This window comes from Streptomyces graminofaciens (assembly GCF_030294945.1).
GTDB classification, from domain to species: Bacteria; Actinomycetota; Actinomycetes; order Streptomycetales; family Streptomycetaceae; genus Streptomyces; species Streptomyces graminofaciens.
In genome coordinates this window covers 450,884-681,569 of sequence record NZ_AP018448.1, presented here as the reverse complement: position 1 = coordinate 681,569, position 230,686 = coordinate 450,884, and the positions used below count along the sequence as shown (strand labels likewise).

102 protein-coding genes and 8 pseudogenes (2 of these 110 cut by a window edge) are annotated in these 230,686 nt (G+C 71.7%); 66 read left to right on the top strand and 44 right to left on the bottom strand.

What is annotated here, in order from left to right; all coding sequences use genetic code 11:
* On the bottom strand, positions 1-10,544 hold the 5' portion of the coding sequence (locus SGFS_RS02845; protein ID WP_286247346.1) for a non-ribosomal peptide synthetase. The gene continues 8,332 nt to the left of window position 1, outside the view; the window shows 10,544 of its 18,876 coding nt (coding positions 1-10,544); its start codon is at positions 10,542-10,544; its stop codon lies off the left edge, out of view.
* A 214-nt stretch (positions 10,545-10,758) separates the two neighbouring features.
* On the opposite strand from SGFS_RS02845, the gene SGFS_RS02840 reads away from it, so the two are divergent.
* From SGFS_RS02840 to SGFS_RS02830, 3 genes are all read left to right on the top strand, one after another.
* Complete coding sequence (locus SGFS_RS02840; protein WP_286247345.1) at positions 10,759-11,799, top strand: FecCD family ABC transporter permease; 1,041 nt, start codon at positions 10,759-10,761, stop codon at positions 11,797-11,799.
* 120 nt (positions 11,800-11,919) lie between these two features.
* Positions 11,920-13,029 carry a FecCD family ABC transporter permease gene (locus SGFS_RS02835; protein ID WP_286247343.1) on the top strand — a complete coding sequence of 370 codons (1,110 nt, stop codon included), beginning with the start codon at positions 11,920-11,922 and terminating at the stop codon, positions 13,027-13,029.
* A gap of 154 nt (positions 13,030-13,183) precedes the next feature.
* Positions 13,184-14,008 carry an ABC transporter ATP-binding protein gene (locus SGFS_RS02830; RefSeq protein ID WP_286259755.1) on the top strand — a complete coding sequence of 275 codons (825 nt, stop codon included), beginning with the start codon at positions 13,184-13,186 and terminating at the stop codon, positions 14,006-14,008.
* Positions 14,009-14,036: 28 nt separating this feature from the next.
* On the opposite strand, the gene SGFS_RS02825 is transcribed toward SGFS_RS02830, so the two are convergent.
* A complete protein-coding gene (locus tag SGFS_RS02825; RefSeq protein ID WP_286247341.1) occupies positions 14,037-14,984 on the bottom strand; it encodes a methionyl-tRNA formyltransferase in 948 nt (315 codons plus the stop codon).
* Positions 14,985-15,089: 105 nt separating this feature from the next.
* On the opposite strand from SGFS_RS02825, the gene SGFS_RS02820 reads away from it, so the two are divergent.
* Complete coding sequence (locus SGFS_RS02820; RefSeq protein WP_286247339.1) at positions 15,090-16,451, top strand: lysine N(6)-hydroxylase/L-ornithine N(5)-oxygenase family protein; 1,362 nt, start codon at positions 15,090-15,092, stop codon at positions 16,449-16,451.
* Between the two features lie 23 nt (positions 16,452-16,474).
* Here SGFS_RS02820 and SGFS_RS02815 read toward each other — a convergent pair whose 3' ends face one another.
* Positions 16,475-17,773 (bottom strand): streptophobe family protein, encoded by a 1,299-nt coding sequence (locus tag SGFS_RS02815; protein WP_286247337.1) that lies wholly within the window; start codon positions 17,771-17,773, stop codon positions 16,475-16,477.
* A 188-nt stretch (positions 17,774-17,961) separates the two neighbouring features.
* Here SGFS_RS02815 and SGFS_RS02810 point away from each other — a divergent pair, with 188 nt between their 5' ends.
* Positions 17,962-19,287: a DUF6777 domain-containing protein gene (locus SGFS_RS02810; protein WP_286247335.1), complete on the top strand. Its 1,326-nt coding sequence runs from the start codon at positions 17,962-17,964 to the stop codon at positions 19,285-19,287.
* Positions 19,288-19,308: 21 nt separating this feature from the next.
* On the opposite strand, the gene SGFS_RS02805 is transcribed toward SGFS_RS02810, so the two are convergent.
* Positions 19,309-20,778, bottom strand: a complete 1,470-nt coding sequence (locus SGFS_RS02805; RefSeq protein WP_286247333.1) for an FG-GAP-like repeat-containing protein — start codon at positions 20,776-20,778, stop codon at positions 19,309-19,311.
* Between the two features lie 281 nt (positions 20,779-21,059).
* On the opposite strand from SGFS_RS02805, the gene SGFS_RS02800 reads away from it, so the two are divergent.
* Entirely contained in the window at positions 21,060-21,581 is a 522-nt protein-coding gene (locus SGFS_RS02800) for a DinB family protein (protein WP_286259753.1), read from the top strand.
* A gap of 92 nt (positions 21,582-21,673) precedes the next feature.
* Here the strand turns inward: SGFS_RS02800 and SGFS_RS02795 are convergent, their stop codons facing one another.
* Complete coding sequence (locus SGFS_RS02795; protein ID WP_286247332.1) at positions 21,674-22,456, bottom strand: class I SAM-dependent methyltransferase; 783 nt, start codon at positions 22,454-22,456, stop codon at positions 21,674-21,676.
* A gap of 90 nt (positions 22,457-22,546) precedes the next feature.
* On the opposite strand from SGFS_RS02795, the gene SGFS_RS02790 reads away from it, so the two are divergent.
* The gene (locus SGFS_RS02790; protein WP_286247331.1) at positions 22,547-22,972 is read left to right on the top strand and encodes a helix-turn-helix domain-containing protein; all 426 of its coding nucleotides are present in this window, start codon (positions 22,547-22,549) and stop codon (positions 22,970-22,972) included.
* 17 nt (positions 22,973-22,989) lie between these two features.
* Here SGFS_RS02790 and SGFS_RS02785 read toward each other — a convergent pair whose 3' ends face one another.
* Complete coding sequence (locus SGFS_RS02785; protein ID WP_286247330.1) at positions 22,990-23,592, bottom strand: ClpP family protease; 603 nt, start codon at positions 23,590-23,592, stop codon at positions 22,990-22,992.
* Positions 23,592-24,248, bottom strand: a complete 657-nt coding sequence (locus SGFS_RS02780) for an ATP-dependent Clp protease proteolytic subunit (RefSeq protein ID WP_286247329.1) — start codon at positions 24,246-24,248, stop codon at positions 23,592-23,594. The genes SGFS_RS02785 and SGFS_RS02780 overlap by 1 nt, the downstream gene beginning before the upstream one ends.
* A gap of 195 nt (positions 24,249-24,443) precedes the next feature.
* On the opposite strand from SGFS_RS02780, the gene SGFS_RS02775 reads away from it, so the two are divergent.
* Together SGFS_RS02775 and SGFS_RS02770 are read left to right on the top strand one after the other, a co-directional pair.
* On the top strand, positions 24,444-24,926 hold the full coding sequence (locus SGFS_RS02775) for a VOC family protein (RefSeq protein WP_286247327.1): 483 nt from the start codon (positions 24,444-24,446) through the stop codon (positions 24,924-24,926).
* Between the two features lie 155 nt (positions 24,927-25,081).
* On the top strand, positions 25,082-26,071 hold the full coding sequence (locus SGFS_RS02770; protein ID WP_286247325.1) for a TerC family protein: 990 nt from the start codon (positions 25,082-25,084) through the stop codon (positions 26,069-26,071).
* Here SGFS_RS02770 and SGFS_RS02765 read toward each other — a convergent pair.
* The 3 genes from SGFS_RS02765 to SGFS_RS02755 all read right to left on the bottom strand — a co-directional run bounded on the left by SGFS_RS02765 (position 26,068) and on the right by SGFS_RS02755 (position 27,717).
* The gene (locus SGFS_RS02765; protein ID WP_286247323.1) at positions 26,068-26,346 is read right to left on the bottom strand and encodes a DUF6210 family protein; all 279 of its coding nucleotides are present in this window, start codon (positions 26,344-26,346) and stop codon (positions 26,068-26,070) included. The two genes, SGFS_RS02770 and SGFS_RS02765, sit on opposite strands and share 4 nt — an antisense overlap.
* 120 nt (positions 26,347-26,466) lie before the next feature.
* A complete protein-coding gene (locus SGFS_RS02760) occupies positions 26,467-27,195 on the bottom strand; it encodes a DUF3105 domain-containing protein (RefSeq protein WP_286247321.1) in 729 nt (242 codons plus the stop codon).
* 120 nt (positions 27,196-27,315) lie between these two features.
* On the bottom strand, positions 27,316-27,717 hold the full coding sequence (locus tag SGFS_RS02755; protein WP_286247320.1) for a DUF6153 family protein: 402 nt from the start codon (positions 27,715-27,717) through the stop codon (positions 27,316-27,318).
* A 252-nt stretch (positions 27,718-27,969) separates the two neighbouring features.
* On the opposite strand from SGFS_RS02755, the gene SGFS_RS02750 reads away from it, so the two are divergent.
* The 10 genes and pseudogenes from SGFS_RS02750 (at position 27,970) to SGFS_RS02705 (ending at position 36,547) form a co-directional block, all read left to right on the top strand.
* A complete protein-coding gene (locus tag SGFS_RS02750) occupies positions 27,970-28,779 on the top strand; it encodes a VOC family protein (protein ID WP_286247319.1) in 810 nt (269 codons plus the stop codon).
* Positions 28,780-28,841: 62 nt separating this feature from the next.
* Complete coding sequence (locus SGFS_RS02745) at positions 28,842-29,576, top strand: ribonuclease H family protein (protein WP_286247315.1); 735 nt, start codon at positions 28,842-28,844, stop codon at positions 29,574-29,576.
* A gap of 3 nt (positions 29,577-29,579) precedes the next feature.
* Positions 29,580-29,917, top strand: a pseudogene (locus SGFS_RS02740) (aldo/keto reductase); the annotation flags it as partial.
* A gap of 22 nt (positions 29,918-29,939) precedes the next feature.
* A pseudogene (locus tag SGFS_RS02735) lies at positions 29,940-30,146 on the top strand (response regulator transcription factor); the annotation flags it as partial.
* A 134-nt stretch (positions 30,147-30,280) separates the two neighbouring features.
* Positions 30,281-31,192 (top strand): SDR family NAD(P)-dependent oxidoreductase, encoded by a 912-nt coding sequence (locus SGFS_RS02730; protein ID WP_286247313.1) that lies wholly within the window; start codon positions 30,281-30,283, stop codon positions 31,190-31,192.
* 329 nt (positions 31,193-31,521) lie between these two features.
* Positions 31,522-32,883 (top strand): acyltransferase, encoded by a 1,362-nt coding sequence (locus SGFS_RS02725; protein ID WP_286247311.1) that lies wholly within the window; start codon positions 31,522-31,524, stop codon positions 32,881-32,883.
* A 192-nt stretch (positions 32,884-33,075) separates the two neighbouring features.
* Entirely contained in the window at positions 33,076-33,942 is an 867-nt protein-coding gene (locus tag SGFS_RS02720; RefSeq protein WP_286247310.1) for a 3-hydroxyacyl-CoA dehydrogenase family protein, read from the top strand.
* A complete protein-coding gene (locus SGFS_RS02715; protein ID WP_434026052.1) occupies positions 33,939-34,268 on the top strand; it encodes an acyl carrier protein in 330 nt (109 codons plus the stop codon). Before SGFS_RS02720 ends, SGFS_RS02715 begins: the two co-directional genes overlap by 4 nt.
* 2 nt (positions 34,269-34,270) lie before the next feature.
* Entirely contained in the window at positions 34,271-35,383 is a 1,113-nt protein-coding gene (locus SGFS_RS02710) for an acyl-CoA dehydrogenase family protein (protein ID WP_286247308.1), read from the top strand.
* 45 nt (positions 35,384-35,428) lie between these two features.
* Positions 35,429-36,547, top strand: coding sequence for an HAD-IIIC family phosphatase (locus SGFS_RS02705; RefSeq protein ID WP_286247307.1), 1,119 nt, complete (start codon positions 35,429-35,431; stop codon positions 36,545-36,547).
* Here SGFS_RS02705 and SGFS_RS02700 read toward each other — a convergent pair.
* The gene (locus SGFS_RS02700) at positions 36,531-37,193 is read right to left on the bottom strand and encodes an O-methyltransferase (protein WP_286247305.1); all 663 of its coding nucleotides are present in this window, start codon (positions 37,191-37,193) and stop codon (positions 36,531-36,533) included. The genes SGFS_RS02705 and SGFS_RS02700 overlap by 17 nt on opposite strands.
* Positions 37,194-37,261: 68 nt before the next feature.
* On the bottom strand, positions 37,262-38,080 hold the full coding sequence (locus SGFS_RS02695; protein WP_286247303.1) for an AfsR/SARP family transcriptional regulator: 819 nt from the start codon (positions 38,078-38,080) through the stop codon (positions 37,262-37,264).
* Between the two features lie 351 nt (positions 38,081-38,431).
* Between SGFS_RS02695 and SGFS_RS02690 the strand changes: the two genes are divergently transcribed.
* Positions 38,432-41,335: a BTAD domain-containing putative transcriptional regulator gene (locus SGFS_RS02690; RefSeq protein ID WP_286247300.1), complete on the top strand. Its 2,904-nt coding sequence runs from the start codon at positions 38,432-38,434 to the stop codon at positions 41,333-41,335.
* Here the strand turns inward: SGFS_RS02690 and SGFS_RS02685 are convergent.
* Complete coding sequence (locus SGFS_RS02685) at positions 41,233-42,675, bottom strand: acyltransferase domain-containing protein (RefSeq protein WP_286247298.1); 1,443 nt, start codon at positions 42,673-42,675, stop codon at positions 41,233-41,235. The genes SGFS_RS02690 and SGFS_RS02685 overlap by 103 nt on opposite strands.
* 267 nt (positions 42,676-42,942) lie before the next feature.
* On the opposite strand from SGFS_RS02685, the gene SGFS_RS02680 reads away from it, so the two are divergent.
* Positions 42,943-44,208 carry a PucR family transcriptional regulator gene (locus tag SGFS_RS02680; protein ID WP_286247296.1) on the top strand — a complete coding sequence of 422 codons (1,266 nt, stop codon included), beginning with the start codon at positions 42,943-42,945 and terminating at the stop codon, positions 44,206-44,208.
* Positions 44,209-44,275: 67 nt separating this feature from the next.
* Here the strand turns inward: SGFS_RS02680 and SGFS_RS02675 are convergent, their stop codons facing one another.
* Positions 44,276-50,668, bottom strand: a complete 6,393-nt coding sequence (locus tag SGFS_RS02675) for a type I polyketide synthase (RefSeq protein ID WP_286247295.1) — start codon at positions 50,666-50,668, stop codon at positions 44,276-44,278.
* Positions 50,669-50,917: 249 nt separating this feature from the next.
* Here SGFS_RS02675 and SGFS_RS02670 point away from each other — a divergent pair, with 249 nt between their 5' ends.
* From SGFS_RS02670 to SGFS_RS02640, 7 genes and pseudogenes are all read left to right on the top strand, one after another.
* Positions 50,918-56,278, top strand: coding sequence for a type I polyketide synthase (locus SGFS_RS02670; protein ID WP_286247293.1), 5,361 nt, complete (start codon positions 50,918-50,920; stop codon positions 56,276-56,278).
* A gap of 69 nt (positions 56,279-56,347) precedes the next feature.
* Positions 56,348-59,221 (top strand): aminotransferase class III-fold pyridoxal phosphate-dependent enzyme, encoded by a 2,874-nt coding sequence (locus tag SGFS_RS02665; protein ID WP_286247292.1) that lies wholly within the window; start codon positions 56,348-56,350, stop codon positions 59,219-59,221.
* Between the two features lie 190 nt (positions 59,222-59,411).
* A complete protein-coding gene (locus SGFS_RS02660) occupies positions 59,412-60,599 on the top strand; it encodes an acyl-CoA dehydrogenase family protein (protein WP_286247291.1) in 1,188 nt (395 codons plus the stop codon).
* A 237-nt stretch (positions 60,600-60,836) separates the two neighbouring features.
* Positions 60,837-71,990, top strand: coding sequence for a type I polyketide synthase (locus SGFS_RS02655; RefSeq protein WP_286247289.1), 11,154 nt, complete (start codon positions 60,837-60,839; stop codon positions 71,988-71,990).
* Between the two features lie 149 nt (positions 71,991-72,139).
* A complete protein-coding gene (locus tag SGFS_RS02650; RefSeq protein ID WP_434028176.1) occupies positions 72,140-89,125 on the top strand; it encodes an SDR family NAD(P)-dependent oxidoreductase in 16,986 nt (5,661 codons plus the stop codon).
* Positions 89,126-89,226: 101 nt separating this feature from the next.
* Positions 89,227-95,478 (top strand): annotated as a pseudogene (locus tag SGFS_RS02645) (type I polyketide synthase); the annotation flags it as partial.
* Positions 95,479-95,575: 97 nt separating this feature from the next.
* Positions 95,576-96,385 (top strand): SAM-dependent methyltransferase, encoded by an 810-nt coding sequence (locus tag SGFS_RS02640; protein WP_286247285.1) that lies wholly within the window; start codon positions 95,576-95,578, stop codon positions 96,383-96,385.
* Between the two features lie 57 nt (positions 96,386-96,442).
* Here the strand turns inward: SGFS_RS02640 and SGFS_RS02635 are convergent.
* Together SGFS_RS02635 and argB are read right to left on the bottom strand one after the other, a co-directional pair.
* Positions 96,443-96,659, bottom strand: a pseudogene (locus tag SGFS_RS02635) (cyclase family protein); the annotation flags it as partial.
* Positions 96,660-96,796: 137 nt separating this feature from the next.
* Positions 96,797-97,268 (bottom strand): annotated as a pseudogene (argB, locus tag SGFS_RS02630) (acetylglutamate kinase); the annotation flags it as partial.
* Between the two features lie 248 nt (positions 97,269-97,516).
* Between argB and SGFS_RS02625 the strand changes: the two are divergent.
* A complete protein-coding gene (locus SGFS_RS02625) occupies positions 97,517-97,759 on the top strand; it encodes a DUF5988 family protein (RefSeq protein WP_286247284.1) in 243 nt (80 codons plus the stop codon).
* An 8-nt stretch (positions 97,760-97,767) separates the two neighbouring features.
* Here the strand turns inward: SGFS_RS02625 and SGFS_RS02620 are convergent, their stop codons facing one another.
* Both SGFS_RS02620 and SGFS_RS02615 read right to left on the bottom strand, forming a co-directional pair.
* Positions 97,768-98,520, bottom strand: coding sequence for a thioesterase II family protein (locus SGFS_RS02620; protein ID WP_286247282.1), 753 nt, complete (start codon positions 98,518-98,520; stop codon positions 97,768-97,770).
* Positions 98,521-98,631: 111 nt separating this feature from the next.
* Entirely contained in the window at positions 98,632-99,921 is a 1,290-nt protein-coding gene (locus tag SGFS_RS02615) for a helix-turn-helix transcriptional regulator (protein WP_286247281.1), read from the bottom strand.
* 690 nt (positions 99,922-100,611) lie between these two features.
* On the opposite strand from SGFS_RS02615, the gene SGFS_RS51730 reads away from it, so the two are divergent.
* From SGFS_RS51730 to SGFS_RS02570, 9 genes and pseudogenes are all read left to right on the top strand, one after another.
* Positions 100,612-100,914 (top strand): IS110 family transposase, encoded by a 303-nt coding sequence (locus SGFS_RS51730; protein ID WP_434026043.1) that lies wholly within the window; start codon positions 100,612-100,614, stop codon positions 100,912-100,914.
* A pseudogene (locus SGFS_RS02605) lies at positions 100,896-101,197 on the top strand (IS110 family transposase); the annotation flags it as partial. The gene SGFS_RS51730 and the pseudogene SGFS_RS02605, both read left to right, overlap by 19 nt.
* A gap of 626 nt (positions 101,198-101,823) precedes the next feature.
* Positions 101,824-124,233 carry a type I polyketide synthase gene (locus SGFS_RS02600; protein ID WP_286247280.1) on the top strand — a complete coding sequence of 7,470 codons (22,410 nt, stop codon included), beginning with the start codon at positions 101,824-101,826 and terminating at the stop codon, positions 124,231-124,233.
* A gap of 159 nt (positions 124,234-124,392) precedes the next feature.
* Positions 124,393-141,036, top strand: coding sequence for a type I polyketide synthase (locus tag SGFS_RS02595; RefSeq protein ID WP_286247277.1), 16,644 nt, complete (start codon positions 124,393-124,395; stop codon positions 141,034-141,036).
* A gap of 113 nt (positions 141,037-141,149) precedes the next feature.
* Positions 141,150-147,836 carry a type I polyketide synthase gene (locus tag SGFS_RS02590; protein WP_286247275.1) on the top strand — a complete coding sequence of 2,229 codons (6,687 nt, stop codon included), beginning with the start codon at positions 141,150-141,152 and terminating at the stop codon, positions 147,834-147,836.
* Between the two features lie 71 nt (positions 147,837-147,907).
* Positions 147,908-158,827: a type I polyketide synthase gene (locus tag SGFS_RS02585; RefSeq protein WP_286247272.1), complete on the top strand. Its 10,920-nt coding sequence runs from the start codon at positions 147,908-147,910 to the stop codon at positions 158,825-158,827.
* Positions 158,818-170,271, top strand: coding sequence for an SDR family NAD(P)-dependent oxidoreductase (locus SGFS_RS02580; protein WP_434028175.1), 11,454 nt, complete (start codon positions 158,818-158,820; stop codon positions 170,269-170,271). Before SGFS_RS02585 ends, SGFS_RS02580 begins: the two co-directional genes overlap by 10 nt.
* Before the next feature lie 80 nt (positions 170,272-170,351).
* Positions 170,352-171,596 carry a cytochrome P450 gene (locus tag SGFS_RS02575; RefSeq protein WP_286247268.1) on the top strand — a complete coding sequence of 415 codons (1,245 nt, stop codon included), beginning with the start codon at positions 170,352-170,354 and terminating at the stop codon, positions 171,594-171,596.
* 251 nt (positions 171,597-171,847) lie between these two features.
* Positions 171,848-172,657, top strand: coding sequence for an SAM-dependent methyltransferase (locus SGFS_RS02570; RefSeq protein WP_286247266.1), 810 nt, complete (start codon positions 171,848-171,850; stop codon positions 172,655-172,657).
* 66 nt (positions 172,658-172,723) lie between these two features.
* On the opposite strand, the gene SGFS_RS02565 is transcribed toward SGFS_RS02570, so the two are convergent.
* On the bottom strand, positions 172,724-173,257 hold the full coding sequence (locus tag SGFS_RS02565) for a response regulator transcription factor (RefSeq protein ID WP_286247264.1): 534 nt from the start codon (positions 173,255-173,257) through the stop codon (positions 172,724-172,726).
* A gap of 485 nt (positions 173,258-173,742) precedes the next feature.
* Here SGFS_RS02565 and SGFS_RS02560 point away from each other — a divergent pair, with 485 nt between their 5' ends.
* Entirely contained in the window at positions 173,743-173,901 is a 159-nt protein-coding gene (locus tag SGFS_RS02560; RefSeq protein ID WP_286247262.1) for a hypothetical protein, read from the top strand.
* Between the two features lie 491 nt (positions 173,902-174,392).
* Entirely contained in the window at positions 174,393-175,604 is a 1,212-nt protein-coding gene (locus SGFS_RS02550; protein WP_286247260.1) for an FAD-dependent monooxygenase, read from the top strand.
* A gap of 13 nt (positions 175,605-175,617) precedes the next feature.
* Here SGFS_RS02550 and SGFS_RS02545 read toward each other — a convergent pair whose 3' ends face one another.
* Both SGFS_RS02545 and SGFS_RS02540 read right to left on the bottom strand, forming a co-directional pair.
* Positions 175,618-176,244 (bottom strand): alpha-ketoglutarate-dependent dioxygenase AlkB, encoded by a 627-nt coding sequence (locus SGFS_RS02545; protein WP_286247257.1) that lies wholly within the window; start codon positions 176,242-176,244, stop codon positions 175,618-175,620.
* A 201-nt stretch (positions 176,245-176,445) separates the two neighbouring features.
* Positions 176,446-177,123: an AIM24 family protein gene (locus SGFS_RS02540; protein WP_286247255.1), complete on the bottom strand. Its 678-nt coding sequence runs from the start codon at positions 177,121-177,123 to the stop codon at positions 176,446-176,448.
* A 101-nt stretch (positions 177,124-177,224) separates the two neighbouring features.
* Between SGFS_RS02540 and SGFS_RS02535 the strand changes: the two genes are divergently transcribed.
* Positions 177,225-177,896 carry an NUDIX domain-containing protein gene (locus SGFS_RS02535; protein ID WP_286247254.1) on the top strand — a complete coding sequence of 224 codons (672 nt, stop codon included), beginning with the start codon at positions 177,225-177,227 and terminating at the stop codon, positions 177,894-177,896.
* Positions 177,897-177,927: 31 nt separating this feature from the next.
* On the opposite strand, the gene SGFS_RS02530 is transcribed toward SGFS_RS02535, so the two are convergent.
* The gene (locus tag SGFS_RS02530; protein ID WP_286259747.1) at positions 177,928-178,845 is read right to left on the bottom strand and encodes a LysR family transcriptional regulator ArgP; all 918 of its coding nucleotides are present in this window, start codon (positions 178,843-178,845) and stop codon (positions 177,928-177,930) included.
* A 68-nt stretch (positions 178,846-178,913) separates the two neighbouring features.
* On the opposite strand from SGFS_RS02530, the gene SGFS_RS02525 reads away from it, so the two are divergent.
* From SGFS_RS02525 to SGFS_RS02515, 3 genes are all read left to right on the top strand, one after another.
* Positions 178,914-179,534 carry a LysE/ArgO family amino acid transporter gene (locus SGFS_RS02525; RefSeq protein WP_286247252.1) on the top strand — a complete coding sequence of 207 codons (621 nt, stop codon included), beginning with the start codon at positions 178,914-178,916 and terminating at the stop codon, positions 179,532-179,534.
* A gap of 128 nt (positions 179,535-179,662) precedes the next feature.
* Positions 179,663-180,964, top strand: coding sequence for an MFS transporter (locus SGFS_RS02520; RefSeq protein ID WP_434026035.1), 1,302 nt, complete (start codon positions 179,663-179,665; stop codon positions 180,962-180,964).
* Between the two features lie 103 nt (positions 180,965-181,067).
* Complete coding sequence (locus SGFS_RS02515; protein WP_286247249.1) at positions 181,068-182,036, top strand: aldo/keto reductase; 969 nt, start codon at positions 181,068-181,070, stop codon at positions 182,034-182,036.
* Between the two features lie 12 nt (positions 182,037-182,048).
* On the opposite strand, the gene SGFS_RS02510 is transcribed toward SGFS_RS02515, so the two are convergent.
* The 4 genes from SGFS_RS02510 to SGFS_RS02495 form a co-directional block, all read right to left on the bottom strand.
* Positions 182,049-182,213, bottom strand: a complete 165-nt coding sequence (locus SGFS_RS02510) for a hypothetical protein (RefSeq protein WP_286247247.1) — start codon at positions 182,211-182,213, stop codon at positions 182,049-182,051.
* A 15-nt stretch (positions 182,214-182,228) separates the two neighbouring features.
* Complete coding sequence (locus tag SGFS_RS02505; protein WP_286247245.1) at positions 182,229-182,729, bottom strand: hypothetical protein; 501 nt, start codon at positions 182,727-182,729, stop codon at positions 182,229-182,231.
* A 78-nt stretch (positions 182,730-182,807) separates the two neighbouring features.
* Positions 182,808-183,344 (bottom strand): DUF6624 domain-containing protein, encoded by a 537-nt coding sequence (locus tag SGFS_RS02500; RefSeq protein WP_286259746.1) that lies wholly within the window; start codon positions 183,342-183,344, stop codon positions 182,808-182,810.
* A gap of 14 nt (positions 183,345-183,358) precedes the next feature.
* Entirely contained in the window at positions 183,359-183,790 is a 432-nt protein-coding gene (locus tag SGFS_RS02495; protein ID WP_286247243.1) for an ATP-binding protein, read from the bottom strand.
* Positions 183,791-184,097: 307 nt separating this feature from the next.
* Between SGFS_RS02495 and SGFS_RS02490 the strand changes: the two genes are divergently transcribed.
* A complete protein-coding gene (locus tag SGFS_RS02490; RefSeq protein ID WP_286247242.1) occupies positions 184,098-184,922 on the top strand; it encodes an SDR family NAD(P)-dependent oxidoreductase in 825 nt (274 codons plus the stop codon).
* Positions 184,923-184,945: 23 nt separating this feature from the next.
* On the opposite strand, the gene SGFS_RS02485 is transcribed toward SGFS_RS02490, so the two are convergent.
* Entirely contained in the window at positions 184,946-186,358 is a 1,413-nt protein-coding gene (locus SGFS_RS02485; protein ID WP_286247240.1) for a tetratricopeptide repeat protein, read from the bottom strand.
* Positions 186,359-186,662: 304 nt separating this feature from the next.
* On the opposite strand from SGFS_RS02485, the gene SGFS_RS02480 reads away from it, so the two are divergent.
* From SGFS_RS02480 to SGFS_RS02465, 4 genes are all read left to right on the top strand, one after another.
* On the top strand, positions 186,663-187,484 hold the full coding sequence (locus SGFS_RS02480; protein ID WP_286259744.1) for a helix-turn-helix domain-containing protein: 822 nt from the start codon (positions 186,663-186,665) through the stop codon (positions 187,482-187,484).
* A 2-nt stretch (positions 187,485-187,486) separates the two neighbouring features.
* Complete coding sequence (locus tag SGFS_RS02475) at positions 187,487-187,732, top strand: DUF397 domain-containing protein (protein ID WP_286247238.1); 246 nt, start codon at positions 187,487-187,489, stop codon at positions 187,730-187,732.
* Positions 187,733-187,926: 194 nt separating this feature from the next.
* Positions 187,927-188,517 carry a hypothetical protein gene (locus SGFS_RS02470; RefSeq protein ID WP_286247235.1) on the top strand — a complete coding sequence of 197 codons (591 nt, stop codon included), beginning with the start codon at positions 187,927-187,929 and terminating at the stop codon, positions 188,515-188,517.
* Complete coding sequence (locus SGFS_RS02465) at positions 188,492-189,301, top strand: SAM-dependent methyltransferase (RefSeq protein WP_286247233.1); 810 nt, start codon at positions 188,492-188,494, stop codon at positions 189,299-189,301. Before SGFS_RS02470 ends, SGFS_RS02465 begins: the two co-directional genes overlap by 26 nt.
* Before the next feature lie 20 nt (positions 189,302-189,321).
* On the opposite strand, the gene SGFS_RS02460 is transcribed toward SGFS_RS02465, so the two are convergent.
* Positions 189,322-189,684, bottom strand: coding sequence for a cupin domain-containing protein (locus SGFS_RS02460; protein ID WP_286247231.1), 363 nt, complete (start codon positions 189,682-189,684; stop codon positions 189,322-189,324).
* A gap of 91 nt (positions 189,685-189,775) precedes the next feature.
* Positions 189,776-192,583, bottom strand: a complete 2,808-nt coding sequence (locus SGFS_RS02455; protein ID WP_286247228.1) for a SpoIIE family protein phosphatase — start codon at positions 192,581-192,583, stop codon at positions 189,776-189,778.
* An 818-nt stretch (positions 192,584-193,401) separates the two neighbouring features.
* On the opposite strand from SGFS_RS02455, the gene SGFS_RS02450 reads away from it, so the two are divergent.
* Together SGFS_RS02450 and SGFS_RS02445 are read left to right on the top strand one after the other, a co-directional pair.
* Positions 193,402-194,376 carry a hypothetical protein gene (locus SGFS_RS02450; protein ID WP_286247226.1) on the top strand — a complete coding sequence of 325 codons (975 nt, stop codon included), beginning with the start codon at positions 193,402-193,404 and terminating at the stop codon, positions 194,374-194,376.
* Between the two features lie 233 nt (positions 194,377-194,609).
* A complete protein-coding gene (locus tag SGFS_RS02445; RefSeq protein WP_286247223.1) occupies positions 194,610-195,827 on the top strand; it encodes a right-handed parallel beta-helix repeat-containing protein in 1,218 nt (405 codons plus the stop codon).
* Positions 195,828-195,866: 39 nt separating this feature from the next.
* Here the strand turns inward: SGFS_RS02445 and SGFS_RS02440 are convergent, their stop codons facing one another.
* Positions 195,867-196,745, bottom strand: coding sequence for a Gfo/Idh/MocA family protein (locus SGFS_RS02440; protein WP_286247221.1), 879 nt, complete (start codon positions 196,743-196,745; stop codon positions 195,867-195,869).
* Between the two features lie 214 nt (positions 196,746-196,959).
* Between SGFS_RS02440 and SGFS_RS02435 the strand changes: the two genes are divergently transcribed.
* The 4 genes from SGFS_RS02435 (at position 196,960) to SGFS_RS02420 (ending at position 203,878) form a co-directional block, all read left to right on the top strand.
* Positions 196,960-199,218, top strand: a complete 2,259-nt coding sequence (locus SGFS_RS02435) for an MMPL family transporter (RefSeq protein WP_286247220.1) — start codon at positions 196,960-196,962, stop codon at positions 199,216-199,218.
* A 195-nt stretch (positions 199,219-199,413) separates the two neighbouring features.
* Positions 199,414-200,616, top strand: a complete 1,203-nt coding sequence (locus SGFS_RS02430; protein ID WP_286247219.1) for a serine hydrolase domain-containing protein — start codon at positions 199,414-199,416, stop codon at positions 200,614-200,616.
* Between the two features lie 213 nt (positions 200,617-200,829).
* Entirely contained in the window at positions 200,830-202,293 is a 1,464-nt protein-coding gene (locus tag SGFS_RS02425) for a carbohydrate kinase family protein (protein WP_286247217.1), read from the top strand.
* Positions 202,283-203,878 carry a PfkB family carbohydrate kinase gene (locus tag SGFS_RS02420; RefSeq protein ID WP_286247214.1) on the top strand — a complete coding sequence of 532 codons (1,596 nt, stop codon included), beginning with the start codon at positions 202,283-202,285 and terminating at the stop codon, positions 203,876-203,878. The genes SGFS_RS02425 and SGFS_RS02420 overlap by 11 nt, the downstream gene beginning before the upstream one ends.
* Positions 203,879-203,892: 14 nt before the next feature.
* On the opposite strand, the gene SGFS_RS02415 is transcribed toward SGFS_RS02420, so the two are convergent.
* Complete coding sequence (locus SGFS_RS02415) at positions 203,893-204,348, bottom strand: (2Fe-2S)-binding protein (protein WP_286247212.1); 456 nt, start codon at positions 204,346-204,348, stop codon at positions 203,893-203,895.
* Between the two features lie 67 nt (positions 204,349-204,415).
* Positions 204,416-206,488, bottom strand: coding sequence for a xanthine dehydrogenase family protein molybdopterin-binding subunit (locus tag SGFS_RS02410; protein WP_286259742.1), 2,073 nt, complete (start codon positions 206,486-206,488; stop codon positions 204,416-204,418).
* A gap of 503 nt (positions 206,489-206,991) precedes the next feature.
* Here SGFS_RS02410 and SGFS_RS02405 point away from each other — a divergent pair.
* The gene (locus SGFS_RS02405; RefSeq protein ID WP_286247210.1) at positions 206,992-209,655 is read left to right on the top strand and encodes an NACHT domain-containing protein; all 2,664 of its coding nucleotides are present in this window, start codon (positions 206,992-206,994) and stop codon (positions 209,653-209,655) included.
* 46 nt (positions 209,656-209,701) lie between these two features.
* The gene (locus SGFS_RS02400; protein ID WP_286247207.1) at positions 209,702-210,580 is read left to right on the top strand and encodes a hypothetical protein; all 879 of its coding nucleotides are present in this window, start codon (positions 209,702-209,704) and stop codon (positions 210,578-210,580) included.
* A 56-nt stretch (positions 210,581-210,636) separates the two neighbouring features.
* On the opposite strand, the gene SGFS_RS02395 is transcribed toward SGFS_RS02400, so the two are convergent.
* The 11 genes and pseudogenes from SGFS_RS02395 to SGFS_RS02345 all read right to left on the bottom strand — a co-directional run bounded on the left by SGFS_RS02395 (position 210,637) and on the right by SGFS_RS02345 (position 222,737).
* Positions 210,637-210,990 carry a hypothetical protein gene (locus SGFS_RS02395; RefSeq protein WP_286247206.1) on the bottom strand — a complete coding sequence of 118 codons (354 nt, stop codon included), beginning with the start codon at positions 210,988-210,990 and terminating at the stop codon, positions 210,637-210,639.
* 76 nt (positions 210,991-211,066) lie between these two features.
* A complete protein-coding gene (locus tag SGFS_RS02390) occupies positions 211,067-212,857 on the bottom strand; it encodes an ABC transporter ATP-binding protein (protein ID WP_434028174.1) in 1,791 nt (596 codons plus the stop codon).
* Positions 212,800-213,204: pseudogene (locus SGFS_RS51725) on the bottom strand (ABC transporter permease subunit); the annotation flags it as partial. The gene SGFS_RS02390 and the pseudogene SGFS_RS51725, both read right to left, overlap by 58 nt.
* Positions 213,205-213,506: 302 nt before the next feature.
* Positions 213,507-214,460, bottom strand: coding sequence for an ABC transporter permease (locus tag SGFS_RS02380; RefSeq protein ID WP_286247202.1), 954 nt, complete (start codon positions 214,458-214,460; stop codon positions 213,507-213,509).
* Positions 214,457-216,031, bottom strand: coding sequence for an ABC transporter substrate-binding protein (locus tag SGFS_RS02375; RefSeq protein ID WP_286247200.1), 1,575 nt, complete (start codon positions 216,029-216,031; stop codon positions 214,457-214,459). Before SGFS_RS02375 ends, SGFS_RS02380 begins: the two co-directional genes overlap by 4 nt.
* Before the next feature lie 90 nt (positions 216,032-216,121).
* Positions 216,122-216,928: a class I SAM-dependent methyltransferase gene (locus tag SGFS_RS02370; RefSeq protein WP_286247196.1), complete on the bottom strand. Its 807-nt coding sequence runs from the start codon at positions 216,926-216,928 to the stop codon at positions 216,122-216,124.
* 21 nt (positions 216,929-216,949) lie between these two features.
* A complete protein-coding gene (locus SGFS_RS02365) occupies positions 216,950-218,212 on the bottom strand; it encodes an MFS transporter (protein ID WP_286247194.1) in 1,263 nt (420 codons plus the stop codon).
* A gap of 322 nt (positions 218,213-218,534) precedes the next feature.
* Positions 218,535-219,563 (bottom strand): annotated as a pseudogene (locus SGFS_RS02360) (mandelate racemase/muconate lactonizing enzyme family protein); the annotation flags it as partial.
* Entirely contained in the window at positions 219,560-220,648 is a 1,089-nt protein-coding gene (locus tag SGFS_RS02355) for a PLP-dependent cysteine synthase family protein (RefSeq protein ID WP_286247192.1), read from the bottom strand. The gene SGFS_RS02355 and the pseudogene SGFS_RS02360, both read right to left, overlap by 4 nt.
* Complete coding sequence (locus tag SGFS_RS02350) at positions 220,645-221,484, bottom strand: Rossmann-like domain-containing protein (protein WP_286247191.1); 840 nt, start codon at positions 221,482-221,484, stop codon at positions 220,645-220,647. Before SGFS_RS02350 ends, SGFS_RS02355 begins: the two co-directional genes overlap by 4 nt.
* Positions 221,481-222,737: an ATP-grasp domain-containing protein gene (locus tag SGFS_RS02345; RefSeq protein WP_286247190.1), complete on the bottom strand. Its 1,257-nt coding sequence runs from the start codon at positions 222,735-222,737 to the stop codon at positions 221,481-221,483. The genes SGFS_RS02350 and SGFS_RS02345 overlap by 4 nt, the downstream gene beginning before the upstream one ends.
* 520 nt (positions 222,738-223,257) lie before the next feature.
* On the opposite strand from SGFS_RS02345, the gene SGFS_RS02340 reads away from it, so the two are divergent.
* The 9 genes from SGFS_RS02340 (at position 223,258) to SGFS_RS02300 (ending at position 228,285) form a co-directional block, all read left to right on the top strand.
* A complete protein-coding gene (locus SGFS_RS02340; protein ID WP_286259740.1) occupies positions 223,258-223,752 on the top strand; it encodes a GNAT family N-acetyltransferase in 495 nt (164 codons plus the stop codon).
* Positions 223,753-223,911: 159 nt separating this feature from the next.
* Positions 223,912-225,012, top strand: a complete 1,101-nt coding sequence (locus tag SGFS_RS02335; protein WP_434026021.1) for a LacI family DNA-binding transcriptional regulator — start codon at positions 223,912-223,914, stop codon at positions 225,010-225,012.
* Between the two features lie 443 nt (positions 225,013-225,455).
* Positions 225,456-226,073 (top strand): TetR/AcrR family transcriptional regulator, encoded by a 618-nt coding sequence (locus SGFS_RS02330; protein ID WP_286247189.1) that lies wholly within the window; start codon positions 225,456-225,458, stop codon positions 226,071-226,073.
* Between the two features lie 52 nt (positions 226,074-226,125).
* Complete coding sequence (locus tag SGFS_RS02325) at positions 226,126-226,797, top strand: enoyl-CoA hydratase-related protein (RefSeq protein ID WP_286247188.1); 672 nt, start codon at positions 226,126-226,128, stop codon at positions 226,795-226,797.
* 63 nt (positions 226,798-226,860) lie between these two features.
* Entirely contained in the window at positions 226,861-227,322 is a 462-nt protein-coding gene (locus SGFS_RS02320) for a PaaI family thioesterase (RefSeq protein ID WP_286247187.1), read from the top strand.
* A gap of 59 nt (positions 227,323-227,381) precedes the next feature.
* Positions 227,382-227,516: a hypothetical protein gene (locus SGFS_RS02315; protein WP_286247186.1), complete on the top strand. Its 135-nt coding sequence runs from the start codon at positions 227,382-227,384 to the stop codon at positions 227,514-227,516.
* Positions 227,517-227,634: 118 nt separating this feature from the next.
* On the top strand, positions 227,635-227,772 hold the full coding sequence (locus SGFS_RS02310) for a hypothetical protein (RefSeq protein WP_286247182.1): 138 nt from the start codon (positions 227,635-227,637) through the stop codon (positions 227,770-227,772).
* A gap of 70 nt (positions 227,773-227,842) precedes the next feature.
* Entirely contained in the window at positions 227,843-227,971 is a 129-nt protein-coding gene (locus SGFS_RS02305) for a hypothetical protein (RefSeq protein WP_286247180.1), read from the top strand.
* A gap of 122 nt (positions 227,972-228,093) precedes the next feature.
* Positions 228,094-228,285 (top strand): hypothetical protein, encoded by a 192-nt coding sequence (locus tag SGFS_RS02300; protein WP_286247178.1) that lies wholly within the window; start codon positions 228,094-228,096, stop codon positions 228,283-228,285.
* A gap of 73 nt (positions 228,286-228,358) precedes the next feature.
* On the opposite strand, the gene SGFS_RS02295 is transcribed toward SGFS_RS02300, so the two are convergent.
* On the bottom strand, positions 228,359-230,686 hold the 3' portion of the coding sequence (locus tag SGFS_RS02295; RefSeq protein WP_286247175.1) for an Orn/Lys/Arg family decarboxylase. It continues 81 nt past the right edge of the window; 2,328 of the gene's 2,409 nt are visible here — the last part of the coding sequence; its start codon lies beyond the right edge, outside the window — the gene reads right to left on this strand; the stop codon is at positions 228,359-228,361.

The window sequence follows — 230,686 nt, the reverse complement described above, 5'->3', positions numbered from 1 at the left end:
AGCGCACCCGGCAGCCGCCGCCCGGACTCCAGCGCTCGCAGCGCACCGAGGTCGCCCGCCGTACGCGCGTCCGGCACCCTCCGCACGCGCAGCAGGTCGGCCCCCGAGAGATGTCCGGAGAGCGCGCTCGCCCCCGACCACTCCACCACCGGCGCGTCGTCCACCCGCATGGCGTCCGACGACTCCTCGTACAGCACCACGTCGTACCGGTACCGGGTCAACTCGTTCTGGTGCCGTCCGGCCTTGGTGCGCAGCTCGACGCCGAGGCCGAGCGACGCGAACCAGTCCGGGTCGATCAGCAGCTCCTTCTCCAGCGAGAGCCCCCGGTCCACGGCTCGGCGCAGGGCCTCCGGATCGAGGTCGGTGCCCGCCCGCGCGAGCTGGATGCCCGTCTGGAACACCCGGGCCTGCCGCAGATCTCGTACGTCACCGATGAACAACGCGCCACCGGGTGCGAGCAGCCCCATCGCGCCCCGGATCACCTTGCGCAGATGGTCGAGGCTGGGAAAGTACTGCACGACGGAGTTGATGACGACGGTGTCGAAGAACCCGACCGGCAGCCCGTCCGTCACCTCGGCGGGCCGGCAGCGCAGCTCCACCTTCCGCGCCAGCTCCGGGTCGGCCCGCAGATCCTCGCCGATCTTGCGGATGACCGGGGCCGCGAAGTCCGTCGCCCAGTACGACTCGGCGTCCGGCGCGAGCCGCGACAGCAGCAGCCCCGAGCCGACGCCGATCTCCAGAACGCGACGCGGCCGCAGCTCACGGATGCGCTCGACCGTGGCCTCGCGCCACTCCCGCATGTGCTCCAGCGGGATCGGCTCGCCGTCGTAGGAGCTGTCCCAGCCCGCGAAGTCCTCGGTGAAGACGGCGGTGCCGATCTCCGCGTACTCGGCCGAGTAGATCTCCTGCCACTCGCCGATCTGTTCCCGCTCGGCGGACGCCCGTGCTTCGGCGTCGGTTTCGGCCGGGACGACATACCCCACGAGCCGCTTGGTGCCGGGCGCGGAGGTGTCGTCGCGGGCGATCACGGCCGCCTGCGACACCCCGGGGTGCTGCGCGAGCGCGGTCTCGATCTCGCCGAGCTCCACCCGGTAACCCCGGATCTTGACCTGGTCGTCGGTCCGGCCGAGGAAGTCGAGGTTGCCGTCCGGGCGGCGCCGCACCAGGTCACCGGTGCGGTACATGCGCTCACCCGGCCGCCCGTACGGATCGGCCACGAACCGCTCGGCGGTCAGACCGGGCCGGTCGAGATAGCCGCGCGCGAGACCGACCCCCGCGATGTACAGCTCGCCCGCCACGCCGTCCGGCACCGGCCGCAGCCAGGTGTCGAGGACGCGGGCCCGGGTGGCCCGGATCGGGCGCCCCACGGTCGGGGTCGCACTGTCCTCCGTGCCACCGCCGAGGGTGTTGATCGTGTACTCGGTCGGGCCGTACAGGTTGTAGCCGTACGTCCCCCCGGTGTCCCGCAGGGTGTTCCACACCGTCTCGGTGACGGCCTCGCCGCCGAGCAGCACCAGCGGCGGCCGGTGCCCCTCCAACAGGCCCTCCTCGATGAGAAGATGGGCGTAGGTAGGGGTCACGTTCACCACGTCGACGCGGTGTTCCTCGCAGTACGCCACCAGCGCGGTCGCGTCCCGCCGCAGCTCCTCGTCGCAGACGTGCACTTCATGCCCCTCGACGAGCCACAGCAGCTCCTCCCAGGACATGTCGAACGCGAACGACACGGTGTGCGCGATCCGCAGCCGCCGCCCGCCCGCCGACGCGATCGCCGGGGCGAAGATCTCCTTCTGGTGGTTGAGCTGCATGTTCGTCAGGCCGACGTACGGCGTGACGACACCCTTCGGGCGGCCGGTCGAGCCGGACGTGTAGATCACGTACGCCGGGTGGTCCAGGCTGAACGACACCGAGACCGGGTCGGTGGACAGACGGTTCAGCTCGGCGGCGATCTCGGGGTCGTCGAGCAGCACACGGGGCGTGTCGCCCGTCAGTGTCCGCGACACCGCCTCCGCGGAGAGGAGGAGCAGCGGGCCGGCGTCCGCCAGCATCAGCGACAGCCGCTCGGCCGGGTGGTCGAGCTCCAGCGGCAGATACGCCGACCCCGTGCGCAGCACCGCGAACAGCGCCACCACCATGTCGATCGAGCGCGGCAGCCCGAGCGCGATCACCTTCTCCGGCCCGGCGCCCCGCGCGAGCAGCAGCCTCGCCATGCGGTTGCAGCGCGCGTCGAGCTCGGCGTACGTCAGGGTCTGCGCGCCGAAGACGAGCGCCGTCGCGTCCGGGGTGCGGGCGGCTTGAGCGGCCAGCATGTCCGCCACCGTCTCGTGCGGCACGGGCTGCCGCTGCGCGGCCTCCTCGCGGGCGAGCGCGGCCGTCTCGGCGGGCAGCAGGGCGTGCAGCGAGCCCACCGGCGCCGACGGATCGGCGACGAGCCGGTCCACCAGCAGTACGAACCGGTCGAGCAGGCTCTGCGCGTACGCGCCCTCCAGCACGTCCGGCCGGTACGCCAGCGTGACCCGCACCCGCTCACCCGGCGTCACGACCAGGTTGGCCGGGTAGTGCGTGGCGTCCACATTGGCCACGGCCGTCGCCCCGTGGCGCTCGCGCAGCTCGGCGAGCCGCTCGTCCGTGTCGGCGTTGCGCAGCACGAACAGCGTGTCGAACAGCCGCCGGTGACCCGACTCGGCCTGAAGGACACCGAGGCCCAGGTACTCGTACGGCATGACCTCCAGCCGCTCGCCCTGCACACGCCGCAGCAGGTCCAGCACGGACTCGCGCGGGTCGAACGCGATGCGCGCGGGCACGGTGTTGAGGAACATGCCGATGACGTTCTCCACGTCCGGCACCTCGCTCGGCCGCCCGGCGACCGTCGTACCGAACGCGATGTCGCTGCGGCCGGTCGCCCCGGCCAGGACCAGCCCCCAGGCGGCGTTCAGCACCGTGTTCAGGGTCAGACCATGACTCCGGGCGGTCTCGCGCAGCCGCTCGGCGACCGTCGGGTCCAACTCGGCGCCGAGGTGCTCCGGGATCACCGGTTCCGAGCCCCGCTCGGACACGGCCGGCACCAGCAGCGTCGGCTCCTCGAAACCGGCCAGCGCGGCCCGCCACACCCGGGTCGCCTCGCCGTCGTCCTGCCGCTCCAGCCAGGCCAGATAGTCACGGTACGAGCCGGGTCGGGTCAGCCCCGCCGGGTCGCCCCCGCTCTCGTACAGCGCGAACAGCTGGTCCAGGAACAGCCAGGCGGACCAGCCGTCCCACAGGATCAGATGGCGGCCGATGACGAGCCGGTCGCCACGCTCGTCGCCGAGCCGTACGAGCAGCATGCGGAAGAGCAGCGGACGGGTGAGGTCGAAGCGCTGGGCACGGGACCCGTCCATCAACTCAGCGATCCGCCGGTCCTGTTCGGCGGACGACAGACCGGACAGATCCACCTCGGTCAGCGGGATCTCCGCCGCGCGCACGATGAACTGCACCGGCTGGCGCAGCCCCTCACTGGTGAACCCGGCCCGCAGACTGGGGTTGCGGGCCAGCAGCGTGCGCACGGCGGCCGACAGCCGGGCGGTGTCGACGCGTTCGGTGAAGTCGAAGGACTCGTGGACCGTGTAGACGTCGAGTGAGCTGTCGTCGTACGTGGAGTGGAAGAACAGGCCTTCCTGCAGCGGGGCCAGCGGCCACACGTCCTCGACGAGCCCCGGGGCGAGCCGCTCGACCCGCTCCCGCTCCTCGTCGGTGAGGACGAAGGCGGAGGCCGCGGGCGCGACTTCCCGGGCGTCCGTGACCCCTGCCGCCACCGCGAGCGCGGCCGGGGTGCGGTGTTCGAACACATCACGCGGGCCGAGGACGAGACCCGCGCGCCGGGCCCGGCTGGACACACCGATCGAGCTGATGCTGTCGCCGCCGAGCAGGAAGAAGTCGTCGTCGACGGAGACGTCCGCGAGCTTCAGTACGGCGGCGAAGATCTCGGTGAGCACCTGCTCCACGGGGTTCCGCGGAGCCCGGGCGGCGGCTCGTACGGCCTGCGGGGCGGGCAGCGCGGCCCGGTCCAGCTTGCCGCTTGGGGTGAGCGGCAGCGCGTCCAGCACCACCCAGGCACCCGGGACCATGGGGGAGGGGAGGGCTGCGGCGAGGGCCGTGCCCAGGTCGGTCACCTCGACACCCCGGCCGGCCGGCACCACGTACGCGACGAGCGCGTCGTCCCGTACCGTCACGGCGGCCTGGGCCACCTCGGGCAGACGGGCCAACGTCTCCTCGATCTCACCGAGTTCGACCCGGTTGCCGCGCAGCTTGACCTGGCGGTCGGTGCGGCCCAGATACTCGATCACCCCGTCGGCGCGGCGTCGGACCAGGTCGCCGGTGCGGTACATGCGGCTGCCGGGCGGCCCGTAAGGGTCGGCGGTGAACCGCTCGGCGGTCAGCGACGCGCGGGCGTGGTAGCCACGGGCCAGCTGGACACCGGTCAGATACAGCTCACCGGGGACACCGTCGGGCACGGGCCGCAGGCAGGTGTCGAGGACCCGCAGACCGGTGTTCCACACGGGGCGGCCGATGGGCACGGAGACGCCCTGCTCCCCGTCGGTGTACGGGTGGTACGTGACGTCGACGGCGGCCTCGGTCGGGCCGTACAGGTTGTGCAGCGGCACCCCGGTCAGCGTCCGCCAACGGCTCGCGGCGGCGACCGGGAGCGCCTCGCCGCTGCTGAACACCCGGCGCAGCGACGACGACCAGCCGGAGGGGTCGGCGGTGACGTCGTCCGACTGGAGGAACGCCTCCAGCATCGACGGCACGAAGTGCAGGGTGGTGATGGACCGGTCGCGCACGAGGGACGCCAGATAGGCGGGATCGCGGTGGCCGTCCGGGCGGGCGAGGACCACGGCCGCGCCTTCTAGGAGCGGCCAGAAGAACTCCCACACCGACACGTCGAAGCTCGACGGGGTCTTCTGCAGGACACGGTCGTCGGTGCCGAGCCCGTACGTGTGCTGCATCCACGCGAGCCGGTTGACGACGGCGCGATGGGTGACGACGACACCCTTGGGCAGGCCGGTCGAGCCGGAGGTGTAGATGAGGTAGGCGGGGTCGTCGGGGCGGGCTGCGGGTGCGGACGGCGGCGGTATCTCGTCCTGCTCGTCGGTGTCCAGCAGGAGTACCGAAGGAACGTTCCGTTGCGGCAGGCGAGCGGCCGTCGACGACAGTGTGACCACCGTCGTGGCGCCGGAGTCGGTCAGCATGTGGGCCACTCGGTCGGCCGGGTAGTCCAGGTCCACGGGAAGGTACGCGGCGCCTGCCTTGAGCACACCCAGCAGCGCCACCATCAGCTCCGCCGAACGCGGGACGGCGACCGCCACGAAGGTTCCCGGACGGGCGCCACGGCCGCGCAGTCGAGCAGCCAACGCCTCGGCGCGGGCGTCGAGCTCGGCGTACGTCAGGCGCTCGTCCTCGAAGACGACGGCCGTCGCCTCCGGCGTCCGGGCGACCTGCGCCGAGAACGCCTCGGCCAGGGTGGTGTCGGGAACCGGTCGTTCCGCACCGGCCGGGTGTGCGTGCAGCGCCTCGTCCGGTGTGAGCAGGTCGACGGCGGCCGCAGGCTGGTCCGGGGCGTCGGCGATCGCCTCCAGGACGCGCGCCAGACGGTTGCCGAGCGCACGGACCTCCTCGGCGTCCAGCCGTTCCGCGTGGTGCTTGAGCCGCAGGTCCAGCCGCCGGCCCGGCTTGACGACGAGGGCGAGGGGATAGTGGACGGCGTCGTGGAAGGCGTCGCCCGTGATCCGTACCCGGCCCGAGGCGTCCCGCAGACCGGGCTCGGCGGGGTAGTTCTCGAACACCACGAGCGTGTCGAAGAGTTCGCCCTCGCCCGCGTGCCCGGCGAGCCGCTGGATCTCCGCGAGCCCCAGATGCTGGTGGTCCAGCAGCCGGGCCTGCTCCTCCTGGAGTCGGACCAGCAGTGTGCCGAGCGTCTCGCCTGGAGACCAACGGAAGCGGGTGGGAAGGGTGTTGATGAACAGGCCCACCATCGAGGCGATGCCGTCCACCTCGCCGTCGCGCCCCGAGACCGTGGTGCCGAACACGACGTCGTCCCGGCCGGTCAGCCTGCCCAGCAGCAGCCCCCAGGCCGCCTGGACGACCGTACCGAGCGTCACACCCTGTTCGCGGGCCCGTTCGGCCAGCCGCGCTGTCGTCCGCTCGGACAGCTCCAGCCGAACATGGGCCGGGTGCACGGGCGCGCCGGTGGCGGGGGTGCCGACCAGCCGGGTGGGCTCGTCGAGCCCCGCGAGCGCCGAACGCCAGGTCTCACGGGCGGCCTCACGGTCCCGCTCGCCGAGGTGCCGCAGGAAGGCGCGGTACGGGGTGACCTCGGCCAGGGGCGGCGCGTCGGTGCCGTAGTACGCCATCAACTCGCGGTGCAGGACCGGCAAGGACCAGCCGTCGGCGACGATGTGATGGAAGGTCAGCACCAGTCGGCCGCGTTCCTCGCCGAGTCGGATCAGGGCACAGCGGAGCAGCGGTGGGGCGGTCAGGTCGAAGCCGCGGGCCCGCTCGTCCGCGGCCACCGCGTCGCCCAGTGCGTCGCGGACCTCCGTCGCCTGGGAGGAGAGGTCGACCTCGCGCCACGGCAGTTCGGCGTCGCTGGTGATGATCTGGACCGGCGTGCCGTCAGAACGCTGACGGAACGCGGTCCGCAGCGGCGCGTGCCGGTCCAGCAGGCGCTGGGCCGCCCGCCGCAGGGTCTCGCCGTCGACGGGCCCGGCCAGGTCCAGGACCTGTTGCACCACATATGTGTCGCCGTCGGCGCCGCCGGTCAGCGAGTGGAAGAAGAAGCCCTGCTGGAGCGGGGTGAGGGGGAGGAACTCCTCGATCGCGAGCGGGTGCGTGCCCTGGATCTCGGCGAGTTCGCCGTCGTCGACCTCCACGAGAGCGAGGGGCGAGTCCGCCACACGTACGTCGACGCGCTCGACGGCGGCCTGTGCCAGGGCCTCCACCGTGCGGTGCCGGAAGACGTCACGGGTGGTGAGCCTGAGCCCCGACTCCCGTGCCCTGATGAGGAGTTGGATAGCCGTGATGCTGTCGCCGCCGAGCGCGAGGAAGTCGTCCTCCGCCGTCACCGAGTCCAGGCCGAGCACCTCGGTGTACAGACCGCACAGGAGTCTCTCGCGGGCGGTGCGGGGCGCGCGGCCGGAGCTGAGTGCCGCGTAGTCCGGGGCGGGCAGCGCCTTGCCGTCGATCTTGCCGCTCGGGGTGACCGGCAGCGCGTGCAGCGGGACGAACGCCGACGGGACCATGTAGTCGGGCAGCCACTCGGCGGCATGCGCGCGCAGCGTACGCATCAGCGCCGTGACGTCACGGAAGGGCGCGGGGCGGTTGGCGCGCGGGTAGGCGGCGGCCGACCGGTAGAGGGAGGTGAACAGTCCCTCCTGGACGAGCATCGCGTCGAACGCACCGTCGTCCGCGCTCCCGTTCCAGGTCAGCGCCACCCGATAACCGTGCTCCAACCCCAAAGCGTGCACGTCCTCCGGATCGGTACCCGGAGCCGCCTCCCCGCTGCTGCCCTCCAACCGCCGTAGATCCGCCAGATCGTCGGCGAGCCGGGCGTTGGGCACACCGGTGACGCGCAGCCGACGCGGGCGCTCGGCGAGCAGCCCGGCCAGCCCGGTGAGGCCGCCGACCGCGGTCCAGGGCACCTCCCGCTCCTCAACGGCAGCGGTGCGCTCCCCGGGGCGCAGGACGACGTCGTACCGGTACCGGCTCAGCTCGTTGTGGTGCGTGGCCCGCTTGAGCCTGATCTCCGCGTCGAAGCCCTCCAGCCCGGCGAAGAAGTCCGGGTCGAGCAGCAGCTCGCCCTCCCACCGCGCGGACTGCTCGAGGGCCGCCCGCAACGCGCTCTTGGCCTCGGCCTCGTCGCCACCGGCCGTCCGCCGGGTCTCCACGGCCGCCCGCAGGGTCCGCAGCAGCCGCAGATTCCGTACGTCACCCACGAAGATCCGCCCGCCGGGCGCGAGCAGGTCCGAAGCGCGGCGCAGTACGTCTTCTAGGTACTCCCCGCTGGGGAAGTACTGGGCGACCGAGTTGATGACGACCGTGTCGAAGAAGCCGGCCGGCAGCCCGTCCGTGTCGTGTGCGGGCCGGGCGCGCAGCTCGACCTTGGCCGCCAGTGCCGGATCGGCGTCGACCTGGGCGCGCAGCGCGCGGACGGCCTCCGCCGACAGATCGGTGCCCCAGTACGCCTCGGCGTCGGGCGCGATCCGGGACAGGATCAGGCCGCTGCCGACGCCGATCTCCAACACCCGCCCGACCGGCCCGAGTTCGCGGATGCGCTCGACGGTCGCCGCCCGCCACTCGCGCATCTCCTCGACGGGGATCGGCGTGCCGTCGTACATGCTGTTCCAGCCCGCGAAGTTCTCACGGAAGCCGGGCGTGTCGTCCTCGCGGCCCTCGGTACCGGCCGCGCCGTACAGGAGTTCGTGCAGCTCCTTCCACTCCGCCACCTGCGCGTCCTCGTCCGCGCCGCGCGGGCCGTCCAGGGCGGGCACGACATACGCGGCGAGGCGCCGGTCGCCGGGCCGGTCCTCGCGGACGACCACGGTGACCTGGTCCACGGCCGGATGGCCGCGCAGCACCGACTCGATCTCGCCCGGCTCGATACGGAAGCCGCGGATCTTGACCTGTGCGTCGGCCCGGCCGAGGAACTCGAGGCGCCCGTCGGCCTTCCAGCGGACCAGGTCGCCCGTGCGGTACAGCCGTTCGCCGGGCGCCCCGAACGGGTCGGCGACGAACCGCTCGGCGGTCAGGTCCGGCCGCCCGAGATAGCCGCGTGCCAGACCCGCCCCGCCCAGATACAGCTCACCCGTGACACCGGCGGGCACCGGCCGCAGGAACGCGTCCAGGACATAGGCCCGCGTCCCGGGGTCGGGCACGCCGATCGGCACGATCGCCCCCGCCGGGGTGTCCGGATCGCACAGTCCGAGCGTGGAGTTGGTGGTCGCCTCGGTCGGACCGTACGCGTTGAACATCATCCGGCCACGCGCGTACCGCCCCACCAGCTCGGGCGAGACCCGCTCGGTACCGGCCAGAAGCGTGGCGGTCGGCGGCAGCCGCACATCGTCCGGCATCGCGGCGAGCAGCGCGGGCGGCAGGATCATGAACGTGATGCCGTGCGCGTTCGCGTAGTCCGCGAGCGGCGCTCCCGGCACCCGCAGTTCGGCCGGTACGACGACGAGCCGGCCGCCGGAGAGCAGCCCGAGGCACAGGTCCCAGAACGCCACGTCGAAACTCGGCGAGGCGAACTGCAGCACCCGGCTGTGCGGACCGATCCCGAACCGCTCGCTCTGCGTGGCGACCAGTTTCGCCACTCCGCTGTGCGCGAGCACCACCCCCTTGGGGCGGCCGGTCGAGCCCGAGGTGTAGATCACGTACGCGGCGCTGAGCGTGGTGAGGGGCGCCCCGCGGTCGGCGTCCGTGGGGTCGTGGGCCGGTCGCCGCGCCAACTCGGCGGCCGTGGCGAGGGAGTCGAGGGTGACCAGCGCCATGCCGTCGTCACCCGGACCGGGCTCGGGCAGATCCCGGGCGGTCTCCTGCGTGGTGACCATGCACACCGGCCGGGCGTCGCCGAGCATGTACGCGATGCGGTCCGCCGGATAGTCGTGGTCGATCGGCAGATAGGCGGCGCCCGACTTCAGGACGGCGACCTCGGCGACGAACAGCTCGACGGAACGCGGCAGCGCCAGCGCGACGATCCGCTCGGGACCGGCACCGCGCGCGATCAGCGCGTGGGCGAGGCGGTTGGCCCGCTCGTCCAGTTCGGCGTAGGTGAGTTCCTCATCCTCGAAGACCAGGGCGACGGCGTCCGGCCGCACCCGCACCTGCTCGGCGAACATCGCGGGCCAGGTGCCGGCCGGAACCGCGTGCTCGGTGGCGTTCCAGTCCAGGATCACCCGGCGGACCTCCTCCGGCCCCATCAACTCAAGCCGCGCGACCGGTGCTTCGGGCCGGGCCAGCGCGTCGGAGAGGAGGGCGCGGTAGTGGCCGAGGAGCCGGTCGACGGTCGTGGCGTCGAAGAGGGCGGGGGAGTACGCCGCCCGCGCCACACCGCCGTCGACGTCCAGCAGCACGTCGACCGGGGCGGGCAGTTCACCGGCGGGACGGTCGGCCGTGGCCAGGGCCGTGTTGAAGAACAGGCCGCCGCCCCGCGTCGGCCGGGGCCGCAGCTCGTCCACCAGGAGACCGAACGGCACCCGTTGTGCCTCGGCCTCCTCCCACGCCTGCGTCACCCGGCGCGTCAACTCCGCGAAGGTTGGCTCGTGTTCGACGGACACCCGCACCGGGAGCCCGTCGTACCCCACGGTCAGATCCGTCGCCCCGGTATAGCGGTGCAGCAGGGCGACGAAGGCCGCGAGGCGCACCCCGTCGGGGGCGTCGGGGACCCCGGCCAGTGTGCGGGACTCCCGCTCCGGGACCGGATGCTGAGGATGCGGCCGATCGGCGGGCAGTGAGATCTCGAGCGGAAGCGGGGTGAGCAACCGCCGCCAATGGGCCAGGACTTCCTCGGAACCGCACACAGCAGTGAGCCTCCCCAGCGGGTCGGGGTCCCGGACCTGGGCCGGGGATCGCCGACATACTAAGGTAAGGGTTACCTAATTCACAGGGTGCTCAAAGGTGAGCTCCCCGGGGAGCGGAGCGGCGATCCACGGGAGTCCGACAGCTCAACGGCCCTTCGGGCCAGCGTTTTCGGGCCTACAGTTAAGGCAAGCCTCAGCAAAGGAAGTTGAAGACGTGGGGACCTCGACGGTCCGGGCGGCGAAAGGCCCCCGCGCGGTGATCCTGCTCGCCCTCTCCGGCGCGGCGCTGCTCGTGCTGTGCGCCCTGTCGATGGCGTTCGGCGCGCTGAGCGTCCCGCTCGACCAGGTCTGGCACACCCTGCTCGGCGGCGCGCCCAGCTCCCGTATCGACAATGTGATCTGGTCCGTACGGCTGCCCCGCACCGCCCTCGGTCTGGCCACCGGAGCCGCGCTGGGCCTCGCTGGCGCGCTGATGCAGGCGCTGACCCGCAACCCCCTGGCCGACCCGGGCATCCTCGGCGTCAGCGCGGGCGCGGCCTTCGCCGTGGTCCTGTCGGTCGGAGTGCTCGGCATCAGCTCGGCGTACGGGTACATCTGGTTCGCGTTCGGCGGTGCCTTCGTCGCGAGTGTCCTGGTGTATCTGCTCGGCGGGCTCGGCCGGTCCGGCTCCACCCCGGTCAAACTCGCCCTCGCCGGTGTCGCCGTGACCTCGCTGCTGTTCTCGCTGACGAGCTCCATCGCCCTGACCGATCCGGACGCCCTCAACCGCTACCGCTTCTGGAACGCGGGCTCCCTCGCCAACCAGGACGACGGGGTCCTGCTCCGCGTCCTGCCGTTCCTCGCCGTCGGCGCGCTCCTCGCCCTGGCCTGCGCTCCCGCACTGAACAGCCTCGCGCTCGGCGACGACGTGGCGAAGTCGCTCGGCCTCAAACTCGGCCTCGTACGCGTCCAAGGGGTCGTGGCGGTCACCCTCCTCACCGGGGGAGCGGTCGCCGTCATCGGGCCCGTCGTCTTCGTCGGCCTCGTCGTCCCGCACATCGCCCGCGTCCTCGCCCAGGCGGCCGGCCTCGGCCCCGACCACCGCTGGCTGCTGCCCCTGTCGGCCGTCCTCGCCCCCTGCCTCCTGCTCACCGCCGACATCGCCGGACGCCTGATCGCCCGCCCCGTCGAGATCCAGGCCGGCATCCTCGTCGCCTTCATCGGCGGCCCCTTCTTCATCGCCCTGGTCCGCCGCCGCCGACTCGCGGAGCTGTGAGCGCCATGACGACGAAGGTGCGGAACCCGCGGAACGGCGGCCCGGTGCGACCGGACACGCGGAGAGCACATACGTGGAGCCATGTGCCCCTGCCGACCCGACGCCTGGAGCCGTGAGCCCATGACCACCCGACTCGCACCCGGAACGGGCCGAAGCGACACCACCGACCGGACGGCACCCCGCCGCTCCGCCACACGGATCACCTTCCGGCTGCCCGTGCCGCCCGTCTCCGGGGTCGTACGGCCCCGGCTGCTCGCCGTGTGCCTGGCCCTCACGGCCGTCGCCTTCCTGGCGTTCTGCGTGGAGACCTCCATCGGCGAGATCTCCCTCCCACTCGGCGACGTCGTCCGCGCCGTTTTCGGCACGGGCGACCCCGGCACCGAACTCATCGTCCACGAACTGCGCCTGCCGCGCGCCCTCGCCGGACTCCTCGTCGGCATCGCCTTCGGCGTCTCCGGCGCCCTCCTCCAGACGGTCACCCACAACCCCCTCGCCAGCCCCGACCTGATGGGCGTCACCCAGGGCGCCGGAACAGCGGTCGTCGCCGGCATCGTCCTCGGCTGGGACGCGGGCCTGAGCACCCAGGGCCTGGGCCTCCTCGGCGCGCTCACCGCCGGACTGCTCGTGTACGTCCTCGCCTGGAAAGGCGGCACCACCGGCTACCGCATCGTCCTCGTCGGCGTCGGAGTCTCCTGGATCTGCACCAGCGCCACCGACTACCTGATGGCCCGCGGCCAGCGCTTCCAGGCACAGGCCGCGCTCGGCTGGCTCGTGGGCAACCTCAACGGCCGCACCTGGGACCAGATCGGCCCGCTCGCCCTCACCATGGCCGTCCTGGTCCCGGCGGCCCTGCTGCTCGGCCGGCAACTGCGCGTCCTGCAACTCGGGGACGACGTCGCCCGGGGCCTCGGCACCCGCGTCCAGTTCCTCCGGGTGGCCGTCCTGCTCATCGCCGTGGGACTCGTGGCCTTCGGGACGGCGACCGCCGGGCCCGTCGCCTTCGTCGCGCTCGCCGCGCCCCAGGTCGCCCAGCGACTGTCCGGCACCGCGTTCCCGCCACCCGTGGCCGCGGGCCTGACCGGCGCCGTCATGGTGCTCGTGTCCGACCTCGTGGCACGGAAGATCATCCCGGACACGGAGCTTCCGGTCGGGGTCGTCACCGGGGTGCTCGGCGCCCCCGTACTGCTGTGGCTGCTCGTGCGCGCCAACCGCGCCGGTTCAGGAGGCTGAAGACGTGTCATCGAACCACGACGTGTCATCGAACCACGACGTGTCGTCGACGCGCGACGCGACAGCGACGTACGACGTGACAGCGACGCACGAGGGCCCCGGCGGCCCCGAGCGCCGGGCTCACGGGTCCGAGGACCGCGCCCTCGGACCCGAACTGCGCGCCGAAGGCCTGCGCCTCGCGTACGACGACCGGGTGGTCGTGGACGGCCTCGACCTGGTGATCCCCACCGGTCGCGTCACCGCGATCGTCGGCGCCAACGCCTGCGGCAAGTCCACGCTGTTGCGCGCCCTGGCCCGGCTGCTCACCCCCAAGGCCGGCACCGTCCACCTCGACGGCCGCTCGGTGCACTCGATGCCGACCCGCGCCCTCGCACAGCAGCTCGGCATCCTCCCGCAGTCGCCCGTGGCGCCGGAGGGGCTGACCGTCGTCGACCTGGTGGGGCGCGGACGCTCACCGCACCAGACCTGGTGGCGGCAGTGGTCGCCCGCCGACGAGGCGGCGGTGAACGAGGCGCTCGGAGCCACCGACATGACCGACCTCGCCCATCGGGCCGTCGACGAACTCTCCGGCGGCCAGCGTCAGCGCGCCTGGATCGCCATGGCAGTCGCCCAGGGCACGCCCGTACTGCTGCTGGACGAGCCGACGACGTATCTCGACCTCGCCCACCAGATCGACGTCCTGGACCTCGTCACCGACCTGAATCGGCATCAGGGCCGCACAGTCGTGATGGTGCTGCACGACCTCAACCAGGCCTGTCGTTACGCCGACCACATCATCGCCATGAAGGGGGGCCGGATCGCGGGTGAGGGCGCCCCCGCGGACGTCATCACCGCCGCGACGGTCGAGGACGTCTTCGGACTGCGCTGTGTGGTCGGCGAGGACCCGGTCAGCCGCACCCCGATGGTCATCCCGATGGGTCGCCACCACGAGGGCGACAGCGGTTCGGCAACCGTGACCGTGTCGGGTGCCGCCGGCTGACGGCACCCGACACGAGGTCACGACAGACTTACGGACGAGCCGTCAGATAACCGCCCATCGTGCGGAAGTACTCCGTCGCCGCGTGCTCGGTGCCGTCCTCGGTCCGCACCCGCTTCACCACCAGCCCCGGCAGCCGGCCCGAGCGCGCCTCGGCACCGGCGACGATGACGACGCCGTCGCCCTCCTTGATGAAGATCCGGCCCGGGGTGCCGCCGTAGCGGCCCTCAGAGACGGCGGCCGACACGATCCGGATGCGCTCACCGCGGTGATGCGTGAACGCGTTCGGATACGGGTCCGACTGGGCGCGTACGAACCGCTCCAACTCCTCCGCGGTCCATGTCCAGTCGATCCGGCTGTCCTCCGGGGACCGTTTGTGGAAGAAGCTCGACCGCGACCGGTCCTGCGCCGTCCACACCGCCTCGCCGGAGGCGATGAGTTCGAGCGAGTCGGTGACGAGCGGGCCGATCAGATCGACCGTGCGGTGGAACAGATCCGTCGCCGTGTCCTCGGGCCCTACCGGCACCGAGCGCTGCAACAGCACATCGCCCATGTCGAGTTCGGCGTCCATGCGGTGCGCGGTGACCCCGACCTCCCGCTCGCCGTTGATGAGTGCCCAGATCAGCGGCGAGAAACCGGCGTACCGCGGCAGCAGCGAGTCATGGATGTTGAGCGTGCCGTGCGGCGGCAGATCGAAGATCTCGGGCGGCAGCCACGTACGCCAGTTGTTCGCCACGATGAGATCCGGGTCGGCCTCCTTGAGCGTGCGAAGGAGCTCGTCGTCGCCCGGCCGGTTGCGCAACAGCACGGGCACACCGTGCTGTTCGGCCAGATCGGCGACCGAGTCGCTCCAGATCTTCTCGTACGCGTGGTCGCTCGCGGGATGGGTGACGGCGAGGACCACATCGTGTCCGGAGTCCAACAGAGCCTGCAGCGTTCGATGTCCCCAGGTCTGATAACCGAACATGACGACCCGCATATGAGCCCTCCTCAGCCATTGCTAGGTAAGGCTAACCTTATCTAACATGTGGCTGCTTGGGGGAGGCTGTGTTCTCACTTGGGGGACACTGAGATCCCCGCTCTCATGGGAGGCGAAGACGCGGTGACGACGCTGCACAGTGGGCCGGACTCCATCTACGACGTACTGGGTATCGGGTTCGGTCCATCGAATCTCGCACTCGCCATCGCACTCCACGAGCACACCGTTCGCGCAGTCGGGGAAGACGGGCTGCGCATCGGATTCCTGGAAAAACAGCGGCAGTTCGGCTGGCACCGGGGCATGCTCATCGACGACGCCACCATGCAGGTGTCCTTCCTCAAGGACCTGGTGACGATGCGCGACCCGACCAGCGACTTCAGCTTCCTGTGCTATCTGCGCGACCGCGGCAGACTGGTCGACTTCCTCAACCTCAAGACCCTCTTCCCGCTGCGCATAGAGTTCCACGACTACTTCGAATGGGCCGCCGCCCGGGTGGAGCACCTCGTCGAGTACTCCGCGGAGGTCGTCTCCGTGAAGCCCGTCACCGAGGACGGCGAGATCCGCTACTTCGACGTCGCGAGCCGTGACACGGAGAATCCGGGGCGGTTGACCGTCCGCCGCACCCGAGCCCTCTGTGTGGCCACCGGCCTCGAACCCCACCTGCCGCCCGGCGCCGAACGCTCCGAACGGGTCTGGCACAACAGCGAGTTGCTGCCCCGCGTGGACCGACTCACGAGCACCGGCACACCCGTACGCCGTGCCGTCGTCCTGGGTGCCGGCCAGAGCGCCGCCGAGGCCGTCGACTACCTCCACCGCAGCTTCCCCGACGCCGAGATCTGCTCCGTCTTCGCCAAGTACGGCTACACACCCGCCGACGACAGCCCGTTCGCCAACAAGATCTTCGACCCCGGGGCCGTAGACCTGTACTACGGCGCGCCCCGCGAGGTGAAACAGTCCCTGTTCGACTACCACCGCTCCACCAACTACTCCGTGGTCGACATGGAGTTGATCGAAGCCCTGTCGCAGACCATGTACCGGGAGCAGGTCCAGGGCCGCGAGCGGCTACGGATGATGAACGTCTCCCGGCTCCGCGAGGTCGAGGCCGGCACCGACGACGTCCGTGTGACCGTCGAGTTCCTGCCCACCGGCGAACGCGAGGACCTCGCCTGCGACCTCCTCGTCTACGCCACCGGATACCAGCCCCGGGGCATCGGCACCAACCTCGGCGAGGTCGGCAAACTCTGCCTCCGCGACGACGAGGACGCCCTCAAGGTCGGCCGCGACCACCGCGTGGCCACCGCCCCGAACGTCAGCGCCGACATCTACCTCCATGGCGGCACCGAACACACCCACGGCCTCACCTCCACCCTCCTGTCCACCACCGCCGTACGCGCCGGAGAGATCTGCGCGTCCCTCCTCGCCCGCCGCGCCACGGACCATCCGAAGGCGGACGTCACGCACGTTTAGGCCCGAGGGAGAGGCGGGCTCTTTTACGGCACCCGCCCCTCCCGTCCGCCGCCCGCGTCGACGGCGCCCCGCCGCCGCACCCCCTTCGCCAGCGCCCCGCCCAGGAACCCCGTCACCAGCCCCCACAGCACGGCGAAGCCGAGCGTGGACCACAGCCGGGGTCGCAGAAACAGCTTCCCCGACAGCTCGCCGCCGAGGTCGCCGATGCCGAGCACCGACAGACCGTAGTGGGCGGAGATGTCGCCGACGAGACAGATCATCAGGACCGTGAGCGCGAGGGCGAGCGCCATGTGCACCGCGTGCTGCCAGATCCGGATCGTGGCCGGCGACCGCACCGCCATCACGAACGCGGCGATCAGCAGCAGAACGGCGTTCACGACCACCAGCCACCACACCTTGCCGTCGAACTCGGCGAGGGACTTCAGGTTCAGCGTGGACACGTCAGAGCCGCGCATCACCTGGTCCAGCAGATGCGGCATCGGCAGCCCGAAGGGCCCCTCCACCTGGCCGTCCCAGGTCGCGCCGAGCCCGATGGTGAACGTCAGCCAGACGACGTTCGGCAGCCCCAGCAGGACCACCGCGAGCGTCTGGGCCGGATGCCCGCGCGTCACCGTCACCACCAGCGCGATGACCAGCCCGAGCGCGACGTACGACAGCAGCAGCACGACCATGGCGTACGCGGCAGGGCGCACCGACTCCTGGAACCGCAGCAGCCGCGCGGGCAGCGGCGCACCGCGCGAGACCAGCAGAGCGATGACCAGGACCCCGGCGAGCCACAGCAGGCCGAAGAAGACGGTCGTGGGCGTGTCGCTGGTGAAGCCCGCGCTGGCCGACGCGCCGAAGAGGTCGCCGAAGTCGCCGAGCGGGATCGCGAAGGTCTGCCGGGCGGTGTAGGAGAGCCCGATCAGCGCCGGCGCCCACAGTGCGGCGATCCGGGCGGCCCAACCCGCGAGTTCGGGTGCGCCCGTCACCGCCCGGTGCCGCAGGGGCCGGAGGAAACCGGCGGCCATGACCAGCGTTCCGGCGAGCGTCACCGACAGCGGGATCACCGTCAGGCCCGCCTCGGTGTCGGCGAGGCCTCCGGCCTCGCCGCCCGAGACTTCGATCGTGCCGCCGACCGCCGTGACGACGGTGGCCGCGACCACGCGCGGGAACGCGTTGTCCGGTAGGTCCGTGGCACCGGCCGCCCACAGCCCGAGGGCGGCGACCACGGACATCACGATCAGCCCGGCGAGGACCGTGACCAGCGCCTGGGCCCAACCGTGCCGGGCGACCGCCCGCTCGGGCGGGGCCTCGGGAGGACGCAGGGTCTGGGGACTCACCCTTGCCACGCTAAACACGGCCGGGTCGCTCCGCGCGCCGGGAACGGGCGCCGCACCGCAGCCCGGGAGCGGCGGCGCCCCGTCGGCTTGCGGGGCGCCCGGGCCCGGGGCACACAATGGGCTGGTGTGGAATAAAGCGGCACAAAGAGTGACAGGTGCCACGGAATCCCTATGGCGGGAGAAGACCCGTGAGTGTCGAACAGCCGTCCTCCGGCCGCCCGACAGGACCTCCCTCCGGCCCGTTGTCCGGACCGGAGCGGGGGCCGACCCCCGAGCCGCCCAGCCCGACCAGGCCGAGCGACCAGGTGCCGCAGGGCCCGCCGAGCGGCGCATCGGGGACAGGGGGCCCGGGCGGGAGCGGTGGAGGCGGCGACTCCGGCGGTGGTCCCGGCGGCCCCGGTGACTCCGCCGGCGGGCCCGGCAGCCCCGGTCACCCGTGGTGGAGGTCGGTGCCCCGCATCGCCCTCATCGCCGGTGCGGCCGTCGTCGCCGTGGTCCTGGGCCTCGTCCTCACCCGCCCCGACGGCGGCTCCGGCTCCGGCGGCGAGATCTTCCTCCAGGCCGCGGCCAAGCCGGGCCCCGACCCGTTCACGAAGTCGACGGCGACCGACAGCTCGACCCCCACCGAGACCCCCACGGCGACCGGCGCCACGACGTCCGAGCCCGCCAACGTCACCCGCGGCGTGTCCGGCGCCGCCCCCGGCCTCTACGGCGGCACCCGCAACACCGCCGCCTGCGACGTCGAGAAGCAGGTCGAGTTCCTGCAGGCCGACCGGGTGAAGAACAACGCCTTCGCCGCCGTCGAGGGCGTCCAGCCCTCCGCCGTACCCGCCTATCTGCGCTCCCTCACCCCCGTCCAACTGCGCATGGACACCCGTGTCACCAACCACGGCTTCAGCGAGGGGAAGGCGACCAGCTACCAGGCCGTCCTCCAGTCCGGCACCGCCGTCCTCGTCGACGACCGCGGAGTGCCCCGGGTCCGCTGCGCCTGCGGCAACCCGCTGCGCCCGCCGGTCGCGCAGAAGAGCGACCCCAAGCGGACCGGCGACTCGTGGCCGTCGTACCGGCCGCAGAACGTCGTGGTCGTCCAGCAGTCCACCGTCGTCATCAACGTCTTCGTCCTCTACGACCCCGACGACGACGAGTGGTTCCGCCGGGACTCGGGCGACACCGGCAAGAGCGACCGGAAGACGCCCCCGCCGGCAAACCAGCCGTCCCCGTCGGCGTCGACCTCGTTCTCCGAGGCCCCGCCGTCCGAATCGCCCTCCCGGTCACCCCTGCCGTGTATCTCCGCGCCGAGCGCAGGGTCGAGCGCGAGCCCGTGTCCCTCGTCGTCCTCGCCGACACCGTCCTCCTCGGCCCCGTCGCTGCCGTCGTCCCCGCCCTCGGAGCCCTCTACGGAACCCGAGACGCCGCAGAGCGCCGGCTCCGGCTCCTCGCCAAGCCTCGCCACGACCCAGACGGCCTCCCTCTACAGCACCCCGGAGACGCTCACGCCCTCTCCGGAGTCCTGAGGGCCCACGCTCACACCGGCCTCACTCGTCGATCGCCGCCCCGAACAGCGAGTCCACGTACGGCGCCCCGAGCGAACCGGCGCCGTACGTCCACGAACCCGAGGCGGTGATTCCGCCCGTGCCCGCCGACAGCACCCACACACGGCCGTCGTTCGTGTCCTCGCCCGGCGCCGCGGCCAGCAGCCCGAAGCGGCCGTCGCGGTTCGGGTCGGTCAGCCGGACCTGGGCGCCCCACTTGTCGCCCTTCTCGGCCGCGCCGGGCACGTTCGCCGAGTTCTGGTCCCAGGATTTGGCGCCGGACGCGGTGAGCCCCGAGGCCGAGCCCCGCAGCACCCACACGGCGCCCGCGTCCTTCACGGAGCCGATGTCCTCGCCGTCGGCGCCGATCGCCACGTCGTCGTACCCGTCCCCGTCGGTGTCCGCGATCGACAGGTCGCTGCCCCAGCCGTCCCCGGGCTCGGCGACACCCGGCACACCGGGGGAGTCCTGCACCCACCAGTCGGGCTCCGCCGCCGGACCGTCCGGCCCGCCGAGCCGCACGGTGACCAGGCCGCCCGTCATGGTCTCGCCGTAGGTGTCGTCCGGGGAGTGCGGCTCGCCGAAGACGAGGTCGTCGTACCCGTCCTTGTTGAGGTCGCCGGAGGCGGCGACCGGACCGCCGCGCAGATCCCGTTCGTACGCCAGCCCGTCCGCGTGCCCTGAGAGCAGCGTGGACCAGCCGTAGCCCGGCTGCTCGTCGGCGCTCAGACCCGAGACGACGAGGTCGGCGAAGCCGTTCTTGTCGTAGTCGCCCGTGGTCAGGGACTGGGGTGTGATGGCGCGCGGCTCGTCCTGTGCGGCCAGCCGCTCGGTGGACCGCCGCTTCAGCGTCTTCTGCGCTGAGTCCTCGTACGCGAACAGCTCCAGGTCGTACCGGTCGAGGACGGCGAGGAGGTCGCCCGGGGTCTCGTTCGTGAAGTGGGCGGCGGCGAGCGCGGTGCCGAACTGCTCGCCCGCGGTGGGCTCCTCGGTCTCCAGCCAGTCGCTGAGGCCCCCGCTGAGCCCGGACTTCGAACCCCACAGGATGGCGACCCCACCCGTGTCCTTGACGGTGCCGATGTCCTCGCCGGGGATGCCGACGATCGCGTCGTCGTAGCCGTCCCCGTCGAGGTCGCCGGTCGCGACGGCCTTGCCGAAGCCGTCGCCCGCCTCGGCGGCGCCCGCGACCCCGGCCGTGGACTGGCTGAACCGCGCCGCATTGCTCGTACCGATGCCGCTCGACGAGCCGTACTGCACGGTGACCAGCCCCGCGCCCTTCTTGCCGCTGACGGTGGCGCCGGGCGCGCCGACCAGTACGTCCTCGTAGCCGTCGCCGTTGAAGTCGCTGTTGCGGTCGGAGGCGCGCGTACTGCCCGGAGTACCGGCGTACGCGGAGGGGGCCGCGGCGATGGCTGCCCCGGAGACGAGAAGGAATGCGGCCGCGGCGAGGGCGGCCGAACGGTTCTTGCGCATGTGCGGCTCCTGGAAGAAAGATCGGCCGGGCAGCGCGGGGGTGTCCGGAAAGGGCCCGTTCCTTGTCCGGCGTCCTGTTTGACACCGCGTGAGGCGCGAGGGTTGTACGGGGCTTCTCAGGAAGTTCACAGCGATGTCGGCCGGACGCCCCCCGGGCAGGCCCCGGGGAAAACGAGTGGCGGACCTGACGCCGTCCCCTTGATGCTCGTCCCATGACCGGCACCGAGCAGCAGCAGTCGACCGAAGAGCGGCATCCCGAGCGCGAGTTCGGATGGTGGGACATGTTCGTCCACCCCGACGAGGATCCGCGCAGCGACGGAGGCTTCGAGGGGGAGCGGGCCACTCTGGTCGGCTATCTGCGCGACCACCGGCTGACCCTGGAGTTGAAGTGCGCGGGCCTCGACGCCGAGGCCCTGGCCCGCCGCTCCGTGCCTCCGTCGGACATGTCGCTGCTGGGGCTCGTACGCCATCTCGCCCGGGTGGAGCACTACTGGTTCCGCAGCGTCATGGCCGGACAGGACGTCCCGAGGCTCTACCGCACCGAGGACGGCGTCGACGTGGAGTTCGACGGCGCGGTGGCCGACCCCGAGGTCGTCGCCGAGGCCTGGGAGACCTGGCGCGGCGAGGTCGCCTTCGCGGAGAGGTTCGTGGCCGACACTCCCGACCTCGCCACCGAGGGCGCCCACGACGACGAGCCCATCGCGTTCCGCGAGGTCCTGGTCCACATGATCGAGGAGTACGCCCGGCACATGGGCCACGCGGACTTCCTGCGCGAGCGGATCGACGGCCGGATCGGCCAGTAGCCGCCGCCCTCACGTGGTGCCGGTCCGGTGGTCAGCCGCCGTCACCCGGGAGCCGGTCGGCTGCCGTCGTCGTCTCGCGGTGCCGGCCGGTATCAGCTGCCGTCCCCCTCCACCGGCTTCCTGGCCGTGATCAGCTCGTGCAGATAGCACTTGGTGATCCGGCCGCCGTACCGCGTGTCGATCAGCTCACGGATACAGCCCAGCAGGCCTTCCCTGGAGGGCGCGTCGAGCGCGCGGTGGCCTGAGTAGGTCAGCAGCACATCGACGTACTCCTGCGTCGCGTACGTGATGTCCCGAGTGCAGCGGTACGAGCGCAGGTCGTCCCACCCCGCCAACTCGCCCGTGTCCGTGGCGATCTCGGACTCGTCCTGGAGCCGCAGATCGGGCGGCGTGGCCGGGTCCCAGCGCTCGTAGCACTCCTGGGCGCGGGCGAAGAAGTCGATGGTGCCACCCCTGACATGCTCGGTCGTGACCATCGCGAAGAGCCCGCCGGGGCGCAGGGCCCGCGCCACCTTGGGGATCCGCGTCGCAGGGTCGAGCCAGTGGAACGCGGTCGCGCTCACCACCAGGTCGAACGGCTCGGCGGGCAGCGGCCACTGCTCGAAGTCGGCCACCTCCACCCGTACATCCGGATAGGGACGCAGATTGCGCCGGGCCACCTCCGCCGTCGACGGGCCCAGTTCGACGGCCGTGACGTCGCAGCCCGACTCCGCGAGCGGCACGGTGAGTTGACCGGTGCCGGGGCCGATCTCCAGGACACGGACGCCGGGTCCGAGGGCCGCCAGTCCGGTCAGTTCGGCGACCAGGGTGTGCGGATAGCGGGGCCGGGCGCGGTCGTACAACTCCGCCACCTCGTTGAAGATGCCGCGCAACATCGCCGTCGAGTCCTTTCGCCGGACCGCGATTCTCCTGAGGGCTGAACGCGGAGAACTTTCCCCTCAGCCCCCAGCTCCTAGTCTGGAGCAGTGACGAATCCAGCGTCGAACGAATTGCGCGTCATCCCCCTGCGCCCGGCGGCCGCGACCGCTGCCCGTACACCCGGGCGGCAGACCGCCCAGGGCCCCCACCCGGCCCCCGTCCCCGAGGCCCGACCCGCCAGGGAACCCCTGTGGCGCGACCTCGTGGGAGATGTGCTGCGGCGCGAGCGGCTGGCGCAGGAGCGGACGTTGAAGGACGTGGCGGACGCGGCGCGGATCTCGATGCCGTACCTCTCCGAGGTCGAGCGCGGCCGCAAGGAGGCCTCGTCGGAGGTCCTCGCGGCCGCCGCCCAGGCGCTCGGACTCGGCCTGGGCGACCTGCTGTCCCTGGCCCAGACCGAGCTCACCCGGCACACCGCCCGCACCCGCAGGGCCACCACGGCCCCGTACAACGGACTCTGCCTCGCCGCCTGACCGGACCCCTGTACCGGTCAGACCCCGACGAGCCGCCGGCTCAGCACCTCGTCAGCCAGCCCGTACGCGACGGCCTCCTCCGCCGTGAAGACCTTGTCCCGGTCCATGTCCGCGCGGAGGGTCGCCACGTCGTGGCGGGTGTGCCGGGCGAGGACCTCCTCGACCTGGGTGCGGATGCGGACCATCTCCTTGGCCTGGAGCGCGAGATCCGACACCGTGCCCTGACGGCCGCCGCTCGCGGGCTGCCCGAGGAGGACCCGCGCGTGTTCGAGGACGAACCGTCGCCCGGGGTCCCCGCCCGCCAGCAGCACCGCAGCCGTGGACGCCGCCTGGCCGACACAGAACGTCGAGATCGGCGCCCGCACGTACGACATCGTGTCGTAGATCGCCATCAGTGAAGTGAACGATCCCCCGGGCGAGTTGATGTAGATCGCGATCTCGCTCTCCGGCGCCGACGACTCCAGATGGAGCAGCTGCGCGATGACGACGTTCGCCACCCCGTCGTCGATCTCCGTGCCGAGGAAGATGATCCGCTCGGACAGCAGCCGACTGAACACGTCGTACGACCGCTCGCCCTGCGGGGTCCGCTCCACCACGCTCGGAATCGTGTAGCTCCCCATCACTGCAACCCCATCCGTCGCCGCGAAGCGGCCGGCCGGACGTCGTCGAGCGCCTCGACGACCCGGTCGACCATTCCGTACTCCTTGGCCTGCTCGGCCGTGAACCAGCGGTCCCGGTCGCCGTCCCGGGAGATCGTCTCCGGGGACTGGCCGGTGTGCTCGGCGGTGATCCGCTCGATGGCCCGCTTGGTGAACTCCAGGTTCTCCGCCTGGATCTCGATGTCGGCGGTGCTGCCGCCGATGCCCGCCGAGGGCTGGTGCATCATGATCCGCGCGTTCGGCAGCGCGTACCGCTTGCCGTGCGTGCCCACGCTCAGCAGGAACTGGCCCATGCTCGCCGCGAAACCCATGGCCAGCGTCGACACGTCGTTCGGGATCAGCCGCATCGTGTCGTAGATGGCGAGCCCGGCCGTCACCGAACCGCCGGGGCTGTTGATGTACAGGCTGATGTCGGTGCGCGGGTCCTCCGCCGACAGCAGCAGCAACTGCGCACAGATTCGGTTCGCGGAGACCTCGTCGACCTGCGTGCCGAGGAGGACGATCCGCTGCGCGAGGAGCTGCGCGGCGAGATGGTCGTCGAAGCGTGAGGGAGCCGTGTCCCCCTCCTCGGCCCGTGGCGCGAGCGCCGGGGACCGCCCGGTGATCAGTGGAGCCATGCTTCCTCCATGTGGTCGTTCGCGGCCACCCGTGTCGGCCGCTGTCACCACTCTCCCCGCCCACCACCCGTGACCTGGCCTTTCTCTGCCTGCGGCAGATTCGCTACGAGCAGAGCACCGGCAGAGCGATGAGTTTTGGGGCCCGCACCGGTCGATACAGATGACGCAGACGACCCGGCTCCCTAGGAGGCACCCATGTCCAGCGACGGATTCACCACCTGCCTGTGGTTCGACGGCCAGGCTGAGGAAGCGGCAGCGCACTATGTCTCGGTCTTCAAGAACTCACGGCTGGGCGACACCCTCCGCTCCCCCGAGGGCGGGCCCGGCCCGGTGGGCTCCGTGATCACCGTCGAGTTCGTGGCCAACGGCCAGAAGTTCGTCGCGCTGAACGGCGGCCCCGAGTTCAAGTTCAACGAGGCCATCTCGTTCCAGATTCTCTGTGCCGACCAGGAGGAGGTCGACCACTACTGGACCAAACTCACCGAGGACGGCGGCGAGGCCGGCCCCTGCGGCTGGCTCAAGGACAAGTTCGGCGTCTCGTGGCAGGTCGTCCCCAAGCGCTTCCTCGAGATGTTCGCCGACGCGGATTCCGAGAAGGCGGGCCGGGCGATGAAGGCGATGATGGAGATGGGCAAGCTCGACATCGCGACCCTGGAGAAGGCGTACGCGGGCGAATAGGGCCCGCCCGGCTCCCCCTGGTGGGCGGGCCCCCGCCACAGGTCCTCCCACCAGGGAACGTACCGGGATTTCGGCAGTTCTTTACCCGACCCGGGTAGCGGCGCCCTGTGTGGCCGGTGAGGCTTGCGTGTGCAATGCCTGTATCCGGAGGAACAGTGAACGTCTCCCTCACCACCTGGCTGCTGACGATCGCCGCCCTGTGCGCGCTCGTGGCCGTCGACTTCTTCATCGGCCGCAAACCGCACGACGTGTCGGTCAAGGAGGCCGGCATCTGGTCGGCCGTCTGGATCGCGCTCGCGATCGCGTTCGGGCTGGTCGTGCTGGCCGTCGGCGGCGGCAAACCGGCGGGGGAGTTCTTCGCGGGCTTCATCACCGAGAAGTCGCTCAGCGTGGACAACCTCTTCGTCTTCGTGCTGATCATGGCGAAGTTCGCGGTGCCCTCGCAGTACCAGCAGCGGGTGCTGATGGTCGGCGTCCTCATGGCGCTGGTGCTCCGCGCGATCTTCATCGCGGCCGGCGCGGCGATCATCTCCAGCTTCTCCTGGGTGTTCTACCTCTTCGGCGCCTTCCTGATCTTCACCGCCTGGAAGCTCATCCAGGACGCCCGCGCCGACGGCCATGACGAGGAGTACGAGGAGAACAAGCTCCTCAAGGCGGTCGAGAAGCGCTTCGGGGTCGCCGACCGCTACCACGGTACGAAGCTGTGGATCGAGGAGAACGGCAAGCGCGTCATGACGCCGATGCTCGTCGTCATGCTGGCCATCGGTTCCACCGACGTCCTGTTCGCCCTCGACTCGATCCCCGCGATCTACGGCCTGACCCAGGACCCGTACATCGTCTTCACGGCCAACGCCTTCGCCCTCATGGGCCTCAGGCAGCTGTACTTCCTGATCGGCGGCCTGCTGAAGAAGCTGGTCCACCTCTCGTACGGCCTGTCGATCATCCTCGGCTTCATCGGCGTCAAACTCGTGCTGCACGCCCTGCACGAGTCCGGCGTCCGTGTCCCCGAGATCTCCATCCCCTTCTCCCTGGGCTTCATCGTCCTGGTCCTCGCCGTGACGACGGCGACCAGCCTGTGGGCGTCCAGGAAGCAGGCGGAGACGGAGGCTCGGCACGGCGCACCGGAGCAGGTCGAGACGCCCTAGTCGGAGTTCTCCCAGACCAGCACGCCCGGCCCGTCGGGGGTCACCACCGGCACCCACGCCTCGTCGACCTCCGACAGCAGCCCCCGCCCGAACAGGGGCAGCAGATAGCCCTCCTGCTCGTACGGGATGCAGCAGAACCCGCCGCCCTGCACCTGGTAGACCACCCCGGTGGGGGCTGCCACGATCACATACACCCACCCCTGGTCCGCGCCCGAGCCGTCCGGGTCGAGAAAGACATACCGCTTGGAGCCGACGGAGGCGTTCGTGTCAGCCATGGGTGGCATTGTCGGCGATCGCCCGCGTGATCGCCGAGGCGATTTCTCCGGATGGCAAACACACCGGACGGCAAACACAGCGGAGCGGGGCGTCCGGCCGGACGCCCCGCTCCGCTCAGGTCATGGCGTCATGCCGTTGGTGCACGCGGCACCCGGCTCCGGCGTCTGCTCGCCCTGCACATACTTGTCCAGGAACTTCGCCACCCGCGGGTCCGACGACTTGTCCACCTTCAACTGGTGCTCCCAGGCGCTCAGCACGATCGGCGACGACTGGTCCTCGTGCGGGCTCATGAAGGTGTACGACGTGTTGGTCACCCGCTCGGACAGGGCGTCGACGTCCGCCTTGGCCGCGTCGTCGTTGTACGTGATCCAGACGGCGCCGTGCTCCATCGCGTGCACCGCGTTCTCGTTCGGCACGGCCTTCGTGTAGACCTGCCGGTCGCAGTTGACCCACACCTCGTTGTGGTCGCCGCCGACAGGCGGGGTCATCTTGTAGTCGACGGTCCCGGAAACGTGCTTCTGGGTGAGGTCCGACCAGCTCTTCACGCCCTTGATCGGCGCGGCCTTGGCCGCCTCCTTGTCGTCGGCGGCGTCGATCAGATACCAGCCGCCGCCCACGAGCCCGGCGAGGATCGCGGCGGTGACGCCGAGGGTGAGCAGCCGCATCCTCCGCTCGCGGGCCTGCTCCGCCTTGCGTATCTCCTCGACGCGGGCACGGCGGGCGGCCTCCCTCGCCTTGGGGCTGTTGCTCCTGCCCTTGGCGCTGTCGGAGCCGTTGGAACCGTTCGTGGGCTTGGGGCCGTTCTTGCCCTTCGGGCCGTTGGTGGCCTTCGCTTTGGATGAACCCATGGGAATGTCCTTCTCCCCGCCCTACCCGGTCACGGGGCACGGCGGTGCTGCGAGTCGTCTTCGGTGTCCGAGAGGTGTCGTGCGTACGGCCGGCGTCTCGAGCCAGGCCAGACGCACGGCCTAGACCCGCAGCAACTGCAGTTCGTGGAGATCGGGAGGCCGGGCCCGGCCGGGCTCCCGGGACGGACCGAGCGACGCCCCGGCCTCAGAGGCCGCGTGCAGCCAGGGAATCGTGGCGCGATCCGTGCCGAGCGACGGCGTGTGGCCCAGCACGGCACGCGGATCGGGCGAATGGCAGTCGTGCCCGCCCGGGTGTTCCTCGCAGGGGTCCCGGTCCAGGTGCTGCGCCGCTGCGGCGACCGTGTGCACCAGGGACGTCCCGCCCGCGGCCCCATCGGCAGGAGGCCCACTCACGCACGACAGCACGAAGGTCGCCGACGCCACCAGCAGCACCAGCACCAGCCGCGCCCACCGGGCACGGGCGCACGGCAGCGCCGTACGACGAAACCCTGGGCCGGACATGGACACGCCTGACGAATCGAAGGGAGCGAACGGGGGTGCGAGCGTCGCTGAAATTATCAGACGCGGGCCGGTGCGGTCGTGTACTCCGCAAAGGGCAACCGCCTGGCAGGCGCCCTGTCGATCGGCATGCCCCCTTGATCCTTTCCACCCCGTTTGCCCGCGCTTCATCCTGTTCGGCGCGCGCCCGGCATCGCTCCTCACTAGCGTGTGAGCCGGGGAAACCACCCGTCCGAACCGAGGAGAGTGGCAGTCATGGCCGCACATCCCGAGGGAACGCCCTGCTGGGCCGACGCGATGTTCAGCGACCTCGAGGGGGCGAAGAGCTTCTACGGCGACGTCCTGGGCTGGACGTTCGGCGAGGCGTCCTCCGAGTACGGCAACTACACACAGGCCTACTCCGACGGCAAGGCGGTCGCCGCCGTCGTCCCGCCGATGCCCGGCCAGGAGGGCCAGTCCGCATGGTGCCTGTACCTGGCCTCGCCCGACGTCGAGGCCACCGCCGCGAAGATCCGTGACAACGGCGGTGAAGTGCTGATGGAGCCCATGCAGGTGGGCGACTTCGGCTCCATGCTGCTGGCCCGCGACCCCAGCGGCGTCGTCTTCGGCGTCTGGCAGGCCGGCGTCCACGAGGGCTTCGAGGCGATCGGCGTGCCCGGCGCGTACGCCTGGGCCGAGATCTTCACCCGCGAACCCGAGAAGTCCGACACGTTCTTCCCGGCCGTCTTCCCGTACGGGGCCAAGCAGATGCAGGACCCCGGGAACCCCGGCATGGACTTCCGCCTCTTCGACCTCGGGGACCGCCCGCTGCTCGGACGGATGAAGATGACGGCCGAGGACTTCCCGCCCGAGATCCCGTCGTACGTCAACGTCTACTTCGCGGTCGACAACTGCGACGACGCGGTCGCCAAGGCCACCAAGCTCGGCGGCATCCTGCGCTTCGGCCCCATGGACACACCGTTCGGCCGCTTCGCGGCGCTCAGCGACCCGCAGGGCGCGTCGTTCTCCGTCATCGACCTCTCGACCACGGAGGGCGAGATGCCGACGACGACGGACGTCGCCTGAGGGTGCTTCCCGGAGTACGCGGGGCGCGAGACCTCGAATCGGTTCCGCGCCCCGCGCGTGGCATGATCGGGCGCATGCTGGAACGCGTTGTGGCCGCCTGTGACGGGGCCTCGAAGGGAAATCCGGGACCCGCGGGCTGGGCCTGGGTGGTCGCCGAAGACGACGAGACCCCCTCCCGCTGGGAGGCCGGCCCGCTGGGCAGGGCCACCAACAACATCGCCGAACTCACCGCCCTGGAGAAGTTGCTCGCGGCCACCGACCCGGACGTACCGATCGAGATCCGCATGGACTCGCAGTACGCGATGAAGGCCGTCACCACCTGGCTGCCGGGCTGGAAGCGCAACGGCTGGCGCACGGCCGCGGGCAAGCCGGTCGCCAACCAGGAACTCGTCGTACGCATCGACGAGTTGCTCACCGGCCGCGAGGTCGAGTTCCGTTACGTCCCCGCCCACCAGGTCGACGGCGACCGCCTCAACGACTTCGCCGACCGCGCCGCCAGCCAGGCCGCCGTCGTCCAGGAGCCCGCGGGCAGCGACCTCGGCTCCCCGGAACCGCCACCCGCCCCCGACGTCGTACCCGCGGCCCGCCGCACCGCCGCGAAGAGGCCGGGGAAGTCGGCAGGCTCCGGAAAGCCGGGCGGCGGCCGCGCCGGAAGCGGCTCGTCCCGCACCATCAAGGCCAAGTTCCCCGGCCGTTGCGTGTGCGGCCGCCCGTACGCCGCGGGGGAGCCCATCGCCAAGAACGACCAGGGCTGGGGCCACCCGGACTGCCGCACGGCAGCGGCCGGAACGGCGTAGGCCCTCACCGAGCTCGGCTTCGGGGCCTCCGTCATCGGCGACCTCTACCGCGTCACGTCGGCTGACGACGCGACAGCCGCCGTCTACGCGGCCTGGGAAGCCGGCGTACGGTATTTCGACACCGCACCGCACTACGGCCTCGGCCTCTCCGAGCGGCGCCTGGGGCCGCTCTGCGGGACCGGCCCCGCGAGGAGTACGTCGTCTCCTCCAGGGTGGGCCGGATGCTCGTGCCCAACGAGGAGCCGCGCGGCGTCGACACCGAGGGCTTCGTCGTACGGGACGACCTGCGCAGGCAGTGGGACTTCAGCCGGGACGGCGTGCTGCGCTCCATCGAGGACACTGATCGTCTCGCCGCCGGCCGGCCTCGCCTCCCTCACCGGCCGGGAGCGCGACGTCCTCGTCCTCGTGGCGGAGGGTCGGTCGAACCAGCAGATCGCCGACGAGCTGGTGATCAGCGAGCGCACCGCCCGCACCCACGTCAGCAACGTCCTGCGCAAGCTTCGGCTCACCTCGCGCACCCAGGCTGCCCTGTTCGCCGTACGGCAGGGGCTCGTCCCGCCGTCGGGCTGACCGCGACGGATGTCCCGGACGGACCGCGACGCAGGTCCGCCCCGGGTGCCGTCATCGGCCTGATCCTCGCGGGCCCGTCGCCTTCCTAGGCTCGGAGTGTCGCGGTGTACGGCTCTTCAGCTCAGGAGGACATCATGCTCGACGGCCGAGTCGCCATTGTCACGGGTGCGGGACGGGGCCTGGGAAGGTCCTACGCCCGCGCGCTGGCGGCGGCGGGTGCCGCCGTCGTCGTCAACGATCTGGACGCCGACGTGGCCGAGGACACGGTCGAGGCGATCACCGGTGCGGGCGGCGCCGCCGTCGCGCAGGTCGGCGCGGTCGGCGGGTCGGAGTTCGCCGACGCGCTGGTCCGGCGCGCGGTCGACGAGTTCGGGCGGCTCGACGTGATGATCACCAACGCAGGGGCGCTGCGGGACAGGACCCTGCGCAACACCACCGACGAGGACTTCGACGCCGTCGTCAACAGTCATCTGCGCGGCACCTTCACCTGCGGCCGGGCCGCGGCGGCCCGCTTCCGTGAGCAGGGCGAGGGCGGCCGGCTGATCCTCGTGGGGTCTCCCGCGGGGCAGCGCGCCAGCTTCGGGCAGACCGCGTACTCGGCCTCCAAGGGCGCGATCGTCGCGATGGCGCGTACCTGGGCGGTCGAGCTCGCGAAGATCGACGTCACGGTGAACGCCGTCGTGCCCACCGCGCTGACCCGCATGGTCGCGACCATGCCCGGTCTCGGCGAGCTGGTCGCGAAGGTGGACGCCGGGCAGCCCGTACCGGAGGCCGCCCGGCGCCAGGGACTGGGCTCCCCGGACGACGTGGCACCGGTCGTCGTGTACCTGGCGTCGAAGGAGTCGGCCCACGTCACCGGGCAGGCCATCGCGGCCGGCGGAGACCGGATCGCCTTGTGGACGCATCCCGGCGAGGTCGACGAACGGTTCCGGCCGGGCGGGTGGACCGCCGAGTCGGTCGGTGACCTCTTCGGCGGAGCCTATGCCGACCGGCTGCAGGAGTTCCGGCCCGCGCCACTCGACCTTGAAGTGATCAAGGACGTATGACGGAGACCGCGTCCGCGCGGGCCGACGGATGACGGGGCGCTCGGCGGACCCGGAAACGGGCGGCCTTGTGCCGCGGCGTCGCCGGCACCGGTTGTTCACCAGCGGCCCGCGTGCCGGCCTGGCCTGCCGCTGCCGTGTGCTGCCCGTGTCCGGTACACCGGGGTGGCTGGGCGTGTTGGGCTTGCCGGAGGCCCTCGGTCCTTGGGTCGGGAGCGCATGGACGCGCCGCTGTTTGTGACCGGGGAGCGATTAAGTGGCGCATGCGGTGTGTGTACTTGAGTCAGGCAACGGTTTCGGACGGCGTGCGACAGAGAAGGGCCCGGCCTCATATGAGTGGTTCTCCCAGACCTGATGGATCCGGCACCTACACCGGCGCGGTCCGTGCCGGGCACGCGTCAGGGAAGGTCGTGCGCTGCGCGCTGGCCGATCTGCGCGTCGTCGAATCCTCGGTCTCCGTGCTCTTCTACTTCGACCGGGCCCTGGACGAGGCCCCCCTGCGCGAGGGCCTCGCCCGCGCGCTCGCCCATGTGCCGGCCTTCGCCGGCCGACTGCGACGACGGGACGACGCGCTGGAGATCGTCTGCGACGACTCCGGTGCCACGATGACGACCGCCGACTCCGGCCTCGATCTCGCCCAGGCGGTCGCCGAGGCGGCGGTGGCGGAGACCGATCTGGTCGAGCGCATGGATCCCTCGGCGGCCTGGTCGGGCGGGGACCCCCTGCTGAAGGTGCGGCTCACCCGCCTCTCCGACGGAGGCACCGCGCTGGGCTGCACCTGGCACCACGCGGTCGGCGACATTCGGAGCCTCATGACGCTGATGCGGGCCTGGTCGGCGTCGGTCGAGGGGAGCACACCGCCCGAGGCGCTCGTCGTCGAGGACCGTGAGGGCTATCTCGACGACGTGCTTCCCCCGACCGGCTCCCGGCAGCCCGGCTACCGGCTGCTGCCGCCCGCGGACGTCGAGCAGCAGTGGGCCGCTGCCTATCGCGCCCTCCAGGAGTCACGCAACCTGCAGATCTACTTCTCCCACGCCGAAGTCAGCAGGCTGCGGCGGCGGTTGAGCGACGCGGCGGGGCGTGAGCTGTCGCTCACCAATGTGCTGCACGCCCACCTCATCGACGTGCTCCGCCGGTTCCACGACGAGCCGCACCCCGATCAGCTGCTGATGCCCGTCGACGTACGACACCGGCTGGGGCTGCCGAGCGGTGTCGTCGGCAATCTGACCGGAGACATGTTCGTGCCCTGTCCCCCGGACAGGGCACCCGAGGCCGTCGCGGCCGACATCCGCGCCGCGCTCGACGACTTCGTGGGCTCCCATCTGAACCTGCGCGCGCTCCACGACTTCCTCGTCGAGCACCGGACGCGGATGAAGGAATGCCTCCAGGTCGGGCTCGAGCTGCTGCCCCGGCAGAAGTACGCGGTCGTCAACTCCTGGACCGGCGCCGGTCTGTACGACATCTCCTTCGGGACGCACCGCCCCGTCTGCGTGAGCCAGTCCTCGCTCCCGTTCCCCTGGATGGTCCTCGTGACCGAGGGGTTCGACCGGACCGGATACCTCTGCACGGTCGGGGTCGCTGCCGACGTCGCCGAGCGGCTGGCGAGCGAGGACGGGCGGGCGGCGTTGCACCGCTTCCGGGAACCCGGCGACGTCCTGCCGGACCTCGCCGGTGCGGTGGCGAACCTGCTGTGACGACAGGGCTGCCCTCAGGGGCCGGCAGGGGGTCTTGGGCCGACCGCTCAGAGTTGCCGCCCCGCTTTGTGACTCCGTCACGAACGGCCGGGCCGGAGGGGCGGGTTCACTGAGGACCGGAGCCCGCCGCGGCGGGCGTACGGGCGATGCAGGTGCAGGCGCAGGTCGGAACACGGACGGCTTGGTGGTGAAGTGGGCACAGACACGCGGACGCACCGGCTGGGCATCCTGGGCGCGGGCGTCATGGGAACGGGCATCGCGGCGCTCGCGATCGGTCACGGGGTGCCCGTGATCCTCACGGACCCCGACCCCGGGGCGCTGGCACGCGCGGAGGCGGCCGTCACCCATCAGGTGCGGCACGCCCGTCTCGTCGCGGCGCTGCCCGCCGGGGTCCTCCCGGGCGAGCTGTCCCTCGGCGTCTCCCCGGAGGACCTCTCGGGCGCCACGGCCGTCGTCGAGGCCGTCACCGAGGACTTCGACGCCAAGGCGAAGGCCCTGACCGCGGCCGCCGCGGCGGCCGGTGACGGCACACCGCTGCTGTCCAACACCTCCGGGATCCCCATCGACGAACTCGCCGACACCCTGCCGCGCCCGGGGGACCTCATCGGTACGCACTTCATGAACCCCGCGTACCTCATCGCGATGGTCGAGGTGGTCGAGGGGCCGCGCACGGCCGACACCACCATGGCGGCCACCGAGCAGCTGCTCACCCGGCTTGCCCGGCGGCCCGTCGTCGTACGCGACGCGCCCGGGTTCGTGACGAGCAGACTCCTGCATCCGATGATCAACGACGCGATCCGGCTGGTCGCCGAGGGCACCGCGTCGGCCGAGGCCGTCGACCTGCTGATGGAGGGCTGCCTCGGCCTGCCGACCGGCCCCTTGCGCACCGCCGACCTGATCGGCCTCGACAACCTCGCCGACGCCCTCACCGCCCTGCACCGGCGCACCGGCGACGAACGCGCCGAGCCCTGCGCCCTGCTGCTGGAGAAGGTGCGCGCCGGCGACCTCGGACGCAAGACCGGCCGGGGGTTCCACGACTACGGAAGGCACGCGAAGTGAGCGACCACCCGGAGACAACCGCCCCGGCGGACGAGGAAACCGCGCTGGAAACCGATGGAACCGGCTCGGCGGCCGAGGCGGAGATCTCCGCCTCCCTGACCCGGTACCTCCACGACCGGCTCAAGACCCCGGTGGACCCCGCCGACGACCTGTTCGCCCTGGGCCTCGCCAACTCGATGTTCGCCATGGAACTCGTCGTCCATCTAGAGCAGACGTTCGGCGTGATGATCGAGGGCCAGGACCTCAAGCTCGACAACTTCCGCAGCGCCCGGTCCATGGCGGGGCTCGTCGCCCGGCTCCGCGCGGCTGCCGTCGGCGGTGCCTGAGCATGGGCCGGGCCGTCACCGCGGACGCCGGTGCACGGGAACTGATCGCCCGGCTCGTCGGTGACCGGCCCGGAGCCTGGGACCTCGCGGGCGAGATCCCGTCGGCGGTGCTGCGGGAACTGGGCCGGGAGGGCCTGCTGTGCGCCCAGGTCCCCAAGTCCTGCGCCGGACTCGGGTACGGCAGCGAGCGGAACGGCGAACTCACCGCGTACGTCGGCAGTCTGTGCAGTTCGCTGCGGAGTGTCATGACCTCCCAGGGCATGGCCGCGTGGACGATCCAGCGGCTCGCCGACGCCGGACAGCGCGAGGCCCTTCTGCCACGGCTGACCGGCGGACAGCTTGCCGCGGTCGCCTTCAGCGAGCCGGAGGCGGGCAGCGACCTCTCCGCGATCCGCACCGAGATCGTTCCCAACGGGGACACGGTCGTTGTCGACGGGCACAAGGTCTGGGCGACCGCCGCCACCTACGCCGACCTGATCCTGGTCTTCGGCCGGTACGGCGACGGTGCCGGCGTCGTCGCCGTACCGGCCGATACCCCGGGCGTACGCGTCGAGAAGGTCGCCGACCCGCTCGGCTGCCGGGCCGCCGGTCACGCCTCGGTCCGCCTGGACTCCGTACGACTGCCGAGGTCGACGCTGCTCGGCGGGGGCGGACAGCCGCTGCCGCTGCTGGTCACGACGGCGCTCGCGTACGGCCGGATGTCCGTGGCGTGGGGATGCGTCGGCATCCTGCGCGCCTGCCTGGACGCGGTCGGCGCGCACGCACGCACCCGACGCCAGTCCGGCCGCCCGCTCGGCGGGCATCAGCTCGTCGTCCGGCATCTGGCCGAACTGCTGGCCGCCGAACAGATCGCGACCCGCGTCAGTGAGCACGCCAGCCGCTGCTGGGACACCGGGAGCCCCGAACAGGTCACCGCGACTGTCCTGGCCAAGCACGTCAGCGCCGGACACGCCGTGAAGGGCGCGGCCACGGCCGTGCAGGTTCTCGCCTCGGCCGGGACGACGGACGGCCATGTGGTGGCGCGCGCGTACCGCGACGCGAAGCTGATGGAGATCATCGAGGGCAGTAGCGAGATCTGCCAGCTGATTCTCGGACAGCACGCCCTGACTCGGTGACACACCCGCAGACCCGGAAGGGAAGCCGTGCGAGGGGAGAGTGGAATGTTCGGTGACACGCCGCCGTTCGTGAAGTGTCTGGTGTGGGACCTCGACAACACCCTGTGGCGGGGCACGCTGCTGGAGGACGAGCGGGTCCGGCTCGACGACGACGTACGCGAGGTCGTGGTGCGGCTCGACGCGCGCGGCATCCTGCAGTCCGTCGCCAGCAAGAACGACCACGACCTCGCCTGGCGACGGCTGGAGGAACTCGGCGTCGCCGACTACTTCGTCGTACCGATGATCGGCTGGGGCCCGAAGTCGGAGTCGATCCGACGCATCGCCGAGGAACTCTCCTTTGCCCACGACACCCTGGCGTTCGTCGACGACCAGCCCGCCGAGCGCGCCGAGGTGGCCTTCCGTCTGCCCGAGGTCCGCTGCTACTCCCACGACCAGGTGCGCACGCTCGCGGATCTGCCGGAGTTCACCCCCACCCGTACGACCGGCGACGCCCGCAACCGCCGCGCCATGTACCGGGCGGGCTTCCGCCGCAGGTCCGCGCAGGACGAGTTCGAGGGCGCGGACATCGACTTCCTGCGCACCCTCGGCATGCAGCTGAACATCGGCCACGCCACGGACGAGGACATCTCCCGCGTCGAGGAACTCACGCTGCGGACCAGCCAGATGAACGCGACGGGCGTGCACTACCCGGACCATGTGCTGCGCGGGCTCGTCGACGATCCCCGGCACGCCGTCCTCGTCGCCACCCTCACCGACCGCTTCGGGACGCACGGCGCGATCGGCGTGGTGCTCGTGCGGCTGGAAGCCGAGGTGTGGCATCTCAAGCTGCTGGCCACGTCCTGCCGGGTGGTGTCGTTCGGTATCGGCGGCGCGATCCTCAACTGGCTGATCGGTCAGGCCCACGAGGCCGGAGCGCACCTGGTCGCCGACTTCCGTCGCACGGACCGCAACCGGATGATGGACATCACCTACCGGCTGGCGGGCTTCGCCGAGGACGGCTGCCCCTGCGCGCGGCAGCCGGCAGCGGGCGCGGAGCCGGACGGGGTCGTCGGGCTCCATCTCGTCCCGGACGCGAGGACGGTCCCGGACACGATCGCGCTCACCGCGCCCACCCTCGCCGGGACCGGCCCCGCCGGGAACCGATCGGCTACCGCTTGCGAGTGAGCGTGACGCCGTCCGCCATCGGTAGCAGCGAGATCTCGACCCGGTCGTCCTCCCGCAGGAACGCGTTGAGTTCACGCACCGCCACGGTGTCCTCCTCCTGGTCGGCCGGGTCGATCACCCGGCCGAAGTAGACGGTGTTGTCGAGGACGGCCAGCCCGCCGGGCCGCAGCAGCCGGAGAGCGTGCTCGTAGTACCGGCGGTAGCCGGCCTTGTCGGCGTCCACGAACACCAGGTCCACCGACTCCTCGCCGTACTCCTCCAGCAGCGACTTCAGCGTGGTGTCGGCGTCGCCGATCCGTACGTCGATGAGGTCGCCGACCCCCGCCCGGTCCCAGTACGGGGCGGCGAACCGCGGCCACTTGGGGTTGATGTCACAGGTGACGATCCGCCCGCCCGCAGGGAGCGCACGGGCCATGCACAGGGTGGCGTAGCCGGTGAACGTGCCGACCTCCACGACGGTCCTGGCCCGCGTCAACCCGACGAGGAGGCCGAGCAGTTGGCCCTCCTCGGCCATGACCTGCATGGCCTTCCCCATGGGAAGTTCCCCGGTGTTCGATCGCAGCTCGGCGAGCACGTCGTCGTCGCGGAGGGACACCTGGCGGATGTAGGACAGCAGGTCCTCGGAGAACGCGGTCTGGTCTGCCATGCGTCGGCTCCTTTGTGGTGGGAGGACTCCCGAGTCGGGGGGATTCACGGGGTGGGAGACGGGGAGGATCAACGGCTCGCCGGGACGCCGTGGGCGGCGGGGACGGGGGCGGGCTCCCAGTCGAGGGACGGCTCCTGGCCCAGGATGCGCCGGTGGAGGTCGCTCAGCTCCCGGCTCGGCTCGCGGCCGAGACGCCGGACGAGCGCGACGCGGGAACGGCGGTAGACGGCCAGGGCGTCGAGCTGCCGCCCGCACCGGTACAGGGCGAGCATGCACTGGCCGATCAGACGTTCCCGGGTGGCCCGCTTCCCGGTCGGCTCGGTCAGCGACTCCAGGGCGCCGACGACGTCACGGTGTCTGCCGCAGGACAGCGCGACATCGAAGAGGTCCTCCAACGCCGTCTGACGCCGGGCCTCCAGGGTGCGTAACTCGGGCCAGGAGATGCCCGTTTCGGTGAGGTCCTCCAGCACCGGCCCCGTGGACAGGGCCAGCGCCGCCGAGAGGGAACGGGCCGCCGCCGGCGCCGCCCCGGCGAGGTACGCCTCCCGCGTCTGACGCACCAGGGTGAAGAAGCGCGTGGAGTCGAGGCGTTCGGCGTCTACGCGCAGGGTGTAGCCGCCGTCGCCGGTGACCAGTTCCAGCCCGGCGTCGGAGGCGGACGCGTCGGTCAGCAGGCCGCGAAGCCTGGCCACGGCCTTGTGCACCATCCTTCTGGCCGTGACGGGAGGGTCGTTCCGCCACAGCGTGGCCACCAGTCTGTCGGTGGTCACGACACGATTGGCCTGGACGAGCAGCATCCCGAGGGCCGCACGCTGATGAGTCCCGTCAACGGCGAGGGGGGTGTTGTCGGCGACTACTCTCAGCGGGCCGATCACGAAAAAGTACATGCCTTGTTCTTTCGGTCCGGGACATGGCTCTACGGAATCCCGATCGGCTTCTCCGCGGTTCTCCGCGGTTTCCGTAGGTTTCTCCTCGTGTTTCTCCCTGTGCGGCGAGGCGTGTGCGGTTGTCGGAGATCGTACGGCCCCGCCGACGCCCGCGGGCGGGCTCGAATTACCTAGGTCGAGTAGTCCTGGGTCCGGTTTGGAGTCCTTTGGTGTGCCGTATCCGCGGCGATGGGTATCTTTATCCATGTCGCAGCCTGCGAATCCGTGGGCGGGAGGGCGGGTTCGGTGGAGTTCCAGATTCTGGGTCCGCTTCGGGTTCTCGGGGAAAAGGGCGAGGTTCCGATTCCCGGAGTGCAATGTCGTGCCGTACTCGGGTATCTGCTGTTGCACCCGAACAAGGTCGTGTCCACCAGCGCCCTGACCGCCGCGCTGTGGAACGGACAGGAGCCCGCCTCCGCCCGAAAGGTTCTGCACAATTCCGTGATGCGGGTGCGCAAGGCACTGTCCGCGTTTTCCCCGCAACGGCAGGGAACGACCGTGGAACTGCTGACGCGGGCACCCGGCTATCTCCTGAGCGTGGGAGAGGAGTCCATCGATGTGTCGCGGTTCGGATCGCTCGTCGGACGCGGCCGCGCCCTGACGGCCGAAGGGGCGCTGAACAGGGCCGCGGCGTCCTTCCGGGAGGCACTGGACCTGCGCCGGGGACCGGTCCTGGACGACCTGGCCGAGGCCGGTCTCTCCTGGCCCGAGCGCACCGCCGTGGAGAACGCCTGCCTGGACGCCTTCGAGGACTACGCCGAGGTGGAGTTGAGGAGCGGCCGGCCCGAGGGGGTCCTGGGCGGCCTCCAGATAGTGGCCGCCGCCGAACCCCAGCGGGAACGGCTGCTGGGCCTGTGCATGACGGCGCTGTTTCGGTGCGGCCGGCAGACGGAGGCCCTGCGGATGTACGAACGCAGATGCGCAGCCCTGCAGCAGTCGTTCGGCGTCGAACCCGGCCGCACACTGCAACGGCTCTACCACGCGATCCGCACCCACGACCCCGCCCTGCTGCTGCCCGCCTCCGGGGCGGGATGGTGCCCGTCCGACGCCGTACCGTCCCCGATCGCTGTGTCCCACCGGACCGCGCAGTCGGCCCCCGACCCCAGCACTGCGACGCCCCTCGCCCCCGGCCACGGCTCGGTGACGACGGAGCGCAGACAGGTCACCGTGCTCCAGGTGCGCGCCGACTGGGGGAGCCCCGACCTCGACGAAGCCCCGGAGGCCATGGCGGGACGGCTGGCGCGGATGCACGCCGCGATCCAGAGTGAGACCGGCCGCTTCGGCGGAACGGTCCTGACCCGGATGGGAGCGCACTGGCTCGTCGCCTTCGGCGCCGCCCCCTGCCACAGCGACGACCCGTACCGCGCGGTCCTCTGCGCCCTCGCCGTACGTGCCCGGTTCACCCACGGCGACGCCGGCGCGACGGACCCGTACTCCATGGACGACGGCGGGGTGCGGGTCGCTGTCGCCTCAGGGCTCGCCCTGGTCCGCACCGGCTCCGACGGCGGCCCGCCGGACGTCACCGGAGCGGTCGTCGAGACATGTGCCCGGCTGTTGCCGTTCGTCGGGCGGAACACCGTCTGGGTCTGTGACAGGACCCGGCGGGCCACCGAGGCGAACGTCGTCCACCGGCGTGCGCAGGTCCAGAGCGTGGCCTGGGAGGCGATCGGCGTCCAGCACGACGGCCACGACCTCACCGCCCCGGAACGCATGGTCGGCCACCACTCCAAGCGTCCGCTGCTGAACGCGGCGGTCGAGCGCTTCCTCGGCGGAACCGGCTCCCACGTCCTCACTCTGACCGGGATCCCCGGCGTGGGCAGGGCGCAGCTCGTCGCGGAGCTCCGGCGGACGATCCGGCGACACCACACCGCCCGCACACCGTCGCCGCCTGTCGTACGACTGCCCGCCGTGCTGGACGACCGGTCCCTCGCGCTCGCTCTGCGGGAGTGCTGCGGCATCGACGCCCAGGCCTCCCAGGGCACGGCCCAGGAGGAACTGGCCGACACGGTCCAGCGCACGGCGTGCACGCCCGAGGAGGCGGACCGGATCCGTGCGGCACTCCGTCCCCTGCTGGAGAGCACGCCGGGCAGCCGCTGCGGCACCGGGGACCGGGCGCAGGCCCTGCTGACATTGCTGGAGCGCCTGGCCCGGACGCGTCGGCTTGCCCTGGTCGTCGACGACGTGGAGTTCGCCGACCCCCGCGTCCTGGACCTCGTCGACCGGCTGACGGTACCGTCGTACGGCGCCTCGGCGCTCGTGGTCGCCGACGCGTGCTCCGGGGCGTGGGAGTCGCTGCCGGACCGGTTCCGGACGCGGGGTACGACGGTGACCGTGCCGCCCCTCGCGGACGGGCACATGGAGGCGCTGCTCGACCGGCTGCTCGGCGAGGCCAACCTGGTCCCGTTTCGGCCCTGGAAGCCCCGCGCCCAGGCGGAACTCCTCGCCGGACTGCGCCGGGTGCTCGTCACGGCGTGCGAGGGCAGCCCACGGATCGCCCACGAGTACGTGGAGCTGATCCGGGACGGCGTCCGGTCCGGCTGGGAGAGCCCGGAGGACGACATCCACGCCGAACGCCTCACTCGCGCCGTGCCCGACACTCTTCGATGGCGTTCCGAGGCTGCCTTGGACCGGCTGCCCGCCGCACTGCGCCTCACCCTCCAGGACGCCGCGACCGTCGACGACGCGGTCTGGGCCGACGCGGTCGCGGCTGCCGGCGGCCGGGACCCGGGCGAGGTCCGCGCCGAACTCGACACCCTGGTCCGCCGCGGCTTCCTCTCCGTCCCGGACACCCGCATACCGTGCGGTCATAAGCACTACGTCTTCCGTGACGCCGTGGACCGGCATGTGGCGCACGCGCGCATCCCGCTGCCCGACCTCGCCGAGAAGAGCGCCAACCTCACCCTGTGGATCGCAGAACAGGCGCCGCAGCAGCGGGCCGAGTTCCTCCGGCACTGTGCCTGGAGCAGCGGGGGGCTCATCCCCGCGCCCCGAGACGGCGCCCGGAACGAGGACACGGAGGCCGCGCTGCGCGGTCGCCGGGCACTCGCCACCCTGCCCCGCTGGACCCCGCGGACGCTGCTCCCGCTGGTCGAGGGCCTGAGAGCGCTGCTGCTCTACGACCCCGGGGCCGACACGGCGTATCCGTCCCTGACTGTCGTTCCCTGCCCCGCGTCCGGGTGGAGGAGCCGCCAGTCCACCGGCAGCCCGTGCACATAGGCCTCGCCGAGCGCGCCGACGAAGCGCCGCATGCCGCCCTCGTCACGGCGCAGGCCGGCGAGGAACTCGGCCCGGGCCCTGGCCCGTTCGGCGATCTCCTGGAGCCCGACGGTGAGCACCGGCTGCGGGCCGCACTCGACGAAGATGTCGTGGCCGTCGCCGATGAGGGCCTCGGCGGTCTCCTGGAAGCGGACCGGCTCCCGGAGGTTGCGGTACCAGTAGTCCCCGCCGAGCGCTGACGCCTCGACCCGTCCGGCGGTGACGCTGGAGTAGAAGGCGATGCCCGTGCCACGGGGCCTGACCGATTCCGAGTCGTGGGGCCTGACCGACTCCGGGTCATGGGGGTGGACCGATTCCGAGTCGTGGGGGCGGACCGACTCCGGGTCATGGGGGCGGACCGACTCCGACAGCCGCAGCACCTCGTCCCGGATCGCCTCCACGTGGCCGGAGTGGGCCGCGAAGTCCACTCCGGGCAACCGCCAGCGCAGCATGCGCGCAGCCGACAGCTCCGCCTCGAACTCGCTGAGGGCGTCCAGATCCCCGGAGACGGTCAGCGCGGCCGGGCCGTTGACCGCGGCCACCCACAGCCGCCCCTCCCGACCCGCCAGCATCGCCCGCACCTGCGCGTCCGGCGCCAGTACGGTCACCATGCCGCCCTTGCTGCGGATCGCGTGCAGGGCCCGGCTGCGCAGGGCGACGAGCCGTGCCGCGTCGTCCAGCGACAGCGCCCCCGCCACGTACGCGGCCGCGATCTCACCCTGGGAATGGCCGACCACAGCGTCCGGGACGACCCCGAACGAACGCCACAGAGCCGCCAGCGACACCATCGTCGCGAACAGCGCCGGCTGGACGACGTCGACCCGGTCCAGTGGTGGGGCGCCGTCGGCACCGGTCAACACCTCCTCCAGCGACCAGTCGACGTACGGGGCCAACGCTCGCTCGCAGGCGCGGACGGAGGCGGCGAACACCGGTGCCGTACGCAGCAGTTCCGAAGCCATTCCGGGCCACTCGGTGCCCTGGCCGGGGAAGACGAACACCACCCGGCGGCCCGTCCCGCCCGCCCCGGTGAGGAGTTGGGGCGCGTCCCTGCCTTCGGCGAGCGCGTCCAGCCCCGCCAACAGTCCCTCCCGGGTGTCGTCCACGACGACGGCACGCTCCCCGAAGGCCGTACCGCCGGCGACGAGCCGCGCGCCGATCTCCGTCACCGCCGTCGTGGTGTCCGCCCGCGCCTGCCTGCTCAACCTGGCCGCGCGGGACCGCAGTCCGTCACTCGTTCTCGCCGACAGCACCCAGGCCACCGGTACTGCGGCGGGGTCCCGGCTCCCATCCTCATGGCCCACGAGGACTCCGTTTCGTCGAAGTTCTGCCGAAGCCTATGCGGCATGACGCAACCCGCCGCTCACGAAAGGGTAATTGCGGTACGAGAGGCCGTTGTACCGCGTGATTACCGACGATTCCCCGGCCTTCGATCGACGAGTGCTAGCGTCGGAATCGCTGCATTGTCATAAGGGTCAAATAGAACCTCTGGGTGGACGTGCAATTTGATAGAGCTACTCGAACCCGTTGATGAGGAAATAATCGGTCAATCTGCGGTCGGCGAGGAGTTGTTGGAGCAGGCCATTTCCACGGTCGGCCCCGCGGCCGTCGGCTGGGCCCTGGAGAAGAGCCGGGTTCTGGCCGAGCGGATCGGTGGGAAAAATGATCTCGCCAGACCGGGCTCGCTCTTCGAAGACCGGTTGTTCCAGGCAGTCTCCCTGTGGGCACTGCTCCGGATGGGCGGGGTGCGTTCCCTGCCGAACGCCCTCAAGGACGACATGGGCCACACGATCCGCAGCAGCGTGGAAGCCGGTATGAACGCCGACCCGCTGCTGCGCTGTGTACGCGTCATCCACGCCGAGCTCATCCAGGAACTGTTCGGCTTCTGTTCCGCCGCCCTCCCTGTGGCCGAGCGCCCGGCGGCGATGCAGCGACTCTCGGGAGAGCTCTTCGACGGCATGGAGCAACTGGCCCTGTTCGTCGGCGACGACTTCGCCGCACGCCGCTCCCGCTGGCTCGCCGGTTTCGCCCGGGGCCGGGTCACCCTGGTCAACGCGATCCTCGACGGCCGCCCCGTCGACCTGGGCAACACCGCACAGCGCCTCGGCTACGACCTGACCCTGCACCACATCGCCCTCATCGTCGCCTGCGACGAGCACATGCCCGACCGCGCCGGCGAACTGAAGAGCACGGCCCTGCGTCTGCTGGAGGCCGCGGGCTGCTCCTCCACCCTCCTGCTGCCCGTCGGCTCAGGTCGGCTGTGGGCCTGGGGAGGCCGCAGCACCGCCCGGCCCACCGCGCTCCGGCGCATCGAGGAACTGCCGGAGACACCCGCCCACATCCGCGTCGCCTCCGGACTGCCCGGCGACGGCATCGCCGGCTTCCGCCAGTCCCACCTCCAGGCCGTCGCCTCCGAACGCCTCGAAACGGTCGGCGAGAACCGGCCCGTCGGCGTCCGCGACTACGGCGCGCTGGAACTCCTCCTGCTGCTCGGCAACGACATGGGAGCGGCGGCGGACTTCGTCGTCCGTGAACTCGGCCCGCTCGCTGCCGCCGACAAGCCCACGGCCGCGCTGCGGGAGACGGTGCTCTGCTACCTGGAACAGGAACGCAGCGTGGCCGCGACGGCCGAACTCCTCTACGTCGCCAAGAACACCGTCCTGTACCGCGTCAAGAAGGCCGAACAACTCCTCGGCCAGTCCCTGCGCGAACTGGGCGAGGACCGGCTCCGCCTGCACAGCGCGCTCTATCTGGCCCGCAAACTCGGGCCGACCGTCCTGGCCCACACCGACCGGGACACCCCACCGACACCCGCGACACGCCGCTGGACCGCGTGACTCCCGCACTTCGGCATGGTGGAGCCCACTGCCTCGTACGAGGCAGTGGGCTCCACCATGCCGTCCCTCACCGCGACCGAGGCGGGAAATAGCCTGAGTCGGTGAAGAACTCCGCGTACCGGTCGACGAGTTCCGCGTCGATCACGGGGCAGGTGACACCGGACCCGGTGAGCGCCCGCTCCGTGTCATCGAGGTCGAGGGGGAGGTACGTCGCGTCGCCGAGCCGCATCAGGATGCCGAAGATGTCGATCAACGGGAAGAGGACGTTGTCCCGGTCGGCCCGGACTGCCGCCTCGAAGTCCGGCCACTCCACGTCCGCCAGCACATGGCCGGCTGCCCGCAGCCGTTCCACCAGCTCTCGGAACGCCACCGGCCGCCGGTTCTGGAGATGGAAGGTACGACCGGCCGCCTCCTCGCTCCGCGAGAGCGCGACGATCGCGCCACTGACGTAGTCCACCGGGACCATCCCGAACAGCGCGTCGGCATCGGCGGGCAACCCCCCGGCCTGCAGACAGCCCTTGAGGCTCAGCCACACGAAGTCCTGGGTCTGGCAGGCACCGCCACGCTGGTCGCCGCACACCGTGTCGGCCCGATAGACCGTTACCGACAGCCCTCGATCCCGGGCGATGTCGATGATCCGCTCCGCCACGAACTTGCTCTGCGGATACCCGTTCGCCAGCACGGCTGCCGGGCCGCCCGGCTCCTCGGGCCGGGGCCTGCGCCCGTCCACCGCGGCCCGGCTGAAGACACCGGCCGTCGAGACATGGTGCACCGGCACCGTACGGTGCAGCGCGGCCAGCCGCAGCACCTCCTGCGTGCCGGTGACATTGGCGGCCTTCAACGCCGGGTACGGCTGCAGCCAGCTGACGTCGGCCGCCGCGTGGTAGATCACGTCGACCGTACGGGCCAGCGCCCCGAACCGCTCCGGCTCCAGCCCGAGCAGAGGACGGGTGAGGTCGCCCACGACGACGGCGACCCGCCCCTGGTCCACCTCGTCGTCGAGCCGGAACCAGGCCAGCGCGGCACGCAGGCGCCGCCGGGCCGCCGTCTCGTCCTCGGCACGGACCAGACAGTGCACCGTCGCGTCCGTCGACCGCAGCAGGTCCCGGAGCAGGAAGGCACCGACGAACCCCGTCGCGCCGGTCAGGAAGATCTCGCCGGGTTCGGCGGCGACCGGGGGCGCATCGGCGGCGGGCGCGCTGGCAGGGACGGGCACGATGTCGGGGGCGAGCCACACCTCCGCCGCGAAGTCCACCTGGGCCGCCTCTGCCACCTCGGCCGCCGCGTCCTCCGTGTCGCCGAGGAGCACGGGGCGCAGGAATTCCACCAGCCCGGCGAGATCCCCTTGATCGAACACCAGAGTGGGCGGTAGACGCAGGCCCGTCGCCGCGACCAGCCGGTTGCGCAGCTCCACGGCGGTGAGCGAGTCGAACCCCAGCTCCGTGAACGGCTGCCCGGGGTCGAGCCGCGTCGGGTCGGGATGGCCGAGCACGGTCGCCGCCTCGCCCCGGACCAGGGCGAAGAGAGTGTGCTGGGCCTCGTCGGGGGCGAGAGCGGCCAGCCGCGCGGCCAGGTCCGGTTCCGCCGCCGCCGTGCGGGAGGCCCTGCGGCAGACCGGGACCAGAGCCCGGAACAGCGGAGGCAGATCACCGTCCGCCGCGAGCCTGCGCAGAGCCTGCCGCTCCAACTTGACCGTGACCGGGGCCGGGTCGTCCCCGCGCAGACACACGTCGAACAGCTCCATTCCCTCCTCGGGCGTCAGCGGGGCCCCGCCGCCGCGCGCGATGCGCCGCGCACCGGTCTCGTCCAGCCCGCCCGCCATACCGCCCTCCCACATGCCCCACACCATCGTGGTCGCCGGCAGCCCGCGGGCCCGGCGGTGATGCGCGAGCGCGTCGAGGAACGAGTTCGCGGCGGCGTAGTTGCCCTGCCCCGCCGCGCCCAGCGCCCCGCCCAGCGAGGAGAACAGCACGAAGGCGTCGAGCCGGAGGCCCGAGGTCAGCTCGTGCAGATGCCAGGCGGCGTCCGCCTTGGGGGCGAGCACCGCCGCCATGCGCTCCGGCGTCAGGGCGGTCACGACACCGTCGTCGAGCACACCCGCCGTGTGGACGACAGCGGTCAACGGCGCGTCGTCCGGGACGCTGCTCAGCAGGGCGGCGAGGGCCGCGCGATCGGCCACGTCACACGCCTCCACCCGCACCCGGGCGCCCAGCGCGACGAGTTCGTCCCGCAGCTCCCGCGCACCCGGCGCGTCCGTCCCCCTCCGGCCGACCAGCAGCAGATTGCGGATGCCGTGCCGGTCGACGAGATGCCGCGCCACCAGCCGGCCGAGCGTGCCGGTGCCCCCGGTGATCAGTACGGTGCCTTCGGGGTCGAGCGGGGCTTCGGTCCTGGCGACAGGGCGGCTGCGGATGAGGCGCGGTGCGTGGAACCGACCGTGTCGGAGGGCCAGTCGGGGTTCGCCGGAGGCGAGTGCGACGGGCAGTGACTTCGTCGTGCCGGGGGCCGCCTGAGCCGCAGCGGCGTCCACGTCCACGACGACGATGCGGCCCGGGTTCTCCGACTGGGCGGAGTGCAGCAGACCGGACACCGCGGCGGCGGCCGGGTCGGACAAGGTGTCGTCCGGGAGGGCGGCCACCGCTCCGCTGGTCAGGACCACCAACCCGGTGTCGTCCAGAGCGGGTTCGCTCAGCCACGACTGGAGCACGGCCAGCGTCCGTGTGGACAGGGCGTGCGTGGCGGCCACGACCGCAGACGCGGCGGCGGCGCTGCTCTCGTACGGTGCCGACACCGCACTTCCCGTGAGGTCCAGCAGCAGTCGGGCAGGTGCCGCGGCGGCGCGAGCGAGGCGGGTGACGTCCTCGGCGTCGTACACCTCGGTCGCCTCCCACTCCTCACACGCGGCCGGTACGCCGACCTCCACCCAGTGGAGCCGGTGGGGCAGCACCCGGGCTGCGGGCGGTGCGGGCCGGTGCGGGGCCAGCACGACCTCGTCGACGGCGGCGACGGGAGCCCCGGTCGCGTCGGCCGCTTGGACCGAAACCCGCGAAGGTCCCTGGGGCACCAGCCGTACCCGCAACCGCCCGGCCCCGACGGCGAACAGCCGGACCCCCGCCCAGCGCAGCGGCAGCACCTCGTCGTCATCGGCCGTGCTCTCGGACTCGAGGACGCGCAGGGCGGTGCCGAGCAGGGACGGGTGCAGCCGGTAGCGGTCGTCGTACCGCTCCTCGGGCAGGGCGACCTCGACGAAGCACTCCTCACCGAGCGTCCACGCCCCGGCGATGTCCTCACCCTCGGTCTCCAGGGCTGTCGCACCCTTCGGCGGCCACACCCCGAAGTCGAAACCCGCGTCGGTGGTCGTGGTCCTGAGGGTGCCGACGGCGTGGCGGGTCCACTCGGCGCCGGGTTCGGCGTCGGCGGGCCGGGAGTGGACGGCGAGGGTTGCGCCGCCCGTGTCCGTGGGCTGTACCGTCACCCGCAGCTGCACGCCCCCGGGTTCGGGTACCGACAGCGGCGCCTCCACGGTGAGTTCGCCGACCTCGGTGCAGCCGGACTCCTCGGCCGCGAGGAGGGCCAGTTCCAGCAGGGCCCCGGTGCCGTCGGCCACCGGCCTGGTCAGCCGGGACGTCAGCAGCACTCCGGTCCCGGGCACCTCGGCGCTCGCGTCCAGCAGCGGGTGGTCCACCGGGACGAACCCCAGCTCGCCCGGGTGGGTCCGCCGCCCCGGCGTGAGCCAGTACGGCTCACGCTGGAACGGGTAGGTCGGAAGATCGGTCCGCCGGGCGCCGCTGTTCGCGAACACCCCGGTCCAGTCGACACCGGCGCCCAGCACATGGGCGCGGGTGAGCCCTTCGAGCAGGGCCTCGGCCTCCGGGCGGCCGTGCCGCTGGAGGGCGACGAAACCGGCGTCCACGCAGGTCTCGCCCAGCGCCGTCAGCACACCGTCCGGCCCGACCTCGACGAACCGTGTGACGCCCCGGCCGTGCAGCAGACGGACCTGGTCGGCGAACCTCACCGGGCGGCGCACCTGCGCGACCCAGTGGTCCGGCGAGGAGAGTTCGTCACCCGGGGTCGCCGTGGCCACCGTGGGCGCCGTGAATCTCAGCCCGCGCACGACCGCCGCGAACTCGTCGAGCATCGGTTCCATCAGCGGCGAGTGGAAGGCATGGCTCACCTTCAGCCGCCGCACCTCGTGACCGAGGCCGGACAGCGTGCCGGCGAGCGCGGCCGTGGGCTCTTCGGCCCCGGAGACGACAACCGACTCGGGGCCGTTGACGGCGGCAAGCGCCACCTCACTCTCCAGACCCGCCAGCAGCGGCAGTACGACCTCCTCGCCCGCCCGTACCGCGAACATCGCCCCTGAGGGCAACGCCTGCATCAGCCGCGCCCGCGCGGCGACCAGTCGGCATGCGTCCGGCAGGGACAGCACCCCGGCCACATGCGCCACCGTCACCTCGCCGATGGAGTGCCCGGCCAGCTGGTCCGGGACGACACCCCAGGAGGCGAGCAGCCGGAACAGAGCGACCTCGAAGGCGAACAGCGCGGGCTGTGTCCACTCGGTGCGATCCAGTCCCTCTCCGTCGAACACCACCGGCCGTAGCGGCCCGGCCAGCATCCCGTCGAACTCCGCGCACACGGCGTCGAACTCCGTCGCGAAGACGGGGAACGAGTCATACAACTCCCGTCCCATGCCCGGCCGTTGAGCCCCCTGCCCGGTGAACAGGAACGCCGTCTCGCCGCCCCTCGCCGTACCGCGCAATGTTCCCGCGCCGTGGCCGTCCTCGGCCAGTGCGCGCAGCCCGTCGACGAGTCCGTCGACACCGTCGGCGAGTACGGCGGCCCGCTGCTCGAAGGCGGTGCGTCCCGTCGCCAGCGAGTACGCCACGTCGTGCGCGTGCACGTCCCGCCGGTCGGGCTCCGCCACGGACAACAGCTGCCGGGCCTGCTCGCGCAGTGCCTGGGGGGTACGCGCGGACAACAGCCACGGGACGAGGGGGAGCGGCCGGGTGGGGGAGCCCGTGCCGGGCTCCCGTTCGGGTGCCGTATCCGGCTCCTGTCCGGCCGCGGGCTCCTCGGGTGCCTGTTCGAGGACGAGGTGCGCGTTGGTGCCGCTGACCCCGAACCCCGACACGGCCGCCCGCCGTGGCCCGCCCGTCTCCGGCCAGGGCACCGCTTCCGCCAGAAGTTCCACCGTCCCGGACGACCAGTCCACCTCGGGGGTGGGCTCCGACACATGCAGGGTGCGTGGCATGACGCCGTGCCTCAGGGCCATCACCGTCTTGATGACACCGGCCATGCCCGCGGCCGCCTGGGCGTGGCCGATGTTCGACTTCACGCTGCCCAGCCTCAACGGCCGCCTGGGGACCCGGTCCTGGCCGTACGTGGCGAGCAGTGCACGCGCCTCGATGGGGTCGCCCAGGGGCGTCCCCGTACCGTGCGCCTCGACGAGGTCGACGTCCGAGGCCTTGAGACCGGCGTCGGCCAACGCCTGGCGGATCACCCGCTGCTGGGCCAGGCCGTTGGGCGCGGTGAGCCCGTTGGAGGCGCCGTCCTGGTTCAGCGCGGAGCCACGGATCACCGCCAGCACCGGATGGCCGCGCCGCCGGGCCTCCGAGAGCCGCTCCAGGAGGATCACACCCGCGCCCTCCGCGAAACCCATGCCGTCGGCTTGGGCGGAGAACGCCTTGCAGCGGCCGTCCGGCGACAGCCCGCGCTGCCTGCTGAACTCGGCGAAGAAGTCCAGGGCGGGCAGCACCATCGCCCCTCCGGCCAGCGCCAGTGAGCACTCGCCCCGGTGCAGCGCCTGCGCGGCGAGATGCATGGCGACCAGAGAGGACGAGCAGGCGGTGTCCACGCTGATCGCCGGGCCTTCGAGACCGAGGACGTACGACAGACGGCCCGACGCCACGCTGGTCGTCGTACCGGTCATCAGATAACCCTCGGTGCCCTGCACGGACGGGTCGGCCTGCGACCCCCACCCGTTGGTGATGACCCCGCAGAACACCCCGGTGTCACTGCCGCGCAGCGAACGCGGGTCGACGCCCGCGCGTTCGATCGCCTCCCAGCCGCACTCCAGCAGCAGCCGGTGCTGTGGATCCATCGCCAGGGCCTCGCGCGGTGAGATGCCGAAGAACGCGGCGTCGAAGCCCTTGGCGTCAGAGAGGAAGCCGCCGCCCCGGTTGTAGAAGGTGCCGGGCCGCTCTGGATCGGGGTCGTACCCGCCCGCCACGTCCCAGCCGCGGTCCTTCGGGAACTCGCCGACCGCGTCGACGCCGTCGACGACGAGCTGCCACAGCTCCTCGGGTGAGGCGACACCTCCCGGGAAACGGCAGGCCATCGCGACGATCGCGATCGGCTCCCGCTCGCGCGACTCCAGTTCGTCGATCCGAGTGCGGGCCCGGTGCAGATCGGCGGTGACCCACTTGAGGTAGTCGAGGAGTTTGTCCTGCCTGTCGTCCATGCGGAACCGACTCCTTCTCCAGCGCCTTCTGCGACGGCGCGAGTCTGGTGGACGACGGAGCCCGGAGCCTTGGGCCCGGGGTGCAATACGTCCACCGGCGTTCGTGACTCGGGCGCAAGGAGGCGGCGCTCCCCGCGGGTTTACTGATCGCTCGGCTGAGGGCCTCACCGAGGAGACCCCGAGGCCCTGGAAGCCCCGGGGTTCCCACCCGAGGTTCCCGAATTCGCGACGCGCGACGGAGGCCGGTCAATGCAGGACGACGACAAGCTCCGCGGTTACCTCAAACGCGCCGTCGCGGAACTCCAGGAAACCCGGGAGCGGTTGCGCGAGTTCGAGGCTGACGCGCATGACCCGATCGCCATCGTCGGCATGGCCTGCCGTTATCCGGGAGACGTGCTCTCCCCGGACGACCTCTGGGACCTGGCGCTCGCGGGCAAGGACGCCACCTCCGCCATTCCCGACGAGCGTGACTGGGACCTCCACCGCCACCGCACCGCCCGCGGCGGATTTCTCACCGGCGCCCACGACTTCGACGCCGCGTTCTTCGGCATCTCACCGCGCGAGGCGTCCGCCATGGACCCCCAGCAGCGCATGCTCCTGGAGGTGTCCTGGGAGGCCCTCGAACAGGGCGGGATCGATCCACGCTCCCTGCACGGCAGCGAGACGGGTGTGTACGTGGGCCTCATCCCGCAGGGCCACGACCTGCCGGACACCCCCGAAGGCGCGGACGACAGCGAGAACTACCGACTCACCGGCAACGCCGGAAGCGTCGCCTCCGGCCGGATCGCCTACACCCTCGGCCTGGAAGGGCCCGCCGTCACCGTCGACACCGCGTGCTCGTCCTCGCTCGTGGCACTGCACCTCGCGGTACGGGCACTGCGCGCCGGCGACTGCGAGCTGGCGCTCGCCGGCGGCGTCAACGTGATGAACTCGCCCGCCGTCTTCACCGAGTTCGGCCGGATGGAAGTCCTGGCCCCGGACGCGCGCTGCAAGGCGTTCTCCGTCGAAGCCGACGGCATCGGACCGGCCGAGGGCGTCGGCTTGGTCGTACTGGAACGGCTCTCGCAGGCCCGCCGCCGAGGCCACCAGGTGCTGGCCTTCGTGCGCGGCTCGGCCGTGAACCAGGACGGCGCCTCCAACGGCCTCACCGCACCCAACGGCCTGGCTCAACAGCGGGTGATCCGGCGGGCGCTGGCCGACGCGGGACTCTCCCCGGCCGACGTCCACGCCGTCGAGGCGCACGGTACAGGGACACCACTGGGCGACCCGATCGAGGCGCGTGCCCTGCTCGCCACCTACGGCAAGGGTCGGGATCCGCGACAGCCTCTGCTGCTCGGTTCGTTGAAGTCGAACATCGGGCACGCCCAGGCAGCGGCCGGAGTCGCCGGTGTCATCAAGACGGTGATGGCCCTGCGGCACGGCACTCTGCCGCCGACCCTCCACGTCGGCCAACCCACCCCCGAGGTGGACTGGGAGACCGGCGGCGTCGCACTCCTCAGTGGAGCACGCACGTGGCCGGAGTCGGACCGGCCCCGCCGCGCAGCCGTGTCGTCCTTCGGGATCAGCGGCACCAACGCCCACGTCATCCTCGAACAGGCCCCCGATATCACTGAGCAGGACCGGGACATCCCCGTACAGACCCCGGACGTTGCACGGCCTCCGTCCGTCGCCGAGGCGGCTTGGCCCGTGGTGCCCTGGGTCGTCACCGCGAAGACGTCCGCAGCACTGCGCCGCCAGGCCGCCCGGTTGCTGTCCCACGCGGAGTCGGACATCGCGGCCGACCCGTACGACATCGCGTACTCCCTGGTCACCGGCCGCTCGCTGTTCGAGCACCGCGCGGTGGTGACGGCCGGGGACCGCGCAGGCCTACTCGCTGGGCTGCGCGGCCTCGCCGATGGCGAAGTGCATGGCCAGGACGGCCCCGGCATCCTGACGGGTGTCGCCGGAGGCGGCGGTACGACGTTCCTGTTCTCCTCCCGGGGGACCGGCATCGGCATGGGCCGGGAGCTCTACGACACGTTCCCCGCTTTCGCCGAGGCGCTCGACGAGGTGTGCGCGGAGTTCGACGCGCTGCTGCCGCAGCCGCTGCTCCAGGCGGTCCTGGACGGGGGTGACGACCACGAACTCCTGCGTGAGCCTGCCCTGTTCGCGGCCGAGGTCGCCCTGTACCGCCTGGTCGTCCGATCCTGGGGCGTCGTACCGAAGCACGTGACCGGCCACGGGACGGGCGAGGTGGTAGCCGCCCACGCGGCGGGCGTGCTGTCCCTGGCCGAGGCCTGCCGTGTGATCGCGGCCCGGGTGACCTCGACACCTTTCAAGGTGACGGCGGAGGCCCTGCGGCCCCCTGCCGTTCCCGTGCTGTCCCCGGCGACGGGCCTCCCCGTGCCGGTCGAGCGGCTGTGCTCGCCGGACCACTGGGCCGAGCACGCGCCCGAGTCGGGTCACCCCGCTCCGGATCCGGCCCGGCTGCTGGAGCAGGGGACGGCAAGGCTCTTGGAGATCGGCCCGGGGAGCGACGCATCCGCCGCGGTGGGTACGGACGGGCCGCCGTACGTCGTGGCGCTGCAACACGCTCGACGAGGATCCCGGGTCGGGGCCGCCGTGACGGCGCTGGCGGAACTGTTCGCCTCGGGCGCGGACGTCCGCTGGCCCGCACTGTTCGACGGTACGGGCGCTCGCCGAGTGTCGTTGCCGACGTACGCCTTCGAGCGCAGGCCCTACCGGCAGCGGCGTACCGTCACCGCCGATGTCGGCGCGGCCGGACTGAGCGACGCCCGGCATCCGCTGCTCGGCGCGGTGGTCGAGGTGGCGGACGGTGATCTGGCCGTCTGCACGGGGCGGCTGTCCCTGCGTACCCACCCCTGGCTGGCCGGTCATGCGGCGGCGGGCGTGCCCGTGCTGTCGGGGGCGGCCCTCGTGGAGCTGGCGATGCGGGCCGGCGACGAGGTCGGCTGCCCCGAACTGGACGAACTGGTCGTGACCGCACCGCTGGTGGTGCCCGAGCGGGACGGCGTGCGGATCCAAGTGGTCGTCGGCGGCCCGGAGGAGGACGGCCGACGCCCGGTGCGCGTCCATGCCCGCGCACGGTGGGGTGCCGACTGGGTCTGCCACGCCGCCGGCACACTGCGACCCGCGCAGGAGCCGCCGGAGTGTGGATGGGCGCGCGTCTGGCCCCCGACCGGAGCCGAACCGGTCGAGGTGACCGGTGTGTACGAGCAACTGGCCGCCGCCGGATACACGTACGGCCCGCTGCACCGAGGACTCGAGGCGGTGTGGCGACTGGGCGACGAGGTGTACGCCGAGGTCGCGCTACCGGACGGAACGCACGACGAGGCCGTCGGCTACGGCATCCACCCGGCCCTGCTCGACGCGGCGCTGCACCCCCTGCTCGCCGCGTCGGCGGCGGACGGCGTCGCCCGCTCGCCGCTCGCCTGGCACGGGGTGAGCCTGTACGCGTCCGGCGCCGGTTCACTGCGGGTCCGGCTGACCGCCACAGGCCCCGACACCTTCGCCCTCGAAGCGGCCGACGCGTCGGGCCGGGCGGTCGTCGCCGCACGTGCCGTACGACTCGTCGAATTGTCCGTCGAAGCCGTGCCCGCGTCCGGTGCGGGCGATGTGCTGTTCCGCCTGGAGTGGGCACCGCCTGTAGAGGCGGAGACCTCCGACGGGGAGCCCGTGGGCGAACTGGCGCTGCTCGGCGACACGTTCGGTGGGCTGGACGACGTGGCGGAGTTGCGGTTCGCGGACCTGGAGGAGGCGGCGGCCTCGTACACGCCGTGGGACTTCCTGATCGCGGAGGCGTGTGCTCCGGCCGGAGATCCCCACGACTGGGCGCTTGACGCGGTGGGTTCTGCCGCGGCGGAGGCACTGGACCGGGCCCGGGAATGGCTGTCGCGGGACGACCTGCCCGACAACCGGCTGGTGTTCGTGACGCGGGGCGCGGTGTCGACCGGCCGCGGCGACGAGGATGCTGCGGATCCGGCCGGTGCGGCGGTGTGGGGGCTGGTGCGGACGGCACAGCGTGAGCATCCCGGGCGGATCGTCCTTGTCGATCTGGACCCGGAGCCGGATTCGGCGTCGATCGCGGCCCTGCCGTCGGTGCTGGGTTCGGGGTTGTCGCAGGTGGCGGTGCGTGGTGGGGTCATGCTCGTGCCTCGGCTTGTTCGAGCGGCCGGCGTCGGATCGTCCGAGGCATGCCCGGAGAGGGCAGCCGTGCACCCGGTCGACCCACTCCTGGATCTCGCGGGAACGGTCCTGCTCACCGGCGCCACCGGCCCGCTGAGCGCCGCGCTCGCCCGGCATCTGCTCACCCGTCACGGCGCCCGCCGCCTGATCCTGGCCGTGCCCGAGAGCACTGCTGCACCCGAAGCGACCCGGCTCCGGGACGAACTCGTGGAACTGGGAGCCGAGGCCCGCCCGGTGCCGTCCGACCGAGACGCACTGGCCGCACTGCTAGCGAGCATCCCCGACGAACACCCGCTGTGCGGAGTGGTGCACGTCGTGGAGGCCGAAACAGGGGCCGGATCCGACGAACCGTTCACCGATCTCGCCCGGCCGGCCCTCTCCGACGCGCTCCGCTCTTCGGTCGCAGCCGCCTGGCACCTGCACGAACTGACCGACGGCGACCCGAACATACGTCTCTTCGCCCTGGCCAGCTCAGCGGCAGGCGTACTCGGCACGGCGGGCCGGGCCCCGGAGGCGGCGGCGAGCGCCTCATTGGAGGCGCTGGCCAACCGTCGCCGGGCACAGGCCCTGCCGACCGTGTCGCTGGCCTGCGGGCCCCTGGCCGGGGGAGAGGCGGGTGAGCACGACGAGACCCCGCCCGGGTCCTGGCCACGCCCGCTCCACCCCGACCGCCTCCCGGCCCTGTTCGACACCGCGCTGTCCACCGGGCACACCGCGCTCGTGGCCGTCGACCTTGACCTGCCCGCCCCGCTGCGCACCCCCGGCCAGGTCCTGAACCTGGTCCGGGACGTGGTGCCACGGGCCGCCGTCGTCCGCAGGACCGCCGCCCCCGCACTCGCTCCTGCGCTGCGGCCGGACCGCTGGACGGGGATGAGCCGGGCCGAGGCCAGGCTGCTCCTGCGCGACCTGGTGCGCCGCGAGGTGGCGCGGGTGCTGGGCCATGCCGGTCCGGACGGCATCGAGTGGGGCGCGTCGTTCAAGGACGCCGGGTTCGACTCGCTGGCGGCGGTACGGCTGCGCAACCGGCTGGTCGAGGAGACCGCACTGTCCCTGCCGACCACGCTGGTGTTCGAGTACCCCTCGCCCGACGTACTGCTCGACCATCTCCTGGACCGGCTGGCCGAGGGCGGCCGGCTGAAGGAGGACGCCGAGGCGACCCCCGCTGCACAGGGGCCCCCGGCCACCGAAGGCTCCGTACTCGCCGACCTGGAACGCCTGGACGAGGCCCTGACCGCCCTCGCGGGCCCGGCGGGCGACGTGCCCTCGACGATCACCGCACGTGTCACCGCTCTGCTGAGCCGCTGGCACCGGGCCGTCGGCCCGTCCGCCGGTGCCGCGACCGACCTCGTCGACCGGATCGGCGAAGCCACCGAAGAGGAAGTCCTCCGGCTCATCGACCAGGAGTTCGGCCGCTCCGCGAACTGACCGCCCCCAGCACCTCTGGACGACTCCGGTCCCCTCCGGCCCGCCGTCAACCCCCTCCGAGGAGTTCTCATGCCCCAAGCCGCCCACTACGCCGAGTCCCACCTGATGGACCTGCTCGCCTCCTTCGGCATGGACGTCCCCTACGTACGGGCCGAACGGAACACCCTCTTCTACCGGGACGGCGACGGCGCGGAGGTACCGGTCCTCGACCTGGTCGGCGGCTTCGGCTCGCTGATCCTCGGCCACAACCCCCCGGAGATCCGCGCCCGCGTCCAAGAACTCCTCGACACCCAGGCGCCGGTGCACATACAGCTGTCCCGGAACGACACCGCCGACCAGGTCGGGCAGCTGCTGAACAAGATCATCCAGCGGGAGTTCCCGGACACCGAGGACTATCGGATCGTCTACGGCAACAGCGGTGCCGAGGCCGTCGAGATCGCCCTCAAGCACGCCGAACTCGACCGGCTCATGCGGGTGTCGGAACTCTTCCAGGCGCTGGACTGGAACGCGTCGCAGGCGCTTGCAGCGGTCAAGGACGGCAGGGCCACACTCCCCGATGACCCTTCCGCACTGCCCGACGGGATCCAACTGCCCACCGACGCCGTGGAGTTCGAGCGGCTCCTCGGAGAGCTGACCGCGCACAACGCCGCCCTCGCGGCACAGAGCCCCGTCTATTTCGCCTTGGAAGGCGGCTTCCACGGCAAGCTCGTCGGCAGTGTGCAGGTGTCCCACAGCCCGGCCGTCCGCGTCCCGTTCGCCGCTCTCGGCTTCGAAGCCGTCTTTGTTCCCCCGAACCGGCTGGATGTGCTCCAGCACCTCGTGGACGAGAAGCGCGCCACCGCTCTCGACGTCACCGTCACCGACGGCCGCGTACGCGTCGTGACCCGCGACTTCCCCGTCTTCGGCGGGTTCCTCCTCGAACCGGTACAGGGCGAGGGCGGTATCCACGTCCTGCCCGAGGACCTCCTGAGCGGGCTCAAGCTGATCTGCGAGGGCGCCGGCTGCCCGGTCGTCGTCGACGAGATCCAGACCGGCATGGGTCGCACGGGTGCCTTCCTCGCCGCCTCCCACCACGGTTTCCCGCCCGACTACCTCCTGCTGGGCAAGTCGCTCGGCGGTGGTGTCGCCAAGGTCTCCGCCACCCTGATCCGGAGCTCCCGGTACCGGCCGGTGTTCGACCTGATGCACAGCTCCACCTTCGCCAAGGACGGCTTCTCCACCGAGATCGCGCTCAGCACGCTGCGACTCCTCGAAGCGGACGACGGGCGCGTCTACCGGCTGGCCCGTGAACGCGGCGCCCGCATCACCGACGCCCTGCGCGGTGTCGCCGCCGACTTCCCGGACGTCCTGCGGGAGATACGCGGCACCGGACTCCTCATCGGCGTCGAGTTCGCCCCGCGGAACGACTCCCCGTCCACCACCATCCGCGAGAAGTCCCGGGGCGGACTGCTCAGCTTCCTGTCGGCCGGCTACCTGCTGCGCGCCCACGGCGTCCGGGTCGTCCCCACCGGAAGCGACCTGAACGTGCTGCGCATCGAACCCTCCGTCCACATCAGCGACCAGGAGATCGCCCAACTGGAGGCGGGCGTCCGGGACCTCTGCCTCATCCTGCGCAACGGGGACGCCCGGCCCCTCATCGAGGCCGCGACCGCCACGGGCAGGGCCACGCAGCACACCGTCCGGGACTTCCGGAACGGTGCCGAAGAGTCTGCGGTCGGCGAGGGGGACACCAAAAGCGCCGGCGTCGGGACCGAGGGCACCGAATCCGCCGTACGCAAAGCCGCCTTCATCAGCTGCCTGCCGTCCGCCGCCGCCCTGCGCGAGCGCGACCCCTCGCTGGACGGCCTGAGCGACGAGCGGCTCGCCGACTACTGCCGGCGCCAGGAGTCGTTCGCCACCGATATGCCGCCCCTCCCGCCGGTCCGGATCACCTCGCCCACGGGCACGGCTGTCGACCTCACCCTCTACCCCCTTCTCGCGACCCGGGAGCGGACCGCCGAGCGGATCGGTGCGGGAGACCGCGACCGTGTCCTCGCCGACCTCGACGCCCGAGTCCGTACGGCCGTCGGCGACGGCTGCGGGACCGCAGGGCTCGACCCCTGCACGGCGTCCGCCACGGGTGAGGGGAGCGTCCTGCGGGTGCCCCGGACGGTCCTCACCGGCGGCGGGGCCCTCCTGGCCGCAACCGCCGTACGGACCCTGGAACGCGCGGCAGCGGCCCGGCTGGGCGAACTCGACCCGCTCACCCTGGCCGTGGTCACCGACGACACCCATCTGGGCCCCGTCTGCGCGGCACTCGGCGCCGACACCTTCTCCCAGGTCGTCCTCGTCACAGACGACGTCACCGGGGCGCGCACCCGGATCTACCAGGAGCTGTGGTCGCGTATCGCGGAAGGCGGCGAGCTTCGGGGCGTCCCGGCCCTGCTCGCCAAGGAACCCCTGATCGACGGTTGGCTCCGCGACGGCCGCCCCGGCGACGAACCCAGCGGCGACCTCATCGCCGCGTACGTCGACGAACGCCATGGCGACGACTTCTGGGTACACGTCACCGAGGACCCCACGGCACTCCGGCAAGCCCACGCGGTCCTGTCCGCGACCGCCGGACCGCTGCCTCCCGCGTGCCACGCGCAGTTGCGCGAGGGCGCGGTGGTCTGCGAGACCGGAATCCCCGCGGCCGGGTCCCGGCCCGCGCGCGTCGACGTGACCTGGCTACGCGGCGACCTCCTGGCCACGCCCAACGGCGAGAGCCTGCCCATGGGCATCCGGGGCGCGGTCGGTGAGGGGCTGGTGCCCGCGGGAGTGGCCGAGACCGCCGCTCTCGCCCTCACGGACGCGCGTCCGGGGCACCCGGGTTCCGTCCTCACCGCCCGGCACGCCCGGGCGATGGCGGACCTGGCGGATCGGCACGGCTTCACGCTGCCCGACGGCCCGGTCTCCTCGTAAGCCGAAGCCGGGATCTGTCCGACCATTCCCGTGCGTCTCGCGACGCCATACACGCACTCTCGCGGCGAGGCCGCCCTCCGGGCGACCACGGGAGTCGTCAGTCAGACCCCGGCGCACTCCCGACCCGACGGCCCGTCGTCCCCGTGACGCGCGACCGACTCAGCACGCCCCGGCACCCAGGAGGAGATCCGTGACCGCCGACACCGTCACCGAGAAACCGGTGACCGACCCCGAACTCATCGCCGCCGCACGAGAGTTGATCCCGCTGCTGCGGGCCAACGCCGAGCGTACGGAACGCGACGGCAACCCCGTGCCCGAGAACATCCGGGCCCTGCGTGAGGCCGGACTGTTCCGGCTGACCAAACCGGCCGAGTTCGGCGGTCTGGAGCTGGGCCTGCCGACGCTCGTGGAGATCATCTCGGAGGTCGGCCGGGGGTGCCCGTCGACCGGCTGGATTCTCGCCAACGACGCGGCCTCGGCCGACTTCGCCTGGCAGGTGAATGAGCAGGCGCGCGCGTACATGTTCAAGGACGACCCCGACACGCTCGTCCTGTCCACCAACAGCCTCTCCGGCTCGACCGCGCGCAAGACGGACGACGGCACCCTCATCTCCGGCCGCTTCCCGTGGAGTTCGGGGTGCGAGATCTCCGAGTGGGTGGTGTTCCTCGGCGTCCCCGTCTTCGACGAGGAGCAGAACCTCGTCGCCGCCGTGAACGCCGTCGCGCCGACGAGCGACGTCACCATCGAACGGACCTGGCAGGTCAGCGGCATGTCCGGCACGGGCACCCAGACCATCGTCGTCGAGGACCTCTTCATCCCCGAGTACCGGACCGTGACCAACGCCATCGCGGACCTGCTGCGCGACGAGGACCAGCGGCCCAGCGACGTCACCGCGGGCAGCCTGCTGTCGCTGTCGTCCGTCGTGGGCGCCGCCCGGGGCGCCCTGGACGTCGTCACCGAGGCGCTCACCCGGAAGAAACGGCCGATCAGCACGACCCCCTACGAATCCGTCACCGACTCCCCGGTGATGCGGATGCGTTACGCCGAGGCCAAGCACCTCGTCGACAGCGCCGTCCTGCACATGAGGCACGCCGCCGAACGACTGGACGGCCGCGCGCACGACGAGCCGACGCCCTGGGTGGAGCGCGCGGAGATCAGGATGCACATGGCGTCCGCGCTGCAACACGCTCGCCAAGGCGTGGAGAAGTTGCTCGACGTCAACGGCGCGAGCAGCTTCCGGCTGTCCGACCCCCTCCAGCGCTACTGGCGGGACCTGGCCATCGGCAGCCGCCACACCGCCCTCAACCAGCCGATCATCCTCGAGGACTACAGCCTCGCCCTGTGGGGCGTACGGCCCAGCGTCACCTGGATCACCTGACTCAGTCGGCCTGCGAACCCCGGCCGGCCCGCGAACCCGCCCGGCCAACGCCCCGGTAGGCACCGTGTGCCCACCGGGGCGCGGAAATCTGCGACCGGGACGCAAGCCGCGGCGCGCCCGCCCCTGTTGTGCTGGGGCCCAGGTCCGGCAGGCGCGAGCCGACCTCTTCGGAGCACGGGACCGGCGGCAGCCCCCGGTGCCCTCTCACCGCGTACATGCGACAGGACGAGGTGGACGATGACCAGCAGCCCCCGCCCCGAACCCGCGCCGGCGACCGTGCCGTTGGTGCTGTCGGCGGACAGCGCGGCGTCCCTCCGGACGTACGCGGGCCGGCTGCGGGACACCCTCGCCGCGCACCCGGAGTGGAGCCTCACCGAAGTGGCGGCCACCCTGGCGCACACACCCTCCGCCGTCCATCGCGCGGCCCTCCTCGCCGCCGACCACGCCACGCTCCTCGCCCGCCTCACCGACCTCGCCGAAGGCCGTGACGGCACCGGCGTGACCGTGGGCACCCCGGTCGGCGACGGACAGGGAGCAGCGGACGGCCCGGTGTTCGTCTTCCCCGGTCAAGGCCCCCAGTGGCCCGGCATGGCGAGCGCGCTCTACGGCGCCGCGCCCGCGTTCCGGGCCCGTATGGACGAGTGCGTCCAGGCCCTCGAACCGTACGTCGACGGCTGGCCGCTCGCCGACACCCTGCTCGGCACCCCCGACACCGCCCTGCTCGACCGCCCCGAGGTCGCCCAGCCGGCGCTGTGGGCGGTGATGCTCTCGCTGGCCGCCCTCTGGCAGTCGTACGGCACCGAACCCGCGGCCGTGCTGGGCCACAGCATGGGCGAGGTCGTCGCGGCCGTGGTCGCCGACGCGCTCACCCTGGATGACGGCGCCCGGGTGATCGCCCACTGGAGCCGTGCCCAGGCCGAACTGTCCGGCCAGGGCGAGATGCTGTCGGTGCTCGCGCCCGCCGAGGCCGTCCTGTCCCGGCTCAGCCACGACCGGTACGCCGGCCGGCTCGACGTCGCCGGGCTCAACGGCCCCGCCTCGGTCACCATCTCGGGCGACACCGACGCCGTCCACGCCCTGCACCGCGAACTCCTCGACGACGGCCTCCAGGCCCGACTGATCGCCGTGGGCCTCGCCGCGCACTCAGCCCACATCGACCGCATCACCCCCCGCATGCGCAACGACCTGGCCGCGCTGCGCCCCCGCCCGGCCCGGCTGCCGTTCTGCTCCGCCCTCGAAGGCCGACTGCTCGCCCCGGACGTACCGCTCGACGCCGACTACTGGTGCCGCAACCTGCGCAGCACCGTCCTGTTCGAGCAGGGCACCCGAGCGGTCCTGGCCACCGGCGCCCGGGTCCTGCTGGAGGTCAGCCCGCATCCGGTGCTCACCGCCGCCATGCAGTCCACCATCGAGGCCACCGGCGCGCCCGCCGTCACCCGGGGCTCCGTGCGGCGCGGCGACGCGGGCGCCGAGCGCGTGCTGCGCACCCTGGGGGAGCTGTACGTCGACGGCGTCACCCCGGACTGGACCGTGCTGTACGGCCGCCGTCCCGGATCACTCGTGGCGCTGCCCGGCCCCCGTCCGGAAGAGCCCGCTGTGGCCTCGGCCGACGCCCGACCCGCCCTCATCGACCGGCTGACCACCCTCACCGCCGCCGCGCAACACGCCCTACTGGAGGACCTGGTCCGCCGTCAGACGGCCTTCGCCCTCGACCTGCCCGCCACCGACGCCGTGGTCGCGGACCGGACCTTCCGCGACTGCGGCATCGACTCGGCGAGCGCGCTGACCCTGCGCAACCGGCTCTGCGCCGCCCTCGACACCACCCTCCCCGTCACCTTGGCCTTCGACCACCCCACCCCAGCCGCCCTCGCCGCCCACCTGCGCACCGCCCTACTGTCCCCGCCCACCGAGCCCGCCCCGGCCCCCGCGACAGGTGACCCGTCGGACGCCGAGGACCCCGTGGTCATCGTCGGCATCGGCTGCCGACTGCCCGGCGGCATCACCGGCCCCGACGCCCTGTGGCAGACACTCACGGCGGGAACCGACGCCGTTACCGCCTTCCCCACCGACCGGGGCTGGGACCTCACCGGCGAGCACCGGCCCGGCGCCGGAGGCCGCGTCCACCAGGGCGAGGCGGGCTTCCTGTACGACGCTCCGCTCTTCGACGCCGCCTTCTTCGGCGTGAACCCCCGCGAGGCCCTCGCCATGGACCCGCAGCAACGCCTCCTCCTGGAGACCTCCTGGGAGACCTTCGAGGACGCCGGCGTCGACCCGGGGCCCCTGCGCGGCAGCCGCACCGGCGTCTTCATCGGCGCCATGGCCATGGACTACGGTCCCCAACTCGACGACAGCTCCGAGACCGGCGGCTATGTCTTCACCGGCAACACCGGCAGCGTCCTCTCCGGCCGACTCGCCTACCTCTATGGCTTCGAGGGCCCCGCCGTCACCGTCGACACCGCATGCTCCTCCTCCCTCGTCGCTCTCCACCTCGCGGTACGCGCCCTGCGCTCCGGGGAGTGCGAACTCGCCGTCGCCGGTGGGGTGACGGTCATGTCGGGGCTCGGCATGTTCGAGGAGTTCTCCCGGCAGGGCGCGCTCTCCGCCGATGGCCGCTGCAAGGCGTTCTCCGCCCACGCCGACGGTTTCGGCCTCGCCGAGGGCGTCGGCCTGGTCCTGCTGGAGCGGCTCTCGGCCGCCCGCGTCGCCGGACACCAGGTCCTGGCAGTGATCCGTGGCTCGGCGATCAACCAGGACGGCGCCTCCAACGGCCTCACCGCCCCCAACGGCCCCGCCCAGCAGCGCGTCATCCGCGACGCCCTCACCGACGCCCGGCTTGCACCCGCCGACGTGGACGCCATCGAGGCCCACGGCACCGGAACCCGCCTCGGTGACCCCATCGAGGGCCAGGCCCTCGCCGCCGCCTACGCCGGACCCCGGCCGCAGGACCGTCCCCTCTGGCTGGGCTCGGTCAAGTCCAACCTCGGCCACACCCAGGCCGCCGCCGGAGTCACCGGCGTCGTCAAGACGGTGCTGGCCCTACGCCACGAACTCATCCCACGCACCCTGCACGCCGACGAACCCACCCCGTACATCGACTGGCAGAACGGGCCACTCCGGCCTGCCGTCGCCCCCGTGCCATGGCCGCGGGCCGCCGACCGGCCGCGGCGGGCGGGCGTCTCGTCGTTCGGCGTGAGCGGCACCAACGCGCACGTGATCCTGGAGGAGGCGCCGGTTCCGGAGAGAGCTCAGGCCCTGGAGGATGCTCCGGTCCCGGAAGCGGCTCCGGCGGACCTCTCCGACGAGCCGATCGATCACCGCCCCGGCCCCCTCCCGTACGTCCTCTCCGCCCGCACCCCGCAGGCCCTGCGCGCCCAAGCCGACCGCCTGCTGACCCACCTCGCCACGGACCCCGACCCGGCCGCCCTGGCGTACTCCCTCGCCACCACCCGCGCCGCGCTGCCCCACCGCGCGGCCGTGGTCGCCTCCGACTCGGCGTCTCTGCGGGACGGCCTGCGGGCCCTCGCCGACGGCGGACCGCACCCCGCGATCGTGCGCGGCCCGGCCACCGGGGTCACCGCGGATGCGGCACACCCGGTGTTCGTCTTTCCCGGTCAAGGCACCCAGTGGACCGGCATGGCACTCGAACTCCTCGCCTCCGAGCCGGTGTTCGCGCAAGCCCTCGACGATTGCGCGACCGCACTGGCCGAGTTCACCGACTGGTCGCTCAGGGAGGCCCTCGCCGACGCGGAACTGCTGGAACGGGTCGACGTCGTGCAGCCCGCGCTGTGGGCGGTGATGGTCTCTCTCGTCGCACTCTGGCGTTCCTACGGCATCGAACCCGCCGCGGTGGTGGGCCACTCCCAGGGCGAGATCGCAGCGGCCGTGGTGGCCGGGGCCCTGTCCCTGGAGGACGGTGCCCGTGTCGTCGCCCTGCGCTCCCGGGCCATCGCCCGCAGCCTCGCCGGCCGGGGCGGTATGGCCTCCGTGTCCCTGCCCGAGGCCGACCTGACCGACCGGCTCGCCCCCTGGGGCGGCCGGGTGCAGATCGCCGCCGTCAACGGGCCCGAATCCGTCGTCGTGTCCGGCGAGTCGCAAGCCCTGGACGAACTGCTGGCCGAGCTGACCGACGAGGGCGTACGGGCCCGCCGTATCCCCGTGGACTACGCCTCGCACTCCGCCCAGGTGGAGCGGCTGGAGGACGAGCTGCTGAACGCACTGGCACCGCTCACGCCGGGCCCGCCCACCGTCCCCTTCCACTCCACCGTCGACACGGGCGACGCGGGCGATGCGGGCGACACGGTCCAGAGCCACGAAGCCCCTCCGCTCGACGCCGCCTACTGGTACCGCAACCTCCGCGCACCCGTCCGCTTCGAGCAGACCGTGGCCGCGCTCCTGGACGCAGGCCACCGTGTCTTCGTAGAGGTGAGCCCGCACCCCGTGCTCACGGGCGGCATCGAGGCCACCGCCGAGGCCGCCGGACACGAAGGCGTCGTCGCCGTCGGCACGCTCCGCCGGGATCAGGGCGGCCGGGTCCGCGCCGTGACCGCGCTGGCCCACCTGCACGTCCACGGCGTCCGCCCCGACTGGGCCGCCCTCGTCGGCACCCGCCACCGCGTCCCGCTGCCGATGTACGCCTTCCAACGCGACCGCTTCTGGCCGGAACGGACCCGGCCCACGACACCGCGGGCCGACACCTCGGCGGACGGATTCTGGGACGCCGTGGAACAGGGCGACCTGTCGGCTCTCACCCGCACCCTGGAGCTGGCCGACCCCGCCCAGGAGGAGTCACTGGGGGCGCTGCTGACCGCCCTGTCGGCCTGGCGGCGGCGCGGCCGGGACAGCACCACCCTCGACTCCTGGCGCTACCGCCTCGACTGGACGCCCGTACCCGACCGACAGACCCCCGCACTCGACGGCACCTGGCTGCTGGTCGTCCCCGCAGAGGCCACCGCCGACCCCGCCCGTCTCGCCATCGAAGAGGCGCTGGCCGAGCACGGGGGCCGCGCCCTCCCGTTGGTGCTCACCGGACCCGTGGCCGACCGCGCCGACCTGGCCGCACGGATCGCCGAGGCCGCCTCGCCCGCCGCCGGACCGGGCGAGCCCGGCACGGCCGCCGGACTCACCGGCGTGATCTCCCTGCTGGCCCTCGCCACGGGACGCCATCCCGAGCACCCCGACGTCCCCACCGGCACGGCCGATACCGTCACCCTCCTCCAGGCCCTCGGCGACACCGCCACCGCCGCGCCCCTCTGGTGCGTCACCCGTGGCGCCGTCTCGTCCGGCTTGGCCGACCCGGTGACCAGCCCCGAGCAGGCCATGGTGTGGGGCCTGGCGCCGGTGGCCGCCGCCGAGCACGGTCGGGCCTGGGGCGGAGTGATCGACGTACCGGATACCTGGGACCGGCGGAGCAGGACCAGGCTCGCGGCCGCACTGGCCAAAGACACAGTGGCCAACGACAGGGCGGCCAAGGGCACGGAAACCCCCGAGGACGAACTCGCCCTGCGTCCCACCGGCCTGTATGCCCGCCGACTGACCCGAGCCCCGCTCGGCACCCGCGTACCGCCGCGCCACTGGCGGCCCGAGGGCACCGTTCTCGTCACCGGCGGCACCGGCGGCCTGGGGGCCCACACCGCCCGCTGGCTCGCCCGCAACCACGCCCCTCACCTCCTGCTCACCAACCGCCGCGGCCCCGAGGCCGAGGGCGCCGCCGAACTGGCCGCCGAACTCACCGCCCTCGGCAGCCGGGTGACCATCGCCGCCTGCGACATGGCTGACCGGGACGCCGTGGCGGACCTTGTGGCGAACGTCCCCGCCGAACTGCCCCTGACCGCCGTCTTCCACACGGCGGCCGTACTCGACGACGCGGTCCTGGACGAACTCACCCCCGCCCACATGGACACGGTCCTCCGGGTCAAGGCGGCCGGAGCCGAGCACCTCCACCACGCCACCCGGCACCTCGACCTGACTGCTCTCGTCCTGTTCTCCTCCATCGCCGGCACCCTCGGCATGGCCGGCATGGGCAACTACGCCCCCGGCAACGCCCGCCTCGACGCCTACGCCCACGTCCTGCGCGCCGAGGGCACCCCCGCCCTCTCCGTCGCCTGGGCCCATTGGGCGGGCGACGGCATGGCCGCGCACAGCACCGTCGAAGGGCTCCTGCGCCGCCGCGGCGGCCGCACCATCGACCCCGGCCTCGCCCTCGCCGCACTCCAGCAGTCACTCGACCACGACGAAACCTTCCTCTTCCTCGGCGATTTCGACTGGACCAACCCCGGCCAGACCATGACCGCCGGACGCCCCCGAGCCCTGCTGCGCGCCCTGCCCGAACTGCGCGCGACCACGACAGCGAGCCCGGACACCCCCGGGCACACCCAGTCGGACGACTCCCTCACCTCGCGGCTCGCCGCGCTCCCCGCCGCCGAGCAGGACCGCACTCTCCGCGACCTGGTCCGCGCCCGCGCCGCCGCCGTGCTCGGCCATCGCGCCGCCGACGCCGTCGACACCGGACGCGCCTTCAAGGACCTGGGCTTCGACTCGCTCACCGCCGTCGAACTCCGCAACGACCTCGGCATAGCGACCGGTCTCTCACTGCCGTCCACCCTCATCTACGACCACCCCACCCCGGCCGCCCTCGCCGCCCACCTGCGCACCCGACTCCTGGGCGACACCCCGCTCCCGGCCACTGCGGAACCCCGGCCCGCCACCGCCCCCGACGACGACCCGATCGCCATCGTCGGCATGGCCTGCCGACTCCCCGGCGGCGTGACCTCCCCCGAGGACCTGTGGCAGCTGCTGCTGGTGGGCGGGGACGCGATCTCCGGACTGCCCACGGACCGCGGCTGGGACGTGGCGGGACTGTACGACCCCGATCCGGAACGGGCCGGGACGACGTACTCGGCCCAAGGCGGCTTCATCGAGGACATAGCGGGATTCGATGCCGGCTTTTTCGGGATCTCGCCTCGCGAGGCGCTGGCGATGGATCCGCAGCAGCGTCTGCTCCTGGAGACGTCCTGGGAGGCGTTGGAGCGGGCCGGCATCGACCCCGACTCACTGCGGGAGAGCCGGACGGGCGTGTTCACCGGCATCAGCGACGGCGGCTACGGCCCCCGCGTCTGGGACCAGGACGCCGAGGTCGCCGGATACCGTGTCACCGGCAACGCGGCCAGCGTCGCCTCGGGACGTGTCGCGTACGCCCTTGGCCTGGAGGGCCCTGCGGTGAGCGTGGACACGGCGTGCTCGTCGTCGCTGGTCGCCCTGCACCTCGCCGTCCAGGCCCTGCGCGGCGGTGACTGCTCGCTGGCGTTGGCCGGCGGTGTGATGGCCATGTCCAGTCCCGCAGTCTTCACGGAGTTCAGCCGTCTGCGGGGGCTGGCGGCGGACGGCCGCTGCAAGGCGTTCGGCGCCGGGGCCGACGGATTCGGCCTGGCCGAGGGCGTCGGAGTCCTGGTGGTGGAGCGTTTGTCGGATGCGCGGCGTCGTGGGCATCGAGTGTTGGCGGTGGTACGGGGCACCGCGGTGAACCAGGACGGCGCGTCCAACGGCCTCACCGCCCCCAACGGTCCGGCGCAGCAGCGGGTGATCCGCCAGGCTCTGGCTTCCGCCGGCTTGCGGCCCGGTGACGTGGACGCCGTGGAGGCGCACGGGACGGGGACGAGGCTGGGCGACCCGATCGAGGCGGAGGCTCTGATCGCCGCGTACGGCCCGGACCGCGAACATCCTCTGCTGCTCGGCTCGTTGAAGTCGAACATCGGTCATGCGCAGGCGGCTGCGGGTGTGGCGGGTGTGATCAAGATGGTGCTGTCGCTGCGGCAGGGTGTGGTTCCCGCGACGCTTCATGTGGATGAGCCGACGTGGGAGGTGGACTGGTCGGCGGGGGCCGTGGAGTTGGTGCGGGAGCGGCGGTCGTGGCCGGAGGTCGAGCGGCCTCGGCGGGCGGGGGTGTCGTCGTTCGGGATCAGCGGGACGAATGCGCATGTGATCTTGGAGGAGGCGCCGCTGGTCGAGGAGCCGGTGGTTGTCGGTGACTCGGTACTGGGCGTTGTGCCGTGGGTGGTCTCGGCTCGGAGTGAGGCGGCGTTGCGGGGCCAGGCCCAGCGGCTGGTGGCGCATGAGGAAGCCGCTGTTGTGGATGTGGGCTACTCCCTGGCGACTTCGCGTTCGCTGCTGGATCACCGGGCTGTGGTTCTCGGAAGTGACCGGGAGTCATTGTTGGCGGGGGTCCGTGCTCTGGCCGAGGGTCGGGAGACGGCAGGTGTCGTACGAGGCCACAGCGGTGGTGTTCGCCGTGCTGTGTTCGTGTTCCCGGGGCAGGGGTCGCAGTGGGTGGGGATGGCTGCGGGTCTGCTGGAGGAATCCGAGACCTTCCGGGACCAGATCGTCGCGTGCGATGAGGTGCTGGCGCCGTTGACGGGCTGGTCGCTGGTCGATGTTCTGCGTGGGGTGGACGGCTCGCCGGGGCTTGAGCGGGTTGATGTGGTGCAGCCGGTGTTGTGGGCTGTGATGGTGGGTCTGGGCCGGTTGTGGCGGTCGTTGGGTGTCGAGCCGGCAGCTGTGGTGGGGCATTCTCAGGGTGAGATCGCGGCGGCTGTGGTGGCTGGGGTGTTGTCGCTGGAGGACGGTGCCCGGGTGGTGGCTGAGCGCAGCCGTCTGCTGAATGTGTTGTCGGGTCGGGGCGGGATGGTGTCGGTGCCGCTGCCGGTGGATGCGGTACGGCTGTTGCTGGTGCCGTGGTCCGGGGCTGTCGGTGTCGCTGCGGTGAACGGGCCTCGTTCGGTGACGGTGTCCGGTGATGTGGCGGCGCTGGAGGAGTTGCTGGCCCGGTGTGAGGCCGATGGCATCGACGCGCGCAGGGTCGCGGTGGACTATGCCTCGCACTCGGCTCATGTCGAGGACATACAGGCCGAGTTGCTGGACGCGTTGGCGCCGGTGGTGATGAGGAAGGCGGAGGTTCCCTTCTACTCGACGGTGACCGCTGGTCTGCTGGAGACCGGTGGTCTGGATGCCGGGTACTGGTACCGCAATCTGCGTCAGACGGTGGAACTGGAGGAGACGGTACGGGGGCTGGCAGAGGACGGCTTCGACGCGTTCATCGAGGTCAGCCCTCACCCGGTCCTTGTCCCCCCGGTCCAGGACACACTCGACGAGGCCCTCGAAGACACGGGCGTCGTCCTGGGCACCCTCCGCCGAGACGAAGGCGGCCTGGCCCGCTTCACCACCTCCCTCGCCCAGGCCCACGTACAGGGCATCGGCGTGGATTGGGCCGAGTTCTTCACGAACACGGGCGCACAGCAGGTGGACCTGCCGACCTACAGCTTCCAGCACAAGCGCTACTGGCTGGACGCCACCCCCACCACACACGGCGGCACCCCCCGCCGAGACCCGGCCCCCCTGGACTCCTGCACCTACCGCGTCGCATGGCACCGCGTCGACGAGCCGCCGAAGCCACAACTACACGGAACCTGGCTCCTGTTCACCCCACCTGGCTTCGGCGACCACGAGTGGACGTCGGCCGCCGGCCAGGCCCTCGCCCGGGCGGGCGCCGAGGTGATCCCTTGCGAGATCCGCGCCGAGGACACCAGCCGGGCGGCGGTCGCCGACACGGTGCGGTCGGCGCTGGAGGGCCGGGCCTCGGACGTCGTAGGCGTGCTGTCCCTCCTGGCCCTGGCCGATCGCGGCGGCGAACCGGACCAGCCCATCGGTACCGGCCTCACCGGGACGATTCTGCTGGCCCAGGCACTGGCGGACGTCGGCCTGGACGTGCCGCTGTGGTGTGTGACCCGGGGCTCGGCCGTGGTGACGGACGGGGACCGGCTTCCGGGGATCGGGCAATCGGCGGTGTGGGGTATGGGGCGTATCTACTCCCTGGAGCATCCGACCCGGTGGGGTGGGAGCATCGAGGTACCCGAAGGTCCCGCCGACGAGCGGCTGGCCGACCGGCTGTGCGCCGTGCTGGCCGCCGCCCCGGGCTCGGGCGAGGACCAGGTGGCGATCCGGCGCTCGGGGACCTTCGCCCGCCGCCTCGTACGGGCGGAAGCGCCGGCCGGACCCCCCACCGCACCCCAGAAGCTGCACGGAACGGCCCTGGTCACCGGCGGCACCGGGGCGCTGGGCGCGCAGGTCGCCCGCTGGCTGGCCGGGCAGGGCGTGGAGAACGTCCTGCTCCTCAGCCGCAGTGGCCCTCAGGCGCCGGGCGCGGCTGGACTCGTGGAGGAGATCAACGCGATGGGCGTGCGGGCGAGCGCCGTGGCCTGTGACGTCTCCGACCGGGCCGCCCTCGCGCAGGTCATCGACGCTGTCCCCGAGGATCTGCCGCTGACCGTCGTCGTGCACACCGCGGCCGTCCTGGACGACAGTCCGATCGACGCACTCCGACCCGAGCAGATCGACCGCGTCCTGCGGGTCAAGGTCGGCGGTGCGCTCAACCTGAGCGAGCTGACCGCCCACCTCGACCTCTCCGCCTTCGTGCTGTTCTCCTCCCTCGGCGGCACGGTCGGCCTGCCCGGCCAGGGCAACTACGCGCCCGGCAACGCCTTCCTGGACGCGCTCGCCCAACGGCGCAGGCTGGAGGGCAAGCCCGCCACCTCCATCGCGTGGGGCGCCTGGGCGGGCGGCGGCATGGCCGAAGGGCCGGTCGGCGGACTGCTCGTCCGGCACGGAATCCCCGCCATGGCACCGGAGTTGGCCCTCGACGGACTGCGGCGCGCGCTGGACCTGGACGAGTCGTTCATGGCGGTCGCGGACATCGACTGGCCGCGCTTCCACACCGCGTTCACGGCGGCCAGGCCCAGCCGCATGTTCGACGACATCCCCGAAGTGCGGCGGATCCTCGACGAGATGACCTCCGTGGCCGACGCCGGAGCGGTCGGCGAACGCCCCCTCACGGACCGCCTGAAGTCCCTGTCGGCAGCCGAACGCGCCCGCGCACTGCTGCAGTTGGTGTGCGACCACCTCGCCGTCGTCCTCGGCCACGAGGACGCCCGGGACATCCCCGCCGACCGCGCGCTGCGCGAACTCGGCATGGACTCGGTGACCGGCGTCGAACTGCGCAACCGGCTCAGCGCCGCCACCGGCGTCAAACTCCCCTCGGCGGTGGTGTTCGATCATCCCACCCCGGACGCGCTCGCCCGGCACCTCGGCAGCCGACTCGTCGGCACCACCGACACCCCGCTCACGGCCGTACAGGACGAGCTGGGCCGGCTGGAGGATCTGCTCGCCTCCGTGGCCCTGCCGGCCGCCGACCGGTCCCGGGTCACCACCCGTCTGCAGTCGATGCTCCTCCACTGGACCGGCGCCGCGGCCCCGGACCCGGAGAGTCAGGACCGAACGGCCTACGACGTCACCAGCGACGACGAACTGTTCGACCTCATCGACAACGACCTCGGCGTCTCCTGAGGAAACGCCCACGGCGTCTCCCGAAGAAACGACCGCGGCTGTCCCGAAGAAAACGGTCTCGGCTCTCCCGAAGCAAGCGCGGCAGCCCCCGCCCCGCCGCCGGAAGCCCGACCGGATCGGATCCTGAACTCTGAATGCGTGGTGTCGAGATGGGCAACGAGGACAAGCTCCGCGACTATCTGAAGCGGGTCACGGCCGACCTCCAGGAGACGCGCCGGCGACTCGCCGAGGCGGAGAGCGGCACTCCCGAACCGATCGCGATCGTCGGCATGGCGTGCCGCTTCCCCGGCGGCATCACCACCCCCGAGGACCTGTGGCGGCACCTCACCTCCGGCGCCGGAGTGCTCTCCGACTTCCCCGCCGACCGCGGCTGGGACGCCGACGCCCTGTACGACCCGGACCCCGCCGCGCCCGGCAAGTCGTACGTCCGCACCGGCGGCTTCCTCCACGACGCCGCCTACTTCGACGCCGAGTTCTTCGGGATCGCCCCGCGCATGGCCGTCGCCATGGACCCCCAGCACCGGCTGGTCCTGGAGACCGCGTGGGAGGCACTCGAACGGGCGGGCGTCACCGCCGAGTCGCGCGGCAGCGACACCGGAGTGTTCCTCGGCGCCTCCTACCAGGACTACCTCTCCCGCGTCGCCGAAGCCCCGGCGGACCTGGAGGGCTACCTGATGACCGGCAGCACGGCGAGCGTGGCCTCCGGGCGCGTCTCGTACGCGCTCGGCCTGGAGGGCCCCGCCGTCACCGTCGACACCGCCTGCTCCTCCTCCCTGGTAGCCCTGCACCTCGCCAGCCAGTCCCTGCGCCAGGGAGAGTGCTCGATGGCACTCGCGGGCGGGGTCGTCGTCATGTCGACGCCGAACGTGTTCATCGAGTTCAGCCGCCAGCGCGGTCTGGCCCCCGACGGCCTGTGCAAGGCGTTCGCGGACGGGGCGGACGGCACCGCGTTCTCCGAGGGCGTCGGGGTCCTGGTGGTGGAGCGTCTGTCGGATGCGCTGCGTAGCGGGCATCGGGTGCTGGCGGTGGTGCGGGGCAGTGCGGTGAACCAGGACGGTGCGTCGAACGGGCTGACGGCGCCCAACGGCCCGGCGCAGCAGCGCGTGATCCGGCAGGCCCTGGCCGCCGCCCGCCTCCGCCCCGCCGACGTCGACGTCGTGGAGGCGCACGGGACGGGGACGAGGCTCGGTGACCCGATCGAGGCGGAGGCCCTGATCGAGACGTACGGCCAGGACCGCGAACGGCCGCTGCTGCTCGGCTCGGTGAAGTCGAACCTCGGGCACACCCAGGCCGTCGCGGGCGTCGCCGGCGTGATGAAGATGGTGCTCTCCCTGGAGCACGGCGTCGTCCCGCCGACCCTGCACGTGGCCGAGCCGACGGCCGAGGTCGACTGGTCTGCGGGCGCCGTGGAGGTGATGCGGGAGGAGCACGCGTGGGCGCGCGGCGAACGGCCGAGGCGGGCGGGCGTGTCGTCGTTCGGTATCAGCGGCACGAACGCGCATGTGATCCTCGAAGAGGCGCCGGCGCCGGCGGCGACGCCGTCGTCGGCCGGGGGCCCCGTCGTGGCCGGTGGCGTCGCGGATCCCGGTGTGGTGCCGTGGGTGATCTCGGCGCAGAGCGAGACCGCGCTGCGGGGCCAGGCCGGACGACTGGCCGCCCATCCGGTGGAGAACGCGGCCGACACCGGCTACTCCCTGGCGGCCTCCCGCTCGGTCTTCGGCCACCGGGCGGTGGTCCTCGGCACGGACCGGGAGACGCTGCTGGCCGGGGCGCGCGACCTGGCCGAGGGCCGGGACAACCCCTCGGTGATCCGTGGCACGTCCGGCACAGGGAACTCAACGGCGGGTACCTCGGGCGCGGTGCTCGAGGAACCGACCGCGTTCGTCTTCGCCGGCCAGGGCACCCAGCGCGTCGGCATGGGCCGCGAACTGGCCGAGACATACCCCGTGTTCGCGGACGCGCTGCGGGAGGTGTGCGCGGCCTTCGAGGGCCTGCTGCCCGGCCCGCTGTTGCCGGTGATCTTCGACGAGCCGGAGCTGCTCGACCGGACCGAGTGGACCCAGCCCGCGCTCTTCGCCGTGGAGGTCGCGCTCGCACGGCTGCTGGAGCACTGGGGGATCCGCCCCGACGCGGTGGTCGGCCACTCCATCGGGGAGATCGCCGCCGCCCATGTCGCGGGCCTGTGGTCGCTGACCGACGCCTGCCGGGTGGTCGCGGCCCGCGGCCTGCTCATGAGCGAACTGCCGGAGGGCGGCGCGATGCTCTCGGTGGCCGCCCCCGAACACGAGATCGCACCCCTGCTCCCGGACCGCGCCGAGATCGCGGCGGTCAACGGCCCCACGTCCGTGGTCGTCTCCGGCGACGCGACGGCCGTGACCGAGACGGCGGACCTGTGCGCGCGGCAGGGCTGGAAGACCAAGAGACTCCGGGTCGGCCACGCCTTCCACTCCGCGCACATGGACCCGATCCTCGAACCGTTCCGCCAGGTCCTGGAAAGCGTCAAGTACCACGAACCGCACACCCCGCTCACCTCCACCGCCACCGGCGAACGCGTCTCCCCGGCCGACCTCCGCTCACCCGACCACTGGACCCGCCAGGTACGCGACCGGGTCCGCTTCCAGGAGGCGATCCGCCGACTTGCCGCCGACGGCGTGACACGTTTCGTCGGCATCGGCCCCGACACCACGGCCATGGCGATGACCCAGGACTGCCTGCCGGACCCGACCGACGCGGCGGCGGGCGCGACGGGCGACGCCAGGAAGGCCCCACTGGCGGTGTCCCTCATGCGGCCCGGCCACCCCGAACCAACCGCCGCGCTGACCGCGCTCGCCGAACTGTTCGTCCGGGGCACGACGATGAACTGGGCGGCGCTGTTCTCGGCTTCGGGCGCACGACGCGTGGACCTGCCGACCTACAGCTTCCAGCGCGAGCGCTACTGGCTGGAGGCGTCCCACCCCCGGGACGTGACCCGCGCGGGACTCCTCGGGGCGGAACATCCGCTGCTCGGGGCGGTGGTCACGGATCCGGAGTCGGGCGGGGTGACGCTGACGGGTCGCCTGTCCCTGGCCGAGCAGCCGTGGCTGGCGGATCACGCGATCGCCGGTACGACGATCCTGCCTGCCGCCGCGTTCGTGGAGCTGGTGGTGAGGGCGGGCGATGAGGTGGAGTGCGGTGAGGTCGAGGAGCTGACCTTGCATGCGCCGTTGGTGTTGCCGTCTTCGGGCGGGGCGCAGGTTCAGGTGCGGGTCGGTGCGTCCGATGAGTCCGGTCGGCGGCTGGTAGGCGTGTACGCCCGTGCCGAGTCGGCTGCTGCTGACGGCTGGACCCGTCACGCAAGCGGCACGTTGGCCGCGACTGCCTCCGCTCCCGAGGACGTGGAGGCGCTCACTCAGTGGCCACCGCGAGACGCGGTCTCGTTGCCGTCGGTCTCCGAGGTGTACGACGACTTCACCGGCCGGGGCTACGCGTACGGCCCGGTGTTCCAGGGCCTGCGAGCGGCGTGGCGACGCGGCGACGAGGTCTTCGCCGAAGTGGCCCTGCCCGAGGGCGCCGCATCGGAGGCGGCCGAGTACGGCCTGCATCCGGCCCTGCTGGACGCGGCACTCCAGTCCATGACGTTCCTCCCCGACGACGCGTTCCGCACGGCGACCCCGGCCCTGCCCTTCACCCTCAGCGGAGTGACCCTGCGGACGGCGGGCGCCTCCGCGCTCCGCGTACGGGTGCGCCGGACGGGCGAGGACACGGTGACCGTCCAGGTGTACGACCCCACCGGCGCCCCGGTGGCCTCGATCGACGCCCTGGTGACACGCCCCGTACCGGTCGAGCAGCTCGCGGCAGGGCAAGGGATGAGGGACTGCCTGTTCACCGTGGAGTGGTCGCCGGTATCGGCCGACGGCGGCGTGCCGGAGAAACAGTGGACCGTGCTCGCGGACCCGGCCTCCGGCGAGGACACCGAAACGGACGTGGCCTTCGTCCGGTGTCCGGCGGGGCCGGACGCACGAACGGTGACGGCGACGGCGCTGGCGTGGATTCAGGCGTGGCTGGACGACCCGGTGCGGGAATCGGCGCGCCTGGTGTTCGTCACGCGTGGTGCGGTGGCGACAGACAGCGACGATGCTCCGACTTGCTTGGAACAGGCGGGTGTGTGGGGTCTGGTGCGCTCCGCCGCGCGCGAACATCCGGGCCGTTTCGCGCTGGTCGACCTGGACACCGATCTTCCCGCCGATGACGAGACGTGGACGACGCTGGCGGCTCGCGTCGCCTCTGAGTCGGAGTTGGCGCTTCGCGACGGCCGGGCGCTGGTTCCGCGCCTGACGCGTGCCGTCGCCGTTTCCGAGGGGCGGGGCCTGGGGGATCTGGCCGGGCGTACGGTCCTGATCACCGGTGGGACGGGCGGCCTGGGCTCCTTGGTGGCCCGGCATGTGGTGGCGGCGGGCGCGGGGCACGTACTGCTTGCCGGCCGACGGGGTCCGGACGCGCCGGGCGTCGCCGAACTCACCCTGGAACTCGCTCAGTTGGGTGCCCGGGTGAGCGTCGTGGCCTGCGATGTGGGTGAGCGGGACGCCGTGGCGGAGTTGCTGGCGAGCGTCCCGGCAGAGTTTCCGCTGACGGCCGTGATCCACACGGCGGGTGTGGTGGACGACGGAGTGGTGACGTCCCTGACTTCCGGTCAACTGGACGCGGTGTTCGGGGCGAAGGCGGACGCGGCCTGGCATCTGCATGAGCTGACCAGGGACATGGACCTGTCGGCCTTCGTCCTCTTCTCCTCCCTCTCCGGTGTGATGGGAGCGGCGGGGCAGGCGAACTACGCGGCCGCTAACGCGACGCTGGACGCTCTCGCCGCCCACCGCCGCGCCCAGGGACTCCCGGCCGTCTCCTTGGCCTGGGGCCTGTGGGAGCGGACCAGCGGCATGACCGGCCACCTCGCACAGACGGACTTCGCCCGGATGACGCGGGCGGGCGTACGGCCGCTGTCGTCGGAACAGGGTCTGGCGTTGCTGGACGCCGCTGTGGGGATGGCTGAGGCCTTGGTCGTACCCGCACGCCTGGACGCGGCGGCGGCACGAGCCGCCGACGGCGAGGTGCCGCCGGTTCTGCGGGGCCTGGCGGGTGGTGGCGTCAGGCGTCCGCTGTCCCGCGCAACCGCCACCGCCGCGGGTGCGGCTCCGGGCGATCAGGGGCTGGCCACCCGGCTGACCAGCCTCTCGGAAGCGGACCAGTACGAACTCCTGCTGGACCTCGTCCGTACCCACCTGGCGGCGGTGCTGGGCCACACCCGGAGCACCACCCTCGACGCGGGCCGCGCCTTCAAGGACCTGGGAGTCGACTCACTCACCGCCGTCGAACTTCGCAATCGCCTGAACACGGCCACCGGGCTGCGTCTGCCCGCCACCCTCGTCTTCGACCACCCTTCCGCCGGTTCGCTGGCAGCCTTCCTTCGGACGGAGCTGCTGGGCGTACGGAGTACCGCCGCCCATGACATCGCCGATGCCGATGCTGACACCGGCGCCGACTCGGACCCGGTCGTGATCGTGGGGATGGCGTGCCGTTTCCCGGGCGGGGTGTCTTCGCCCGACGAGTTCTGGGAGCTGTTGGCGGCGGGCGGGGACGCGATCTCCGGGCTGCCCACGGACCGTGGCTGGGACGTGGAAGGGCTGTACGACCCCGACCCGGACCAACTGGGCAAGACGTACTCGGTCGAGGGCGGTTTCATCGACGACGCCACGCGCTTCGACGCCGACTTCTTCGGGATCTCGCCTCGCGAGGCGCTGGCGATGGACCCGCAGCAGCGTCTGCTGCTGGAGACGTCGTGGGAGGCGTTGGAGCGGGCCGGCATCGACCCCGACTCACTGCGGGAGAGCCGGACAGGTGTGTTCGCGGGCCTGAGCGACAGCGGCTACGGAGCCCGCCTGTGGGACGACGAGGCCGCGGTCGGCGGCTACCGCGCCACCGGCAGCGCCGCGAGCGTGGCCTCGGGCCGTGTCGCGTACGCCCTGGGCCTGCAGGGCCCGGCCATGAGCGTGGACACGGCGTGCTCGTCGTCGCTGGTCGCCCTCCACCTCGCGACCCAGTCCCTGCGCCAGGGCGAGTGCTCCATGGCCCTGGTGGGCGGCGTGATGGTGATGTCCACTCCGGCCGTCTTCGTGGAGTTCAGCCGTCTGCGGGGGCTGGCGGCGGACGGCCGCTGCAAGCCGTTCGCCGCGTCCGCCGATGGCACCGGGTGGGCCGAGGGTGTGGGCGTGCTTGTGGTGGAGCGTCTGTCGGATGCGCGGCGTCGTGGGCATCGGGTGTTGGCGGTGGTGCGGGGCAGTGCGGTGAACCAGGACGGTGCGTCGAATGGTCTGACGGCGCCGAACGGTCCGGCGCAGCAGCGGGTGATCCGGCAGGCCCTGGCCGCCGCCGGCCTGCGGCCCGGTGATGTGGATGTGGTGGAGGCGCACGGGACGGGAACGCGGCTCGGTGACCCGATCGAGGCGGAGGCGTTGATCGCGGCTTACGGGGAGGGTCGGGAGCGGCCGTTGTTGCTGGGGTCGGTGAAGTCGAACGTCGGTCATGCGCAGGCGGCTGCGGGTGTGGCGGGTGTGATCAAGATGGTGCTGTCGCTGCGGCAGGGTGTGGTTCCCGCGACGCTTCATGTGGATGAGCCGACGTGGGAGGTGGACTGGTCGGCGGGGGCCGTGGAGTTGGTGCGGGAGCGGCGGTCGTGGCCGGAGGTCGAGCGGCCGAGGCGGGCGGGGGTGTCGTCGTTCGGCATCAGCGGCACGAATGCGCATGTGATCTTGGAGGAGGCGCCGCTGGTCGAGGAGCCGGTGGGTGTCGGTGAATCGGTACTGGGCGTTGTGCCGTGGGTGGTCTCGGCTCGGAGCGAGGCCGCGTTGCGAGGGCAGGCTCGGCGGTTGGCGGGGCTTTCGGATGGGCGTCCGGTGGATGTGGGGTATTCGCTGGCGGTCTCGCGTTCCGTGTTCGGTGAACGGGCTGTGGTTCTGGGTGCTGACCGGGAGGAGTTGCTGGCGGGGGTTCGTGCTCTTGCGGAAGGTCGGGAGGCTTCCCATGTTGTGCGGGGCCAGGGCGCCGGTGTCAGGCGCGCGGTGTTCGTGTTTCCGGGGCAGGGGTCGCAGTGGGTGGGGATGGCTGCGGGTCTGCTGGAGGAGTCCGAGACCTTCCGGGATCAGATCGTCGCGTGCGATGAGGTGCTGGCGCCGTTGACGGGTTGGTCGCTGCTGGATGTTCTGCGTGGGGTGGATGGCTCGCCGGGGCTTGAGCGGGTTGATGTGGTGCAGCCGGTGTTGTGGGCTGTGATGGTGGGTCTGGGCCGGTTGTGGCGGTCGTTGGGTGTCGAGCCGGCAGCTGTGGTGGGGCATTCTCAGGGTGAGATCGCGGCGGCTGTGGTGGCTGGGGTGTTGTCGCTGGAGGACGGTGCCCGGGTGGTGGCTGAGCGCAGCCGTCTGCTGAATGTGTTGTCGGGTCGGGGCGGGATGGTGTCGGTGCCGCTGCCGGTGGATGCGGTACGGCTGTTGCTGGTGCCGTGGTCCGGGGCTGTCGGTGTCGCTGCGGTGAACGGGCCTCGTTCGGTGACGGTGTCCGGTGATGTGGCGGCGCTGGAGGAGTTGCTGGCCCGGTGTGAGGCCGATGGCATCGACGCGCGCAGGGTTGCGGTGGACTATGCCTCGCACTCGGCTCATGTCGAGGACATCCAGGCCGAGTTGCTGGACGCGTTGGCGCCGGTGGTGATGAGGAAGGCGGAGGTTCCTTTCTACTCGACGGTGACCGCTGGTCTGCTGGAGACCGGTGGTCTGGATGCCGGGTACTGGTACCGCAATCTGCGTCAGACGGTGGAACTGGAGGAGACGGTACGGGGGCTGGCAGAGGACGGCTTCGACGCGTTCATCGAGGTCAGCCCTCACCCGGTCCTCGTCCCCCCGGTCCAGGACACACTCGACGAGGCCCTCGAAGACACGGGCGTCGTCCTGGGCACCCTCCGCCGAGACGAAGGCGGCCTCGGCCGGTTCACCACCTCCCTCGCCCAGGCCCACGTACAGGGCATCGGCGTGGATTGGGCCGAGTTCTTCACGAACACGGGCGCACAGCAGGTGGACCTGCCGACCTACAGCTTCCAGCACAAGCGCTACTGGCTGGACATCTCCACCAGCCGCGACATATCCGGTGTCGGCCTGTCCGGAACTGATCACCCGTTGCTCGGGGCGGTGGTGACGGATCCGGAGTCGGGCGGGGTGACGCTGACGGGTCGCCTGTCCCTGGCCGAGCAGCCGTGGCTGGCGGATCACGCGATCGCCGGTACGACGATCCTGCCTGCCGCCGCGTTCGTGGAGCTGGTGGTGAGGGCGGGCGATGAGGTGGTGGAGTGCGGTGAGGTCGAGGAGCTGACCTTGCATGCGCCGTTGGTGTTGCCGTCTTCGGGCGGGGCGCAGGTTCAGGTGCGGGTGGGTGCGTCCGATGAGTCCGGTCGGCGGCTGGTGGGCGTGTACGCCCGTGCCGAGTCGGCCGACGTCGACGGGCAACCGGCTCATGGCTGGACCCGTCACGCAAGCGGCACGTTGGCCGCGACTGCCTCCGCTCCGGAGGACGTGGAGGCGCTCACTCAGTGGCCACCGCGAGACGCGGTCTCGTTGCCGTCGGTCTCCGAGGTGTACGACGACTTCACCGGCCGGGGCTACGCGTACGGCCCGGTGTTCCAGGGCCTGCGAGCGGCGTGGCGACGCGGCGACGAGGTCTTCGCCGAAGTGGCCCTGCCCGAGGGCGCCGCATCGGAGGCGGCCGAGTACGGCCTGCATCCGGCCCTGCTGGACGCGGCCCTCCAGGCGGCCACGTTCTTGTCCGAGCAGAGTGAGGAGACGGACCGGGAGCCCGAGTCGGCGAAGATGCCGTTCGCCCTGAGCGGGGTGACCTTGCGAGCCGCAGGTGCTTCCGTGCTCCGCGTACGGTTGCGCCGGACGGGTGAGGACACGCTGACCGTCCACGCGTCCGACCCCACCGGCGCCCCGGTGGCCTCCATCGACTCCTTGGCGATGCGCCCGGTGTCGGACGAGACCCTCGCTGTCGCGGACCACGCGGTGCGGGACCGCCTGTTCACCGTGGAGTGGTCTGCGCTGCTGCCGGACCAGACTGCCCAGCCGCAGAGCTGGACGCTGGCGAACCCGACCGAGGCCGTGCCCGCGGCGACGGACGTGGTCTTCGCGCTGTGCCCGGCGGGGCCGGACGCACGGTCGGTGACGGCGACGGTGCTCGCGTGGATTCAGGATTGGCTGGACGATCCGACGAGGGAGTCGGCTCGGCTGGCTCTCGTCACGCAGGGCGCAGTGCCGACAGGCGCGGACGACGCCCCAACCCGTATGGAACAGGCAGGCGTGTGGGGTCTGGTGCGCTCCGCCGCGCGAGAACATCCGGGCCGTTTCGCGTTGGTCGACCTGGACGCCGATCTTCCCTCCGATGACGAGACGTGGACGACGCTGGCGGCTCACCTGGGCACCGAACCGGAGATGGCGCTCCGCGAAGGTCGCCTCCTCACCCCCCGCTTGGCCCGTGCCGCCGCTGTTCCCGAGGCGCGGGGGCTCGGGGATCTGGCCGGGCGTACGGTCCTGATCACCGGCGGGACGGGCGGCCTGGGCTCTCTCGTGGCCCGGCATGTCGCCGCGACCGGCGCGGGGCACGTGCTGCTGGCCGGTCGACGGGGGCCGGACGCACCTGGGGCAGCCGAACTCGTCGTAGAACTGGAACAGTTGGGTGCACAGGCGGCTGCGGTCGCCTGCGACCTGAGCGATCGAGAAGCGGTGGCGGATCTCCTGAACCGCATCCCGGCCGACCTCCCCCTCGCGGCTGTGATCCACACGGCCGGTGCGGTGGACGGAGGCGTCGTGACCTCTCTGACTTCCGGTCAACTGGACGCGGTGTTCGGGGCGAAGGCGGACGCGGCCTGGCATCTGCACGAGCTGACCCGGGACATGGACCTGTCGGCCTTCGTCCTCTTCTCCTCCCTGTCGGGTGTCACAGGAGCGGCCGGTCAGGCGAACTACGCCGCCGCGAACACCGCCCTCGACGCGCTCGCCGCACACCGCCGCGCCCAAGGCCTCCCTGCCGTCTCCCTGGCCTGGGGCCTGTGGGAACAGAGCAGCGGCATGATCCGACACCTGGGCGAGGCGGGTCTCTCCCGTACCTCCAGGGTGGGCGCGTTGCCCCTGTCGTCGGAACAAGGCCTGGCGTTGCTGGACGCTGCTGTGGGGATGGGCGAGGCCTTGGTCGTACCGGCACGCCTGGACCTGGCATCCATGCGCGCAGCCGATGACATACCGCTGGTGCTGAGGGGGCTGGCGGGTGGTGGCGTCAGGCGTCCGCTGTCCCGCGCCACCGCTGCGGGTGCGGGGGCGGCTCAGGGCGATCAGGGGCTGGCCACCCGGCTGACCGGCCTTTCGGAGGCGGACCAGTACGAGCTTCTGCTGGATCTCGTCCGTACCCACCTGGCGGCGGTGCTGGGCCACACCCGGAGCACCACCCTCGACGCGGGCCGCGCCTTCAAGGACCTGGGAGTCGACTCACTCACCGCCGTCGAACTTCGCAATCGCCTGAACACGGCCACCGGGCTGCGTCTGCCCGCCACCCTCGTCTTCGACCACCCCAGCCTCTCCGCGCTGACCGCCTACCTGCGGACCGAACTGGCGGGCAGCGAGAGCACGGTGGAAACGCAGTACAACGGCGTGGCAGCCAGGCCCATGAACGACGACGATCCGATCGCGATCGTGGGCATGGCGTGCCGCTTCCCGGGCGGGGCGTCTTCGCCCGAGGAGTTCTGGGAGCTTCTGCTCGCCGACGGGGACGCGATCTCCGGACTGCCCACCGACCGCGGCTGGGACGTGGCGGGACTGTACGACCCCGATCCGGACCGGGCCGGGACGACGTACTCGGCCCAAGGCGGCTTCATCGAGGACATAGCGGGATTCGATGCCGGCTTTTTCGGGATCTCGCCTCGCGAGGCGCTGGCGATGGATCCGCAGCAGCGTCTGCTGCTGGAGACGTCGTGGGAGGCGTTGGAGCGGGCCGGTATCGACCCCGCCTCGCTCCGCGAGAGCGGGACGGGCGTCTTCGCCGGCGTCGGTGACGGCGGCTATGGCGTCCGGGTCTGGGACGAGGGTGCCGAGGTCGGCGGTTACCGCGCCACCGGCAGCGCCGCGAGCGTCGTCTCGGGCCGTGTCGCGTACGCCCTTGGCCTGCAAGGCCCTGCGGTCAGCATCGACACGGCGTGCTCGTCGTCGCTGGTCGCCCTGCACCTCGCCGTCCAGGCCCTGCGCGGTGGTGACTGCTCGCTCGCGTTGGCCGGCGGTGTGATGGTGATGTCCACCTCGGCCGGGTTCGTGGAGTTCAGCCGTCTGCGGGGGCTGGCGGCGGACGGCCGCTGCAAGGCGTTCGGCGCCGGGGCCGACGGATTCGGCCTGGCCGAGGGCGTCGGAGTCCTGGTGGTGGAGCGTCTGTCGGATGCGCGGCGTCGTGGGCATCGGGTGTTGGCGGTGGTGCGGGGCAGTGCGGTCAATCAGGACGGTGCGTCGAATGGTCTGACGGCGCCGAACGGTCCGGCGCAGCAGCGGGTGATCCGGCAGGCCCTGGCCGGCGCAGGGCTCCAGCCCGGGGATGTCGACGTCGTGGAGGCGCACGGCACCGGAACCCGTCTGGGGGATCCGATCGAGGCGGAGGCGTTGATCGCGGCTTACGGGGAGGGTCGGGAGCGGCCGTTGTTGCTGGGGTCGGTGAAGTCGAACGTCGGTCATGCGCAGGCGGCTGCGGGTGTGGCGGGTGTGATCAAGATGGTGCTGTCGCTGCGGCAGGGTGTGGTTCCCGCGACGCTTCATGTGGATGAGCCGACGTGGGAGGTGGACTGGTCGGCGGGGGCCGTGGAGTTGGTGCGGGAGCGGCGGTCGTGGCCGGAGGTCGAGCGGCCTCGGCGGGCGGGGGTGTCGTCGTTCGGGATCAGCGGGACGAATGCGCATGTGATCTTGGAGGAGGCGCCGCTGGTCGAGGAGCCGGTGGTTGTCGGTGACTCGGTACTGGGCGTTGTGCCGTGGGTGGTCTCGGCTCGGAGTGAGGCGGCGTTGCGGGGCCAGGCCCAGCGGCTGGTGGCGCATGAGGAAGCCGCTGTTGTGGATGTGGGCTACTCCCTGGCGACTTCGCGTTCGCTGCTGGATCACCGGGCTGTGGTTCTCGGAAGTGACCGGGAGTCATTGTTGGCGGGGGTCCGTGCTCTGGCCGAGGGTCGGGAGACGGCAGGTGTCGTACGAGGCCACAGCGGTGGTGTTCGCCGTGCTGTGTTCGTGTTCCCGGGGCAGGGGTCGCAGTGGGTGGGGATGGCTGCGGGTCTGCTGGAGGAATCCGAGACCTTCCGGGACCAGATCGTCGCGTGCGATGAGGTGCTGGCGCCGTTGACGGGCTGGTCGCTGGTCGATGTTCTGCGTGGGGTGGACGGCTCGCCGGGGCTTGAGCGGGTTGATGTGGTGCAGCCGGTGTTGTGGGCTGTGATGGTGGGTCTGGGCCGGTTGTGGCGGTCGTTGGGTGTCGAGCCGGCAGCTGTGGTGGGGCATTCTCAGGGTGAGATCGCGGCGGCTGTGGTGGCTGGGGTGTTGTCGCTGGAGGACGGTGCCCGGGTGGTGGCTGAGCGCAGCCGTCTGCTGAATGTGTTGTCGGGTCGGGGCGGGATGGTGTCGGTGCCGCTGCCGGTGGATGCGGTACGGCTGTTGCTGGTGCCGTGGTCCGGGGCTGTCGGTGTCGCTGCGGTGAACGGGCCTCGTTCGGTGACGGTGTCCGGTGATGTGGCGGCGCTGGAGGAGTTGCTGGCCCGGTGTGAGGCCGATGGCATCGACGCGCGCAGGGTCGCGGTGGACTATGCCTCGCACTCGGCTCATGTCGAGGACATACAGGCCGAGTTGCTGGACGCGTTGGCGCCGGTGGTGATGAGGAAGGCGGAGGTTCCCTTCTACTCGACGGTGACCGCTGGTCTGCTGGAGACCGGTGGTCTGGATGCCGGGTACTGGTACCGCAATCTGCGTCAGACGGTGGAACTGGAGGAGACGGTACGGGGGCTGGCAGAGGACGGCTTCGACGCGTTCATCGAGGTCAGTCCTCACCCGGTCCTTGTCCCCCCGGTCCAGGACACACTCGAGGAGGCCCTCGATGACAGGGGCGTCGTCCTGGGTACCCTCCGCCGAGACGAAGGCGGCCTCGGCCGGTTCACCACCTCCCTCGCCCAGGCCCATGTACAGGGCATCGGCGTGGATTGGGCCGAGTTCTTCACGAACACGGGAGCGCTGCGGGTGGACCTGCCGACCTACAGCTTCCAACACGACCGCTACTGGCTGGACCTCCCCACCAGCCGCGACGTATCCGGGGCAGGCTTGTCATCGCCGAATCACCCGTTGCTCGGCGCGGTGGTCACCGATCCGGAGTCGGGCGGAGTGACGCTGACGGGCCGTCTGTCGCTCACGGATCAGCCCTGGCTGGCAGACCACACGATCGCGGGTACGACGATCCTGCCCGGGACCGCCTTCGTGGAACTGGTGGTCCGGGCGGGCGACGAGGTGGACTGCGGCGAGGTCGAGGAACTCGCCCTGCACACGCCGCTGGTGCTGTCGTCGGCGGGCGGAACACAGGTCCAGGTCCAGGTGGGCGGCCCGGACGAGGACGGCCGTCGTACGGTCGCCGTCCATGCTCGCCCCGAGTCGGCCGCGGCTGACGGCGGCCCGGCTCACGGATGGACCCGCCACGCAAGCGGCACCCTGACCCCAACCCCCACCGCACCCGACACGACCCACCCCCTCACACCCTGGCCACCGGAGAACGCGATCCCCGTCCCTGTCACGGACATGTACGAGGACTTCGCAGCCCGCGGCTACGCCTACGGCCCGGCCTTCCAGGGCATACAAGCGGCCTGGCGACGCGGCGACGAGGTCTTCGCGGAGGTGGCTCTCCCCGAGCACACCGTGCCCGAGGCAGCCGAGTACGGTCTGCACCCCGCACTGCTCGACGCAGCCCTCCAGGCAACCGGGTTCCTGCCCGAGACCGGCCCCGATGCCGACCCCGACACCGCATTCGATACGCCGAAGCTCCCGTTCGCCTGGACCGGAGTCACGCTACGGGCTCTCGGTGCCACCAGGCTCCACGTACATCTGCGCCGGGCCGCCGAAGGCGGAGTGGTGATCCGGACCACCGACCCCGACGGCACCCCCGTCGCTTCGGCCGACGCCGTAACCATGCGCCCGGTCCCCGACTCCGTCCTGTCCTCGGGATTCACACCCGCCACGGCGCACGACCTGTTCACCGTGGAGTGGTCCACGCCGCCGACCGTCACGAGCCCCTCGTTCCCGAGCTGGGCTCTGGCAGAAAACCTCACGGCCACCCCCACAACCACCCCCATGACCACCCCGACAACCACGGATGTGGTGTTCGCCCTGTGCCCCTCCGGCCCGGACACCCGCTCGGTGACCACCCAGGTACTCGACTGGATCCAGGCTTGGACGACCGCCGCCGACCGCGACGCGACCCGTTTGGTCCTCGTCACGCGAGGCGCCGTGGCCGAAGGGCCAGGGGATCCGGTTCCCAGCCTGGAACAGGCCGGAGTCTGGGGCTTGGTGCGCTCCGCCGCGGTCGAGCACCCGGGCCGTTTCGCACTGGTGGACCTGGACCCGGACGCCACCGCCCCCGACGACGAGACGTGGACCACGCTGGCTGGCCACCTCACCACCGAACCGGAACTGGCCCTACGCGACAACCGCGTCCTGGCCCCCCGCCTGACCCGCTCCGCTGCCCCACAGATACCGCCAGGTTCCGAACTGCGTCTGACGAGCGACGGCTCAGGCTCCGTGGCGGGTCTGCGTTGTGCCCCGCAGGCACAACCCGTACGACCGCTGCGCCCCGGCGAGGTCCGGGTCGCCGTCCGCGCGGCGGGCCTCAACTTCCGTGACGTACTGGTCGCCCTGGGAGTCGCGGGCCTCGGCGAGGCCGGCATGGGCGGCGAGGGCGCGGGCGTGGTCCTGGAAATCGGGGAGGACGTACCTGACCTCGCTCCTGGCGACCGAGTGATGGGCATCCTTGGGCAGGCGTTCGGTTCCACGACGGTGGCCGATCACCGGCTCCTGGTCCGCGTCCCGTCCGGCTGGTCGTTCGCGGAGGCGGCGTCGGTTCCGGTCGTGTTCGCGACGGCGTACTACGGTCTCGTGGACCTGGCAGGGGTCAAGCCCGGCGAACGCGTCCTGGTCCACGCTGCCGCAGGCGGCGTCGGCATGGCGGCCGTGCAACTGGCCCGCCACCTGGGCGCGGAGGTCTTCGGGACGGCGAGCCCCCAGAAATGGGAGGCACTCACCACTCTCGGACTGAGCGCCGGTCATATCGCCTCCTCCCGCACGCTGGAATTCGAACCCGAATTCATGACGACCACCGACAACGAGGGTGTAGACCTGGTCCTGAACAGCCTGGCCGGTGAATTCACCGATGCTTCCCTGAGACTGTTGTCACCGGGCGGCCGTTTCCTGGAAATGGGCAAGACCGACATCCGCACGCCCGAGCAGATCACTGTCCTTCGCCCCGAAGTGACCTACCGGGCATTCGACTTGATGGATGCCGGATACGAACGGATCGGGGAGATTCTGCGCGAGGTCATGGCACTGTTCGAGCGGGGGGTTCTGCGCTTGCCGCCGATTCGTGCCTGGGACATCCGTCATGCCGCCGAGGCCTTCCGGTTCATGAGCCAGGCCCGGCACATCGGCAAGAACGTCCTGACCATTCCCGTCCCGCCGAGTCCTCAAGGAACCACACTGATCACCGGCGGAACCGGAGAGATCGGCGGTTTGGTCGCGCGGCGTATGGCGGCGGCCGGTGCCGAGCACGTGCTGCTGACCAGCCGGCGGGGCATGGAGGCTCCGGGTGCCGTCGAACTGGTCGCGGAACTCGAAGCGCTGGGTGCTCGGGTGACTGTGTCGGCGTGCGACATGGGCGACCGTCAGCAGGCGGCGGTGCTGTTGGAGGGCATTCCCGCGGACCGTCCCCTCACCGCCGTGATCCATGCGGCGGGTGTGGTGGACGACGGAGTGCTCGGCTCGCTGACGCCGGAGCATGTCGACTCGGTATTCCGGCCGAAGGTGGACGCGGCCTGGCATCTGCACGAGCTGACCCGGGAGATGGACCTGTCGGCCTTCGTCCTGTTCTCCTCCCTCGCCGGTGTCACGGGAGCCGCGGGCCAGGCGAACTACGCGGCCGCGAACACCGCTCTCGACGCGCTCGCCGCCCACCGCCACGCCCAAGGCCTCCCTGCCATCTCCCTGGCCTGGGGTTTCTGGGAGCAGGCCAGCGGTATGACGGGACACCTCGGCGGGAGCGACCTGGCCCGAATGGCGAGGGGCGGAGTCCTGCCCCTGTCCTCGGAACAGGGCCTGAACCTCCTCGACACCGCCCTGGCCCTACCCATCCCTCTGGCAGCCCCGGCTCGCCTCGATCTGTCGGCGATCCGTGCCTCGGACGACGTACCCCCCATCCTCCGAGCCCTGGCTCTGTCCGGTACCGGCCGCCCCCAGGCGTCCCGTACCCCCGCCGTCGCCAAGCCCACAGGGGACGACACACTCGCCGCGCGCCTGACTGCTCTCCCGGACGCCGACCGGCACGGCCTGCTGTTGGACATCGTCCGCACTCATCTCTCGGTGGTCCTGGGCCACACGGACCCCGCAACCCTCGACGTCGACCGCGCCTTCAAGGAACTCGGCATCGACTCCCTGACCGCGATCGAACTCCGCAACCGCCTCAACACCGCCACCGGACTCCGCCTGCCCCCCACCCTCGTCTTCGACCAGCCCACCGCCACCGCCCTGGCCCGCCATCTCCAGCAGCTCCTGCTCCCCAAGGCCACACCGGACACCGTGCACACGGACCTCGACAGACTGGAGAACCTCCTCGCCGAACTCGCCACGGACGGCGGCGGCACGGGAGCCATGGAACAGATCGCGCGACGGCTGCGCCAGATGGCGGCGGGCCTCTCCGGCGAGGGCGAGCCCGCACCCGCCGAGGACCTCGAAACGGCGAACGCGGAAGAAATGCTCGCGCTCATCAGAAACGAATTCGGCATGCCCGGCAACGCAGAGGGAATCGGGTGACTCGTCCCATGGCCAACGAAAAAGAGCTCCTCAACAACCTGAAGTGGCTCACCGCCGAACTACGCGAGTCCCGAAAGCAGTTGCACGCGGCCGAGGAACGCGACCGGGAACCGATCGCCATCATCGGAATGTCCTGCCGATACCCGGGCGGAGTACGTTCCCCCGAAGACCTGTGGCACCTGGTCGAGAACGGCACGGACGCCATCGGTGACTTCCCGACCAACCGGGGCTGGGACCTGACGAAGCTCTACCACCCCGACCCCGCCCACGAGGGCACCTTCTACGCCCGCCAAGGCGGATTCCTCCACAACGCGGACGCCTTCGATGCAGAGTTCTTCGGCATCTCGCCCCGCGAGGCCCTGGCGATGGACCCCCAGCACCGGATCCTCCTGGAACTGGCCTGGGAGGCGTTCGAAAGCGCGGGCATCGAACCGCACACACTGCACGGCAGCGAGACCGGAGTGTTCACCGGCGCCCCCGCCACCCTCTACGGCCTGGACTCCACCGCACGGACGAAGGGACTCGAAGGCTTCCGGCTCGCGGGAAGCGGCCTCGGCATGATGTCCGGTCGGATCGCCTACAAACTCGGACTCGAAGGCCCCGCCGTCTCCCTGGACACCCAGTGCTCCTCGTCCCTGGTCTCCCTCCACATGGCCTGCCGCGCGCTCCGGGCGGGCGACTGCACCCTCGCCCTCGCCGGCGGTGTCGCCATCATGTCGACCCCGGACGCGTTCATCGAGTTCAGCCGACAGCGCGGACTGTCCGAAGACGGCCGCTGCCGCGCCTTCTCGGCGGACGCCGACGGCACCGGCTGGGCCGAGGGCGCGGGCACCGTCGTACTCGAACGCCTCTCCGACGCCCGCCGCAACGGCCATCGCGTGCTGGCCCTCATCCGCGGCTCCGCGATCAACCAGGACGGCGCGTCGAACGGCCTCACCGCCCCGAGCGGAGCCGCCCAGCAACGCGTGATCCGCCAGGCCCTGACCGCCGCTGGACTCTCGTCATCGCAGATCGACGCCGTGGAAGCACACGGCACGGGCACCAAACTGGGCGACCCCATCGAGGCACAAGCACTCCTGGCCACCTACGGCCAGAACCGCAAACGCCCCATCTGGCTGGGGTCGGTGAAGTCGAACATCGGCCACACCCAGGCCGCCGCCGGCATGGCAGGGCTGATCAAGATGGTCATGGCCCTATGCCAAGGCACCCTGCCCAAGACCCTCCACGCAGAGCACCCCACCCCACGCGTGGACTGGTCGACGGGCAAGGTCGAACTACTCACCGAGAACCGTCCCTGGCCCTCCGACGACGAACCGCGCCGCGCGGCTGTGTCGTCGTTCGGAGGCAGCGGGACGAATGCGCATGTGATCTTGGAGGAGGCGCCGCTGGTCGAGGAGCCGGTGGGTGTCGGTGACTCGGTACTGGGCGTTGTGCCGTGGGTGGTCTCGGCTCGGAGCGAGGCCGCGTTGCGAGGGCAGGCTCGGCGGTTGGCGGGGCTTTCGGATGGGCGTCCGGTGGATGTGGGGTATTCGCTGGCGGTCTCGCGTTCCGTGTTCGGTGAACGGGCTGTGGTTCTGGGTGCTGACCGGGAGGAGTTGCTGGCGGGGGTTCGTGCTCTTGCGGAAGGCCGGGAGGCTGCCGGTGTTGTGCGGGGCCAGGGCGCCGGTGTCAGGCGCGCGGTGTTCGTGTTTCCGGGGCAGGGGTCGCAGTGGGTGGGGATGGCTGCGGGTCTGCTGGAGGAATCCGAGACCTTCCGGGACCAGATCGTCGCGTGCGATGAGGTGCTGGCGCCGTTGACGGGTTGGTCGCTGCTGGATGTTCTGCGCGGGGTGGACGGTGCTCCTGCGTTTGAGCGGGTTGATGTGGTGCAGCCGGTGTTGTGGGCTGTGATGGTGGGTCTGGGCCGGTTGTGGCGGTCGTTGGGTGTCGAGCCGGCAGCTGTGGTGGGGCATTCTCAGGGTGAGATCGCGGCGGCTGTGGTGGCTGGGGTGTTGTCGCTGGAGGACGGTGCCCGGGTGGTGGCTGAGCGCAGCCGTCTGCTGAATGTGTTGTCGGGTCGGGGCGGGATGGTGTCGGTGCCGCTGCCGGTGGATGCGGTACGGCTGTTGCTGGTGCCGTGGTCCGGGGCTGTCGGTGTCGCTGCGGTGAACGGGCCTCGTTCGGTGACGGTGTCCGGTGATGTGGCGGCGCTGGAGGAGTTGCTGGCCCGGTGTGAGGCCGATGGCATCGACGCGCGCAGGGTCGCGGTGGACTATGCCTCGCACTCGGCTCATGTCGAGGACATCCAGGCCGAGTTGCTGGACGCGTTGGCGCCGGTGGTGATGAGGAAGGCGGAGGTTCCTTTCTACTCGACGGTGACCGCTGGCCTGCTGGAGACCGGTGGTCTGGATGCCGGGTACTGGTACCGCAATCTGCGTCAGACGGTGGAACTGGAGGAGACGGTACGGGGGCTGGCAGAGGACGGCTTCGACGCGTTCATCGAGGTCAGCCCTCACCCGGTCCTTGTCCCCCCGGTCCAGGACACACTCGAGGAGGCCCTCGATGACAGGGGCGTCGTCCTGGGTACCCTCCGCCGAGACGAAGGCGGCCTCGGCCGGTTCACCACCTCCCTCGCCCAGGCCCATGTACAGGGCATCGGCGTGGATTGGGCCGAGTTCTTCACGAACACGGGAGCGCTGCGGGTGGACCTGCCCACCTACAGCTTCCAGCACGACCGCTACTGGCTGGACATCTCCACCAGCCGCGACGTATCCGGGGCAGGCCTGTCATCGCCGAATCACCCGTTGCTCGGCGCGGTGGTCACCGATCCGGAGTCGGGCGGAGTGACGCTGACGGGCCGTCTGTCGCTCACGGATCAGCCCTGGCTCGCGGACCACACGATCGCGGGTACGACGATCCTGCCCGGGACCGCCTTCGTGGAACTGGTGGTCCGGGCGGGCGACGAGGTGGACTGCGGCGAGGTCGAGGAACTCGCCCTGCACACGCCGTTGACGCTGTCCCCCTCCCATGGGACGCAGATACAGGTCCAGGTCAGCGGGGTCGACGAGTCCGGGCGACGGTCGGTGGGCGTGTACGCCCGGCCCGAGACGGCCACCGCCGACGGCCCGGCTCATGGCTGGACCCGTCACGCCGGCGGCACCCTTGCCCGTACGACTTCCGCTCGCGACAGCGTGGAGGCGGCCACTGAGTGGCCGCCGCGAGACGCGACCGCAGTGTCGGTACCCGAGATGTATGAGTGCCTGGCGCTAAGGGGTTACGGGCACGGCCCGGCGTTCCAGGGCCTACGAGCCGCCTGGCTGCGCGGTGACGAGGTCTTCGCCGAAGTGGCACTCCCCGAGGACACCGCATCCGACACGGCCGAGTACGGCCTGCACCCGGCGCTGTTGGACGCCGCGCTGCAGGCGACGGCGTTCCTGGCCAAAGACGAACCGGGGGCAGCGGCACCGATGCTGCCCTTCGCCTGGACCGGAGTGAACCTGCGAGCAGCGGGAGCCTCCGCGCTCCGGGTACGCGTACGCCGGACGGCAGACGACACCGTGACCGTCGACGTGGCCGACCCGACCGGCGCGCCGGTGGCCTCCATCGACTCCTTGGTGATGCGCCCGGCGTCCGCCGATGTGCTCGGCACCGGTGACGCGACGAGGGACTGCCTGTTCACGGTCGCCTGGCCTGCCCTGACCGCCCCTTCGGCCACGGCCACGCGGACGTGGGCGGTGACGGAAACACCCACATCAGAAGCCTCAACAGACGAAGCCGTTTTCGCTTTGTGCCCCTCCGGCCCGGACGTGAGCTCCGTGACGACCACGGTCCTCGGCTGGATGCAGGGCTGGGTGGCCGACCCGTCCCGCGCATCGACCCGACTGGTGGTGGTGACGCGGGGTGCGGTGGCCACGGAGCCGGGGGAGCATCTCACGCACCTGGAACAGGCCGGGGTCTGGGGCTTGGTGCGCTCCGCCGCGGTCGAGCACCCGGGGCGTTTCGCACTGATCGACCTGGACCCGGACGCCATCGCCCCCGATAACGAGACCTGGACCGAGCTGGCAGGCCATCTCACCAACGAACCGGAACTGGCCCTCCGCGACAACCGCGTCCTGGCCCCCCGCCTGACCCGCACAGCCGCACCGCACCTGCCCGCAGTCACCGGAGACTCCGAACTGCGGTTGGCAAGCGATGGATCCGGGTCGGTGGAAGGTTTGCACTGTGTCGCGCACAAGCCCGCGGACCGCCCCCTGCGGGCCGGTGAGGTCAGGGTGGGCGTACGTGCGGCGGGGCTGAACTTCCGTGACGTACTGGTCGCGTTGGGAGTGACCGGCCTGGGCGAGGCCGGTATCGGCGGCGAGGGCGCGGGCGTGGTGCTGGACGTGGGGGAGGGCGTACCCGACCTCGCGCCTGGCGACCGAGTCATGGGACTGTTCGGCGACTCCATGGCCTCGACAGCGGTGGCCGATCACCGACTCCTGGTCCGCGTCCCGTCCGGCTGGTCGTTCGCGGAGGCGGCGTCGGTTCCGGTCGTCTTCGCGACGGCGTACTACGGCCTGGTGGACCTGGCGGGACTCAAGCCCGGCGAACGTGTCCTGATCCACGCTGCCGCAGGCGGCGTCGGCATGGCGGCCGTGCAACTGGCCCGCCACCTGGGCGCGGAGATCTTCGGTACGGCGAACCCGCGGAAGCAGCACGTGCTCGCCACCCTGGGGCTGGACTCGACGCACATCGCCTCGTCCCGCACGCTGGAATTCGAACCCGAATTCCGGGAGGCCACGGACGGCCACGGAATCGAGGTGGTTCTGAACAGCCTGGCCGGTGAATTCACCGATGCTTCCCTGAGACTGTTGTCACCGGGCGGCCGTTTCCTGGAAATGGGCAAGACCGACATTCGCGTCCCCGAGCAAGTCGCTGCAACACACCCCCATGCCACTTACCGGGCGTTCGACGCGATGGACGCCGGCGAGGAGCGCATCGGGGAGATTCTGCGCGAGGTCATGGCATTGTTCGAGCGGGGGGTTCTGCGCTTGCCGCCGATTCGTGCCTGGGACATCCGTCATGCCGCCGAGGCCTTCCGGTTCATGAGCCAGGCCCGGCACATCGGCAAGAACGTCCTGACGATCCCCACCCCGCCGAACCACCGGGGAACGGTGCTGATCACCGGCGGCACAGGGGTCTTGGGCGGTTTGGTCGCGCGGCGTATGGCGGCGGCCGGTGCCGAGCACGTGCTGCTGACCAGTCGGCGGGGCATGGAGGCTCCGGGCGCCGCCGAGCTGGTCGCGGAACTCGAAGCGCTGGGTGCTCGGGTGACTGTGTCGGCGTGCGACATGGGCGACCGTCAGCAGGCGGCGGTGCTGTTGGAGGGCATTCCCGCGGACCGTCCCCTCACCGCCGTGATCCATGCGGCGGGTGTGGTGGACGACGGAGTGCTCGGCTCGCTGACGCCGGAGCATGTCGACTCGGTATTCCGGCCGAAGGTGGACGCGGCCTGGCATCTGCACGAGCTGACCCGGGAGATGGACCTGTCGGCCTTCGTCCTGTTCTCCTCCCTCGCCGGTGTCACGGGAGCCGCGGGCCAGGCGAACTACGCGGCCGCGAACACCGCTCTCGACGCGCTCGCCGCCCACCGCCACGCCCAAGGCCTCCCTGCCATCTCCCTGGCCTGGGGTTTCTGGGAGCAGGCCAGTGGTATGACGGGACACCTCGGCGGGAGCGACCTGGCCCGAATGGCGAGGGGCGGAGTCCTGCCCCTGTCCTCGGAACAGGGCCTGAACCTCCTCGACACCGCCCTCGGGCTGGCCGACCCCCTAGTCGTGCCCGTCCGCCTGGATGTGCCGGCGATCCGTGCCTCGGACGACGTACCCCCCATCCTCCGACCCCTGGCCGGAGATACCCGCACCCCCACCCGACGCCGTGCCGCCCGAACCGCCGCCACCGCGCTCACGAGCGAGAAGACACTGGCCGCACGCCTGACGGCCCTCCCGCACAGCGACCGGCACGACGTCCTTCTGGACATCGTCCGCACCCACCTCGCCGTGGTCCTGGGCCACACGGACCCCACGACCCTCGACGCCGACCGCGCCTTCAAGGAACTCGGCATCGACTCCCTGACCGCGATCGAACTCCGCAACCGCCTCAACACCGCCACCGGACTCCGCCTGCCCGCCACCCTCGTCTTCGAGTACCCCAACAGCAGGGCACTCGCCGGTCACCTGTTGACACTGATCGTGCCGAGCGCCGCTGAGACTCAGCAGGGCACCGACACAGGGGCAGCCACACGCGCGGATATCGGAATCAGTCCGAAGAAGCTCGACGTGGATTCCGCCACGGACGAGGAACTCTTCGGATTCCTCGACAACGCATCCATATAACTAACGCCCCACACAACTAACGCCGCACACAACTAACGCTCCGTGCAGCTAACGCTCCTTTTTCCTCATCACATCAGGAACACACCCGGAGGACGACATGTTCGACTCGTACAGCGTCAAGGTCGGGGAGTACTACGACCAGGTGAACGATCTGACACGCACCATGTTCGAAGACAACATCCACTTCGGATACTGGGCGGACCCCCTCGGCGGCGGCTCGCTGGCCGAGGCCGGTGAGGCGATGACTGGGCAGGTCATCGCACGGCTGGAGGCGAGTGCCGGACACACCGTCCTGGACGTCGGCTGCGGCGTCGGCAAGCCCGCCGTGCGGCTGGCCAGGGAAACCGGTGCCGTGGTGAAGGGCGTGAACGTCAGCCGTAACCAGATAGAAGTGGCGAACTCCTTGGCCCAGGCAGAAGGGTTGCAGGACCGGCTCGTCTTCGAGATCGCCGACGCCATGAACCTCCCCTACGCCGACGACTCCTTCGACCGGGTCTGGGCGCTGGAGTCGATGTTCCACATGCCTGACCGAGGTCAGGTCATGGGCGAGATGGCACGCGTCCTGAAGCCCGGCGGACGCCTGGTGATAGCTGACCTCGTACTGCACGGCACGCTCGACGACACGGCCGCGGCCGTGGTGGAACAGTTCTGTTTCCAGAGCACCGCCCGATCGGTGGAGCACATCGAGAACTATCCCCGCCTCGTGGAGAAGGCGGGTCTCGAACTCATCGACCTCACCGACGTCAGCGAGGAGACCCGTTCCACCGGAGAGGCGGTCGCGCCCACCTTCGACATGCTGCTCGACGCAATCGGCGAAGAAGGCGTCGCGGCGGCCAAGAAGACATGGACGGGACTGTTCGACCTGCCCCAGTACGGCTACGCCCTGCTCACCGCCCGCAAGCCGTGAGCCGACCGCGCGGAGCAGCCTGGCCCCGACGGAGAGCCGGCCGGCACAGCCTCGCCCTCACAGCACCGCGACCGGGCTGACGGGTGAGGCCGTGCCACCAGGGATGTTCAGGGGCGTGACGACCAGCAGGAACTCGTACCGCCCCGCCCGCATCGGACAGCGGCTCCAGATCGAGATTGTCCAGCAGCGGTACGCCCACGGCGGCGAGGGCGTGGACGGGGGAGTGCAGTCCCGCGACGGGGGAGGACCGTACGTCGCTGTCGCGCGGAGTCCCTGGACCCTCGACGCGAGGCATGGGTCCTCAGGAGGGCTCTGTGAGAGCCGACTTGGCCGGGTGTGCGAGCGTCGTGTTCACGTGGGCTGTGTGATCGTCGGCTCGTACAGGCGTGACCGCCGCGTCGAACGCGGCGGTCACGCGGTGCTCGTGTCGCGTTTCGGGACGGTGTCGGGGACCATGGTGGTGCCGGGGCAGGTCTCGTCGAGGACCGTGCGCAGCACCGCGTGCGGTACGCGGCCCTCGAGCACGTGCGCTCGCCGTACGCCTCCGCGTACGGCCCGCAGGCAGCCCTCCATCTTCGGGAGCATCCCGCTCGCCAGCCCCGGCAGCAGCCCGTCCAGCGCGTCGGCCGTGAGACGCTCGATCACCTCGGTGCTGTGCGGGCAGTTCGCGTACAGCCCCTCCACGTCGGTGAGCATCACCAGCTGCTTGGCGCCGAGAGCCACGGCCAGGGCCGACGCGGCGAGATCGGCGTTGACGTTGTAGACCTGCCCGTCCTCGCCGCGCCACTCGGGAGACCACCGGGATGTGCCCCTGCTCCAGGAGCTCGCGCACCAGGTCCGGGTCCACGTCCACGATGTCGCCGACCAGGCCGATGTCCACCGCCCGGTAACGATGACATTGAAGGTGACGCGTATTCACGTAGGCTGGTTTTATCGGTGAGTTCTGTTCACCAACATTGGTAGTTCTCGTGAGATGACGGTGGTTGTGCTGTCCCGACGGCTGTCGCGCGATGCTCATGCTGCGTAGGATCCACGGCAGGAAAGAGCGCAAAGCCTGTTCGCGTTCCTCGTTCCCCAGCCCATTCACGCATGCGCCGCAGTGTCATATGCGGGTTGAGAAAGGCTGTTTCTATGGTGATTTCAGACGGTCAGTTCCGTCGCGCCGGCGAAGGCTCGATCGAGGTCACTCTGGTGGGTGGCCCGTCGGGCATGGCGAAGAAGCTCTGGCTGCCGCCGGAGGCCGACGGCGCCAGGAAGCTCAAGATTCAGTACCTGGCCGGTTACGAGCATTACGAGCAGACGAGCCAGTCGTCGGACCACTCCGATTCCTCTCGCGTTCTGACGTGGACGATGCGCACGCAGATCGCCGAATAGGGACGCGGTCAGCCATTCAGCGTCCGCGTCAGTAGTTCCACGACCTTCTCGCTGTGGTCGACGAGGAAGAAATGGCCGCCCGGGAGCACATGCAGGTCCGTCGGGCCGGTGGTGTGCTCGCGCCACGCCTGCGCTTCCTCGATCGACACACGGGGGTCGGCATCGCCGGTCAGCACCGTCACCGGGCAGGTCAGCCGCCCGTCGGGATCGTGCCGGTACGTCTCGACGGCGCGGTAGTCGCCCCGGACGGCCGGCATGATCATCGCGATGATCTCGGGATCGGCGAGCAATTCCGGGCTGATTCCGCCCAAGGTCCGCAGTTCGGCCGCGACTTCCGCGTCGGACTTCTCGTGGACCCGTTCGTCGCGATAGCGGGAAGGGGCGCGCCGTCCGGAGGCGAAGAGCCTTACCGGGGATGGCAGTCCGGCGCGTTCCATTCTCAACGCCACCTCGTACGCCAGTACCGCACCCATGCTGTGGCCGAACAATGCGAGGGGCAGGTCGTCGAGGGGGCGAAGCGCCGTGAATATCTGGTCGGCCAGTTCCGGAATGTTGTCGATGCACGCCTCGTGACGCCGGTCCTGGCGCCCGGGATACTGGACGGCCAACACGTCGATCCCTGGGGAGAGTTTCGTGGACATCGAGAAGAAGAAGCTCGCCGACCCGCCAGCGTGTGGGAGGCACACGAGGCGCACCTTTCCTGCCGGGTCCGGGTGATTGCGGCGTATCCACTCTTCGGAATGTGCCGACAGTCGCACCATGGGGCGAATTCCTTTCGGGGAAGTCTTATGGACACAGGACACGGTCAGCGTAGGGAGCGGCGATCCGCCGAGGCATCCCCAGACCTGATAGCTCTTCGCCGGGCACCCGGCTCAGGCCGACGAGCGGGCCCGGGACACCTTCGGGCGGACGTCGCCCACCGGGGTGCTCCAGGTCCGGGCCAGTTCGACCCGCGACGCCACGTCCAACTTGCGGAAGATCTTCTTCAGATGGAAGGCCACCGTGTGGTGGGAGAGGAAGAGCTGAGCGGCGACCTGGCTGTTGGTCATCCCCTGGACCACCAGCTGCGCGACCGCGGACTCGGTCTCGGTCAGCCGCCCCACCTGGTCCCTGGACACATTGGACCAACGGGATATGTGGTGCCGGACACCAAGGTTCCGCAATCTGCTCTTCACCCGTGACAGATCACGGGTGGCACCGGCTGCCAGATAGGTGTCGCTGCTGAGCTCCAGGATCTCGACCGCCCGGTCCCGCCGGAGGTGCTGTCCGGACAGGTGCGTTCCGAGGTCCTCCAGGGCCGAGGCCCGCGCCCAGAGGTCGGCATGCGTCTCCGCGGCCCGCCACAGAGCGTCCAGGTCCTGCTCGATCAGCCCCTTGGTGTGCAGGGCGGCGGCGGCCAGCGAGCGGAACTCCGGGTTGAGCACCGCGAGTTGCCTTGCCGCCAGCGAGGCCTGCCGGGCGACGGTCTGGTCGCCGGCCTTCAGGGCCAGCCGTACGAACCAGGGCGCGGCGGCCGGTTGTGAGCCGAGCACTTCCCGGCTGGTCGGCCCAAGGGCGACGAGCTGCTCGATGAAGGGCACCACCGCCTCGCTCCCGCCGTGCGCCTCACGGACCTGGAGGGACATCCACGCGCACTGCCCCGCCAGCGGGTTGGCGGAGGCCATGAGTGCGTCCTCGGCGATCCGCTGCGTGTTCGCCAGGGCGGTCTTCATGTCGGCGCGCCGCAAGGCGCACCCCGCCAGGACGAGCCGGCCCAGGGTCTGCCAGGGCCCGGATCGCCCGGCCGCCGCCAGGCCTTGCTCACCCAGCCGCGCGGATGCGTCGACGTCCCCGGCCGTGAACGCGAGGAACGACCGGGCGAGGTCCGCTCGGGCGGCCGTCTCCGCCGACCCGTCGAAGGCGTCCAGGGCGGCGTCCGGGGTCTCGGGGCGGAGGATCCGCTCGGCCCGGTCGAGGTCGCGGAGGTGGGTCAGCGCCGTGGCCAGCCACAGCCGGGAGTGCGCGTGGCACACGCACGACGGACGGTCGGCCGCCGCCCGCACGGCCTCCTCGGCCAACTCCACGGCGTGCAGCAGCCGACTGTGCGTCCAGAACGACATCGACCTGCTGACGAGCCGGCATGCGGCACACGAGGAATCTGTGGAATCGATGCCGTACTGCATGCGCAAAGGGTCAGGTGAAAAAAGCATCACTGGCACTCCTGCCGTTCCAGAGCGAAACCGAGGGGGAACCAACGGATGGACACGTGTCGCCGGTGTTTTCTGCGCGCTGGAGCGGTGCGGTCAGCCGAGCGGAGATCCAGCTCATGGTCAGCGGCGTTCCGGCGAGCGGGGGTTCCGTGCGGCTGCTGTGTGGGGGTGAGGGTTGGGGGGAGGGGGAGGGGCGAGAAGATGTCGAAATTTTCGGCCGTGTAGCCCCGTAGGGGGACGAGTTACGACGCTACAGGCGGGCCGTTGGCTCCTGAGGAAACGCGTCCGTCTTCGCCGGGCGGGAGGGTGGCAGGAGGTGACTCGGCCGGGAGCGGTGGCTGGCTTTCATGGGGGATCCACCATTCTTGTCTGTGGTCATACCTATGTTCGGCGACCAGTGAGCACAGCTTAATTCTCTTGCTGCGCCGCAGTAGAGGCAAATGTCCTCGCTTTTATTTTTCCTGACAGTCCGTCGGGTATGCGACGGCCACTCGGTGATCTCGTTTTGATGCTATGCGGTCCTACCTTGTTCGTGGGTTGGACGGGCCAACGTAAGGTCCGGAGACCCAGAGACGCTGGGTATGGCTTCTATGCGGTTGCTCTCGATGGTTCCACTCACCTGGCCGCCCGGTGTCTCACGACGACTCGGCTGCTGATTAAGAGTTGCGAACGCATTCGAGCGGATCGCTGAGTAGGACCGCGCCGGCGAGGTCGTCCGGGAGGACAGCACATCGAACGACTGGATGGGCGGGTACGGACCAGCCGGAGCTGTTGGCCCTGCTCGCCGACGTACTCGCCCTTGATGAGGATGTGGTCTGGGCGGTCGACGTCTCCGATGGCATGGCCGCCCTGTGGATCAGCGTGCTGCTCAACCACGGCCAGCACCTCGTCTACATACCCGGCCTGGCCGTCAACCGGGCCTCGGCCGTCAACCGGGGCTCCCAGGGCACGAACTCGCCGAAGTGATCTCCAGCATGCCTGGCATCGGACCGCTGCTGGCCGCCGAGTTCCTCGCGGCCACCGCCGGCGACATGAGCCGCTACGGCACCGCCGACCGCCTGGCCGGCCTCGCCGGAGTCGCTCCGGTCCCCCGGGACTCGGGCAACGTCAGCGGTAACCTGCACCGGCCCAGGCGCTACCACCGCGGCCTGCTCTCGCCCTGGCCCGTCGGCGCGTGAATGTCCTGTGGGCTCTCATTCGTGACGGACAGTGCTGCCAAGCCAACCTCCCCGTCACGGCTACGGCTTGACAACATCATTAGGGGGGTCCATCCCGATGCAGGAGCAAACCCCCGGATCAGGTCGAACCCGTACGCCACCTCCCAGGAAGCAACCGCTGTTTTCGGCCGACCGGGCCGGATGGCATATGCAGGTCGGGGTCACTCGACCGTACTTCCCAAGAGGCCCCTCGCGTGCCTGGCTGGAAATGCATGTCCATTAGCGCTCCTCCCGGAAAGCGCCCGGGAGACTACTCACTTGGGGGTGATCTACAGCGACCGCGCCGCACTACAGTCCGACACGTCGCGACTCCGCCCCAGGTGGCAGAACGAAGGTGAGAGCACGTATGTCCTTCAGGGAATTCTCGAATGCCGCGCTCCGTGCGGTGGTTCTCCCTTGTCCTGCCATTTCAGGTACCGGAAGTATGTGACGGTGCCCGCATGAGGGTGTTCCGTCACGGAATTTCACCTGCATAAAGGTGCTCCCGGCAGGTTTCTTCGCCTACGCGGCGCTGCTTTCTGCTGCCCGGTCGGCGTTTTTCCCATTCCTCTGTCAGTGATTGATTCGCCGCTGTGTCGACGGGCCGGCCACGAACCCTCGTTCGTCATGCCCGACAACACACGTGAATCACATTCCGGTGAACCGTGGGGTGTGCTTGATGGGTAGGTCCCAGAACAGCGAGTTCGAAACGGCGAGCGACGAACCGATAGCCGTGATCGGCCTGTCCTGCCGCCTTCCGAAGGCTTCGGGCCCGCAGGAACTCTGGCAGCTGCTCGACGACGGGGCATCCGCGGTCACACGCGTGCCGGCGGACCGGGAGACCCCGCCGTCCACGGAGGAGGAGTCAGCCGACGGCGAGGCCGCGGGCGCCCGCTGGGGCGGCTTCCTCGACCGGGTCGACACCTTCGACGCGGGTTTCTTCGGCATCTCCCCCAGGGAAGCCGCCGCCATGGACCCGCAGCAGCGGCTCGTACTCGAACTGAGCTGGGAGGCGCTCGAAGGGGCGGGGCTCGTCCCGGCCACTTTGCGCGACACCGGACTCGGCGTCTTCGTCGGAGCGGCCCGCGACGACTACGCGACCCTGTACCGGCGGCGGGAAGGGCGAGCCGTCGACCACCACGCCATGACCGGACTGCACCGCAGCCTGATCGCCAACCGCATCTCCTATGCCCTGGGTGCCCACGGTCCCAGCATGGTCGTGGACACCGGACAGTCCTCATCCCTCGTCGCCGTGCACCTCGCCTGCGAGAGCCTGCGCCGCGGCGAATCGGACATCGCCCTCGCCGGCGGCGTCAACCTCAACATCGCCGCCGAGAGCGCACGGGAGACGGCCGCCTTCGGCGGTCTCTCCCCGGACGGACAGTGCTTCACCTTTGACGCCAGGGCCAACGGCTTCGTCCGCGGGGAGGGCGGCGGCCTGGTCGTCCTCAAAACCCTGCGCCGGGCACTGGCCGACGGCGACCTCGTCCACGGGGTGATCCTCGCCAGCGCCGTCAACAACGACGGCCCGTCGGACACCCTCACCACGCCCAGCCGACGGGCCCAGGAGTCGCTCCTGACCCGCGTCTACCGGCGCGCGGGCGTCACCCCGACCGAGGTCGGATACGTCGAACTGCACGGCACCGGCACCAAGGTGGGTGACCCGATCGAGGCGGCCGCCCTCGGTGCGGTACTCGGCACCGGGCGCGACACCCCGCTGCCGGTGGGCTCGATCAAGACCAACATCGGCCACCTGGAGGGCGCCGCCGGAATCGCCGGCCTGATCAAGGCCCTGCTGCAACTCCGGCGCCGCCGACTGGTTCCGAGCCTCAACTTCAGCACCCCCAACCCGGACATCCCGCTCGACGCGCTCAACCTCCGGGTCCAGCAGGAGTCCGCGCCGTGGGCGACCCCGTCCGGGGGCGGCCGCACGCTCGTGGCCGGTGTCTCGTCGTTCGGCATGGGCGGCACCAACTGCCACGTCGTGGTGTCGGCAGCGCCGGTCCCCGAGGACGGCGAGACGACGTCCGAGGCGGGGGCTACCGGTCCCGACTCCGGCCCGGCTCTGCTTCCCTGGGTGGTCTCCGCCCGCTCGCCGCAGGCCCTGCGGGACCAGGCCGGGCGACTGGCCGCCTGGGCCGACTCGCCCGCTGGGCGGGAGGCGTCGCCGGTCGACATCGGCTGGTCCCTGGCGACCAGCCGGACGCACTTCGAATACCGGGCCGTGGTGAGCGGCAGTGACCGGGACGAGCTGGTGGCAAGCCTGCGGGCTCTCGCCTCGGGCAGCCCGGTGACCGCCGCGGGTGCCGTTGATGGCGGTGGTCGGTTGGGGCTGGTCTTTTCGGGTCAGGGGTCTCAGCGGGCTGGTATGGGGCGGGAGTTGTATGTCGCGTTTCCGGTGTTCGCGGAGGCTTTCGATGAGGTGTGCGGGGTTCTCGATGAGGTGATGGGGGCGTTGCCGCCGTCGGAGGGCTGGGCCGGTTCTCTGCGTGAGGTGATGTTCGAGGTCTCTTCCGACCTGCTGGATGAGACGGGGTTCACGCAGCCGGCGTTGTTCGCGTTCGAGGTGGCGTTGTACCGGCTGCTGGAGTCGTGGGGTGTGGCCGGTGAGGTCGTAGCCGGTCACTCGGTGGGTGAGATCGCGGCTGTGCATGTGGCCGGGGTGTTGTCGCTGGCGGACGCGTGTGCGTTGGTGGCGGCGCGTGGTCGTTTGATGCAGGGGTTGCCTTCGGGTGGGGCGATGGTGGCGGTGGAGGCCTCGGAGGAGGAGGTCACCGCGCTTTTGGCGGGTCGTGAGGGTGAGGTCGGGATCGGTGCGGTCAATGGTCCGCGTTCGGTGGTCGTCTCCGGTGGCGTGGCTGTGGTGGAGGAGGTTGCCGCGCACTTTGCCGGGTTGGGGCGTCGTGCGCGTCGGCTGAAGGTGTCGCACGCGTTCCACTCGCCTTTGATGGATCCGATGCTGGAGGACTTCGGTCGGGTGGTGGCGGGGTTGTCCTTTGCCGTGCCGGAGTTGACGGTGGTGTCCGGTCTGACGGGCGCGGTTGTGTCTGCTGACGAGTTGTGCTCGGTGGGGTACTGGGTCCGGCATGCGCGGGAGGCGGTGCGTTTCGCGGATGCTGTGGGGGCTATGGCGGGTGTGGGTGTCGGCCGTTTCGTGGAGGTCGGGCCCGGGGGTGTGCTGAGCGCGCTGGTCCGGGAGTGCCTTGCTGAGGGTGGCGCTGGGAGTGTGGTGGCGGCGGTGCGGGGCAACCGGGCCGAGCCGGTCGCGTTGCTGTCGGCGGTGGGTGAGCTGTTCGCGGACGGTTACCCGGTGGACTGGACGGCGTACTTCGCGGGGTGGCCTGCCGCACGCGTCGAGTTGCCGACGTATGCCTTCCAACGCTCCCGCCACTGGCTGGAGAACGTTCCCGAACTCGCCGTCTCCACGACCCCGCCTGCCGTTCCCCGCGAACCGGTGACACCGGACTCGGACCACCCGGATCCCGTCGAGACCGTACGGCAGTTGACCGCTCACGTGCTCGGTCTCACCGCTGCCGCCGACGTGGAAATGACGCGTTCCTTCAAGGACTTGGGGTTCGACTCCCTCATGTCCGTGGAGCTGCGTGACCGGCTGTGCGCGGCCACCGGGCTGTCGCTCGCCACGACGCTTCTCTACGACCACCCGTCACCCGCCGAGACGGCGGAGTTCGTCCGGGCGCGGCTGACGGGGGACGAGGCCGCCGCCGTCGAGGTCGTGGCGGCACGGGCCGTCGAGGACGAACCGATCGCCGTCGTGGCGATGAGCTGCCGGTTCCCCGGTGGCGTACGGACGCCCGAGGACCTGTGGGAGCTGGTCCGTGACCGTGTCGACGCGGTGTCCGTGTTCCCGTCGGACCGTGGCTGGAACGCCGACGCGGGGCTGTTCCCGCCCGCCGGTGGCTTCCTCTACGACGGTCATCACTTCGACGCGGAGTTCTTCGGGATCTCGCCACGCGAGGCCCTGGCGATGGATCCGCAGCAGCGGCTGCTGCTGGAGACCTCCTGGGAGGCGTTCGAGCGCGCGGGCATCGACCCGGTTTCCCTACGGGGCAGCCGTACCGGCGTGTTCGTCGGCGCCACCGCGCAGGACTACACCCCGAAGCTCGGCGAGCCCGCTGACGGGCTCGAAGGGCATCTGCTGACCGGCGGCACGGTCAGTGTGGCCTCCGGCCGGATCTCCTACTTCCTCGGGCTGGAGGGCCCCGCGGTGACCGTGGACACGGCGTGCTCGTCGTCGCTGGTGTCCCTGCATCTGGCGTGCCGGTCCCTGCGGCAGGGGGAGACCACGCTGGCCCTGGCCGGCGGTGTGACGCTGATGGCCACGCCGGGCATGTTCGCCGAGTTCTCCCGCCAGGGCGGGCTCGCGGCGGACGGCCGCTGCAAGGCGTTCGCCGAGGCCGCCGACGGCACCGGCTGGGCCGAGGGCGTCGGGCTGGTGCTGCTGGAGCGGCTGTCCGACGCCCGGCGCAACGGCCACCCCGTGCTGGCGGTGGTGCGGGGCAGCGCCGTCAACCAGGACGGCGCCAGCAACGGCCTGACCGCGCCCAACGGTCCCTCGCAGCAGCGGGTGATCCGGCAGGCGCTGGCCGACGCGCGGCTGGCGCCCGCCGACGTGGACCTGATGGAGGCGCACGGCACCGGCACGAGGCTGGGCGACCCGATCGAGGCCCAGGCACTGCTGGCCACCTACGGGCAGGGTCGGTCCGGCGACCGGCCGCTGTGGCTGGGGTCGGTCAAGTCGAACATCGGGCACACCCAGGCCGCCGCCGGTGTCGCGGGCCTCATCAAGACGGTGATGGCGATGCGGCACGGCACGATGCCCGCCACATTGCACGTCGACCGGCCGTCCTCGCACGTGGACTGGTCGACCGGTGCCGTGGAACTCCTCACCGAGGCACAGCCCTGGCCGGACACCGAACGGCCGCGTCGTGCCGCCGTCTCCAGCTTCGGCGTCAGCGGCACCAACGCCCACGTCATCCTCGAACAGGCCACCGAACCCGCTGCTCTGGATGCGGCCCCCGACGCCATCGTCTCCGACGCCGTCGTCGCCTGGCCGCTGTCCGCCCGGGACGTCGGCGCGCTGCGCGAGCAGGCGGTACGGCTGGTCGCCCGGGTCACCGGCGACCCGTACGTACGTCCGGCGGACGTCGGCCACTCGCTCGCCGCGACCCGCTCGTCCTTCGAACACCGCGCGGTGGTCGTCGGACGGGAGCGGGCGGAACTGCTCGCCGGGCTTGAGGCGCTGGCCTCGGGGGAGACGGCCGCGAACCTGGCGACCGGGCGGGCCTCGGCGGACGGCGCCGGGAAGGTCGTGTTCGTCTTCCCCGGCCAGGGCTCGCAGTGGCCCGGCATGGGCCTGGAACTGGCCGCGCACTCCCCGGTGTTCGCGGCCGTACTGGAGGACTGCGGCCGGGCGCTGGCCGCGTACGTGGACTGGGACGGCCACACGCTGCACGAGGTGCTGGCGCAGGAGGACGGCGCCCCGTCGCTGGAGCGCGTGGACGTCGTACAGCCCGCGCTGTGGGCGGTCATGGTGGCTCTGGCGGCGCTGTGGCGGTCCCACGGTGTCCAGCCGGACGCGGTCGTGGGCCACTCCCAGGGCGAGATCGCGGCGGCCTGCGTCGCCGGAGCGCTGACGCTCGACGAGGCCGCCCAGGTCGTGTCTCTGCGCTCGCGGGCGATCACCGCGCTGGCCGGTGCGGGCCAGATGGTGTCCGTACCGCTCCCGGAGGCCGACACGGCCGAGTGGATCAGGCCGTGGGCCGACGCCGGGCAGATCGGCATCGCCGCGGTGAACGGTCCGGGCTCGACCGTGGTGTCCGGTGACTCCGCGGCCATGGACGAGCTGATGGAGGCGCTCGCCGCCCAGGACGTCCGCGCCCGGCGGATCCCGGTGGACTACGCCTCGCACAGCCCGCAGGTGGCCCGTATCCGTGACGAACTGCTGCACGCCCTGGACGGGTTGACCCCGCGTCCGGCGACCGTCCCGGTGTTCTCCACGGTGACCGGCGAGTGGCTGGACGACACCACCCCGATGGACGCCGAGTACTGGTACCGCAATCTGAGGCAGACCGTCCGGTTCGAGGAGGCCGTGCGCGCGCTGGCCGATTCCGGATGCGGTGTGTTCATCGAGGCCAGCCCGCATCCGGTGCTGACGATCGGTGTGCAGGAGACCCTGGACGTACTCGACCGGACCGGTGTCGTCACCGGCTCCCTGCGCCGCCAGAAGGGCGGCCCCGACCGCTTCCTCAGCTCCCTCGCCCAGGTGCACACCCACGGCGGTCGCGTCGACTGGGACACGGTGTTCGCCGGTACCGGCGCCACCCGCACGGACCTCCCCACCTACCCCTTCCAGCGCCACCGCTACTGGCTGGAGCGCCCCCAGGCCCCGGCCGTGGCGCCGGCCGCGTCCCCGGCCGCGAGCGTGTCCGAGACCGACTCGACCCGCTACCGGGTGGTCTTCAAGCCGCTGCCCGAGCCGACCGCCGCCCGGCTCTCCGGGACCTGGCTGCTCGTGGTGCCGGACACCGACGAGCCCGACGCGCGCGTCGACGCGGTCACGGGGGCGCTGGTCACGGCGGGCGCGACGGTCGAGCGGATCGTCGTCGAGGCGGGCGCGGACCGTGCGGACCTCGCCGAGCTGCTCGCGGCCCTGGCCACGGACGTCGGTGGCGTGCGCGGAGTGGTGTCGCTGCTGGCCCTGAGCGAGGACGCCGACGCGATGCGCCCCTCGGTGCCGTCCGGCCTGGCGTCGACACTCACCCTGGTCCAGGCCCTCGGCGACGCCGACGTGAGCGCCCCGCTGTGGTGCCTGACCCGGGGCGCGGTGTCCGTGGGCGCATCGGACCGGTTGGACAGCCCCGTCCAGGCGCTGGTGTGGGGCCTCGGCCGGGCCGCCGCCGTCGAACACCCCGAACGCTGGGGCGGACTGCTGGACCTGCCCGCGACTCTGACCGGCCGTGTCCTGGACCGGTTGGTGGGCGTACTCGCCGCGGACGGCGACGAGGACCAGGTCGCGGTCCGGGCGGCGGGCGTGTTCGGCCGTCGGCTCGTACGCGGGAACTCGGCGCCGACCCGTATCGACCACAGCTGGCAGGCCGGCGGAACCGTGCTCGTGACCGGCGGCACCGGAGCGCTCGGTGCCAGGGTCGCCCGCTGGCTCGTGGACAGCGGCGCCGAGCACGTGGTGGTCGCCAGTCGACAAGGGGCGGACGCGCCGGGTGCGGACCGGCTGCGGGACGAACTCACCGGGCTGGGCGCCCGGGTCACGCCGGTCGCCTGCGACGTCTCCGACCGGAGTGCCGTGGCCGAGCTGGTCGACCGGTGCGCGGAGCAGGGCGATCCCATCCGAGCCGTGGTGCACACGGCCGGTGTCGGCGTGACCAAGCCGCTCGCCGACACCACGCCGGACGACCTCGCCGTGTCCTTCGACGCCAAGGTCGCCGGAGCCACACACCTGGCCGACGCCCTCGGCGCCGACCTCGACGCCTTCGTGCTGTTCTCCTCGGCGGCCGGGGTCTGGGGCAGCGGCGGGCAGGGCGCGTACGGCGCCGCCAACGCCTACCTCGACGCGCTGGCCGCCCAGCGGGCCGCCGACGGCCTGGCCGCCACGGCCGTCGCCTGGGGCCCCTGGGACGGCGGAGGCATGTCCGCCGACGCGGCCGTCATCGACATGGACGCGCTGCGCCGCAGCGGCCTGACGGCCATGGACCCCGACCGCGCGATCGACGCCCTCGACCGCGCGCTCACCGACGGTGAGACCGCCCTGACCGTGGTCGACGTGGACTGGACACGGTTCGCCGAGGTGTTCACCACCGCCCGCCGCAGCCCCCTGCTGGCCGACCTGCCCGAGGCGGCGCGCCTCGTCGGCCCCGCGCCGACGGCCCGGGAGAACTCATCCCCCGTGGCCGCCCGCCTCGCGAAGGCGTCGTCCGCGGCGGAGGGCCGCCGCGTCCTGCTCGACCTCGTACGCGGCCGGGTCGCCGACGTGCTCGGACACGCCACGCCCGACACGATCCGCGCCGACCGGCCCTTCAAGGACCTCGGCTTCAACTCGCTGATGACGCTGGAACTCCGCAGCGGCCTCAACGAGGCCACCGGGCTACGGCTGTCCGCCACGACCCTCTTCGACCATCCGACCCCGTCCGCGCTGGCCGAACACCTGGCGGGCGAACTCCTCGGCACACCGCGCGCGGAAGCCGGGCCCGAGATGCCCGCGACGGCACCCGAGGTGACCGAGGACCCGATCGCGATCGTTGCCATGAGCTGCCGTTTCCCCGGCGGAGTGGGCTCACCGGAAGCGCTGTGGCGGTTGGTCGCCGACCGGCGTGACGTGATCTCCGGCATGCCGGCCGACCGCGGCTGGGACATCGACGGCATCTACGACCCCGTACCGGGCGTGCCCGGCAGGACGTACACACGGCAGGGCGGATTCCTCGACGGCGTCGGCGAGTTCGACGCGGAATTCTTCGGGATCTCACCGCGCGAGGCGACCGCGATGGACCCGCAGCAGCGGCTGCTCCTGGAGACCTCCTGGGAGGCCTTCGAACGCGCCGGAATCGACCCGACCCAGCTGCGCGGCGACAGCGTCGGCGTCTTCGTCGGCTGCACCGGCCAGGACTACGTGCCCCGCCTCCACGAGACGAGCGACGAACTCGGCGGCTACGCCCTGACCGGCGCCGCGGGCAGCGTGGCCTCCGGCCGGGTGGCGTACACCTTCGGCCTGGAGGGACCGGCCGTCACCGTCGACACGGGCTGCTCGGCCTCGCTGGTGGCCCTGCACCTGGCCGTGCAGTCGCTGAGCCGGGGCGAGTGCTCGCTCGCGCTGGCGGGCGGTGTCACCGTCATGTCGAACCCCGGCACGTTCATCGAGTTCAGCCGGCAGCGGGGCCTCGCCGCCGACGGCCGCTGCAAGGCGTTCTCCGACTCGGCCGACGGCACCGGCTGGGCCGAGGGCGTGGGCATGCTCCTCGTGGAGCGGCTGTCCGACGCGCGGCGCAACGGCCATGAGGTCCTCGCGGTCGTCCGGGGCAGCGCCATCAACCAGGACGGCGCCAGCAACGGCCTCACGGCACCCAACGGGCGTTCCCAGCAGCGGGTCATCCGGCAGGCGCTCGCCAGTGCCTCCCTGACGCCCGCCGAGGTCGACGTCGTCGAGGCGCACGGCACCGGCACCAAGCTCGGCGACCCCATCGAGGCACAGGCCCTGCTCGCCACCTACGGCCAGGACCGGCCCGCCGAACGGCCGCTGCTGCTCGGCGCGTTGAAGTCGAACATCGGGCACACCCAGGCCGCCGCCGGTGTCGCCGGCGTGATCAAGATGGTGCTGGCGATGCGGCACGGTGTGGCGCCGCAGACCCTGCACGTGGAGCAGCCGACCGCCGAGGTCGACTGGTCGGCCGGAGCGGTGGAGCTGCTGACCGAGGCCCGGCCCTGGCCGGACGCGGACCGGCCCCGCCGGGCAGGTGTGTCGGCCTTCGGCGTCGGCGGCACCAACGCCCACGTCATCATCGAAGAGGCTCAGTCGGCACCGGCTCAGGAGCGGACCGCCCCTGAGCCCCCGGCCGCGCTCCCGTGGCTCGTGTCCGGCGCCACGCCCGACGCGCTGCGCGCCCAGGCCGAGCGGCTGCTCACCCACCTCGCCGACCAGCCGGAGACGCACGCCGCGGACGTGGCGTACTCGCTGTCCCTGACCCGTTCCTCCCTGGACCACCGCGCGGCGGTGGTCGCCGCCGACCGGGACGAACTCCTCGCCGGCCTCGCCGCACTGGCCGAGGGCCGCTCCGCACCCGGCCTCGTCCGGGGCGCGCCGCACAGCGGGGACCGGGTCGCCTTCGTCTTCCCCGGCCAGGGCTCCCAGTGGCCCGGCATGGCTCAGGAACTCGCCGCGGCCTTCCCGGCGTTCGCCGCCCGGCTGCGCGCCTGCGAGGACGCCCTCGCGGAGTTTGTCGACTGGTCCCTGACGGACGTACTGAGCGAGGCGCCCGACGCCCCACCGCTCGACCGCGTCGACGTGGTCCAGCCCGTCCTGTGGGCCGTCATGGTCTCGCTGGCCGAGCTGTGGCGCTCGTACGGGGTGGAGCCCGACGCCGTACTCGGCCACAGCCAGGGCGAGATCGCCGCCGCCTGCGTCGCGGGCGCTCTCACACTCCAGGACGCGGCCCGCGTCGTGGCCCTGCGCAGCAAGGCGATCGTCGCCATCGCGGGCCAGGGCGGCATGCTGTCGGTCCCGCTCTCCCGCGAGGGGCTGCGCCCCCATCTGGCGCGCTGGCAGGACCGGTTGTCCGTCGCCGCCGTCAACGGCCCCGAGACGGTCGTCCTCTCCGGCGACGTCCAGGCCGTCGACGGTCTCTGCGCGGAACTCCAGGGGGAGCAGATCCGCGCCAAGAAGATCCAGGTGGACTACGCGTCGCACTCCGCCCACGTCGAGGCCATCGAGGCCGAACTCTTCGACGCCCTCGCCCCGATCACACCGCGCGCGGGCTCCGTCCCGTTCTTCTCCACCGTGACGGGCGACTGGTACGACACCACCGGCCTCGACGCCGGCTACTGGTACCGCAACCTGCGCCAGACCGTGGAACTCCACCGCGCGACCGAGGCCCTGGTCGAGCAGGGATTCGGCGTCTTCGTCGAGTCGAGCCCGCATCCGGTGCTCGCCGTCGGTATGCAGGACACCGTAGAGGCGGCGGGCGGCGACGCCGTGATCCTCGGCTCGCTGCGCCGCGACGACGGCGGCCCCGACCGCTTCCTGCGCTCCCTCGCCGAGGCACACACGCACGCGGTCGGCGTCGACTGGCACGCCCTGTTCACGGACGGTGCCGGACACCGCGTGGAGCTGCCGACGTACGCCTTCCAGCGCAAGCGCTACTGGCTCCAGGACACCGCCCCGGAGCACCGGGCCGATGCCCCGGCCGTCGACCCCGTGGACGCGGCCTTCTGGGAGGCGGTCGAACGCGAGGACCTCGACGCGCTGGCCGGCGTCCTGGACCTCGGCACGCCGGACGACACCGCGTCCCTCGACACCGTGCTGCCCGCGCTGCCTGTGCTGTCGTCATGGCGCAGGAAGCGGCTCGACCGGTCCACCGTCGACGCCTGGCGCTACCGCGTCGAGTGGCGCCGGATCGACGACGCACCGGCCCCGGCGACCCTGACCGGCACCTGGCTGGTCGTGATCCCCGAGGGGTACGAGGCCGACGAGCGGGTCACCGCCTCGGCCCGGGCGCTGGCCGAACGCGGCGCCGACGTCGTGGAGGTGCGGGTCGACGAGGCCGGCGAGGACCGGACGGCGCTCGCCGAGCGACTCTCCGACACCGGCGCCGACACCGGCCCAGTCGCCGGGGTCCTCTCCTTCCTCGCCCTCGCCGAGCAAGGGTTCCCGCAGCACCCCGAGGTGCCCACCGGACTCGCGCTGACCCTGCACCTCGTCCAGGCGCTCGGCGACGCCGGAATCGACGCGCCCCTGTGGTCCGTGACGTCCGGCGCGGTGTCGACCGGCGACGACGAGGCACCCAGCCACCCGGTGCAGGCCCACATCTGGGGCATGGGCCGGGTCGCCGCCCTGGAGCACTCCGAACGCTGGGGAGGCCTCGTGGACCTTCCCGAGGCGCCGGACGAGCAGGCCGCGCGACGGCTGGGGGCGGTGCTGGCCGACACCAGGGGCGAGGACCAGGTGGCGATCCGCCCCTCGGGGCTGTACGGCCGCCGACTGGCACGAGCGGCCGCCACGGAAGCCGGCGAACGGCAGCGGTGGACCCCGCGGGGCACCGTGCTCATCACCGGCGGCACCGGCGCCCTCGGCGCGCATGTCGCACGCCGCCTCGCCGCTCAGGGCGCCGAACACCTCGTCCTGGTCAGCAGGTCGGGCGAGGCCGCGCCGGGCGCCGACGACCTCCGCACCAAGCTCGGCGTCCCCGTGACGGTGGCCGCCTGCGACATCGCCGACCGCGACCAGGTCGCCGCCCTGCTGGCGCGGCTCGAAGCCGACGGCACCCCTGTCCGTACGGTGGTGCACACCGCGGGCGTCGCCCGGCTGACCCCGCTCGCACAGACGGACCTCGCCGAACTGGCCGACGTCCTGTCCGGCAAGGCAGCCGGCGCCCGGCACCTCCTCGAACTCCTCGACCTCGACAACCTCGACACCTTCGTCCTCTTCTCCTCCATCGCCGCGGCCTGGGGAGTCGCGGACCACGGCGCGTACGCGGCCGCCAACGCCTACCTGGACGCCATGGCCCTCCAATACCGGGCACAGGGACTCCCGGTGTCCTCGGTGGGCTGGGGCCCCTGGGACGGCGACGGCATGGTCTCGCTGAACAAGCTGTTGGCCCGGCGCGGCATCCCCGTCATCGCCCCCGACCTCGCGATCACGGCACTGCAGCAGGCGCTGGACGAACGCGACACCTACGTGGCCGTCGCCGACGTGGACTGGGACCGCTTCACCCAGGTGTTCACCTCGGCCCGCCCGAGCCCGCTGCTCGCCGACTTCACGGAGACGGCCGCCGACGACCGGGAAACGGCCTCCGCCACGGCCCACGGCACCGACTCGGAGCTGGTCCGCCGCCTGAACGCCCTCCCCGAGGACGAACGTGCCCAGGCCCTCCAGGACCTGGTGCTCACCGAGGCCGCGGCCGTGCTCGGGCACACGACGACGGACGCGCTCGGAGCCGTACGCCCCTACCGAGACCTCGGCTTCGACTCCCTCACCTCCGTGGAGTTCCGCAACCGGCTGCGGGACGCCACCGGCCTCGCCCTGCCCGCCACACTGGTCTTCGACCATCCGACACCGCAGGCCACGACCGAGTACCTCCTGCAACGGATCGCGGGTGATAAGCCGATCGTCGACCGGGCCTCTTCCAGCGCGGTCGCAGCCGTCGAGGCGGACGACCCGATCGCGATCGTGGCGATGGGCTGCCGCTACCCGGGCGGGGTCGCCTCGCCCGAGGAGCTGTGGGAGCTGATGGCCGCCGAGGGCGACGCCATCTCGGGCTTCCCCACGGACCGCGGCTGGGACCTGGACGCCCTGTACGACCCCGACCCGGACCGCGCGGGACACACCTACGTCCGGGAAGGCGGCTTCCTGCACGACGCGGCCGAGTTCGACGCCGAGTTCTTCGGGATCTCACCGCGTGAGGCGTCCGCCATGGACCCGCAGCAGCGGCTGCTGCTGGAGACGTCCTGGGAGGCGTTCGAACGGGCGGGTATCGACCCGGCTGCGCTGCGCGGCAGTGCCACCGGCGTCTTTGTCGGAAGCAACTACCAGGACTACGGACTGGGCTCGGGGTCGGGGTCGCAGCAGAGCTCCGGGGTCTCCGAAGGGCACGAACTGATCGGCAGCGCGCCGAGCGTGCTCTCGGGCCGGCTGTCGTACACCTTCGGCCTGGAGGGACCGGCGGTCACCGTGGACACGGCGTGCTCGTCGTCGCTGGTGGCACTGCACCTGGCCGTGCAGTCCCTGCGGCAGGGCGAGTCCGACCTCGCTCTGGCCGGCGGTGTCGCCTACATGGCGAACCCCCGGGCCTTCGTCGGGTTCAGCCGCCAGCGAGGGCTGGCACGGGACGCCCGCTGCAAGGCGTTCGCGGATCGCGCGGACGGGATGACCCTCGCCGAGGGCGTGGGGCTGGTGCTGTTGGAGAGGCTGTCGGACGCACGGCGGCTCGGGCACCCGGTGCTCGCGGTCGTGCGGGGCAGCGCGATCAACCAGGACGGTGCGTCGAACGGGCTTACGGCGCCGAACGGTCCCGCCCAGCAGCGGGTGATCCGGCAGGCGCTGGCGAACGCCCGTCTGACGCCGTCCGAGGTGGATGTGGTGGAGGCGCACGGTACGGGCACGGCGCTGGGTGACCCGATCGAGGCGCAGGCGCTGCTGGCCACGTACGGCCAGGAGCGGGTGGAAGGCCAGCCGTTGTGGCTGGGGTCGGTGAAGTCGAACATCGGGCACACCCAGGCCGCCGCCGGTGTCGCGAGTGTGATCAAGACCGTGCTGGCGATGGGGCGTGGCACGGTGCCGGCGACCCTGCATGTGGACCGGCCGTCCTCGCACGTCGACTGGTCGGCGGGCGCGGTGGAACTCCTCACCGAGGCACGCGCCTGGCCCGAGAACGGCCACCCGCGCCGCGCCGGTGTGTCCTCGTTCGGTATCAGCGGTACGAACGCGCACGTCATCCTGGAGCAGGCTCCGGCCGAGTCCGGGGAGCCGCCGCAGCAGGACCTGCCCGTCGATGGGGAATCCGCCGCGTCGGTGGTGCCGTGGGTGGTGTCGGCGCGGTCGGTGCGGGCGCTCCAGGCACAGGCCGGGCAACTGGCCGCCTGGGCCGCGTCACCCGCCGGTGAGCAGGCGAGCCCGGCGGACGTCGCCCAGGCGCTCGCCACGACGCGCACCTTCTTCGAGTACCGGACGGTGGTGGTCGGCGGCGACCGGGCCGAACTGGTCGAGACGTTGCGGTCGCTGAGCACGGACCCGTCGGCTGCGGGAACGGTACGGCGCGCCGACACCGACGGCGGTGGTCGGTTGGGGCTGGTCTTTTCGGGTCAGGGGTCTCAGCGGGCTGGTATGGGGCGGGAGTTGTATGTCGCGTTTCCGGTGTTCGCGGAGGCTTTCGATGAGGTGTGCGGGGTTCTCGATGAGGTGATGGGGGCGTTGCCGCCGTCGGAGGGCTGGGCCGGTTCTCTGCGTGAGGTGATGTTCGATGTCGCCGGTGGGTCGCTGGATGAGACGGGGTTCACGCAGCCGGCGTTGTTCGCGTTCGAGGTGGCGTTGTACCGGCTGCTGGAGTCGTGGGGTGTGGCCGGTGAGGTCGTAGCCGGTCACTCGGTGGGTGAGATCGCGGCTGTGCATGTGGCCGGGGTGTTGTCGCTGGCGGACGCGTGTGCGTTGGTGGCGGCGCGTGGTCGTTTGATGCAGGGGTTGCCTTCGGGTGGGGCGATGGTGGCGGTGGAGGCCTCGGAGGAGGAGGTCACCGCGCTTTTGGCGGGTCGTGAGGGTGAGGTCGGGATCGGTGCGGTCAATGGTCCGCGTTCGGTGGTCGTCTCCGGTGGCGTGGCTGTGGTGGAGGAGGTTGCCGCGCACTTTGCCGGGTTGGGGCGTCGTGCGCGTCGGCTGAAGGTGTCGCACGCGTTCCACTCGCCTTTGATGGATCCGATGCTGGAGGACTTCGGTCGGGTGGTGGCGGGGTTGTCCTTTGCCGTGCCGGAGTTGACGGTGGTGTCCGGTCTGACGGGCGCGGTTGTGTCTGCTGACGAGTTGTGCTCGGTGGGGTACTGGGTCCGGCATGCGCGGGAGGCGGTGCGTTTCGCGGATGCTGTGGGGGCTATGGCGGGTGTGGGTGTCGGCCGTTTCGTGGAGGTCGGGCCCGGGGGTGTGCTGAGCGCGCTGGTCCGGGAGTGCCTTGCTGAGGGTGGTGCTGGGAGTGTGGTGGCGGCGGTGCGGGGCAACCGGGCCGAGCCGGTCGCGTTGGTGTCGGCGGTGGGTGAGCTGTTCGCGGACGGTTACCCGGTGGACTGGACGGCGTACTTCGCGGGGTGGCCTGCCGCACGCGTCGAGTTGCCGACGTATGCCTTCCAACGCTCCCGCTACTGGCTGGAAGAGCTGGCCGGTACGGCCGTACGGCGGACCGAGGCCGGGGGCCAGGACGAGGTGGACGCGGCCTTCTGGGAGGCCGTGGAGCAGGGCGATCTCTCCTCGCTCGGCACCGGTGAGGGTGTGGACGGGGAGGCGCGGCTGGCGGATGTGCTGCCCGTGCTGTCGTCGTGGCGTCGACAGGCTGGGCAGGTCTCGTTGGCCGACTCCTGGCGCTACCGGGTGACCTGGAACGCGCTGCCCGAGCCAGGCGTGGCGTCGTTCGGCGGCACCTGGCTGTTGCTCGCCCCGGCCGGGTCCGAGGCGGCGGGGTCCCTCGTCCGTTCCCTCGCCGAGGCCATGGCCGAGCACGGTGCCGAGGTCGTCACCGTGGACCTCGGCCACCCCGACTCCGACCGGGCCCGCGATGCCCTGGCCGAGCAGATCACCGGTCGGCTCGACGGCCTCGCCCCCGGTCAGGTCGGCGGAGTGGTGTCACTCCTGGCGCTGGCCGAGGGCACGGATCCGCACCACCCGACCGTTTCGCGTGGGCTGGCACTGACCCTGTCCGCCGTCCAGGCACTGGGTGACGCGGGAGTGACCGCCCCGCTGTGGTGTCTGACGCGGGGCGCGGTCTCGGCGGGAGCGACAAGTGGGCCGGACGAACCGGTGCAGGCCCAGGTGTGGGGCCTCGGCCGGGTCGCGGCCCTGGAGCACCCGGACCGCTGGGGCGGGCTGCTCGATCTCCCCGAGCAGGTCGATTCCCGTACCGTACGGCGGCTCGTCCGGGCCCTGGCCGCCGGTCACCGGCCCGGCGGCGAGGACCAGATCGCGCTGCGTACGGCCGGTGTCCTGGCCCGGCGCCTGGTCCAGGACGCCGCACCCGCCGGTGACTCGGTGGCGTGGACGCCGTCGGGCACGGTCCTGGTGACCGGCGGTACCGGTGCCGTCGGTGGGCATGTGGCCCGTTGGCTGGCCGCCCGGGGAGCCGAACGGGTGGTCCTGGTCAGTCGCCGCGGCCCCGAGGCCCCTGGAGCGCAGGCACTGCACGACGAGCTGACCGAGGCCGGCGTACGTGTCCGGCTGGTCGCCTGCGACCTGCGTGACCAGGAGGCTGTGACCGCCCTGGTGGCCGGGCTGGCCGACGAGGGCGACCTGACCGCGGTCGTCCATGCGGCCGGCGTTCTCGACGACGGCGTACTGGCCTCCCTGTCCGTCGAGCGGTGCGCCGAGGTCCTGGCGGCAAAGGCGCAGGCCGCCCACCATCTGGACCTGGCCACACGAGAGGTGGACCTGGACGCCTTCGTGCTGTTCTCCTCCGCCTCCGGTGTGCTGGGCAGCGCCGGACAGGCCAACTACGCGGCCGCCAACGCCTACTTGGACGCGCTGGCCGAGCTCCGGCACGCCCTCGGACTGCCCGCCGTCTCGCTCGCGTGGGGCCGGTGGGCCGACGGCGGCATGGCCGACCAGGACGTCGTCGCCGGACGACTGGACCGCGACGGCTGGCCCGCGATGGCAGCCGAGGCGGCGCTGAACGCCATGGCTCGAGCCGTGACCGCCGGCCGACCGGCCGTGATGGTCGCGGACGTGGACTGGCAGCGCTTCGCCCCGGCGTTCACCGCGGCCCGTCCCAGCCCGCTGCTGTCCGCCCTGCCTCAGGCCCAGCTGCCGACGGCGGCGGCCCATGGCCCGGCGGAGGGCGAGCAGTCGTCCTGGGCGAGTCGGCTGGCCGAGCTGCCCGCGGCGGAACAGCAGACGGCCCTGCTGGACCTGATCCGTGGCCAGGTGGCGAGTGTGCTCGGCCATGCCTCGGTGCAGACGATCGATCCGGCGCGGGCGTTCAAGGAGATCGGCTTCGACTCGCTGACGGCGGTGGAGCTGCGGAACCGTCTCAATGCGGCCACCGGCCTGGCCCTGCCCACCACGTTGGTCTTCGACTACCCGACGCCCGAGGCACTGGCCGAATACGTCGGCTCTGAGGTGCTGGGTACGTCGTCGTCGGCTGCGGTCGGCGGTCCGTTGGTGGTGGCGGCCGTGGACGAGCCGGTCGCGATCATCGGGATGAGCTGCCGTTTCCCCGGTGGTGTCCAGAGTCCCGAGGAGCTGTGGGACCTGGTGGCCGGGGGCCGGGACACGATCTCGTCCTTCCCGGCCGACCGAGGCTGGGACATCGACACCCTCTTCGACCCCGACGGGGAACGTTCCGGCACGAGCAGCACCCGCTATGGCGCGTTTCTCGACGGCGCGGCCGACTTCGACCCCGCTTTCTTCGACATCGGGCCGCGTGAGGCCACGGCGATGGATCCGCAGCAGCGGCTGCTGCTGGAGACGGCGTGGGAGGCGTTCGAACGGGCCGGCATCGACCCGGCCGCGCTGCGCGGCAGCGCCACCGGCGTCTTCACCGGCACCAACGGCCAGGACTACGCGACACTCGCCTCGGGCGCGGCAGCCGAGTTCGAGGGATACCTCGGCATCGGCAACGCCGGCAGCGTCATCTCCGGGCGGCTGGCCTACACGTTCGGTCTGGAGGGGCCGGCCATGACCGTGGACACGGCGTGCTCCGCGTCGCTGGTCGCCCTGCACCTGGCCGCGCAGGCGCTGCGACAGGGCGAGTGCTCGCTGGCGTTGGCCGGTGGCGCCACGGTGATGGCGACTCCGGGCGCCTTCGTGGAGTTCAGCCGGCAGCGGGGGCTCGCTCCCGACGGCCGGTGCAAGGCGTTCTCGGCCTCGGCGGACGGCACCGGCTGGGGCGAGGGCGCGGGCATGCTCCTGCTGGAGCGCCTGTCGGACGCCGAGCGCAACGGCCACCCGATCCTGGCCGTCGTACGTGGCAGCGCGGTCAACCAGGACGGCGCGTCGAACGGGCTGACGGCGCCGAACGGTCCCGCCCAGCAGCGGGTGATCCGGCAGGCGTTGGCGAACGCCCGTCTGTCCGCGTCCGAGGTGGATGTGGTGGAGGCGCACGGTACGGGGACGAAGCTGGGTGACCCGATCGAGGCGCAGGCACTCCTGGCCACCTACGGCCAGGACCGGGCGGAGGACCGGCCGTTGTGGCTGGGCTCGGTGAAGTCGAACCTCGGGCATACGCAGGCCGCCGCCGGTGTCGCCGGGATCATCAAGTCAGTCATGGCCATGCGGCACGGCACGCTGCCGGCCACGCTGCACGTGGACGAGCCCACGCCGGAGGTGAACTGGTCGACGGGAGCGGTGGAACTGCTCACCGAGAGCCGCCCCTGGCCCGCCACCGATCACGTTCGCCGCGCCGCGGTCTCCAGCTTCGGCGTCAGCGGCACGAACGCGCACGTCATCCTCGAACAAGCTGCCGACCCGGTGGCCGAGGCAGAGTCCGGCGCGGCCCTCGTTCCCGACGCGGTCCCGGTGCCATGGGTGGTGTCCGCCCGCAGCGCGGATGCCGTACGGGAGCAGGCCAGGCGCTTGCACACGCATCTGATGACGGGTCGGGAGTGGCGTCCGGCCGATGTCGGGTACAGCCTCGCGACAGCCCGCTCTCGGTTCGAGCACCGGGCCGTCGTACTGGGCGAGGACCAGGGCGAGTTGCTGGAGGCACTGGAGGCGCTGGCTGAGGGGCGTGGGGATTCCCGGGTGCGGGTCGGTGCTGGGTTGGCCGGGGGGCGTACGGGGTTCGTGTTCGCGGGGCAGGGGTCGCAGCGGTTGGGTATGGGTGGCCGGCTTCGGGAGATGTTCCCTGTCTTCGGTGAGGCGTGGGACGAGGTGGTCGCGGAGTTGGATGGGCGGCTGGGGCGGCCGTTGGGTGAGGTGGTGTTCGCGGAGGAGGGTTCGGAACAGGCCTCGCTTGTGGATCGTACGGAGTTCACGCAGCCGGCGTTGTTCGCGTTCGAGGTGGCGTTGTTCCGGCTGTTGGAGTCGTGGGGTGTGGTGCCCGATGTGGTGGCCGGGCATTCGATCGGTGAGCTTGCGGCGGCGTATGTGGCGGGGGTGCTGTCGCTGTCGGATGCGTGTGCGTTGGTGGTGGCGCGGGGCCGGTTGATGCAGGCGTTGCCGGCCGGTGGGGCGATGGTGGCGGTGCAGGTCACGGAGGCCGAGGCACGGCGACTTGTCGAGGGTGAGCCTTCGGGTGCGGTGGATATCGCGGCGGTGAATGGGCCGGAGTCCGTGGTGATCGCCGGTGACGAGGACGTGGTGCTGCGTGTCCAGGAGATCGTGCGCGGGCGGGGCCGTAAGACGAAGCGTTTGACGGTGTCGCATGCGTTCCACTCGCCGCGCATGGAGCCGATGCTCGACGAGTTCCGCCGGGTGGCCGAGACGGTGACTTATCACGAGCCTCGCATTGCGGTGGTCTCCGCGGTGTCGGGTGAGGTGGCGGGTGCGGAGTTGCGGTCGGCGGAGTACTGGACGCGGCATGTGCGTGAGGCGGTGCGCTTCTACGACGCGGTGCGGTGTCTGCGGAGCGAAGGCGTGAGCACGTTCGTGGAGGTCGGTCCGGACGGGGCGTTGTCCGCGCTGGGGCAGGACTGCCTGGTCGGGGAGGAGGCGCGGGGCACGGAGTTTGTGTCCACGGTGCGGGCCGGGCGCGATGAGGCCGAGAGCGTGGTGGCGGCCGTGGGTGCGGCGCATGTGCGCGGTGTGCCGGTGGACTGGGCCGCGTACTACGCCCCGTACGGCCCGCGTCGGGCGGACCTGCCGACCTACGCCTTCGAACATCAGCGGTACTGGCTGGACACGTCCGCGCGGCCGGGACGCGACGCCACCGGACTGGGCCTGGGCTCGGCGGAGCATCCGTTGCTCGGCGCGGCGGTGGCCCTGGCGGATGGCGACGGGGTGTTGCTGACCGGGCGGTTGTCGCTGGCGACGCATCCGTGGCTGGCGGATCACCAGGTGCAGGGTGCTGTGCTGTTCCCCGGGACGGCGTTCGTGGAGCTTGCGTTGCGGGCCGGGGAGCAGGTGGGCGCGGACTGTGTCGAGGAGCTGACGCTGGAGGTGCCGTTGGTGCTTCCGGAGCGTGGTGGTGTGCAGGTCCAGGTGGTCGTCGGCGCTGCGGACGAGCAAGGTGGCCGTCCGGTGACGGTGCACTCCCGGCCGGAGACAGGAGTCGACGAGCCCTGGACCCGGCACGCCACCGGTGTGCTGGCCTCCGGGGCCGCGACTGTGCCGGCCGAGACCGGCGAACTCGCCGTGTGGCCTCCGCAGGGTGCGACGGCTGTGGACATCGACGGGCTGTACGACCGGCTGGTGGACGGCGGCTTCGGTTACGGGCCGGTGTTCCAGGGGCTGCGAGCGGTGTGGCGGCGCGGCTCGGAGGTGTTCGCCGAGGTCGCGCTGGACGACACCCATCGCGACGGCGCGGGGGAGTTCGGTCTTCATCCGGCGCTGCTGGATGCGGCGTTGCACGCGATCGGGTTCGGGGAGTTCGTGAGTGACGGTGGGGCGGGGGTACTGCCGTTCTCCTGGAACGGCGTGCACCTGTATGCGTCGGGTGCGGATGCGTTGCGGGTGCGGGTGTCCGGGGTCGGCGTCGGGGCGAACGAGGTTGCGCTGGTGGTCGCGGACGGCTCCGGGCGGCCGGTGGCCGCAGTTGAGTCCTTGGTGCTGCGGCCTGTGTCTGCGGACACGATCGCTGCGGGAGCGGGTGCGCGGCAGTCGTTGTTCCGGGTGGGGTGGCGGCAGGTGGCCGTGCCGGATCAGGCGGGTGCGGGGGAGTGGGTGGCCCTCGACCGGGGTGCTGGCTGGGCGCAGGGGGAGGGGTGCGAGGTCCTGCCCGACCTGGCCGCGCTCGGCTCGGCGGTCTCCGCCGGCCGATCGGTGCCGCGTCTGGTGGTGGCGCATTTCGCCGCCGATCGTGAGGTGCCCGTCACGGCCGGGGTGCGTGGAGTGACGGCTGAGGGACTGGAGTTGATCCAGTCCTGGCTGGCGGACGAGAGGTTCGCCGACTCGCGGCTCGTGATTATGACCCGCCAGGCCGTCGCGGTGGATGCCGGTGAGGGTGTCTTTGATCTGGGTGCGGCGGCGTTGTGGGGTCTGGTGCGTACGGCGCAGTCGGAGCAGCCGGGCCGGGTCGTGCTGGTGGATGTGGATGACCTGGATGCGGTGTCCCGGGTGGTCGGGATCGGTGATGAGCCGCAGCTCGCGGTGCGGGATGGCCGGGTGTTCGTGCCGCGTCTGATGCGGGCCGAAGCCATTGATGGGGTGCCGGTGTGGGATCCCGAGGGCACGTTGTTGATCACGGGTGCGTCGGGTGCGTTGGGTGGTGTGGTCGCCCGGCATGTGGTCCGTGAGTGGGGCGTACGGCACCTGGTTCTCGCGAGCCGTCGTGGCGCGGAGGCTCCCGGTATGACGGAACTGGTCGCGGAACTGGGTGAGTTGGGTGCTTCGGCTGCTCCGGTGGCCTGTGACGTGGCGGACCGGGACGCGCTGGCTGCCGTACTGGCTGGTATTCCTGCCGTGCACCGGCTGGCGGGTGTGGTCCATGCGGCTGGTGTCCTGGACGACGGCGTGGTGGGTTCGCTCACTCCTGAGCGGTTGGAGACGGTCCTGGCGCCGAAGGCGGACGCGGCCTGGCATCTGCACGAGCTGGCCGCGGAGCTGGACCTGTCGGTGTTCGTGCTGTTCTCTTCCGCGGCGAGTGTCTTCGGTGGTGCGGGTCAGGGCAATTACGCCGCGGCGAATGCCTTCCTCGATGCGCTCGCGGCGAGGCGTCGGGCCGATGGCCTGGTGGCGACCTCGCTCTCGTGGGGCCTGTGGGACCAGGCCGGCGGTATGACGGGGCAGTTGGGTGAGGCGGACGTGGCCCGGATGAGCCGTTCGGGCGTGCTGCCGATCTCCGTCGGCGAGGCACTGCCGCTGCTTGACGCCGGTGTGACCGGCGGCGATGCCTGGCTGGCGCCGGTCCGGCTGGACCTCGCCGCGCTGCGGCAGCAGGCCATCGCCACCGGGGGAGTGCCCGCACTGCTCCGCGATCTGGTCCGCGTACCGAACCGCCGCAAGGCCGAAACCGGCGGCAGCAGCACAGGCGGCTCCCGCTCGACCCTCCTCGACAAGCTCGCCGGACTGACCGACGCCGAACGGGAGCAGGAACTGCTGGACTTCGTCTGCGAGCACACCGCGGCCGTACTGGGCCACTCCGGCGCCGGCATGGTCGACCCCGGCCGAGGCTTCCTCGAAGCGGGCGTGGACTCGCTGGCCGCGGTGGAGCTGCGCAATCGCATCGGCGGCGTCCTCGGCATCCGGCTCTCGGCCACGCTGGTCTTCGACTACCCCTCGCCGGTGCTGCTCGCCGGGCACATCGGGGAGCAACTCGCGCTGGACGAACCCGCACCCGAGCCGATGATGGCCGCGGAGCTGGAGCGGTTGGAGGCCGCGGTGACCGCGGGGCGCTTCGACGACGCCTCACGCGACGAGGTCGCCGTACGGCTGCGGAAACTCCTGACGTACTTCGACACCGTGGCCGACACCGCCAGGGGAGAGACCGACGACGGCGATGTCGCCTCGGCGAGCGTCGACGAACTCTTCGCCCTCCTCGACGAGGAACTCGACGACCGCTGACGCCCCAGGAGGCGGACCCGGTGACCGCACGGACAGCACTGCGACTGCACGGCGACCACACCGGGTCCTCGCCCCCGCCCGCCCCGCGTGAGCGTGCCGCCCCCCGGCGCGACCCCCTCAAGGACTTCGCGAACCAAAGGACTTAAGGACAGACCCCGCATGGAAAACGAAGAGAAGCTCGTCGAATACCTCAAGCGGGCCACCACCGACCTCCGGCAGGCCCGTCGGCGGCTCCGCGAGGTCGAGGACCAGCAGCAGGAGCCCGTCGCGATCATCGGGATGAGCTGTCGTTACCCGGGCGACGTGCACTCCCCGGACGACCTGTGGCGCATGGTGGCCGACGGTGATGACGGCATCTCGACGTTCCCGGCGGAACGGGGGTGGGACGTCGAGCGCCTCTACGACCCCGACCCGGACCGGCCCGGCACGACGTACACCACCCGGGGCGGCTTCCTGCACGACGCGCACCTCTTCGACGCGGAGTTCTTCGGGATCTCACCACGCGAGGCGCTGGCCACGGACCCGCAGCAGCGGCTGCTGCTGGAGACCTCCTGGGAGGCGTTCGAACGGGCCGGTATCGACCCGACTTCCCTGCGGGGCAGCCACACCGGTGTGTTCGCCGGCGTGATGTACCAGGACTACGCCCACCGGGTGCGGCCCGTGCCGGAGGAGTTCGAGGGCTACCTCGGCAACGGCAGCGCGGGCAGCATCGCCTCGGGCCGGGTGGCGTACACCTTCGGGCTGGAGGGCCCTGCGGTGACCGTGGACACGGCCTGCTCGTCGTCCCTCGTGGCCCTGCACCTGGCCGTGCAGTCGCTGCGGCAGGGCGACTCCACCCTGGCCCTGGCCGGCGGGGTCGCGATCATGTCCACCCCGGACGTGTTCGTCGAGTACAGCCGGCAGCGGGGCCTCGCCGCCGACGGCCGCTGCAAGGCGTTCGCCGAGGCCGCCGACGGCACCGGCTGGGCCGAGGGCGTGGGCATGCTGCTGCTGGAGCGGCTGTCCGACGCACGGCGCAACGGCCACCCGGTCCTGGCCGTCGTACGCGGCAGCGCCGTCAACCAGGACGGCGCCAGCAGCCGGCTCACCGCGCCCAACGGCCCCTCCCAGCAGCGGGTGATCCGGCAGGCCCTCGCCAACGCCCGCCTGACCCCTGCCGACGTGGACGTGGTGGAGGCCCACGGCACCGGCACCAAGCTGGGCGACCCCATCGAGGCGCAGGCCCTGCTCGCCACCTACGGCCAGGACCGGCCCGCGGAACGACCCCTGTGGCTGGGGTCGTTGAAGTCGAACATCGGTCACACCCAGGCCGCCGCCGGAGTGGGCGGTGTGATCAAGATGGTGATGGCGATACGGCACGGTGTCGCGCCGCGCACCCTCCACGTCGACCGGCCCACACCGGAAGTCGACTGGTCGGCCGGAGCGGTGGAACTGCTGACCGAGGCACGGCCCTGGCCGGAGACCGACCGGCCCCGCCGCGCCGGCGTCTCCGCCTTCGGCGTCAGCGGCACGAACGCCCACGTCATCATCGAACAGCCCCCCGCCATCGAGGGAACCGGTCTCGGCGACGACGCCCCCCCGACTGCCGAGCATCCGGAGGAACGTACGCCCGCCGACGGCGGCCCCGCCCCCCAGCCGGTCGCCTGGCCCCTGTCCGCGAAGAGCCCCGAGGCCCTGCGGGACCAGGCCCGGCAACTACGGCACCACCTGACCTCGGGCGCCACCGCATCCGCCCTCAGCCACCCCCTCGCCGACATCGGCCACTCCCTCGCCACCACCCGCACTGCCTTCGACCACCGCGTCGTCGTACTCGGCACCGACCACGACGCCCTCCTCCGCAGCCTGGCGGCCCTCGCCGACGGCGGTACCGATCCGTCGGTGGTGCAGGGCAGCGTGCGGGGGCGGGGCCGGGTCGCGTTCGTCTTCCCCGGCCAAGGCTCCCAATGGGAGGGAATGGCACGCGAACTCCTCGACACGTCACCTGTCTTCGCCCGGCAGATGCAGGCCTGCGCGGACGCCCTCTCCGCGTACGTCGACTGGTCCCTCCACGACGTCCTGCGCGGCGCCCCCGACGCACCCGGCCTCGACCGCGTCGACGTCGTCCAGCCGGTGCTGTGGGCGATCATGATCTCCCTGTCCGAGCTGTGGCGTGCGCACGGCGTGCAGCCGAGTGCCGTGGTCGGCCACTCGCAGGGCGAGATCGCCGCGGCGTATGTGGCCGGTGCGCTGTCCCTCGACGACTCGGCGCGTGTGGTCGCGCTGCGCAGCAAGGCCCTGCGTGCCCTGTCCGGCAAGGGCGGCATGCTGTCCGTACCGCTGTCGGAGGAGGACCTCACTCCCCAACTAGCCGCGCACACGGGCCAGTTGTCGATCGCCGCCGTGAACGGACCCGGTTCCGTCGTGGTGTCCGGCGACGCCGACGCCCTGGAGGGCCTCTTCGAGGAGCTGACCGCGGCGGGCGTCAGGGCCCGGAAGGTCGCGGTGGACTATGCGTCCCACTCCGCCCACGTCGAGGCCCTCCGTGAGGAACTCCTCACGCGACTCGGCCCGGTCGCGCCCCGGCCCGCCAAGGTGCCCTTCTACTCCACGGTCACCGGCGAACGCCTCGCCGGCACCGAGGCGCTGGACGCCGACTACTGGTACCGCAACCTGCGCGAGACCGTCCGCTTCGAGCAGGCCACGCGGGCCCTGCTCGCCCAGAACATCGGTGTGTTCGTCGAGACCGGCCCGCACCCGGTGCTCGCCGTCGGCCTTCAGGAGACGATCGACGCCACCGGCGGCAGCGCCGTCGCCCTCGGCTCACTGCGCCGGGGCGAGGGAGGCCCGGACCGTTTCCTGCGGTCACTGGCCGAGGCGTACGCGCACGGCGCCCCGCTCGACTGGGACCTGCTGTTCCCCGGAGCGCGCCGGGTCGAACTGCCCACGTACGCGTTCCAGCGGGACCACTACTGGCTCCAGATCCCGGAGGGCGGTCCCGCCGACGCCGCCGGGCTGGGCCTCGCCGCAGTCGAGCACCCGCTGCTGGCCGCCGCGACGAGCCTCGCCGACGGCGACGGACTGATCGTCACCGGCCGCCTTTCGACCCGGTCCCTGCCGTGGCTGGCCGACCACGCGGTGACCGGCACCGTCCTGCTGCCCGGCACCGCCTTCGTCGAACTGGCCCTGCGCGCAGCCGATCTGACGGACTGCCATCTACTCGACGAACTCACCCTGCACACGCCCCTGGTGGTCCCCGACGACGACCCCGTACGCGTCCAGGTGCGGGTCGCCGCCCCCGACCCGGCCACCGGCCGACGCGCCCTGACCGTGCACGCCCGCCCCGAGAGCCCCGACGGCGACGCGGACCAGGAGGAGCAGGGCGCCGAGTGGACGCTGCACGCCACCGGATACCTCGCCGTCGGCGCTCACGAGCCCGCCGTACCCGATCAGGGACAGTGGCCGCCCGCCGGAGCCACACCGCTGGACGTCACCGACCTCTACCCCCGGCTCGCCGACGCCGGCTACGGCTACGGACTCGCCTTCCAGGGCCTGCGAGCCGCCTGGCGGCTCGGTGACGACGTGTACGCCGAGGCCGAACTGCCCGACGAGCACAGCGACCAGGCGGGCCGCTACGGACTGCACCCCGCGCTGCTCGACGCAGCCCTGCACGCGGCCGGGTTCGCCGGTTTCCCCGACGGTGACGGCGCACTCCCCGGGCCCCGGCTGCCGTTCTCCTGGACCGGAGTCACCCTCTCCGCCGTGGGCGCACGGGCCCTCCGCATCCGTCTCGCGCGCACCGGCGACGACACCCTGACCGTCACACTCACCGACCCGGCAGGCGAGCCCGTCGCCACCGTGGAATCCCTTGCGCTACGGCCGCTCGCGACCAACCAGGCCCCCCGCACGCCGTCCGACCTCCACCGTGTGGCGTACACCCCGCGTGACCTGCCCGCCGACGCGTCCACCGCGCACTGGGCCGTGCTGGACGCCGACGATCTCGCATACGCGCTGAACCTGCCGAGCCACCCCGACCGCGACGCGCTCGCCGCCCTCGACCCGGCCCCGCCCGTCGTCCTCACCGGCTGGCCCGTCCCCGACGATCCCGCCCCGCAGGCCGCCCGTACCGTCCTCGCCCGGGCCCTGCACGACATCCAGGACTGGCTCGCCGACGACCGCCTCGCCGACACCCGCCTCGTCGTCGTCACCCACAACGCCCTCCCGGCCGACGACTGGCAGGACACCGACCCCGTCGCGGCCTCCCTGACCGGCCTGCTGCGCACCGCCCAGTCCGAGAACCCCGGCCGGCTCGTCCTGATCGACACCGACGGACACCCCGCCTCCTGGCAGGCACTGCCCGCGCTCGTCGCGACCGGCGAACCCCAGGCCGCGCTCCGGCTCGGCGAGGCCCGCGTCCCGCGCCTGGCCCCGGCCGCCACCGACGCCGCACTGTCCGTTCCCGCCGCCGTCCCTGCCGCCACCGACGCCTCCCTGCCCGTCCCGGCCGACACCAGCGCCTGGCGGCTGGCCGTGGAGAGCCCCGGCACCCTCGACCACCTGACCCTGATCCCCTGGGCCGCCGCGACGGCTCCCCTGGAGGAGGGACAGGTACGGATCGCCGTCCGCACCTGTGGTGTCAACTTCCGTGACGTCCTCATCGCCCTCGGCATGTACCCCGACCCGGACATGCTCGGCAGCGAAGGCGCGGGCCGTGTCGTCGAGGTCGGTCCCGGTGTCACCGATCTGGCCGTGGGCGACCGGGTGGCCGGCATCCTCGCCGGTGGATTCGGGCCTCTCGCGGTCATCGACGCGCCCAAGGTCGCCCGCATCCCCGACAGTTGGACATGGGAGCAGGCCGCCTCCGTACCGCTCGCCTTCGCGACCGCCTGGTACGCCCTCGTCGACCTGGCCGCCCTCGCCCCCGGCGAGAAGGTGCTGGTCCACGCGGCCGCCGGTGGCGTCGGCATGGCGGCCGTGCAGATCGCCCGGCACCTCGGCGCCGAGGTGTACGCCACGGCGAGCCCCGCCAAGTGGGACACCCTGCGCGCACTCGGCCTGGACGACGACCACATCGCCTCCTCCCGCGACACCGCGTTCGCCGAGAAGTTCCCGGCCGTCGACGTCGTCCTGGACTCCCTCGCCGGGGAGTTCGTGGACGCCTCGCTGCGCCTGCTGCCCCACGGCGGCCGGTTCGTCGAGATGGGCAAGACCGACCGACGCGACCCGGAGCGGATCGCCGCCGACCACCCCGGTGTCCACTACCGCGCCTTCGACCTGCGGGAGAGCGGCGACCGGCGGCTGCGCGAGATGCTGGACGAGATCTTCGCCCTCGTCGAGGACGGGACGCTCCACCCGCTGCCGTACCGCAGCTGGGATCTGCGCCGGGCCCCGGAGGCGTTCCGCCACATGCAGCAGGCCCGGCACATCGGCAAGATCGTGCTGACCGTGCCGCCCGCCCTCGACCCCGACGGCACCGTCCTGGTCACCGGCGCCACCGGCACCCTCGGCGCACTCGTCACCCGCCACCTCGTCACCGAGCACGGCGTACGACGGCTGCTGCTCGTCAGCCGCTCCGGACCGCAGGCGCCGGGCGCCGACGCACTCCTGGCCGATCTCGCCGCCGCCGGAGCCGAGGCCACGCTCACGGCCTGCGACACCGCCGACCGCGACCAACTGCGCGCCGTACTGGACGCCGTCCCCGCCGACCACCCCCTCACCGCCGTCATCCACACCGCCGGCGCCCTCGACGACGGCGTGCTGTCCGCCCTCACCCCCGAGCGACTCGACGCCGTACTGCGGCCCAAGGCCGACGCGGCCTGGCACCTGCACGAACTGACCGCCGGCCACGACCTCGCGGCGTTCGTGCTCTTCTCCTCCGCCGCCGGGCTCTTCGGCAACGCCGGACAGGGCAACTACGCGGCCGCCAACGCCTTCCTCGACGCGCTCGCCCAGCACCGCCGCGCCCTCGGCCTGCCCGCCACCTCGCTGGCCTGGGGCCTGTGGGAGGAGCGCGGCGGCATGACCGGCCACCTCGACACGGCCGACGTCGGCCGCCTGTCCCGGACGGGCGTCGCCACCCTGGACTCCGCACACGGTCTGGCGCTCTTCGACGCCGCGCTGAGCACTGGGCAGACCCTGCTGGTGCCGCTTCCCCTGGACCGGGCCGCCCTGCACCGCCAGGCCCGCACCGGCAGCCTGCCCGCCCTCCTCAGCGGCCTCGTCCGCACCACCCCGGCCCGCAGGACCGCCACCGGTACCGCCGCCACGGGCAGTGTCGGGGACACCCTGGCCCGGCGTCTGACGGCCGCCGCGCCCGCCGACCGCGACCGGATCGTCAACGACCTCGTACGCGACCACGCCGCCGCCGTCCTCGGCCATGGCTCCGCGACCGCCGTGGGCCTCGGACGCGCCTTCCGCGACCTCGGCTTCGACTCGCTGACCGCCGTCGAACTCCGCAACCGCCTCGGCGCCGCCACCGGACTGCGACTGCCCGCGACGCTGGTCTTCGACCACCCCACACCGGAAGAGCTCGCCGCCCACCTCCGCGACACCCTGCTCGGCGCCGCCGACTCCGGCGCCGCTGCCGTGGTCACGACGTCCGCCGAGGCCGACGAGCCGCTGGCCGTCGTCGCCATGAGCTGCCGCTTCCCCGGCGGAACCGGCTCCCCGGAGGAACTGTGGGAGCTGCTGGCCGACGGCGGCGACGCCATCGGCGCCCTGCCCGCCGACCGGGGCTGGGACCTCGCAGGGCTCTACCACCCGGACCCCGACCAACCCGGCACCTCCTACGCCCGCCACGGCGGATTCCTGCACGACGCCGGAGACTTCGACGCCTCCCTGTTCGGCATCTCACCGCGCGAGGCACTGGCGATGGACCCGCAGCAGCGACTGCTGCTGGAGACCTCCTGGGAGGCGTTCGAACGCGCGGGCCTCGACCTGCGGACCCTGCGCGGCAGCCGCACCGGCGTCTACGTCGGCGCCCTGCCCTCCAGCTACGGCGGCACCCTGCACGACGCGCCCGACGGCCTCGAAGGCCACCTGATGACGGGCAACTCCACCAGCATCGTCTCCGGCCGCCTCGCCTACACCTTCGGCCTCCAGGGCCCCGCGGTCACCGTGGACACGGCCTGCTCGTCGTCCCTGGTCGCCCTGCACCTGGCCGTCCAGGCGCTGCGCTCCGGCGAGGTCACCATGGCGCTCGTCGGCGGGGCCACGGTCATGTCCAACCCGGGCGGACTGATCGCCTTCAGCCGCCAGCGCGGACTCGCCGCCGACGGCCGCTGCAAGGCGTTCTCCGCCGCCGCCGACGGCATGGGCATGGCCGAAGGCGTGGGCATGCTGCTCGTGGAGCGGCTCTCCGACGCCGAACGGCTCGGCCACCCGGTGCTCGCCGTCGTCCGCGGCTCGGCGATCAACCAGGACGGCGCCTCCAACGGCCTCACCGCCCCCAACGGCCCCTCCCAGCAGCGCGTCATCCGCGACGCCCTCGCCGACGCCCGCCTCAACGCCTCCGAGGTCGACGTGGTCGAGGCGCACGGCACGGGCACGAAGCTGGGCGACCCGATCGAGGCGCAGGCCCTGCTCGCCACCTACGGCCAGGACCGGCCCGAGGAGCGGCCGGTGCTGCTGGGCTCGGTGAAGTCCAACATCGGCCACACCCAGGCCGCCGCCGGTGTCGCCGGCGTCATCAAGATGGTCCTGGCCATGCGCCACGGCTTGCTCCCGCGCACCCTCCACGTCGACGAACCCAGCACCCAGATCGACTGGAACGCGGGCGCGTTGTCCCTGCTCGCCGAGGAGACACCGTGGCCGGAGACCGGCCGTCCGCGCCGGGCCGCGGTGTCGTCGTTCGGGATCAGCGGGACGAACGCGCACGTCATCCTGGAGCAGGCCCCGGCCTCGGTCCCAGCTCCGGCCTCGGCTTCGGTCCCGGGTGACTCGGGCGAGGCGCCGGACCCCGTGGTGGTGCCATGGGTGGTCTCCGGACGTTCGGCGGACGCGCTGCGGGCCCAGGCCGGACAGCTGGCCGCGTGGGCCGATTCCGCAGCCGGACGGGACACGGAACCGGTCGACGTGGGCCGCGCGCTGGCCACGGCACGTTCCTTCCTCGAACACCGGGCCGTGGTGGTCGGCGGCGACCGGGCCGAACTGGTCGAGGCGCTACGGGCGCTGGCCACGGACCCGGCCGCCGGGTCGACGGCGGCGGACCCCGACGGCCCGGGCGGTCGGCTGGGGCTGGTCTTCTCCGGGCAGGGGTCTCAACGGCCCGGTATGGGGAGGGAGTTGTACACCGCGTATCCGGTGTTCGCCGCAGCCCTCGACGAAGTGTGCGGGGTGCTCGACGAGGTGATGGGCGCGCAGCCGCCCTCGGAAGGCTGGACCGGTTCTCTGCGTGAGGTGATGTTCGAGGTCTCTTCCGACCTGCTGGATGAGACGGGGTTCACGCAGCCGGCGTTGTTCGCGTTCGAGGTGGCGTTGTACCGGCTGCTGGAGTCGTGGGGTGTGGCCGGTGAGGTCGTAGCCGGTCACTCGGTGGGCGAGATCGCGGCGGCGCATGTGGCCGGGGTGTTGTCGCTGGCGGACGCGTGTGCGTTGGTGGCGGCGCGTGGCCGGTTGATGCAGGCGTTGCCTTCGGGCGGCGCGATGGTGGCGGTGGAGGCGTCCGAGGAGGAGGTCGCCGCTGTGCTGGCCGGTCGTGGGGACGAGGGAGCCGGGATCGGTGCGGTCAACGCGCCCGGCTCGGTGGTGGTCTCCGGTGTCGAGGCCGCGGTGGAGGAAGTCGCGGCGCGTTTCGCCGGCTTGGGGCGTCGTACACGGCGGCTGAAGGTCTCGCACGCGTTCCACTCCCCGCTGATGGACCCGATGCTGGCGGAGTTCCGGCGGGTGGTCGAGGGCCTGTCTTTCGCTCCGCCGCGTATGACTGTCGTATCGACGCTGACCGGTGCGGTCGCTTCGGACGAGGAACTGTGCTCGGTCGACTACTGGGTCCGCCATGCCCGGGAGACGGTGCGCTTCGGTGACGCGGTGCGGTGCATGGCGGGCGCGGAGGTCGACCGTTTCGCCGAGGTCGGGCCCAGCGGTGTGCTGGCCGGGCTGGTCCGGGCGAGTGTGACCGGGGAGGGCACGCGGGCGGCGGTGGCCTTGCAGCGGGGCAACCGGACCGAACCGGGCGCGCTGGTGTCGGCGTTGGGCGAGCTGTTCGTCAGCGGCCTGCCGGTGGACTGGGCGACGTACTTCGCGGGGCGGCCCCTGCGGCGGGTGGAGCTGCCGACGTACGCCTTCCAGCGGGCGCGTTACTGGCTGGAGGGGGCGGCCGGTGCGGGCGGTCGACAGAGCGCGGCCGATGGCCAGGACGAGGTGGACGCGGCCTTCTGGGAGGCGGTGGAGCACGGAGATCTCTCTGCTCTGGGCGCCGGTTTGGACGTGGACGGCGAGGCCCGGCTCGCGGATGTGCTGCCCGCCCTGTCGTCCTGGCGCCGCCGGGCCGAGCAGGCGTCGGTCGTGGACGCCTGGCGCTACCGGGTGACCTGGGCGCCGCTGCCCGAACCCGCCCGTGCTTCCGCGACCGGGGTGTGGCTGCTGCTGGTTCCGGCCGGGGCCGAGGACGCGGCGGATGCCACACGGACCGTCGAGGGCGCGCTGGCCGAACACGGCGGCGAGGTGGTGAAGGTGGACGTCGCCCACCCCGAGGCCGACGAGGCGCGTACCGCCCTCGCCCAACAGATCACCGAGCAGTTCATCGAACGGTTCGGCGTCACGGAGATCGGCCGGCTGCGTGGGGTGGTGTCGCTGCTGGCGCTGGCCGACGGCGACGACCCTCGGCATCCGTCGGTGTCGCGTGGGCTGGCGTTGACCCTGGGACTCGTACAGGCGCTCGGTGACATGGAGTTGACCGCACCGCTGTGGTGCCTGACGCGGGGCGCGGTCGCCGTGGACGCCTCGGACGGGGTGGACGGTGCGGTGCAGGCGCAGGTGTGGGGCCTGGGCCGGGCCGTGGCGTTGGAGCACCCGGATCGTTGGGGTGGTCTGGTCGACCTGCCCGAGTACGTCGACCCGCGTACGGCTCGGCGTCTGACCGGTGTCCTGACCGGTACGGGTGCGGGTGCGGGTGCTGGGGGCCTCGGTCGCGAGGATCAGATCGCTCTGCGCGCCACCGGCGCCTTCGGCTGCCGTCTGACCCGCGACACCGTGGCCCCGGCCGGAGATCCGGGGGAGTGGACGCTGTCGGGCACGGTCCTGGTGACCGGCGGTACCGGTGCCGTCGGTGGGCATGTGGCCCGTTGGCTGGCCGCCCGGGGAGCCGAACGGCTGGTCCTGGTCAGCCGCCGGGGACCCCGGGCGCCCGGAGCGGACGCGCTGCGGGACGAACTGACGGCCGCCGGCGCACAGGTGGAGATGCTCGCCTGCGACCTGAGCGACGGGTCCGCGGTGACCGCGTTGGTGGCCGGGCTGGCCGCCGGGGGCGACCTCACGGCGGTGGTCCACGCCGCGGGCGTACTCGACGACGGTGTCCTCGCCTCGCTGTCGGTCGAACGCTGCGCCGAGGTCCTGGCGGCGAAGGCGCGGGCCGCCCACCACCTGGACCTGGCCACTCGTGACGTGAACCTGGACGCCTTCGTGCTGTTCTCGTCCGTCTCCGGGGTGCTGGGCGCCGCCGGACAGGCCAACTACGCCGCCGCCAACGCCCACCTGGACGCCGTAGCCCTCCACCGGCACGCCCTCGGCCTGCCCGCGGTCTCCGTCGCCTGGGGCCCATGGGCCGAGGGCGGCATGGCCGGCGAGGACGCGGCCGCCGGGCGACTGAGCCGGGACGGATGGACGGCCATGGCCCCGGAGCCGGCCGCCACGGCCATGGCCCGCGCCGTGGCCGCCGGGCACCCCGCCGTGATGATCGCCGACGTCGACTGGCAGCGCTTCGCACCGGCCTACGCCGCCGTACGACCGGGCAACTCCCTGCTGACCGGCGTACCGGAGGCCCGACAGGCTCAGCCGCAGCCCTGGTCGGCCGACGGCGAGCGGTCCGCCTGGGCGAGCCGCCTGGCGGGACTGCCGGAGGAGGAACAGCGCACGGCTCTGCTGGACCTGGTGCGTGGGCAGGTGGCGAGTGTGCTGGGGCATGCCTCGATGCAGACGATCGATCCGGCGCGGGCGTTCAAGGAGATCGGTTTCGACTCGCTGACGGCGGTGGAGCTGCGGAACCGTCTGAATGCGGCCACCGGCCTGGCCCTGCCCGCCACGTTGGTCTTCGACTACCCGACCCCGGTGGCGCTGGCCGAGTACGTCGGCTCTCAGGTGCTCGGTACGTCATCGCCCGCGGTCACAGGTCCGCTGGTCGTGGCGGCTGTGGATGAACCGGTCGCGATCATCGGGATGAGCTGCCGGTTCCCCGGTGGAGTCCAGAGCCCCGAGGAACTGTGGGATCTGGTGGTCGGGGGCCGGGACGCGATCTCGTCCTTCCCCACCGACCGAGGCTGGGACGTCGACGCACTGTTCGATCCGGACCCTGAGAAGCCGGGCAAGACGTACACCCGTCACGGCGCGTTCCTGCATGACGCGGCCGAGTTCGACCCCCGCTTCTTCGGGATCTCACCCCGTGAGGCCTCGGCCATGGACCCGCAGCAGCGGCTGCTGCTGGAGACGGCGTGGGAGGCGTTCGAACGGGCCGGTATCGACCCGGCCGCGCTGCGCGGCAGCGCGACCGGCGTCTTCACCGGCACCAACGGCCAGGACTACGCCACTCGACTGCGGGAGACCCCGCAGGGCGTCGAGGGGTACCTGATGACCGGCAACGCCGGGAGTGTGATCTCCGGGCGGCTGGCCTACACGTTCGGCCTGGAGGGGCCGGCCATGACCGTGGACACGGCGTGCTCCGCGTCGCTGGTCGCCCTGCACCTGGCCGCGCAGGCGCTGCGGCAGGGCGAGTGCTCGCTGGCGTTGGCCGGTGGTGCGACGGTGATGTCGACTCCGGGGGCGTTCGTGGAGTTCAGCAGGCAGGGCGGGCTGGCGGCGGACGGCCGGTGCAAGGCGTTCTCGGCTTCGGCGGACGGTACGGGCTGGGGCGAGGGCGTCGGTCTGTTGCTGCTGGAGCGGCTCTCGGACGCCGAACGCAACGGACATCCCGTTCTGGCGGTGGTGCGGGGCAGCGCCGTCAACCAGGACGGTGCCTCGAACGGGCTGACGGCGCCGAATGGTCCGTCGCAGCAGCGGGTGATCCGTCAGGCGCTCGCGAACGCCCGTCTGTCCGCGTCCGAGGTGGATGTGGTGGAGGCGCACGGTACGGGGACGAGGCTGGGTGACCCGATCGAGGCGCAGGCGTTGCTGGCGACGTATGGCCAGGACCGGCCGGAGGATCGGCCGTTGTGGCTGGGTTCGGTGAAGTCGAACCTCGGTCACACGCAGGCGGCTGCGGGTGTCGCCGGGATCATCAAGTCGGTGATGGCGATGCGGCATGGTGTGCTGCCGGCCACGTTGCATGTGGACGAGCCGACGTCGGAGGTGGACTGGTCGGCGGGGGCGGTGGAGCTGCTGACCGAGGCGAGGCCTTGGCCCGAGGTGGGGCGTCCGCGTAGGGCGGCGGTCTCCGGCTTCGGCGTCAGCGGTACCAACGCCCACGTCATCCTCGAACAGGCCGCCGAGACCGGCTCGACGTCCGAGGAAGGGCCCGCCGCCCTCGTGCCGACGGTGGTCTGGCCGATCTCGGGCAGGGACGAGCAGGCCCTGCGTGGGCAGGCTCGGAGGTTGCGGGAGCGTTTGGTGGTCGAGCCGGGCCTGTCGGCTGCGGATGTGGGTCTTTCGCTGGCGACGACTCGTTCGTGCTTCGAGCAGCGTGCGGTGGTGGTCGGGGAGACGCGGGACGAGCTTCTGGCGGGGCTTGAGGCGTTGGCTGAGGGTCGGGAGGCGTCGGGGCTGGTGCGTGGTTCGGCCCGGGGCAGCGTGAATGTGGGCTTCCTGTTCTCTGGTCAGGGTTCTCAGCGGGTTGGTATGGGCCGGGAGTTGGCGGAGCGTTTCCCGGTGTTCGCCGGGGTGTTCGGTGAGGTGTGCGGGTTGCTGGATCCGTTGCTGCCGAGGCCGTTGGGTGAGGTGATCGCTGCTGGTCCGGGGGTGTTGGGGCGGACGGTGTTCACGCAGCCGGCGTTGTTCGCGGTGGAGGTGGCGGCGGCGCGGTTGTTGTTGTCGTGGGGTGTGCGGCCGCAGGTGGTGGCCGGGCATTCGGTGGGGGAGATCGCGGCGGCGCACGTTGCCGGGGTGTTGTCGCTGGAGGACGCGTGCGCGCTGGTGGCGGCGCGGGGTCGGTTGATGGAGGCGTTGCCCGCCGGCGGCGTGATGGTGGCTCTGGAGGCGACTGAGGGTGAGGTCGCGGAGCTGCTGGAGGCTCATGCGGGTGCGCCGGTCGGCGTGGCAGCGGTGAACGGTCCTCGGGCTGTGGTCGTCTCCGGCGACGCGAGCCCTGTCGGAGAGATCGCGGATGTGGTGCGCTCGTGGGGGCGTCGTACGAAGCGGCTTGAGGTGTCGCACGCGTTTCACTCGCCGTTGATGGAGCCGATGCTCGCCGAGTTCACCGAGGTCGTGTCGGGGCTGGAGTTCGCGGCGCCGCAGATCGGGTTCGTGTCGGCGGTCACTGGTGGGCTGGTCGGGGCTGATGTGGTGTCGCGCCCGGAGTACTGGGTGGAGCATGTGGCCCAGCCGGTGCGTTTCGCGGACGCGGTACGGGCGGCCGTGGATGAGGCGGGTGTGTCGCTGTTCGTCGAGGTGGGCCCCGGTGGTGCGCTCTCGGCGATGGGTCCGGACTGCCTCGACGAGACCGTCGGGGACAAGCAGCCGGTGGTGTTCGTGCCGTCCCTGCGCGCGGACCGTCCCGAGCCGCTGGCGGTGACGACTGCGCTGGCCACGGCCCACGTCAACGGCGTCCAGCCCGACTGGCAGGCCGTCTTCGCCGGCACGGGCGCGGCCCGCGTGGAACTGCCGACCTACGCCTTCCAACGCGGGCGTTACTGGCTGGACGCGTCCGTGGGCGGTACCGGGGACGCGTCGGCCGTCGGGTTGGCGACTCTCGAACACCCCTTGCTGGCCGGTGTGGTGGACCTGGCCGAGGAGGACCGGACGGTGTTCACGGGCCGGTTGTCCCTGACGACGCACCCGTGGCTGGCCGATCACGCCGTGTTCGGTTCGGTGCTGCTGCCGGGCACGGGCTTCGTCGAGTTGGCGTTGGCCGCCGGTCAGTACACCGGCTTCGGTCATCTGGACGAACTGACCGTCCATGCCCCGCTGGTCCTGCCCGCACGGGGTGCCGTCCACGTCCAACTGGTGCTCGACGGCGTGGACGACTCCGGGCGACGCGCTCTCACCGTTCACTCCCGGCCCGAGGGAGTGGCCGGGGAGCAGACGTGGACGCGGCACGCCACGGGTGCGCTGACCGTGGCGGAGGCCGTCGACCCGCCCGCCGTGTCGGCCGTGTGGCCCCCGGCTGGCGCCATCGAGGTCGAACTCGACGACCCGTACGAGCGCTTCGCCGCAGAGGGCTACGCGTACGGCCCGGCGTTCCAGGGGCTGCGCCGAGTGTGGCGCGGCGACGGGGAACTGTTCGCCGAGGTCGAGCTGGGTGCGCAGGAGCTGGAGGCGGCCGGTCGCTTCGGTGTCCATCCGGCCCTGCTGGACGCGGCGCTGCACCCGCTGCTGCTGGCGGACGGTTCGACAGGGCAGGACGGCGATACGCCGACGGCGGGGCGGCTGCCCTTCTCCTGGACCGGCGTGTCTCTTCGCGCCACGGGGGCGACGACGGCTCGGGTGACGCTGGCCTTCACGGACGGGGACGCCGTACGTATCACCGTGGCGGACGGCGACGGTGGGCTCGTGGCATCGGTGGACGCGCTGGTGACGCGTCCGATCGCGGCCGGGCAGCTTGCGGCAGGGCGGTCGGGGCTCTTCGAGGTGGAGTGGGCGCCCGTGTCGTCCTCGCCTGCCGGGTCCGCGAGTTGGGCGGTCGTCGGCGGTGGGGAGGCCGGAGTTTCGGCCGGCGGTCCGGGTCTCGGCTCGTACGAGGATCTGGCCGCTCTACGGCGGGCTATGGACTCCGGCGCACCGGTGCCCGAGGTGGTCTTCGCCCACTGCGGCGGCGGAGCCGAGGCTGCCGACGTGGTCGGCGGGACACATACGGCGACGCACGCGGCGTTGGTGTCGCTGCGGGAGTGGCTTGCCGACGAGCGGTTCGCCGGGGCGCGTCTCGCGATCGTGACCGGTGGCGCGGTCGCTGTCCGGCCGGGGGACGAGGTGTCGGACCTGGCGGGCGCGGCGGTGTGGGGCCTGGTGCGGTCGGCGCAGTCCGAGCACCCGGGACAGTTCGTGCTCGTCGACACCGACGGCGCGGCGGAGCCTTCGTCCGCGGCGGCGGCCCTGGCCACGGGCGAGCCGCAGGTCGCGGTACGCGGTGGCGAGGTGTTCGTGCCCAGGCTGGCCCGGGCGGACAGGACCCCGGCGGCCGACAGCGGCGTCCGCTGGGATCCGGACAAGTCGCTGTTGGTGACGGGCGCTTCGGGTGTTCTGGCGGGGCTGGTCGTCCGGCATGCGGTCGCCGAGTGGGCCGTACGGCATGTGGTGCTGGTCAGCCGTAGCGGAGCCGACGGGCTGGCTCAGGAACTGGCCGAGGCGGGCGTGTCCGTCCAGCAGGCGCGTTGCGATGTGGCCGACCGGGAGGCTGTGGCGGCCGTACTGGCCGGCATCCCCGCCGAACACCGGCTCGGCGGTGTGATCCACACGGCAGGTGTCCTGGACGACGGCGTGATCGAGTCGCTGACCCCGGAGCGCTTGGCGCCCGTACTGCGGCCCAAGGTGGACGGCGCTTGGTGGCTGCACGAGCTGACCGCCGACGTTGACCTGTCGGTGTTCGCGGTGTTCTCCTCCGCGGCCGGTGTGTTCGGCGCGGCGGGTCAGGGCAACTATGCCGCTGCCAATGCCTTCCTCGACGCCCTCGCCCTGTACCGGCACCGTGAAGGCCTCCCGGCGACGTCCCTCTCCTGGGGCCTGTGGGCCGAACGCAGCGGTATGGCCGGTCAGTTGGCCGACGCCCAGCTCGAACGACTGGAACGTACCGGTGTCCACCCTCTCTCCTCCTCCGAGGGACTCGCCCTGCTCGACGCGGCGCTGGCCACAGGCCGCCCCTGGCTGGTCCCGGTCGGGTTGGACCTCGGGGTGATGCGTGCTCAGGCGGACCTCGGGGTGACACCCCTGTTCCGTGGTCTCGTCCGGGCCCCGCTGCGGCGGGCCCAGGTCGACAAGGCCGCGTCGAACGCGCCGGACGAGCTCCGGAGGGAGCTTGCGGTGGCGTCGGCGGCGGACCGGGAGCGCATGGTGCTGGACCTGGTCCGGGACCGTACGGCGGTCGTGCTCGGCTTCGGCAGTCGGGACGAGGTGGGCGTGGACAGCGGCTTCACCAGCATGGGTGTCGACTCGCTCGCCGGAGTCGACCTGCGCAACCGGCTGAGTTCCGCGACCGGGCTGCGGCTTCCGACGACACTGATCTTCGACTACCCCACCCCCGCCGCCCTGGCCCGCTATCTGCACACCCACCTGGTCGACGACGCCGTCGACCAGGTGGACATCCGCTCCGTGCTGGCGGAACTCGACCGACTGGAAGCCACGCTCGCACAGGTGCAGGCCGGCGACGTCGGCCATATGAAGATCGCGAGCCGGCTCCAGGACCTGGTGGGGCAGTGGCACGGATCCGGTGGCGCGACCCCCGGAGAAGACACGGTGACCGACCTCGAAGAGGCGACCGCCGACGAGATCTTCTCCTTCATCGACGACAACTTCGGATCCACCGAGGTCCATTAGCCGACCGCTCAGGGCCACGGCCCCCACTCCCTTCCCCGCCGCATCCATCACCAGGCCGCTGATCGCCTCCGTCCGCGCCCCGATGGAACCGCTCGTCAAGGAGACGACTTTCGATGACCGACGAAGCAAAGCTCCTCAGCTACTTGAAGCGGGTCACCGCCGATCTGGACCGGACGACTCGCCGTCTGCGCGAGGCCGAGGAGCAGCGGTACGAGGCGATCGCGATCGTGGGGATGGCGTGCCGTTACCCGGGCGGAGTGCGTTCGCCGGAGGAGCTGTGGCGGCTGGTCGCCGACGAGGCCGACGCCGTCTCCCACTTCCCCCAGAACCGAGGGTGGGACCTGGACACGCTGTTCGATCCGGAGCGTGCCGGGGGCACCAGCCTCACCCAGGAGGGCGGGTTCCTCTACGACGCGGACCAGTTCGACGCCGGCTTCTTCGGCATCGGGCCGCGTGAGGCCACGGCGATGGATCCGCAGCAGCGGCTGCTGCTGGAGACCTCCTGGGAGGCGCTGGAACGGGCCGGTATCGACCCGGCGACCCTGCGCGGCAGCGCCACCGGCGTCTTCGCGGGGGTCATGTACCACGACTACGGCGCCCGGGTCGTCGAGGTTCCGGAGGAGGTCGAGGGCTACCTGGGCAACGGCAACGCGGGCAGCATCGCCTCCGGACGTGTGGCCTTCACGTTCGGCTTCGAGGGACCGGCGGTCACGCTCGACACCGCCTGCTCCTCCTCCCTGGTCGCGCTGCACCTGGCCGCCCAGGCGCTACGGCAGGGCGAGTGCTCCCTGGCTCTCGCCGGTGGCGTCACCGTGATGGCGACGCCGGGCGTGTTCACCGAGTTCACCCGGCAGGGCGGGCTGGCCGCCGACGGCCGCTGCAAGTCCTTCTCCACCACGGCCGACGGCACCGGCTGGAGCGAGGGCGCGGGCATGCTCCTGCTGGAGCGCCTGTCGGACGCCGAGCGCAACGGCCACCTGGTGCTCGCGGTCGTACGTGGCAGTGCGGTCAACCAGGACGGCGCGTCCAGCGGGCTGACGGCGCCGAACGGTCCCGCCCAGCAGCGGGTGATCCGGCAGGCGTTGGCGAACGCCCGTCTGTCCGCGTCCGAGGTGGATGTGGTGGAGGCGCACGGTACGGGGACGAAGCTGGGTGACCCGATCGAGGCGCAGGCACTCCTGGCCACCTACGGCCAGGACCGGGCGGAGGACCGGCCGTTGTGGCTGGGCTCGGTGAAGTCGAACCTCGGGCATACGCAGGCCGCTGCGGGTGTCGCCGGGATCATCAAGTCGGTGATGGCGATGCGGCATGGTGTGCTGCCGGCCACGCTGCATGTGGATGAGCCGACCTCGGAGGTCGACTGGTCGGCGGGTGCGGTGGAACTGCTCACCAAGAGCCGCTCCTGGCCCGAGACCGGGCGTCCGCGCCGGGCCGCGGTCTCCGGCTTCGGCGTCAGCGGTACCAACGCACACGTCATCCTCGAACAGGCCGCCGACTTGGACGTGCCCGACGCCGCACCCGTGCCCGAGGGGGTTCCGGTGCCATGGGTGGTGTCCGCGCGCAGCGCTGATGCTCTGCGCGCCCAGGCCCGACGGTTGCGGGGGCACATGGCGGCCGAGCCCGGTGCGGCTGTCGTCGACGTGGGCCACTCGCTGGCCACCGCTCGTTCGTGCTTCGAGCACCGCGCGGTGGTGATCGGGCGGACAACGGACGACCTCTTGGCAGGGCTGGAGGCGCTGGCTGAGGGGCGTGGGGATTCCCGGGTGCGGGTCGGTGCTGGGTTGGCCGGGGGGCGTACGGGGTTCGTGTTCGCGGGGCAGGGGTCGCAGCGGTTGGGTATGGGTGGCCGGCTTCGGGAGATGTTCCCTGTCTTCGGTGAGGCGTGGGACGAGGTGGTCGCGGAGTTGGATGGGCGGCTGGGGCGGCCGTTGGGTGAGGTGGTGTTCGCGGAGGAGGGTTCGGAACAGGCCTCGCTTGTGGATCGTACGGAGTTCACGCAGCCGGCGTTGTTCGCGTTCGAGGTGGCGTTGTTCCGGCTGTTGGAGTCGTGGGGTGTGGTGCCCGATGTGGTGGCCGGGCATTCGATCGGTGAGCTTGCGGCGGCGTATGTGGCGGGGGTGCTGTCGCTGTCGGATGCGTGTGCGTTGGTGGTGGCGCGGGGCCGGTTGATGCAGGCGTTGCCGGCCGGTGGGGCGATGGTGGCGGTGCAGGTCACGGAGGCCGAGGCACGGCGACTTGTCGAGGGTGAGCCTTCGGGTGCGGTGGATATCGCGGCGGTGAATGGGCCGGAGTCCGTGGTGATCGCCGGTGACGAGGACGTGGTGCTGCGTGTCCAGGAGATCGTGCGCGGGCGGGGCCGTAAGACGAAGCGTTTGACGGTGTCGCATGCGTTCCACTCGCCGCGCATGGAGCCGATGCTCGACGAGTTCCGCCGGGTGGCCGAGACGGTGACTTATCACGAGCCTCGCATTGCGGTGGTCTCCGCGGTGTCGGGTGAGGTGGCGGGTGCGGAGTTGCGGTCGGCGGAGTACTGGACGCGGCATGTGCGTGAGGCGGTGCGCTTCTACGACGCGGTGCGGTGTCTGCGGAGCGAAGGCGTGAGCACGTTCGTGGAGGTCGGTCCGGACGGGGCGTTGTCCGCGCTGGGGCAGGACTGCCTGGTCGGGGAGGAGGCGCGGGGCACGGAGTTTGTGTCCACGGTGCGGGCCGGGCGCGATGAGGCCGAGAGCGTGGTGGCGGCCGTGGGCGCTGCGCATGTGCGCGGTGTGCCGGTGGACTGGGCCGCGTACTACGCCCCGTACGGCCCGCGTCGGGCGGGCCTGCCGACGTACGCCTTCGAACATCAGCGGTACTGGTTGGATGCGTCCGTCCGCACGGTGGGTGATCTCGCGGGGCTGGGCCTGGGTTCGGCGGAGCATCCGTTGCTCGGCGCGGCGGTGGCCCTGGCGGATGGCGACGGGGTGTTGCTGACCGGGCGGTTGTCGCTGGCGACGCATCCGTGGCTGGCGGATCACCGGGTGCAGGGTGCTGTGCTGTTCCCCGGGACGGCGTTCGTGGAGCTTGCGTTGCGGGCCGGGGAGCAGGTGGGCGCGGACTGTGTCGAGGAGCTGACGCTGGAGGTGCCGTTGGTGCTTCCGGAGCGTGGTGGTGTGCAGGTCCAGGTGGTCGTCGGCGCTGCGGACGAGCAAGGTGGCCGTCCGGTGACGGTGTACTCCCGGCCTGATGAGGACGTGGAGGACGAGCCGTGGGCTCGGCACGCGATCGGCATGCTGGTCCCCTTCGCCGCCTCTGCCGCCGTACCGGCGGAGGACGCCGACTTCGCCGTGTGGCCGCCCCAGGATGCGGTGGCTGTGGACACGGACGGGATGTACGACCGGCTGGCGGAGGGCGGTCTCGAGTACGGGCCGGTGTTCCAGGGCTTGCGGTCGGTGTGGCGGCGCGGCTCGGAGGTGTTCGCCGAGGTCGCGCTGGACGACACCCACCGCGACGGCGCCGAACACGATGTGTCAGCGGTGTCGGCCCCGGAGACGACCGCTCCGGTGTGGCGGTTGGAGGCCACGGGCGGCGGCACTCTGGACGCGCTGGCGCTGGTGGCGTACGAGGAGACGGACCGCCCCCTTCGGGCGAACGAGGTCCGGGTCGAGGTCCACGCGGCGGGCCTGAACTTCCGCGACGTACTGATCACTCTGGGCATGCTCGAAACCAAGGACAAGCTCGGCTGGGAACTGTCCGGCGTCGTCCTGGAGACCGGCCCGGACGTCACCGGTCTCGCGCCCGGCGACCGGGTGATGGGGGTGGCGCTCGGCTCGTTCGCTCAGCAGGCCGTGGCCGACCACCGCATGCTGGCGAAGATCCCGGACGGATGGTCGTACGCGGAGGCGGCCTCGGTTCCGCTGGTGTTCCTGACCGCCTACTACAGCCTGGTGGATCTGGCCGACCTGCGAGCGGGCCAGTCGGTGCTGATCCATGCCGCCGCCGGCGGTGTGGGCATGGCGGCCGTGCAGTTGGCGCGGCATCTGGGCGCCGAAGTGTTCGGTACGGCGAGCACCGGCAAGTGGGACGCGCTACGGGCGCAGGGCCTGGACGAGACCCACATCGCCTCCTCGCGGGACCTGGAGTTCGAGCCACGCGTGCTGGAGGCGACGGACGGCCGGGGAGTGGACGTCGTTCTCGACGCGCTGGCCGGTGAGTTCGTGGACGCGTCACTGCGGACGCTCACCCACGGTGGCCGGTTCATCGAGATGGGCAAGACCGACATCCGTGACGCGGAAGAGGTCGCCGCCCGGTACCCCGGCGTCCACTACCGCGCCTTCGACCTGATCGAGGCCGGGCCGGAACGCGTCGGACAGATGCTCGCGGAGGTGCTGCGGCTGTTCGACGACGGCGCGCTGACGGTACTGCCGGTCACCACCTGGGATCTCCTGAGCGCACCGGACGCCTTCCGCCACCTGAGCCAGGCGCGACACATAGGCAAGGTCGTTCTCACGGTGCCACGCACCATCGACCCGTACGACACGGAACTGGCCGTCGTCACGAGGAGCAGGAGCAGGTGGAGGACCGGACGGTCGTCTGCCCGCCTCACGGCGAACCCGAACAGCGCGGGGGAGTTCGGTCTTCATCCGGCGCTGCTGGATGCGGCGTTGCACGCGATCGGGTTCGGGGAGTTCGTGAGTGACGGTGGGGCGGGGGTACTGCCGTTCTCGTGGAGCGGGGTCCGTCTTCTCGCGTCGGGTGCGGATGCGTTGCGGGTGCGGGTGTCCGGGGTCGGCGTCGGGGCGAACGAGGTTGCGCTGGTGGTCGCGGACGGCTCCGGGCGGCCGGTGGCATCGGTGGACTCGTTGGCGTTGCGGCCTGTGTCTGCGGACGGGATCGGTGCGGGGCGGTCGGGTGCGTCGCGGCAGTCGTTGTTCCGGGTGGGGTGGCGGCAGGTGGCCGTGCCGGATCAGGCGGGTGCGGGGGAGTGGGTGGCCCTCGACCGGGGTGCTGGCTGGGCGCAGGGGGAGGGGTGCGAGGTCCTGCCCGACCTGGCCGCGCTCGGCTCGGCGGTCTCCGCCGGCCGATCGGTGCCGCGTCTGGTGGTGGCGCATTTCGCCGCCGATCGTGAGGTGCCCGTCACGGCCGGGGTGCGTGGAGTGACGGCTGAGGGACTGGAGTTGATCCAGTCCTGGCTGGCGGACGAGAGGTTCGCCGACTCGCGGCTCGTGATTATGACCCGCCAGGCCGTCGCGGTGGATGCCGGTGAGGGTGTCTTTGATCTGGGTGCGGCGGCGTTGTGGGGTCTGGTGCGTACGGCGCAGTCGGAGCAGCCGGGCCGGGTCGTGCTGGTGGATGTGGATGACCTGGATGCGGTGTCCCGGGTGGTCGGGATCGGTGATGAGCCGCAGCTCGCGGTGCGGGATGGCCGGGTGTTCGTGCCGCGTCTGATGCGGGCCGAAGCCATTGATGGGGTGCCGGTGTGGGATCCCGAGGGCACGTTGTTGATCACGGGTGCGTCGGGTGCGTTGGGTGGTGTGGTCGCCCGGCATGTGGTCCGTGAGTGGGGCGTACGGCACCTGGTTCTCGCGAGCCGTCGTGGCGCGGAGGCTCCCGGTATGACGGAACTGGTCGCGGAACTGGGTGAGTTGGGTGCTTCGGCTGCTCCGGTGGCCTGTGACGTGGCGGACCGGGACGCGCTGGCTGCCGTACTGGCTGGTATTCCTGCCGTGCACCGGCTGGCGGGTGTGGTCCATGCGGCTGGTGTCCTGGACGACGGCGTGGTGGGTTCGCTCACTCCTGAGCGGTTGGAGACGGTCCTGGCGCCGAAGGCGGACGCGGCCTGGCATCTGCACGAGCTGGCCGCGGAGCTGGACCTGTCGGTGTTCGTGCTGTTCTCTTCCGCGGCGAGTGTCTTCGGTGGTGCGGGTCAGGGCAATTACGCCGCGGCGAATGCCTTCCTCGATGCGCTCGCTGCGAGGCGTCGGGCCGATGGCCTGGTGGCGACCTCGCTCTCGTGGGGCCTGTGGGACCAGGCCGGCGGTATGACGGGGCAGTTGGGTGAGGCGGACGTGGCCCGGATGAGTCGTTCGGGCGTGCTGCCGATCTCCGTCGGCGAGGCACTGCCGCTGCTTGACGCCGGTGTGACCGGCGGCGATGCCTGGCTGGCGCCGGTCCGGCTGGACCTCGCCGCGCTGCGGCAGCAGGCCATCGCCACCGGGGGAGTGCCCGCACTGCTCCGCGATCTGGTCCGCGTACCGAACCGCCGCAAGGCCGAAACCGGCGGCAGCGGTGCAGGTTCGAGGTCGTCCCTCACCGACAAGCTCGCCGGCCTGCCCCAGGAAGAGCGGGCGCAGGAACTGCTGGACTTCGTCTGCGAGCACACCGCGGCCGTACTGGGCCACTCCGGCGCCGGCATGGTCGACCCCGGCCGGAACTTCCGTGAACTGGGCATCGACTCGCTGGCCGCGGTGGAGCTGCGCAATCGCATCGGCGGCGTCCTCGGCATCCGGCTCTCGGCCACGCTGGTCTTCGACTACCCCTCGCCGGTGCTGCTCGCCGGGCACATCGGGGAGCAACTCGCGCTGGACGAACCCGCACCCCGGCTGCCGGTGGTGGCGGAGTTGGAGCGGCTGGAGGCCGCGGTGTCCGCCGCGCGCTTCGACGAGGACTCCCGGGACGACGTGGCCGCCCGGCTGCGGAAACTCCTGTCGCACCTCGACGCCCTGGCCGCCTCCCCGAAGAGGGAGGCCGACGACGGCGAACTCGCCTCGGCGAGCGTCGAGGAACTCTTCGCACTGGTCGACCAGGAACTCGAAGACCTCTGACGTGACGCCGGCTCCGTGACCGTGCTGCCGACTCCCTGACACCGCCACACTGCTTAAGGAACAGACCTCGCATGGACAACGAAGAGAAGCTCGTCGAATACCTCAAGCGGGTCACCGCCGACCTCCGTCAGGTTCGCCGACGTCTCCGCGAGGTCGAGGACCAGCAGCGGGAACCGATCGCGATCATCGGGATGAGCTGCCGCTTCCCCGGCGGCATCCACACCCCCGAGGACCTCTGGGACCTGGTGGCCGGGGGCCAGGACGCGATCACCTCGTTCCCGACGGACCGGGGATGGGACCTCGACGCGCTCCTCGACCCCGATCCGGACCGGCCCGGCACGAGCCACACCCGGCACGGCGCGTTCCTGCACGACGCGCCCGAGTTCGACGCCGCGTTCTTCGACATCGGGCCGAGCGAGGCGACGGCGATGGATCCCCAGCAGCGGCTGCTGCTGGAGACCTCCTGGGAGGCGTTCGAACGGGCCGGTATCGACCCGGCGGCGCTGCGCGGCAGCCGTACCGGTGTCTTCGTCGGCACCAACGTCCACGACTACCTCACCGGGGTGCGGGAGACCCCGCAGGAGGTCGAGGGCTACCTGATGACGGGCAACACCCCCAGCGTGGCCTCCGGGCGGCTGGCCTACACGTTCGGTCTGGAGGGGCCGGCGGTCACCGTGGACACGGCGTGCTCCGCGTCGCTGGTCGCCCTGCACCTGGCCGCTCATTCGCTGCGCCGGGACGAGTGCTCGCTGGCGTTGGCCGGAGGCGCGACGGTGATGTCCGCTCCGGGGGCGTTCGTGGAGTTCAGCAGGCAGGGCGGGCTGGCGGCGGACGGCCGGTGCAAGGCGTTCTCGGCTTCGGCGGACGGTACGGGCTGGGGCGAGGGCGTCGGTCTGTTGCTGCTGGAGCGGCTCTCGGACGCCGAACGCAACGGTCACCCGATCCTGGCCGTCGTACGCGGCAGCGCGGTCAATCAGGACGGCGCCTCGAACGGCCTGACCGCCCCGAACGGCCCCTCCCAGCAACGGGTGATCCGCCAGGCCCTGGCCGACGCCCGTCTGTCCCCGGCCGACGTCGACCTTGTCGAGGCCCACGGCACCGGCACCCAGCTGGGTGACCCGATCGAGGCCCAGGCCCTGCTCGCCACCTACGGCCAGGACCGGCCCGAGGACCGGCCGCTGTGGCTGGGGTCGGTGAAGTCGAACATCGGCCACACCCAGGCCGCGGCCGGAGCCGCCGGGGTGATCAAGACGGTGATGGCGATGCGGCACGGTGTCGCGCCGCAGACCCTGCACGTGGACGAGCCGACGCCGGAGGTGGACTGGTCGGCGGGAGCGGTGGAACTGCTGACCGAGGCGCGGCCTTGGCCCGCAGCGTCGGCAGCGGGGCGTCCGCGTCGGGCCGCGGTGTCCGGCTTCGGCGTCAGCGGCACCAACGCGCACGTCATCCTCGAACAGGGCCCGGAGCAGGCGGACACCGATCCACTGCCGGCGCAACGGCAACCGCTCGAAGACACCGTGTTTCCTTGGGCGTTGTCCGCCCGGAACACCGACGCACTCCTAGGGCAGGCTCGGAGGTTGCGGGAACGCTTGGTGGTCGAGCCGGGCCTGTCGGCTGCGGATGTGGCGTTTTCGCTGGGTACCGTCCGTTCGTCGTTCGAGCAGCGTGCGGTGGTGGTCGGGGAGACGCGGGACGAGCTTCTGGCGGGGCTTGAGGCGTTGGCTGAGGGTCGGGAGGCGTCGGGGCTGGTGCGTGGTTCGGCCCGGGGCAGCGTGAATCTGGGCTTCCTGTTCTCTGGTCAGGGTTCTCAGCGGGTTGGTATGGGCCGGGAGTTGGCGGAGCGTTTCCCGGTGTTCGCCGGGGTGTTCGGTGAGGTGTGCGGGTTGCTGGATCCGTTGCTGCCGAGGCCGTTGGGTGAGGTGATCGCTGCTGGTCCGGGGGTGTTGGGGCGGACGGTGTTCACGCAGCCGGCGTTGTTCGCGGTGGAGGTGGCGGCGGCGCGGTTGTTGTTGTCGTGGGGTGTGCGGCCGCAGGTGGTGGCCGGGCATTCGGTGGGGGAGATCGCGGCGGCGCACGTTGCCGGGGTGTTGTCGCTGGAGGACGCGTGCGCGCTGGTGGCGGCGCGGGGTCGGTTGATGGAGGCGTTGCCCGCCGGCGGCGTGATGGTGGCTCTGGAGGCGACCGAGGAGGAGGTCGCGGAGCTGCTGGAGGCTCATGCGGGTGCGCCGGTCGGCGTGGCAGCGGTGAACGGTCCCCGGGCTGTGGTCGTCTCCGGCGACGCGAGCCCTGTCGGAGAGATCGCGGATGTGGTGCGCTCGTGGGGGCGTCGTACGAAGCGGCTTGAGGTCTCGCACGCGTTTCACTCACCGTTGATGGAGCCGATGCTCGCCGAGTTCACCGACGTCGTCACGGGACTGTCCTTCTCCGCACCCCGGATCGGGTTCGTGTCGGCGGTCACTGGTGGGCTGGTCGGGGCTGATGTGGTGTCGCGCCCGGAGTACTGGGTGGAGCATGTGGCCCAGCCGGTGCGTTTCGCGGACGCGGTACGGGCGGCCGTGGACGAGGCGGGTGTGTCGCTGTTCGTCGAGGTGGGCCCCGGTGGTGCGCTCTCGGCGATGGGTCCGGACTGCCTCGACGAGACCGTCGGGGACAAGCAGCCGGTGGTGTTCGTGCCGTCCCTGCGCGCGGACCGTCCCGAGCCGCTGGCGGTGACGACTGCGCTGGCGACGGCCCACGTCAACGGCGTCCAGCCCGACTGGCAGGCCGTCTTCGCCGGCACGGGCGCGGCCCGCGTGGAACTGCCGACCTACGCCTTCCAACGGCGGCGCTTCTGGCTGGACGGCGGACGCTACGGCAACGGGGGCGGTGTGGCTTCGGCGGGCTTGGCTTCGGCGGGTCATCCGTTGCTGGGTGCGGTGGTCGAGGTGGCCGGTGATGATCGGACGCTGCTGAGCGGCCGGTTGTCGTTGGCGTCCCATCCATGGCTGGCCGATCACGCCGTACGAGGTGTCGTGCTGGTTCCCGGCGCTGCATTTGTCGAACTCGCTCTGTGCGCGGGGGAGCGGGTCGGCTGTGGCGCGGTGGAGGAGCTGACGCTCCAGGCTCCGCTGGTGTTGCCGGTGGAGGGTGCTGTTCAGGTCCAGTTCGCGGTGGAGGCGCCGGACGAGCGGGGGCATCGGGCGTTCACGGTGTACGGACGGTCGGACGAGGCCGCAGAGCCGGTCTCCTGGCAGGAGTACGCCTCGGGTGTGCTGGAGCTGGAAGCGCGTCCCGAGCCGGAGGGGCTGGCGCAGTGGCCGCCGGCGGACGCCGAGGCGGTGCCGGTCGAAAGCCTGTACGACCTGCTGCGCGGCTTGGGCTATGAGTACGGTCCGGCTTTCCAGGGGTTGCGGCGGGTGTGGCGTCGTGGCGAGGAACTCTTCGCGGAGGTCAGCCTCGCCGAGGAACTGGACGGCCAGGCGGACCAGTTCGGCATCCACCCGGCTCTGCTGGACGGCGCCCTGCATACCTCGGCGGTGGCTCTGCTGGAGCACGACGATGCCGACCACAGGGAAGTGACCGGGGTACGTCTGCCGTTCGCCTGGCGGGGTGTGTCCTTGTTCGCGACGGGTGCGTCCGCGGCCCGTGTGCGGCTGTCCCCGGCGGGGCAGGACGCGGTGTCCGTGCTGGTCGCCGATCAGGACGGTGTGCCGGTGGCGCGGGTGGAGGGGCTGGTGTCACGGCCCGTCGCGGAGGAGCAGCTCGGGGCAGGGGGTGGGGTGGGGCGTGACTCGCTGTTCGGTGTGGAGTGGGTGCCGTTCGCCGGAGGGGACTCCGATGCGCTGGCGGCGGATGTCCTGGAGGTGCATCGTTTCGACGGCCTCGTGCAGGATCCGCAGGGGGTGCGCGAGGCGATTGAGCGTGCTCTTGGGCTGATCCAGGGGTGGCTGGCGCGGGAGCGTCCGCGTGGTTCGCGTCTGGTGGTGGTGACGCGGGGTGCTGTCGGGGGCGAGGTGTCGGACCTGGCGGGTGCGGCGGTGTGGGGTCTGGTGCGGTCGGCGCAGTCCGAGCACCCGGGTCAGTTCGTGCTCGTCGACACAGACGGGGACGCTCTTGCGGGTCTGCCCGCGGATGAGCCGCACGTGATGGTGCGTGAGGGTCAGGTGCTGGTCCCTCGGCTTGCGCGGGTGGTGCCCGCGACGGAGGGCGGCGCCGGTGGTGTCGTATGGGATCCGGAGAAGTCCCTGCTGGTGACGGGCGCTTCGGGTGTTCTGGCGGGGCTGGTGGTACGGCATGCGGTCGCGGAGTGGGCCGTACGGCATGTGGTGCTGGTCAGCCGTAGCGGAGCCGACGGGCTGGCTCAGGAACTGGCCGAGGCGGGCGTGTCCGTCCAGCAGGCGCGTTGCGATGTGGCGGACCGGGAGGCTGTGGCGGCCGTGCTGGCCGGCATCCCCGCGGAACACCGGCTCGGCGGTGTGATCCACACGGCGGGTGTCCTGGACGACGGCGTGATCGAGTCGCTGACCCCGGAGCGCTTGGCGCCCGTACTGCGGCCCAAGGTGGACGGCGCCTGGTGGCTGCACGAGCTGACCGCCGACGTTGACCTGTCGGTGTTCGCGGTGTTCTCCTCCGCGGCCGGTGTGTTCGGCGCGGCGGGCCAGGGCAACTATGCCGCCGCCAATGCCTTCCTCGACGCCCTCGCCCTGTACCGGCACCGTGAAGGCCTCCCGGCGACCTCCCTCTCCTGGGGCCTGTGGGCCGAACGCAGCGGTATGGCCGGTCAGTTGGCCGACGCCCAGCTCGAACGACTGGAACGTACCGGCGCCCGCCCCCTCTCCTCCTCCGAGGGACTCGCCCTGCTGGACGCGGCGCTGGCCACGGGCCGCCCCTGGCTGGTCCCGGCCCGGCTGGACCTCGGTGTGCTGCGGACCTCGGACCAACCGGTCCCGCCCTTGCTGCGGGGCCTGGTGCGCCGGATCACCCGCCGCGCGGTGACCGCAGGCGCGAACGGCGCCGACTCCTTCGTGCAGCGGATCGCCGGGCTCTCACCCACGGAGGCCGAGCGAGCGGTCCTGGAACTGGTGTGCGGCGAGACCGCGGCCGTCCTCGGTCACGCCAACGCCGGCGCTGTCCCGCCCGGGCAGGCCTTCCAGGAACTCGGCTTCGACTCCCTCTCGGCCGTGGAACTGCGCAACCGCCTCAACAGCGCCACCGGCCTGCGCCTGCCCGCCACCCTGATCTTCGACTACCCCACGCCCGCCGTCCTCGCCGCCCACATCCACTCCGCCACCGCAGGCACCACCGCCGGCCCGATCGCACCCCTCACCGTGCCAGGGACCGCCGTCGACGAGGCGATCGCCATCGTCGGGATGGCGTGCCGTTACCCGGGCGGGGTGGCCTCGCCCGAAGACCTGTGGCGACTCGTCGCGGACGGGACGGACGCCATATCCCGCTTCCCCCAGGACCGCGGCTGGGACCTGGAAGGACTCTTCGATCCGCAGCGGGCCAGAGGCACCAGCCTGACCCGCGAGGGCGGGTTCCTTTACGACGCCGACCAGTTCGACGCCGCGTTCTTCGGGATCTCCCCCCGCGAGGCCCTCGCCATGGACCCGCAGCAGCGGCTGCTGCTGGAGACCTCCTGGGAGGCGTTGGAACGGGCGGGCATCGACCCGGCGACGCTCCGAGGCAGCGCCACCGGCGTCTTCGCCGGCGTCATGTACCACGACTACGCCACCCGGATCCTTGAGGCACCCGAGGAGGTCGAGGGCTATCTGGCCAACGGCAACGCGGGCAGCATCGCCTCCGGACGGGTCGCCTACACCTTCGGTCTCGAAGGACCGGCGGTCACCGTGGACACCGCCTGCTCCTCCTCCCTCGTCACCCTCCACCTCGCCGCCCAAGCCCTGCGCCAAGGTGAGTGCTCGCTCGCCCTGGCCGGTGGCGTGACGGTGATGGCCACCCCCGGGACCTTCATCGAGTTCTCGCGTCAGCAGGGGCTGTCCTCCGACGGCCGCTGCAAGTCCTTCTCCGCCACGGCGGACGGCACCGGCTGGAGCGAGGGCGTCGGCATGCTGATACTCGAACGCCTCTCCGACGCCGAGCGCAACGGCCACCCGATCCTGGCCGTCGTACGCGGCAGTGCCGTCAATCAGGACGGCGCGTCGAACGGCCTGACCGCCCCGAACGGCCCCTCCCAGCAACGCGTGATCCGCCAGGCCCTGGCCAACGCCCGCCTGACCCCCGCCGACATCGACCTCGTCGAGGCCCACGGCACCGGCACCCGCCTCGGCGACCCCATCGAGGCCCAGGCCCTGCTCGCCACCTACGGCCAGGACCGAACCGACGACCAGCCGCTCTGGCTCGGGTCCATCAAGTCCAACATCGGACACACGCAGGCCGCCGCCGGTGTCGCCGGAATCATCAAGGCCGTCATGGCGATGCGACACGGCACGCTGCCCGCCAGCCTGCACGTGGACGAGCCCACCCCCGAGGTCGACTGGGACGCCGGAGCGGTCGAACTCCTCACCCGGGCCCGCCCCTGGCCCACCACCGACCGCCCCCGCCGCGCCGCAGTCTCCTCCTTCGGTATCAGCGGCACCAACGCCCACGTCATCCTCGAACACGCCACCGACACAGTCCCGGCCACGGACCTGACCGGCACCGCCTCCCCACTGTCCCCCGCCGCCACAGTCGTCCCCTGGGTGCTCTCCGCCCGAGGCCAGGACGCCCTCCGGGCGCAGGCCCAACGGCTGCGGGACTCCCTGCACGACCGACCGGACCCGGCCCTCGCCGACATCGGCCTGTCCCTGGCCACCACCCGCGGCGCGCTGGACGACCGGGCCGTCGTCCTCGGCGGGGACCGGCAGCAGATGCTGGACGGGCTGGCCGCCCTCGCGGCCGGTGAACCGTCGGCACGGCTGGTGCTGGGCCAGGCCCGGCCCCGCCCGCCCAGGGTCGTGTTCGTCTTCCCCGGCCAGGGCTCGCAATGGGGGGGAATGGCCGTCGAGTTGATGGACACATGTCCGGTGTTCGCCGAGTCGATCGCCCGTTGCGGGCAGGCGCTCGCCCAGGTCGTGGACTGGGACCTCGAAGAGGTGCTGCGCGACGGCACGTTCGAGCGGGTCGACGTCATCCAGCCGGTGCTGTGGGCGGTGATGGTGTCGCTGGCCGAGCTGTGGCGTGCGTGCGGGGTGCGTCCGGACGCCGTCGTGGGCCACTCCCAGGGCGAGATCGCGGCGGCCTGCGTCGCCGGGTCCCTGTCGGTCGAGGACGCCGCCCGCGTCGTCGCGCTGCGCAGCCGGGCCCTGCTGGACCTGGCCGGACAAGGAGCCATGGCGTCGGTCTTCGCCTCGGCCGAGCAGACCGAGCTGCTTGTGGCCGAAGCAGCCGGAGCAGCCGGAGCGGTCGGCGCGACCGGCGCGACCGGCGTAACCGGCGAGGCCGATGCGGCCGATCGGGAGGGTCGCCTGTCCGTCGCGGCCGTGAACGGACCCGAGAGCACGGTCGTCTCCGGGGAGACGGCCGCGGTCGAGGCATTCCTCGACCTGTGCGAGCGCCGCCAGATCAGGGCCCGGCGCATCCCCGTCGACTACGCCTCCCACTCGGCCCAGGTGGAGGCCGTCGCCGACCAGGTCCGCGAGGCCCTGTCGGGAGTGACGGGCCGTACGGGCGACGTACCGCTGTTCTCCACGGTGACCGGCGAGTGGGTCGACGGCGAGGCACTCGACGCCGACTACTGGCTGCGCAACCTGCGCCGACCCGTGCGGTTCCACGAGGCGGTGCGGCACCTCGCGCGGCAGGGCCACGACCTGTTCATCGAGGTGAGCCCGCACCCCGTACTGACCATGGGGCTCGAGGACAGTGTGACGGCGCCCGGCCAGGCGACCACACCAGCGGCCGACCCCACGGACACTCCCACGACCGCCACCGCGCCCCCAGGCGTGGTCGCCACCCTGCGCCGCGACGAGGGCGACTGGTCGCGTTTCCTCGCCTCACTGGCCGAGGTCCACGCGTACGGGCAGCCGGTGAACTGGGCCGCCGTCCTCGGCCCGGCGCGGATCGTGGACCTGCCGACGTACGCCTTCCAACACCGCGGTTACTGGCTGTCGGACATCGGCGGCCGCACCCCGGACGTGGCCGCCGCCGGGCTGGATCCCGCGCGGCACCCGCTGCTGGGCGCGGCCGTGGAGACGGCCGGCGGCGAACAGGTCCTGCTGACCGGCCGACTGTCGACCGGCACCCACCCTTGGCTCGCCGACCACGTCATCGGCGGCACCGCGCTCCTGCCGGTGTCCGCGTTCGTCGAGATGGCGCTCCGCGCCGGGCGGCACGTGGGCCTGCCCCGCCTCGACGAACTGACGCTGCACACACCCCTGGTGGTGTCCGCGGCGGACGTCGTACGGCTTCAGGTGCAGCTCGACCCCGATGACGGAACGGGCCGCCGACCGGTGCAGATCTTCGCCCGGACCGCCGACGCCCCATGGGTCCGGCACGCCAGCGGCACCCTGACCGGTGACGCCCCCGCCGACTTCGGCCTGCTCGTCTGGCCGCCCGCCGACGCGACCCCGCTGCCGGTCGAGGGCCACTACGACCACCTCGCCGCCCTCGGCTACGCCTACGGCCCGTCCTTCCAGGCCCTGCGCGCGGCCTGGCGCGACGGCGACGACCTGTACGCCGAGGTCGCACTGGACACGAGCGAGAACACCGCCGACTACGGCCTCCACCCCATCCTGCTGGACGCGGCCGCGCAGACCCTCACCCTCGACCACCGGGCCGACGCCGACACCGGCGCCCGTATGCCGTTCGCCTGGACCGGCGTCACGCTCCACGCGCCCGGCGGCGGTACGGCCCGTGTGAAGGTGAGCCCCGCCGGGGACTCGGCCGTCACCATCCGGATCGCGGACGCGGCCGGGCAGCCGGTGGCGTCGGTGGAGTCGCTCGTCCTGCGGCCGGTGTCCCTCCAGCAGATCGCCGCGGCGAGCAGCGTGACCCAGAACTCCCTGTTCCTGGTCGACTGGACGGACATCCCGGCGGGCCCCGCGACGACCACCGGCGACACGGACCGGCGGCCCGTGCTGCGCAGCAGGGACGAACTGGAAGCACTGCGCAGGGCCGTCGCCGACGGACAGCCGGCACCCGCACTGGCCGCCTTCATCTGCGCCGCCCCAGGCGCCACCGAGGCCCCCGGCACTGATGCGCTGGGCAACGACCTCGCACAGGCGGTCCGCGCCACGACCGCCGACACGCTCGACGCGCTCCGCGCCTGGCTCGACGACGACCGGCTGGAGGAGTCCCGCCTCGCGATCGTCACCTGCCGCGCGGTCGTCACCGGCACCGACGGGGCCGGGGCCGGGGGCCTCAACCTGGCCCAGACCCCCGTGTGGGGCCTGGTCCGCTCGGCACAGGCCGAGAACCCGGGGCGGTTCCTCCTCGTCGACGTCGACGACCTCGACGCCGTACCCGATGTGCTCGCCCGCCTGGAAGGCCCGGAAGGCCCGGAAGGCCTGAACGAGCCACAAGTGGCCGTACGCGGCGGACAGTTCACCGTCCCACGCCTCGTCCGTCCCGCCACACCGACCCCGACCGCCGACACGGACACCGCCGCCCGCGACCTCGACCCTGACCTCGACCGGTGGAACCCCGACGGCACGGTCCTCCTCGTCGGCGCCTCCGGCGGGCTGGGGCAGGTGCTGGCCCGTCACCTGGTCGTCGAGCGAGGTGTCAGGAGGCTGGTTCTCACCAGCCGTCGCGGCGAGGCCGCCGACGGAATGGCCGAGCTGCGTGCCGAACTCACCGAGGCGGGCGCCGTCGTCGACATCGCGGCCTGCGACGCCACGGACCGGGACGCGCTCGCCGCCGTACTGGACGCGATACCCGAACGGCACCCGCTGACCGCCGTGGTGCACGCCGCCGCCGTGCTCGACGACGGCGTCGTGACGGCGCTGACCCCCGAACGGCTCGACCGTGTGCTCCGGCCCAAGGTCGACACCGCGCTCCTGCTGGACGAACTGACACGAGGCCTCGACCTGGGGGCGTTCGTGCTGTTCTCCTCCCTCTCCAGCACCCTCGGCAGCCCCGGCGTGGCGAACTACGCGGCCGCCAACGCCTTCCTGGACGGCCTCGCCCAACGCCGCCGCGACGCCGGCCTGCCCGCCACCTCCCTGGCGTGGGGTCTGTGGGCGCAGAGCGGCGGCATGGGCGACCGGCTGTCCGACGCGGACCTGAGCCGGATGTCCAGCGGCGGCGTGACGGCGCTGACCACACAGGAGGGGCTGGCCCTGTTCGACCGGGCCCTCACCCTCGACCTGCCCGTGGTGGTCCCCGCCAAGATCGACCTCGCGGAGCTGCGCAGGCTCTCCGGCGACCTCCTGCCCGCGCTGCTGCGCGGCCTGGTGCCCGGCACCGTCCGTACGGCCGCGCAGACTGCGGACGTCCGCACTGCGCCGGCACTCGCCGAACGCCTCGCCGCACTGGGCGAGGAGGAACGGGCACGGGCGCTGCTGGACCTCGTACGCAGTCAGGCGGCCGCCGTGCTCGGCCACGCCGACGTCACCGCCGTACAGGCCGACACCCCCTTCCGGGACATCGGCGCCGACTCGCTGGCCGCCGTGCAGATCCGCAACCGGCTGGCGGCGGCGACCGGCCTGCGCCTGAAGGCGACGCTCGTCTTCGACCATCCGACGCCCGCCGCGGTCGCCCGTCTGCTTCTCGACGAGCTGGCCCCGGAGCCCACCGACGCGCAGCCCGCGGTCTTCGCCGACCTCGACGCCCTGGAGGCCACGCTCGCCGGCCTCACCGAAGCCGGTGCCAACTCCGGTTCCAGCGACGGTGCCGGTACTGACGACGCCGTACGCGACCGCGTCACCGCACGGCTGAAGTCGCTGCTGTGGAAGTGGACCGACGCCCAGGGCGGTGGCGAGGACATGAGCCGTCCGGAGGCGGGCGGCGACACCGCGCCCGTCAGCGACGACGAGATGTTCGACCTCATCGACAAGGAACTCGGATCCCTCTGACCCGGCTGTCCGCTGGTCGACTACTGAAGGAACGTGAGATCGACATGACCAACGAAGACAAGCTCCGGGACTACCTCAACCGGGTCATGGGCGAACTGCGCCAGAGCCGGGCGCGGCTCAGCGAGAGCGAGGCACGGGACCACGAGCCGATCGCGATCATCGGGATGAGCTGCCGCTTCCCCGACGGAGTGCGGAGCCCCGAGGATCTGTGGCGGGTGCTCGTCGACGAGCGGCACTGCCTGACGGACTTCCCCGCCGACCGCGGCTGGGACCTCGACGCGCTGTACCACCCGGACCCCGGACACTCCGGCACCTCGTACACCCGCAAGGGCGGCTTCCTCCACGAGGCCGCCGGGTTCGACCCCGAGTTCTTCGGCATCTCGCCGCGCGAGGCACTGGCCATGGATCCGCAACAGCGGTTGCTGCTGGAGACGTCCTGGGAGGTGTGGGAGCGGGCCGGACTGGACCCGGCGGCGATGCGGGGCAGCCGTACCGGCGTGTTCATCGGCAGCAACGACCTGGACTACGCGACCCGGCTGCGCTCGGTCCCCGACGGTGTCGAGGGCTATCTCGCCACCGGAAACCTGGCCAGCGTGCTCTCCGGCCGGCTCTCCTACACGTTCGGCCTGGAGGGCCCCGCCGTCACGGTGGACACCGCCTGCTCGTCGTCGCTGGTGGCGATGCATCTTGCGGCCAAGGCGCTCCGCTCCGACGAGTGCTCCCTCGCCATGGTCGGCGGCGTGTCCGTGATGGCCGCCCCGGGGACCTTCCTCGAATTCTCCCGGCAGCGCGGACTCGCCCAGGACGGCCTGTGCAAGGCCTTCGCGGACGCCGCCGACGGCACCGGCATGGCCGAGGGAGTCGGCGTACTGCTCCTCGAACGACTGTCGGACGCCCGGCGCAACGGCCATGAGGTGCTGGCCGTGCTGCGTGGCAGCGCCGTCAATCAGGACGGCGCCTCCAACGGCCTGACCGCCCCCAACGGCCCCTCCCAGGAACAGGTGATCCGCCAGGCCCTGGACAACGCCCGCCTCACCCCCGACAGCGTCGACGTGGTCGAGGCCCACGGCACCGGCACCCGGCTCGGCGACCCCATCGAGGCCGAGGCGCTGCTCGCGACGTACGGCCAGGACCGGCCCGAGGAGCGCCCGCTGTGGCTGGGCTCGGTCAAGTCCAACATCGGGCACACCCAGGCCGCCGCAGGCGTGGCCGGCGTGATCAAGATGGTCATGGCCCTGCGCCAGGAGACCCTGCCCGCCACCCTCCACGTGGACCGGCCCTCGACCCAGGTCGACTGGTCGTCCGGCGCGGTCAGCCTGCTGACCGAAGCCCGGCCATGGGCCCGGAACGGCCGACCGCGCCGGGCGGGCGTCTCCTCCTTCGGCGTCAGCGGCACCAACGCCCACGCCATCCTGGAGGAGGCACCGGCCGCGACCGGGAATCCGACGGAGGCGGACACGGACCAGGAGCCCGCCGCTTCGGCCTCGCCGGACCGGACGACGACGCTGCCCGCCGTGCCCTGGCCCCTGTCCGGCCACACCCCCGAGGCCCTGCGCGCACAGGCCCGCCGCCTCCACGACACCCTCACCACGGTTGCGGACGGTGAGCCCCAGCCGAGCCCCCTCGACCTCGGCTGGTCGCTGGCCACGACCCGGTCGACACACCGGCACCGCGCGGTCGTGGTCGGCGCCGACCTCCCGCACCTGCTGCAGGGCGTCGACGCGTTGGCCTCCGGCACACCCGCCCCCCACCTCGTACGCGGGGTCGCGGGCGACACCAGGACCGCGTTCGTCTTCCCCGGCCAGGGCTCCCAGTGGGCCGGAATGGCACGTGAACTGGCGGACAGCTCACCGGTGTTCGCCGAACGGCTCCGCGCCTGCGAGGAAGCGCTCGCCCCGCACGTCGACTGGTCGCTCCGTGAGGTACTGGACGGCTCCGACCTCGAAAAGGCTGACGTCGTGCAGCCGGTGCTGTGGGCCGTCATGGTGTCGCTGGCCGCGCTGTGGGAGTCCCACGGCGTACGCCCCGACGCGGTCGTCGGCCACTCGCAGGGCGAGATCGCGGCGGCCTGCGTGGCCGACGCGCTGTCGCTGGAGGACGGCGCACGTGTGGTCGCCCTGCGCAGCCGCGCCCTGGGCGTCCTGGCCGGACGCGGCGGCATGGCCTCATTGGCACTCTCCGCCGAGGAGACCACGGCCCGCCTCGCGGCCTACAAGGACCGGCTCTCGATAGCCGCGGTGAACGGACCGCACTCGACCGTGGTGTCCGGCGACGTCGAGCCCCTGCACGAACTGGTGGCGGCCTGCGAGGCCGACGGCGTACGCGCACGGATCGTCCCCGTGGACTACGCCTCCCACAGCGCACACGTGGAGGAGATCCACGACACCCTCCTCGAACTGCTCGCCCCCGTCACACCCCGCCCGTCCCGCGTGCCGTTCTTCTCGACCGTGACCGGCGAGTGGATCGACACCACCGTCATGGACGCCGCCTACTGGTACCGCAACCTGCGCCGGACCGTGCAGTTCGACGTGGCCACCCGGACGCTGATCGCGGAGGGCTTCGGCCTTCTGATCGAGGCCAGCCCCCACCCGGTACTGGCCATCGGCATGCAGGAGAGCGTCGAGGCCGCCGCCGCGAACTGCGCCGTGCTCGGCACCCTGCGCCGCGGCGAGGGCGGCCTCGACCGCTACCTGCTCTCCCTGGGCGAGGCCCACGCACACGGCGCCGACGTCGACTGGCCCGCCGTCTTCGCCGGCACGGGCGCGGAACGGGTGGAGCTGCCGACGTACGCCTTCCAGCGGCGGCGTTTCTGGCTGGACGGCGGGCGTGACGGCGCCGGTGGTGTGGCCTCGGCGGGCCTGGCTTCGGCGGGTCACCCGTTGTTCGGCGCGGTGGTCGAGGTGGCCGGTGGTGACCGGACGCTGCTGAGTGGTCGGTTGTCGGTGCTGTCGCATCCGTGGCTGGCGGATCACTCGGTGCGGGGTGTGGTGCTCGTGCCCGGCGCTGCGTTCGTGGAGCTGGCGCTGTGCGCGGGGGAGCGGGTCGGCTGTGGCGCGGTGGAGGAGCTGACGCTCCAGGCTCCGCTGGTGTTGCCGGTGGAGGGTGCTGTTCAGGTCCAGTTCGCGGTGGAGGCGCCGGACGAGCGGGGGCATCGGGCGTTCACGGTGTACGGACGGTCGGACGAGGCCGCAGAGCCGGACGCCTGGCAGGAGTACGCCTCGGGTGTGCTGGAGCTGGAAGCGCGTCCCGAGCCGGAGGGGCTGGCGCAGTGGCCGCCGGCGGACGCCGAGGTGGTGCCGGTCGAGGGGCTGTACGACCTGCTGGGTGGGTTGGGCTATGAGTACGGTCCGGCTTTCCAGGGGTTGCGGCGGGTGTGGCGTCGTGGCGAGGAACTCTTCGCGGAGGTCAGCCTCGCCGAGGAACTGGACGGCCAGGCGGACCAGTTCGGCATCCACCCGGCGTTGCTGGACGGCGCGTTGCAGACCTCGGCCGTTGCCTTGCTGCAGCACGGTGGTGAGGCTGCTGAGGTGCGTCTGCCGTTCGCCTGGCGGGGTGTGTCCTTGTTCGCGACGGGTGCGTCCGCGGCCCGTGTGCGGCTGTCCCCGGCGGGGCAGGACGCGGTGTCCGTGCTGGTCGCGGATCAGGACGGTGTGCCGGTGGCGCGGGTGGAGGGGCTGGTGTCACGGCCCGTCGCGGAGGAGCAGCTCGGGGCAGGGGGTGGGGTGGGGCGTGACTCGCTGTTCGGTGTGGAGTGGGTGCCGTTCGCCGGAGGGGACTCCGATGCGCTGGCGGCGGATGTCCTGGAGGTGCATCGTTTCGACGGCCTCGTGCAGGATCCGCAGGGGGTGCGCGAGGCGATTGAGCGTGCTCTTGGGCTGATCCAGGGGTGGCTGGCGCGGGAGCGTCCGCGTGGTTCGCGTCTGGTGGTGGTGACGCGGGGTGCTGTCGGGGGCGAGGTGTCGGACCTGGCGGGTGCGGCGGTGTGGGGTCTGGTGCGGTCGGCGCAGTCCGAGCACCCGGGTCAGTTCGTGCTCGTCGACACAGACGGGGACGCTCTTGCGGGTCTGCCCGCGGATGAGCCGCACGTGATGGTGCGTGAGGGTCAGGTGCTGGTCCCTCGGCTTGCGCGGGTGGTGCCCGCGACGGAGGGCGGCGCCGGTGGTGTCGTATGGGATCCGGAGAAGTCCCTGCTGGTGACGGGCGCTTCGGGTGTTCTGGCGGGGCTGGTGGTACGGCATGCGGTCGCGGAGTGGGCCGTACGGCATGTGGTGCTGGTCAGCCGTAGCGGAGCCGACGGGCTGGCTCAGGAACTGGCCGAGGCGGGCGTGTCCGTGCAGCAGGCGCGTTGCGATGTGGCGGACCGGGAGGCTGTGGCGGCCGTGCTGGCCGGCATCCCCGCGGAACACCGGCTCGGCGGTGTGATCCACACGGCGGGTGTCCTGGACGATGGTGTGATCGAGTCGCTGACCCCGGAGCGGCTGGAGCCGGTGTTGCGGCCGAAGGTGGACGGCGCTTGGTGGCTGCACGAGCTGACCGCCGACGTTGACCTGTCGGTGTTCGCGGTGTTCTCCTCCGCGGCCGGTGTGTTCGGCGCGGCGGGTCAGGGCAACTATGCCGCTGCCAATGCCTTCCTCGACGCCCTCGCCCTGTACCGGCACCGTGAAGGCCTCCCGGCGACCTCCCTCTCCTGGGGCCTGTGGGCCGAACGCAGCGGCTTGACAGGCCGGTTGGCGGAGTCCGACCTGGGCCGACTGTCACGCCAAGGAGTGCTGCCGCTCTCCTCCGAGCAGGGAGTCGCCCTGCTGGACGCGGTGCTGGCCACAGGCCGCCCCTGGCTGGTCCCGGCCCGGCTGGACCTCGGCATACTCCGGACCTCGGACCAACCGGTCCCGCCCTTGCTGCGGGGCCTGGTGCGCCGGATCACCCGCCGCGCGGTGACCGCAGGCGCGAACGGCGCCGACTCCTTCGTGCAGCGGATCGCCGGGCTCTCACCCGCGGAGGCCGAGCGAGCGGTCCTGGAACTGGTGTGCGGCGAGGCCGCAGCCGTGCTGGGTTACGCAAGCGCCGGTGCGGTGGCTCCCGGGCAGGCGTTCCGGGAGCTGGGCTTCGATTCCCTCACCGCGGTGGAGCTGCGCAACCGCCTGAACGGAGCCACCGGCCTGCGCCTGCCCGCCACCCTGATCTTCGACTACCCGACACCGACTGCTCTCGCCACCCACATCCGTTCCTCCGCCGCAGGCACCACCACCGGCCCGACCGCACCCGTCGCGATCGCCGGGACCGCCGTCGACGAGGCGATCGCGATCGTCGGGATGGCGTGCCGTTACCCGGGCGGGGTGGCCTCACCGGAAGACCTCTGGCGGCTTGTCGCCGACGAGGCCGACGCCGTATCCCGCTTCCCCCAGGACCGAGGCTGGGACCTCGACGCCCTGTTCGACCCCGAGCGGCCCGGCGGCACCAGCCTGACCCGCGAGGGCGGGTTCCTTTACGACGCCGACCAGTTCGACGCCGCGTTCTTCGGGATCTCCCCCCGCGAGGCCCTCGCCATGGACCCGCAGCAGCGGCTGCTGCTGGAGACCTCCTGGGAGGCGTTGGAACGGGCGGGCATCGACCCGGCGACGCTCCGAGGCAGCGCCACCGGCGTCTTCGCCGGCGTCATGTACCACGACTACGGCACCCGGGTTCTGCACGTCCCGGAGGAGGTCGAGGGCTACCTGGGCAACGGCAACGCGGGCAGCATCGCCTCTGGACGCGTCGCCTACACCTTCGGGCTCGAAGGACCGGCGGTCACCGTGGACACCGCCTGCTCCTCCTCCCTGGTCACCCTCCACCTGGCCTCCCAGGCCCTACGGCAGGGCGAGTGCTCCCTGGCCCTGGCCGGTGGCGTCACCGTCCTGGCCACCCCGGGCGTGTTCACCGAGTTCACCCGGCAGCGCGGACTCGCCGAGGACGGCCGCTGCAAGGCGTTCGCCGCCGCTGCCGACGGTACGGGCTGGGGCGAGGGCGTCGGCATGCTCCTGCTGGAGCGCCTGTCCGACGCGGAACGCAACGGCCACCCGATCCTGGCCGTCGTACGCGGCAGTGCCGTCAATCAGGACGGCGCCTCCAACGGCCTCACCGCCCCGAACGGCCCCTCCCAGCAACGCGTGATCCGCCAGGCCCTGGCCAACGCCCGCCTGACCCCCGCCGACATCGACCTCGTCGAGGCCCACGGCACCGGCACCCGCCTCGGTGACCCCATCGAGGCCCAGGCCCTGCTCGCCACCTACGGCCAGGACCGACCCGAGGGCGAGCCCGCGTGGCTGGGTTCGGTGAAGTCCAACATCGGCCACACCCAGGCCGCCGCCGGTGTCGCCGGCGTGATCAAGTCCGTGATGGCGATACGGAACGGCGTGCTGCCCGCCAGCCTGCACGTGGACGAGCCCACCCCCGAGGTCGACTGGGACGCCGGAGCGGTCGAACTCCTCACCGAGGCCCGCCCCTGGCCCACCACCGACCGGCCCCGCCGCGCCGCCGTCTCCTCCTTCGGCGCCAGCGGCACCAACGCCCACGTCATCCTCGAACAGGCCGCAGACACCGGCCCCGTACACGCCCACGAAGGCGACACGACTCCACCGTCCGTGATCGCCTGGCCGATCTCGGGCCGGGACGAACAGGCCCTGCGTGAGCAGGCGGCCCGGCTGGGCGCCTTCGTCGGCGCCGACGCGTCGCTGAGCGCCGCGGACGTGGGCAACTCCCTGGCCCGTACCCGCGCGTCGTTCGAGCATCGCGCGGTGGTCGTCGGACGGGACCGCGACGAACTGCTGGCCGGCGTGCAGGCGTTGGCCGCGGGCGAGGCGGCGGCCAACGTCGTGACCGGACGCGCGCCCGCCGAGGGCGCGGGCCGGGTGGCGTTCGTCTTCCCCGGCCAGGGGTCCCAGTGGATCGGCATGGGCCTGGAACTGGCCGAGCAGTCGCCGGTCTTCGCCGCCGCGCTGGAGGAGTGCGGTCAGGCACTCGCCGAGCACGTCGACTGGGACGGCCGCTCGCTGCACGAGGTGCTGCGGCAGGCCGAGGGCGCGCCCTCCCTGGAGCGGGTGGACGTCGTCCAGCCGGCGCTGTGGGCGGTCATGGTGGCCCTGGCCGCCGCATGGCGGTCGTACGGGATCGAGCCGGACGCGGTCGTCGGGCACTCGCAGGGCGAGATCGCCGCCGCCTGTGTGGCCGGGGTGCTGTCCGTGGAGGACGGAGCCCGCGTGGTGGCCGTGCGCTCCCGGGCCATCACCGCGCTGGCCGGGCGTGGGCAGATGGTCTCCGTTCCCCTCCCGGAGGCCGACACCGTCGAGCTGATCCGTCCGTGGGCCGACGACGGCCAGATCGCCGTCGCCGCGGTCAACGGCCCCGCCTCCACTGTGATCTCCGGTGACTCCCAGGCCGTGGACGCCCTCCTGGAGAAACTGGACGCGCAGGAGATCCGCGCCCGGCGGATCCCCGTGGACTACGCCTCCCACAGCCCCCAGGTCGCCCTGATCCACGACGAACTCCTGCGTGTCCTCGACGGATTGACGCCCCGCGCGGGCACCGTCCCGCTCTTCTCCACGGTGACCGGGCAGTGGCTCGGCGCGACACCCATGGACGCCGACTACTGGTACCGCAACCTGCGCGAGACCGTCCGCTTCGAAGCGGGCACCCGCGCCCTGGCCGCCGAAGGGTGGGGCGTGTTCGTCGAGGCCAGCCCGCACCCGGTCCTCACTCTCGGGATCCAGGAAACCCTGGAGGCACTCGACCACCGGGGCGTCGTCACCGGCTCCCTGCGCCGCCAGGAAGGCGGCCAGGACCGTCTCTTTGTCTCCCTGGCCAAGGTCCACACCCACGGCGGCGGCCCCCTCGACCGGCCCGCCTTCCACACCGGCACCGGCGCCCCTCGCGTCGATCTGCCCACGTACGCCTTCCAGCGCCGCCGCTACTGGCTGGAAGCACCCGCCGGCGTCCCCGGCGACCTCTCCGCCGCCGGGCTGCAGACCCTCGAACACCCCCTGCTCACCGGCGTGGTCGACCTGGCCGACGAGCAACGGACCGTGTTCACGGGCCGGTTGTCCCCCGCCACCCACCCCTGGCTGGCCGATCACGCGGTGTTCGGCTCGGTGCTGCTGCCCGGCACGGGCTTCGTCGAACTGGCGCTGGCCGCAGGCGAGCACGTCGGACACGGTCACCTCGACGAGCTGACCCTCCACGCCCCGCTGTTCCTTCCGGAGGAGGGCGCGGTCCACCTCCAACTGGTCCTCGACGGCCCGGACACCTCCGGACGGCGGGCCGTGACCATCCACTCCCGCGCCGAGGACGAAGCCGGAGGACAGGAATGGACCCGCCACGCCGGCGGAACGCTGGCCGTGGACGCGGACCACGACACGCCCCCGGCGTTGACCTCATGGCCACCGGCCGACGCCGATCCGGTGGACCTCACCGAGGTGTACGACCGCTTCGCCGCAGCGGGCTACGCGTACGGCCCCGCCTTCCAGGGCCTACGACGAGTGTGGCGCCGCGACGGCGAACTGTTCGCCGAGGTCGAGCTGGCCGGGCCAGAGCGGGACGCGGCGAGGCGCTTCGGCGTGCACCCGGCGCTGCTGGACGCGGCCCTGCACCCCCTGCTCCTCGGACACGGCGCACCACAGACCGAGAGCGAGGGGCAGGGACGGCTGCCCTTCTCCTGGACCGGTGTCTCCCTGCGTGCCACAGGGGCGACGACGGTTCGCGTGCGGCTGACGACGGACGACGCCGACACCGTGGCCGTCACGGTCACGGACACCGCCGGCACGCCGGTGGCATCGGTGGACGCGCTGGTGACACGACCGGTCACGGCCGCACAGTTCGCCGCCGGACGGCCGTCCGGGCAGTCGGGGCTGTTCGAGGTGGAGTGGGCACCGGTACCCACTCCGGCTGCCGGGACCGCGAGTTGGGCGGTCCTCGGCGGCGGAGAGGTCGGCGGCGTGGGCCTCGGATCGTACGACGACCTCGCCGCACTCCGACGGGCCGTGGACTCCGGCGCACCGGTGCCCGAGGTGGTCCTCACCTTCTGCGGCGGCAGGTCCGAGACGGCCGTGGTCCCCGGGACGCACACGGCGACCCGCGAGGCCTTGGCTCTGCTCCACGAGTGGCTGGCCGACGAACGCTTCGCCGGGGCCCGTCTGGCGGTCGTGACCAGCGGCGCGGTGGCCGCAGGCCCGGACGACGAGGTGACGGACCTGGCGGCCGCGGCGGTCTGGGGCCTGGTGCGCTCGGCCCAGTCCGAGCACCCGGGCCGTTTCGTCCTGCTCGACGTCGACGGCCGGGCGGTCGCAGGCGCCGCTGTACCGACCGCCCTCGCGACGGGCGAGCCGCAGGTCGCGGTGCGCGGTGGCGAGCTGCTCGTGCCACGACTGGCCAGGGCGGCCAAGGCCCGGGAAGTCGGCCGGGACGCCGCCGGTGTCGTATGGGATCCGGAGAAGTCGCTGCTGGTGACGGGCGCTTCAGGGGTCCTGGCCGGGCTGACCGTACGGCATGCGGTGTCCGTGTGGGGCGTACGGCACGTCGTACTGCTCAGCCGCGGCGGAGCCGACGCACTGGCCCAGGAGTTGTCGGAAGTGGGCGTATCCGTACGCCAGGCCCGATGCGATGTCGCCGACCGCGAGGCCGTGGCGGCCGTACTCGCCGACATCCCCGCCGCACACCCTCTGGGCGGTGTGATCCACACGGCGGGTGTCCTGGACGACGGTGTGATCGAGTCGCTGACCCCGGAGCGGCTGGAGCCGGTGCTGCGGCCCAAGGTGGACGGCGCCTGGTGGCTGCACGAACTGACCGCCGGCCTGGACCTGTCCGTGTTCGCGCTCTTCGCCTCCGGCGCCGGTGTGTTCGGTGCGGCGGGCCAGGGCAACTACGCCGCCGCCAACGCCTTCCTCGACGCCCTGGCCCTCCATCGGAGCCGTAAGGGCCTGCCCGCGACGGCCCTCTCCTGGGGGCTGTGGGCCGAACGCAGCGGTCTGACCGGCCAGTTGACCGACGCCGAACTGAACCGGATGACACACCACGGCGTGCTGCCGCTCTCCTCCGAGCAGGGGCTCGCCCTCCTCGACTCGGCGCTGGCCACCGACCGACCCTGGTTCGTGCCGGTCCGGATCGATCTCGGCGCCGTGCGCCGGACGGGCTTCGACCACCCGTTGCTGCGCGGGCTGGTCCGCGTACCGTCCCGCCGTACCGTCGCGGCCCTCGACAACGGCACCCCGGCGACGGATCCGGCCTCGCTGTGGGGCCGTCTCGTGGCACTGTCCCCGGCGGAGCAGGAGGCCGCGCTGCTCGACCTGGTCGGCGCGCAGGCGGCGGCCGTGCTCGGGCACACCGACCCGGAGCAGGTCACCACGGACCGGCCCTTCCTCGACCTGGGCTTCGACTCGCTCACCGGCGTCGAACTACGCAACCGGCTGACCGCGGCGACCGGGCTGCGGCTGCCGACCACGCTCGTCTTCAAGCACCGGACCCCGGCCGCGCTCGCCGCACAGCTGCGGACCGATCTGGTCGCAGTGCACACCGACGGCTCCGGCACGGACACGGCAGCCCCGGTCGAGGCCGCACGCGTCCCGACCAACGGGGGCGGCACCGCCGAGGCGTTCGGGGAGCTGTTCGTGGAGGCGTACCGGCAGGGCAGGTCGGAGGAGTTCTTCCGGCTGCTCCGCCTGGCCTCCGAGTTCCGTCCGACCTTCGACGCCGTACGGGCGCGCGAGAGCGTTCCGGAGCCGGTGCGGCTCGCCGAAGGACCGGCCGAAGGGCCGGACGGTCCCATGCTGGTCTGCTTCCCGTCCGTGGTCGGCCCGTCGGGCCCGCACCAGTACGCGCGGTTCGCGGGCCCGCTGCGCGACCGGCGGGAGGTGTGGGCCGTGGCCCCGCCCGGGTTCGTCCAAGGGGAACTCCTCCCGAAGGACCTCGCCACCTACACCGACGCGACCGCGGATGCCGTGGCCCGGCGCGTCGGCGAGACGCCGTTCGTGCTGGTCGGCTACTCGTCCGGCGGCTGGCTGGCCCACGCGGTCGCGAGCCGCATGGAGGAACAGGGAGCCGCCCCGGCGGGCGTGGTCCTGCTGGACACCTACCTGCCCGAGGGTGTGGTGGGGCAGCTCGGCCCGGAGCTGGTGGGCGGACTCCTGGAGCGGCGCGAGAAGTTCCGGTTCGACTTCGGCGACGACGTCTGGCTCACCGCTATGGGCGGCTACTTCCGGCTGTTCGACCACTGGCGTCCGGCCGCGATCAAGGCCCCGAGCCTGCTCGTCCGGTCGAGTGAGCCGATGCCGGGCGTCCCGTCCGACACCGACTGGCGCAGCAGGTGGGACCTGCCGCACACCGCCGTCGACGTGCCCGGAAACCACTACACGCTCATGGAGGACCACGCGGCCGAGACCGCGCGGGCCGTGCGGGATTGGGTCGGCTCCCTGTCCTGATCTCCAGAGATGACGAGCAGGCGTACGCCCTCGCTCGACCGAACCACGCACACACCCAGGACCGACCTACAGGAGAAGACATGACCGACACGACACTCGTGGAAGCCGGCGACCCTGCCGAGGACGCCCCGGAGTGGCCCATGAAGCGGGACACCGGCTGCCCGTTCGACCCGCCGCCGGGCGTGCGGAAGCTGCTCGCCGAGAAGCCCCTCTCGCGGGCGCGGATCTGGGACGGCAGCACGCCCTGGGTCGTCACCCGCCACGCCGACCAGCGGGCCCTGCTCAGCGACCCGCGCGTCAGCCACGACGGCCTCCGCGACGGTTACCCGCACATCAGCGCGGACTTCAAGTTCCTCAGCATGGCCCAGCCGTCCTTCGCCGGGCAGGACGACCCCGAGCACGGCAGAATCCGCCGGATGGTCACCCTGCCGTTCACGGCCCGGCGGATCGAGGCCATGCGGCCGGCCATCCAGAAGATCACCGACGAGCTGATCGACGGGATGCTGGCGGGCCCCAAACCGGTCGACCTGGTGGAGGCGCTCGCCCTGCCGGTGCCGGTCCGGGTGATCTGCGAGATGCTCGGAGTCCCCTACGAGGACCGTGAGTTCCTGCAGCAGAACAACAACGCGATGATCTACCGCGACACCGCTCAGGGCGACGCGCAGAAGGCCGCCATCGCGCAGGCCATGTATCTGAAGGAGCTGGTCGGTACCAAGCTCGGCGACCGCGGCGACGACATCCTGTCCGACCTCGCGGTGCAGGTCGAGGCCGGCGAGATCACCCAGGACGACGCCGCCGGCATCGGCATGATGCTGCTCGGCGCCGGACACGAGACCACCGCCAACATGATCGCGCTGGGCACCCTCGCCCTCCTGGAGAACCCGGAGCAACTGGCCGAGGTACGCGACAGCGACGACCCGAAGGTCATCGTCAACACGGTCGAGGAACTGCTGCGTTATCTGACGATCGCTCAGGACACCGTGCGCCGGATCGCCGCCGAGGACATCGAGATCGGCGGTGTGGTCATCAAGGCGGGCGAGGGCATCGTCTTCCCACTCAACGCCGCCAACTGGGACCCGGACCTCTACCCCGAGGCCCCCGACCGCCTCGACATCCACCGCGCCAACGCCCGCCGCCATCTGGCCTTCGGCTACGGCGTCCACCAGTGCCTGGGCGCCACCCTGGCCCGGGTCGAGCTCCAGATCGTCTACAGCACGCTCCTGCGCCGCATCCCCACCCTCGCCCTGGCCGGCACCCTCGATGAGATCCCCTTCAAGCACGACCAGATCGCCCACGGCGTCTACGAACTGCCCGTCACCTGGTGACCGACAGCGGCCCCGCCCTGCCTCTGGTTCGCACCACGGCGGACCTGAGGCAGGGCGCGAGCCGCCGCCAGAACTACTCGGTTGGGGGAGATGAACGACCGTGCGGGCGCGTTACGTTGGCGGGAAGAATCCGAGCAGGACGTTTGTGCTGCGGAAACCCGTCCGTGAGCTGGAAGGACCGCGATTGTCGGTCTTCCTCAAGCCTTAGAGGGCGTCACTTTCGTATGGGACCAGCGAATTCGGAGGGAACGATGTTCGACGCGTTCAGCCGCGAGGTCGGCGACTATTACGACCAGGCCAATGAACTGCTCCGCGCCATGTTCACGGACAACGTTCACTATGGGTACTGGCCGGATCCGTCCAGCATCGATCCGCTCGCCGAGGCCGGTGAGCGGATGACCGAGCAGCTCTACGAACGGCTCGACGTGAGCGCGGGGCACAAGGTGCTGGACGTGGGATGCGGCGTAGGGAAGCCCGCCGCGTGGCTGGCCCGGAAGACGGGCGCCACCGTGAAGGGCGCCAACGTCAGCCGCAACCAGTTGGAGGTCGCGCGGGACCGGGTCCGCTCCGAGGGACTGGAGGACCGGGTCTCGTTCGATCTGGCCGACGCCATGCACCTCCCTTACGCCGACGATTCCTTCGACCGGATCTGGGCCATCGAGTCGATGATCCATATGCCGGACCGCGATCAGGTGATGCGTGAGATGGCGCGTGTCCTGCGGCCTGGCGGACGCCTGGCGATCGCCGACATCGTGGTGCGCGGAACCCTCGACGACGTGGCGACAGCAGTGGTGGAAGGTTTCTGCACGCTCAGCACGGCACGCTCCCTGGAGCACATCGACAACTACCCCGCCCTGGTGGAGAAGGCCGGGCTCGACCTCCTGGAACTCACCGATGTGAGCGAGCAGACACGGCCCACCGGACCGGCGGTCCTGCCCGCCTTCGACGTCCTGCTGCCGACGCTCGGCGAGGAAGGCGTCGCCCAGTCGAAGAAGGCCTGGGGAGACATGTTCGACCTGCCCCAATACGGCTACGTGCTGCTCACCGCCGGCAAACCGTGACGGCCGACGCCGGCGCGGGCGGCGCTACGGCCGGGCCCCTTCAGACGTGGGCCCGGCCGTCGGCCGTCAGTGATGTGCCGTCTCACCGCCCGGATGCCCGAGCCAGCGGAGGAGGGCCTGCGAACGGCTTCGCACGCCGAGCTTTCCGTAGATATGGCTGAGATAGTTCCTGACCGTCTTCTCGGCCAGGCGCATCTCGACGGCGATCTCACGGACCGAGAGACCCGAGGCCAGCCGGGTCATGATCTCCCGCTCCTGCGGCGAGAGAGCCAGGGAAGGAGAGGAATCACCGGTACGGCCGGTCGCGCTCCCGCTCGTGTCCGGTCTCGCCACGGCCGCTGTCTGCCGTAGCGCGCCCCCCGGGCATGACGTGACCCTCGCGTGCTCGGCGATCTGTGGGGCGAGGATGGTGTGACCGTGCGATATGCAGTGCAGGGCCGCCGCGAGCAGGTCCGGATCCTCGATCTCCAGCAGATAGCCGATGGCTCCGCTGTCCAGGGCGAGGCACACGTCGTCCCAGTCGAGACAGGTCGCGAGGACGGCGAACGGCGGGAGACCGCCGTTCGCCTCGGTCGAGAACCGCCTTAACTCTTGGCCCATACGCGGGCCGTAGAAGAGGACGACATCGTCGGACGGACGGATCTCACATGGTTCGTGGACCCTCCTGCTGTGGAACCCCGTGACTTCGCAGGGGTCGGGGCATCGGTGGCTGACCAGCGCGACCGACAGGGGCGCTGACTGGGTGGGGACAGGGGTGGGGGAGACGGTAGAGGGTGGTGTCACTGCTGCTCCGTGCATGGGGGTGGAGAAGCCCCGGCGGGTGACTCGCTTCTCTATTTGGATCTTTTAGCACGTCGCTCACAGCTTCGCGAAGGGTTAGGAAAAATGGTCTGCACCTTACCGGCGCGGCAGGTGATGGCCGTCGTCATGGTGTCGGCCCGGCGAGTCCCTGAACGGTCCCGTGGACGGCAAGGGGCGATGAGCCCCAGGTGCCCGCGCATCAACACCAGTCCCCAGCGGTTGACTCTGCGAGTGTCGGCGCGCGCGGGATCACGGGCCCGGACGCGCGGAACGGAAGCACTGTGGTGCGCAACCACGCCCGCAAAGCCGATGCCCGCCGCCGTACCGCAGCCGGCGACGGCAGCCACCGTCGCACCGCGGTACCTGCCCCACCCCGGCGGCGCGTCGCGACCGGACTGTCCGACCTGGACGACCTGCGCGGTGGCGGGCTGAGCACACTGTGATCACCGCCCGCACGGCCATGGGCAAATCGATGCTGGCCATGACGGTCGCCCGTCACTGCGCCCTGCGCGCGGGCCGCCCGATGTCGACACCGTGACGACCGCCGACGAGTCCATCACCTTTGCCCTCCCGCACGAGCTCCGTCGCAATCTGCGACGACAGCAGCCACGGACTGCGCGCGGGGGCGGCGACGACGGCGGATCCGCGACAGCAGCGAGCTCCCGGTGCCCAGCCAGGCCGGGGGCTCGCTCACGCATTCCACGGGAATTGTGGAAGTACGTCCCGCAGTATTTCCACGACGCTCCTGCGCCCCAGACACGGCCTGCTCCCAGGGGAAAATCCGTGCGGCGGCGAAGGGGACGCCGGCGATCTCCCGGTGTGGGTGAGAAGCGAGTGGCCTTGGTGGTGGGCGCAACGTGACACGGATCGAGACCGACTTCTCCTGCTACTCTTCGTGGCAAAGTGATCGCTTTGCGTAGCAATGGGAGTGGGTGTGAAGATCACGTGCGTCGGCGGCGGGCCCGCGAGCCTCTACTTCTCGATCCTGATGAAGCGGCAGGACCCGTCCCACGACATCACCGTCCATGAACGGAACCCCGCCGGATCGACCTACGGCTGGGGTGTGACCTACTGGGCCGAACTGCTCGACAGGCTCCGCGAGGTCGATCCCGAGACGGCCCTCGCCATCGGCGCCGACTCCGTCAGCTGGAACGCCGGGGTCGCCCACGTCCGGGACCGCTCGACGGTCCAGCCGGGCGACGAGGCCTTCGGCATCGGCCGACGCCGTCTGCTCGAACTGCTCGCCGAGCGGGCACGATCGCTCGGCGTACGTGTCGAGTACGAGCACGAGATCAGGCCGGACGATCTGCCCCACGCCGACCTGATCGTCGCGGGCGACGGAGTCAACAGCGCCCTGCGCACCCGCCACGCCGACCACTTCGGCACCGACATCACGCTCGGCCGCAACAGCTACATCTGGCTCGGTACCACCAAGGTCTTCGACTCCTTCACCTTCTCCTTCCAGGAGACCGACCACGGCTGGATCTGGGCCTACGCCTACCGGTTCAGCAACGAGCAGAGCACGCTCGTCGTCGAGTGCTCCCCGGAAACCCTCACCGGCCTCGGCCTCGACCGCCTCGACGAGCCCGACGGGCTCGCCCTCCTGGAGAAGCTCTTCGACGGCATCCTCGACGGCCACGCGCTCATCGGCCGGGACAGGGCCGACGGCACACCCCAGTGGCTGAACTTCCGCACGCTGACCAACCGCACCTGGCACCACGGCAACCTGGTCCTGCTCGGCGACGCCGCCCACACCACCCACTACTCCATCGGCGCGGGCACCACCCTCGCCCTGGAGGACGCCATGTGCCTGGCCGAGGCCCTCGCCACACACCCCGAGACGGAGACCGCGCTCGCCGCGTACGAACGGCAGCGCAAGTCCGACCTCCTTCGTCTGCAGAGCGCGGCCCGCCACAGCGCCCAGTGGTACGAGAACCTCCAGCGCTACATCGACCTCCCCCCGGAGCAGATGTTCGCCCTCCTCGGCCAGCGGCACTCCCCGCTACTGCCGTATGTGCCGCCGCAGCTCTACTACCGGCTCGACCGCGCCGCCGGGCGGCTCGAGGCCCTGCGGCGCTTCAAGCGCTGGCTCGGCCCGCTGCTGGCGCGCACGTCGCAGTCCCGCGCACTCGCCGCCCGCGAGTAGCCGGGGGTCGCCCTCACCGCACGCCCTGCGGCCGGAACTGGATGCTGATGCGCGGCCCCACCGCACGCGTCGACTTGGGCACGGCATGGTCCCAGGTGCGCTGGCAGGAGCCGCCCATCACGATCAGATCGCCGTGCCCGAGCGGGAAGCGGAGCGAGTCGCCGCCCCGGCGCGGCCGCAGGGCGAGGTCGCGGGGGTCGCCCACGGACAGGATCGCCACCATCGTGTTCTCACGCGCTCCCCGCCCGATGCGGTCGCCGTGCCAGGCGACACTGTCCCGGCCGTCCCGGTAGTAGCAGAGCCCCGCCGTGGCGAACGGCTCGCCCAGCTCGGCGGCGTAGTGCGCGGTGAGCGCGGCCCGTGCCTCCGCCAGGACGGGATGCGGGAGGGCGTCGTCGGCCCCGTAGTACGCGAGCAGCCGGGGCACGTCCACGACCTGCTCGTACATCTGCCGCCGCTCGGCCAGCCACGGCACCTCCTCGGCCAGCCGCGCGAACAGCTCGTCCGCCCCGGTGAGCCAGCCGGGCAGCAGATCGATCCAGGCCCCGGCGCCCAGCTCGCGGCGCCGGATCCCGTCGAGGGGCGCGAGGCGGAGGTCGTCGGACTGGTCGAAGAGGGAGCCCTGGAGGTGCATGGCCATGCGACCAGCGTAACTCGTTAATCAGAAACATGTTCGATATGGGTCGCGTGGGTCGACATGGGCAGGGGTGTGCCCCGCTGCCCCGCTGCCCTGCGACGAGGCGCCCGCGGCCTTTGAAAGAGCTCGATGAGACTGGTCGAACTCCATTGAGACGGGGCACCCGCCGTACAACACGGCGAGGCGCCCCCTGCCTATCCGCTCTCAGTGCTGCTGCGCCTTCTGCGGCGTCAGTTCGCTCGGCCGTACGACCACGAAGCCCTCGCCCTCCAGCTTCAGCTGCACCGCCTCGCCGGAGCCGCCGCGGATCATCGAACCGAAGGACTGCGACCGGTGCAGCGAGGTGTGGAGGTTGGCGGACCAGCCCACCACCGCGTCCGTGTCGACGTACACGGGCAGCTGCTGCGAGACCGGGATGACCAGCGGATTGCCGTCACAGACCAGGCCCAGCCGCCCCTGGCCGGTGAACACACTGTTGAACAGGCCGCCGCCGGTCATGCCGGCGCCCTTCACGGTCTTGATGTCGTACGACAGCGAGGCGTCGAAACAGAGCACGTTGCGGCCGTTGACGGTGAACACGTCACCGGGCTCGATGTCGACGATGAAACAGTTCTGCGCCTCGTGCGCGAACCAGGCCTCGCCCTGCCCGCGCACCGCCATCAGCGGCAGGCCCTCCCCGGTCACCGCGCGCTTGAGCATGCCGCCCACGCCCTGGCCCTTGCGTTCGAACTGGAGATTGCCGCGGTGGGCGATCATCGCGCCCTGCCGCGCCAGCATCTCGCCGTTCACGACGTACTTGACGGACTTGGCGTTCTGCACGCTCATCCCCGGCGCCTGCGCCGGCTGCACCATGTGCTCACTGGAGAAAAGATCACTCTTCATACGGGCATGCTGTCCCGGAGTGCCCGATTCCGCCAAGCGACGCGCACGACAGGCGAATTGAGCCGCCTGGCAACGGCCGGATCGAAATGGTAAAAGCGGACATGACCAACAAGACCGTCGGCATCGACACCCCGGACCGCCGGGGACGCACCGGACTCGACCGCGTCGGCCGGGACCTCACCGGCAACCCGCGCGTCAGGGTGCGGGACGTGAAACTGCTGTCCTGCCACTGGTACGTGGAGCGCACGACGACCTTCGACTTCCAGCACGGCGACGGCACCTGGAGCACCCAGGAACGCGAGACCCACGACCGGGGCAACGGCGCCACCATGCTGCTGTACGACGCCGACCGCGAAACCGTGCTGCTCACCCGGCAGTTCCGCTACCCCGTCTATGTCAACGGCCACCCCGACGGCATGCTCGTCGAGACCCCCGGCGGACTGCTCGACGAGGAGGACGAGCACCCCGAGGTCGCCGTCCGCCGCGAGGTCGTCGAGGAGACCGGCCACACCATCGGCGAGGTCCAGCACGTCTTCGACGTCTATATGAGCCCCGGCTCGGTCACCGAACGCGTGAGCTTCTACGCCGCCTCGTACGGCCCGTCGACGCGTACCCACGAGGGCGGCGGCCTCGAAGAGGAGGGCGAGGACATCGAGATCGTCGAACTGCCCTTCCGGCGCGCCCTGGAGATGATCCGCACCGGCGAGATCGCCGACGCCAAGACCATCATGCTGCTGCAATGGGCGGCGCTGGAGGGGCCGTTCAAGACCTGATCCCGGTGGCCTTCGTCCCCGACCGCGGTCGTCAGGGGGCCAACGCCTCGGCGGCCTCGGCGGCGACCGCCTCCGCCACGGCTGTCAGCGCGGGAGAGTCCAGCTTCCACTGCTGCCAGAACAGGGGAGCGTCCACGGCCTGCTCGGGCGCCAGGTCGACGAGCCGCCCGGCGGCGAGCAGCGGCCCGGCCTGGGCGGCGGGCACCATGCCCCAACCCATCCCGGCGGCCACGGCGTCGACGAAGCCCTCCGAGGTCGGCACGTAGTGCCGTCGGGCGCCGGCCGGGCGGCCCCGCGTCAGCTCCCGTACGAAGGTGTCCTGGAACTCGTCCCGCCGGTCGAAGAACACCACCGGCGCGTCGGCGATCACTTCATCGAGGGGCCTGCCCGATCCTCTGCCCAGCCACCGCTCCGCGAATGCGGGGGCGGCGACCGGCAAGTACCGCATCCGGCCGAGCGGACGCACCGAGCAGCCCGCCACGGCGTCCGGCGCCGCCGTGACCGCCGCCATCACCAGCCCCTCGCGCAGCAGCCGCGCCGTGTACTGCTCGTCCTCGCGGCGCAGCTCGTAGCAGGGGCGCAGCTCCTCGGGCACCCGCGTCAGCGCGGGCAGGAACCAGGTCGCCAGCGAGTCGGCGTTCACCGCGATCGACACCCGGGTGGCCTCGCCGGAGCCGGTCATACCGAGCGCGGTGTGCGCGTCGTGTTCGAGCCGGGCCAGTTGGCGCGCGAACCGGACGATCACCTCGCCCGACTCGGTCGGCCGCACCGGCTTCTCCCGGATCAGCAGGACCCGGCCCACCCGCTGCTCCAACGCCTTGACCCGCTGACTGACCGCCGAGGGCGTCACATGCAGCACACCGGCCGCCGCGTCGAACGTGCCCTCGTCCACCACCGCGAGCAGGGTGCGCACCAGATCGAGCGGAAGCTCCGAGACATGGGTCGACATCACGAGTGCTAATGATAGGTAAGAATCTTTAGCTGTACTACGCGCTCCGGAGTTCCTAGCGTCGTGGTGTGAACAACGCACTGACCGTCCTCGCCGCCGGCTTCGGCACCGGCCTGTCCCTCATCGTCGCCATCGGCGCCCAGAACGCCTTCGTCCTGCGCCAGGGCCTCCACCGGGACGCCGTACTCCCCGTCGTCGCCATCTGCGCCCTCTCCGACGCGGTCCTGATCGCCCTCGGCGTCGGCGGCGTCGGCGCCGTGATCGTCGCCTGGCCCACCGCCCTGACCGCGGTGGCCCTCGTGGGCGGCGGCTTCCTCGTCGTCTACGGCGCCCTGGCCGCCCGGCGCGTCCTGCGGCCCGACGGAGGTGCCCTGCGAGCGGCCGAGGTCGGCACCGCGGGCTCACTGCGCCGGGCTGTGCTCACCTGTCTGGCGCTGACCTGGCTCAACCCGCACGTCTACCTCGACACCGTGTTCCTGGTCGGCTCCATCGCCGCCGACCGCGGCGACCTGCGCTGGACCTTCGGGCTCGGCGCGGGCCTCGCGAGCCTGTGCTGGTTCGCCGCCCTCGGCTTCGGCGCCCGGCTCCTCAGCGGTCTGCTGGCCAGCCCGAAGGCCTGGCGGATCCTGGACGGGCTGGTCGCGGCGACGATGCTCGCGCTCGGCGTGACACTGATCGCCGGGGCGTGATCCGGTGGCCGCTGTCCTAGGACGGACCGACAGCATGTGAGACGGCGTCGAATCCGCCTGTCCCGGTGGCGGCGGCCTCCGCGATAGTGGTGTCCGTATCGAAAGATGTATCGAGCAACAGGATGCGCGTGGACACCACCAAGAGCAGCACCGGCGACGACACAGCCCCGGAGGACGACGCGAAGACCGCCCCCCGCCGGGGCTGGCGCCGCTTCGCGATGGACACCAGGCCGCTGCGCCGTCCCGCCTACCGGCGCCTGTGGTCCTCGACCGTCGTCACGGCGGTCGGCAGCCAACTGACCGCCGTCGCCGTGCCCAAGCAGATCTACGACATCACCGGCTCCTCGGCCTGGGTCGGCTACGCGAGCCTCGCCGGACTGCTGCCCCTGGTGGTGTTCGCACTGTGGGGCGGCGCGGTCGCCGACAGCGTGGACCGCCGCACGCTGCTGCTGATCACCAACACCGGTATCGCCGTCACCTCGGTGCTGTTCTGGGTCCAGGCCGTCACCGGTCTCGAATCGGTGTGGGCACTGATGGCGCTGCTCGCCCTCCAGCAGGCGTTCTTCGGCCTCAACTCGCCCGCCCGCAACGCCTCCGTGGCCCGGCTGGTCCCCGCCGGCGAACTGGCCGCGGCGGCCGCCCTCGGCTCGACCGTGATGCAACTCGGCCTGGTGGCGGGCCCGTTGCTCGCCGGTGCCCTGATCCCGGTGATCGGCCTGGCGGAGCTGTACCTGATCGACGCGCTCGCCCTCTGCGTCACCCTGTGGGCGGTCTACAAGCTGCCCTCCCTGCCGCCCCAGGACACCTCGACGACCCGGCGCGCCGGCTGGCGGGAGGTCCTCGCGGGCTTCCGCTACATCTCCTTGCACAAGGTGCTGCTGCTCTCCTTCCTCGCCGACATCATCGCCATGGTCCTGGGCATGCCCCGAGCCCTCTTCCCCCAGCTCGCCGACACCACGTACGCGCCCTACGGCGAAGGCCTCGCCCTCGGCCTGCTGTTCGCCGCGATTCCCATCGGGGCCGTCGTCGGCGGTCTGATGTCGGGCACCTTCTCCCGCTCGAACCGGCACGGCCTCATGGTCATCGCGGCCGTCATGGCCTGGGGCGCGGCCGTCACGGGCTTCGGACTGAGCACCAGCCTGTGGCTCGCCGTGGTGTTCCTCGCGGTCGCAGGTGTCGCCGACATGGTCTCCATGGTCTTCCGCGGCGCCATCCTGCTGTCCGCGGCCACCGACGAGATGCGCGGCCGTATGCAGGGGGTCTTCACCGTGGTCGTCGCCGGTGGTCCCCGCCTCGCCGACGTCCTGCACGGCACGGCCGGCTCGGCCTTCGGCGCCCGTACGGCCGTCGCGGGGGGCGGCCTGCTCGTCATCGGCGCGATGCTGCTGCTGGCGACGGTGACCCCAGCGCTGCGCCGCTACCGGATCTGATCGGGTCCGGCGCGAAGAGCACGCGCAAAAGGATGGGAAGGGCACGCGCGCCCTCTCGTACGCTGCCTCTCAGGCGCACACCCCACAGGCAGGAGTAGCGACGATGCAGTACGTGAAGCTCGGTTCGACGGGTCTGGACGTGTCCCGGATCTGTGTGGGCTGCATGAGTTTCGGTATCCCCGACCGAGGCACCCACGAGTGGACCCTGGACGAGGAGGCGTCACGCCCGCTGATCCGCCGGGCTCTTGACGCCGGGATCAACTTCTTCGACACGGCCAACGTCTACTCCGACGGCACCAGCGAGGAGATCGTCGGCCGGGCGCTGGCGGAGTTCGCACGCCGCGAGGAGATCGTCCTCGCCACCAAGGTGAACGGCGCCATGCACCAAGGGCCCAACGGCCGGGGCCTGTCCCGCAAGGCGATCATGACGGAGATCGACAACAGTCTGCGCCGCCTCGGCACCGATTACGTCGACCTCTACCAGATCCACCGCTTCGACCCGGACACCCCGGTCGAGGAGACCATGGAGGCCCTGCACGACGTGGTCAAGGCGGGCAAGGCCCGTTACCTCGGGGCGAGTTCGATGTACGCCTGGCAGTTCGCCAAGCTGCAGCACACCGCCCGGTCGAACGGCTGGACACGGTTCGTGTCCATGCAGAACCACTACAACCTCCTCTATCGCGAGGAGGAGCGCGAGATGCTCCCGCTGTGCGAGGACCAGGGCGTCGCCACGCTGCCGTGGAGCCCGCTGGCCAGGGGCCGCCTCACCCGCGACTGGGGCACCGTCACCGAACGCAGCGGCACGGACGACTTCGGCAACACCCTGTACCAGGAGGGCGACCGCGACATCGTCGAGGCCGTCACCCGTATCGCCGACGAGCGCGGGGTCCCGAGGGCGCGAGTCGCTCTCGCCTGGCTGCTGAGCCGTGCCACCGTGGCCGCCCCGATCGTCGGCGCCACCAAGCCGCACCACCTCGACGACGCCGTGGCAGCCCTCGATCTCACCCTCACCGAGAAGGAGACCGAGGAACTGGAACGGCCGTACACAGCCCGGGCGATCGCGGGCCACTGACCCTGGGCGGGCTCACTTCCCCGGGTGCGGACCGAGCCACCCGGGGGAGGGCGCCCCGGTCACCTCGCCGATGGACAGTGTGAGCTGCCGACCGAAGTGTTCGACCGGACCGCGGTGGCCCACGAACTCCTGGAAGCCGCCGAGCAGGCCGTCGCCCGTCGTGTCACGGTCGCCCACCGATTACCCGGCGCCTCAGGGGCGGGCGTACTCCCGGCGGACCGTCGCGGCGAGCCGTGTGAGCGCCTCCTCGGCGCCCTCGCGGTCCGTCCTGTCCAGTAGCGCGAGGGCGTTCGCCGCCGCCTCCCGCACGGAGTGCGGCACCTCGTCGAGGGCCGCCATCCGGTAGGCGATGGTGCGGCGCGCCACGCGCTCCTCGTCGGTGACTCCGGCCGGCCCGGTGCGCGGGAACACCGCCGCCTCGTAGGCGGTCACGTGGATGAGGACACCGTGCGCGATGCCCTCGGCGTACCCCCGCTGCCCGGCCTGCCGCTGGGCCACCGCGAAGTGCGCCATCGCCCGCCGCCGTACGACGAAGGACCCCGCCGCCCCGAAGGCCCCCGCCCCGACCGCCGCTCCCAGGGCGACGAGGGCACCGCCGAGCAGCATGCCGATGAGGGCGCCACCGGCCGCCAGCAGACAGGTCAGTCCCGTGGTGAGCGTCAGCAGCGCGCGTGAGGGGGTCATCGAGGCCATGAAGTGCAGTGTGACAGGCCGTACCCGGTGCGTGTGCGGCTGTTCGCCAGTCTTGGGAGGTGAAGAGCCCCCCCGTGCCTACAGGCCGCCGGCCGCCCGCAACCCGCGCCGCACCGCCCGCAGATGCTCCGCGAGCGGGCCGAGGCCCACGTCGTGGCGGCGTTCGTCGACGGACTCGGGATGCCGGACCGGGTACGGGAACAGCGTGCGCGGGTCGATGCGGGTGCCGTAGAACTGCGGCTGGCCCAGCTCGACCGCGCAGTGGTCGGCGATATAGGCGTGATGCACCGCCGGGCAGCCGCCGTCCGCCACCGCCTCGGCGATCAGATCCCGGCACGAGAGCTGGAAGCCCAGGTCGGAGGAGTGCAGCAGGATCACCAGGGCCGCCGTCGACGCGGGCTCCGCGACCAGCGCGGCGGTGGGCCAGCCGTGCCGGGCGACGATCTTCTCCAGGGCCAGGGCGTTGTCCGTACGGCACTGGGCGATACGGTGCCGAACGTGCGCGGTGGGCGCCGACCGCGCCTCGTACGCCAGCCGATGTTCCGCCTCGGCCCTGCGCAGCAGTTCGGCGGCGAGGTCCTCCTCGCGCGCGGTGGTGCTCGGTGTCTCCTCCATGGCCGACGCGCCCGTCAAGGCGTTTCCCAGGAGGGCTCCCGGACGACGAGCGAGAACCACACCTTCTTTCCCACGGCACCCGGTTCCGGCGGCTCAGTGCCCCAGTCGTCGGCCAGCGCGGCGACGATGGACAGCCCGCGCCCCGACTCGGCGGACCCGTCCACCGCACGCCGCACGGGCAACGCGGGCGAGGAATCGGCGAGTGTCACCCGCAGTTCGCGCTCGGAGCACTCCAGGACCACGGCGACGGTGTCGGAGGAGTCGGAGCTCGCGTGCCGGACGGCGTTGGCGAACAGCTCGTCCGTGGCGAGCACGGCGTCGTCGAGGAGCGCGGTGAGGTCCCACAGCTCCAGGTGCGCGGCCACCGCGCGCCGCACTCCGGCGGCGCACGACGGGTGCGCGGGCACCGCCATCTGGAAGACCCGGGACCGCCTGAGCGAGATCAAGGCAGCCTCACCACGCCCGTACCTAAGCCGACGGCCAGGGGCCCGACGGCCCCGCCGACGGAGCCGCCGTACACACTCCACCCGGGGTCCCGTCCCGGTGCGGCGGGGAGCGGGCCGTGAGGCGCGCCGACACTGGCTGCCGTCATCGATGTCCTCCTTGGTGCTGTGGGGGGGCAAGGCGGCGCGCCGCCGGTGCTGTTGTCGCAGACAACAGCACCGGACACACAAAACACCAGGTGGTGGAGGGGTTGTGCAGTTGCGGGCAAGTAGTGACGCGAGCGGTGTCCGCACGGCCATGGTGAACGGCATGCGAGGCAAGAGGGTGGTGGTCACCGGTGGCAGCCGGGGGCTGGGGGAGCAGATCGTACGGTTGTTGCTCGCCGAGGGGGCCCTGGTGGCGACCTGTGCCCGCGAGGCGGCGGGACTGAAGGCGCTGGACGCGTCCCTGAGCGAGGAGGCGCGCACCCGGCTGCTCACCGAAGAGCTGGACGTGACGGAGCCCGGCCGGTTGGAGGACTTCGTCAGCACTGCGGCGAAACGTTTCCGCGAGTCGGTCGGGCCAGCGGCACCCGACGATGTGAGAGCAGCGGCGGAAGCCGACGCACTGGACGGGATCGTGGCCTGCGTCGGCGGCTCCCGGGGCGGTGCCTTCGAGCAGACGGACATCGCGGACTGGGCCGCCACGTGGGAGATGAACATCGGACACGCCGTACGGCTGACCCGGGCGGCCCTGCCGTGCCTGCGGGGCGCGGGCGGCGGCTCGATCGTGCTGATCACCTCGATCTCCGGCTGGAAACCGGGGCCGCCCGCCCAGTACGGGGCGGCGAAGAGCGCCCAGATCCACCTGGCCGCCTCCCTCGCCCGCGAACTGGCCCCCGACGGCATCCGCGTCAACGCCGTCTCGCCCGGCTCGATGCTGATCCCCGGCCGTCGTTGGGACCGAATGCGCAAGGAGGACCCGAGGGCGTACGCCGCCTTCGCCGGAGCCGAACTCCCGGGCGGTGAACCGGTCACGCCGCAGGAGGTGGCACGCGCGGTGGTGTTCCTGCTGTCCGACTGGGCGAGCGGTGTCTCCGGCGCCCATCTGCCCGTGGACCGGGCGCAGAACGCGCCCTCGCCGTACGGCTACTGAGCAGCACTTGACCTGACGGCAGGTCAGGCCACCGCCCCGAGCACCACCCGTGACCTGCGTTCGAAGTCCTGCACGAGCGGCTCATGTCGACGGGATGCCAGCCGCCCCCGGAAGTCGCGCAGTGCCTGGATCGACCGCTCGCTGTGCACTCCGCTGAGCGCCTCCAGCGCTTCGCAGGCCGTGGCGATCGCCTCGTCCAGGCGGTTCTGCTGGAGATGGGCCGTGGCCAGCACGGACCGGCTGATGGCCTGGCGGCGCCGCCGGTCGGCGTGGGCGCGCACCGACTCGCTCGCGGTGTGCTCGGCCTGGGCGGAGAGCCCCAGGTCCCGGAAGCAGACGGCCGACTCGGCCTGGAGGTAGTGATGGTCGAGGAACCGCACCCAGGGCGACTCCTGGGCGGACCCGCGACTGTTGTCCAGCTCCTTCTCCGCCGACCGCAGCGCCTCGGCGGTCTCACGCGGCCGGCCCATCGCCGCGTGTCCGCGCGCGGACATGGCGTGCAGCCGCATCAGCCCGAGCGGGCTGCCCGCGTCCCGTGCCGTCGCCACCCCGGCACGGGCCAGCGCCACCCCCTCGTCGGGGCGGCCGAGGCCGGTCGCCAGATGGGACAGCCCGGCGAGGATCTGCCCGCCCAGCACCTGGTCGCGGCCCTCCGCGCAGAGCCTGAGCGCCTGCGTCATATAGCGCTGGGCGAGGCCGTACTCCCCGGCGTCGTACGAACTCCAGCCCGCCATCGCCGCGAGCCGGGCCGCGGCGGCGAACAGCTCCCGCCGCTGGTTCGCCGCTGTGCCGCGCTGCTGGAGCAGGGGGATGACCTCGGTGGTCAGATACTGCACGATGCTCGTGCGGACCCCGCCGCCGCCGTAGTGGTTGTCCATCTCGTCGAACATGCGGATCATCGCGTGGACCTGCTCCACCGGCCCCGCGCCCGAAGCGGACGCGAGTCGGGTGGCGCCCTGGCTCTCCACCAGCCAGAGCAGCCAGGCCCGTTGGGGGTTCGCCAGCGCGCCGGGCACGAACGGCACCGAGCCGAGGAGACTGCGCCGGGAGATGTCGGTCGAGCCCAGCTCGGCCAGTGTGTGCAGGGTCTCCGCCACGTTCTCCCCGTACACCAACGCCCGTGCCGTGACCGGGCGTCCGCGGTCGAGAGGGAAGCCCAGATCCGCCGGGGCGAGCGCCCGGCCCAGCCGCTCGCCGAGCACCGCCGCGATCAACTCCGGTGTGGTGCCCCGGGGTTGCTGGCCCTGTAACCAACGGGTGACCGACGCCTTGTCGTAGTTGGTGTCCAGGCCCTGGCAACGGCCCAGCTCATTGACCCGCAGGGCGAGCGAGGCGTACGAGCAGCCCGCCTCTTTCAGGGCGGCCGCCAGCGGTTTGTTGGGCCCGCTGGAACCCTTGACCGGAGTCCTCGTCTGTCCGTTCGTCACGGCGGCCATCCAGATGTCGCATCAGGTCGGCGCACGGCTGGAGCCCGTACCCGCCGAGGCGCCAACTACCGGACGGGCCGGAGGAGTTCGAGGAACGCTGCCGAAAGTGTGCGGCAGGTCACTCGATCACTATGGTGGCCGAACAACTCAGCTCGCAACCTGCGTTCTGATAATTTCAGAACGAACTGCAAGGACCTGTCCGTGTCAATGGAACGCGTGGCACACTGCACGCTGTGAATCCCGCCCCGGGAGGTTGCGCGTGAGTGAGACCCGCTCAGGAGGCAGCGCCCCCGCGGCGCCGACGGTCCTGCGCATGGTCCTCGGCAAGCGGCTCAGGCAACTGCGAGAGCAGGCCGGAGTCTCCTTCGACGAGGCCGCGCGCGCCATCGAGGTCACCCCCCTGACGGTCCGCCGCATGGAGAAGGCGGAGGTCGGACTCCGCATCCCCTACGTGAAGGAACTGCTGCGCACCTACGGGGTCGCCGGCGCCGAGATCGAGGACTTCGTCTCCCTCGCCCGCGAGGCCAACCAGCCCGGGTGGTGGCACAAGTTCCGCGATGTGCTGCCCGAGTGGTTCAGCGCCTATGTGAGCCTGGAGAGCGAAGCCGCCGTCATCCGCCTCTACGAACCCCAGTACGTGCCCGGCCTCCTCCAGACCCACGACTACGCCGCCGCCCTCCTGCGCGTCGGCTTCCCCAACGCGAGCCCCGAGGACGTCGAACGCCGGGTCGCGCTGCGCCTCAGGCGCCAGGACCTGCTGGCCAAATCCGAGGCACCCGCCGTCTGGGCCATCCTCGACGAGACCGTGCTGCGCCGGCCGGTGGGCGGCCCCGAGGTGATGCGGGCCCAGATCGACCGGCTCACCGAGGCGACGGAACGGCCCAAGGTCAGGATCCAGATCATGCGGTTCGCGGCCGGACCGCACCCCGGGGCGTACGGCCCCTTCCACTACTTCCGCTTCGGCTTCTCCGAACTCCCCGACATCGTCTACACCGAAGGCCTCGCGGGCGCCCAGTACGTCGACCAGCCCGCGGACGTCGTCACCTACCTGGAGGTACTGGACCGGATGTCCGTGCAGGCGGAACCGGTGGCCAGAACCAGGGACATCCTGGCGGCCCTACGCAAGGAGTTGTGAACATGGCATCCGACGGCCCCATCCGCAGCGGCATGCCCGCCCCCGACCTCGGCCCCGAGGGCTGGCACAAGCCCTGGAGCGGCACCAACGGAGGTTCCTGCGTCGAGGTCAAACGCCTGCCCGACGGCAGCGTCGCCTTCCGCCAGTCCACCGACCCCGACGGCCCCGCACTGATCTACTCAAGGGAGGAGATGACCGCGTTCCTGGAAGGGGCGAAGGCGGGCCAGGCCGACTTCCTCATCGCCTGACCCCGCCCACACGGCCGACAGGGACGCCACCACGCCCGCACAACCGGACAACCCGCACAGCCACTCCCCGCACCCGCGCGCCCCGCACACACTGTGGAGCCGACGACCGTCGAGCAGTACAGGAAGCAGGAAGGGGGGAGCGGCATGCGCACGCCGCCTCGTGCCCCGGGCCGGGCCGCTCCCGAGGGGCTCGGATGACACTGTCGGCCACGGTCACCCCGTACCGGACCCTGATCATCGAGGGCCACGAAGGGCGCGGCAGGGCCCGGCTGACCGCCGAACTGGCCCACCTCGGCTTCGAGGTCCGGCGCCTGCCGCCGGGCCTGCACCACCTCGACCCCGCCCTGCCCTACCGCGAACTGCTCGCCGGGCCCGGCCGGCTCGCCGTCGACGGCGGCCTCGTCCGGGAGCTCGTCTACGGGCCACTGCGCCGGGGCCGCTCCCGGGTGACCTGGATCCAGGCACTCGACTTCGCCGAGGCGGTCGCCGAACGCGACGGCGCCCTGCTCCACCTCACCGCCACCGGCCGCACCACCCGCGCACAGTGCCCGGAAGCCGCCGAGGCGGCCACCGCGTACGCCCGGGCGTACACCACCCTCGTCCAGCACGTGCCCGTCGTGACGCTCGACGTCGGCGATCCGGGCGAGCCGGGTCGTCCCGCAGGTGGCCCCGTACCCCGTCAGTCCCAACTCTGGCCAAATGCAGGGCAGTTGACGATAGGTTGGCCAGGACCGCGCGATGCGAGGCAGGAGAGAGCCCATGGCAGACAGCCGCCCCACCCCTGACCAGGAAGCACTGTCGAAGATCGACACCACGGTGCCCCACTCGGCCCGCATCTGGAACTACTGGATGGGCGGCAAGGACAACTACGACGTCGACCGCGTCGCCGGCGACGCCTACCGCGAGATCGCCCCCAACATCGAGACGATGGCCCGCGCCTCCCGCGTCTACCTCATCCGCACGGTCACCTTCGTCGCCCGCGAACTCGGCATCCGCCAGTTCCTCGACATCGGCACCGGCCTGCCCACGTACGACAACACCCACCAGGTCGCCCAGAAGGTCGCCCCCGAGTCCCGCATCGTCTACGTCGACAACGACCCCCTCGTCCTGCGGCACGCCCAGGCCCTGCTCACCAGCACCCCCGAGGGCGTCACCGACTACATCGACGCCGACCTGCACGAACCCGACAAGATCCTCGAAGCCGCCGGCGAGATCCTCGACTTCGACAAGCCGGTGGCCCTCATGCTCATGGGCATCCTCGGCCACATCCAGGACTACGAGGAGGCGAAGGACATCGTCCGCCGCCTCCAGGCCGCCCTGCCGTCGGGCAGCTACTTCGTGCACTACGACAGCACGGACACCGACGCCGAACTCAAACGCGCCCAGGAGGGCTACGACGACACCGGCGCCGTGCCGTACGTCCTGCGCAGCCCCGCCCAGCTGACGGCGTACTACGAAGGGCTCCGACTGCTGGAGCCGGGCATCGTCTCCTGCCCGCTGTGGCGCCCGGAACCGGGGACGGACCCGGAGCCGACCGACGTCTACGGGGGAGTGGCGTACAAGCCGTAAGGGGCGGGACCCGCCGGGCGTCAGTCCTTCGCCTTGGCGTACTCCTGAGCCATGCCTCCGGCGAAGTCGTACACCACACACGGCTCGTCGCCCACGACCCAGGCGTCGTGTCCGGGCGGGCACACGAAGACGTCGCCGGGGCCGACCTCGCCCTCGCCGCCTTCATCCATGGTGATGTGCATCCGTCCCTGGGCGACGTAGCAGTTGTGGTGGATCTGACAGCTGTCCGTGCCCGCGATGGACGCCACGGACTCCGACCAGCGCCAGCCGGGTTCGAAGGTGCCCACGGCGAAGTCGAGTCCGGTCATGTGGAGCGCCTCGAGGTGGCCACGGGGGAAATCCCGTCGCTCGTCCGGCTTGTCGGTGGTCTTGATCTCAAGCATGACGGCTCCTTCCGTTCCGGCCCACCTCCTCATCGTCCGCCTGTCAAGCCGGGGCCGCCATCCGGGGGAGGCCGCTGCGCCGCGCCCCGGCTCAGGGCAGGGCCTGTTCCGCCCAGATGACCTTCCCGGCGGGCGTGTAGCGGGTGCCCCAGCCCTCGCTGAGCTGGGCGATGAGGAACAGTCCGCGCCCGCCCTCGTCCGTGGCGGCTGCATAGCGCAGATGGGGCGCGGTGCTGCTGGCGTCGGAGACCTCGCAGATCAGCCGGCGGTCGTACAGCAGACGGACCCGGATCGGGCCGTTGCCGTAACGGATCGCGTTGGTGACCAGCTCGCTGAGGATCAGTTCGGTGGTGAACTCCAGCTCTTCGAGCCCCCACTCCGCGAGCTTCCCGCTGACCGAAGCCCGCATCTGACCGACGGCCGCCGGTTCGGCCGGCACCTCCCAGTCGACGACGCGACCGCTGTCCAGCGCGAGCGTACGCGCGACGATGAGCGCGATGTCGTCGCTGGTCCGGGCCGGTGGCAGGGCCTCCAGCACGGCCTGGCAGGTCGCGTCCGGGGACCCGTCGGCCTGGGCCAGGGCCGCGCGCAGCAGCTCCAGACCGTCGTCGATGTCCCGCTCCCGGTCCTCGACGAGCCCGTCCGTGTACAGCACCAGCCGACTGCCCTCCGCCAGTTCGAGATCGGTCGTCTCGAACGGCAGACCGCCGAGGCCCAGCGGCAGACCCGTCGGGATGTCGGGGAAGTCCACGCTGCCGTCGGGACCGACCACCGCCGGCGGCGGATGGCCCGCCCGGGCGACGGTGCAGCGCCGCGCCACCGGGTCGTAGATCGCGTACAGGCAGGTGGCGCCGGTGACCGGTACCGCGTCGTCCTGCGCGTCCTCGTCCTGGTCGATACGGCTGACCAGCTCGTCGAGGAGGCCGAGGATCTCGTCCGGCGGCAGGTCGAGCGCGGAGAAGTTGTGCACCGCCGTACGCAGCCGCCCCATGGTGGCCGCCGCGTGCAGACCGTGGCCGACGACGTCACCGACCACGACGGCGACCCGGGCCCCGGACAGCGGCAGCACATCGAACCAGTCGCCGCCCACCCCGGCCTGCGCGGGAAGGTAGCGGTAGGCGACGTCCAGGGCGCTCTGCTCGGGCAGGGTGCGCGGCAGCAGGCTCCGCTGGAGGGTGACGGCCATGGTGTGCTCGCGGGTGTAGCGCCGGGCGTTGTCGATGGAGACCGCGGCCCGGGCGACCAGTTCCTCGGCGAGGGCCAGCTCCTCCGCGTCGAACGGCTCCGGCTTCTCGGAGCGCCAGAAGGTGACCACGCCCATCACCAGCGGGCCGACCCGCAGCGGCACGGTGATCAGCGAGTGGATGCCGTACGCCACGACCTGCGCGGAGCGTTCGAGGTCCTGGGCGGCCCATCCGGCGGCCTGCGAGAGGTCGGGTTCGAGGAGGGCCTGCCCGGTGCTCAGGCTGTGCCCCTGGGGTGAGGAGGCGACGAAGGTGATGTGCTCGCCCAGCGCGTGGAGCGGGGCGTCCCTGCGGATGCCGGCGACGGCCGTGCGGCGCAGCGGGCGCGCCGTCACCGCCTCCGGTTCCTCGCCGCTCAGCACGGTGTCCGCCAGGTCCACGGTGACGAAGTCCGCGAACCGCGGCACCGCCACCTCGGCCAGCTCCTCGGCCGTACGGGTCACGTCCAGGCCCGTGCCTACGCCCACCCCGGCGTCGTACAGCAGCCGCAGCCGCTCGCGTGCCGCCTCGGCCCGGCCGGACAGGGCGCGCAGCTCGGTGGAGTCCCGCAGTGTCGCCACACTGCCGGACAGCTCGCCCTTGGGGTCGGTGGGCCGCTGGTTGACCGCCAGCAGCCGTTCCCCGACGAGGTGCACCTCGTCCGTGGCCATGCGTCCCGAGTGCAGCAGTTCGGCCATGTGCGACTCCAGGCCGAGTGCGCCGACGTACTGGCCCTCGGCGTGGGCGGGCAGGTCGAGCAGGCGGTGCGCCTCGTCGTTGGCGAGCAGCAGCCGTCCGCCACCGCCGGTGATGATCACGCCTTCCCGGACGGCGTGCAGCACCGCGTCGTGGTGTTCGTACATCCGGGTCATCTCGGACGGGCCGAGGCCGTGGGTCTGGCGCAGCAGCCGCCTGCTGACGAGCGCGGTGCCCGCCGTGGCGAGGGCGAGCGCCGCGGCCGCGGCGGCCAGCAGCAGGGGCAGCTGCCGGTCGGCGACTCCGCCCACGTTCTCGGTCGTGATGCCCGCCGACACCAGGCCCACGACGTTGCCGTCGTCGTCCTTGACCGGTACCACGGCCTGCACCAGTGGCCCGAGCGTGCCGATGACGGACTCGGTGAAGGAGTGGCCCTCCAGCGCGGGTTCGAGGGTCCCGACGAACTTCTTCCCTATGCGGTCCGGCTTGGGGTGGGTGTAGCGGATCCCGTCGGTGTTCATCACCACGACGAAGTCCACCTCGGACTGCACACGGGCGGCCTCGGCCCGTGGCTGGAGCACGGCCGTGGGGTCCGGGGCGCGCAACGCCTCAGCGGTCCCCGGGGCGTTGGCGAAGGTCTCGGCGACGGCGAGCGAGCGGTTGCGGGCCTCCTGCGTGCTGTCGTGGCGCGTCTGGAGCACCAGCGCCACCACGGCCGACACGACCAGCACCAGCACGATCACGACCTGGAACAGGAACACCTGACCGGCGAGACTGCGTCCGCCCACTGCCGAGCGCAGCCCCACGACCGCTCTCCAGCGGGACACCCGCCCCAGCCGATGTCGGCTGACCGTGTCGTTCCGCACGTCATGCGCACGCTGTTCGCGCGCCTCGTGAACGCGGCCGTCTCGGTGCTGCGCGCGCAGGCCGAGGGGGCCGCGGGCCGACTGAGTCCGAGAGCGCCCCAAGAGTCGGACCATGTGCCCATGTCTACACTGCCCCGCGCGATGAGGCGAGAGACATCACACACGGTGACATTGTGTGATCGCAGTGGAACGGTCGATTGCCGTTCCGCAAGCCCCGAAACGGCGAAAACGCCGACGGAACGGTCCCGGCCGCCGGAGGCCCCGCCACCGGGCGAACTCTCGGCCGACGCCGAGACGTTGGTCGATCGCTGACCCGTCGAAAGGTTGCGTAGACAGGCTACGTAGAACTACGGACGACCGGGCGGCGTGAATCTGCGAAAGTCGGTCCATTCAGGTGCGACGGGGACAGGTGGGGCGGGGAGTGGCGGGCAAGGCGCAGGTCATCAGCAGGGATGCGGCACGGCGGGCGTGGCCGGCCGTACCGACGGCCGTTCCGGCCGGGGCGCGTGAGGCCGCATGGAAGGGCTCGGACAGCGGGTAGTCCTCTTCTGCGCCCTACGTTCCGGGCGGCACTCCGCGGCCTTGGCTGGTGGTCCACTTGGGGGAGACGTCACGACCGTCCACGCGGCACGGGGCCGAACGGCCCGGCCCCGGCGGTGTGCTGAACCGTCACCACATGCCGTTCCCCGGCCCGTCCTCGCGGCGCCGGCTTTCCGGCGTTTCCCGGTCGTTCCATCGCCTGAGCGGACCCCGTGGCGTAGCAGCCCGAAGGGCCGGGACTCCGGCCGGACCGGCCGACGCGTCCTGATCACGGGTTCCGCCTTCCTCCCGACACCTGCCGGGGCGCAACCGTCCGACGCCGGGCAGGCCGTCCTCCGCAGCGGGTTCCGCCGCTGCCGCATCCCACCGACCGAGAACACGAGGAGAACCCGATGCACGAAAACCCCGAGGGCGTCCCGGCGGGCGCCCAGCCCCCCACTCCCGCCCCGACCCCGACCCGGGTCGACACACCGGCCCAGCCCCAGGCGTCCGCGCCCCCGGCTCTCCCCGCCGCCATGCATCCCGGGCCCGAGAGCCCGGCCCAGCCCCAGGCTCAGCTCCCGGCCCAGTCGCAGGCGCCTCAGCCCCAGGCGGCGCCGAGCGCCTACGCCTATCCCGCGCCCCAGCCGGCCGCCGGTTACGGCCCTCCCACCGGCCCCGTGCCCGCGCAGCCCAACCCGTACGGTCAGCCGGCCGCCTGGCCGCCGCCCGCCGCGCAGCCCGGGACGGGCGCCGCCGGCCGTGCCGTGCTGTTCACCGTGCTGGGCGCGCTGGTCGCCTCCGCGGCCTGGGCGGGTGGGGTCTTCCTGCTCGGCTGGGGCGGCGGCGGGCCCGAGGCGGACCTGCGCGGCTACGAGGCCAAGGCCAACCTCTGTTCCTCGGTCGACTACTCGAACATGAAGACCGAGTATCCGGAGGAGGACACGGCTCCCGTGCACAACGGGTTCAAGCACGAGGCCCTCGACGAGAGCTACTGCAGCATCTCCCTGAAGAAGTCCTCGACGTCCTCCTACTCCGACGCGTACTTCTCCGTGACGATGGACCTGCACAAGAAGACCGACCCGGCCGCCGAGTTCACGGCGATGTGGTCCGAGTACGACCAGCGCTACGAGGACTACGACGTGGAGAAGATCACCGGCTTCGGCGACGAGGCCTATCTCGTCACCGAGGACACCACCGCCGGCGACGACAAGAGCGGCAGCCGCGCGGTCATCCTCGCGGTGCGCGACGGCTGGATGACGTACCAGATGAGCTGGAGCGCCTACGGGACCTCCTACGACGACTACGAGATGCCCGACGTGGACGACGTCGTGCAGTGGGTCCGAGACGACACCGAGTCGACGCTGGAGAACCTCGCCTCGAACTGACCGGTCCTGCCACCGCCGCAGTTCCCTGGCCCCGGTGGAATCCGCACGCGCCCCGCGTGCGGATTCCACCGGGGCCTCCGCGCGTTCACGGGTAGCTCGTGCGTTCATGAATATGTCCAGCAATCATATACGCGTCTATTGACGCGTTCAGGACAGGGACTCTAGCGTCTGCTCTGCCTTACCGGAAAGCGCTTTCCCCCACTCGTCGGCCAACCCCGCATTGGAGACGAACGATGCGCCCGAACCCCCTACCCGCCCACGCCGGAGCCCTGACCCTCCTCGTCGGCACCCTCGCCGTCCTGTCCACCGGCACCGCGGCCTCCGCACCCGGTCCGGTCACGGCCTCGACCACCTTGTACGTGGCGACCAACGGAGACGACGGGGGCACGGGCACGTCGTCGACCGCGCCGCTGCGCACGATCCAGCGGGCCGTGGACCTCGCACAGCCCGGCTACACGATCCTGATCCGCGGCGGCACGTACGCGCCGACCTCGAACATCCAGCTGCTCAAGAGCGGCACGGCGAGCCAGCCGATCACCCTGCGCAACTACGAGCGTGAACGCGTCGTCATCGACGGCGAGAACATGCCGTACACGCCCGGCGCGGTCGGCTCCAGCATTCCGCGCGCCCAGCGCGGCGCGATCCACCTGGAGGGCGAGTACTGGCGGCTGGGCGGACTGGAGATCGTCCACGGCCCGTACGGCGTCTTCGGCGTGGACACGAGCGGCAATGTCCTCGACCGGCTGATCACCCGGGACAACTACGAGTCCGGACTCCACCTCCAGGGCGCGTCGAGCTCCAACCAGATCCTGAACCTGGACAGCCACGGCAACCGTGACCCCCGTAAGAACGGGGAGAGCGCGGACGGCCTCGCCATCAAGGAGGGCTCCGGCACGGGCAACGTCGTACGCGGCGCCCGGCTGTGGAACAACGCCGACGACGGCCTGGACTTCTGGGAGTTCCTCTCACCGGTGACGGTCGAGAACAGTCTCGCGTACGGCAACGGCTACAACCGCTGGAACATCCCGAACTACACGGGTGACGGCAACGGCTACAAGCTCGGCGGCGGTGGGGACGAGGACCTCCCAGCCGCGCATGCCGTCCGCAACAGCATGGCGTGGGACAACTCGGCCGGCGGCTTCATCGACAACGCCAACCCCGGCAAACTGGTCGCCGACCACTGCACGGCGTGGCGGAACAAGGGCGCCGGGTTCGACTTCGCGGACGCCGACGGCACTCTGACGAAGAACGTGGCCGTCGCCAACGGCACCAACGCCTCGCTCGGCTCGCACTCCGGCGGCAGCGGCAACTCCTGGGACCTCGGCGGCACCTGGTCGTTCGCGAGCACCGACCCGGGCGCCATCACTGGCCCCAGGACGGCCGACGGCACGATCCCGGGATCCGCGTTCCTGCGCCCGGCGAGCGGCGCGGACGCGGGGGCGCGGTTCTGACGAGGCACGAGGCCCCGGCGCGGCGCCCCCGCCGTCCTTTCAGTTGTCGAGGATCTCCTCGGCCTCGACGAGCAGCTCGGTCACCCGGAGGGCGAAGGCCGCGTCGCACGGGTGCGGCCTGCCGGTGCGGGCCGCGTCCAGGAGGCCGTCGGCGGCCCGGGTGAGGGCTTCGACGGCACCTTCTGCGGACGTCGGCAGGACCGCGACACCCGACTTGCCGCGCAGCTCGACGGTGGCTCCGGCAGCCTCGGGCGGGGCGGTCAGGCTGAGGGTCAGGGTGCTCGACGCCCCGCCGGAGTGCCCCAGGACCAGATGGACGGTGTCCTTGGGCCCGCGCGCGGCGGCGGCCACCCGCTCGACCTCGCCGAGCGTGGGCAGCAGTACGGACAGGGCATGGGGGCCGACATCCCACAGGGCCCCCTTCTCCCGCCGCCACGGCGACGCCGCGAACGGGCTGTCGCTGGAGAACACCGAGCCGAGCCACTCCGCACGGCCCGTGAACCAGCCGTCGGCGGCGGCCTGTTCGCCGATCCACGCCTCGACGGCCGTCTGGAACCGGGCGGTGAAGAAGACTACGGAGGCGACACCGGCCTCCCGGGCCGCCTCGACGACGGCCCGGCCGTCCTCGACGCTCGTCGCGAGGGGCTTGTCGAGCAGCAGATGACGGCCCGCCCGCGCGGCCCGTACCGCCAACGGGGCCTGCACCGCCGGTGGCAGGGCTATGGCGACCGCGTCCACCTCGGTGAGGAGGGCGTCGACGTCCTCGTACGCACGCGTGTCATGGCGGTCGGCCAGACTCCGGGCCGCCTCCGCCCTCCTGCCCCACACACCGACGAAGTCCAGCCCGCCGTGCGCCTGCAGCGCGGGGGCGTACGCCATCTCGGCCCACGGCCCCGTCCCGAGCAGCCCGATCCGCATACCGCCACCTCTCCTCGTGTCCCCGCGGGGGATCCCCTGGAGCGTCCGACACCCGCCGACCGCCCGAGTGCCACTGAGCCTTTCACGCGGACCCCGGCCCGCGCAGCCACCCCCGGGAGGCGAAGCACGTGGTGCTGGAGATGCCGGAGTGAGAGGAGGGACGTCTAATGGAGGCGTACGGGGAGAACGGGGATCGCTCCTGCTGGAGAGGCCGATGCGCTCAAGTCGTGCGAGCCGTGGAGGCGAGGGCGAAACCGCCAAGGGATGGCTGCGGCGGCTGGGCGAGTGGTGTGCCCGTCACTTCGTGCTCGTCATCGTCGCCTGGCTCGTGGTCCTCGCCGCAGTGCAGGTCCTGAACCGCTCCTTCGGCGGGGAGTACGAGGACAACTTCTCCCTTTCGGGAGTGCAGTCCACGAAGGGCCTGGACGTCCTGGAGAAGCACGATCCGGCGGCCGGCGGCTACAGCAGCCAGATCGTGCTGCACGACTCCGACAAAGCGCTGACCTCGCTGGACTCCCAGATGTCCCAGACGGTCGGCGACCTGCAGAAACTGCCGCATGTCCTGTCGGTCCAGAACCCGTTGACCGCCCCCTCCGGACAGTCGTCCCAATCGTCCGGGCAGTCGCAGCCGAACGTCGGCCCCCTGTCCTCCGACCAGAAGACGGCGTACATCACCATCCGCTTCGACGAGCAGCCGTCGACCCTCGGCGACGACTACCTCGACGGCGTGGACGACTCCGTGAAACCACTGCGGGCGGCGGGCGCCGACGTCGAGTACGGCGGGCAGCTCGGCGAACTGGCCCGGCCCGCGGCCGACGACCGGGTGAGTGAAGCGATCGGCTTCGCGGTCGCGATCGTCGTACTCCTTGTCGGCTTCGGCAGTGTCATCGCGGCCGGACTGCCCCTGATCACCGCACTCCTCAGTGTCATCGGCGGTCTCGCCTGCCTCGGCCTACTGGCCTCTGCCTTCACGTTCGCGACGGTCTCGCCGACCCTGGCCACGATGATCGGGCTCGGCGTGGGCATCGACTACGCCCTGTTCCTGATCACCCGTCACCGGCAGAACCTGATGAACGGCTCCGACCCGGTGCACGCGGCCGGACACGCCACGGCGACCAGCGGACGCGCCGTGCTCGTCTCCGGCTGCACGGTGATCATCGCCCTGGCGGGCCTGTCGGTGTCCGGAGTGTCCTTCATCGCAAAACTGGGCCTCGCGGCCGCGGTGACGGTCGTCTCGGCGGTGGCCGGTGCCCTGACCCTGGTCCCCGCCCTGCTGGGGCTCATCGGCAGACGCATCGACCGCTACCGGGTCCGCCGCCCGATCGCCGAGACCGGCACCGAGGACGAGGACGCCCCGGTGGAAGGAACCTGGCACCGCTACGCGCAACGCGTGGAACACCGGCCCTGGCAGTTCCTGGCGGCGGGCGTCACGGTCGTGGTCGTCCTGGCGATCCCCGTCTTCTCCATCCAACTCGGTCACATCGGCGACGGCGCCGACCCCACCTCCTTCACCGACCGACGTGCCTACGACCTGATGAGCGACGCCTTCGGCCCCGGCTCCAACGGTCCGCTCACCGTCGTCATCGACCAGACCTCGGTCCCGTCCTCCGACCGCGACTCCCTCCAGAGCAAGACGCAGAAGAACCTTCAGGCGGCGGACGGGGTGTACGTCGTCACGCCACTGTCGCCGACGCAGGACGGGGACGTCCTGGTCGGCACGGTCTACTCCAAGGAGTCCCCGCAGAACGCCGACACCACCGACCTGGTGAACCGTCTCGTCGACGACACACTCCCGGCCTCGGTCTCCGGCACCGAGGCCGAGGGCTATGTCACCGGCACCACGGCCGCCCAGGTCGACTTCCGGGACATCGTCGCGAGCCGGCTGCCTCTGATCATCGGCGTCGTCGTGGCCCTGGCCTTCCTGATCATCCTCATCGTCTTCCGCGGCCTGCTCGTCGCCCTGAAGGCGGCGGTCCTCAACGTCCTGTCGATCGCCGCCTCGTACGGCGTGGTCGTCGCCGTCTTCCAATGGGGCTGGGGCGGTCCCGCCCTGGGGGTCAACGGCAAGGTGCCCATCGAGAGCTATGTCCCGATGATGATGTTCGCCATCATCTTCGGCCTGAGCATGGACTACGAGATCTTCCTCCTCTCCCGCGTCCATGAGGCCTGGCTGCGCACGGGCGACGCCCGGGACGCGGTCGCCCACGCCCTGGAGATCACGGCACGGGTCATCACCTGCGCCGCCCTCATCATGGTCAGCGTCTTCGCCGCGTTCATCATCAGCGACAACATCGTGGTCAAGATGCTGGGGCTGGGCCTCGCCGTCAGCGTCCTCATCGACGCGACCGTCGTACGCCTCCTCCTCGTCCCCGCGGTGATGACCCTCCTGGGCCCCCACGCCTGGTGGACACCCCACTGGCTCGACCGCATGCTGCCGCACATCGACGCGGAGGGGGAGGACGGGCGCGGTTGAGATCGCACGTCTCCGGGCGCCCTGCCGCGCCCCGGCGCGGGCGGAGCGCGAGGGCCCTCGTGAGCGCTTCGCCCGCTCCCGTGCGGCGGGCGTGCCGTGGCGTACAGGTCAATGACATCGGGTAGTGCATGAGTCACGAAGCGTCACCGACGTTCGGTCTGACAGGCCGTCGCGTCCATCCAGGGGGAGACCACCATGCCTGCGACCTGTCGGCCGTCCGGGCCGGGTGCTGCCCGATCCCGGGCCGGTGCGCGCGCCGTCGCCGCCTCGGCGGTCTGGGGCATGGCCCTCGCCCTGTTGCTCGGCCCGGCGCACGGGGCGCGAGCCGCGCCGGCACCCGCCCCTGCGGGCCTTCAACAGGCACTGGACGCCGTGGTCGAGGACGGCAGGGCCACGGCGGCCCTGGCCGAGCTCGACGACGGCGGCGACGCCGTCTGGCGCGGCACCTCCGGTGTGGCCGACCTCGCGACCCGTGCCCAGGTACGGGTGGACGGCCTGTTCCGGGCCGGCAGTGTCACCAAACCGTTCGTCGCGACCGTCGTGCTCCAGCTGGTCGGCGAGGGCCGGCTGGGGCTGGACGACCCGGTCGACCGCCATCTGCCGGGCCTCCTCACGACCCCCGGCCACGAGGAGATCACCGTACGGATGCTGCTCAACCACACCGCCGGGCTCTTCGAGTACACGGATGACCCGAGATTCGAGGTGACCGAGGCGGACATACCGCGCTGGCTGACGGTGGACCGGTGGCGCCACCACAGCCCGCGGCGGCTGGTGAGGATCGGTCTGAGCCACCCGCCGTACTTCCGCCCGGGGGAGGGCTTCCACTACTCCAACACCCACTACGTGCTCGCCGGACTGCTCATCGAGGAGATCACCGGGCGTTCCTACGAGGACGAGATCACCGACCGCATCCTGCGCCCCCTCGGGCTGCGCCACACCTCCCTGCCGGGCGACCGCCCCACCCTCCCCGGTCCGCACGCCCGCGCCTACCTCAGGCTCTCCACCGGGCCCGTCGACGTGACCGAGTTCAACCCCACCTACTACGGCGCCTCCGGAGCCGTCGTCTCCACCGCCGCCGACCTCGACCGGTTCCACGCGGCCCTGCTGGGCGGCGATGTGCTGCGGCCCGCCGAACTGGCGGAGATGAAGCGCCTCGTCGACACCGGCGGCGGCGAACAGGCCTTCGGTCTCGGCCTGTTCCGCCTGAGCTCGCCCTGTGGGCCGCTGTGGGGTCACAGCGGCGGCGCCGTCAGCTTCGGCACCCTCCTGCTCGGCTCACCCGACGGCCGACGCCAGGTCACCGTCTCGTACAACGCCTACGACCCGGACGCGGACGAGGCCCTGGAGGAGGCGGTCGTGGCCTTCGTCTTCAAGGCGCTGTGCGGCAGTGACGGATGAAGGCCCCCGGGAGCCGGTCGGAGTAGGCGGAGAAGTGCCGGAGGAAAGCAGCGGAGACGGGGTATCCCCTATCTGAAACGGTCTGTGCGCTGTCGTTCGGGGGGCGATGGGGTGGGCGGGAACGTGGGCGGGGGAAAGCGTGTCCCGGACATCGTGGGGTTCGGGGCCTTGAACGTCGACTACATAGCGAGTGCTTCCAGGCTGTCGAACCGGATGGCCGAGCAGATCTCCGAGTCGACGGCCCGGTTCGAGTGGAACACCGAGGGGCCGGTCGACGAACTGACGATCAGAAGGGTCATCGAGCGGCTGGGCGCGTCGTCCCTCGACGCGTCGCTGGGCGGCTCGGCGTGGCTGACGGTGTTCACCCTGGCCCAGATGCGCCTGGGCCTGCGGCTCGGCTACGTCGGCGTGCTCGGACGCATCGAGACCGCTGGGCTGTCCTTCGTACGCCAGATGGACCTGCTGAACATCGACCGTCGCTGGGTGGCCCGACACTCGCACCGGCTGTGCGGGATCTGTCTGTCCTACCTGGACGACGTGGAACGGGTGATGCTGACGCATTCCGGCGCGAACTACCTGATGGCCGAGCACTTACAGACGCACGGCGACCAGATCGCGCGCTACCTCTCGCGGGCACGCCTGGTGCACGTCACGTCCTTCCTGGACGACGTGACCCCACCGCTGATGCTCGGCCTGCTGAAGCAGGCCCAGAGCCTGAACCCCGCACTGCGCATCAGCTTCGACCCGGGGTACGACTGGGCCGCGCACCGCTCGGACACCATCGACGGCATCCTCGCCCTGAGCGACCTGCTGTTCGTCAACCACCGGGAGTTCAAGGTCCTGGGCCGGTACGCGCCCGGTGAGACGGACGAGGTGCTCGCCCGCAGGGTGCTGGCCCGCTGCGCGGAGGGCTGCACGCTGTTCGTCACCAAGCGGTACGACGCCATCGAGGTGTTCCGCTCCTCCGGCTCCGACGTCCGGCGGCAGCGCTTCCAGCGCAGGCGGCCGCTGCGCGAGACGGACCTGGAGGACGCCACAGGGGCCGGCGACGTGTTCTCCGCCTCCGTGCTGGCCGCGCTCACCTCGCGCAGGCTCCAGGTGGAGCTGGGCTCCTTCCTGGGGCTCAGCCTGGCCCGTCATCGCTCGGCGCACCGGCATCTTCCGGCCAGAGTGGTGCCCGCCCTGGAGCCCGACGGGTTTCTCCAGTCCCGTGAGACACCCGTCAGCCCGCCGAGTCAGCCCCGTGCCGTGCTCGTCACCCATGACGGGGGAACCCAGTGGGAGACGCTCCACCGCTTCCTGAAGGAGGACTGCCGCCTGACCGTGCACTCCCTGAGCACGGATCCGCAGGGCGGCGTCGACCCTCTGACCTTGCGTGAGCAGGTCGTGCGGTGCGGATTCGCGGTGTGCGTGCTGTCGGCCGACCGCCTCATGGCGGGCGGCAAGCGCCGCGCCAACGAGGACATCGTCCACCGGGTGGGCATGTTCCAGGGCTACTACGGTTTCGGGCGCGTGGCGATCCTCGCCGAGGAAGGCTGCGAGCCCTGGTCCAACAACGCAGGGCTGATCCGGATGGATTTCGCCCCCGGCCACATAGATAGCGCTTTCGTTGAATTGGAAAGAATGCTGGCGCGAGAAGGATTCCTGGGACCGGGGAGGCAGCGACGTGACCAGTAGGCCGAGCGGCGGGCTCACAACGGCAGCACGGGGCGGCTTCGCCCTGGACGTAGTAGGCATCGGCGCACTGAATCTCGACTACCTCACCCACTCCGACGCCACCCCCGGAGCCCGGGAGCCCTGGCTGCCGCTGAGCACCCGCATCGCCGAACTGCTCGACGACGGCCGCCCGGCACCCGAGTGGGGCACCGAGGCGGCGGTCGACGAGGCGACCGTCTACGCCGCGCTGGAGGCGGCCAACCCCTCGGCCCTGCAGACCTCCCTGGGAGGCTCGGCCTACAACGCCGTCAACGCCCTCGCGCAGATGCAGCTCGATCTGCGGCTGGGCTACGTCGGCGTCGCGGGGCGCGTACCCGGGCCCGGCCTGTCGGCGATCCGCCAGCTGGAGAGCCTCGGCGTGGACCACCCTTTCGTCTTCCGCGACGACGACCACCTGTGCGGTGTCTGCTTCGCCTTCACCGAGAACGGCGAGCGCACCCTGCTCACCCACGCGGGGGCGAACGCCGCCATGGCCGACCACATCGACGCGGCCTTCGACGACCTGGTCGCCTACCTCGCCACCGCGCGCGTCGTCCACGTCACCTCGTTCCTGGACGACCGGACGCCGCGCCGGCTCCTCGACGTCCTCCAGGCCGTCAAACAGGCCAGCCCCGGGACCCTGATCAGCTTCGACCCCGGCCACGTGTGGAGCCACCAGAGCACACCGGAGATCGAGGCCATGGTGTCCCTCGCGGACTTCCTTCTCCTCAACCATCGCGAATTCCGGGAACTCGGCCGCTGCGCGGAGCAGGACAACGACGAGATCGTGGCGGCACGCCTGCTGGACCGCCTCGCCGACGACCGGGCCGTCATCATCGTCAAACGCCGCACCGGCATCCACGCCTGGCGCCGCGACGAGTCCAAGGTCCTCGACGACTTCTACCCGCAGATCGTGCTGGCCGACGACGAGATCGAGGACGCCACCGGCGCGGGCGACGTCTTCGCGGCCGGCCTCCTCGCCGCACTCACCGCCGACCGGCTCAAGATCGAGCTCGGCTCACTGCTGGGGATGACCCTGGCCCGGCACAAACTCCGCTACGTCGGCAGCCACGGCCACTCCCAACTGGCCGGTATTGCCCAGGACTTCATCCCCGCCCTGGACGCCGCCCGCCGTACCGCCTCCCTGCCCGAGGGCGTCTTCGTCGCCCATGGCCGCAGCCCGCAGTGGCTGGCGGTGAAAGCCTTCGTGGAACAGCGCTTCGGTGTGCCGGTGTACTCCTTCGAGTCCCACTCGTGGGGCAGCCGTCCGGTCACCGAGGCGCTGACGGAGTACCTGCACCGGTGCAGCTTCGCGGTGTGCGTGCTGACCGCCGAGGACGCCACCGGGGACGGCCACCTGGTCGCCCGCCAGAACGTCATCCACGAGATCGGCCTCTTCCAGGGCCACCGAGGAACCGACCGCGTACTGGTGCTGGTGGAGGAAGGCTGCGATTCGGTGCCCGCCGCCGTGGCCGCCTACACGGCCATGTTCCCCCGCAACGCCATCCATCAGGCCCTGTGGCCCCTGGACCGGGCACTGCAGAGCCACGGCTTCGAGCACGTGTGACCCGTGGGCGACTGTTACTCGTCCGCCGACACCTTCCTGATCGCTTCGCGGATCCGGGAGTACGTACCGCAGCGGCAGACGTTCTCGATGCGGTCGATGTCGGCGTCGGTCGGGCGGCCCTTCTTCTTCAGCAGGGCCGCCGCGGCCATGATCTGGCCCGGCTGGCAGAAGCCGCACTGGGCGACGTCGCAGTCCAGCCAAGCCTGTTGGACAGGGTGCAACTCATCGCCGTCGGCCAAACCCTCGATCGTGGTGACCTCGTGGCCCGCGCAGTCCGCGACCGGGACGACACAGGGCTGGAACTCCCCGCCGTCCAGATGACTCGTACACGCACGGCAGACACCCACGCCGCAGCCGTACTTGGGCCCCGTGACGTTCAGCATGTCCCGCAGCACCCACAGCAGGGGCATCTCGGCCGGGGCCTCGACGGTGACCGGTTTCCCGTTGAGGACGAAGGAGTAGGAGGGCATCGGCACCTTCTCGGAGGCTGGCGGAATCGAAAGGCTGTCGGCTTCGGTGTCTGTCGGGATCGGAGGCTCAGAAGTTCAGGGGGAAGCGGCGGGGCTTGGAGCCGGTCGCCCGGGCATAGGCGTTGGCGACGGCACCGGCCGCGGCCGGCACGCCGAGTTCGCCCGCGCCGCCGGGTTCCCGCCGGGAGGGCATGATGTGCGCCTCGAAGCGCAGTGGGGCGTGTCGTTGGCGGGCGTAGTGGAAGTCGGCGTAACTGCTCTCGCGGACGGCGCCCCGGTCGATGTGCAGACCGGCCTGGAGGACGGTGGAGATCCCGTCGATCGCGGTACCCATGAGCTGGGCCTCGAGTCCACGTGGGTTGACGGCCGTCCCGACGTCGGCCGCCATCACCACCTTGGTCACCCTGGGCGCCTTCGCATCGGTGACGTCGATCTCGACCAGACAGGCGACGCACGAGCCGTACTCCTCGTGGACGGCGACACCCTGGCCGTGGCCCTCCGGCAGGGCGCGGCCCCAGTCCCCGGCGGTCGCGACCTTGTCGAGTACGGCCTTGACCGCCTTGTTCCTGAGCGTGGTGCGCCGGAAGGCGACCGGGTCCTTGCCGAGGCTCCGGGCCACCTCGTCGACGATGATCTCCTCCGCCGTGCGCACCGTCCCGGAGTCCACCGACCGCCAGGCGCCGAGGGGCATCGCCAGTTCGACCGAGCCCGAATCGCCGGTGACACGTCCGAAGTTGTACAGACCGTTGTCGCTGGGCAGCGGGCCACTCGCGGCGGCGAACGCCGCCCGGCTCACGGCCCCCACCGCTTCGTACGCCTCACTCACCGAGGCCATGGCGTGGGTGAAGGCCACCACCCTGCCGCGGGCGTGACTGGCCCGGATCCGGTGATGGCTGGCCGGGCGCATCCGGCCGTGGCGTATGTCGTCGGCGCGGCTCCACATCAGCTTGACCGGCAGGCCCGCCGCCTTCGACACGAGGGCCGCCTCGATCGCGGCGTCGTGGTTCAGCCGCCGGCCGAAGGAGCCGCCGCCTCGGACGACATGGACCTTCACCTTCGACGTGGGCAGCCCGACCGCCGAGGCGATGCTCTCTCGGGCGTCCATCGGCGTCTGCGAGGAGAACCAGATCTCGGCCCGGTGCGCGCGGACGTCCGCTATCGCGGTCAGCACCTCCATCGGCGCGTGGCCGACGAAGGCGAACTCGAACTCGCCCTCCGTCTGCGTGGATCCGCCGGGCGGGTCGCCGAGCCGTGGGACAGCCGCCCGCAGCCGTGAGCGGATCGCGGCGTCGGACAGTGACACCAGCGGGCCCGGACTCCAACGGATCCGCAGGGCGTCCCTGGCCTTGAAGGCGTGGTGGAAGGAGTCCGCCACCACGGCGACCCCACCTGCGACCTCGACGACCGCGTGGACACCAGGCATCGTGCGCGCGGCCCGCTCGTCGAACCAGAGCACCTTCCCGCCGAGCGTCGGGGGTCTGGCCACCACGGTCGGCTTCGCCCCGGCCACCGTCAGGTCTCCGGCGTACTTCGCCTTGCCCGTGACGATGTCCCGCGCGTCGATCCGGGTCGTCGGCCGCCCGATCACCCGGTGCTTCGAGGCCGGCTTGGGTTTCGTCGGCACATCGGGCCGCTGGATCCGGGCCGCGCTCGCGGTGAGCGACCCGAAGGTGGCCGAACGCCCGTCCGGCGCGATCACCTTCGTGTCCCGCGTACGCAGGGACCGCGCGGGCAGGTGCCAGCGTCTGGCGGCCGCGGTCACCAGCCTGGCGCGCGCGGTGGCGGCCAGCTCGCGGGCCGGACCGTACAGCGAACGCACCGAACTCGATCCGCCGGTGAACTGGTTGCCTTTGGCGCGGGCGTCGGCGAGCGGGATGTCGACGTCGACGAGCCGGGCGTCCAGCTCCTCGGCGATCATCATGGCGACGGCGGTGGTGACGCCCTGGCCGACCTCGGCGCGCGGCAGCCGTACGACGACCTTGTTGGCCTCGGTGACTTCGAGGACCAGCATCTCCTCGTCGGTGCCGGTCACGAGCACGTCGGACGGCAGGCGGCCGGGTTCGGCGCCTTCGGCGGGCGAGGTGTCACAGCCCATGGAGGCCGCGAGGGTCAGGGTGGACGCCGCGACCGAGTAGACCATGAACCCACGGCGGGACAACTGACGGGCCAACAGGCGCTCCTCTCCGAGTTCCCCGATCGGTTCGACTGGCAGGACGGGTCAACGCCTCCCGGGGTTCCATTGAGGGAGCCGAGAGTCCGGAATGCGTGTCGAATCGGCCTGGGGGCGCTTCGCCCGGGTCCGGCCTCGGTCGACGGATCGGCAACCGAGGGCGGTCGCGTGCCCGTCCATCGGCCGATGCCCGCCGACCTCGCGCCGCCCCAGCACTAGGACGAGGCACCCGGACGGGGAGGCACGACGATCACGCGTATGCGAACAAGGACAGGCCTGGCCACCGCGCCACTTTCCTGGCGCCCGGCGCCCGGCGCCCGGCGCCCGGCCGACGAGGCGCACGAGGAGGAGGGGTGCGGGATCCCCCCCACGACCTCCGCTTCACCGGCAAGGCCCTCCGGCCTCCCCTGTCGTGACGTGACGTCGAACGGGGTACGACAGGGCAAGAGGTGCCATCGGGGGAAGGGGTACGTGTGGACGCTGCTGCCGTCGGTGCTCGTCTGGCGTCGAGCGTGGTCGCTCCGCTGGTCAAGAAACTCTTCGTCCAGGAGGGGCCCGGGGCCGGTCTCGTCTCGGCGCCGGTGAAGGTCTCCGGCCTGGTGTCCTTCCGCGGGGAGAAGCGGATCCTGGGGGAGAAGGAACTGAGCAAGGTCGCGGCGGAACTGGTCGCGCGGGCCGTCGGATCCGCCGGCCCCGTCGAGAGACCGGTCGCCATCGACGAGGAGGACGCCGTATCCATCGCGCTGGCCCGCACGCTACGGGCCCTGGGCGACCTGGACATGGACGACGTCCAGGCGGTCCAGCTCGGTCACCGGGCCCTCGGCAGACGGCTGCGCGACGCCGATCCCCGGGTGACCTTCGACCTGTCCGACGACGCGGCACGGCTGCACGACGCACTCGTGGACGTAGCCTGCCTGCACATCCTGCACTTCTTCACCCAGCGCTCGACCTTCGTCGCCCGCACGCTCGTCGGCCAGAGCACCCGACTCGCCGAAGCCGTCACCCGGATCGACCTGCTGCTCGAACGCACACCGTCACGCCTCGGCGAGGACGCCACGTTCGAGGCGCGCTACGCCGCGTACATCATCGAGAAGTACGGCACGCTCACGATCTACGGCATCGACTTCACCAACTCCCCCGCGGAGTGGCCGCTGGACACCGCGTACCTCAGTCTGGAGCTGGGCGTCGGCGAACGCACGCGCCAGTTGCCCATTCGCGCCGATCACGTGCTGGACGGACGCGACCAGGTACTGCTGCGCGGCGTCGCCGGCTCCGGGAAGACCACGCTCGTACAGTGGCTGGCGGTGACCGCCGCACGCCAAGGGACCACCAGCGAAGGGCACTTGGCATCCCTGACCGGCCGGGTGCCGTTCGTGCTCACACTGCGGACCCTGACCCGCTCCTGGCACGACCTGCCCACACCCGGCCGCTTTCTGACAGCCGTACGCAATCCGCTCGCCGACGCGCAGCCGCACGGCTGGGCCGACCGGGTCCTGCAGTCCGGGCGCGGCCTGCTCCTGGTCGACGGCGTGGACGAGGTGCCGAGCGCCGTCCGCGAGAAGGCCAAGGAATGGCTGCGCGATCTCATCACCGCGTACCCGGGAAACCAGTGGCTCATCACCTCCCGCCCCTCCGCAGTACGCGAACGATGGCTGGACGGCCAGGGGTTCACCGAAGGGTCCCTGGCACCCATGAGCACGGCCGACGTCGTCCACTTCATCCGGCGCTGGCACTCGGCGGCCCGGGCCAGCGACACCTCCGACTGGGACCTGCTGGACACCTACGAACAGTCACTGATGGCGGCCGTCCGCACCAAGGGGGACCTCTCCCGCCTGGCCACCAACCCCCTGATGTGCGGCCTGATCTGCGCCCTGCACCGGGACCGCCGGGGCTTCCTGCCCCGGGCCCGCAAGGACCTCTACGACGCCGCTCTGTCGATGCTGCTCTCCCGCCGGGACATCGAGCGGAACATGGCGCTCACAGACAGCATCGACCTAACCGAGGAGCCCAAGACACAACTCCTGCAGAAGCTCGCGTACAAGTTCCTGCTGAACGGCAAGTCGGAGATCGACACCGTCCAGGCCGAACTGATCATCGCCCATACGCTTCCCTCGGTGGCCGCCGCCGCGAGCCAGGGCTCGGCGCACCAGGTCTTCCGGCATCTGCTGCTGCGCAGCGGAGTACTGCGCGAACCGGTGCCCGGCACGATCGACTTCATCCACCGCACCTTCCAGGACTACCTCGGCGCCAAGGCCGCAGTCGAGGAAGGTGACCTGGCGCTGCTGGCGCTGCGCGCGACGGACAGTCAGTGGGAGGACGTCATCCGCATGGCCATCGCCCACGCCCGGCCCAAGGAACGCGCGGTCCTGCTGAACGAACTCATCGCGCGGGGTGACGTCGCCGGCCCCCGACGCCGCACGCTGCTGCACCTCCTCGCCATGGTGTCCCTGGAGCACGCGACCGAACTCGAACCGTCCATCAGGGCCCGGGTGGAACAGCGCGCGGCCCTCCTGATCCCGCCCAGGAGCAACGCCGAGGCCCAGGACCTGGCACAGGTGGGCCCCGTGGTGCTCGAACTGCTCCCCGGGCCGGAGGGACAGGAGCGTGAGACGGCCGTCCTCACCGTCCGGACGGTGACACTCATCGGCGGCGACGCGGCGATACCCGTCCTCGCGCGATACACAGAACACCCGGATCACGTCGTACGCAGCCATGTCGCCGCCGCCTGGCACCGCTTCGACACCGATCAGTACGCCCACGAGGTCATCGCCCGCCTCTCGGGGGACGACATCTACTTCGAGATCGTGAACCAGGCCGAACTCGCCGCGATCGGACGCCTCGGCGGCCGCCCCCGGCTGCGTATCGGCGAGGACCTCACCGCCGACGACCTGGTGAACGGCATCACCGCCGAACGCCTCACCTGCCTGTGGCTGCGCGCCGACCACGCCCCCACATGGGAGTGGCTGTCCGCCTTTCCCCACCTGCACACACTCCTGCTCGACCGCAGCGCCAACGCCGTGGACCTGTCCTCACTGGCCGCCCATCCGCGGCTGCGGACGCTGGGCATGGACCCGAGACAGCGAACAACCGCAGGGGGAGCACCCGACCCCCGCTTCCAGATCACGAACATCGTCTGACCGCTAGACCCACGTCAGCCGCACGGGGGTGCCGTAGGCTCCGGCCGTGAGCATCCCGCCGGCGACCGACTGGGCTCGCCTGTATCACGCCTACGGCAGGGCGGTGGACGTCCCGGGGCAGTTGGCCGCACTGTCCGGCGCCGATCCGGCGGTCCGTCGCGCGGCCCGGTCGGCCCTCACCGGCAGCGTCCACCACCAGGGCACCCGATGGCCCGCCAGCGCGCATGTGGTGGCCCCGCTGGTCGCCCTCGTCGACACCCCCGCGACACCCGAACGGGGCACCGTGCTTCACGTGCTGCACGCCGTCGCCGTCGGCGACCTGACCGACGGCGAACTGCCCTTCGACCCCCTCCGGGCCTTCGCCGCGGCCGACCGGGTCCGCCCGGTGGACGAGGACGCGGTGCTCCGGGTCCTCTTCGAGGAGGAGGACCCGGGCATCGAGACCGTCGCCGACGTGGCCGACGCCGTGGCACTGCACTGGGCCGCCGAGGCCTACCGCGCGGCCGCACGCCACACGGCGTCCTTCCTGGCCTGGCTACGCGACCGCGACCCGTCCGTGGCGACCCGCGCGGCGGCACTGCTGGCCTGGTTCCCCAAGACCCCGGGGCTCGCGAGCACACTCACCGACGTCCCGTACGACGCCCACGGCCCCCGGGCCTCGGCGAACCTCGCTCTGGCCCACCTCCCCGGGCCACCCGGCTCCGGCGAACTCGCCGCCCTGACCGCATGCCTGGCGTCCACGGACGAAGCGGTGCGGGTCACGGCCGCCGTCGCCCTGGCCCGCCGACAGTCGGTGGCACTTCCCGACGAGGCGTTGACCGTGCTCGTACACGCCGACGAGGGAGAGGTCGCCGGGACCGTACCCGGCTGGGACCGGTCCTTGCGGGGCCATGTCGCGGTCGCGTTGCAGCGCCTGGGTCTGTGACAAGCCTCGGCGGGCTGTGTCAGCGCCTCGACGCGGCGCGACGCTCTCGACCGTGGTCACCGGCCCGGTCGGATGGGCCACTTGACCGCGAAGACCCGGCTCTGCGCCGCCATGTCGGCCACGTCGAAGGCCTCGGCGATGCCGGCGCAGTGGACGACCAGGTCGAATGGGCCACGCGCGTCCGACAGTTCGGCGAGCACGGCCCCGAAGCCGGGATCGGTGACGTCGGTGACGGTGTGCGCGTAGCCGGGCTGCCGGAGCCGCTCTGCCCACGCGACAGGCCGCTCACCTGCCAGCCCGCTCCGAGCAGCAGCCGGGTGCGGGCCGGCTCGATGCCGTCGCTGCTGCCGACGATCAGGGCCCTGCGTACGCCGGTGGTGGCGGTGGGGTCCGTCGGGATGGACGGCCATGGCGCCGGTTCAGCGCCTCCCTGGACGCGAACTGTGTCGACCCTAGAGCCAGTTGAGGCGGCACGACAGATGACGCTCATGATGGTCCCGCGCCCGCCCCCAGACGTGCCGTGGTCTCCATGAGCGAGACGGTGAAGGGGTGGCTCGGCTCGCTGAGGACGCGCTGGGCCGGACCCTGTTCGACGAGCTCGCCGCACTCCAGGACGGCGATGCGGTGGGCCAGGGTCGCGGTGTCCAGGTCGTGGGTGATCAGGACCAGGGAGAGGTCGTCACGATCGCCGAGCAGGGTCATCAGGGTGTCGAGGATGCCGCGCCGGGTGACCGTGTCCAGTCCGGAGGTGATCTCGTCGCAGATGAGGACGCGCGGGTGGGCGAGGAGTGCGCGGGCCAGCGCGGCGCGTTGGAGTTCGCCGCCGGAGAGCTGCCCGGGGCGCCTCTGCACCAGGTCCGCCGGGAGGCCTAGGCGGGTCAGCGTGGTGAGGGCCTCGGTCCTGGCGGCGTGATCGTCGACGCCACGCAGCCGGACGGCGGTCCGGGCGACCTGAGGGAGCACGGGGCGGTGTTCGTCGAAGGCGGCACGCGCGTCCTGGAACACGTACTGCACGGCGGCCAGTTGGGCACGGTCGCGGTCGCGAACGCTGCGGGGCAGGGGGGTGCCGTCGAGGGCGATCTCTCCGTCGTGCTCGCGGTGGAGTCCGGCCAGACAGCGGGCGAGGGTGGTCTTGCCGCTGCCGGAGCGGCCGACGACAGCCAGGCATTCACCCGGACACAGGTCGAGTGCGGGGGCACGCAGGACGACGGTTGTGCCGCGCGCCCCGTCGCGGTGGCGGGCCACCAGGTCGCGTATCCGCAACACGGGCTCACCGGGGGCCGGGTCCGCCGAGGCGGCGGACCGCGGGAGCGACATCTGCCCTTGCAGCAGCGCACGGGTCCACTCGTGCCGGGGTGCGAGCCACAGGCGCTGCGGCGGGCCCGACTCCACGACCCGGCCGGCCCGCATGACGAGGACCTCGTCGGCGAGCGCCCGTACGACGTCCAGGTCGTGGCTGAGCAGGACGACCGCGATGCCCCGGGCGGCGACGGCCGCCAACTGGTTTACGACGCGGCTTTTGGTCAGGGCGTCCTGGCCGGTGGTGGGTTCGTCGGCGACGATCACTCGCGCCCCCAGCAGAAGTGCCTGGGCGAGGACGACGCGTTGTTGCTGGCCGCCGGAGAGCTGGTGGGGGTAGCGGCGCAGAAGGCTTCGCGCGTCGGGCAGTTGGGCCTCGGTGAGGGCCCGTAGGACGCGCTCCCGTGCCGCCTCTCGACGCCGGGCGCGGGGCAGATGACGTACCTGGGGGCGGGCGATGTCGGTGAGGAGGGCGGTGATGCGGCGGGCCGGGTTGAGGACGGCCGCCGGGTGCTGGGGGATGTAGCCGACGAGACCCCCGGCCGCCAGGCGGACGTCGCCGGTCACCCGGGCGCCCGGCGGGTACTCGCCGAGCAGGGCGAGCCCGGTGGTGGTCTTGCCGCTGCCGGAAGCGCCGACCAGGGCCGTGACACGGCCGGGCCGGGCGCTGAGGCGGACCCCGTCGACGATCGCTCGGCCGTCGACCTCGACACGCAGATCGCGGACCTCGGCCACGGAGTCCAGGGCGGTGACGTTCTCGTGGGTCACGGGCTTGCTTCCTTCTCCGTCCGGCGCCGGACACGGAGGCCGGCACGCGGGACCTGGGTGAGCGCGCCGCGTCGTACGCCCTTGTCCAGCGCGGCGTCGAAGAGGAGGTTCGTCCCCATCGTCAGGGTGACGATCAACAGGGCGGGGACGACCACGGCCCACGGCTGGACGGACAGGCCGGTGCGGTTGCGGTCGACCATGACGGCCCAGTCGGCGGCGTCCGGCGCGACACCGACGCCGAGGAACGCGGCCGTGGCGACCAGGTAGAGCACGCCGGTGAGCCGGATGCCGGCGTCCGCGGCGAGCGTGCGCAGATTGGAGCGGCCGACATAGCCGACGGCGATCCGCCACCAGGTCTCGCCCTGCATCCGCAGCGCCTCGACCGCGGGGCGGGCGGCCGCCTCCGCCGCCGCGGCACGCACGAGGCGGGCGGCATCGGGCACGTTGACCAGCGCGACGAGCAGGGCGAGGCCGGTGGCGCCGGGCGTGAACACGGAAGCCACCAGCAGGATCAACAGGAGTGACGGCACGGCGAGCAGGACGTCGAGGGGCCGCATCAGCAGCTCCTCCAGCCGGCGGTGCCGGGTGAGCGCGGCGGCCAGGCCGACCGGGAGAGCCACCAGATAGGCCAGGACGGTGGCGGCGAGCGCGGTCAGCACGACCGGGCGCCCGCCGTGCAGCACCTGCCGCCACACATCACGGCCCACGAAGTCGGTACCGAGCCAGTGACCGCCGCCGAGGGCGAAGGACGTGGACCGAGGGCCCGGCTCGCCCGCGAAGAGCGGCCCCAGCAGGGCGAGGACGAGGGGTACGGAGATGACGGCCACGCCGAGGGCGAAACGGCCCGTACGTCGGTTCCTCACGCGGTCACCCCCGCGCGGGGCGCCAGCCGGTGGGCGACCAGGTCGGCGCCCAGGTTGAGGACCACGGTGAGTACACCGAACACGACGGCCAGACCCTGCACCACGGGTACGTCGCGTTCGGCGACGGCGTTGAGGAGGACCGTGCCGAGTCCGGGGATCACGTAGAGGGCCTCCACGACGATGACACCGCACAGCAACCAGTCGACAGTGCGCGCGAGTTGCTGCGCGGCGGGCGCCAGGGCGCCGGGCAGGGCGTGGGTGTAGCGGACACGTGCCGCCGAGACGCCGTAGCGGCGTGCCTGGGCGACGTACGGGGAGGCGAGCGCGTCGATCATGCCCGCCCGCACCAGGCGGGACAGCGAGCAGACGGGGCGGGCCAGCAGGACGAGCACGGGCAGGACCAGGGCGGCCGGGTGGGCGAGCAGATCCGTGCCGTAACCCAGGGCGGTCGGCGGCAGCCAGCCCAGGTTCAGGGCGAACACGGTCACCAGCAGCACCCCGAGCGCGAACTCGGGGACGGCGTACACGGCGAGCGTCACGGAGCTGATCAGCCGGTCCACCGGGCCTCCTTCCCTGCGGGCGGCCAGCACGCCCAGCCCGAACCCGGCCGGGACGAGCAGCGCCACGGTGAGTCCGGCCAGCAGCAGGGTCGGCCCGAAGCCGTCGGCGATGTACCGGCTCACCGGGCGTCCGGAGGTGAGCGAGGTGCCGAGGTCGCCGTGGAGCAGACCGGCCGCCCAGTCGGCCAGCCGCTCGTACGCGGGCCGGTCCAGGTGCATCGCCGCGCGGATCGCCTCGATGCGCGCGGGGTCGGGCTGGTCGCCGGCCAGGGCGACCGCGGCGTCGCCCGGCAGCGCCTCGGTGAGCGCGAAGACCAGCAGCACCACGGCCACGGTCTGCGCGACGCCGAGCAGCAGCCGCCGGGCGACGAAGGAGCGCAGTCCGCTCACGCGAGCCACACCTTGTCGAAGCGCGCCCAGTCGAGCGTGTTGGCGGGCGCCTTCGTCTCGACTCCCTTCACACCGCGGGCCGTTCCGATGATCCAGTCGGCGAAGCCCCAGATGAGGAAGCCGCCCTCGGCGTACAGGCGCCGCTGCATGCGCTCGTACACGGCGGCCCGCTCGGTCTTGTCACGGGTGGACTGTGCCTGCTGGTACAGGGCGTCGAAGTCCTTGTGCTTCCACTTGGTGGCGTTGGTGGTGGAATCCGTGAGCAGGCGCTGGGAGATGTGGGCCTCGATGGGCATGGCGCCGGAGCGGTAGCAGCACAGGGTGCCGTTGTCGAGGATGTCGCTCCAGTACGAGTCCTTGCTGCCCATCTTGACCTCGACGGTGACGCCTGCCTTCTTCGCCTGGTCACGGAAGATGCTGGCGGCCTCGGTGAACCCGGCGGCCACGGCCGAGGTGTCCAGGGTGACCTTCAGCTTCTCGGCACCCGCCTTCTTCAGGAGGGCGCGAGCCCTGTCGAGGTCCTGCTCGCGCTGCGGGAGATCGTCGGCGTAGTACTCGTAGCCCTTGCCGAACAGGTCGTTTCCGACCACGCCCGCCCCCGACAGGGCGCCGTCGACGAGTTCCTGGCGGTCGGCGATCAGGAAGAACGCCTCGCGTACCCGCTTGTCGTCGAAGGGCGCCCGGTCGGTCTTCATGCAGAACGCCTGCATGGCGCTGTTGCGGAGCCGCACGATCTCGATCTGCCCCTTGCCCTCGTGGGCGCGGGCGGTGGTGGGGTTCAGCTCGTGGGCGTACTCGACCTGGCCGCCGAGGAGGGCGTTGACGCGGGCGGACTCCTCGTTGGCGACGACGAACTCCAGCTCGTCGAGGTGCGGGGCGCCGTCCCAGTAGTCGTCGTTGCGGCGGAAGACGGCCGAGCGGCCGGGGGAGAAGGACACGAAGCGGAAGGGGCCGGAGCCGATCGGCTTCTTGTCGAAGTCGCCGTCGGCGGTGTCCTCCGGCACGATGTACGCGCCGAACGCGGCCAGGATGTTGGGGAACTCGGCGGTCGGCCGCTTCAGCACGAACTCGATGGTCCGCTCGCCGGTGGCGCGGCTGGCGTCGAGGTCGATGGGCTCCAGGGACGCCTTGGCGCGGAACGCCTTCTTCGGGTCGGCGATACGCCGGTAGCTGTAGAGGACATCCTTGGCGGTGACGGGTCTGCCGTCGTGGAAGGTCGCCTCGCGCAGGGTGACCTGCCAGCGGTCCAGGGCCTTGTTGGCCTCCCACTTCGTGGCGAGCCGGGGTTCGGCGGACAGATCGGCACCGTAGTCGGCGAGCTTGTCGAACAGCGCCTTGGCGCGGGCGACGTCGGCGAAGAGGCCGGCCAGATGCGGATCGAGGGTCTCGCTGGCACCGCCTCCGGCGAAGGCGGCCCGCAGCCGTCCGCCGCGCTTCGGTGTACCGGAGCCGCTGTCCGCCTTGTCGTCCGTGTCGCCGCCTCCGCAGCCGACCAGGGCGAGGGCGGCCGCGCCGGTGGTGGCGGCGAGGAAGCCGCGTCGGCGCAGGCCGGGGAAACGTTCGTCGTGCATGACTGATCCTTTGTGTCGGGTGGCGCGGAGAGGCGCGCTGTCGGGTGGTGTGGGGGCGCGCGCTGTCGGGTGGCGTGAGGGTGCGCGTTGTCAGGTGGTGCGGAGGCGCGCGACGACGTGCAGCCGGTCCGAGTCGGCGGCCGTGCCGGGCAGTTCGCCCTGCTGCCAAGGGGGTTCGGTGCGCGGTCCGGGGCCGTCGTGGAGTTCGAGCACCTCGAAGCCGTGCGCGGCGAGGAAATGACGCAGTTCCTGTGGGAGCAGCAGCCGCCAGGCGGAGTGCTGGGCGACGGGCTCGGACCCGTCGTCCGTGTCGTTCGTGGTCCAGACGCGGGTACGGCGCAGGAGTTGGGCCGTGCGGTCGACGGTCAGGGTGGTGGTGGAGCGGTAGGCGATGCCCTGCCAGGTGAAGGCGTTGACCGTCGGGGTGTCGAGGAGGTCGGTGCGGCCCAGGAAGTAGGCGCCGTTGCGCATCTCCGCGATCAGCAGGCCGCCGGGGGCGAGCGCGCGGCGGCAGGAGGACAGGAAGCCGTCGAGCTGGTCGTTGGTGTGGCAGTAGAGCAGGGAGCTGTCCAGGCAGACGACCGCGTCGAACGCGGCCCGGCCCAGGTCGAAGCCGTGCAGGTCGGCCCAGACGTACGAGGGGCCGGGATGGTGGGTGCGGGCGTGGGCCAGCATCGTCTCGGACAGGTCGGCGCCGGTGACGGTCCGGCCGGCCGTGTGCAGATGGGCGGCGTCACGGCCGGTGCCGCACCCCAGGTCGAGGACGCGCGGCCCGGCGGCGTGGCGCCGCAGGCAGTCCTGCGTCCAGCGTCCGGCCAGCCGGTCGGGGTCGGGGAAGCGGGCCTCGTACAGCTCGGGGTTGTCGGTGAGCAGGTTGCGCCCGGTGGTGGGAGACATACGGGGGCTCGGGGTCCTTCCTCAGGCCGTCGCCGGTACGGAGGCGGGCTTCGACGGCGTCGGCAGGGAGCCCAGCCGGTGCAGCCAGGCCACGCCGAGCGCCGAGGCGCAGCCGAACAGGGCGCAGCACACCCACGGCAGCCAGGCGGTGCCCCGCTCCCCGGTGTCCATGGCCCAGCCGACGACGGTGTTGCCGACGGCGGCGGCGATGCCCGAGACGACGTAGAAGATCCCGTAGTAGGTGCCGGTCAGTTCGGGGCGGCCGAAGCCGGGGATGAGTTCCATGACGAACGGCTGGGCGATCATCACGCCCAGGTAGAGCAGCAGGGTTCCGGCGAGGACCGGCAGGGCGCGCAGGGCGGCGTCCAGTGCTCCGTCGGGGCCGCCGGTCGTACCGGCCGTCAGAGCGGGGGGCAGGAACGCGAGTGCCATCAGCCCCAGCCCGAGGGAGATCCAACGGGCCCTGTTTCCACGTGCCTTGAGGGTGCGGGTGATGCGCAGTTGCAGGGCGAGGTTGGTGAGCGTGCCGACGAGGAAGACCAGGCCGGCCGCGCCGTCCCAGCCGGTGGCCTGCCGGGCGCCGTCGGGCAGCAGCAGGTACAGCTGGTTCTCCAGGGTGAACATGCCGACCATGGCGAGCGCGAAGGCGAGGAACGCCCGGTTGCCGACGACCTCGCGCCAGTCGGCCAGCACGGTGCCCTCGCTCGGCTCCGCCTCCCGGGCGGGCAGCACCAGGGCCTGTGCGACGGTGAGGACCGCGAAGATCCCGGCGGCGGTCAGCGCGGAGGTACGGAAGTCCACCAGGAGCAGTGCGCTGCCCAGCAGCGGGCCGATCAGCGCGCCGGTGGTGGCGAACACGTTGAACAGGGCGAACGCCTCGGCCTTGCGCTCACCCGACTCCTGGGAGATGTAGGCACGCACGGCGGGGTTGAACAGCGCCCCGGCGAGCCCGCTGAGCACGGACGCGGCGAGCAGGACGGGCAAGTCGTCGCCGAGCGCGAACAGGGCGAACCCGAGGGTGCGCAGGGCGCAGCCGGCGATAATGACGCCGCGTGCCCCGAGCCGGTCGGCTGCCGAGCCGCCGATGATGAACAGGCCCTGCTGGCTGAGGTTGCGGATGCCGAGCACGATGCCGACGACGGCCGCCGACATACCCAGATTCTCGGTGAGGTGGGTGGCGAGGTAGGGGATGAGCAGGTAGAAGCCGGTGTTCACACCGAGCTGGTTGACCAGCAGCAGCCGGACGGCGACCGGGAAGCCACGTATCTCATGCCACGTCTTCATGGACCACCTCCCGCGGCCGGACTCCGGTGGCGTCGGGTGTCCGGTGCTGTGGCGGGACTCCGGGGGCGTGGGGTGTCCTGTCCTGTGGCGGGGCCTGGAGGCCGGGGGAGTCGGGTGCTCGGCCCTGCGGGGGGACGGGCGCGTTGGGCGTGTCCTGCCGCCGGGCTTCGTCGAGGCCGGGAGCATCGGTCGCCCGGTTCCGCGGCCGGGCTCCGCGCGTGTCCGGCGTCCTCTCCTGTGGCCGGGCTTCGCCGAAACCGGGGGCGTCGGGTGCCCGCTCCTGCGGCGGGCCTTCGGCGTGGGGAACATCGGTCGCCCGGTCCCGCAGCCGGACTCCGAGGCCGGGAGCGTCGGTCGCCCGTACGAAGCCGTCGGTGCCGCCGATGCCGGTCCACGGGTCGTGGGCGAGCAGCAGATGCCCGTCGAGGTCGGCCCAGCGGGCGCGGTCGGCGAGGTGCACGGCGGGCGCGAGCCCGAGGCTGCTGGCGGTGAGGCAGCCGAGCATCAGTTCGGTGCCGCTGCCCTCGATCAGCGCGGCGATCCGCAGGGCCGCGTGGACGCCGCCGCACTTGGCGAGCTTGACGTTGACGCCGTGCACGCGTCCGGCCAGACGGCGGGCGTCCTCCAGGTTCACCGCGTCCTCGTCGGCGATGACGGGCAGGGGCGAGCGTTCGGCGAGCGCGCCCAGGGCCTCCGGGTCACCGGGGGCGAGGGGCTGTTCGACAGCCTCCACGCCCAGGTCGGCGTAGCGCGGCAACAGGGACGTGGCCTGCGCCGCGCTCCAGGCGCCGTTGGGGTCGAGCAGCAGCCGGGCCCCGGGCGCGGCGTCACGGATGACACGTACCCGCTCCACGTCCTCCTCGGGATCGCGCGCGCCCGCCTTGACCTTGATGATCTCGAAGCCGCTCGCAGCGAGCCGGCGGGCCTCGGCCGCCGCGCGCGTGGGGGAGGTGATGCCGATGGTGCGGGCGGTGGCGGCGACCGGCGGTGCCACGGCACCGAGGAGCCGGTGGACGGGGCTGTCGGCCCGCTTGCCGACGAGGTCGAGCAGCGCGGCCTCGACGGCGGCGGTCACGGCGGGCGCGGTGTCGGCTCCGGCGAACTCGCCTGCGCGCAGGGCCTCCAGGGCGCTCTCGGGGTCGGTGAAGCGCGTGACGTCGGTGGCCGCGAGGAGCCGTTCCAAGGTCGCGGCGTCAAGGCCGTAGTACACACTGCTGACGGCCTCGCCGCAGCCGTACAGCCCGTCGTGTTCGATCGTCAGCCACACGGCGTCGCGGGCGGACATGGTGGAGCGGGAGATGCGCAGCGGCTCGGTGAGGTCGAGACGTACGGTGCGCAGGGTGGCCTTCACGGGGTCCTTTCCGAAAGGGGGAGCGCCTGCAGCGGGTCGGTGACGCGGGTGCAGCGCACCCAGCCGCCCGCCTCGGCCGCACGCGGGTGCGGGATCTCGACGGGCCGGGTGGCCGCGGCGGCCGGGTCGAGACCGTGGGCGGCGGCGAAGTCGTCGTCGTAGACCGTGCCGAGGTAGCGGTGGGGGCCGTCGGGGAAGACGGTGGCGACGACCGCGCCCGGGTGGACGCGGGCTGCCCAGGCGGCGACGCGGGCCACCGCCCCGGTGCTCCAGCCGCCGCTGACGAAACTGCCGCGGGCCAGGCGGCGGCAGCTGTCCACGGCCTCGGCGGGGCCGACCCAGTGGACCTCGTCGAAGGCGTCGTAGGCGACATTGCGCGGGTGGATGCTGCTGCCGAGGCCGCGCATCAGCCGGGGCCGCGCGGGCTGCCCGAAGATGGTGGAACCGGTGGCGTCGACTCCGATCAGCCGCAGTGCGGGCCAGTGCCGCCGCAGCGGGCCGATGATCCCGGCGCTGTGTCCGCCGGTGCCGACACTGCACACCAGGATGTCCAAGTGGTCCAGCTGCACGGCGAGTTCGGCGGCCAGCGAGGCGTAACCGGCGGTGTTGTCGGGGTTGTTGTACTGGTCGGGCCAGTACGCGCCGGGCAGGACGGCCAGCAGCTCCCGCAGCCGGGCGAGCCGCGCTGCCTGCCAGCCGCCCTGTGCTGCGGGACGGTCCACGAGTTCCAGCCGCACCCCGTGGGAGCGCAGCAACTGCCGCATGGACGGTTCCAGTTCACTGTCGCCGACCAGCACGACGGGGTGGCCGAGCGCCTGCCCGGCGAAGGCGAGCCCGACGCCGAGGGTGCCCGATGTGGACTCCACCACCGGGGCGCCCGGTCGCAGTTCGCCCCGCTCCCGGGCCCCCAGCAGCATCGACACCGCGGCCCGCGCCTTCATACCGCCCGCCGCGAGCCCTTCGAGCTTGGCCCAGAAGCCCGGGTGGGGCCCCGGCAGCCCGGTGGTGATCCGCACCAGCGGCGTACGGCCGAGCAGGCTGAGCAGCTCGGGGCGAGCGGCGGGTACGACGGCGGTGGTGGTCACCGGAGGCCTCCCTCGGTACAACCGGCGCGGTAGCGGTGGATGGTGCCGGCGCCGCCGTCCAGCCAGAAGAAGGGGTACGGCTCCGCGCACACCGCGCTCACCCCGTGGCCCAGGAGGCGGGGCAGTACGGCGCTGCCGGTCTGGGCGAACATCACCAGCTGCTTGCCGTGCTGCTGCGCGTGCCGTCGCAGGGCTTCGAACGTCCCGTTGCCCAGCGTCATCCCGGACACGAGCAGCGCGTCGCAGCGCCCGGCCGCGGCGAGCGCGTCGGTGACGACCGCCTCGTCCCACTCGGTCGCACCGCCCTTGAGATCGCACGGCACATAGCCGAGTCCGCGCGAACGCAGCGCCTCCAGCAGCGAGTTGACGACACCGACCACGAGCACGGTGGCACCGGTCGGCAGTTCGAGCAGCTCGACTACGGCCCGCGCCCGCGCCCGGGACTTCTCCAGCGACGTCCCGGTGGGCAGGTGGACGGGCTCCGCCCCGTACTCCGGGGTGTGCGGCGCGATGTGCATCAGGTACGCGTCGAGCGCCGCAACGCGCACCGCCGGCAGCGGATGGTCCAGCAGCCGGGCCACATCGGCGCCGACGCACTCCTCGACCGCGCTGTCGGGCAGCGCGCCGGGTTCGACCGCGCAGGAGCCGACGGCCTCGGCGAGCCGCAGGCTGAGGACCTCGTTGCGGTAGGCGGTGCCGCGCCCGTCGTGACGTACGGCCTGCCGGGTGGTGAAGGCGACGGCGATCCGCAGGCTGGCGGGGTCCGGACCGAGGTGACCGGCTCTCGCACGCCCCAGGAGGTCGTCGTACGCCGCGGCGGTCGTGGCGGAGGTCATCGGATCACCAGCCCGGAGCGCACCTCGTCGAGCAGGGCCTCGACCCGGTCGCGGGCGCCGGTGCCGTGCGGGTCGCCCGCCATGACATGCCCGAGGTACTCGTTGTTGCTGCCCGCCGCCTTCACCTGTCTGCCGGGCTCGGCGAGCTGCACCTCCAACACCCCTGGGGTGTCCGGTAGTCGGCTTCCGTCGAGCGCTTCGAGGGTGCCCGCGGTCTCGGGCACGAGGAAGCCGATGGCCGCGCTGCGCAGTCCGGTGTCGGTGCGCTTGAGGTCGGGCTCGTGGCCCAGGGCGACCTCCACGAAGGCCGCGGCGAGGTCGATGCCGGTGACATGGCGTACGAGTTCGGTGATGCGGTTTCCGGCGGGTCGGGGGTTGACCTCGACCACGCGAGGGCCGGTGGAGGTCAGCTTGATCTCGGTGTGCGCGACCACGCCGTCGGTCAGTCCGAGCGCCTTGAGGGCGCCGAGCGCTGTCTGTTCGGCGGCCCCGGCGTCGGCGGAAGTGAGGGCGGCGGGGAACATATGGCCGGTCTCGATGAACGCGGGTGCCCCGCCGATGCTCTTGTCGGTGACGCCGACCACGTGGACGGCGCCCGCGTGCGACACCGTCTCCACGCTCACCTCGGGACCGTCCAGCAGTTCCTCCAGCAGCACCACGGGCGCCCGGCGCTGCCCCCGAGCGTTGACCGGAAAGTCGGCCAACACTCCGACTGCGGCGGCGAGTTGAGCCTCGTCGTCCACTCGCCGCACGTACATGCCCGCGCACAGGTCGACGGGCTTGACGACGAGCGGATAGCCGATCTCCCGGGCAGCCCGCGCGATGTCGGCCCATTCCTCGTGCACCGCGAAGCGCGGCCCGGGTACCCCCGCGTCGGCGAGGACGCGGCGGGTGGCGTCCTTGCGGCAGGCGTTCTCGACGGCCTCGGCGCTCGGGCCCGGCAGGCCAAGTCGGTCGGCGATCCGCGCCACCGTCGACAGGTAGTAGTCGCAGGACGTGATCACCCCGTCGAAGCCGAACACCGTGTGCATCCGCTCGACCTGCGGCAGCAGTGCCTCGGTGTCGTTGGTGTCCGCCGTGATGACGTTGCGCGCGCCGAGCAGTGGGTGCGCCGTGCCCTCGGGCGCGGAACGCACGTAGTGGTGCAGGTCCCGGGTGAGGAACGTGAACTCGTGGCCGCTCTCCCGTATCGCCCGGGGCAGCAGCCTGCTCATGGACCCGACCCAGCTCTCGACCACCAACAGATGAGCCACAGCTCCCCTTCTCCATGCCGTCATGCCATGCGGTTCAGGCGTCAGGGCAGCCCGACGGAGCCTCCTCGCGGTGGCTGCCGGGTTTTGCCGCGAGCCACGTTATCGATAATCATTTTCATTGTCATCTACCTCGCTGGAATCGGCAGGAGGCTTTCCGTGAACCCGTCCGCCCGCAGTGCGGCCCTGCTCCCGCGGTGCGTTCACCGGCCGGGGCGACGCCTGTGTGGACGACGCTGCGGCCGCGCACCTCGTCGACGCGACGGTGCCGACGGCGGATGTGCGCTGCGAGGAATCCGGGCTGCCCGTGGTGTCGTGGACCCCCGTGCCGTTTTTGAAAAGCGTTTTCATCTGGCTAGCATGGCGGGACCCGGGCGGCGCGGCTCCGGGTCCCCCACCAGGGCACCGCCGCGCGCTCGGCGCACGCCAGCCAGGGAGGACCCCAGTGACCCAGACCGCGTACCACGGCGAGTACACCGTGCGCCCCGCGACACCGGCCGACGTCGACGGCGCCCGCCGCGTCATGCTCGACACCTTCTACAAGGAGTTCGGCTACGGATACGTACCCCAGTGGCACCGCGACACCGTGGACCTCCAGGGCACGTACCTCGACGACCCGCGGCACCTGCTGCTCGTGGCCGTGCACGGGGACGAAGTGGTCGCCACCACCGGCGTACGGTCCGGTGGCCCCGCCCACCCGCCGCACCCGCGCCGACTGGCCGAACGCTACGACAAGGACACCACCGCCCAACTGGTCCGCGTCTACGTCCGCCCCGAACACCGACGCCGCGGTCTCGCCCGCACCCTGGTCGAAGCGGCCTGCGACTTCATCACGGACACGCCCGGCTACGAGCGCGTCTACCTCCACACCAACGTCGATATCGAAGGCGCGGAACTCTTCTGGCGAAGCCTGGCCAAGGAGATCTTCGACGCGCGCGCCACGGGCGAACACGGGCCGGGCGTCGCCACGGTGCACTTCGAGATCCCGATGAAGAGCCTCTCGGCATCTTCGGCGTGACCGCGCGATGTCCTCGGGCGGTCGGCTCCTCCTCCTGCTGCTAGGCGAGGCCGTGCCGTGGCGGCGATCCGGGGGTGAACAACCGGCGTGGTCGCCCTGACAGAATCGACCACGACCGACTTCGCATTCGACTTCGACCGTCCGCCACCGGGAGGCACCATGACGCGAGGGACAGGGCGGGGCGGGGGTTCTGCCGCGCCGCGCAGTGTGGATGTGGCCCGGCTGGCAGGGGTCTCGCAGAAGACGGTGTCGCGGGTCTTCAACGACGAGCCGTACGTCTCCGCGGATGTACGCCGCCGGGTCCTCGAAGCCGCCGAGCAGCTCGGCTACCGGCTGAACAACGCGGCCCGGGCGCTGGCCTCCGGGCGCACCCGTTCAATCGGCGTCGTGACCCTGGGCACCGCCCTGTACGGGCCGGCCACACTGCTCATGGGCGTCGAGCGGGTCGTCCGGGACACGGGGTACGCGCTTCGCGTGGTCAACACCATGGAGGGCGACCCCGCAGGCATGGCCGGCGCGGTGGACTCGCTCCTCGACCAGGGCGTGGACGGCATCGTCATCTCCGAGCCGATCGACGAGCCCGGGGGTGACGTCTCGGTCCGGGTCGGTGTGCCTGTGCTGGTCATCAACGCGCCCTCGCCCGTGGCTGCCCCCACGGTGCTCACGGCCGGAGGAGGCGTAGACCTGATGGCACGGGCGGCCACCGAGCATCTGCTGGACCTGGGGCACGCGACGGTGCACCATCTCGCCGGTCCGCGGCGGTGGTACGCGGCCCAGGACCGGCTGGAAGGCTGGCGGGCCGCGCTGGCCTCGCACGGCAGGGAGGTACCGCCGGTCGTCGGGGGAGACTGGTCGGCCGCCTCCGGCTATGCGGCGGGCCATGAGCTGGCCGCCGACCCGGCCGTGACCGCGGTGTTCGCGGCCAACGACGACATGGCGATCGGGCTGATCCGGGCCCTGACGGAAGCCGGGCGGCGGGTGCCGGAAGACGTCAGCGTCGTCGGCTTCGACGACATCCCGGTGGCGGGCTTCGTAACCCCTCCGCTGACCACGGTGCGGCAGCCGTTCGATGCCGTGGCCCAGGAGGGACTCAAGCGTCTCGTGCACGCCATCGAGAACCCGCAGGCGGACCCTCTTCCGGCGAGCAACGCACCGATCGACCTCGTCGTCCGCTCCTCGACCGCCCCTCCGCCTCCTCGGACGACCCCGGGCCGCGCGCGGCGCGCCGCAACCCGTCCCGGCCAGGGGGCAGGCATCTGACCGTGGACGACCGCCAACACCACATACCGATCAGCGACGCTCGCTGACACTGCTGACCAGCACCGATCGCCCCGGCCACCACAACGCACGGCCGGCTGCGCGATCCCGAGGCGAGCGGCCGTACCGTCCGAGCTCAGCCTTTCCCTCCCTGGCCAAGGAGGTCGCCTCCTTCGCGAAGAAGTACCCGGCCGTCAAGGTCGAGGTCGCCCGTCGCCCTCACCGAGCACCAGGCGGGTCGGGACTCCGGCGCCCTCGTGAAACACCCGGTGATCGCCCCCTACGGCGACCCCCGCTTCGTCGGCGCCGAGCCCACCAGGGCCCGGGAGCGCCCTGTTCGCCCCGCCTCCGACGCGCTTTCGACACCTCTCTTGCATGTTCTATGGCATACGACATAAGTTACCAACCGGTAGACCAGTGGGTGCCTGAGAAAGGTTCGGTGGCGTGTGAGCCCCCGCAAGAGTGACAGCCGGGAGCGGATGGTCCTCAGCGCCGCTGTCCTGTTGCGTGAGTACGGCGCCGGTGCGACGAGTATCGACCGCGTCCTCGCGCACAGCGGTGCCCCGCGCGGCTCGGTATACCACCACTTCCCAGGTGGACGCGCCCAGCTGATCGACGAGGCGGTGGCGCTGGCCGGCGACTACATCGCCGGCCTCATCGACGCCGCCGCGCAGGCCGACGACGTGCCGGAGGCAGTGGACGCGTTCTTCGCCCTGTGGCGGGACTGGCTGCTGGAGAGCGACTTCCGGGCCGGCTGTCCGATCGTGGCGGTGGCCGTGGAGACCAACGACGACGCCCCGCAACTCTCCCGCTCCGCCGCAGAGGTCTTCGCCCGCTGGCGCGAGGCGCTGGCCGGCCTGTTCCACCGCAACGGCCTGCCCGAGGTGCGGAGCAGGAGGCTGGCCACGTTCGTCATCGCCGCCGTCGAAGGCGGGGTGATCATGTCCCGGGCCGAACGCAGCACCGCCCCGCTGGACGACGCGGCTGCCGAGACCCACGACCTGCTGGTCCACACCCTGCGAGACGGGCCAGACCCCGACGCCGCTCATCGCTCTCACCCGTGACTGCCCGTCACCGCACCCGCCCATGCCGACCGCCCCGCCCGAAGGAGCCACCATGCCCGTACTCGACCGCCAGGACGACGTCTTCGTCCTCGACCTCGGAGACAGCGAGAACCGATTCCACCCCGACTGGATATCCGCCGTCGCCGCAGCCCTGGACGAGGTGGAGAAGACGGACGGACCGCGCGCCCTGGTGACCGCCGCGACGGGCAAGTTCTACTCCAACGGCCTCGACCTGGACTGGTTGTTCGCCCACGAGGACCAGTACCTGGAGTACGTGATCTCGGTGCACGCGCTCTTCGCGCGGCTGCTGTCCCTGCCGCTGGTAACCGTGGCCGCGCTGCAGGGGCACACCTTCGCCGCCGGCGCCATGTTCTCGCTGGCCCACGACTTCCGGGTGATGCGCTCCGACCGAGGCTTCTGGTGCCTGCCCGAGGCCGAGATCAACATCCCGTTCACCCCGGGCATGTCGTCTCTCATCCAGTCCCGCCTCGCACCGAGGACCGCGCACGAGGCGATGGTCACGGCCCACCGCTACGGCGGCCACGACGCCTTGGTCGCCGGCATCGTCGACCACGCCGTCGACGAGGACGCCGTACGGACGACGGCCGTCGCCATCGCGCAGGCCCAGGCCGCCAAGGCCGGCGACACCCTCGCCACCATCAAGTCCCGCATGTACGCGCCCGTCCTCGCCGCCCTGCGCGACACGACCAACCCCATGGGCTGACGCCACATCCACCACACAGCCGGTCGACCGACCGAGGCCGGCACCACAAGCAAGGAGTGTTCCGTGTCCACGACCGACTTCACCGCACTCTCCGGCCTCGAACTGATGCGCTGGATACAGTCCAAGCGGCCGACCGAGACCGACGTACCCTCGATCGGCAGGCTGCTCGGCATGCGGTTCGACGAAGTGGAGCACGGCCGCATCGTCATCTCGCTCGACACCCGGCCCGACTTCGCCAACCCCCTCGGCGCCGTCCACGGCGGCATCGCGGCGACGCTCCTGGACTCCGTCATGGGGTGCGCGGTGCACACCACCCTCCCCGCGGGCGTCGCCTACACGACCCTCGAGCTGAAGGTCAACTACATCCGGGCCGCCCACACCGGCGGCCAGACACTCACCGCCGAGGGGAACGTCATCCACGTCGGCCGTCGCACCGCCACAGCGGAAGGCAAGGTCGTGGACGAACAGGGCAAGCTGATCGCCCACGCCACCACCACCTGCCTCATCATCGGAGGCGGCGCCTGAAGGACTCCGCTCGGAACGAGCGCCTCCAGTGGGTGAGGAGGAGGGCGTGATCGCTCACGATGCGGCAATTCGCCAGTGGCTGCCGGGTGCTGGTCGGTTCTCCGACCCTGCTCACCGTCGGCGGCCGCGTGTCGAACCGCTCCTCCCTGATCGACGGCTCCGGCTCAACAACAAGACTCAACGCCTACGCCTGACAGGGCGCAATAAACCTCCGTCCGCCGTCCGGCCCCTCTCCGTAAGGGTCCGGACGGCGGACCGGGCGAAGGGCCCGGTGTCACTCCCGGACGTGTGACGTCCTGGTTCGCTCACCGCGTGGAAGGCAGGATCCTCGCCCACGGCGCCTACGAGCTCCTGATCCCGTGGCAGTTGGAGGTCAGCCACCGCATCAAGGCAGCAGAGGCGGGCGACTACCCGCGTTGGACCGGCAGATCTACCGGCAGCGCAACATAGTTGAGCCTTGCTTCGACCAGCTCATGGGGCTTCCACAGGGTCTCCATCCGTGCGAGAAGACCGCCACCTCTTGTCCGAGCTCGCTGCGGCCCGCAAACGTATCGCCGAGCTGGAGGGCGAGTTGGTCACCCGTCGGCGGGCTGCCGAACTGCTGGGCGAGGTGACGTTCCCCAAAGGCCTTTCGAAGCCATCCGCGTGACGGCCTGTGAGCACGTGCCGGTGCGGCCGGCCTGCGGAATGCTGTTGGTCGCCGACTCCGGGTACTACGCCTGACGGGACCGTACACCGTCTCACCGCCTGGCCAAGCATGCCTGGCTGACCATGACCACCAAAGCCCTGGCCCTGGCCATCGGCAACCGCTCCCCGCGGCCGGGTGGCACCATCATCCACTCCGACCGCGAAGTGCGGTTAGGGTCCTGGGCGTTCACCCAGCGCGCGAGGGCCTCCGGCCTGCTGCCCTCAATGGGCTCCAGCGAAGACTGCGTGGACAACACGAAGATGGAGTCTTTTTGAGCACGCGAGCAACTCGACTCCACCCAACTCGGGACAGTCCGGAGCCTCCACCGACGCCGGAGCGGTTCACCCTTCAGGACCGCTCATGGGTTTCCTTCGAGTGCATGCGTTGCCCCGGCGTGACGGCGCGGCGTTCCTGTGCGGCAGCGCTTGTTTTTCCGCCTTCGCTGGCTGTCGGTCGCATGCATTCGATGAGGTAGTCGCCCGTGTCGGGATCGAGGGTCACGCCATGGGTTTCGCTGCGGAATCCGGGGAAGCGGCGGTCGAAGGATTCCAGGGCGGTGAGGTAGCGCAGCAGTGGGCCATCGGGGGCGCCGACGCTCTCGCCGGGCATGAGGACAGGGATGCCGGGCGGGGTGACGGTGATCATGGCGGCGGCCACCTGGCCCGGCGCCTCGGCCAACCGTACGCGGTGGGTGCCACCGCGGATCAGGCGCTGATAGCACAGTTGCGGCGGGGTGACCGGTTCCGGCAGCTGCTGGAAGGCAGTGTCCAGCAGGTCGACGAGGCGGACCGAGCGCAGGTGGTCGTGCATGTCCTGGCACAGCTCGCGCAGGGTTTGGTCGGCGTATCGCCTGGGGTGCTCGGCGACCAGTGCGGGCAGGACCCGGTCGAGAGGGGCCTCCTCGTCGTAGAGGGCCTTGAAGTCCATCAGGGCGTCGAGGAGGGTGCCCCATTTTCCCTTGGTGATGCCCATGGAGAACAGGACGAGCGTCGTATAGCTGTCGGTCTTCTCCACGACGATGTGGCGGGTGGCCAGGTACGCGGTGAGCACTCGTGCCGGGATGCCCCACTCGCCCATCGCGCCGGTCGCGTCGATGCCCGGGCAGGTCAGGGTGACCTTGATCGGGTCGAGCATGCAGTAGCCGTCGGTCAGCCCAGGGAAGCCGTGCCAGGCCGCGCCGGGTTCCAGATGCCAGCAGGTCGGCTCGGTGCGCAGCAGGTCAGCCGGGGTCTCGTCGAACGGCCGTCGGGTGCCGGTGGCCGGGTCGGTGACCGTCTCGGGTTGCCACACGCCGAAGAACCACGGCGGTCGGTCGCCGGCCTCCTCGATACGGCGCCGGATGCGGACCATCTCCTGGCGGAAGCGGACCGCCTCGGTCACCGCCTCGTCGATCAGCCAGCGGCCTTGCGGCCCGTCCATCATCGCTGTCGCCACGTCCAGTGAGGCGATCATCGGATACAGCGGGGAGGTGGTGCCGTGCATCATCAGCGCCTCGTTGAACCGGTTGTGTTCGACGGGGGCCCTCGGGGCGGGCTTGACGTGAACCATCGCGCTCTGGGAGAGCGCGGCCAGCAGTTTGTGGGTGGACTGGGTCGCGAAGACCGTCGGCCGGTCCGGGCCGGGAAAGGTGTCCTCGTCCACCGACATGCCGTACCGGCCCGCGTAGAGCGGGTGGAAGCGGGCGTACGCGAACCATGCCTCGTCGAAATGCAGCCGGGGCGTACTCGCGGCGAACGCCTGTGCCGCCACCGAGGCGTCGTAACACAGGCCGTCGTACGTGGAGTTGGTGAAGACCGCGTACTGAGGGCGGGGCGAAACGGCATCCTGGGTCAGCGGGTTCGCGGCGATCCGGGCCGCGACGGAGTCCGCCGCGAGCTCCGCCGGAGGCAGGGGCCCGGCCAGGCCGTAACCGTTGCGGGTGGGGATCAGGTAGACCGGGCGGGCGCCGGAGACGACCAGCCCGTGCAGCACCGACTTGTGACAGTTGCGGTCCACCAGCGCGATCTCGTCGCGAGTGACGCTGAAGTGGCCGACCACTCGGTTGCAGGTGGAATCCCCGTGCAGCACGAAGTAGGTGAGGCCGGCGCCGAAGACCCGGGCGGCGTTGCGCTCCGCTTCGCCGATCGGGCCGGTGTGTTCGAACAGCGAGCCGAGCTCCTCCACGGAGATCGACAGGTCACTGCGCAACAGCCGTTCCCCGAAGTAGTCGTGGAAGGCCCGGCCTGCGGGCGACTTCAGCAAGGCGACACCGCCGGAGTGGGCCGGGGTGTGCCAGGAGTACTCGTGCGCGTCGTCGAAGCGGCGCAGCGCCCGGAAGAAAGGCGGCAGGAGGGCATCCTGGTAGGTGCGCGCGGCGGTGGTGATCCGGCCCGCGATGAACCCGGGAGTGTCCTCAAGCGGCCACACATAGCCCACGACCGACTCCGACACCCACAGCGGCAGGTCCTGCACGCCGTCGTCGGTCATGACCAGGAAGACCGGCAGTTTCTGGAATCGCCGGCCGATGGAACGCAGCACCGTGGCGCCCCCGGGCTCGCCGTCCGCGCCCCCTTGGCCCGGAAGTTCCCAGGCGACCAGTGCCGCGGCCAGCCCCGCCTCCGTCCGCAGCACAGCCTCGGCGTCCGCGACGCCTACCGCCCGTCGGACGTCGAACCCCCGCTTCTCGATCGCCTCACC

Coding starts and splice junctions, on each gene's coding strand:
- SGFS_RS02835 (WP_286247343.1), top strand. CDS start 11,920: ATGACCACCCGACTCGCACCCGGAACGGGCCGAAGCGACACCACCGAC.
- SGFS_RS02825 (WP_286247341.1), bottom strand. CDS start 14,984: ATGCGGGTCGTCATGTTCGGTTATCAGACCTGGGGACATCGAACGCTG.
- SGFS_RS02820 (WP_286247339.1), top strand. CDS start 15,090: ATGGGAGGCGAAGACGCGGTGACGACGCTGCACAGTGGGCCGGACTCC.
- SGFS_RS02805 (WP_286247333.1), bottom strand. CDS start 20,778: ATGCGCAAGAACCGTTCGGCCGCCCTCGCCGCGGCCGCATTCCTTCTC.
- SGFS_RS02800 (WP_286259753.1), top strand. CDS start 21,060: ATGTTCGTCCACCCCGACGAGGATCCGCGCAGCGACGGAGGCTTCGAG.
- SGFS_RS02795 (WP_286247332.1), bottom strand. CDS start 22,456: ATGTTGCGCGGCATCTTCAACGAGGTGGCGGAGTTGTACGACCGCGCC.
- SGFS_RS02785 (WP_286247330.1), bottom strand. CDS start 23,592: ATGGGGAGCTACACGATTCCGAGCGTGGTGGAGCGGACCCCGCAGGGC.
- SGFS_RS02780 (WP_286247329.1), bottom strand. CDS start 24,248: ATGGCTCCACTGATCACCGGGCGGTCCCCGGCGCTCGCGCCACGGGCC.
- SGFS_RS02775 (WP_286247327.1), top strand. CDS start 24,444: ATGTCCAGCGACGGATTCACCACCTGCCTGTGGTTCGACGGCCAGGCT.
- SGFS_RS02765 (WP_286247323.1), bottom strand. CDS start 26,346: ATGGCTGACACGAACGCCTCCGTCGGCTCCAAGCGGTATGTCTTTCTC.
- SGFS_RS02760 (WP_286247321.1), bottom strand. CDS start 27,195: ATGGGTTCATCCAAAGCGAAGGCCACCAACGGCCCGAAGGGCAAGAAC.
- SGFS_RS02755 (WP_286247320.1), bottom strand. CDS start 27,717: ATGTCCGGCCCAGGGTTTCGTCGTACGGCGCTGCCGTGCGCCCGTGCC.
- SGFS_RS02750 (WP_286247319.1), top strand. CDS start 27,970: ATGGCCGCACATCCCGAGGGAACGCCCTGCTGGGCCGACGCGATGTTC.
- SGFS_RS02745 (WP_286247315.1), top strand. CDS start 28,842: ATGATCGGGCGCATGCTGGAACGCGTTGTGGCCGCCTGTGACGGGGCC.
- SGFS_RS02730 (WP_286247313.1), top strand. CDS start 30,281: ATGCTCGACGGCCGAGTCGCCATTGTCACGGGTGCGGGACGGGGCCTG.
- SGFS_RS02725 (WP_286247311.1), top strand. CDS start 31,522: ATGAGTGGTTCTCCCAGACCTGATGGATCCGGCACCTACACCGGCGCG.
- SGFS_RS02710 (WP_286247308.1), top strand. CDS start 34,271: ATGGGCCGGGCCGTCACCGCGGACGCCGGTGCACGGGAACTGATCGCC.
- SGFS_RS02705 (WP_286247307.1), top strand. CDS start 35,429: ATGTTCGGTGACACGCCGCCGTTCGTGAAGTGTCTGGTGTGGGACCTC.
- SGFS_RS02700 (WP_286247305.1), bottom strand. CDS start 37,193: ATGGCAGACCAGACCGCGTTCTCCGAGGACCTGCTGTCCTACATCCGC.
- SGFS_RS02695 (WP_286247303.1), bottom strand. CDS start 38,080: ATGTACTTTTTCGTGATCGGCCCGCTGAGAGTAGTCGCCGACAACACC.
- SGFS_RS02675 (WP_286247295.1), bottom strand. CDS start 50,668: ATGGACGACAGGCAGGACAAACTCCTCGACTACCTCAAGTGGGTCACC.
- SGFS_RS02670 (WP_286247293.1), top strand. CDS start 50,918: ATGCAGGACGACGACAAGCTCCGCGGTTACCTCAAACGCGCCGTCGCG.
- SGFS_RS02665 (WP_286247292.1), top strand. CDS start 56,348: ATGCCCCAAGCCGCCCACTACGCCGAGTCCCACCTGATGGACCTGCTC.
- SGFS_RS02655 (WP_286247289.1), top strand. CDS start 60,837: ATGACCAGCAGCCCCCGCCCCGAACCCGCGCCGGCGACCGTGCCGTTG.
- SGFS_RS02650 (WP_434028176.1), top strand. CDS start 72,140: ATGGGCAACGAGGACAAGCTCCGCGACTATCTGAAGCGGGTCACGGCC.
- SGFS_RS02640 (WP_286247285.1), top strand. CDS start 95,576: ATGTTCGACTCGTACAGCGTCAAGGTCGGGGAGTACTACGACCAGGTG.
- SGFS_RS02625 (WP_286247284.1), top strand. CDS start 97,517: ATGGTGATTTCAGACGGTCAGTTCCGTCGCGCCGGCGAAGGCTCGATC.
- SGFS_RS02620 (WP_286247282.1), bottom strand. CDS start 98,520: ATGGTGCGACTGTCGGCACATTCCGAAGAGTGGATACGCCGCAATCAC.
- SGFS_RS02615 (WP_286247281.1), bottom strand. CDS start 99,921: ATGCAGTACGGCATCGATTCCACAGATTCCTCGTGTGCCGCATGCCGG.
- SGFS_RS02600 (WP_286247280.1), top strand. CDS start 101,824: ATGGGTAGGTCCCAGAACAGCGAGTTCGAAACGGCGAGCGACGAACCG.
- SGFS_RS02595 (WP_286247277.1), top strand. CDS start 124,393: ATGGAAAACGAAGAGAAGCTCGTCGAATACCTCAAGCGGGCCACCACC.
- SGFS_RS02590 (WP_286247275.1), top strand. CDS start 141,150: ATGACCGACGAAGCAAAGCTCCTCAGCTACTTGAAGCGGGTCACCGCC.
- SGFS_RS02585 (WP_286247272.1), top strand. CDS start 147,908: ATGGACAACGAAGAGAAGCTCGTCGAATACCTCAAGCGGGTCACCGCC.
- SGFS_RS02575 (WP_286247268.1), top strand. CDS start 170,352: ATGACCGACACGACACTCGTGGAAGCCGGCGACCCTGCCGAGGACGCC.
- SGFS_RS02570 (WP_286247266.1), top strand. CDS start 171,848: ATGTTCGACGCGTTCAGCCGCGAGGTCGGCGACTATTACGACCAGGCC.
- SGFS_RS02565 (WP_286247264.1), bottom strand. CDS start 173,257: ATGGGCCAAGAGTTAAGGCGGTTCTCGACCGAGGCGAACGGCGGTCTC.
- SGFS_RS02545 (WP_286247257.1), bottom strand. CDS start 176,244: ATGGCCATGCACCTCCAGGGCTCCCTCTTCGACCAGTCCGACGACCTC.
- SGFS_RS02540 (WP_286247255.1), bottom strand. CDS start 177,123: ATGAAGAGTGATCTTTTCTCCAGTGAGCACATGGTGCAGCCGGCGCAG.
- SGFS_RS02535 (WP_286247254.1), top strand. CDS start 177,225: ATGACCAACAAGACCGTCGGCATCGACACCCCGGACCGCCGGGGACGC.
- SGFS_RS02530 (WP_286259747.1), bottom strand. CDS start 178,845: ATGTCGACCCATGTCTCGGAGCTTCCGCTCGATCTGGTGCGCACCCTG.
- SGFS_RS02515 (WP_286247249.1), top strand. CDS start 181,068: ATGCAGTACGTGAAGCTCGGTTCGACGGGTCTGGACGTGTCCCGGATC.
- SGFS_RS02505 (WP_286247245.1), bottom strand. CDS start 182,729: ATGGCCTCGATGACCCCCTCACGCGCGCTGCTGACGCTCACCACGGGA.
- SGFS_RS02500 (WP_286259746.1), bottom strand. CDS start 183,344: ATGGAGGAGACACCGAGCACCACCGCGCGCGAGGAGGACCTCGCCGCC.
- SGFS_RS02490 (WP_286247242.1), top strand. CDS start 184,098: ATGCGAGGCAAGAGGGTGGTGGTCACCGGTGGCAGCCGGGGGCTGGGG.
- SGFS_RS02485 (WP_286247240.1), bottom strand. CDS start 186,358: ATGGCCGCCGTGACGAACGGACAGACGAGGACTCCGGTCAAGGGTTCC.
- SGFS_RS02480 (WP_286259744.1), top strand. CDS start 186,663: ATGGTCCTCGGCAAGCGGCTCAGGCAACTGCGAGAGCAGGCCGGAGTC.
- SGFS_RS02475 (WP_286247238.1), top strand. CDS start 187,487: ATGGCATCCGACGGCCCCATCCGCAGCGGCATGCCCGCCCCCGACCTC.
- SGFS_RS02470 (WP_286247235.1), top strand. CDS start 187,927: ATGACACTGTCGGCCACGGTCACCCCGTACCGGACCCTGATCATCGAG.
- SGFS_RS02465 (WP_286247233.1), top strand. CDS start 188,492: ATGGCAGACAGCCGCCCCACCCCTGACCAGGAAGCACTGTCGAAGATC.
- SGFS_RS02460 (WP_286247231.1), bottom strand. CDS start 189,684: ATGCTTGAGATCAAGACCACCGACAAGCCGGACGAGCGACGGGATTTC.
- SGFS_RS02455 (WP_286247228.1), bottom strand. CDS start 192,583: ATGGTCCGACTCTTGGGGCGCTCTCGGACTCAGTCGGCCCGCGGCCCC.
- SGFS_RS02450 (WP_286247226.1), top strand. CDS start 193,402: ATGCACGAAAACCCCGAGGGCGTCCCGGCGGGCGCCCAGCCCCCCACT.
- SGFS_RS02445 (WP_286247223.1), top strand. CDS start 194,610: ATGCGCCCGAACCCCCTACCCGCCCACGCCGGAGCCCTGACCCTCCTC.
- SGFS_RS02440 (WP_286247221.1), bottom strand. CDS start 196,745: ATGCGGATCGGGCTGCTCGGGACGGGGCCGTGGGCCGAGATGGCGTAC.
- SGFS_RS02435 (WP_286247220.1), top strand. CDS start 196,960: ATGCGCTCAAGTCGTGCGAGCCGTGGAGGCGAGGGCGAAACCGCCAAG.
- SGFS_RS02430 (WP_286247219.1), top strand. CDS start 199,414: ATGCCTGCGACCTGTCGGCCGTCCGGGCCGGGTGCTGCCCGATCCCGG.
- SGFS_RS02425 (WP_286247217.1), top strand. CDS start 200,830: ATGGCCGAGCAGATCTCCGAGTCGACGGCCCGGTTCGAGTGGAACACC.
- SGFS_RS02415 (WP_286247212.1), bottom strand. CDS start 204,348: ATGCCCTCCTACTCCTTCGTCCTCAACGGGAAACCGGTCACCGTCGAG.
- SGFS_RS02410 (WP_286259742.1), bottom strand. CDS start 206,488: ATGGTCTACTCGGTCGCGGCGTCCACCCTGACCCTCGCGGCCTCCATG.
- SGFS_RS02395 (WP_286247206.1), bottom strand. CDS start 210,990: ATGGCCGTCCATCCCGACGGACCCCACCGCCACCACCGGCGTACGCAG.
- SGFS_RS02375 (WP_286247200.1), bottom strand. CDS start 216,031: ATGCACGACGAACGTTTCCCCGGCCTGCGCCGACGCGGCTTCCTCGCC.
- SGFS_RS02370 (WP_286247196.1), bottom strand. CDS start 216,928: ATGTCTCCCACCACCGGGCGCAACCTGCTCACCGACAACCCCGAGCTG.
- SGFS_RS02365 (WP_286247194.1), bottom strand. CDS start 218,212: ATGAAGACGTGGCATGAGATACGTGGCTTCCCGGTCGCCGTCCGGCTG.
- SGFS_RS02350 (WP_286247191.1), bottom strand. CDS start 221,484: ATGACCTCCGCCACGACCGCCGCGGCGTACGACGACCTCCTGGGGCGT.
- SGFS_RS02340 (WP_286259740.1), top strand. CDS start 223,258: ATGCTCGACACCTTCTACAAGGAGTTCGGCTACGGATACGTACCCCAG.
- SGFS_RS02335 (WP_434026021.1), top strand. CDS start 223,912: ATGACGCGAGGGACAGGGCGGGGCGGGGGTTCTGCCGCGCCGCGCAGT.
- SGFS_RS02325 (WP_286247188.1), top strand. CDS start 226,126: ATGCCCGTACTCGACCGCCAGGACGACGTCTTCGTCCTCGACCTCGGA.
- SGFS_RS02315 (WP_286247186.1), top strand. CDS start 227,382: ATGCGGCAATTCGCCAGTGGCTGCCGGGTGCTGGTCGGTTCTCCGACC.
- SGFS_RS02300 (WP_286247178.1), top strand. CDS start 228,094: ATGACCACCAAAGCCCTGGCCCTGGCCATCGGCAACCGCTCCCCGCGG.